Source organism: Lactococcus allomyrinae (assembly GCF_003627095.1).
GTDB classification, from domain to species: domain Bacteria; phylum Bacillota; class Bacilli; order Lactobacillales; family Streptococcaceae; genus Lactococcus; species Lactococcus allomyrinae.
The window spans coordinates 2,017,396-2,248,081 of record NZ_CP032627.1 but is presented as its reverse complement, the minus strand read 5'-3'; the positions used below and the strand labels follow the sequence as shown (position 1 = coordinate 2,248,081).

232 protein-coding genes, 19 tRNA genes, 7 rRNA genes and 4 pseudogenes (2 of these 262 running past the window's edge) are annotated in these 230,686 nt (G+C 37.1%); 157 read left to right on the top strand and 105 right to left on the bottom strand.

Going from position 1 to position 230,686, the window contains the following annotated elements; all coding sequences use genetic code 11:
* The 6 genes from secA to dtd form a co-directional block, all read right to left on the bottom strand.
* Positions 1-617: the beginning of a preprotein translocase subunit SecA gene (gene secA / locus D7I46_RS10655; RefSeq protein ID WP_120772855.1), read on the bottom strand. 1,972 nt of this gene lie to the left of the window's left edge; only the first 617 of its 2,589 coding nucleotides appear in the window; it begins with the start codon at positions 615-617; its stop codon lies beyond the left edge, outside the window.
* A gap of 197 nt (positions 618-814) precedes the next feature.
* A complete protein-coding gene (locus tag D7I46_RS10650; protein WP_120772854.1) occupies positions 815-1,459 on the bottom strand; it encodes a lysophospholipid acyltransferase family protein in 645 nt (214 codons plus the stop codon).
* Between the two features lie 118 nt (positions 1,460-1,577).
* Entirely contained in the window at positions 1,578-3,026 is a 1,449-nt protein-coding gene (locus D7I46_RS10645; RefSeq protein WP_120772853.1) for an APC family permease, read from the bottom strand.
* A 135-nt stretch (positions 3,027-3,161) separates the two neighbouring features.
* Positions 3,162-3,794 carry an HAD family hydrolase gene (locus D7I46_RS10640; RefSeq protein ID WP_120773355.1) on the bottom strand — a complete coding sequence of 211 codons (633 nt, stop codon included), beginning with the start codon at positions 3,792-3,794 and terminating at the stop codon, positions 3,162-3,164.
* 1 nt (position 3,795) lies between these two features.
* Positions 3,796-4,749 (bottom strand): TMEM175 family protein, encoded by a 954-nt coding sequence (locus tag D7I46_RS10635; RefSeq protein WP_240424421.1) that lies wholly within the window; start codon positions 4,747-4,749, stop codon positions 3,796-3,798.
* Complete coding sequence (gene dtd, locus D7I46_RS10630) at positions 4,742-5,194, bottom strand: D-aminoacyl-tRNA deacylase (RefSeq protein ID WP_120772852.1); 453 nt, start codon at positions 5,192-5,194, stop codon at positions 4,742-4,744. Before dtd ends, D7I46_RS10635 begins: the two co-directional genes overlap by 8 nt.
* A gap of 149 nt (positions 5,195-5,343) precedes the next feature.
* On the opposite strand from dtd, the gene D7I46_RS10625 reads away from it, so the two are divergent.
* Positions 5,344-6,270 (top strand): glycosyltransferase family 2 protein, encoded by a 927-nt coding sequence (locus D7I46_RS10625; protein ID WP_120772851.1) that lies wholly within the window; start codon positions 5,344-5,346, stop codon positions 6,268-6,270.
* A gap of 66 nt (positions 6,271-6,336) precedes the next feature.
* Here D7I46_RS10625 and D7I46_RS10620 read toward each other — a convergent pair whose 3' ends face one another.
* The 3 genes from D7I46_RS10620 to D7I46_RS10610 form a co-directional block, all read right to left on the bottom strand.
* Positions 6,337-8,559 (bottom strand): RelA/SpoT family protein, encoded by a 2,223-nt coding sequence (locus tag D7I46_RS10620; protein WP_120772850.1) that lies wholly within the window; start codon positions 8,557-8,559, stop codon positions 6,337-6,339.
* Positions 8,560-9,038: 479 nt separating this feature from the next.
* A complete protein-coding gene (locus D7I46_RS10615) occupies positions 9,039-9,791 on the bottom strand; it encodes a 16S rRNA (uracil(1498)-N(3))-methyltransferase (RefSeq protein ID WP_120772849.1) in 753 nt (250 codons plus the stop codon).
* Positions 9,791-10,309 (bottom strand): MarR family winged helix-turn-helix transcriptional regulator, encoded by a 519-nt coding sequence (locus tag D7I46_RS10610; RefSeq protein WP_120772848.1) that lies wholly within the window; start codon positions 10,307-10,309, stop codon positions 9,791-9,793. The genes D7I46_RS10615 and D7I46_RS10610 overlap by 1 nt, the downstream gene beginning before the upstream one ends.
* A gap of 193 nt (positions 10,310-10,502) precedes the next feature.
* On the opposite strand from D7I46_RS10610, the gene D7I46_RS10605 reads away from it, so the two are divergent.
* Both D7I46_RS10605 and D7I46_RS10600 read left to right on the top strand, forming a co-directional pair.
* Positions 10,503-11,432 (top strand): ATP-binding cassette domain-containing protein, encoded by a 930-nt coding sequence (locus D7I46_RS10605; RefSeq protein ID WP_120772847.1) that lies wholly within the window; start codon positions 10,503-10,505, stop codon positions 11,430-11,432.
* A 66-nt stretch (positions 11,433-11,498) separates the two neighbouring features.
* A complete protein-coding gene (locus D7I46_RS10600; protein ID WP_120772846.1) occupies positions 11,499-12,308 on the top strand; it encodes an ABC transporter permease in 810 nt (269 codons plus the stop codon).
* A 12-nt stretch (positions 12,309-12,320) separates the two neighbouring features.
* Here the strand turns inward: D7I46_RS10600 and prmA are convergent, their stop codons facing one another.
* From prmA to D7I46_RS10565, 7 genes are read right to left on the bottom strand one after another with little or no spacing between them, the layout of a single operon-like run.
* On the bottom strand, positions 12,321-13,274 hold the full coding sequence (gene prmA / locus D7I46_RS10595) for a 50S ribosomal protein L11 methyltransferase (protein ID WP_120772845.1): 954 nt from the start codon (positions 13,272-13,274) through the stop codon (positions 12,321-12,323).
* Between the two features lie 20 nt (positions 13,275-13,294).
* Positions 13,295-13,597, bottom strand: a complete 303-nt coding sequence (locus tag D7I46_RS10590; RefSeq protein WP_120772844.1) for a hypothetical protein — start codon at positions 13,595-13,597, stop codon at positions 13,295-13,297.
* A gap of 1 nt (position 13,598) precedes the next feature.
* Complete coding sequence (locus D7I46_RS10585) at positions 13,599-14,063, bottom strand: HIT family protein (protein ID WP_120772843.1); 465 nt, start codon at positions 14,061-14,063, stop codon at positions 13,599-13,601.
* 16 nt (positions 14,064-14,079) lie between these two features.
* Entirely contained in the window at positions 14,080-15,639 is a 1,560-nt protein-coding gene (locus D7I46_RS10580; RefSeq protein ID WP_120772842.1) for an ABC-F family ATP-binding cassette domain-containing protein, read from the bottom strand.
* Positions 15,636-16,121 (bottom strand): GNAT family N-acetyltransferase, encoded by a 486-nt coding sequence (locus tag D7I46_RS10575; protein WP_120772841.1) that lies wholly within the window; start codon positions 16,119-16,121, stop codon positions 15,636-15,638. Before D7I46_RS10575 ends, D7I46_RS10580 begins: the two co-directional genes overlap by 4 nt.
* Positions 16,122-16,538 carry a VOC family protein gene (locus D7I46_RS10570; protein ID WP_120772840.1) on the bottom strand — a complete coding sequence of 139 codons (417 nt, stop codon included), beginning with the start codon at positions 16,536-16,538 and terminating at the stop codon, positions 16,122-16,124. It abuts the gene before it with no gap.
* Between the two features lie 2 nt (positions 16,539-16,540).
* Positions 16,541-17,008: a DUF3013 family protein gene (locus D7I46_RS10565; RefSeq protein WP_120772839.1), complete on the bottom strand. Its 468-nt coding sequence runs from the start codon at positions 17,006-17,008 to the stop codon at positions 16,541-16,543.
* Positions 17,009-17,346: 338 nt separating this feature from the next.
* Here D7I46_RS10565 and D7I46_RS10560 point away from each other — a divergent pair, with 338 nt between their 5' ends.
* The 3 genes from D7I46_RS10560 (at position 17,347) to D7I46_RS10550 (ending at position 20,140) form a co-directional block, all read left to right on the top strand.
* On the top strand, positions 17,347-17,835 hold the full coding sequence (locus tag D7I46_RS10560) for a GNAT family N-acetyltransferase (protein WP_120772838.1): 489 nt from the start codon (positions 17,347-17,349) through the stop codon (positions 17,833-17,835).
* Between the two features lie 176 nt (positions 17,836-18,011).
* Entirely contained in the window at positions 18,012-19,292 is a 1,281-nt protein-coding gene (locus D7I46_RS10555; protein ID WP_120772837.1) for a replication-associated recombination protein A, read from the top strand.
* Positions 19,293-19,357: 65 nt separating this feature from the next.
* A complete protein-coding gene (locus tag D7I46_RS10550) occupies positions 19,358-20,140 on the top strand; it encodes a ParB/RepB/Spo0J family partition protein (protein WP_120772836.1) in 783 nt (260 codons plus the stop codon).
* A gap of 94 nt (positions 20,141-20,234) precedes the next feature.
* Here D7I46_RS10550 and D7I46_RS10545 read toward each other — a convergent pair whose 3' ends face one another.
* Positions 20,235-22,055: a heavy metal translocating P-type ATPase gene (locus D7I46_RS10545; protein WP_120772835.1), complete on the bottom strand. Its 1,821-nt coding sequence runs from the start codon at positions 22,053-22,055 to the stop codon at positions 20,235-20,237.
* 555 nt (positions 22,056-22,610) lie between these two features.
* On the opposite strand from D7I46_RS10545, the gene rpmF reads away from it, so the two are divergent.
* Both rpmF and rpmG read left to right on the top strand, forming a co-directional pair.
* The gene (rpmF, locus tag D7I46_RS10540) at positions 22,611-22,784 is read left to right on the top strand and encodes a 50S ribosomal protein L32 (RefSeq protein WP_075526098.1); all 174 of its coding nucleotides are present in this window, start codon (positions 22,611-22,613) and stop codon (positions 22,782-22,784) included.
* 29 nt (positions 22,785-22,813) lie between these two features.
* Positions 22,814-22,975: a 50S ribosomal protein L33 gene (rpmG, locus tag D7I46_RS10535; protein ID WP_054639691.1), complete on the top strand. Its 162-nt coding sequence runs from the start codon at positions 22,814-22,816 to the stop codon at positions 22,973-22,975.
* Positions 22,976-23,055: 80 nt separating this feature from the next.
* On the opposite strand, the gene D7I46_RS10530 is transcribed toward rpmG, so the two are convergent.
* The 20 genes and pseudogenes from D7I46_RS10530 to D7I46_RS10450 all read right to left on the bottom strand — a co-directional run bounded on the left by D7I46_RS10530 (position 23,056) and on the right by D7I46_RS10450 (position 37,125).
* Complete coding sequence (locus D7I46_RS10530; protein WP_120772834.1) at positions 23,056-23,646, bottom strand: flavin reductase family protein; 591 nt, start codon at positions 23,644-23,646, stop codon at positions 23,056-23,058.
* A 124-nt stretch (positions 23,647-23,770) separates the two neighbouring features.
* Positions 23,771-24,934: a VOC family protein gene (locus D7I46_RS10525; RefSeq protein ID WP_120772833.1), complete on the bottom strand. Its 1,164-nt coding sequence runs from the start codon at positions 24,932-24,934 to the stop codon at positions 23,771-23,773.
* A gap of 191 nt (positions 24,935-25,125) precedes the next feature.
* A pseudogene (locus D7I46_RS10520) lies at positions 25,126-25,742 on the bottom strand (alpha/beta hydrolase).
* A 330-nt stretch (positions 25,743-26,072) separates the two neighbouring features.
* Positions 26,073-27,107, bottom strand: a complete 1,035-nt coding sequence (locus D7I46_RS10515; RefSeq protein ID WP_240424419.1) for a VOC family protein — start codon at positions 27,105-27,107, stop codon at positions 26,073-26,075.
* Between the two features lie 46 nt (positions 27,108-27,153).
* A complete protein-coding gene (locus tag D7I46_RS10510; RefSeq protein ID WP_120773353.1) occupies positions 27,154-27,351 on the bottom strand; it encodes a hypothetical protein in 198 nt (65 codons plus the stop codon).
* Between the two features lie 305 nt (positions 27,352-27,656).
* Positions 27,657-28,427: a hypothetical protein gene (locus D7I46_RS10505; protein WP_120772832.1), complete on the bottom strand. Its 771-nt coding sequence runs from the start codon at positions 28,425-28,427 to the stop codon at positions 27,657-27,659.
* A 329-nt stretch (positions 28,428-28,756) separates the two neighbouring features.
* On the bottom strand, positions 28,757-30,001 hold the full coding sequence (locus D7I46_RS10500) for a hypothetical protein (RefSeq protein ID WP_120772831.1): 1,245 nt from the start codon (positions 29,999-30,001) through the stop codon (positions 28,757-28,759).
* A 628-nt stretch (positions 30,002-30,629) separates the two neighbouring features.
* Positions 30,630-30,938 carry a hypothetical protein gene (locus D7I46_RS10495; RefSeq protein WP_120772830.1) on the bottom strand — a complete coding sequence of 103 codons (309 nt, stop codon included), beginning with the start codon at positions 30,936-30,938 and terminating at the stop codon, positions 30,630-30,632.
* Positions 30,938-31,522 carry a hypothetical protein gene (locus D7I46_RS10490; protein ID WP_162930888.1) on the bottom strand — a complete coding sequence of 195 codons (585 nt, stop codon included), beginning with the start codon at positions 31,520-31,522 and terminating at the stop codon, positions 30,938-30,940. Before D7I46_RS10490 ends, D7I46_RS10495 begins: the two co-directional genes overlap by 1 nt.
* A gap of 146 nt (positions 31,523-31,668) precedes the next feature.
* The gene (locus D7I46_RS10485) at positions 31,669-32,190 is read right to left on the bottom strand and encodes a hypothetical protein (RefSeq protein ID WP_120772828.1); all 522 of its coding nucleotides are present in this window, start codon (positions 32,188-32,190) and stop codon (positions 31,669-31,671) included.
* A 743-nt stretch (positions 32,191-32,933) separates the two neighbouring features.
* On the bottom strand, positions 32,934-34,148 hold the full coding sequence (locus D7I46_RS10480) for a hypothetical protein (protein ID WP_205570816.1): 1,215 nt from the start codon (positions 34,146-34,148) through the stop codon (positions 32,934-32,936).
* A 74-nt stretch (positions 34,149-34,222) separates the two neighbouring features.
* Positions 34,223-34,669: a hypothetical protein gene (locus tag D7I46_RS13440; RefSeq protein ID WP_205570815.1), complete on the bottom strand. Its 447-nt coding sequence runs from the start codon at positions 34,667-34,669 to the stop codon at positions 34,223-34,225.
* Between the two features lie 9 nt (positions 34,670-34,678).
* The gene (locus D7I46_RS10475; protein WP_120772827.1) at positions 34,679-35,002 is read right to left on the bottom strand and encodes a hypothetical protein; all 324 of its coding nucleotides are present in this window, start codon (positions 35,000-35,002) and stop codon (positions 34,679-34,681) included.
* A complete protein-coding gene (locus D7I46_RS13355) occupies positions 34,992-35,141 on the bottom strand; it encodes a hypothetical protein (RefSeq protein WP_162930887.1) in 150 nt (49 codons plus the stop codon). The genes D7I46_RS10475 and D7I46_RS13355 overlap by 11 nt, the downstream gene beginning before the upstream one ends.
* A complete protein-coding gene (locus D7I46_RS10470; protein WP_120772826.1) occupies positions 35,138-35,356 on the bottom strand; it encodes a hypothetical protein in 219 nt (72 codons plus the stop codon). The genes D7I46_RS13355 and D7I46_RS10470 overlap by 4 nt, the downstream gene beginning before the upstream one ends.
* 62 nt (positions 35,357-35,418) lie before the next feature.
* Positions 35,419-35,691, bottom strand: coding sequence for a hypothetical protein (locus D7I46_RS10465; RefSeq protein ID WP_120772825.1), 273 nt, complete (start codon positions 35,689-35,691; stop codon positions 35,419-35,421).
* Entirely contained in the window at positions 35,688-35,924 is a 237-nt protein-coding gene (locus tag D7I46_RS10460; protein ID WP_240424418.1) for a hypothetical protein, read from the bottom strand. The genes D7I46_RS10465 and D7I46_RS10460 overlap by 4 nt, the downstream gene beginning before the upstream one ends.
* Entirely contained in the window at positions 35,924-36,088 is a 165-nt protein-coding gene (locus D7I46_RS13350; protein ID WP_162930886.1) for a hypothetical protein, read from the bottom strand. The genes D7I46_RS10460 and D7I46_RS13350 overlap by 1 nt, the downstream gene beginning before the upstream one ends.
* Positions 36,089-36,159: 71 nt before the next feature.
* A complete protein-coding gene (locus D7I46_RS10455) occupies positions 36,160-36,855 on the bottom strand; it encodes a Rha family transcriptional regulator (RefSeq protein ID WP_120772824.1) in 696 nt (231 codons plus the stop codon).
* A 78-nt stretch (positions 36,856-36,933) separates the two neighbouring features.
* Positions 36,934-37,125 carry a helix-turn-helix domain-containing protein gene (locus D7I46_RS10450; protein WP_240424417.1) on the bottom strand — a complete coding sequence of 64 codons (192 nt, stop codon included), beginning with the start codon at positions 37,123-37,125 and terminating at the stop codon, positions 36,934-36,936.
* 135 nt (positions 37,126-37,260) lie between these two features.
* Here D7I46_RS10450 and D7I46_RS10445 point away from each other — a divergent pair, with 135 nt between their 5' ends.
* The 18 genes from D7I46_RS10445 (at position 37,261) to plsX (ending at position 53,640) form a co-directional block, all read left to right on the top strand.
* Positions 37,261-37,932, top strand: coding sequence for a helix-turn-helix domain-containing protein (locus D7I46_RS10445; protein ID WP_162930885.1), 672 nt, complete (start codon positions 37,261-37,263; stop codon positions 37,930-37,932).
* A 106-nt stretch (positions 37,933-38,038) separates the two neighbouring features.
* Complete coding sequence (locus D7I46_RS10440; RefSeq protein WP_120773350.1) at positions 38,039-39,238, top strand: tyrosine-type recombinase/integrase; 1,200 nt, start codon at positions 38,039-38,041, stop codon at positions 39,236-39,238.
* Between the two features lie 218 nt (positions 39,239-39,456).
* A complete protein-coding gene (locus D7I46_RS10435; protein WP_120773349.1) occupies positions 39,457-40,194 on the top strand; it encodes a MerR family transcriptional regulator in 738 nt (245 codons plus the stop codon).
* A 233-nt stretch (positions 40,195-40,427) separates the two neighbouring features.
* The gene (locus D7I46_RS10430) at positions 40,428-41,093 is read left to right on the top strand and encodes a YdeI/OmpD-associated family protein (protein ID WP_120772822.1); all 666 of its coding nucleotides are present in this window, start codon (positions 40,428-40,430) and stop codon (positions 41,091-41,093) included.
* A gap of 118 nt (positions 41,094-41,211) precedes the next feature.
* The gene (locus D7I46_RS10425) at positions 41,212-42,042 is read left to right on the top strand and encodes an SDR family NAD(P)-dependent oxidoreductase (protein WP_120772821.1); all 831 of its coding nucleotides are present in this window, start codon (positions 41,212-41,214) and stop codon (positions 42,040-42,042) included.
* Between the two features lie 9 nt (positions 42,043-42,051).
* Entirely contained in the window at positions 42,052-42,438 is a 387-nt protein-coding gene (locus tag D7I46_RS10420; protein ID WP_120772820.1) for a DUF1801 domain-containing protein, read from the top strand.
* Between the two features lie 82 nt (positions 42,439-42,520).
* Positions 42,521-43,102 (top strand): TetR/AcrR family transcriptional regulator, encoded by a 582-nt coding sequence (locus D7I46_RS10415; protein WP_120772819.1) that lies wholly within the window; start codon positions 42,521-42,523, stop codon positions 43,100-43,102.
* A gap of 91 nt (positions 43,103-43,193) precedes the next feature.
* Complete coding sequence (locus D7I46_RS10410; protein ID WP_120772818.1) at positions 43,194-44,018, top strand: SDR family NAD(P)-dependent oxidoreductase; 825 nt, start codon at positions 43,194-43,196, stop codon at positions 44,016-44,018.
* Positions 44,019-44,247: 229 nt separating this feature from the next.
* Positions 44,248-44,514 carry a helix-turn-helix domain-containing protein gene (locus tag D7I46_RS10405; protein ID WP_120772817.1) on the top strand — a complete coding sequence of 89 codons (267 nt, stop codon included), beginning with the start codon at positions 44,248-44,250 and terminating at the stop codon, positions 44,512-44,514.
* 191 nt (positions 44,515-44,705) lie between these two features.
* Complete coding sequence (locus D7I46_RS10400; RefSeq protein WP_120772816.1) at positions 44,706-45,422, top strand: hypothetical protein; 717 nt, start codon at positions 44,706-44,708, stop codon at positions 45,420-45,422.
* The gene (locus D7I46_RS10395; protein WP_120772815.1) at positions 45,419-45,820 is read left to right on the top strand and encodes a hypothetical protein; all 402 of its coding nucleotides are present in this window, start codon (positions 45,419-45,421) and stop codon (positions 45,818-45,820) included. The genes D7I46_RS10400 and D7I46_RS10395 overlap by 4 nt, the downstream gene beginning before the upstream one ends.
* Positions 45,821-45,899: 79 nt before the next feature.
* Positions 45,900-48,071, top strand: coding sequence for a glycoside hydrolase domain-containing protein (locus D7I46_RS10390; RefSeq protein WP_120772814.1), 2,172 nt, complete (start codon positions 45,900-45,902; stop codon positions 48,069-48,071).
* 110 nt (positions 48,072-48,181) lie between these two features.
* Positions 48,182-48,511 carry a hypothetical protein gene (locus tag D7I46_RS10385; RefSeq protein WP_162930884.1) on the top strand — a complete coding sequence of 110 codons (330 nt, stop codon included), beginning with the start codon at positions 48,182-48,184 and terminating at the stop codon, positions 48,509-48,511.
* A 479-nt stretch (positions 48,512-48,990) separates the two neighbouring features.
* Positions 48,991-50,628, top strand: a complete 1,638-nt coding sequence (locus tag D7I46_RS10380) for an ABC-F family ATP-binding cassette domain-containing protein (RefSeq protein WP_120772812.1) — start codon at positions 48,991-48,993, stop codon at positions 50,626-50,628.
* A gap of 31 nt (positions 50,629-50,659) precedes the next feature.
* Complete coding sequence (locus tag D7I46_RS13345) at positions 50,660-50,800, top strand: hypothetical protein (RefSeq protein ID WP_162930883.1); 141 nt, start codon at positions 50,660-50,662, stop codon at positions 50,798-50,800.
* 46 nt (positions 50,801-50,846) lie between these two features.
* On the top strand, positions 50,847-51,380 hold the full coding sequence (locus D7I46_RS10375) for an NUDIX hydrolase (protein ID WP_240424416.1): 534 nt from the start codon (positions 50,847-50,849) through the stop codon (positions 51,378-51,380).
* 168 nt (positions 51,381-51,548) lie between these two features.
* Positions 51,549-52,361: a Cof-type HAD-IIB family hydrolase gene (locus tag D7I46_RS10370; RefSeq protein WP_120772811.1), complete on the top strand. Its 813-nt coding sequence runs from the start codon at positions 51,549-51,551 to the stop codon at positions 52,359-52,361.
* A gap of 283 nt (positions 52,362-52,644) precedes the next feature.
* Complete coding sequence (plsX, locus tag D7I46_RS10365; protein WP_120772810.1) at positions 52,645-53,640, top strand: phosphate acyltransferase PlsX; 996 nt, start codon at positions 52,645-52,647, stop codon at positions 53,638-53,640.
* An 18-nt stretch (positions 53,641-53,658) separates the two neighbouring features.
* Here plsX and D7I46_RS13340 read toward each other — a convergent pair whose 3' ends face one another.
* The 12 genes from D7I46_RS13340 to D7I46_RS10300 form a co-directional block, all read right to left on the bottom strand.
* Complete coding sequence (locus D7I46_RS13340; protein WP_162930882.1) at positions 53,659-54,015, bottom strand: protein BatD; 357 nt, start codon at positions 54,013-54,015, stop codon at positions 53,659-53,661.
* Between the two features lie 75 nt (positions 54,016-54,090).
* A complete protein-coding gene (locus tag D7I46_RS10355; protein WP_120772809.1) occupies positions 54,091-54,432 on the bottom strand; it encodes a DUF2391 family protein in 342 nt (113 codons plus the stop codon).
* Positions 54,433-54,539: 107 nt separating this feature from the next.
* Positions 54,540-54,875, bottom strand: coding sequence for a hypothetical protein (locus tag D7I46_RS10350; protein ID WP_120772808.1), 336 nt, complete (start codon positions 54,873-54,875; stop codon positions 54,540-54,542).
* A gap of 100 nt (positions 54,876-54,975) precedes the next feature.
* Positions 54,976-55,581, bottom strand: a complete 606-nt coding sequence (locus tag D7I46_RS10345; RefSeq protein ID WP_120772807.1) for a TMEM175 family protein — start codon at positions 55,579-55,581, stop codon at positions 54,976-54,978.
* Positions 55,574-56,860, bottom strand: a complete 1,287-nt coding sequence (locus D7I46_RS10340) for an APC family permease (protein ID WP_120772806.1) — start codon at positions 56,858-56,860, stop codon at positions 55,574-55,576. Before D7I46_RS10340 ends, D7I46_RS10345 begins: the two co-directional genes overlap by 8 nt.
* A gap of 453 nt (positions 56,861-57,313) precedes the next feature.
* A complete protein-coding gene (gene arcC / locus D7I46_RS10330; RefSeq protein ID WP_120772804.1) occupies positions 57,314-58,261 on the bottom strand; it encodes a carbamate kinase in 948 nt (315 codons plus the stop codon).
* A 17-nt stretch (positions 58,262-58,278) separates the two neighbouring features.
* Positions 58,279-59,376 (bottom strand): agmatine deiminase, encoded by a 1,098-nt coding sequence (aguA, locus tag D7I46_RS10325; protein WP_120772803.1) that lies wholly within the window; start codon positions 59,374-59,376, stop codon positions 58,279-58,281.
* A 13-nt stretch (positions 59,377-59,389) separates the two neighbouring features.
* On the bottom strand, positions 59,390-60,751 hold the full coding sequence (locus tag D7I46_RS10320; RefSeq protein ID WP_120772802.1) for an APC family permease: 1,362 nt from the start codon (positions 60,749-60,751) through the stop codon (positions 59,390-59,392).
* 15 nt (positions 60,752-60,766) lie between these two features.
* Positions 60,767-61,789 carry a putrescine carbamoyltransferase gene (ptcA, locus tag D7I46_RS10315; protein WP_120772801.1) on the bottom strand — a complete coding sequence of 341 codons (1,023 nt, stop codon included), beginning with the start codon at positions 61,787-61,789 and terminating at the stop codon, positions 60,767-60,769.
* 256 nt (positions 61,790-62,045) lie between these two features.
* Positions 62,046-63,038, bottom strand: a complete 993-nt coding sequence (locus tag D7I46_RS10310) for a helix-turn-helix transcriptional regulator (protein WP_120772800.1) — start codon at positions 63,036-63,038, stop codon at positions 62,046-62,048.
* 225 nt (positions 63,039-63,263) lie between these two features.
* Positions 63,264-63,632 carry a VOC family protein gene (locus tag D7I46_RS10305; RefSeq protein ID WP_120772799.1) on the bottom strand — a complete coding sequence of 123 codons (369 nt, stop codon included), beginning with the start codon at positions 63,630-63,632 and terminating at the stop codon, positions 63,264-63,266.
* Between the two features lie 329 nt (positions 63,633-63,961).
* Positions 63,962-64,399, bottom strand: coding sequence for an OsmC family protein (locus tag D7I46_RS10300; protein ID WP_120772798.1), 438 nt, complete (start codon positions 64,397-64,399; stop codon positions 63,962-63,964).
* Between the two features lie 757 nt (positions 64,400-65,156).
* On the opposite strand from D7I46_RS10300, the gene trpS reads away from it, so the two are divergent.
* The 9 genes from trpS to lpdA all read left to right on the top strand — a co-directional run bounded on the left by trpS (position 65,157) and on the right by lpdA (position 75,049).
* Entirely contained in the window at positions 65,157-66,182 is a 1,026-nt protein-coding gene (gene trpS, locus D7I46_RS10295; protein ID WP_120772797.1) for a tryptophan--tRNA ligase, read from the top strand.
* Between the two features lie 198 nt (positions 66,183-66,380).
* The gene (locus D7I46_RS10290) at positions 66,381-66,572 is read left to right on the top strand and encodes a DUF6440 family protein (RefSeq protein WP_120772796.1); all 192 of its coding nucleotides are present in this window, start codon (positions 66,381-66,383) and stop codon (positions 66,570-66,572) included.
* Positions 66,569-67,213, top strand: a complete 645-nt coding sequence (locus D7I46_RS10285) for an HD domain-containing protein (RefSeq protein ID WP_120772795.1) — start codon at positions 66,569-66,571, stop codon at positions 67,211-67,213. The genes D7I46_RS10290 and D7I46_RS10285 overlap by 4 nt, the downstream gene beginning before the upstream one ends.
* A gap of 220 nt (positions 67,214-67,433) precedes the next feature.
* Complete coding sequence (locus D7I46_RS10280) at positions 67,434-68,300, top strand: glycerophosphodiester phosphodiesterase (protein ID WP_120772794.1); 867 nt, start codon at positions 67,434-67,436, stop codon at positions 68,298-68,300.
* A 233-nt stretch (positions 68,301-68,533) separates the two neighbouring features.
* On the top strand, positions 68,534-69,535 hold the full coding sequence (locus D7I46_RS10275) for a lipoate--protein ligase (RefSeq protein WP_120772793.1): 1,002 nt from the start codon (positions 68,534-68,536) through the stop codon (positions 69,533-69,535).
* Positions 69,536-69,617: 82 nt separating this feature from the next.
* On the top strand, positions 69,618-70,742 hold the full coding sequence (locus tag D7I46_RS10270) for a thiamine pyrophosphate-dependent dehydrogenase E1 component subunit alpha (protein WP_120772792.1): 1,125 nt from the start codon (positions 69,618-69,620) through the stop codon (positions 70,740-70,742).
* A gap of 2 nt (positions 70,743-70,744) precedes the next feature.
* The gene (locus D7I46_RS10265) at positions 70,745-71,725 is read left to right on the top strand and encodes an alpha-ketoacid dehydrogenase subunit beta (protein WP_120772791.1); all 981 of its coding nucleotides are present in this window, start codon (positions 70,745-70,747) and stop codon (positions 71,723-71,725) included.
* Positions 71,718-73,301 carry a 2-oxo acid dehydrogenase subunit E2 gene (locus D7I46_RS10260; RefSeq protein WP_120772790.1) on the top strand — a complete coding sequence of 528 codons (1,584 nt, stop codon included), beginning with the start codon at positions 71,718-71,720 and terminating at the stop codon, positions 73,299-73,301. The genes D7I46_RS10265 and D7I46_RS10260 overlap by 8 nt, the downstream gene beginning before the upstream one ends.
* A 329-nt stretch (positions 73,302-73,630) precedes the next feature.
* Positions 73,631-75,049 (top strand): dihydrolipoyl dehydrogenase, encoded by a 1,419-nt coding sequence (gene lpdA / locus D7I46_RS10255; RefSeq protein ID WP_120772789.1) that lies wholly within the window; start codon positions 73,631-73,633, stop codon positions 75,047-75,049.
* A gap of 23 nt (positions 75,050-75,072) precedes the next feature.
* Here the strand turns inward: lpdA and D7I46_RS10250 are convergent, their stop codons facing one another.
* The 39 genes from D7I46_RS10250 to dnaA form a co-directional block, all read right to left on the bottom strand.
* Positions 75,073-76,305 carry an MFS transporter gene (locus D7I46_RS10250; protein ID WP_120772788.1) on the bottom strand — a complete coding sequence of 411 codons (1,233 nt, stop codon included), beginning with the start codon at positions 76,303-76,305 and terminating at the stop codon, positions 75,073-75,075.
* A complete protein-coding gene (locus D7I46_RS10245) occupies positions 76,306-77,568 on the bottom strand; it encodes a radical SAM/SPASM domain-containing protein (protein ID WP_120772787.1) in 1,263 nt (420 codons plus the stop codon).
* A 230-nt stretch (positions 77,569-77,798) separates the two neighbouring features.
* Complete coding sequence (locus D7I46_RS10240) at positions 77,799-78,695, bottom strand: Rgg/GadR/MutR family transcriptional regulator (RefSeq protein WP_240424415.1); 897 nt, start codon at positions 78,693-78,695, stop codon at positions 77,799-77,801.
* Positions 78,692-79,447 carry a DNA repair protein RecO gene (gene recO, locus D7I46_RS10235; RefSeq protein ID WP_120772786.1) on the bottom strand — a complete coding sequence of 252 codons (756 nt, stop codon included), beginning with the start codon at positions 79,445-79,447 and terminating at the stop codon, positions 78,692-78,694. The genes D7I46_RS10240 and recO overlap by 4 nt, the downstream gene beginning before the upstream one ends.
* 315 nt (positions 79,448-79,762) lie before the next feature.
* Positions 79,763-80,221 carry an HIT family protein gene (locus D7I46_RS10230; protein ID WP_120772785.1) on the bottom strand — a complete coding sequence of 153 codons (459 nt, stop codon included), beginning with the start codon at positions 80,219-80,221 and terminating at the stop codon, positions 79,763-79,765.
* 419 nt (positions 80,222-80,640) lie between these two features.
* Entirely contained in the window at positions 80,641-81,816 is a 1,176-nt protein-coding gene (locus tag D7I46_RS10225; RefSeq protein ID WP_120772784.1) for a pyridoxal phosphate-dependent aminotransferase, read from the bottom strand.
* A gap of 150 nt (positions 81,817-81,966) precedes the next feature.
* Complete coding sequence (gene pnuC / locus D7I46_RS10220; RefSeq protein WP_120772783.1) at positions 81,967-82,713, bottom strand: nicotinamide riboside transporter PnuC; 747 nt, start codon at positions 82,711-82,713, stop codon at positions 81,967-81,969.
* Between the two features lie 155 nt (positions 82,714-82,868).
* A tRNA-Lys gene (locus D7I46_RS10215) sits at positions 82,869-82,941 on the bottom strand.
* Positions 82,942-83,616: 675 nt separating this feature from the next.
* On the bottom strand, positions 83,617-84,771 hold the full coding sequence (locus tag D7I46_RS10205; RefSeq protein ID WP_120772782.1) for a mannitol-1-phosphate 5-dehydrogenase: 1,155 nt from the start codon (positions 84,769-84,771) through the stop codon (positions 83,617-83,619).
* Between the two features lie 311 nt (positions 84,772-85,082).
* Positions 85,083-85,514, bottom strand: coding sequence for a PTS mannitol transporter subunit IIA (locus D7I46_RS10200; RefSeq protein ID WP_120772781.1), 432 nt, complete (start codon positions 85,512-85,514; stop codon positions 85,083-85,085).
* Positions 85,515-85,622: 108 nt separating this feature from the next.
* Positions 85,623-87,557, bottom strand: a complete 1,935-nt coding sequence (locus D7I46_RS10195) for a BglG family transcription antiterminator (protein WP_120772780.1) — start codon at positions 87,555-87,557, stop codon at positions 85,623-85,625.
* 100 nt (positions 87,558-87,657) lie between these two features.
* The gene (locus D7I46_RS10190; protein WP_120772779.1) at positions 87,658-89,475 is read right to left on the bottom strand and encodes a PTS mannitol transporter subunit IIBC; all 1,818 of its coding nucleotides are present in this window, start codon (positions 89,473-89,475) and stop codon (positions 87,658-87,660) included.
* 148 nt (positions 89,476-89,623) lie between these two features.
* Positions 89,624-89,697 (bottom strand) — tRNA-Asn (locus D7I46_RS10185).
* A 5-nt stretch (positions 89,698-89,702) separates the two neighbouring features.
* Positions 89,703-89,818: ribosomal RNA gene (rrf, locus tag D7I46_RS10180) — 5S ribosomal RNA — on the bottom strand.
* Between the two features lie 2 nt (positions 89,819-89,820).
* Positions 89,821-89,894, bottom strand: a tRNA-Ile gene (locus tag D7I46_RS10175).
* A gap of 14 nt (positions 89,895-89,908) precedes the next feature.
* Positions 89,909-89,979, bottom strand: a tRNA-Gly gene (locus tag D7I46_RS10170).
* Between the two features lie 12 nt (positions 89,980-89,991).
* Positions 89,992-90,064 (bottom strand) — tRNA-Phe (locus D7I46_RS10165).
* Positions 90,065-90,072: 8 nt separating this feature from the next.
* Positions 90,073-90,146, bottom strand: a tRNA-Met gene (locus tag D7I46_RS10160).
* Positions 90,147-90,157: 11 nt separating this feature from the next.
* A tRNA-Ser gene (locus D7I46_RS10155) sits at positions 90,158-90,247 on the bottom strand.
* Positions 90,248-90,252: 5 nt separating this feature from the next.
* Positions 90,253-90,324, bottom strand: a tRNA-Glu gene (locus tag D7I46_RS10150).
* Between the two features lie 198 nt (positions 90,325-90,522).
* The gene (gene ftsH / locus D7I46_RS10145) at positions 90,523-92,595 is read right to left on the bottom strand and encodes an ATP-dependent zinc metalloprotease FtsH (RefSeq protein WP_120772778.1); all 2,073 of its coding nucleotides are present in this window, start codon (positions 92,593-92,595) and stop codon (positions 90,523-90,525) included.
* 150 nt (positions 92,596-92,745) lie between these two features.
* The gene (gene hpt / locus D7I46_RS10140; RefSeq protein ID WP_162930936.1) at positions 92,746-93,285 is read right to left on the bottom strand and encodes a hypoxanthine phosphoribosyltransferase; all 540 of its coding nucleotides are present in this window, start codon (positions 93,283-93,285) and stop codon (positions 92,746-92,748) included.
* 4 nt (positions 93,286-93,289) lie between these two features.
* Positions 93,290-94,561: a tRNA lysidine(34) synthetase TilS gene (gene tilS / locus D7I46_RS10135; RefSeq protein WP_120772776.1), complete on the bottom strand. Its 1,272-nt coding sequence runs from the start codon at positions 94,559-94,561 to the stop codon at positions 93,290-93,292.
* Positions 94,558-95,874, bottom strand: a complete 1,317-nt coding sequence (locus tag D7I46_RS10130) for a serine hydrolase (RefSeq protein ID WP_120772775.1) — start codon at positions 95,872-95,874, stop codon at positions 94,558-94,560. Before D7I46_RS10130 ends, tilS begins: the two co-directional genes overlap by 4 nt.
* Complete coding sequence (locus D7I46_RS10125; protein WP_120772774.1) at positions 95,855-97,297, bottom strand: 4-hydroxyphenylacetate 3-hydroxylase N-terminal domain-containing protein; 1,443 nt, start codon at positions 97,295-97,297, stop codon at positions 95,855-95,857. The genes D7I46_RS10130 and D7I46_RS10125 overlap by 20 nt, the downstream gene beginning before the upstream one ends.
* 26 nt (positions 97,298-97,323) lie before the next feature.
* The gene (locus D7I46_RS10120) at positions 97,324-97,638 is read right to left on the bottom strand and encodes an RNA-binding protein (RefSeq protein ID WP_120772773.1); all 315 of its coding nucleotides are present in this window, start codon (positions 97,636-97,638) and stop codon (positions 97,324-97,326) included.
* A complete protein-coding gene (locus D7I46_RS10115; protein ID WP_120772772.1) occupies positions 97,635-98,006 on the bottom strand; it encodes a septum formation initiator family protein in 372 nt (123 codons plus the stop codon). Before D7I46_RS10115 ends, D7I46_RS10120 begins: the two co-directional genes overlap by 4 nt.
* 20 nt (positions 98,007-98,026) lie before the next feature.
* Complete coding sequence (locus D7I46_RS10110) at positions 98,027-98,299, bottom strand: RNA-binding S4 domain-containing protein (RefSeq protein ID WP_120772771.1); 273 nt, start codon at positions 98,297-98,299, stop codon at positions 98,027-98,029.
* Positions 98,300-98,470: 171 nt separating this feature from the next.
* Positions 98,471-101,956: a transcription-repair coupling factor gene (gene mfd / locus D7I46_RS10105; protein ID WP_120772770.1), complete on the bottom strand. Its 3,486-nt coding sequence runs from the start codon at positions 101,954-101,956 to the stop codon at positions 98,471-98,473.
* Positions 101,957-102,007: 51 nt separating this feature from the next.
* Positions 102,008-102,574 (bottom strand): aminoacyl-tRNA hydrolase, encoded by a 567-nt coding sequence (gene pth, locus D7I46_RS10100; RefSeq protein ID WP_120772769.1) that lies wholly within the window; start codon positions 102,572-102,574, stop codon positions 102,008-102,010.
* Positions 102,571-103,191: a class I SAM-dependent methyltransferase gene (locus D7I46_RS10095; protein ID WP_120772768.1), complete on the bottom strand. Its 621-nt coding sequence runs from the start codon at positions 103,189-103,191 to the stop codon at positions 102,571-102,573. The genes pth and D7I46_RS10095 overlap by 4 nt, the downstream gene beginning before the upstream one ends.
* Positions 103,163-103,681 (bottom strand): AAA family ATPase, encoded by a 519-nt coding sequence (locus D7I46_RS10090; RefSeq protein ID WP_120772767.1) that lies wholly within the window; start codon positions 103,679-103,681, stop codon positions 103,163-103,165. Before D7I46_RS10090 ends, D7I46_RS10095 begins: the two co-directional genes overlap by 29 nt.
* Positions 103,682-103,789: 108 nt before the next feature.
* Positions 103,790-104,905 carry a redox-regulated ATPase YchF gene (gene ychF, locus D7I46_RS10085; RefSeq protein WP_120772766.1) on the bottom strand — a complete coding sequence of 372 codons (1,116 nt, stop codon included), beginning with the start codon at positions 104,903-104,905 and terminating at the stop codon, positions 103,790-103,792.
* 90 nt (positions 104,906-104,995) lie between these two features.
* A complete protein-coding gene (locus D7I46_RS10080) occupies positions 104,996-105,406 on the bottom strand; it encodes a helix-turn-helix domain-containing protein (protein WP_120773345.1) in 411 nt (136 codons plus the stop codon).
* Positions 105,407-105,494: 88 nt separating this feature from the next.
* Positions 105,495-105,698: a DUF951 domain-containing protein gene (locus D7I46_RS10075; RefSeq protein WP_120772765.1), complete on the bottom strand. Its 204-nt coding sequence runs from the start codon at positions 105,696-105,698 to the stop codon at positions 105,495-105,497.
* A gap of 21 nt (positions 105,699-105,719) precedes the next feature.
* On the bottom strand, positions 105,720-109,346 hold the full coding sequence (gene addA, locus D7I46_RS10070) for a helicase-exonuclease AddAB subunit AddA (protein WP_120772764.1): 3,627 nt from the start codon (positions 109,344-109,346) through the stop codon (positions 105,720-105,722).
* Positions 109,339-112,629 (bottom strand): ATP-dependent nuclease subunit B, encoded by a 3,291-nt coding sequence (gene rexB / locus D7I46_RS10065; RefSeq protein ID WP_120772763.1) that lies wholly within the window; start codon positions 112,627-112,629, stop codon positions 109,339-109,341. The genes addA and rexB overlap by 8 nt, the downstream gene beginning before the upstream one ends.
* A 173-nt stretch (positions 112,630-112,802) precedes the next feature.
* Entirely contained in the window at positions 112,803-113,945 is a 1,143-nt protein-coding gene (gene dnaN, locus D7I46_RS10060; protein WP_120772762.1) for a DNA polymerase III subunit beta, read from the bottom strand.
* Between the two features lie 155 nt (positions 113,946-114,100).
* Entirely contained in the window at positions 114,101-115,468 is a 1,368-nt protein-coding gene (gene dnaA / locus D7I46_RS10055; RefSeq protein ID WP_120772761.1) for a chromosomal replication initiator protein DnaA, read from the bottom strand.
* A gap of 388 nt (positions 115,469-115,856) precedes the next feature.
* Here dnaA and D7I46_RS10050 point away from each other — a divergent pair, with 388 nt between their 5' ends.
* From D7I46_RS10050 to D7I46_RS10000, 11 genes are all read left to right on the top strand, one after another.
* A complete protein-coding gene (locus tag D7I46_RS10050; RefSeq protein WP_223804698.1) occupies positions 115,857-116,144 on the top strand; it encodes a hypothetical protein in 288 nt (95 codons plus the stop codon).
* 326 nt (positions 116,145-116,470) lie between these two features.
* Positions 116,471-118,017: ribosomal RNA gene (locus D7I46_RS10045) — 16S ribosomal RNA — on the top strand.
* Positions 118,018-118,110: 93 nt separating this feature from the next.
* Positions 118,111-118,183, top strand: a tRNA-Ala gene (locus D7I46_RS10040).
* Positions 118,184-118,369: 186 nt separating this feature from the next.
* Positions 118,370-121,268: ribosomal RNA gene (locus tag D7I46_RS10035) — 23S ribosomal RNA — on the top strand.
* An 83-nt stretch (positions 121,269-121,351) separates the two neighbouring features.
* Positions 121,352-121,466 (top strand): 5S ribosomal RNA (gene rrf, locus D7I46_RS10030).
* Between the two features lie 10 nt (positions 121,467-121,476).
* Positions 121,477-121,547 (top strand) — tRNA-Glu (locus D7I46_RS10025).
* A gap of 37 nt (positions 121,548-121,584) precedes the next feature.
* A tRNA-Asn gene (locus D7I46_RS10020) sits at positions 121,585-121,658 on the top strand.
* 64 nt (positions 121,659-121,722) lie between these two features.
* Positions 121,723-122,664, top strand: a complete 942-nt coding sequence (gene mnmL / locus D7I46_RS10015) for a tRNA modification radical SAM protein MnmL/YtqA (protein WP_120772760.1) — start codon at positions 121,723-121,725, stop codon at positions 122,662-122,664.
* Positions 122,665-122,798: 134 nt separating this feature from the next.
* Positions 122,799-123,602: a nucleotidyltransferase domain-containing protein gene (locus tag D7I46_RS10010; protein WP_162930881.1), complete on the top strand. Its 804-nt coding sequence runs from the start codon at positions 122,799-122,801 to the stop codon at positions 123,600-123,602.
* Positions 123,574-124,167: a tRNA 5-(aminomethyl)-2-thiouridylate-methyltransferase MnmM gene (gene mnmM, locus D7I46_RS10005; protein WP_120772758.1), complete on the top strand. Its 594-nt coding sequence runs from the start codon at positions 123,574-123,576 to the stop codon at positions 124,165-124,167. The genes D7I46_RS10010 and mnmM overlap by 29 nt, the downstream gene beginning before the upstream one ends.
* Positions 124,168-124,424: 257 nt before the next feature.
* The gene (locus tag D7I46_RS10000) at positions 124,425-125,312 is read left to right on the top strand and encodes a GRP family sugar transporter (protein WP_120772757.1); all 888 of its coding nucleotides are present in this window, start codon (positions 124,425-124,427) and stop codon (positions 125,310-125,312) included.
* Positions 125,313-125,384: 72 nt separating this feature from the next.
* Here D7I46_RS10000 and D7I46_RS09995 read toward each other — a convergent pair whose 3' ends face one another.
* Positions 125,385-126,689 (bottom strand): serine hydrolase, encoded by a 1,305-nt coding sequence (locus D7I46_RS09995; RefSeq protein ID WP_120772756.1) that lies wholly within the window; start codon positions 126,687-126,689, stop codon positions 125,385-125,387.
* A 310-nt stretch (positions 126,690-126,999) separates the two neighbouring features.
* Here D7I46_RS09995 and rpsL point away from each other — a divergent pair, with 310 nt between their 5' ends.
* The 5 genes and pseudogenes from rpsL (at position 127,000) to D7I46_RS09970 (ending at position 131,812) form a co-directional block, all read left to right on the top strand.
* Positions 127,000-127,413: a 30S ribosomal protein S12 gene (rpsL, locus tag D7I46_RS09990; RefSeq protein ID WP_120772755.1), complete on the top strand. Its 414-nt coding sequence runs from the start codon at positions 127,000-127,002 to the stop codon at positions 127,411-127,413.
* Between the two features lie 18 nt (positions 127,414-127,431).
* Entirely contained in the window at positions 127,432-127,899 is a 468-nt protein-coding gene (gene rpsG, locus D7I46_RS09985; RefSeq protein ID WP_120772754.1) for a 30S ribosomal protein S7, read from the top strand.
* A gap of 247 nt (positions 127,900-128,146) precedes the next feature.
* Positions 128,147-130,276, top strand: coding sequence for an elongation factor G (fusA, locus tag D7I46_RS09980; protein WP_120772753.1), 2,130 nt, complete (start codon positions 128,147-128,149; stop codon positions 130,274-130,276).
* A gap of 153 nt (positions 130,277-130,429) precedes the next feature.
* Positions 130,430-131,253, top strand: a pseudogene (gene purR / locus D7I46_RS09975) (pur operon repressor).
* A gap of 58 nt (positions 131,254-131,311) precedes the next feature.
* Entirely contained in the window at positions 131,312-131,812 is a 501-nt protein-coding gene (locus tag D7I46_RS09970; RefSeq protein ID WP_240424413.1) for a DUF2127 domain-containing protein, read from the top strand.
* A 24-nt stretch (positions 131,813-131,836) separates the two neighbouring features.
* On the opposite strand, the gene lepB is transcribed toward D7I46_RS09970, so the two are convergent.
* Both lepB and rnhC read right to left on the bottom strand, forming a co-directional pair.
* Entirely contained in the window at positions 131,837-132,463 is a 627-nt protein-coding gene (lepB, locus tag D7I46_RS09965) for a signal peptidase I (protein ID WP_120772752.1), read from the bottom strand.
* A 14-nt stretch (positions 132,464-132,477) separates the two neighbouring features.
* The gene (gene rnhC, locus D7I46_RS09960) at positions 132,478-133,356 is read right to left on the bottom strand and encodes a ribonuclease HIII (RefSeq protein ID WP_120772751.1); all 879 of its coding nucleotides are present in this window, start codon (positions 133,354-133,356) and stop codon (positions 132,478-132,480) included.
* 186 nt (positions 133,357-133,542) lie between these two features.
* Here rnhC and rplM point away from each other — a divergent pair, with 186 nt between their 5' ends.
* The 12 genes from rplM to D7I46_RS09900 all read left to right on the top strand — a co-directional run bounded on the left by rplM (position 133,543) and on the right by D7I46_RS09900 (position 140,225).
* Positions 133,543-133,989 carry a 50S ribosomal protein L13 gene (rplM, locus tag D7I46_RS09955; protein WP_120772750.1) on the top strand — a complete coding sequence of 149 codons (447 nt, stop codon included), beginning with the start codon at positions 133,543-133,545 and terminating at the stop codon, positions 133,987-133,989.
* A 19-nt stretch (positions 133,990-134,008) separates the two neighbouring features.
* Entirely contained in the window at positions 134,009-134,401 is a 393-nt protein-coding gene (gene rpsI / locus D7I46_RS09950; RefSeq protein ID WP_120772749.1) for a 30S ribosomal protein S9, read from the top strand.
* 293 nt (positions 134,402-134,694) lie between these two features.
* Positions 134,695-136,241 (top strand): 16S ribosomal RNA (locus tag D7I46_RS09945).
* Positions 136,242-136,334: 93 nt separating this feature from the next.
* Positions 136,335-136,407 (top strand) — tRNA-Ala (locus tag D7I46_RS09940).
* A gap of 186 nt (positions 136,408-136,593) precedes the next feature.
* Positions 136,594-139,491, top strand: a 23S ribosomal RNA gene (locus D7I46_RS09935).
* A gap of 83 nt (positions 139,492-139,574) precedes the next feature.
* Positions 139,575-139,690: ribosomal RNA gene (gene rrf / locus D7I46_RS09930) — 5S ribosomal RNA — on the top strand.
* A 3-nt stretch (positions 139,691-139,693) separates the two neighbouring features.
* Positions 139,694-139,766, top strand: a tRNA-Val gene (locus D7I46_RS09925).
* A 34-nt stretch (positions 139,767-139,800) separates the two neighbouring features.
* Positions 139,801-139,880 (top strand) — tRNA-Tyr (locus D7I46_RS09920).
* Between the two features lie 16 nt (positions 139,881-139,896).
* Positions 139,897-139,967 (top strand) — tRNA-Trp (locus tag D7I46_RS09915).
* Between the two features lie 10 nt (positions 139,968-139,977).
* Positions 139,978-140,050, top strand: a tRNA-His gene (locus tag D7I46_RS09910).
* A 7-nt stretch (positions 140,051-140,057) separates the two neighbouring features.
* Positions 140,058-140,129: transfer RNA gene (locus D7I46_RS09905), tRNA-Gln, on the top strand.
* A gap of 12 nt (positions 140,130-140,141) precedes the next feature.
* Positions 140,142-140,225, top strand: a tRNA-Leu gene (locus D7I46_RS09900).
* Between the two features lie 184 nt (positions 140,226-140,409).
* On the opposite strand, the gene D7I46_RS09895 is transcribed toward D7I46_RS09900, so the two are convergent.
* The gene (locus D7I46_RS09895) at positions 140,410-143,106 is read right to left on the bottom strand and encodes a cation-translocating P-type ATPase (protein ID WP_120772748.1); all 2,697 of its coding nucleotides are present in this window, start codon (positions 143,104-143,106) and stop codon (positions 140,410-140,412) included.
* Between the two features lie 126 nt (positions 143,107-143,232).
* Between D7I46_RS09895 and D7I46_RS09890 the strand changes: the two genes are divergently transcribed.
* The 8 genes from D7I46_RS09890 to D7I46_RS09860 all read left to right on the top strand — a co-directional run bounded on the left by D7I46_RS09890 (position 143,233) and on the right by D7I46_RS09860 (position 152,357).
* On the top strand, positions 143,233-143,754 hold the full coding sequence (locus D7I46_RS09890) for a DUF536 domain-containing protein (RefSeq protein WP_120772747.1): 522 nt from the start codon (positions 143,233-143,235) through the stop codon (positions 143,752-143,754).
* 290 nt (positions 143,755-144,044) lie between these two features.
* Positions 144,045-145,055, top strand: coding sequence for a type I glyceraldehyde-3-phosphate dehydrogenase (gene gap, locus D7I46_RS09885; RefSeq protein WP_120772746.1), 1,011 nt, complete (start codon positions 144,045-144,047; stop codon positions 145,053-145,055).
* Between the two features lie 144 nt (positions 145,056-145,199).
* Entirely contained in the window at positions 145,200-147,206 is a 2,007-nt protein-coding gene (gene recG, locus D7I46_RS09880; RefSeq protein ID WP_120773343.1) for an ATP-dependent DNA helicase RecG, read from the top strand.
* A gap of 174 nt (positions 147,207-147,380) precedes the next feature.
* Positions 147,381-148,106: a hypothetical protein gene (locus D7I46_RS09875; RefSeq protein WP_240424412.1), complete on the top strand. Its 726-nt coding sequence runs from the start codon at positions 147,381-147,383 to the stop codon at positions 148,104-148,106.
* Positions 148,107-148,301: 195 nt separating this feature from the next.
* A complete protein-coding gene (locus D7I46_RS09870; protein WP_120773341.1) occupies positions 148,302-149,144 on the top strand; it encodes an Rgg/GadR/MutR family transcriptional regulator in 843 nt (280 codons plus the stop codon).
* Positions 149,145-149,386: 242 nt separating this feature from the next.
* The gene (locus D7I46_RS09865; RefSeq protein WP_240424411.1) at positions 149,387-150,574 is read left to right on the top strand and encodes a class III lanthionine synthetase LanKC N-terminal domain-containing protein; all 1,188 of its coding nucleotides are present in this window, start codon (positions 149,387-149,389) and stop codon (positions 150,572-150,574) included.
* Between the two features lie 35 nt (positions 150,575-150,609).
* Complete coding sequence (locus tag D7I46_RS13565) at positions 150,610-151,128, top strand: lanthionine synthetase LanC family protein (protein ID WP_240424410.1); 519 nt, start codon at positions 150,610-150,612, stop codon at positions 151,126-151,128.
* Positions 151,125-152,357 (top strand): MFS transporter, encoded by a 1,233-nt coding sequence (locus D7I46_RS09860; RefSeq protein ID WP_120772745.1) that lies wholly within the window; start codon positions 151,125-151,127, stop codon positions 152,355-152,357. The genes D7I46_RS13565 and D7I46_RS09860 overlap by 4 nt, the downstream gene beginning before the upstream one ends.
* A 48-nt stretch (positions 152,358-152,405) precedes the next feature.
* Here D7I46_RS09860 and mnmE read toward each other — a convergent pair whose 3' ends face one another.
* Positions 152,406-153,773 carry a tRNA uridine-5-carboxymethylaminomethyl(34) synthesis GTPase MnmE gene (mnmE, locus tag D7I46_RS09855; RefSeq protein WP_120772744.1) on the bottom strand — a complete coding sequence of 456 codons (1,368 nt, stop codon included), beginning with the start codon at positions 153,771-153,773 and terminating at the stop codon, positions 152,406-152,408.
* 117 nt (positions 153,774-153,890) lie between these two features.
* Here mnmE and D7I46_RS09850 point away from each other — a divergent pair, with 117 nt between their 5' ends.
* The 4 genes from D7I46_RS09850 to D7I46_RS09835 all read left to right on the top strand — a co-directional run bounded on the left by D7I46_RS09850 (position 153,891) and on the right by D7I46_RS09835 (position 157,643).
* Positions 153,891-154,619, top strand: a complete 729-nt coding sequence (locus tag D7I46_RS09850) for a pseudouridine synthase (RefSeq protein ID WP_120772743.1) — start codon at positions 153,891-153,893, stop codon at positions 154,617-154,619.
* A gap of 62 nt (positions 154,620-154,681) precedes the next feature.
* The gene (locus D7I46_RS09845) at positions 154,682-155,326 is read left to right on the top strand and encodes a TetR/AcrR family transcriptional regulator (protein WP_120772742.1); all 645 of its coding nucleotides are present in this window, start codon (positions 154,682-154,684) and stop codon (positions 155,324-155,326) included.
* Positions 155,327-155,652: 326 nt separating this feature from the next.
* Positions 155,653-156,402 carry an ABC transporter ATP-binding protein gene (locus D7I46_RS09840; protein WP_120772741.1) on the top strand — a complete coding sequence of 250 codons (750 nt, stop codon included), beginning with the start codon at positions 155,653-155,655 and terminating at the stop codon, positions 156,400-156,402.
* A complete protein-coding gene (locus D7I46_RS09835) occupies positions 156,399-157,643 on the top strand; it encodes an ABC transporter permease (RefSeq protein WP_120772740.1) in 1,245 nt (414 codons plus the stop codon). Before D7I46_RS09840 ends, D7I46_RS09835 begins: the two co-directional genes overlap by 4 nt.
* A 239-nt stretch (positions 157,644-157,882) precedes the next feature.
* Here the strand turns inward: D7I46_RS09835 and D7I46_RS09830 are convergent, their stop codons facing one another.
* The 3 genes from D7I46_RS09830 to D7I46_RS09820 form a co-directional block, all read right to left on the bottom strand.
* Positions 157,883-158,527, bottom strand: coding sequence for a hypothetical protein (locus D7I46_RS09830; protein WP_120772739.1), 645 nt, complete (start codon positions 158,525-158,527; stop codon positions 157,883-157,885).
* A 272-nt stretch (positions 158,528-158,799) separates the two neighbouring features.
* Positions 158,800-160,155, bottom strand: a complete 1,356-nt coding sequence (locus D7I46_RS09825; protein WP_120772738.1) for an NAD(P)/FAD-dependent oxidoreductase — start codon at positions 160,153-160,155, stop codon at positions 158,800-158,802.
* Between the two features lie 207 nt (positions 160,156-160,362).
* Positions 160,363-160,977 carry a TetR/AcrR family transcriptional regulator gene (locus D7I46_RS09820; protein ID WP_120772737.1) on the bottom strand — a complete coding sequence of 205 codons (615 nt, stop codon included), beginning with the start codon at positions 160,975-160,977 and terminating at the stop codon, positions 160,363-160,365.
* Between the two features lie 417 nt (positions 160,978-161,394).
* Between D7I46_RS09820 and D7I46_RS09815 the strand changes: the two genes are divergently transcribed.
* The 6 genes from D7I46_RS09815 to rpiA all read left to right on the top strand — a co-directional run bounded on the left by D7I46_RS09815 (position 161,395) and on the right by rpiA (position 170,854).
* Positions 161,395-165,690, top strand: a complete 4,296-nt coding sequence (locus tag D7I46_RS09815; RefSeq protein ID WP_120772736.1) for a 2-hydroxyacyl-CoA dehydratase — start codon at positions 161,395-161,397, stop codon at positions 165,688-165,690.
* Between the two features lie 145 nt (positions 165,691-165,835).
* The gene (locus D7I46_RS09810; RefSeq protein ID WP_120772735.1) at positions 165,836-167,137 is read left to right on the top strand and encodes an MATE family efflux transporter; all 1,302 of its coding nucleotides are present in this window, start codon (positions 165,836-165,838) and stop codon (positions 167,135-167,137) included.
* Between the two features lie 268 nt (positions 167,138-167,405).
* Positions 167,406-167,609, top strand: coding sequence for a hypothetical protein (locus tag D7I46_RS09805; protein WP_120772734.1), 204 nt, complete (start codon positions 167,406-167,408; stop codon positions 167,607-167,609).
* Positions 167,610-168,002: 393 nt separating this feature from the next.
* Positions 168,003-169,217, top strand: a complete 1,215-nt coding sequence (locus tag D7I46_RS09800) for an MFS transporter (protein WP_120772733.1) — start codon at positions 168,003-168,005, stop codon at positions 169,215-169,217.
* Between the two features lie 71 nt (positions 169,218-169,288).
* The gene (locus tag D7I46_RS09795) at positions 169,289-169,951 is read left to right on the top strand and encodes a Crp/Fnr family transcriptional regulator (protein ID WP_120772732.1); all 663 of its coding nucleotides are present in this window, start codon (positions 169,289-169,291) and stop codon (positions 169,949-169,951) included.
* A 228-nt stretch (positions 169,952-170,179) separates the two neighbouring features.
* Complete coding sequence (gene rpiA, locus D7I46_RS09790) at positions 170,180-170,854, top strand: ribose-5-phosphate isomerase RpiA (RefSeq protein WP_120772731.1); 675 nt, start codon at positions 170,180-170,182, stop codon at positions 170,852-170,854.
* An 85-nt stretch (positions 170,855-170,939) separates the two neighbouring features.
* Here rpiA and D7I46_RS09785 read toward each other — a convergent pair whose 3' ends face one another.
* Positions 170,940-171,383: an NUDIX hydrolase gene (locus D7I46_RS09785; protein WP_120773340.1), complete on the bottom strand. Its 444-nt coding sequence runs from the start codon at positions 171,381-171,383 to the stop codon at positions 170,940-170,942.
* A gap of 221 nt (positions 171,384-171,604) precedes the next feature.
* Between D7I46_RS09785 and mreC the strand changes: the two are divergent.
* The 9 genes and pseudogenes from mreC to D7I46_RS09740 all read left to right on the top strand — a co-directional run bounded on the left by mreC (position 171,605) and on the right by D7I46_RS09740 (position 181,156).
* Positions 171,605-172,461 (top strand): annotated as a pseudogene (gene mreC / locus D7I46_RS13750) (rod shape-determining protein MreC).
* Positions 172,462-172,995 carry a rod shape-determining protein MreD gene (gene mreD, locus D7I46_RS09775; RefSeq protein WP_120772730.1) on the top strand — a complete coding sequence of 178 codons (534 nt, stop codon included), beginning with the start codon at positions 172,462-172,464 and terminating at the stop codon, positions 172,993-172,995.
* Positions 172,996-173,092: 97 nt separating this feature from the next.
* Positions 173,093-174,334, top strand: a complete 1,242-nt coding sequence (locus tag D7I46_RS09770) for a coiled-coil domain-containing protein (protein WP_120772729.1) — start codon at positions 173,093-173,095, stop codon at positions 174,332-174,334.
* Between the two features lie 124 nt (positions 174,335-174,458).
* Positions 174,459-176,336, top strand: coding sequence for an asparagine synthase (glutamine-hydrolyzing) (asnB, locus tag D7I46_RS09765; RefSeq protein ID WP_120772728.1), 1,878 nt, complete (start codon positions 174,459-174,461; stop codon positions 176,334-176,336).
* An 11-nt stretch (positions 176,337-176,347) separates the two neighbouring features.
* The gene (locus tag D7I46_RS09760; protein ID WP_120772727.1) at positions 176,348-177,577 is read left to right on the top strand and encodes a carboxylate--amine ligase; all 1,230 of its coding nucleotides are present in this window, start codon (positions 176,348-176,350) and stop codon (positions 177,575-177,577) included.
* A gap of 48 nt (positions 177,578-177,625) precedes the next feature.
* Complete coding sequence (locus D7I46_RS09755) at positions 177,626-178,345, top strand: aspartate/glutamate racemase family protein (RefSeq protein ID WP_120772726.1); 720 nt, start codon at positions 177,626-177,628, stop codon at positions 178,343-178,345.
* Positions 178,338-179,096 (top strand): C39 family peptidase, encoded by a 759-nt coding sequence (locus D7I46_RS09750; protein ID WP_120772725.1) that lies wholly within the window; start codon positions 178,338-178,340, stop codon positions 179,094-179,096. Before D7I46_RS09755 ends, D7I46_RS09750 begins: the two co-directional genes overlap by 8 nt.
* A gap of 153 nt (positions 179,097-179,249) precedes the next feature.
* On the top strand, positions 179,250-180,389 hold the full coding sequence (gene dnaJ, locus D7I46_RS09745; RefSeq protein WP_120772724.1) for a molecular chaperone DnaJ: 1,140 nt from the start codon (positions 179,250-179,252) through the stop codon (positions 180,387-180,389).
* 236 nt (positions 180,390-180,625) lie between these two features.
* Positions 180,626-181,156 carry a YqeG family HAD IIIA-type phosphatase gene (locus D7I46_RS09740; RefSeq protein ID WP_120772723.1) on the top strand — a complete coding sequence of 177 codons (531 nt, stop codon included), beginning with the start codon at positions 180,626-180,628 and terminating at the stop codon, positions 181,154-181,156.
* Positions 181,157-181,458: 302 nt separating this feature from the next.
* Here the strand turns inward: D7I46_RS09740 and zwf are convergent, their stop codons facing one another.
* Positions 181,459-182,970, bottom strand: coding sequence for a glucose-6-phosphate dehydrogenase (gene zwf / locus D7I46_RS09735; protein WP_120772722.1), 1,512 nt, complete (start codon positions 182,968-182,970; stop codon positions 181,459-181,461).
* A 63-nt stretch (positions 182,971-183,033) separates the two neighbouring features.
* Entirely contained in the window at positions 183,034-183,213 is a 180-nt protein-coding gene (locus D7I46_RS09730) for a hypothetical protein (RefSeq protein ID WP_120772721.1), read from the bottom strand.
* 244 nt (positions 183,214-183,457) lie between these two features.
* Between D7I46_RS09730 and D7I46_RS09725 the strand changes: the two genes are divergently transcribed.
* The 6 genes from D7I46_RS09725 to D7I46_RS09700 all read left to right on the top strand — a co-directional run bounded on the left by D7I46_RS09725 (position 183,458) and on the right by D7I46_RS09700 (position 186,433).
* A complete protein-coding gene (locus tag D7I46_RS09725; protein WP_120772720.1) occupies positions 183,458-184,312 on the top strand; it encodes a sulfite exporter TauE/SafE family protein in 855 nt (284 codons plus the stop codon).
* 8 nt (positions 184,313-184,320) lie between these two features.
* Positions 184,321-184,683, top strand: coding sequence for a DUF1634 domain-containing protein (locus D7I46_RS09720; RefSeq protein ID WP_162930880.1), 363 nt, complete (start codon positions 184,321-184,323; stop codon positions 184,681-184,683).
* 123 nt (positions 184,684-184,806) lie between these two features.
* Positions 184,807-184,889: transfer RNA gene (locus D7I46_RS09715), tRNA-Leu, on the top strand.
* Between the two features lie 127 nt (positions 184,890-185,016).
* Positions 185,017-185,220 (top strand): hypothetical protein, encoded by a 204-nt coding sequence (locus D7I46_RS09710; protein WP_120772718.1) that lies wholly within the window; start codon positions 185,017-185,019, stop codon positions 185,218-185,220.
* Between the two features lie 107 nt (positions 185,221-185,327).
* On the top strand, positions 185,328-186,209 hold the full coding sequence (locus D7I46_RS09705) for an NAD(P)-dependent oxidoreductase (protein WP_120772717.1): 882 nt from the start codon (positions 185,328-185,330) through the stop codon (positions 186,207-186,209).
* A complete protein-coding gene (locus D7I46_RS09700; RefSeq protein ID WP_120772716.1) occupies positions 186,206-186,433 on the top strand; it encodes a hypothetical protein in 228 nt (75 codons plus the stop codon). The genes D7I46_RS09705 and D7I46_RS09700 overlap by 4 nt, the downstream gene beginning before the upstream one ends.
* Before the next feature lie 135 nt (positions 186,434-186,568).
* Here D7I46_RS09700 and D7I46_RS09695 read toward each other — a convergent pair whose 3' ends face one another.
* On the bottom strand, positions 186,569-186,856 hold the full coding sequence (locus tag D7I46_RS09695; RefSeq protein WP_120772715.1) for a hypothetical protein: 288 nt from the start codon (positions 186,854-186,856) through the stop codon (positions 186,569-186,571).
* Between the two features lie 304 nt (positions 186,857-187,160).
* Positions 187,161-187,925 (bottom strand): hypothetical protein, encoded by a 765-nt coding sequence (locus D7I46_RS09690; protein WP_205570814.1) that lies wholly within the window; start codon positions 187,923-187,925, stop codon positions 187,161-187,163.
* A 134-nt stretch (positions 187,926-188,059) separates the two neighbouring features.
* Here D7I46_RS09690 and D7I46_RS09685 point away from each other — a divergent pair, with 134 nt between their 5' ends.
* The 9 genes from D7I46_RS09685 to D7I46_RS09645 all read left to right on the top strand — a co-directional run bounded on the left by D7I46_RS09685 (position 188,060) and on the right by D7I46_RS09645 (position 193,644).
* Positions 188,060-188,362 carry a helix-turn-helix domain-containing protein gene (locus D7I46_RS09685; RefSeq protein ID WP_240424538.1) on the top strand — a complete coding sequence of 101 codons (303 nt, stop codon included), beginning with the start codon at positions 188,060-188,062 and terminating at the stop codon, positions 188,360-188,362.
* A 696-nt stretch (positions 188,363-189,058) separates the two neighbouring features.
* Complete coding sequence (locus D7I46_RS13745; RefSeq protein ID WP_338033582.1) at positions 189,059-189,190, top strand: hypothetical protein; 132 nt, start codon at positions 189,059-189,061, stop codon at positions 189,188-189,190.
* A gap of 9 nt (positions 189,191-189,199) precedes the next feature.
* Positions 189,200-189,778, top strand: coding sequence for a hypothetical protein (locus tag D7I46_RS09675; protein ID WP_120772713.1), 579 nt, complete (start codon positions 189,200-189,202; stop codon positions 189,776-189,778).
* The gene (locus tag D7I46_RS09670; RefSeq protein ID WP_120772712.1) at positions 189,769-191,130 is read left to right on the top strand and encodes a hypothetical protein; all 1,362 of its coding nucleotides are present in this window, start codon (positions 189,769-189,771) and stop codon (positions 191,128-191,130) included. Before D7I46_RS09675 ends, D7I46_RS09670 begins: the two co-directional genes overlap by 10 nt.
* Positions 191,131-191,137: 7 nt before the next feature.
* Complete coding sequence (locus D7I46_RS09665; protein WP_120772711.1) at positions 191,138-191,374, top strand: hypothetical protein; 237 nt, start codon at positions 191,138-191,140, stop codon at positions 191,372-191,374.
* Positions 191,375-191,416: 42 nt separating this feature from the next.
* Positions 191,417-191,698 carry a hypothetical protein gene (locus D7I46_RS09660; protein WP_120772710.1) on the top strand — a complete coding sequence of 94 codons (282 nt, stop codon included), beginning with the start codon at positions 191,417-191,419 and terminating at the stop codon, positions 191,696-191,698.
* Positions 191,699-191,731: 33 nt separating this feature from the next.
* Positions 191,732-191,983, top strand: a complete 252-nt coding sequence (locus D7I46_RS09655; protein ID WP_120772709.1) for an EsaB/YukD family protein — start codon at positions 191,732-191,734, stop codon at positions 191,981-191,983.
* Between the two features lie 83 nt (positions 191,984-192,066).
* Positions 192,067-192,330: a YiaA/YiaB family inner membrane protein gene (locus D7I46_RS09650; RefSeq protein WP_120772708.1), complete on the top strand. Its 264-nt coding sequence runs from the start codon at positions 192,067-192,069 to the stop codon at positions 192,328-192,330.
* Positions 192,331-192,366: 36 nt separating this feature from the next.
* Positions 192,367-193,644: a synaptobrevin family protein gene (locus tag D7I46_RS09645; protein ID WP_120772707.1), complete on the top strand. Its 1,278-nt coding sequence runs from the start codon at positions 192,367-192,369 to the stop codon at positions 193,642-193,644.
* A 62-nt stretch (positions 193,645-193,706) separates the two neighbouring features.
* Here the strand turns inward: D7I46_RS09645 and D7I46_RS09640 are convergent, their stop codons facing one another.
* On the bottom strand, positions 193,707-194,621 hold the full coding sequence (locus tag D7I46_RS09640; protein ID WP_120772706.1) for an ImmA/IrrE family metallo-endopeptidase: 915 nt from the start codon (positions 194,619-194,621) through the stop codon (positions 193,707-193,709).
* A gap of 9 nt (positions 194,622-194,630) precedes the next feature.
* The gene (locus tag D7I46_RS09635) at positions 194,631-194,990 is read right to left on the bottom strand and encodes a helix-turn-helix domain-containing protein (RefSeq protein WP_120772705.1); all 360 of its coding nucleotides are present in this window, start codon (positions 194,988-194,990) and stop codon (positions 194,631-194,633) included.
* Between the two features lie 853 nt (positions 194,991-195,843).
* Between D7I46_RS09635 and D7I46_RS09630 the strand changes: the two genes are divergently transcribed.
* From D7I46_RS09630 to D7I46_RS09575, 16 genes are all read left to right on the top strand, one after another.
* Complete coding sequence (locus D7I46_RS09630; RefSeq protein ID WP_120772704.1) at positions 195,844-196,551, top strand: hypothetical protein; 708 nt, start codon at positions 195,844-195,846, stop codon at positions 196,549-196,551.
* An 80-nt stretch (positions 196,552-196,631) separates the two neighbouring features.
* Complete coding sequence (locus D7I46_RS13335) at positions 196,632-196,772, top strand: hypothetical protein (protein ID WP_162930879.1); 141 nt, start codon at positions 196,632-196,634, stop codon at positions 196,770-196,772.
* A gap of 49 nt (positions 196,773-196,821) precedes the next feature.
* Positions 196,822-197,148, top strand: coding sequence for a helix-turn-helix transcriptional regulator (locus tag D7I46_RS09625; RefSeq protein ID WP_142765807.1), 327 nt, complete (start codon positions 196,822-196,824; stop codon positions 197,146-197,148).
* Positions 197,149-197,152: 4 nt separating this feature from the next.
* On the top strand, positions 197,153-197,440 hold the full coding sequence (locus D7I46_RS09620; protein ID WP_120772702.1) for a hypothetical protein: 288 nt from the start codon (positions 197,153-197,155) through the stop codon (positions 197,438-197,440).
* On the top strand, positions 197,433-197,714 hold the full coding sequence (locus D7I46_RS09615) for a hypothetical protein (protein ID WP_223804691.1): 282 nt from the start codon (positions 197,433-197,435) through the stop codon (positions 197,712-197,714). Before D7I46_RS09620 ends, D7I46_RS09615 begins: the two co-directional genes overlap by 8 nt.
* Positions 197,711-197,968 (top strand): hypothetical protein, encoded by a 258-nt coding sequence (locus tag D7I46_RS09610; protein ID WP_120772701.1) that lies wholly within the window; start codon positions 197,711-197,713, stop codon positions 197,966-197,968. The genes D7I46_RS09615 and D7I46_RS09610 overlap by 4 nt, the downstream gene beginning before the upstream one ends.
* Positions 197,969-198,128: 160 nt before the next feature.
* Entirely contained in the window at positions 198,129-198,395 is a 267-nt protein-coding gene (locus D7I46_RS09605; protein WP_120772700.1) for a hypothetical protein, read from the top strand.
* A complete protein-coding gene (locus D7I46_RS09600) occupies positions 198,388-198,657 on the top strand; it encodes a hypothetical protein (RefSeq protein WP_120772699.1) in 270 nt (89 codons plus the stop codon). Before D7I46_RS09605 ends, D7I46_RS09600 begins: the two co-directional genes overlap by 8 nt.
* Before the next feature lie 310 nt (positions 198,658-198,967).
* Positions 198,968-199,102, top strand: coding sequence for a hypothetical protein (locus tag D7I46_RS13685; RefSeq protein ID WP_276116919.1), 135 nt, complete (start codon positions 198,968-198,970; stop codon positions 199,100-199,102).
* Position 199,103: 1 nt separating this feature from the next.
* Positions 199,104-199,886 carry a hypothetical protein gene (locus tag D7I46_RS09595; RefSeq protein ID WP_120772698.1) on the top strand — a complete coding sequence of 261 codons (783 nt, stop codon included), beginning with the start codon at positions 199,104-199,106 and terminating at the stop codon, positions 199,884-199,886.
* A 37-nt stretch (positions 199,887-199,923) separates the two neighbouring features.
* The gene (locus D7I46_RS09590) at positions 199,924-201,471 is read left to right on the top strand and encodes an FtsK/SpoIIIE domain-containing protein (protein WP_120772697.1); all 1,548 of its coding nucleotides are present in this window, start codon (positions 199,924-199,926) and stop codon (positions 201,469-201,471) included.
* 23 nt (positions 201,472-201,494) lie between these two features.
* Complete coding sequence (locus D7I46_RS09585) at positions 201,495-201,848, top strand: hypothetical protein (RefSeq protein WP_120772696.1); 354 nt, start codon at positions 201,495-201,497, stop codon at positions 201,846-201,848.
* Complete coding sequence (locus D7I46_RS13330) at positions 201,818-201,994, top strand: hypothetical protein (protein ID WP_162930878.1); 177 nt, start codon at positions 201,818-201,820, stop codon at positions 201,992-201,994. The genes D7I46_RS09585 and D7I46_RS13330 overlap by 31 nt, the downstream gene beginning before the upstream one ends.
* A 136-nt stretch (positions 201,995-202,130) precedes the next feature.
* Entirely contained in the window at positions 202,131-203,660 is a 1,530-nt protein-coding gene (locus D7I46_RS09580) for a replication initiation factor domain-containing protein (protein ID WP_240424406.1), read from the top strand.
* Positions 203,657-203,797, top strand: a complete 141-nt coding sequence (locus tag D7I46_RS13325; RefSeq protein ID WP_162930877.1) for a hypothetical protein — start codon at positions 203,657-203,659, stop codon at positions 203,795-203,797. Before D7I46_RS09580 ends, D7I46_RS13325 begins: the two co-directional genes overlap by 4 nt.
* Before the next feature lie 14 nt (positions 203,798-203,811).
* Complete coding sequence (locus tag D7I46_RS09575; protein WP_120772695.1) at positions 203,812-204,075, top strand: hypothetical protein; 264 nt, start codon at positions 203,812-203,814, stop codon at positions 204,073-204,075.
* Here the strand turns inward: D7I46_RS09575 and D7I46_RS13320 are convergent.
* Positions 204,041-204,244: a hypothetical protein gene (locus tag D7I46_RS13320; protein WP_162930876.1), complete on the bottom strand. Its 204-nt coding sequence runs from the start codon at positions 204,242-204,244 to the stop codon at positions 204,041-204,043. The genes D7I46_RS09575 and D7I46_RS13320 overlap by 35 nt on opposite strands.
* Before the next feature lie 63 nt (positions 204,245-204,307).
* Here D7I46_RS13320 and D7I46_RS09570 point away from each other — a divergent pair, with 63 nt between their 5' ends.
* The 6 genes from D7I46_RS09570 (at position 204,308) to D7I46_RS09540 (ending at position 207,149) form a co-directional block, all read left to right on the top strand.
* Positions 204,308-204,577: a hypothetical protein gene (locus D7I46_RS09570; protein WP_120772694.1), complete on the top strand. Its 270-nt coding sequence runs from the start codon at positions 204,308-204,310 to the stop codon at positions 204,575-204,577.
* Between the two features lie 81 nt (positions 204,578-204,658).
* Positions 204,659-205,030 carry a hypothetical protein gene (locus D7I46_RS09565; RefSeq protein ID WP_120772693.1) on the top strand — a complete coding sequence of 124 codons (372 nt, stop codon included), beginning with the start codon at positions 204,659-204,661 and terminating at the stop codon, positions 205,028-205,030.
* A 256-nt stretch (positions 205,031-205,286) separates the two neighbouring features.
* Complete coding sequence (locus D7I46_RS09555) at positions 205,287-205,631, top strand: helix-turn-helix domain-containing protein (RefSeq protein WP_120772692.1); 345 nt, start codon at positions 205,287-205,289, stop codon at positions 205,629-205,631.
* Complete coding sequence (locus tag D7I46_RS09550) at positions 205,628-206,089, top strand: hypothetical protein (protein WP_120772691.1); 462 nt, start codon at positions 205,628-205,630, stop codon at positions 206,087-206,089. Before D7I46_RS09555 ends, D7I46_RS09550 begins: the two co-directional genes overlap by 4 nt.
* Complete coding sequence (locus D7I46_RS09545; protein WP_120772690.1) at positions 206,086-206,493, top strand: DUF3850 domain-containing protein; 408 nt, start codon at positions 206,086-206,088, stop codon at positions 206,491-206,493. Before D7I46_RS09550 ends, D7I46_RS09545 begins: the two co-directional genes overlap by 4 nt.
* Positions 206,490-207,149: a hypothetical protein gene (locus D7I46_RS09540; RefSeq protein ID WP_120772689.1), complete on the top strand. Its 660-nt coding sequence runs from the start codon at positions 206,490-206,492 to the stop codon at positions 207,147-207,149. Before D7I46_RS09545 ends, D7I46_RS09540 begins: the two co-directional genes overlap by 4 nt.
* A gap of 201 nt (positions 207,150-207,350) precedes the next feature.
* Here the strand turns inward: D7I46_RS09540 and D7I46_RS09535 are convergent, their stop codons facing one another.
* Positions 207,351-208,232, bottom strand: a complete 882-nt coding sequence (locus tag D7I46_RS09535; RefSeq protein ID WP_120772688.1) for a hypothetical protein — start codon at positions 208,230-208,232, stop codon at positions 207,351-207,353.
* Between the two features lie 156 nt (positions 208,233-208,388).
* On the opposite strand from D7I46_RS09535, the gene D7I46_RS09530 reads away from it, so the two are divergent.
* The 30 genes and pseudogenes from D7I46_RS09530 to mutS all read left to right on the top strand — a co-directional run.
* The gene (locus D7I46_RS09530) at positions 208,389-208,715 is read left to right on the top strand and encodes a hypothetical protein (protein ID WP_120772687.1); all 327 of its coding nucleotides are present in this window, start codon (positions 208,389-208,391) and stop codon (positions 208,713-208,715) included.
* Positions 208,716-208,822: 107 nt separating this feature from the next.
* On the top strand, positions 208,823-211,216 hold the full coding sequence (locus D7I46_RS09525) for an LPXTG cell wall anchor domain-containing protein (protein ID WP_120772686.1): 2,394 nt from the start codon (positions 208,823-208,825) through the stop codon (positions 211,214-211,216).
* Between the two features lie 100 nt (positions 211,217-211,316).
* Positions 211,317-211,874 carry a hypothetical protein gene (locus tag D7I46_RS09520; protein WP_120772685.1) on the top strand — a complete coding sequence of 186 codons (558 nt, stop codon included), beginning with the start codon at positions 211,317-211,319 and terminating at the stop codon, positions 211,872-211,874.
* A 93-nt stretch (positions 211,875-211,967) separates the two neighbouring features.
* The gene (locus tag D7I46_RS09515; RefSeq protein WP_120772684.1) at positions 211,968-212,195 is read left to right on the top strand and encodes a class I SAM-dependent methyltransferase; all 228 of its coding nucleotides are present in this window, start codon (positions 211,968-211,970) and stop codon (positions 212,193-212,195) included.
* Positions 212,196-212,200: 5 nt separating this feature from the next.
* Positions 212,201-212,563: a hypothetical protein gene (locus tag D7I46_RS09510; protein ID WP_120772683.1), complete on the top strand. Its 363-nt coding sequence runs from the start codon at positions 212,201-212,203 to the stop codon at positions 212,561-212,563.
* A 13-nt stretch (positions 212,564-212,576) separates the two neighbouring features.
* On the top strand, positions 212,577-212,705 hold the full coding sequence (locus D7I46_RS13680; protein WP_276116917.1) for a hypothetical protein: 129 nt from the start codon (positions 212,577-212,579) through the stop codon (positions 212,703-212,705).
* 20 nt (positions 212,706-212,725) lie between these two features.
* Positions 212,726-213,448 (top strand): GNAT family N-acetyltransferase, encoded by a 723-nt coding sequence (locus D7I46_RS09505; RefSeq protein ID WP_162930875.1) that lies wholly within the window; start codon positions 212,726-212,728, stop codon positions 213,446-213,448.
* Between the two features lie 49 nt (positions 213,449-213,497).
* Positions 213,498-214,007, top strand: a complete 510-nt coding sequence (locus tag D7I46_RS09500) for a hypothetical protein (RefSeq protein ID WP_120772681.1) — start codon at positions 213,498-213,500, stop codon at positions 214,005-214,007.
* A gap of 10 nt (positions 214,008-214,017) precedes the next feature.
* Positions 214,018-214,209 carry a hypothetical protein gene (locus tag D7I46_RS09495; RefSeq protein WP_120772680.1) on the top strand — a complete coding sequence of 64 codons (192 nt, stop codon included), beginning with the start codon at positions 214,018-214,020 and terminating at the stop codon, positions 214,207-214,209.
* Complete coding sequence (locus tag D7I46_RS09490) at positions 214,209-214,847, top strand: hypothetical protein (RefSeq protein WP_120772679.1); 639 nt, start codon at positions 214,209-214,211, stop codon at positions 214,845-214,847. The genes D7I46_RS09495 and D7I46_RS09490 overlap by 1 nt, the downstream gene beginning before the upstream one ends.
* Position 214,848: 1 nt before the next feature.
* Positions 214,849-215,136: a hypothetical protein gene (locus D7I46_RS09485; RefSeq protein ID WP_120772678.1), complete on the top strand. Its 288-nt coding sequence runs from the start codon at positions 214,849-214,851 to the stop codon at positions 215,134-215,136.
* A gap of 10 nt (positions 215,137-215,146) precedes the next feature.
* On the top strand, positions 215,147-215,674 hold the full coding sequence (locus D7I46_RS13550) for a hypothetical protein (RefSeq protein ID WP_223804686.1): 528 nt from the start codon (positions 215,147-215,149) through the stop codon (positions 215,672-215,674).
* A gap of 8 nt (positions 215,675-215,682) precedes the next feature.
* Positions 215,683-216,402, top strand: coding sequence for a hypothetical protein (locus D7I46_RS13545; protein WP_223804685.1), 720 nt, complete (start codon positions 215,683-215,685; stop codon positions 216,400-216,402).
* A 7-nt stretch (positions 216,403-216,409) separates the two neighbouring features.
* Positions 216,410-216,646, top strand: coding sequence for a TcpD family membrane protein (locus tag D7I46_RS09475; protein ID WP_120772677.1), 237 nt, complete (start codon positions 216,410-216,412; stop codon positions 216,644-216,646).
* 10 nt (positions 216,647-216,656) lie between these two features.
* Positions 216,657-217,016, top strand: a complete 360-nt coding sequence (locus tag D7I46_RS09470; RefSeq protein WP_120772676.1) for a TcpE family conjugal transfer membrane protein — start codon at positions 216,657-216,659, stop codon at positions 217,014-217,016.
* Positions 217,016-219,328 carry an ATP-binding protein gene (locus D7I46_RS13675; protein WP_276116915.1) on the top strand — a complete coding sequence of 771 codons (2,313 nt, stop codon included), beginning with the start codon at positions 217,016-217,018 and terminating at the stop codon, positions 219,326-219,328. Before D7I46_RS09470 ends, D7I46_RS13675 begins: the two co-directional genes overlap by 1 nt.
* The gene (locus tag D7I46_RS13670) at positions 219,325-219,582 is read left to right on the top strand and encodes an ATP-binding protein (RefSeq protein WP_276116913.1); all 258 of its coding nucleotides are present in this window, start codon (positions 219,325-219,327) and stop codon (positions 219,580-219,582) included. The genes D7I46_RS13675 and D7I46_RS13670 overlap by 4 nt, the downstream gene beginning before the upstream one ends.
* On the top strand, positions 219,582-221,588 hold the full coding sequence (locus D7I46_RS09460; protein WP_120772675.1) for a hypothetical protein: 2,007 nt from the start codon (positions 219,582-219,584) through the stop codon (positions 221,586-221,588). Before D7I46_RS13670 ends, D7I46_RS09460 begins: the two co-directional genes overlap by 1 nt.
* 14 nt (positions 221,589-221,602) lie before the next feature.
* Positions 221,603-222,639: pseudogene (locus D7I46_RS09455) on the top strand (phage tail tip lysozyme).
* A 207-nt stretch (positions 222,640-222,846) separates the two neighbouring features.
* Positions 222,847-223,179, top strand: a complete 333-nt coding sequence (locus D7I46_RS09450) for a hypothetical protein (RefSeq protein WP_120772674.1) — start codon at positions 222,847-222,849, stop codon at positions 223,177-223,179.
* A 387-nt stretch (positions 223,180-223,566) separates the two neighbouring features.
* Positions 223,567-224,589, top strand: a complete 1,023-nt coding sequence (locus tag D7I46_RS13530) for an adenine-specific methyltransferase EcoRI family protein (RefSeq protein ID WP_240424400.1) — start codon at positions 223,567-223,569, stop codon at positions 224,587-224,589.
* Between the two features lies 1 nt (position 224,590).
* Positions 224,591-225,655 (top strand): DNA cytosine methyltransferase, encoded by a 1,065-nt coding sequence (locus D7I46_RS13525; RefSeq protein ID WP_240424398.1) that lies wholly within the window; start codon positions 224,591-224,593, stop codon positions 225,653-225,655.
* A gap of 269 nt (positions 225,656-225,924) precedes the next feature.
* Complete coding sequence (locus tag D7I46_RS09440) at positions 225,925-226,155, top strand: hypothetical protein (RefSeq protein ID WP_120772673.1); 231 nt, start codon at positions 225,925-225,927, stop codon at positions 226,153-226,155.
* Positions 226,156-226,206: 51 nt separating this feature from the next.
* Positions 226,207-226,527, top strand: a complete 321-nt coding sequence (locus D7I46_RS09435; RefSeq protein WP_162930874.1) for a hypothetical protein — start codon at positions 226,207-226,209, stop codon at positions 226,525-226,527.
* A 12-nt stretch (positions 226,528-226,539) separates the two neighbouring features.
* Positions 226,540-226,761 carry a hypothetical protein gene (locus D7I46_RS09430; protein WP_120772671.1) on the top strand — a complete coding sequence of 74 codons (222 nt, stop codon included), beginning with the start codon at positions 226,540-226,542 and terminating at the stop codon, positions 226,759-226,761.
* A 53-nt stretch (positions 226,762-226,814) separates the two neighbouring features.
* Positions 226,815-227,015 (top strand): hypothetical protein, encoded by a 201-nt coding sequence (locus D7I46_RS09425; protein WP_120772670.1) that lies wholly within the window; start codon positions 226,815-226,817, stop codon positions 227,013-227,015.
* A 57-nt stretch (positions 227,016-227,072) separates the two neighbouring features.
* On the top strand, positions 227,073-228,221 hold the full coding sequence (locus D7I46_RS09420) for a tyrosine-type recombinase/integrase (protein ID WP_120772669.1): 1,149 nt from the start codon (positions 227,073-227,075) through the stop codon (positions 228,219-228,221).
* 146 nt (positions 228,222-228,367) lie between these two features.
* Complete coding sequence (argR, locus tag D7I46_RS09415; RefSeq protein WP_120772668.1) at positions 228,368-228,814, top strand: arginine repressor; 447 nt, start codon at positions 228,368-228,370, stop codon at positions 228,812-228,814.
* The gene (locus tag D7I46_RS09410) at positions 228,804-229,154 is read left to right on the top strand and encodes a YlbF family regulator (RefSeq protein ID WP_120772667.1); all 351 of its coding nucleotides are present in this window, start codon (positions 228,804-228,806) and stop codon (positions 229,152-229,154) included. Before argR ends, D7I46_RS09410 begins: the two co-directional genes overlap by 11 nt.
* Before the next feature lie 297 nt (positions 229,155-229,451).
* Positions 229,452-230,686 carry the start of a DNA mismatch repair protein MutS gene (mutS, locus tag D7I46_RS09405; RefSeq protein WP_120772666.1) on the top strand. It continues 1,300 nt past the right edge of the window, so only the first 1,235 of its 2,535 coding nucleotides appear in the window; it begins with the start codon at positions 229,452-229,454; its stop codon lies beyond the right edge, outside the window.

Below are 230,686 nucleotides of genomic sequence, written 5' to 3'. Positions count from 1 at the left end.
ACAAGGGCGTAGTTAAGCGGTTTTTGAACCATGTCTTCCGCACGTGTTACCATATTGTCACGCAAGTAATCAAAACCAAGTTCAGCAGAAGTTGAGTAAGTGATGTCACAATTATATGCTTCACGCTTTTCTTCTGGAGATTTTGAATTTAAGTTCAATCCTACAGTAAGCCCAAGCCAACTATAAAGCTCTCCCATCTCAGTCATGTCACGTGTTGCTAAGTATTCATTGACTGTAACAACGTGAACTCCCTTGCCAGACAAAGCGTTGAGATAAACTGGCATAGTAGCCGTCAAAGTTTTACCTTCACCTGTACGCATTTCAGGAACGTCACCATTGTGAAGGACAATCCCACCCATGATTTGCACATGGAATGGATAAAGACCGAGAACACGCCGTGCCGCTTCACGACAAACAGCAAATGATTCATAAAGTAAATCGTCCAGCTCCTCACCTTTTTCGACACGTTCTTTAAATTCTTGAGTTTTAGCTTTTAATTGCTCATCAGTCAAATGCTCCATTTCATCAGCAAATGATTCAACCTTGAGCGCCATTTTATTAAGTTTTTTTAGCTCTTTTTTGTCATTTTCGACAAATTTTCGAATGATATTTGGCATATTTTCTCTTTCAGTAATAAGTAGATACTTCCTTTAATTTTAACATTTTTCTCAAATTTTTACAAATTGAAATCTTTTATTATGGGTACTTAAACACAATTAATAATCAAAAATCGAATTTCTGAAAAAATTCGATTTTATTATTTATTTTTCTCATAAAAAAGTAATGCACAAGTGAATGATATAACATCAATCGCTTATTTCACTTCATAGTGGAAATTTGGATTAAGTTCTTTATCAAGAGCAGCAAACGCTTCTTCCATACGACGATTGACTTCTTCAATTCCTTCTGCATTTGCTTTTTTTATATCAGAAATATCAATTGGCTCTCCGAAGTTAATCGCAACTTTCTGACGCTTGAAAACACCTTTCATTGTGAGAGGTCCTTGGTAGACAGCAGGTACAATACGAACATTTGCCATCTTAGCAATGAGCGCCACTCCACCTTTCATTTCTGAACTATGCCGACTTCCCGAAGGAAACATAATCATAGATTTATTTGATTCTTTAAGCATTTTCACAGCGTGTTTAATCGGTTTTGTCCCTGGATTATTGCGGTCAACAGGGAATGCGCCACACATTTTAATCCACCAACCACCAAATTTATGTTCAAATAGTTCTTTCTTTGCCATAAAGATGAACTGTTTTGGTCGTGTCGCAAAAGCAAACCATACAGGTTCCCACGCCATGCGATGAGGAGCAACCAAAATATAGTTCTCGTTCTTTGGAATTCTGTCAACGTTGTAATATTTACTACGACCATTAAGTATAAATAGCAAGAACGCAACTAGATTGCGCAAAAAAACGTAAAAGCCGTGGTGCTGTTTTTCATACTCTTTCATAAAGTTTATATTTCCATTTCTTTAAAGATAAGACTTGCCTATTTTAACTCATTTTGGCGATTTTGGCAATAAATAATCCCTCAACTAGTGAGTTGAGAGACTATTTTAAAAGAGGGACTTAATTTAATGTTCCTACGCCTTCAATATTTTCTTTACTTTTTTCAGTTTCCAAATTCTTACTATTTCTTCGACCGTAAAAGAAGTAGATTACAAGACCGACTAAGAACCACAAACCAGCATAAATTTTTGCATTAGCATCTAAATCCCAAAAGATAAAGGCTGAACCAATGAAACCAAGAGCTGGAAGAACTGGATAAAGTGGCATTTTGTATGCTGCTTTAGGCAAATCTTTGCCCTCGCGACGGCGTAATGAATAAATACCAAGCGACACAAACATAAATGCGATAAGCGTCCCCGCTGAAATCAATTGAGCCAGAAAGGCAAAGGGGAAAAATGCACCAATGATAATCGCAACAATTGACAACGCCCAAACTCCATTTGCTGGAAGATGTTTTTTGTTCATTTTGCCCAGTCCTTTAGGTAAAAGACCATCACGTCCAAAAGCATAAATTAAACGTGAACCTGCAAGAACCATACCAAGCAATGCAACAAACATCCCTGCAAGAGCAATAATTGTCACAATTTCTGAAAGGACTGAATATCCTGACTGTTGAAGCGCCCAACCAACTGGTGCAGCATTGCCTTCATAGGCTGAATAACGGTGCATTCCAACAAGAACTAGGGTAACAGCAGCAAAAAGAGCAACCGCGATAAGGAGAGAACCAAGAATTCCACGTGGCATCGTCTTTTTCGGATTTTTCGCCTCAGCCGAATTCGCCGCAATAGAGTCAAAACCAATGTAAGCAAGAAAAATCATTGAAACCCCTGACCAAATACCTGAGAAACCACCAAAACCTGTTTTCGGATTATGAGGGGGAATAAATGGATGATAATTTGATGGGTGAATTGCTGTAATACCAACAATAATAAAAGCAATAACAGCCGCAACTTTAAGCACAACAAGAACTTGACTGACTTTCCCCGCATCGGAAGCCCCTCTAAAAACAATCAGAGCTGAAATCAAAATAACAAGAAAAGAAATGATATCAACAACTCCACCGTTTGTCCCAAAAGGATTTGCTAGAACCGCTGGCAAATGAAAGCCTAGCGGTGCAAGCAACTGTTGGAAATTTGCAGAGAATCCTGCACCAACAAAAGCAACGGCGATAAAGTATTCGGCGAGTAATGCCCAACCTGCTATCCAACCAAAGCCCTCTCCAAACAACACTGAAATCCATGAATATGCTGAACCTGCAAGTGGCATTACTGTTGACATTTCAGCGTAAGCAAAAGCCACAAATCCTGCCACTACTGCTGCGATCAAATATGAGAAAACAACACCAGGCCCAGCGAATTGCGCCGCGACTTGTCCTGGTAAAGTAAAAATTGAAGTTGAAATAATCGTCCCAACACCTAGCGCAAGAAAATCGCGTGTACCGAGAACCTGTTCATAATGTTTATCTGCATCTTGGTAAAGCTGGAAATCAGCTTTTTTCATAAAACCCATGATAACTCCCTTTTGTCTGAATTTTTAATAAAATAATTTCAATAGATTATATTTTATCGAATTGTCAGACAATTGTCAAGAATTAAATGTATGCAAAAAAGGTGTAGCTAATGCCGTAAGATATTTTACTTTTTATCAATTATCGTATTTAGATAGAAGTTCTGTAAAATCAATATCTGTGAGCTGTTCTGGTGTTTGTAAATGATAAGTTTTCAAGCCAGTTTTTTGAGCACCTTTGATATTTTCTTCATTATCATCAATGAAAAGTGTTTCATGAGCAGCAAGATTTGCATGATGAAGCACTTTTTTAAAACTTTCTACCGTTGGTTTTCTGAGGTGCAACTCATGAGAATAATAAAGCGTTGTGAAATAGTGCTCTAAATGATGACCTGTTTGTTCTAAACATCTTTTCTCAAAACATTTCGCATGAATCGCATTGGTATTTGAAAAAAGATAGAGTGAATAATTTGCTGACAGCTCTGTCAGTAAAGCCATGCGCTGTTTATCAAAGTCTTTAAGAATAAGATTCCATGTTTCTTCAATGACAGCATCTGTTAGCTCACTGTCAGTATGCTGACGAAACTTATCATAGAATTCCTCAGGTTCAATCAAGCCAAGCTCTAAATCTTCAAAGAAATCAACTTGACTTTTAGGAGTAAAATATTGACCAAAGTCTTCAATACCCAGCTCTTCAAAGCGCTTAGTCATTCGTTCAAATCCCAAGTCAATAATTACACCACCAAGATCAAATATAATTGCTTTTATCATTTTATTCAATACCTCTCAATCCACCGTTAGGTTGAAGTTGTTGACCTTTATCTCCCCACATTCTGAAGAAAAAGTTAAAGATTGGGACAACAATAAATAGCCAATGCCCATAATCTGGAAAAGCAACCGCAATGATTGTAATTACAACATTAACAAGTAAAGTAAAAATCAACCGACTTGCCCAAATCTTCTGCCAAAAATGAAATGTCTTCGGCATATGATGAAAATGCTCACGCATGATTGAGCGACTCAAAAGTTCTTGTTGAACAAGAATAAACAACACAATCATCCCATAATTAATTGCCGAAAAACTTGTAGGCTGTACCATAATCCACTTTGTCAGCAGCGGAATAAGACTAAGCAAGCCCATAAAAATAAAATCTTGAACAATCACCCCTTCAGTAATCTGCTCAGTAATCGCAAAAGTTTTGTGATGATTGAACCAAAAATTTGCAATCACAATAAAACTGACCAAGAAAATACCAACTGCTGACAGAAAGTTCCAATATCCACCGTCAGTAGTAGGCATCGGAATTTCTAGTAGCATAATCGTGATGATAACCGCAATCACTCCGTCTGAAAAAGTTTCAATATGATTACGGAGTTTCTGCTTACGAATCTTGTCTTCCTCAATGCTATGCTTTTGCATCTCCTTGCCAAGTTCATCCTCAGACATTGAGGCGTAACGCGGATGAGAATCCAAAAACTCATCTTTCAGTTCTTGCCTCGCAATACGAAGTTCTTCATTATTGGATAGCTTCTTGAAAGCTTCCGCTTGGCGTTTATTGTCAAATTCTGCTTTTTTATTTACTGACAACTTTCTGTCAGTAACTTGTTGCACATCTGTCAGTAAATGTTGGGCATTTTCAGCTTCATCAAACGATTTGTCAGCATTTTTCTCATGTTGAGCAGATGCTGACAGCTTTTCATCAGTAATCTTTTGTTCATCAGCCATGACGCGCCTCTTTCGTATCTAAAATAATCGTGACAGGTCCATCATTAATCAACTCAACTTGCATATCTGCTCCAAAAACCCCTGCCTGCGTGGGGACAATTTGGGTTAACTTTTTATCAAATTTTTCGTACATCTGTTGAGCAAAATCTGGCTGCCCTGCAGCGCTAAAACTCGGGCGATTTCCCTTTTTTGTTTCAGCATACAAGGTGAATTGAGAGATAGACAAAATCTCTCCTTTAATATCCTGTACTGACAAATTCATCTTGTCATTACTATCAGAAAAAATCCTCATCTGTGTGATTTTGCGCACCGCATAATCTAAATCAAACTCGGTATCGGCATCTTCCACGCCAACCAAAAGTAACAACCCTTGAGAAATTTTACTGACAACATCTCTGTCAATACTGACAGAAGCTGATTTTACACGTTGAATTACAATTTTCATATTTTCATTTTACCATAGTGCAAAGAATTCTTGACAGACGGACTGTCTTTAGGTAATATCGTATTAATAAGAGTACGTCATTTTATATCAAAATTCTATAACTTTTTTATATTGATATGTAGTAGATTTAACTTCTAAAGGAGAAGCTCATGGAAGAACTAGCAATTATTGTCCCAGTATACAATGAAGAAGAAACCATTGAACTTTTCATCAAAGCAGTCAATAAAAAAACGGCTTCCCTTCAGCTCAAGAAAACTTTTTACTTCGTAAATGATGGTTCTAAAGACAATACCCTTTCTATTATTAAGAAATTAGCGCTTCAAGAAAAAAATATCAACTATATCAGTTTTTCCAGAAACTTTGGGAAAGAAGCCGCTCTACTAGCAGGCTTGCAAGCTACACACGAATCTTTTGTTACTATCATGGATGTTGACCTTCAGGATCCCCCTGAACTCCTGACTCAAATGTATGATAAAATCCTTGAAGGATACGATGTTGTAGGCACACGCAGAATTTCTCGTCAAGGTGAACCCTTTATTATCTCATCTTTATCTCGCTTGTTTTATAAAACATTCAACAAAATTTCAAGTACACCCATTGTTGATGGTGTTCGTGACTTCCGCTTAATGACACGTCAGGTTGTAAACAGTATTTTAACATTGGAAGAAAATAATCGGTTTTCCAAGGGTCTTTTTGCTTGGGTAGGCTACAATGTGGCCTATCTTGAATATCCCAATCATGAAAGAAGTGCCGGCAAAACCTCTTGGACTTTTCGAGAATTACTCAGTTATTCCATCGATGGTTTAATGAATTTTTCAGAAGCTCCTTTAAATATTGCCACATTTGTAGGAGTCCTTAGTTTCTTCATCTCCCTTGTTTTAGGTATTTTTTACATTATAAAAACTTTAATTTTCGGCGACCCTGTGCAAGGATTTCCCACCTTAATCGTACTCATCCTGCTTTTAGGTGGATTACAACTTCTTTCTTTGGGAATCATAGGAAAATATATTGCTAAAATTTTTCTCGAAACTAAAAAACGTCCCAACTATATCATTAAAGAAACAAATTTATACTAATTTACGAATGTACTACTTTTAAGATAAGCAAAATAAAAGAGTTTAGGAAGTCCTAAACTCTTTTATTTATGCGTTTGTACGTTTAACAGAATAAACATCTGGTGTCATCTTAATCTTATCTACAACTGTTGTAAGCTCAGATAAATTTTTGATACCCAAAGCAATATGGATATTTGCCATTTTTTTATCTTTGGTTGGTTGGGCATTGATTGAAATTAGATTTTTTGTTGAATTGGACAACACTTGCATCACATCATTCAAAAGACCTGGACGGTTAAAACCATAAACATCAATATTTGCAACATATTCTTTCGTAAGATTTTCGGATTCATCCCACTCAACTTCAACAAGACGTTGCTCAAAATCTTCCATGTTCCGCACATTTTGACAATCCGCTCGATGGACTGAAACACCTCGTCCTTTCGTGATATAACCAACAATATCATCGCCTGGAACAGGATTACAACATTTGGCAATGCGTACAAGCAAGCTATCAATACCAGAAACACTCACACCCCCATCATGACGGACTTTCATGACATTTTTATTTGTTTCGCGCTTGACTTCGCCTTTCATCAACTCTTCAGCTTCTGCTTTTTGCTTCGCTCGTTCAGCTTGCCGCCGTTCTGACTCAGTCAAACGATTGGCAACCGTAATTGGTGAAAGTTCCCCAAAACCAATTGCTGCATAGAGTGCATCTGCGTTACGATAACTCATCTTGTTGAATAATTCATCAAAGTGTTTCTTATCTAGGTACTGATTAGGAACAAAACCACTCTCTAATAGTGCATCTTGTAACATCTCACGCCCCTTATTGACGGAAAGTTCCTTATCTTGATTTTTGAAAAATTGTTTGATTTTATTTCGCGCTTTATTTGTTTTGACAAGATTAATCCAGTCACGACTTGGACCAAAAGAGCTTGAACTCGTGATAATCTCAACTCGGTCACCCGTTTTCAACTGCACGGATAAAGGCTTCATTCGACCATTCACTTTTGCACCAGTGGCATGATCGCCAACTTTTGTATGGATAGCATAGGCAAAGTCAATCGGACCAGAACCACGAGGAAGCTCTTGAACTTCACCATTTGGCGTGAAAACATAAATTTTATCAGATAAAATATCTTCCTGCACTGCTTTTACAAAATCTTCAGCAGAATCGCCTGCTTCTTCACGAAGCTCAACGAGTTCATGAATCCAATTTAAAGTTTCAGAAATTTCATGGACATCAACTTTTGCTTTACGCCCCTGTTTGTAAGCCCAGTGAGCTGCAACCCCAAATTCTGCGATTTGGTGCATTTCGCGTGTTCTAATTTGAAATTCCATTGGACCTTTTGGTCCGTAAACCGTTGTATGGACAGACTGATAACCATTTGCTTTAGGGTTAGCAATGTAGTCTTTAAAACGTCCTGGCATAGGTTTCCAGAGGTCATGGATATAGCCTAGAGTCGTGTAAACATCACTTGTCGTTTCAGTAATACAACGGATTGCAATCAAATCATAAATTTCATCAAAACGTTTTTTCTTATCGTGCATTTTACGATAAATGCTATAAATATGTTTTGGACGACCATAAATCTCAGCATCAACGCCTGCTTTTTCGACACGTTCATGGAGCTTTCTGATTACTTCTGATACCAATTCTTCACGCGCTGCACGTTTTTCATTCATTAGACCACGGATACGATAAAATTCCGCTTCTTCCAGATAACGAAAAGCTAAATCTTCTAATTCCCATTTGATACTGGCAATCCCTAAACGATGAGCCAGCGGAGCATAAATTTCCATCGTTTCACGAGAAATGCGCTTTTGTTTATCTGGACGTAAATGTTTAAGCGTTCGCATATTATGCAGACGGTCAGCAAGCTTGACAAGAATAACACGAATATCTTTGCTCATCGCCATCAACATCTTACGATGGTTCTCTGCTAATTGTTCTTCGTGTGATTTATACTCTACTTTACCAAGTTTTGTAACACCATCTACAATTTCTGCAATTTCGTCGCCAAAAAGTTCCTGCAAGTCAGCTTGAGTAAAATTAGTATCTTCCACAACGTCATGTAAAAAACCACAAGATACCGTTACTGCATCAAGTTTTAATTTCGCTAAAATACCTGCAACTTGTGTAGGGTGGACAAAATAAGCCTCACCAGAAGCACGATATTGGTCTGCGTGAGCAATAGATGCGCACTGTAATGCCTTCTGCACCAGCAAAAGGTCTTTTTCATTCATATATTCAGCACAGATATTAACAACTTCTGCACCGGTCAAGACTGGTTCTGAAGGCATAATTTTAAATACTAGTTATTTTTCACTTAGATTTCTTATTTTTCATCGTGATTCGGGATGACTAGCTTTCCTCCTTGATTTTTGTTTAAACCATTTTATCATATTTGAAGCTTAATCTAAAGATTTACAAGTCTTGTGCAAGAAAAAGTCTAAATTTCTCAACTTTTAAAACTAAAAATTATACTATTTCAACTATACTGCCTTGTGCTAGCGCAAAAAGTAGTTTGCGTTTACGCAAATTTTAGCTTCTAAAAGAAACTTATAAAAACCAAGCGACATCAGAATCCACGCTTATTTTAATATAAGAAATAGCACACACTTATGTTGATAAATCTTGTTCGGGTAGGATTTATCGTCAGAACGAGTATGGGATAGAGACTTTTTATAATGCCTCAACTATACAATACACATGGCACTATTCTGGCCTCTTGAAGTTAGACCGCAACAGCAATCCATTGTTAGTTTTTACAACGGATTACCTATAGTAATTCAAAATAAGCAGAAATTACTGACAGCGCATAAAGCGGTGCTGTCTCGGCTCGCATGATACGCGGGCCTAGACCGATTTTGCGAGCGCCAAGCTGCTCAAACTTTTCGATCTCTTCTGGGGCAATACCACCTTCTGGTCCAAAAATAATGAGCAATTTTTGACCTTTGGGTAACTCTGTTAGCGCCTGATGAAAGGCTGCTTTTTCGCCAGCTTTAGCGGATTCTTCGTAAGCAATCAGCACGCTGTCAAATTCAGAAAACTTTTCTGTCAGTACTGACAGCTGATCAAAAAGTTTGATTTCTGGCAAGATTTGTCGCCTTGATTGTTCCGCCGCTCCGAGTGTTATTTTTTCTAGCTTGTCTTGCTTTTTCGTCAATTTTTTGTGGTCATATTTGACAACCGACCATTTGAAAGGTGCCGCCCATATCGCTGCTGCACCGAGCTCTGTCGCTTTTTCTGTAATAAAATCTAACTTATCCGCTTTTGGAAAACCAACTGCAACAGTGACTTCTATTGGCAACTCCGTCAGTGCTGACAGGATTTCTGTTAGTTTGACCGAACGCTCTTCAGGACTAATAACCTCCGCTAAAGCAACTTTTCCACCGTCAAAGACCAGCTGCAACTTTTCTCCTGCCTGTGCGCGCATGACAGTAAAAATATGATGCACTACTGCTTCATTTTCAATCGTGAATGTCGTGTTGAGTTCAGGCAGTTCACGAAATACAAAGTATTGATTTGCCATTATTCCGCCTCTTTTGGATTCCGAGCAAACCGCTGATATTGTCCCCGCAGCTTACCCCCTTCTTTCTCAACCTGAGCATCAAGCGAAGTTCTCATCTTCTGAATCAATCGCATCAGTTCCACCTTTTCATCATCATCTAATCCCTCAAGCAAAATAGGACTAACATCAACAAACTCATCAAACTGGTCAATTTCCTTCTCACCCGCAGGAGTCAACGACACAATATAAACTCGCTTATCTTCTGGAGACTGCCATCGGCTAATCAGTCCTTTTTTCTCAAGTTTTCTGATAATCTCACTTGCTGACTGAGGTTTCATATCAAGTCTAGCAACAAGGTCTCTTTGAGAAATCGGTGACTCCTCCTCTAAAATTCCCAAAATCTGCCCTTGACCGACCATTCGGTTAAGACGCGTACCGACCTGCTTACGGAAACTCATTTTTTTACGGGCAACCCAGTACATAAGCTGGGTATATTCCATAAAATTTTTTGTTAAATTTCTTTCTTCTATTTTATTCATAACTTTATTTTACCATATTTTTTTAAAATATTATCAGGGTACCGAACTTTTTTCTTGACAACTTAATCAGGATACCTTATAATATTTTTTGTAAGGTATCCTTACTAACTTAAGAAAGGAATTGAGTTCGCTCTTCTCTACTTGATATTTCCTAAATTTTATCAGTCGGACAAACGAACTCCTATTTTGAACAATGACTATAGCAATTCAAACTCAAAACATCCGCAAAGACTTTAAAGGCAAGACAGCTGTGAAAGGAATCTCCCTCACAGTCAATGAAGGCGAAATATTCGCCATTCTCGGTCCCAATGGTGCAGGAAAATCAACTCTCCTGCGGATGCTTTCCACACTGACCTCTATTTCTAGCGGTTCTGCACATATTTTCGGACATAATGTTGCAACAAATAGTGCGTCTGTCCGTCAAATTATAGGTTTGACAGGGCAAGATGCCACAGTTGATGAAAATTTAACTGCCTTTGAAAATCTAACGATTTTCGGTCGGCTCAACGGTTTAAATAAAAGGACCGCTAAGGCTCGTGGTATAGAGCTTCTTGAGCAATTTTCTCTGAGCTCTGCCGCTCACAAACAACTCAAAACATTCTCTGGTGGCATGAAACGACGACTTGACCTTGCCGTCAGTTTGATTGCACGCCCAAAACTTGTCTTTCTTGATGAACCAACCACAGGACTTGACCCTCGCACCCGTGGTGAAATGTGGACGACGATTCGTGAACTTGTTGCAAATGGTTCTACTCTGCTGTTAACGACTCAATATTTGGAGGAAGCGGACCAACTCGCTGACAAGATTGCTATCATTGACCGTGGTAAACTCATTGCTGAGGGTACACCAAATGAACTCAAAGAAACACTCGCTCCAACACTCTTTGAGCTGTCTTTAGAAGATAGCAAAGATATTCCTGATGCACAAAGTCTAATCACCAGTAAGTTTGGCCTTGAAGCAAATATGCTCCCCGAACAAAACACGCTCTCACTCCCAATGAAAAATACATCAGCTATGACGGACTTGCTCACATCATTTGATGAAGCACACATACGCTTAGCATCCTTCTCTGTAAGAAAGCCAACGCTTGATGAGGTATTTTTAGAAGTAACAGGAAACTAAGATAGGATAGAGAAACTCGTTTAAAATTAACGACAAAGATTAATACAAATAGAAAGAAGAATTAAAATGCAAGTAACCACAAAACTCATACCAGCTACTCAAAAACGCAAAAGTTATATCTCGTCTATTATTCATGACAGTTGGATTATGGCAGGACGTGCTTTTGCTAAGACTCGACACAATCCCGAACAACTCTTTGATGTTGTCGGTATGCCGATTTTCTTTATGGTACTTTTTACTTATATTTTCGGTGGCGCTATTGCAGGTAACTTCAAAACTTACCTTGTCACGATTGTCCCTGGAATTCTTATCCAAACTCTTATTAACGCTTCATCTGGTACTGGGGTACAACTTCGTGAGGACATGGAAACAGGTGTATTCGACCGCTTTCGGTCACTACCAATTGCTAGAATTTCTCCATTTGCAGGACTTTTAATAGCTGACATACTGCGATATGCCATTGCTGCAGTTGTATCGGTAATAACTGGACTTGCACTCGGTTGGCGCCCCACAGCTGGATATAGTTGGCTATTTGCTGGCATCCTCCTTGTAATCTTTGCAACTTGGGCACTTAGCTGGATTTTTGCTATGGTTGGACTTTTGATTAAATCTGCAGCGACAATCTCAGGGATTTCCATGCCACTGACAATGGGGTTAACTTTCTTGTCTTCTGCTTTTGTACCAATTAGTAGTTTACCCAAATGGTTGCAACACTTTGCCAATGCTAATCCAATTACATTTTTAATCAATGCTTTTAAAGAAATGGTCAATCACGGAACCTTTGGTCATGATGCTTTTATGGTAATTCTCATCAGCCTAGCTATCGTTGTTGTCATGGCTCCCCTTACAATTCTTGTCTACAATAAAAAAGCCTAAGTTTAGGCTTTTTTATCCCCCAATTACACCTTCACGGTTTTCCGTTTTCTTGAAAATCACGCAATTCCACTCTCCCTGTGTCATACGTGTTTCAAGGAAAAATCCAGCATTTTCAGCACTTGCAATGACCATGTCCGCTTTTTCAGCGATAATGCCGCTCATAATCAAATAACCCTCAGGTTTGACCAGTCGGTAAGCATCCTCAGTCATCAGCACGAGAATGTCCGCTAGAATATTTGCCACGATGACATCGGCTTCTTGCGTGACATTTTCCAGCAAATTATTCGCCGAAACATAGATTTTCTCATAGTCGGCATTGAGCTGGATATTCTCCAACGCCACGCGCACCGCGACTTCGTCAATATCGTAAGCATGAACCTCGGCAGCGCCCAGCAGCACACTCGCCACGGACAGCACGCCTGAGCCCGTCCCGACATCAAGCACCATCTCGCCGCCACGCAAAACCTGCTCCAGCGCATACAGGCTCATCTTCGTCGTCGGGTGTGTCCCCGTGCCAAACGCCATGCCAGGATCCAGCCTGATGAGTTTTTCGCCATCAGTCGCATGATAATCCTCCGTCCAGCTCGGCACAATCGTCAAATCATGCGTCACGCGTGCTGGCTCAAAATATTTCTTCCAGGCATCCGCCCAGTTGGTCTCTGACAGGTTATTTGTCAGTACTGACAGGTCTGTCAAATCGAAAAATTCGCTCAAACCGCTGATTTTATGCTCAATATCCGCTTTCAGCTCGACAATCGGCAGATTTTCAGGATAATAAGCCGTTACCTCCACCAAATCTGACTGTTCCACGTACGGCAACACTTCGCCAAATTGGTCCTCATGCATCAAATAATCCGCGCTATCGTTGATTTCCACGCCCGCTGCGCCCACCTCAATCAGAATAGCAGAAATCGTCTCCTCAGCCGCTCGTGTGATTTTTACCGTAATACTGTTCCAGTTGTTCATTTCTTACTTCTCCATCCTTATCAGCCTTGACCACTCTTATTTTCCATTTTTTCAAGCAATTTCACAATTCGCTTCGTAAACCTCTTTGCTTGCGCAAAGTCCTCATCGTCAAAATCACCAGCAGAGCCATCTTCCATCTGCTCAATCCATGTGAGAATTTCCACATTGTATTCATCAATGCCAAGCAGCTTGAGCCGCGTCAAACTCACACGCAAGGTCTTTGCCAGTTGCAGCACCCGATAACGCCGCTCGCTTCGACGTTTCATCAAGGTTCGTTTATAGTCTTGATTGGGATTTTCCCAAGGTAAATGGTGTTCTGTCATTTTATTCGCTTTCCAACACTTCATCAAGTGTCTTTCTCAGCGTTTCAACCATTTCTGCTAATTTTTCATTTGTTGGACGTGCTGCTTCGCCTTCCATGACTTCTAAAGGCACCCACCAGACGGGACCTTTAGAAGCATAAGGCTGTAAATCTCCTTGTTGACGAGGAAAAAGATGCCAATGGACATGACTATCGGCATTTCCAAGCATTTCAATATTCATTTTCTCAGCTTTAAATGCCTTGGCAACTGCTTCTTGAACTAGCGCCATCTCTTCAAGATGTTTTTGCTTGAATGTAGACTCCAGATAATGCAACTCCGTCACGTGTTCTTTGCAGAGAAAAATCGTTCTACCATAGAAATACTGGAAATCGCCGATAACGACATAACCTGTTTCAAGTTCCTTTACAAAATACAGATTCGTTTCGTTTTTAATCATTTCGATACGCTCGCAAATAAAACAGCTCATTTTATTAAGCTCCTCCTCACAAAATCCTCGTCGTCCATTCCTCACAATTGACCACATCAGAGACAACTCCTTCATAAAACTCAGGTTCGTGGCTGACCATCAAAATCGTGCCAGGATAGTCGATCAGCGCACGTTTTAACTCCTCTTTCGCATCAACATCGAGGTGATTGGTCGGTTCGTCCAAAATCAAGATGTTTGACTCTGTGTTCATCAGCTTGGCAAAGCGCAACTTGGCTTGCTCACCGCCTGACAGCACATAGACGCGCGTTTCGATTTGTTTCGTTGTGAGTCCCACGCGCGCCAGCGCACCGCGCAATTCGGCCTGATTCCAGCTTGGATATTCGTCCCAGAGGTCGTCTAGCACTGTTTTTTGCGACGGCTCCTTGATTTCCTGCTCGTAGTAGGCGATGTCTTGGAAATTTCCTTTTTCAATGTCGCCAGAAAGTGCAGGAATTAAGCCCATGAGACTCTTGAGCAGCGTGGATTTCCCAATCCCATTTGAGCCGACAAAGGCAATCTTTTGCCCGCTTTCGACTTTGAGATTAATCGGTGCAGACAGTGGATTTTCAGCAGCATAACCGATGACCAAATCAGTCGCCTCAAAGACCAAACGGCTCGGTTTACGGCTAAATTTGAAATCAAAATGCGGTTTTGGTTTCTCGTGAATGGTATCGACAATTTCCATTTTCGCCAGCATTTTTTCACGCGCTTTCGCCTGTCCAGAGGTCGCAACATTGGCTTTTTTACGGGCAATGAAATCTTTTAATTTCGCTGCTTCCGCCACTTGCGCATCATGCAGATTTTCAAGCTGCTTTTTCTTTTCCTCAAAAACCCGCTCAAACTCGTGATAGCTCATTGAATAGCGCGTAATGCCCTGCCCATGCACATGGTAAATGACGTTGACGACCTCATCCATGAAGGACACATCGTGCGAAATCAAGATAAAGGCATTTTCATAGTTTTTCAGATAATTTTTTAGCCAAAAAATATGCTCCTCATCCAGATAATTCGTCGGTTCGTCCAAGAGCAAAATATCTGGCTTTTCAAGCAGGAGCTTACCGAGCAGGATTTTCGTCCGTTGCCCTCCTGACAAATCTGCGACATCCTTATCTAGCAAATTCGTCAGACCCAGTCCACGCGCGGTTTCTTCGACTTTTGAGTCAATCAGATAAAAATCGCCTGTGTCCAGTTCTTCTTGCAGCTCGCCGACATTTTCGAGGGCAGCATTCATCTCGTCTTCTGACATTTCCGCCATTTTCATATAAGTGTCATTGATTTCCGCTTCGACATCAAAAAGATACTGAAAAGCCTCAGAGAGTGCTTCTCGAGTGGTTTTGCCTTTGCCAAGCGCTGCGTGCTGGTCCATGTAGCCAACGCGGTGCTTTTTTGACCAAGTTACCTTACCCTCATCAGGGGTCAGCGTGCCTGTGATAATGCTCATGAAAGTTGATTTACCCTCGCCGTTTGCTCCGACAAAGCCAATATGCTCGCCTTTGAGCAACCGAAAGCTCACATCTTCAAAAATCGCACGGTCACCAAAGCCGTGACTCAGGTTTTTAACATCTAAAATACTCATTTTATTTCTCTTCTATTTTTTAATATTTTTCCCATAAGCAAACAAGGATTTGCCTGTCCCCAAAGCTCTGGTAAATCTAGCCATTCATCAAACTTTTGAGCTTTATAAAACTGGCGTGTCTTATGATAATATTCATTTTTACGTTGACTACTTAACGTTTTAACTACAACTCTCTCACAATTTTGCGATAAAAGTTTTTGCTCAAAATTATGATAAAGTGCCATACCAATCCCTTTAGAATGAAATTCTGGTAACACTCCGCAAACAAAGCTTTCACCCGTCCGTCCATAATGAATTTCACCTGCAAGAAAGCCTAGATAGTGCTCTCCGTCAAAAGCTACGTAGAAAATCTTATCTGACACTCCCTTGACATATTCTGTCAGTGCTGACGGAATCCCAAACCACTCTGGAAGTTGTCGTAAAATCTTGTCAGTAATGACAGATTTTTCGTCAGCATCTGTTAGCTCATAAATCTCCAACATTCAGTCCTCATAACCCACTAACCAACACAAGCCAAATTGGTCAACGACTTGTCCGTCTGTGGCACTCCAAGCACGGTGTTGCAATGGTTCAATAATTGTGCCAGAAACCGAGAGTTGATTAAACCACTGATGTAATGTCATTGGCTCTGCTACTCCAAGCAAGGTCAGCATCATTCCTTCCATTTTTACAGAAGCTTGCCCTACGGCTGTATCTGCTCCGTATAATTTGACAGGACCATCAACCAAGCCTCCGTGAGCAATGGCATTTGCTGGTCCATCTGTACGTTCAAATTCAGAAAATGTGTGTAAAAAAAGCTGACAGCCAAAAATTTCACTATAAAAAGTTAATGCTTCGCGCGCATTGCCTGGGAAAAGAACATAAGGTGATGGTGCGATATTTTGATTTTTACTGACCATTTTCAATACCTCGGATATTTGAAAAATTCAGTTTCTGTCAGTGCTGACAAACCTACTTGAAAGCTATCAACATCCCATTTTACAGCAAATTCTTCTGCTTCATCATCTGCCAAAAAATCCATCAAATCATCCAATCCAACATCTGCCGTTTCTTGCAAAAATTTGGCAAAATAAGCCAAAAACTCTACTGACAGACCTTTGTCAGTGTAGGGAATCGTTGTCAGATAGTCTACTGAATCAACCTGTGACTTGACTGGATTGTAAAAAACAATTGCATCTTCATACATAATATTTTCTTCAGATTCGATACCATCGGCATCTGTTACAGCAACCCCTGCACCATTTTCAGCTTCTAATAAAAAGCTGACCTCAACTGCAAAGTTTCTCTTGTCCCAATTTATCTCAAAATCGTAATTAAAATTCTTTTCAAGTTCTTCCTGTAAAATATCTAAAAAGCCAAATTTAGCCATGTTTTTACCTCCAAAGGTCAGAGTGAATGTTTTATTTGTCTGAATGAAACTTCGTTCATAAACGATATAACTCCACCCTCTAACTCTCATCTCTTATTTTATGTTAAAATAATTATAACAAAAAACTGGCGTGAAAAGCGTGTCTAGTTCCAATACACTTATATTTACAACAGTTCCACTAGTTAATCTCTCAACGGCTTTAGTCAATCAGTAGATTAACTGTAAATAAACTGTTTGAGTGTCGGGCGCAAAGGTTGCGACTGGTCACTTCTAATGATTTTTAAAAGTAAGCGCGTATTAGACAGTGCATTTTGAATCAAGAAATCTGGAGATTAATGATGAAAATTAGGAAAATTGAACCTCGCGACTTTGCAATTGTTGCACAACTCGAAAATGAGAATTGGCCTCTCACCTCAACTCCGCACGTCATGAATTCCTCAGCTGAAAAGATTATTGAAAAAATCACAAAAGGAATGGGTTATTTCATCGCAGAGGAAGATGGTGAGATCCTAGGTGTTCTTGATTATGGTCCTAGACACAAATCTGAGTTTGGACGACATATCATCACTTTTGGGATAATGACTGTCGAAAAAGCGCGTGGCAAAGGCGTCGCTACATCTCTTATCACTTTTTTTATTGATTATGCACGTCAAGAAGGATATAAAAAAATTACGATACAAGTCATGAGCTCGAACCCTACTGCTCTGAAACTTTACGAAAAACTTGGTTTTGTTTGTGAAGGCTGTTTACGCAAAGAGTTCTTTATTGACGAAACTTACATTGATGATTGTTTTCTAGCTTATTATCTTGACAAAACTTTACTGTAAACATCATTTACAGCTTTGTAAACCTAGGTAAATTAGCCTTTATAGTTAATTCATTGTAAAAACCAACAACGGCTTAACTTCATGACACGCTAGTTACAACTATCACTAATAAAACCCTGTCGGATTTTAAAGTAGAACTAGTATATTGAGTATTTATTTTTATGATTGGAGAAGTTATGGTTCAAAATCTCGCACGGCGTATGAGACCACGAAATATTGATGAAATTATCGGTCAAAGCCACCTTGTAGGACAAGGAAAAATTTTACGTCGAATGGTCGAAACTGGTCTCCTTTCTAGCATGATCCTCTACGGTCCACCAGGTATTGGAAAAACCTCCATTGCTTCTGCTATCGCTGGAACAATGGAGGCTAGCTTTAGAACGTTTAATGCAACAACTGATACTAAAAAACGTTTACAAGAAATTGCTGCTGAAGCCGAGTTCTCTGGGCAACTTGTTTTGTTACTTGATGAAATCCATCGACTTGACAAGCCAAAGCAAGACTTTTTATTACCTCTTTTAGAAAATGGCCAGATTATCTTGATCGGTGCAACAACTGAAAACCCTTATTTTTCAGTCGTACCTGCCATTCGTTCTCGTGTTCAAATTTTTGAATTAAAACCCTTAGAGCCTGAGGATTTACAGCAAGCTGTCAACCTGAGTTTACAAGACAAAACGAGAGCTTTTGACTTTGATGTCAGCCTTGATGATGATGCATTGTATTTTTTAATTCACTCAACAAACGGCGATTTACGTAGTACATTTAATGCGCTGGAACTTGCTGTACTCTCTTCCAAAAATCATCATGTTACGCTTGATGACATGGAAAATTCTTTACAGAAAAAAGCTGCAACTTTTGACAAAGATGGTGATGCTCATTATGATTTGCTCTCTGCCCTGCAAAAGTCCATTCGAGGTTCTGATGTCAACGCAAGTTTACACTATGCTGCAAGGTTAATTGAAGGAGGGGATTTACCTTCTCTTGCCAGAAGATTGACTGTCATGGCTTACGAAGATATTGGTCTCGCCAATCCTGATGCTGCTGTTCACACCGTACTAGCTTTGCAAGCGGCTGAAAAGCTCGGTTTTCCTGAAGCAAGAATTCCTCTTGCAAATATTGTGATTGACCTAGCACTATCTCCAAAATCAAACGCTGCCTATCTGGCGATGGATGAGGCAATTTCTGACCTCGGAAAATATGGAAATCTTCCCATTCCAGCTCATTTGCAAGATGGGCATTATGCAGGCGCCAAAGAGTTGGGACGCTCCGTGGAGTATCAGTATGCACACAATTTTCCTAACCATTGGGTCAACCAGCAGTATCTTCCTGATAAGCTGATAAAAGCTGACTATTTCCAACCAGATGATATGGGAAAATATGAAAAAGCGCTAAACTTACGTAAACAATGGATTAATGAACAAAAAGGAGGGGGCGACAAATCTTCTCAAAAGCGATAAACTTTTGGGTAAGGAAAGCTTGTCAGTCAAACGAACAGTGGACTGATGATGATGTCAAAAAATAAATGACTGAGCAAATCGAACAAATTAAACTCTCTGAAATTATCAAAAATCCATACCAACCCAGATTGGTATTTGACACAGACAAACTTGAAGAACTAGCACGTTCTATCAAAGAAAACGGTGTATTGCAACCTATCATCGTTCGTAAATCAGGGCTCATTGGTTATGAGCTATTGGCTGGTGAACGGCGCTTTCAAGCTTCTAAATTAGCAGGAATGGTAACGATTCCTGCCATTATTCGCACGTATTCAGATAAGGAAATGATGACCTTATCTATCCTAGAAAATTTGCAACGTGAAAATCTAAATCCTGTTGAAGAAGCACGCTCACTTGCTCAACTTGCTGACAAGTTAAAGATGACTCATGAACAAATTGCTCAAGCTTTAGGAAAATCACGTTCTTACGTTTCTAATCTCATTCGCTTACTTGGACTTCCTGAAGTTATTTTACGTCGGGTGGAATCTGGTGAGATTTCGTTGGCACATGGAAGAACACTCCTTGCTGAAAAAGATGCCAATAGACAATTGCAACTCGCTGACAAAGTAGTGAGTAGCCATCTCAATGTCCGAGCATTGGAAGAATTAATTTATGGTACTGACAAAATTTATGTTGGCACTGACAGAAAAAATATTTTTACAGAAGCACTTGAAAAAGAACTCATGCAAGCACTTGGTAATAAGGTCAAAATCAAGAGTAACAAAAGTCATCAGGGAACGCTCTCTCTTGATTTTGACAGCTTAGATGAATTGGAACACTTGGTTCATCTGCTCAAAAAACAAGACTGACGAAACAAAAAATGCACTGACAGGATTCTGTCAGCGCATTTTATTTTGAATATTAGCTTTTATTAAAACTTGAATGTATTCCATTCACTCAAAATTAACCTCTCAATGCCCGAAGTGCGTATAGAATTGATACAACATCAATTACCTCTTGGAATACTGCACCAATAATCGCAGGAATTACACCTGTCGCCGCAATAAACATTAAGACAATACAAATCACAATTCCTATCATTACCGCTTGTCTAGCAATTTTCATCGTATCACGACTGATTTCGATAGATTTCGTGACGTTACTCAAGTCATTTTGTAGGAGGACAATATCTGCCGCTTCGCTCGCTACAGTGCCAGAGCCCACACCGATAGAGATTCCGATATCTGCTGTTGCAAGAGCTGGAGCATCATTTACACCGTCTCCCACCATAATGACTGGTTTATCAGGTGAATGTTTGATGAACTGTAACTTTTCATCTGGCATCAGACTGGCATGAATGTCGTCAATACCAACTTCATCTGCGATTTTGCTCGCTACACGAATGTTATCTCCAGTCAGCATCGTAATCTTAGAAAGACCGATTTCTTTCAGCCTAGCAATTGTCGTTTTGGCTTCTGGCCGCAAACTATCTGTAAATGTCACGGCACCAATATATTGATTGTTTTTTGCAACATAAAATGCTGTTTCAAAATCATTTTCCGGTGCACCCACAAAGCTCGCACGTCCGATTTTAAAAGTGTCACCATTGATTTCACCAATTACACCGAGTCCCGCAACTTCAGTCAAATTTGACAATTGTAAAGGAACAACATGACGTTCTTCAGCGTAGCTGCTGACCGCTTTAGCAAGAATATGATTACTGGATTGTTCCAATGTATAAACAATTTGAAGTAGTTCAGATGCTGTAAACTGCTCTTGAGTTTTGTTTTTATCCTCAATCTCACATAGAATTTCTGATACAGGAACAACTTTTTCGACTTGGATTTTTCCTTCGGTGATTGTTCCCGTTTTATCAAGAAAAATTCCACGAGCTTTAGCAAGTTTTTCAATCACTGTCCCATTTTTAATCAATGCACCATTTTGGCTAGAACGACTCATTCCCGAAACAAAAGCAATCGGCGCTGCCAAAATCAATGGACAAGGACTCGCCACGACCAAAACTTCTGCAATTCTTACGGGATTGCCCGATATAGCATAAGCGATACCAGCAATAATATAGGCAATAATCGTGAAAGGAACAGCATATCTATCTGCCAATCGAACAAAATTCGCCGGTGTAGCTTCTGCTTCTTTAACCAATTGCACAATTTTTTGAAATTGAGAATCACTCGCCACGACAGTAGTCTGAATCTCAATACTTGAATTGCCATTAATCGCGCCAGATAGCACTTCATCCCCAGCCAAAAGCTCATTTGGCTTAGTTTCACCAGTAACCGAAGCTTCGTTAAGCTGGGCTGCTTCAGAGAGCAGGTGGCCATCAATTGGAATGACTTCCATAGGTTTAATGAGCAAAGTACTCCCAATCTCCACTTCATCAAGTGCGAAATCCTTAACCTCATCATTGATTTTCACGTGAGCAACATCTGGTGATTTCTCAAGTAACGAAGCAAGAGCTCGGTGAGCACGTCCTGCCGCATAATCTTCCAGACTCTCTCCACCAACCAACATCAAAATGATAATAAGCGAAGCCCAGTATTCTCCTACCAGAAGTGTAGCAATAATTGCTGTGATTGCAAGTAAATCCACACCATAAGAGCCACTTCGCAAAGTTTTTATCATTTCAATGAACATTGAGAGCGCCAAAATGCCACCCACAATCGTGACGATCATCTGTGCAACAAGAGGCTGGTTAAAACCAAAATAGGCCACCAGTGCAGCAAGTGCGATGACAAACACGAGAATGAGTTTTTTAAGATTTGTCATTCATTATCTCCTTAAAAATTTATTTGTCCTGAGACTTTGCTCTGCCTTGCTAAAAGCTTATGTGACCTGATTGTCAACTTTTAACGCCGCTTTGATTCAATCGAACTGAGCTAAATTTTTAAGTTATTTATTAGACTTGTGAAGTCAACTTTATTTTTTTGTTGAACTACGCTATGATGCAAGCTTGACAGTGTCCACCTCACGTTTGTTTACTCCACTTTGTCACAGCAACTAAAAACGCAAAGATAGGTTCATCATCAAAAATAAAACGAGTTGACTCCTCAACTTTATTGATATTTTCTATTATTTTATCAGAAATAATATCATTCTCTTAGTAATTTGACTGTCAAAGATATTTGTCAATCGAGTATTATTCGTCTATAAACTGTCAGTATGCTGACAAAAAATCATCATGAATTTTGTCAAGTATTTTTACTTTACAATGCTTGCATTTCTAGAAATTTATGCTATACTAATAAAGTATGTTTTTGCAAGATGTTACTTTATTAAGTGCATTGATGCAAAAGCGATAAAATCTACGGAGGACTTAAAACAATGGCAGTACCTGCACGTCACACTTCATCAGCAAAGAAAAACCGTCGTCGTACACACTACAAATTGACAGCTCCAACTGTTACTTTTGACGAAACTACTGGTGACTACCGTCACTCACACCGCGTTTCACTTAAAGGCTACTACAAAGGCCGCAAAGTACGCGAAACTAAGTAATCTACTCAAAAGAAAGGAAGTAAACAACTATGGCAGCTGGTGTACGCACACATGTTATTCTTGAACACAAAGAATCTGGTGAACGTCTGTACCTTACTCAAAAGAATAAACGTAACACTCCAGACAAATTGGAACTTAAAAAATATTCTCCAAAATTACGTAAACACGTTGTTTTTAAAGAAGTTAAATAATCTTTTTAAGTAAAAATATAAAAAATACACTGACAAAATTTGTCAGTGTATTTTTTTATTCTGTCAGCATACTGACAGGGTTATTCTGGACGTTTTATTGTGAAAGTTTCTCCTAGCACTGCGTAATCATTCCCTGCTAAACGCGCGATTGGTGCTAGTTTATCTGTGTTGATATGAAAATTTTGTTCATCAAGAATTTCATCATCGAAAGCAAAATGAATCACTTCAAGAAGAACAAGATGTCCCTCATCTCCTAGAGGAATATGCTGGTAGAGCTTCGTTTCAAAGCGGACACTACTATTTTTTATGGTTGGAACCTTGACCATTTGCGAGGGAGTAAGCTCTATTAAAAATCTCTCTGCTTCACTTATATGAGCAGGTACACGACTAGCAGTCAGATTCATTAGTTCAACGTTATCACTGTTAACAAGATGGACAACCGCTTCTTGAGTTGAAAGTAGATTATTCAGACTATCTTTGTTGCCAGTAAAAGCAATTGACAAAAGCGGAGGATGACTTGAAGCAACATTAAAAAAACTGAACGGAGCAACATTGACCAGTCCATCACGATTTTGTGTTGTTAACCACGCAATGGGACGAGGAACAACACTTCCTGATAAAAGTTTATAGACGAGCTGTTGATTCAGCTCGTCTGCTTTATAAGATTTCATTGATTAGATTTTTCTTTTTAGATTTTTTTATTAATATTCTTTCATGTCAAAAGCATTTTAAAGTGGTGCTGGTGTATTTTCGTGTACTAAAACTAAAAATTGTGATTATTCGTATTTCTTAGTTTTATTTTGTAGCTTCAAGAGGAACACCTGCCTTGCGTTCAACGACTTTTTCAATCGTCCAAAGCTCATCTTCACGACGGTCTCGATGTGTATCTGATGTATCAAGAGGACGTAAACTTGCAGCAGTACGTGCTTTTGTCGCTTCATCCCCTGGGAAAAGATGTGGTGGCAAGCTTAATCCAAGACCTGATTGTTCCTTACTCTCATCAATCCAGAAACCTGAAGTAATCAAAGCTTCTTCATAACTGTCAACAACTCCAAGGCCTGATTTTGCCATCTCTAAAGCTCCAATACCCGGTGTATAAGTCGCAATTTCAAAAAGAACACCTGGAGCAACACGAACATACTCACTTGAGAAATAAAAACGATCCACCAGACCAGAATTTGGCAGTTGGAAAGCATTAATCCGAGCAATCCAATATTTCAAAGTTTCAGGGTCTGTCGTTCCAAGTGCAAGATGATGAATTGTGCCATAACCTTGATAAGCGTAGCGATCACCTTCATGCGCTTCTTGAATAATTAACGCAGCCCCATTGCCACCCTCAGCAACTTCAAAAAGATGTAAATCTCCTTCCTGACCTGCATAACGAAAACCAAAGACTGTTTCTAAAATTAAGCGAAGGTTATCTGTATTTTCTACCTTGACAAACACTGGACCAAGTCCCGTAATCCCATGCTCTGCAGCTACATTAGAAAGTTGCCATGAGTGTCCTTGTGAAACTGCTCCTGTATTGGCTTGGTCAGAAATCAATTGATATTGTTGTCCGTCAAAATCTTCAAACTCTAAGGTTTTTTGACCAAATTTTGTTGTAATTTCACCATGTTTGACATGAGCTTTATCAAAACGTGTTGTCCAATAGTCCAGTGAAGCATCTGTTGGTACACGAAATGATGCACGTTCGATATTGTTTGCGCCGTGCATTCCTTTCGGAATATCTTTGAAATCAAAGAAAGTCATATCTGCGCCTTTACCGTCTTCTTCTGTAAAATAAAGATGATATGTTTCATAGTCGTCTTGATTGACTGTCAATTTTGCAAGACGTAGTCCCATGATATTTGTGAAAAAATCATAGATTTTTTGAGCGCTAGATGTTATGGCTGTGACATGATGAACACCGCCAAGGACATGATTATTTTCGATTTGTGATTGAATCGCTTGAGTCATAATATTTCTCCTGTTTTATTTAATATGAATAAAAATTTGCATTAATATGCTTATTCGTTTCATTCTAAAAATTATTTGTTCTATCTGCAATGCATCGTTGAGATAGTAGCTAATGATGATTACAATTGACATATTGTAGCGCTAACTTTGTGTCATAAAAATTATGCATCAGCGTACTGACAGAAATTCTGTCAGTACATTTCTAGCCACTTCTTGGCTGCAACAAGTTCGTCTTCGGTCAGTTGATGACCGTAAGTACACTTAAAAATCTCATTCTGACAACTTGCTGTTTCCAAATCTTGTATCAATGCATTAAAATTGCGCTCCGATACAATTGGGTCATTAGGTGCATAAGTTAGAAATACACGCTTGTTGTCAGTGCTGACAGGATGATTAATTTCTGTCAGTTGCATTCCGTGGAGTGCAATGACTTTATCAAAATTAAAAATACCTTTAAGTGTCATATAAAGTGCAATATTCGCACCATTTGAATACCCAATCGCAATAAATTTTGCTGCATCAAGATTGTATTTCTCAGCTAACGCAAAGATTTCATCTGCCAACCATTGACTCTCAAGCGCCAATGAATCAAGGTCAAAATTATCCTGCGTAAACCCACCCACGCTGCGGAGCTTAAAATATCGATTTACCCCTGATTGTTGACTCGGCCGCGAATAGAGAGCACGGGATGTCCTGGTGCAACCCTCTCAGCAATAGGTAATAATTGATGTTCATCTCCTCCTGTACTATGTAGAAGCAGAATGGGAGCTAGCAACGGATTACCAGCCTTAAAAATATAATCTGTCACGTTATGTCTCCTTTCAAAATAAGATGTGAGGAAGGCTTGCTCAGAAACTGTGAAAAATAGGGAAATTTTTGGTTCTGCTTAAGCAGTAGATTCAAAATTTCATCTTTTTTCGCAAGTTTCTAGCCTTCCAAACTCAGTTGATTAAGATGTGAGGTGCGCTCATCCTAAAATTATGAAAATTAGAAAATTTCAGGTTCGTGCGAGAGCACGATTCTGGAATTTATCTATTTTCACTAATTTCAAGCGCACCGAACTCAGTTGATTTACGTTCAACCTAAGCTTTTAGCGCATAGCCTTCTGGAATATTAGATTTTTCTGTTTCTACCTCATTCAATAACGAGTTCCTGATGTGTCGTTGCGAGGACGAATTTGATTAATTTTTACTGTGACATCCTCGTCAAACTTAGCAGGTTTTATTTTATCGAAATGTTCCCCTTGTTTTCCAAAATAACGGAGTAACTCTCTACGACGAGCTTCATAGCGTGGTGGCAAAGCAAAAGTTGTACCCAACTCACGCACTGACTCATCAAGTGTAAAGCCAGGTCGCAAGGTCGCAAACTCAATACGATTACCTGATGGTGTCAGCAAATACACCGAGCTAAAATATCCGCGATCCACATAGGCTTCTCGCGTATAGTCAAGTCGCTCTGCTTTTTGCCAAATGGCATCCAGTTCTGCTGTAGATTCAACTGCAAAGGCGATACGGTCTACCGAACCACGTCCCCACTTAGAAACCGGCAAATTATTCTCTGTTTTTTCCAAAGTTATTGCTGAAAAATCTCCTACCATATCTTTGAGAAATTGAGTGGTAGCTTCGATATGGTCAGTCAACAACGTTGTACCAAGAACTCCTGTGATTTGAAATTCTGCCGGAATATCTGTCAACGTATTAACATTCCAGTTGGTTAAAATATCATCTGTTTCGATAAATTCTAGAGGAATTTGGTCAAAATCCCGTACTGACAAACTTTTAGATGTACTTACAGAGCTGTCAGTAATAAATTTTGCTAATCGCTTCGTCCAAAACTGTCGTGAACCGCGTGGAATGCTAAACTTGATTCCTGTCAGTGCTGACTTCCCATCGATACGTTCATGATTAAAACGATGGTCAGGAAAAAAAGTCACTACAGTTCCGACACTTCCCAAAAAATCACCATAATAGACATGTCGCATATAAATATTGCCTTGATTAATTGAATTTTTGACCAAACGTAATCCTAAAATATCCACATAAAAATGAAAATTTTGCTCGAAATCACCTGTCAATAATGAAATATGGTGTACTTTCATATAAGATGTGAGCTCGACTGCCGTAAAACGAAAATATTTAGAAAAATGAAATTCTTCACGAAGTGAACGTTCCATTTTGCCTAATGACACAGCTTCAAGGAAGACGAACTCAATTCCTTTCTTACTTACTCAGTTCAAAGTATAAATCAGCAATATTTCCTTTAAACTCACGCACTTTGCCGTCAACTATTAATTCGACAACATGTGCTGAATCATCAATTGCAGGAATTTCTCGATTTTGCAATGTTACAAACTCATCAACAGTCTCAAACTCTTTTATTCCTGTACGTCCATCAAGCGTTTTAAAAGTAACTTTCATTGTCATATCCAGCTTTCTTATTCTTTATGTTTACAATTGTAAACGAAAAAGTTTTTTCTGTCAAGAAATTAGTTTTATCACTTGACCTTGACCTAATCCAAATAAGCAATATCTTAGGAGAATATAAAGAAACCAACCTCACTTTTAGTGCCTTTTTACATCATATAGCTCATTTACAACAACTTACATTTACTTGAATACGTAAGTAAAAACGTAGGTAAAAATTGCACCGCCGTACGTAAAATTGAGAACCATAAAAAGCACTTAGTAAGTGCTTTTTTATATATTATATTTTTCCTCATAATTTAGTACATGTAATTATGTTCAGAATATTCTTCCCAACGTTTCCTATTAATTATCGCCTCTTCAGAGTAACTTTTATACCAAATATCACCCGACAATTCATAACCTAAAGACTTTAATAAAGTTGTTGCTATTTCTTCATCAATAGCTAGACATTTTTTTAAGTCCTCAGTCAGCCACTCCCCTTTAATATCTATAAAAGCTCTAATCTGTTTTGCTCCTCTTACACCTCTATTTTCCACCCAATACTTTGCCCGCTTTTTCATCTTTTTCATAAAAATAATTTTTTTTATTTTTTTTGCAAAAAATCCACCAACAACAGGGAGGACCACTTTAGAAAAAGTAGATAATAGAATTTTTACGTAATCTAATTCTGGACCGCTTCCCAATCCATTTGGAACATATACATAGATAATATCAGAAGTGCCATTCAGGTAACCTTTAGAAATAAGATTTTCTATTTCAAAAATAGTAGTATCTCTTTCAAGAAATTCATAGAGTGTCATAAACATAACTTCTTCTTCATCATTAAAATAAAAAAATGTACCGTTATATGGGGATTCTTTTTCTACCGTTATTCCGAGTGGGTTGGTGGAACTTAGAATTCTTTGATAGCCTTCTCTTTCTTCTTCCGGTATATTACTTACATATTCATTATTAAGCTTAATCGCAACGCTTCGTAACGAATCTTTTTCATCCACTAATTCTTCTTTTTCAAAGCTACCCTTAGGACTATTTGCAAAAAGAACTATAACAATTTTTACTTTTTTCATACTCATACTCATTAATCTTTTACCTATTTAATTATTATCATACCAAAAACTGAAATTGTATTAATATTATAAATATATGCTACTGATAATATACAAATGTTGTATATTGTTCATACCCTAAGTGATGTCGGTATAGCATTCTGTCACAAGTAGCAAAACAGAAATTTTCGTTTTTGCATTCATAGAATTTGCGAATACAAGTCCTAAAATTCAGTAATACAAAAGCACTCCTAGCAACAAAGAGATGCTTTCTTTTGCCGCATTCTTCACATTAATTTTTTTCTGAACTGAAAAACTTTATTAATAGTAAAAATATTAGTGAATTTTTATCATTCTATCAAAATATAGCTAATACCTTCTATATTTGTGATTTTCCAACTACCATTTAATTTAAGTCGATTATTTACTTCTCCGTTAACTTCATACATTACTCTAAAATCCACATTTTTTTCTTTTAACAGTCCGTTATATTCATAAGCTATTTTCATCGTTATCATAGTGACTGCTGCTGAACTATCATTAATTTTAGATATTTCATAATTAGTAATTGTTATATCTTTAAAATTTTCTCTAAGTATTCTAGCTTTTGATTTTCTTGAGGAATTCCCTAGAATAAAAGTTGGATACATAGAAGTAGGTGTGCCATAATTTTTATTTTTTATACATTCTAAGAACTCAAAGACCTTTTCTTCTGGAGAATTACTTTCATAAGTAGATGGAATTACTTCAAAAAATCTCGGTTTCCATTCCTTTAGCAACTTTTCATTTTCTTTTTGTTCCCTAGTTGTATTGGCTATACTTTTAAATAATTCTCCCCACGTTTTTGTTTCCTTCTCTTCTTTTTTTCTCATCCTATCAGCTTCACTAGATCTCTCTCTTATCCAATCTGCTAAATATATTAATAATGCAAAAGATTTAATGGCAACAAATTTGTTATAGTAATTTATATCTCTTCCATGTAAAATACCATTTCTATATGGAAGAGATATAGAATCCGTACTAGTTTTTTTTCGATTTTTACTTAACAGTGAAACCAAAGACTTTAAGCCGCTCCCATGGCCAGAGATACTGTCCCAAACTTCCAAGTCGGTTTCTTTCGCAAATAATCCCGTTGGTTCAACATCATTTATTATTCCGTCAGCACTTAATAAAGCTATCGGTATAGAAGCATGGTACCGTCCAGAAAAATAATCTTCTATCGCAAGGTTTAATAGCTCATGTCTATCATAAAAATGCTTTCTATAAGAATATTTCTCAAAATTTTTTAATTCACCTTCGTAATACTCCATCAGAGCTTCTTCGCCACGATCAATATTCCCATCTTTTGCGATACTAACACAGAATTTCAAAACATCTATGTTAAGTGATTCATGAGCAATCCACCCCCTATCATGATAGTACATATTAAAGTCATCATTTAATGTCAATAAATCAGCATATTCTTTTGTTATCTTATTGATGTCTATTCCAGAATCTATATTTAATAACTTTAAAATAGGATTCAAAACCTTCGTTGTTTTAATAATTTTTCCTAACTCATTTATAGAATCATTATCTTGAATTTTATTTCCCATACTATTTCCTCTTTTACTTGTGATTATTATCATTATATCACTAGAATATAAACAAAAAAAGCGCACTGCAATGCGCTTTAAAAACTGAATTCTTAACTACTATTATATCCAAATGCCCTTGTATGGGGATTTTACTTTATATTTTTTATATCGTGCTACGACTTGATTTGTAGCACTATTTTTTACGTAAATCTCGCATATAATTTTTCATATAATCAGGGTTCTTTTCTTCCCAATTTTTACGAACTTTCTTGCGAGCTTCTTTTCTACATTCTTCGCTACAATACCGCTCTTGTTTGGCAGTTTGGAACATTTTTTTACAGATTTTACATCGGATGGTACTCATTTTTTAAACCTCTTTTCCTCCTGTTAAACACACGCACGAGAAAAAATGTACAGTGACGGCGTGAAAGACGGCGCGACCGAGGGGGAGGGGGCTATGCCCCATACTTTCTTTAAAAATTATTTTCAAATTAGAAAAATAAAATTAAAAAAATAATAAATTAATATAAATATTTTTTTATTATTTATTTAAACTACTATGTTAATAAATAATAATTAACATAGTTTCATCTGGTTATCTTTTAAAGCTAAGAGCAGGCACTGCACACTCATCTCTCTTGCTATATCATTGTCCAGTTAGATCATGTACAAGTTCTTGTAGTGATTGTGTCAATGGGTCTTTCATGATTGGTTCTGTGCTTTTCAACGGAGCTGTTGGTACTGTCTTTTTAACATACTGGCTAAGATACTCCGCATCCTGAATGAGCGATTGCTCATCCTCTCCTCGTAATCTCTCAGCCATCTCTGCTGGCAAGTTATGCTTTACTGCAATAGCTTCACGTAACTCTGGTGTTGCTGGTAAAGATTGTTTACCTTGGTTTTTTAGTTCATTCTGCTTAGAGATGTTAGCCATCAAATTTTCGTATTCACTCACTATTTCCCTCCCCCCAATGCTCTATTTAATAAATTTTTTGTATCAAGATAACCCACCCGAACTTGTGGCAAGCTCGTAATTGTTTTCCCACCATCAGCCGTGTGAGTTACTCTTGAGTTTGTTCCCTCCAAAATTTCTAGCTTTTTAAAGTCACGCTGCAAAGTAGATAACAGACTATTAGATTTATTGATCATTGCATTTCGTTCTGCAGACAACTCACTCAATTGTTCGGCAAGTTTTTTCGCTTGCTCCATTTGTTTATCATTAAAGGCATCTGCAGCACGAATAATCTCTTGAGTAAGTGTTTTATATTCCTCCTCTGAAACTAGAGGATTCTTCACTTTTTTATTCTTGATATTCTGATACATCTCAACGCTTTGTTTTGTTGTCCAAATTTTATCTTTAGCAATCTTGTAAGCTTCAAGGTTAGCGGTAGCTTCCGCATTTGAAAGCTCCTTATTGGCTTCCTCAAGCTCTCTCTGTGCTTCAAAAACTTTATCATCATAATCTTTAAATTCTTGTTCGTTTGCTTTTTTTATATTGATGAATTGTGTTTCAATTTCTTCAAGTGTTCTCATGTTCATTTCTCCATTTTCTATTGGTAAATATATATTATAATCGGAACTACAAATAAATCTTGTAACTCCTTGCATTTATTGACTTAACAGCCATTTTTATTATTTAGTTAAAACAACTATTTTTGTTGGGTGTCTTACTCTCATTATTTCTCCTATTCTTCTAATTCAAAGCCGATGAGTTCAGCGATATTATCTAAAGCATTCATGTTCATATCTGCTAAGTCAGACGGTTTAATAATTGTTCCGTCTGTATATCTTGGTATATGGTTAGGGTCTGCAGTAATCATTGAATTGTTGAGTGAGTATAGTTCTTGTATCTGTGCTTTGATGTTGTCCTCATCATCTTTATCAAACACATCAGGGAACTCTACAAGCTCACGGAATCCCAAAAGCTCTGCTAAAAGGTCAACCTCCGCACTTGTTGCGCTTGCTGCATCATCATCAATCCATTCCTCAAGAAACTTTTTGATGTTCTTTAATCGAATACTTGCGGGTGTCTTCGGTTGGTATTCAGCTTGTTCTTCCCCACTTTGAGCCAGTGCGTTATCTAACACTGATAAAGCCCCTTTGACCTCAAATGCAATCTCTGTGCCTTGTGCTTCATTCGCAAAGCTATTCATAAAAGTTTTCAAGAGATTAAGGTTTGCTTGTGCTATTTGTTTTGTAATTTTCATTTGATTTTCTCCATTTTTCTAATATATAGTTTCTGTCAGTAAAATTTATAACAGGTTTTAACAAGTCGGACAACGTGCTTTTTTCATCTTTTCTCCTATTTTAGGGGTGCGTTTGGTTTCAGTGGTGCATTTAGTAACACACCCCTCACAAACCCTGTCATATCAAAGCTTAACACTGTTTTGAAAGCGTTGTTTTCATGGGGTGCATTTAATTCGTCAAACTTTTACTAGGTGTACATGAGAGACACACCCTTTTAATTAATACTAAATATTATTTTTATTAAATATAAATGCACCTTTATACCCTATTGTCCATAACCCTTTATATAATATAGGTTTTTTAAGGGTGCATTTGTAGGGTGCATTTAATTATTTGGTGCATTTACAAATGCACCTTATTTTCTTTTATACCCTCTTTTACCCATTCGAGTTGTTTTTTCTCCTTTTTTAAATATACCAATTTATGTTTTGTATTTGATTCTATCTATTTCTCCAACATAACCCCCAAATTTTGCGGGTTATAACCCGTTTTACAACCCACCTCAAGCCCAACGCTACCAACGCTTAACCCGCAAAAACCTCTAACCCGTATTTCCCCTTAAAAGAGTATAAAATAAAATTTATTTCTTATTAAAAATTGGTATAGTATTAAAACCTAGATAATTATTTTTATATGAAATAACCCTTATAAGAGAAATGTGGGTTATACGGGTTATTGGGGGTCAATCCCTTTATTAGTGCGGTTATTCGCTTCCTAAAATATGGGTTATTTCTGGGTTAGGTTGTGGGTTTTGTATAAATTTCGCATTTTCCATCACTTGTTCCATGTAAGCAGTACTTGCTTTTTGAAATCTTTTAGGATTGGTTTTTCTGATGTGCCTAATACTTTTTCGTTCGAGATTATTGGGGTGTATGACCTGGCTTTTACGTTCTGCCATCCCGATTTCATCAAGTGCATTTTTTCGGTCTAATTTCTTGGTTGCCCCCGTGTAAGTTTCTTTGAGTAATTGTTTAATCTCATCATTATTAGTAATCAAGACCACCTCATCGCCTGCGATCATTTTATCCATAATATAAACCTGAACATCGTCAAACTGGGCATCATCTCCCGTAAAGTTATTCATTTCTACTTGCTTAAAGTCAAAACAAAACGTCGTAGATTTCCAAAAGAGAAAAGAATGAAGCAAAGCAGCCAAACCTCCTGCTACCTTGTCAGTAGTCAAAGGAATCGCATAGGGATCAAACCAATCTTTACGCTCGGAGTCTGTCTCTTCTTTGGGGCGGTCTTTAAAAGCGATGTTTACCGCCCTACTCTTCATTCCCGAAGAAAAGAAGACTTTTTCATTCGTATCAATTGACAATATACCGCTTAAATTAACCTCAGAATAATCTTTTCCTTGTCGTCGTCCTTGGGCTATGGTTTCAGTTGCAATGATTTTTAGCATGATTTCGAGCTGACGGTCAAGGCCTGCGCTTTCGGTCGCCAGGTACATCTCTTTACTATCAAGATTCGCCCATGCCATCGCTCCCGTGGCTTTGTTGGCCAACTCATTGAGGTTTACGGTTTTTGTATCAAAGAGGGAGGAAACAATGCCATTTCTCAACCCTTTTCCCGTCCGCTCTCTTGATTTTGACACAAAAAATTTGTCTTTTTTCTGCAAGCCACAAGCTACTAACATTTGATAAATAGGTTGCAAACTCGCATTGTGCAAACTGTCGGAGTCGTCAGTAACCTCTGAAAGAAATTCCGCGTATTTCACAGTTAGCTCACTGACAGCTTGGTAATATTGGCCCTCAAAGTATTTGAAATAACACTCCGTGGCTTGAGGAGGGCGGTCTTGGAAGATTATTTTTTTCTCCAAATCTAGCTGAAAGTCCGCCCCTGCGATAGTCGATGTTTTTATCGTCTTTACGGGTTCGAGTTCCAATTTTGAGTGAATGAATTTTAAAATATTCATCACATCATCCGCTTGGAAAAGACTTTTTTGACTGGTTCGGTACCGTTTCGCAAGTGCAGTTTCTGAAAGATAAGCTAGTTGGTAGGCGTTGGTTGCAAAGAGTTGTCCCTCTTTAAAGGCAATAGTTCCATGCAAATAATCGAGGATGGCACTGACAAAACGGGGGCGTTCTCCTCACTGATTGTTACTTCTTTTTGTTCCTCAGACGTCCCTTTGATTTTTTTTGAACCAAGAACCCCATATCCAATTCCTAGGGCAATCAATCCATTATTCAGGTAAAGGCTCGGTCGTTTCATTCGCGCGTTTTCGATTTCTATATTTTTACTTGCAAGGATGGGGTACTCATAAACATCATGGTGCAAGACATGAACTTTATCTAGCTCTTTGGGAATTTTTCCACTGTCGGGACTGTCAAACTCTTCCCAAGGTAGAGATAAAGCTCGTTTAAGATTTTTTTCCAATCGTTCCCAAGCATTGCGTTGTTGCTCTAAATATTGATAGTCCATGGTAACTTCCGTCACGTTCTCCTCCTAATCCATCATCTTGTCCAGCCAATCAAGAGGAGCGGTACGAACACCACTAATTGCACGTAAAGCGCTATATGCGGATTTCTCTTTCTTCGTAATTCCCGCCGTCCGCTCTTCCTCACTTTGTGGTACAAAATAGCCATCATCAGTTGAGCCAATGGCACAGTAATGCTCTTGTAAGTAGGCAATACGAGCTTGTATCGTGCGCCTATCGCTATTCGTCAAGTCCACCAGTACATCAAGCTTAATCACTTTATCAAGTCCTATGTGTGCTTTCATAATAGTGATAATATTCTGGTCTAGTGGTTGTAAGTTTTTAAATTTCATTTTTTAGCTCCTTTATTTCTGATACTTCTAATCGTAAGCTGTCTCGCTTTTGGGTAACCTCTCCTAAAGCGGCTTTGAGTTTCCCCATGACTGCGCTGTCTGTGTCTGCTACAAAGTAGCTAACTTTGATGTCAGTCATTTCCTAGCCCTCCCATTGGGTCTGTGGCTCTGATGAGGCTTGTTGCTTATATTTAACAACAAAACTCTCACAGGCGGACAAAAGGAGCCGGAAGTAGCAATCTTCTTGTAGTAAATCGAAAACTCTCGATACTCCTTTTTCACTGCACCAAACTTTTTGAGCTTTCTACGTTCAAGCTCATTTACTTTTGCGGTCATAGACCATTGTTTGTTCATGTTCATTTCCTTATGTCCTTTAGTTTTATCATACTGCCAGCAATCTCCCTCGCTAGTTTTTTTTACTCTGCTAGAGAGTCCATTAATTCCGCAAGTTGTTGCTTGGAATACCAAACGGTGCGATCGCCATCTTCCAAGATGACCTGTTTTAAGCCGTGTAATTTTAGCTTAGAAAAATAAGTTGTAGACACACCTAACTCTTTCATCAGTTCGGACTGTTGCACATAAGGAAATGGTTTGTTTAGTTGCTCACGCTGCTCTATAAGCTTATCCAAGCGTTGCAACACACCTTGAGCAAGTTCTTGCTCTGTTCGCTCTGATAATATTTGGCTCATGATTTCTCCTTTTGAACTTCTTTTTTCATGATTAATCTAGCGATTCCATTAATATCTTGTACTCGTTCATCCATCATATAAAGCGAAGTAAATAGAGTACTTTTAAGTCTAACTAACTCATGGTGCCAATTTTCTTCTTCAAGATTATATATTCCTTGAATTTCATCTAAAACCATTGTTAGGATTGCTGAAACTTCAGCGTTTTTTAAATTAATATCTTCAATCATATCCATCAACCTTTCGTCATGTATCTAACATAAGAAGTTACGCTTCTAAACGTTCGTTCTAAGCCTTGTTTTGTCCAAACTGTCCAAATGTGTGTGCTTGGGTCAAACTGAACTTGTGCGCCTGATTGCGTGCCGTGAGTTGGGTATAATACTTCGATTGTATGGTTCATTTGTGTTTCTCCTCAAATATGTTATAATTTGAGTAAAGCAAAACTCGTAAAGAGCTTGCCTTACTATTGTTTTAAGCTGTTTCTGTGGTGGTTTCAGCTTTTTTTGTTGTCATTGTGGATTTGATTGCTGCTTTGATAGGGTCATAGTCAGAGCCAGCTTCAATCATGGATATCACAATATTTTCGAGCATTTTATAACGTTCCATTTCCTCCGAATCTAAGAGGTCTAGGAGCGTTTTTTCTTTTCTCCAGTCAGTATCTCTAGCTTGAATTTGCTTCTTGGTCAGTCCTGTTACTGTTGTAGCAAGCAAACTTCTAATAATCGTATGCCATATCTTACCATGCCGTGGGTAATGATTCCACTCAGAAATAGCTTGATGAAGAGTAATTCCTTTCGGCTTTTCAACTGCTCTTGCAATCTTGCGGGCTTGTAGTTCGTTTCTCAGTGCTACAAATGCAGCAGCTAAATCAAACTTGAATTGTACAACTGCAGGAGTATTTCCCAACAATGGAATAAAGAATAAAGTTTGTTGTTCGTTAAGATGATAAACTTTTCTTGAACGCCCTACATCATTTGCATTTAGCTTTTTCAAAAAGCTATTTAGAGGTGCAATTTTTTCAAGTTCAGAACGATATTTACGAACTAAATCAGATACAACTTTATAAGAATTATCTGATCGTTCAGCAATAATCTCGGTAGTCGTATAAAAATTTTCATTGCTTGCTTTTGACAAGTCTAGGCTGTCAAATAATACTAATGGGGTCATTTATCCTCATTTCTACATAGTTTCATGACATTGCAGTCTTTCTTGCTTTCAATTTTGCGTACTGGGCGGTGCGCTTTTTTAATAGTCTTTTACTAGCCACTGAGTTACTTTTATGTAAACTGTATCTCTTACATGATAACCGCCTACCTTCAGACGTGAATATGTCTTTGGAGTTATACCAATTTCTTTGCACACTTCCTTCTGAGAAAGCTGCAAATCAGCCGCTTTTCGCCGGATTGCTTTTGCAATTTCACTTGTTATCTCTTTCAAGATCGCTCCTTCCTAGTTTAATTACGTTTAATTTTAAACGATAAAATCATTTTAGTTTAATTTCGTGCAAAAGTCAACAAAAAAGTTATACAAAATTAAATTAAGTATGATATAATGCTTTCAAGAGGTGCTAATATGACAAATAAAATCAAAGAGTTAAGAATAAATGCAGGACTTACGTTACAACAATTAAGTGATAAGACAAATATTGGAAAATCGACACTTGCAAGTTATGAATCACGAGGTGTAGAGCCAAGGGTTGATAAGGCTAAAATATTAGCAGATTATTTTGGAGTTTCGATTGCTTATTTGTCGGGTATTGAAAAGAGTGATGATAAAGAGATCCAGCGTGTTCTTGATTTAGAAAGTAAAGGAGATCACTTTGGGTTATATAAATATATTTCATATCTTGAGGATATGAATAAAAAATTAAATGATTTAGAAACACTTGTGGAAACAGATAGTGACAAAGAAAAATTCAATAATACAAAAATGGAAATAGCAGCTAGTCTGGAACAAGCTACTTCAGCTTTAAAGTATGTAAAAAGTGGAATAGCTAGTTCCAATATTCATTTCATGGAACAAGAAAAAGAAAAGATTGAAAAAAAGTTAACAGACAATGAAAGACGACTCAATCATTCAGAAAAGGAAGTAGATGACTGGATTCTCAATGCATTCCACTCTCTAACTATAGACAAACAACAAGAATTAATAAGTTACATTGGTTATCTTATGAAAGGTCAACAAGAACAATCAATTATGGATTATCTAGAGGATGCTAAAAATTTATCTCGTGATGATGAATAAAATATAATTTTAAAGTAACTATAAACTTTATATAAAAGGTTTTATGGGCTACCATATTCATGTTTTGACTTTTGCGTACTGGGCGGTGCTAGAAAGACAAACCAACATGAACAAACTAAATATCAAAGAATACAAAACTAAAGGCGGAGAGATACGTTACATCCTCCGTGGTGCTTATATTGGCATTGACAAGCTCACAGGTAAGCAAGTACGTACTGATGTGCGTGGGAACACAAAAAAAGCCGTTAAGACTAAACTCTCACGGCTTCAAAATGATTTTATTAAAAATGGATGTGTCAAAAAGGAAAAGCAGCTCAAGACTTTTAAAGACCTTGCTGAACTCTGGTTTGATTTCTATAAAAAAGATAAAAAGCCGCGTAGTTTAGGGAACATACACAGCTATCTCACTTACTATATATTACCATCTTTTGGAGAATATAGGTTAGACAAAATCACTCCACATATCATTCAAAAGCAAGTCAATCAATGGGCTGAAACTGCTAGTTTACCAATTGGTAATAAATCTAGAAGAGCAAAAGGAAAAGGCCGTGATTATCGGCTCTATTTCAGCATTACAAACCGTATTTTTAAGTACGGCCTGTCTTTAGGTATCGTCAGTTCTAACCCTTGTCAAAACATTCTTATCCCCAAAGTTAAAGTACAATCAACTGCAAGGCAACAAAAACATTTAACCAAGGATGAACTCAACCAATTTTTTAAACATCTAGAAGGACTTCCTAAAGGGTTATGGACAAATGAATTCATGACTGCTTTATGCCGTCTCCTTGTCGCTTCTGGTTTGCGTATTGGTGAAGCTTTCGCCTTAAACTGGGAAGACTTAGACTTTAATAATGGTACGATTACTGTAAATAAGAATGTCACTCTTAAACAGCAGATACAAGACTCTCCAAAAACAAGTAAAAGCGTGAGAGTTGTACATATTGACCCTCACGCTCAAAAGATACTTAAATCTTGGTGGCTTTTTCAACAAAAATATTTTATGGCATTAGGTCTACCCAATCAAAAACTTATCTTTCCAAAAAAGACCGGGGGAGTTGCTGACTATAATAGTTTTAAAAGGACACTGAAAACTATTTTTAAGGGTGCAAATGTTCCAGATATTGGTTTTCACGGTTTTCGACACTCACACGCTTCACTTTGCCTCAATGCTGGTATGTCTTACAAAGTCATTCAAGAGAGACTAGGACACGCAACATTAAAAATGACAATGGACACATATAGTCACTTAGAACCAACCAAGGCAGAAAATGAAATGAAACTTTTCTCCGATTTCGCTAATTTTTGAGTAGAGCGTAGGTAAAAACGTAGGCGAGTCACGAGAGATTGTTCGCGGCACTTGGTATATAAGCCTTTCTAGCTTATCACTTGACCTTGACCTAAGGTAAAGTTGTAAAATAGACTTATCAGCTGATGATTTGGAGAAATTTAATCTTTAAACTTCTCACTTTATAACGAAAGGAAAATACAGTTGACACGCTTGTGACACCTGTCTTCAAGTCTTATATGAACATCAAACAAGTTACTAAACTCACAGGGCTAACCTCAAAAACTTTGCGACATTGGGAGTCCGTAGGCTTACTCTCACCCAGTCGCGCTGACAATGACTATCGAAACTATACTGACAATGACCTCAATCAAATTTTCTACATCTTGAGTCTCCGTCAGCTCAATGTACCATTAGAGAAAATTAAAGAAATTCTGTCAGCACAAATTGATGAAAAAACAGCGCTGACCACACATCTGTCAGTACTGACAGAACGCCAAAATACCTTATCAGCACTGATTAAACACCTATCATCAAAACTAGAAAAAGGAGATTATCAAATGTCAAAAAAAGATTTTGAACTTTTCAAACAGCAACAACTAGAAGAAAATGAAAAAAATTATGGCATCGAAATCCGCCAAAAATACGGTCAGCAAACTATCAAAAAAGCAAACCAAAAATTTCTAAACCAAAGTGAAACAGATTTTGGTTGGACAAAGGAAACTCATGAAAAAATTATTAATATATTAGAAAAAGCTTATGCTGACAACGATGAGCAGCTCGCTTTTGAAGCTGTTAAACTTCACAAAAGATGGCTCGAATTTTACTGGGAAGACCACAGCGTCACACCCGAGGCACACATCGGCTTGACCCATATGTATTGTGATGATGAACGATTTCGGAAAAATTACACTCAAAAATACGATGGCCTTCCCGAATTTTTCCTTAATACGACAATTAATTTTTATAATAAATAAAAAAGAAAAGGTTTTCCTTTTCATTTAAGTTTCATTTCAGCTTTGTGACATATAATGTTTTCATACTCCTAAATAAACTTTTTCATAAATTACTCCTAAAACTCCCGTCTACTCCTCGGGAGTTTTTTTGTTTCTACTTATCAGAGCTAATGAAGTCAAAAATGATTTAGAAATAAACAGTTTGCACCTACCATTTGAAGTGGTATAATTATCTTAAAAATCGGAGAAAATAGATGGTAAAAACGCTAGTAGAAAAACTCAATCTCAACAAATTCAACAATAAATTGGTACTCAATCTTCCCGATAGCAGCTATTTATCAGACTTAACAAACTGTCAGGATGCTGACGAAAAAAACAGTTACGACCTCATCGTTACTTTCGTCACAAATCCCCAAGAATTTACAAAGTCTTTTGCTAAATATCGTGATAAAGTATCCCCTGACGGCCTTTATGTTGTCGCCTATCCGAAAGTTGGAAACAAAAAGTTTAGCACCTCCATTCATCGTGATGAACTTTTTGACTTATTAAAGATTAATCCTGATAGTAAACTCGTTACCGATAGTACACTCAAATTCAATCGTATGGTTGCACTTGACGAGATTTACACCGTCATTGCTATCAAAAATATAGCCAGTCAAAAAACAAGAAAAACTCCTGTAGCTAGTCAACGCGTTACTGACTATACAAACAAGCTCCCAGAGCTTCGTCAATTACTGACCGAACTGACAGCGCTTGACTACTTTGATAACCTCACGTCAGGTTATCAGCGCGACTGGGCGCGCTACATCTACTCTGCCAAGCAGTCCGCTACTCAAGAAAAACGTAAAGACGAATTTTCGTCAGCAATGACCGCCCAAATCAAAACTTCAGACCTCTACAAAAAGTCTTTAAAAAAATGAAAGTGTTTTAGCATTCATGCTGCTTTTAAATACCATAGAAAACAACGACTGGGACACAATCATTACAAGCGCAAAAGCAAAATTATGAACCACATCAAAAATAAGAAAGTGTGATATTATGACCGATCAAAAAACAGTAGCAATCACAGGAGCATCAAACGGCATGGGCTATGAAGCGACAAAACTGTTCGCCAAAAAAGGTTGGAAAGTTTACGCAGGTGCACGTCGTGTCGAAAAAATTCCCCAAGATGGTGAAAATATTGTTGCCATCAAACTTGATGTGACTGACTCCACTTCAAACCATGCTTTCATTGAACAGATTTTTAATGATGCAGGACACATTGACGTCCTCATCAACAACGCTGGCTATGGTGAATATGGGCCAGCAGAAGAAATTCCAATGGACAAGATAAGAAAACAATTTGAAACTAACTTTTTCGGTGCAGTTGAACTCACTCAACTTGTCCTACCAATTATGCGCGCTCAAAATTATGGTCGTATCGTTAATATCTCAAGTATTGGCGGTGATGTCTATATGCCGCTTGGTGCCTATTACCACGCGACAAAAGCAGCTATTCAACAATGGTCCGATGTTCTTGATCTTGAAGTCGCTCCTTTCGGTATTCGTTCCATCTGTATCCAGCCTGGAGGTACACAGTCTAGTTGGGGTTCTATCGCTCTTGATAATTCTAAGGCGAACATGAGTGAGAACTCTGCCTATCAACCCCTTGTAAGTTCAGTTGCTATGGGTCTAGAACGATTTATGAAAAATAGCGCAAAAACTACCGATTTAGCGGAACTTTTCTATAAAGCAGCAACAGATATCAAGCCTAGTCTACGCTATTTGCACTCTTTTAGTGATAAATTTATGGTGTATGTTGCAAGAAACCATCCCAAAGTTTTCCGCAAAGCTCTTCTCCTTGCTATGCGTTACTTTGAAAAAAAGTAAAGAGGTAGAATGTATAATAAAGCAGAAAATCTTGATGGGCTCATTGCACAAAGCTTTGATTCCGAGCTCATGCGACAAGTAGTGAAACTCGTTGTCAAGCAGTTCCCAAACCATCCTCCACGACTTTTTGATAATGGAAAAACCTTCTGTGCTCTTGCTTTAGGAAAAAATCCACGGCCATCACCAGATTATGAAGATGCGGGCTATATCAATATCGCTCCTCAAAAAAATTATATTGCTCTCTATATCTACGATACGACATCCACATTTGAGCAATACACAAAAAACTTCCCAAAATCTTCAACTGGAAAAGGCTGTCTACGTATTAAAAATCAGACCTTTCTAGACAAATACAAAGAAAACATCTCAAATCTTCTTAGACAATATGAATTATAAAAAGAACAGCATGACAGAGATCACGCTGTTCTTTTTTACATCCCCCTTGACAAATGAATATTCATTTACTTAAAATAAAACTATGAGAAAAATTGATGAAAATAAAAAAGAAGCCATTTCCCAAGCCGTTTTTCAACTGACCAAAGAAGTTGGACTTGTCGGACTTTCTATTGCAAAAGTAGCCAAAATTGCTGGCGTTAGTCCCGCGACGATTTATATTTATTATAAGGATAAGACAGATATGCTAGGTAGCATTTTGATTGAAGTCAAAGATTTACTTGATGATGGTGATACAGAAGCAATCTCACAAGCTGGTGAAAATCCCCTTGCTCAACTTAAAAACTACCTTCGCTTTATGATTACTTCTTGGAGTAATAATCCTAGAGAGACGCTTTTTATGCGAGAAGCACTTGAAAATCCAAGCGAAATTTCAACAGAAGGGCTTGCCTATTCAATGAAGCGCGCAGAGATTATAGTAGCGCTTTATAATAGGCTTTTAGAAGCAAAAATAATCAAAGATTATCCAGTTGATTTGCTTTTAACTTGGTCTGCTTCTGCAATCAGTCTAGTTCTAACATCACATGCTCGTAGTGGAACAGGTCCATCCGAAAAAGAAATTGATCAAATGATTGAACTCTCAGTAGATGCCCTAATTTTGCATTAAATGACACTTCACTTGACAAGTGAATGATTATTCATTTATAATGTTTAAGTGAATGAACAATCATTTATTTAAAAAGGAAGAGACATTTATCATGAAAACAGTCATCATTACAGGCGCATCAAACGGCATGGGCTACGAAGCCGCAAAACTCTTTGCCAATAAAGGTTGGCAGGTCTTTGCGGGCGCTCGCCGTGTCAAAAAAATCCCAACAGACAAAAATATCACTGCACTCAAACTTGACGTAACAGACTCCAAAAGTAACCAAGCATTTGTCACCGAAATCCTGAACCAAGCAGACCGCATCGACGTCCTCATCAACAACGCCGGCTATGGTGAATATGGTCCAGCAGAAGAAATCTCAATGGAAAATGTCCGTAAACAGTTTGAAACTAACTTCTTTGGTGCAGTAGAGCTTTCTCAACTTGTTCTACCTACAATGCGCACACAAAAATCTGGACGAATTATCAATATTTCAAGCATTGGTGGCGATCTTTATATGCCATTAGGGAGCTTTTACCATGCGACAAAGGCTGCAATGCAACAATGGTCTGATACACTTGATACTGAAGTCAAAGCTTTTGGTATACGTTCAATCGTTATTCAACCTGGTGGCACAGCTTCAAGTTGGGGTGCGATTGCTATGGAAAATGCAGAAAAAAATCTAAAGCAAAATAGTCCTTATCAACCTCTCGTAGTTAGTATTCGTGGTGCTTTATCTGGCGAAAGTCTGGGTGCTGGCGCAACTTCTCTACAACTTGCCGAACTCTTTTATAAAGCAGCGACAGATGAAAAGCCCAAACGTCGATATTTCCATTCTATGGGTGACCGTGCCATTGTTCATATTGCACGCGCTCATCCCAAACTCTTTATCAGAGTGCTTACATTAATATTGAATCGAACGGGAAAACAAAAATAAAGTTAAGACTTATTCAGTGGGATTTTCGTAAAACATTTGTCCATTTTCTCTAGTCGCTAAAGCGACTGATAAAAGGGCAATTCCTCACCGAATTTAGTTAGACGAAATTCAAAGTTTTGGCACGTACTTACTTCTATAAATATCTCAATCACTCATATTTGTGCTGGTATATTTTCTTATCAAAATGTTATAATAATCATAAAGAAAACGCTTTTCTTCAGGAGTGATTATGACTGCAAAACAATTCAAAACCGAAATCACACAAGAATTAGGAGACACTATCCGAGAAGCCAGAAAGGCAAAAGGACTTAGCCAAAAAGCGCTCGCTGAATCATTACATTTTAGTAAGCAGACTATTTGTGGCTGGGAGAAAGGACGTGCGCAACCAGACTTTGATACGCTCAAACATCTTGTATCTCTTCTTGATATTGACATTGGCAAGCTTTTTACATTAATTCTCGTTTTCTTTTTTTCTAATCTTGATTTTTTTACTTAAAAGTACGTAAATTTCATACTTATATCTCTTCATTCTCCTAGATCGCCTGCCTAGGAGATTTTTTCATAAAAAATATTAGAATCTCATACTTTTTTAACGTTGACAACGCTTACTTCTCTATATATAATAGGCTTGTGATTAAAGAGTGCGCACTCGCAATCAGATTTATACTTTACATATGGAGGTCTATCATGACTAACTTTAAAATCTTTGCAGTAAGTACTGCATTAGTTACTGCAACTCTTGGAAGCTTTGCGCTTAGTCCTACAAATGTTCAGGCCGATGATATTCAAAACACCGCAACTGAACTCGTTAAGGAACAGATTTCCGAACAATTCAGCAATTTCGACCAAAATGAAAAAGTAGTTGCTCTGCCATTGGGAGGTTATGTGCAAGGTGAAGCAAAAATAGGAGATTTGGTCAATGGAAAAATTGATGAGTCTTCTTGGGTCACTATAGATAGTACCACTAGTCTTAACGCAATAACTGTAACTCAAGCTGAAAAAGTAGCTTTTGATAAATATGAAACTGCTCTTGCAGCACAAAATAACCCATTTCAAGTTTTTGGTGCGACTCCACCTGCTTCTTCTAAAGTATTAAATGTGGCAGGGACATCTTATACTTCCGACTATTTTTCAGATGCTGGTACTAACACTTGGAGATATGGAGGATACTGGATTGGAGATGATGAAAATGGCACATTATGCGCTTTAGATTGGTTAACATATAATGGACCTGGTCGCATTGGAACTTTAACTCAAGTGAGTAATATGACTTCTGGGATATTGGATGGTACAAAAATTACATCATCAAGTACTTATTACAGGTCCCATACAGGTCAACCGATGCTATACTTCACCAATGTAACGAATGCTTTTTATTATGTGAAAGGAACAGGTAAGCTTTGAAAAAAGTTCTAAGTGGTTTTGCTTTTATCTTGATAGGAGTAGGGATTGGGATAGGAATTTACTCCTATATCAATAAACCCATCACTAGTTTTTCCGTTTATACTCCCGAACAAAAACAGAAAAATAATCGAACCATCGAGTACTGTGTCAAACGTTTTCCAACTATAGCCTCTTTTCGAGAAATCTATAATTTGAAGGATTATCCTGACCGTTCCAGACATCTCTTGGTACTCCCTCATGGTGGAATACTTGCCTCTCTTTCAAGTAAAAGCGACTTGGTAGAACTCCAAGAAGGTAATAAGGTAACCTATTATCACACACAAACTGACCCCAACTCTGCCAGTATGACTCAAATTGAAAAAGCGATAGAGGCGAATAACAAGAAGAATAAGAATTAAGTTTAGCAGTCCCCTACCTAGATAATTTCCACAAACCACCTGAGTCATACTGATAGTACAAGAAGAATAGGAGTAGATAATGGCAGATAAATTAGTACTTCAAACGCAACAATGGTTAAATCTAACCTACGGAAATATTGCAGGTTTTGATAAAGTTCCAGAAAATGGACAAACTGGGTGGGCAACAATTTATGGGTTGATTGAGGCTCTACAACATGAGTTAAATATTACAGATTTGATACCTAATTTTGGCGACACAACCCTGCAACGCTTTGATGAAAATATAACACCACACCTCATTAACGGATTGACAGGCAATATCGTTTATCTTATTCAGGGAGCATTTTGGTGTAAAGGAATCAGCCCTGGCGGATTTGATGGTAAATATTCTGCCAACATTACCAATGCAATAAACGAACTGCAGGCTGATGCTGGATATGCTCCAAATGGTAAATTATCTGGAATGTGGGCTAGAGCCTTATTTGACATGAGTGCTTTTGTCTTAGTTCCAGGAGGAGATGCCAAAATTCGAGAAATACAGCAATGGTTAAATGCTAATTATTCTGATTACTTCGGAATAATACCTTGTGATGGGATTTATCAGCGTGATACCAATACTGCGCTAATTTATGCCTTGCAAGCTGAATTAAATTATTCTCCTGATGAAGCAACTGGTTCTTATGGAAACGGTACAACGAGTCGGACTTATCCTATTTCTGAAGGAGACAGCGGAAATTACGTAAGAATCGTACAATTCGGATTATATGTAAATGATTTTTATTCCGATGGGGTATTTGATGGTTATTTCTCTGATAGTATGGGTGATGCTGTTCTTTCTTTTCGTAAATTTATGATTCTCCCTGAGTATACTAGGATAGCAGATAGAATGGTTATTAAAGGATTATTATCTAGTGCTGGAGATACAGACAGAAACGCAGATGGAGTTGATACATCTACTCAGCTCACACTGGCACAAATCCAAACCCTTGTTGATATGGACGTAAAAATTATTGGACGTTATCTTACTGGAAGTGTGGGAGTTGGTTCAGATAAACATGATAAATTTCTATCCATTGAAGAATTATCAGCTATTTTTTCTCGTGGACTTTCTGTCTTTCCCATTTATCAAGATGGAGGTTGGGATATTGATTATTTCAATGCACCCCAAGGAAATATCGATGGATTCACGGCTGGAGATGCTGCAGCTAATTTAGAAATTCCTGTTGGAACGGTCATTTATTTTGCAGTAGATGTAGATATCCAAGATGGCAACATAGCAGGAACGATTCTGCCTTATTTTGAATCAATCTATAACGCTCTACTTCCAACAGGATATCGAGTAGGAATATATGGAACTCGAAACATTTGCAACCGTGTAATCTCTGCTGGCTTTGCTGCATACGCCTTTGTATCAGATATGTCAACAGGATACAGCGGAAATTTAGGTTTTCCTATGCCAAATCTATGGGCTTTTGACCAGTTTATAGAATTTTCAACAGGTTTGGATAGTGGAGTACTTGCTATTGACCAAGTTGCTGTATCTGGTCGTGATTTAGGGTTCAATCACTTCGAGGATGTGGGAATAAGACCGACTCGTCAAAAACTTATTCAACTTGGTGAAATTCTCCCTATTTTAGCCCCACCTGCTCTTGGAACAATTGAGTTTGATAGTGAACTACTGATTCCATCTGGTCCGTATAACGTCTATGTTAAGCTTATCCAAAGTCTTGATACTGATGTTTCAAATAATCCTTTGGATTTAAAAATAAGTAACGGAAAAATCACGAACGATTTAATTGAACAATTAACCAAGTATTATGGGAAAATTGTTCTCCCTATTGAGGAACAGAAGTTTACCATTTATAACGAAATAGCTTCTAACATCAAAGAAGGTTCATTTACGATATCTCCTGCAAATCGACCAGAAGAACCCAATCGAGGAATCGAGGTAAAATTTAATTATAGCTATAATGATGGGAGCGGTAGAGCGGTAACATGGAGAGTACAGATTTATCTGAGACGAGACACCGTACAAGCTGTGCAACCTGAAGATATCGGGAATTATGATACTTTGCTAAAAGTATCTAGCTACCTATCAGAAGCGACTCCAACGATGAATTTCATTCGTCTTTTGGAAACTTTCTCTAGTATGACAGCTCAACCGATTCTTCCTGTAGCTCAAACGATTCAAGCTGATGGGCTAATATCGGTGTTTGGAATCATCATGCTCTCTCTTTTAGTGCTTGCTTAATGAAAAAGTATTTTAGATTAATTTTTCTCTTTTTACTTCTTCTCTTTCTTACGAGTTGTTCAAACAAGCACGATTCTCATAAAAATATAGGACCGTACGACCAGTTTAATTTGACAAGTAATGTTGCTAGAGATCAAACAGAGAAATTAAAGAAAGTATTTGGAGAAAATACGACTTGGGAATTTGAAGGTGCGCCTTTTGGAGCCTCCGTTACCAATCAATATGAATATAGTTTGAAATTAGATGAAAATACTCCAGTCAGTCAAGAGAATTTTGATAACATAAAAACCAAATTTGAACCTTTCGCTGAACAGCTTTTAGATAAAATGAAAAAAGTTGGAGTAGAAAATCCTAAAATATCTTTTTATATTTGGAGTGTAAAGGGAGGCCCTTTTCAAGGTAGTGAAAATCTTCAATTTCACTGGATTTTAGAACGATAAATGGACAAAAAGACACGGTAACCAGCCGTGTCTTTTAAATTAGGAGTAAACTTTATGAAAAATTTTAATTGGAATAAATATATTATAATAGCATCCACTTAATTCTCACTAAACTCACACTAAACTGAAACTAAAAATTCAAAAATCAATCTGTCAGTACTGACAGAAAAAATTATTTGCTGACAGCATATTTCTCATTACTGACAAAGAAAAATAAGCTTTATAAAGTCTAGTATTTATGATAGAATAAGAGTAGAATGCTCTTTGTGATACTGGTTCAGCTACTAAATATTCCGTTTAAAAGCTAAACAGTATAAGTAAAAATGAGCTTATATTAAGGTTGTTTGGAAACTCGTTTTGCTTTTTAAAGCGAACCTAACTTTGTGTTCATTTACTCGGCGTAAGCGCCGAGCACCAAAGCGTAGTTCGCTGAAAAAGCAGAGTTTCTAAACACGACTATTTAAACAAAAGGAAAACTAATGCTTACAGTATCTGATATCTCTCTACAATTTTCTGACCGTAAACTCTTTGATGAAGTCAATATCAAGTTTACATCTGGCAACTGCTATGGTTTGATTGGTGCAAATGGTGCAGGAAAATCAACATTTTTGAAAATCTTAGATGGTGAAATCCAACCGACAACAGGTCATATCTCAATGGGACCAAATGAACGGATGTCCGTACTACGACAAAACCATTACGACTATGAAGACCAAACACCACTTGATGTTGTAATGATGGGAAATGAAAAACTTTTTGCCATCAATCAAGAAAAAAATGCCATCTACATGAATCCTGATGCAACGGATGATGATTTCATGCGCGCAGCTGAACTCGAGGCAGAGTTTGGCGAAATGGGTGGCTACGAAGCAGAGTCTGAAGCTGCAAAACTGCTACAAAACTTGGGTATTAAGACTGAGCAACACATGGACAGTATGGCAAACTTAACTTCTGGCGAACACGTCAAAGTCTTGCTGGCTAAAGCTTTATTTGGTAAACCAGACGTTTTACTTTTGGACGAACCAACTAATGGACTTGATATTCAAGCCATCGCTTGGTTAGAAGAATTTTTGATTAACTTTGAAAATACCGTTATCGTTGTTTCTCATGACCGCCACTTTTTAAATAATGTTTGTACTTATATGGCTGACCTTGACTATGGTAAAATCAAACTTTACCCAGGAAACTATGATTTTTGGAAAGAGTCATCTGAGTTAGCTTTGCGCTTGCAAGGTGATGCCAACCGCAAAGCAGAGGAAAAAATCGCTGAACTTAAAGAATTTATCGCGCGATTCTCTGCCAATGCTTCCAAATCTAAACAGGCAACTTCACGTAAGAAAATGCTGGATAAAATCGAAGTTGAAGAATTTGTCCCCTCTTCACGTAAATACCCATTTGTCGGTTTTGAACAAGAACGTGAAATCGGAAATGACCTTTTACGTGTAGATAACCTTTCAGTTGCTATTGATGGTGAAATCATTTTGGAAAATATTTCATTTATCTTGGCGCCTGGTGATAAGACAGTCTTTATCGGACAAAATGATATTCAACAAACGACATTGATTCGTGCTTTGATGGGCGACATTGAGGATAACTGGACGGTTGACGGTGAGATTAAATGGGGCGTAACGACTTCTCGCTCATATTTGCCAAAAGATAATACGAAAGACTTTGCTTCTACTGACAGTATCTTGGATTGGCTCCGTCAGTTCGTTTTGACTAAGGAAGAAGACGACAATACTTATCTGCGCGGTTTCCTTGGACGGATGCTTTTCAAAGGTGAGGAATCTTTGAAATCGGTCAATGTCCTCTCAGGTGGAGAAAAAGTCCGTGTCATGCTTTCAAAAATGATGCTTCAACGTGCTAATGTGCTGGTACTTGATGACCCAACTAATCACTTGGATTTGGAGTCTATCTCTGCACTCAATGATGGTCTGAAGGCTTTCAAAGGCAGTATTCTTTTTGCCTCACATGACCATGAGTTTATCAATACGATTGCAAATCATATCGTTGTCCTCAGCAAATCTGGTGTTATTGACCGCATTGGTGAAACTTATGATGATTATCTTTCTAATGATGAAGTGCAAGCAAAAGTTAAAGCACTTTGGGCTGATTAATTTGATTTGATAACTCTGTCAGTAATAAAAATTGCTGACAGAGTTTGTTTTACTGACAAAAAGGTTACTGACAGACTTACCAGCTTTGCTGACAAGTTTTTTAGCCACCGATTCAATGTTTACTGAACTGACAGAACTGTGTCAGTTCAACGCGATTATCATGAGCCGTTGAATCGGCGGATATAGGAACTGTCAGTAATCACTTCCTTACCGAAAGTGTGATTATTACGGAAAACTTTGATATTTATAATGCCCAAAAACTAAAGACAGGAAAAATCGGAACACGCGGAATCCCTCTAGGAGATGGTCAATTTCGCTTTGTTGTTCGTGTTATTATTTTTAGTCAAACTGGTGATAAAGTGCTTATTCAACAACGCCAGGTGACAAAGTCAAGTTTTCCTCACTTCTGGGACTTTACGGCTAGCGGTGGAGTACAGGCTGGGGAGCTTTTCCATGAAGCTGCTACTCGAGAACTTCTAGAAGAAACAGGAATTTTCCATGACTTTTCAAATGTACCAAGTCGTCTAACAATCCAGTTCTATGAAGGTTGGAGTGAAATTTTTATCATTCAAAAAAATATACCGCTCAAAGATTTAAAACTTCAAAAATCAGAAGTTTCTGCGATGCAGTGGGTATCCGAAGACGAATTAAATGCATTGATTGATGAGGGGAAATTTATTCCTTTTCACTATGCAAAACACATTTTTGATTATATTAGATTTAATGGTGAAACTTCATTTGTAGAAAATTAAATTGATGATTTCATAGCTGAATAAATTTTATCTTGAATTAAAGTGATTACTTCATTGGTGGGGATTCTTTTCCCCACCAATGTTAGTAGAACGAAAGCAGAGCTTAGTGCTGCTAAGTTAAAATTATAATAATAACTCGTAATGAATTTAAAGGACTAACAGAAACAAATGACGAAAGAATTAAAGCTGTTTGCAACAGATATGGATGGAACTTTTTTGCGTTCTGATCGCGCATATAATCGTGATAAACTAGCAACTGTACTTGAACAATTTGACCAATTAGGTTGGATTTTCTGCGCTTCTTCGGGACGACAACTTTTAGCTTTAGAAGAACTCTTTGACGGTTTTACAGATAAAATGGCATTTGTTGCTGAAAATGGTGGCGTGGTTAGCTATAAAAATCAAATGATTTCCGCACAAACATTTTCTACCTCACAAATTGATTCAATCATTGATTTGCTACGCAGAATGCCCTTATCACCTGATGGTGACTTTCTGATTTCTGGACTTAAAGGTGCCTATTCTATCAAAGGTGTATCTGACTGGTTCTTTGATAAGGCTCAACTTTATTATGCTAATTGCCAGATTGTGAATTCCCTTGATGAGATTGACGACACCCTTCTCAAAGTCACCACGAATTTTCCTGAGGATAAGACACGTGAATGTGAAAGTTTTATCACTGAAGAGCTTCCTTACGTCCGTGCAACAACAACAGGTTTTACGAGTATTGATATTATCCCAGATGGAATCAGCAAAGCTTCTGGGCTCAATGCTTTAGTCAAACATTTTGGATGGACAGCAGATAATCTCGCTGCTTTTGGCGACCAAATGAATGACTACGAAATGCTAGAATATGCTGGAACTTCATACGCTGTAAGCAATGCAACTAAGGAAATACTCACTCTTGCTGACAACATCATTGGAAGCAATGATGAAGATGCTGTTTTTACTGAGATTGAGCGTATTATTTCTGGAAAGTAAAACTAAAGTGGTCATTAAACCACTTTTTTTGCTATAATTTTAATAATAGATGTGTGAAGTCAACTCTGCCTTTTTGTCAAACTGCGCTTGCTTCATTCTCAACTTTGACAGTGCCCTCGCTTAGAGCGAAGGAATAAGAGTTATGACCTCATATTGAAGATGTTAAGCAGACTATTGCGTATAGGTCGCTTAGTTGTTACACCTTGGGGGGCATACCTTATGTTCGCCATCAAGAGTAAGACGAGTTTCTACACAACCTTAATTAATAAATTTGGAGAAGAATATGAAAATTGCAATCGATGCGATGGGAGGAGATTTCGCTCCTGAAAATATCGTAAAAGGTGTTAATCTTGCTAAAAAAGAATTTTCCGACGTAACTTTTCAGCTTTATGGTAACGGAGAAAAAATTCGTCAATTTTTAGATGATGAAACAAATATAGAAATCATAGAAACTACTGAAGTCATTGATTTTCACGATGATCCAGTAACCGCAATTAAATCTAAAAAAGATAGTTCCCTCGTTCGAGCAGTGACAGCTGTTAAAAAAGGAGAGGCTGATGCTGTTTTATCTGCTGGATCGACCGGCGCACTTTTGACTGCAGGTCTGCTTTTGGTCAAGAGAATCAAGCAAGTTTCACGTCCTGCGCTCATGTCTACTTTACCAACAAGCGACGGGCGTGGCTTTGAGATGCTTGACCTCGGTGCCAATACTGAAAACACGGCGCAGCATTTAGTTGATTTCGCAATTTTAGGTTCTTACTACGCTGAAAATGTCCGAGGAATAACAAAACCAAAAGTAGCCTTACTTTCTAACGGTACAGAGGAGTCAAAGGGTTCACCAAGCGTCAAAGAAGCACATGAGCTCTTATCTAATATGTCTGAAATCAACTTTATCGGAAATATTGAATCACGTGATATTCTCACTGGAGGTGCTGATGTCGTTGTAGCTGATGGTTTCACGGGAAACGCTGTACTTAAAGCAATTGAAGGTACAGCAAGCGTTCTTATGAAACAGATTAAAGCAGCAATTATGGAAGGAAGTTTCACGACAAAAATCGGTGGTGCTTTAATCAAAAAACCTCTCTCTGGACTCAAAGACATGATGAGCACAGATGCTGCTGGAGGTGCAGCTTTTGTCGGCTTAAAAGCACCTGTTATCAAAGCACATGGCAACTCAAGCGAAATCGCTATATTATCTGCGCTGAGACAAATTCACAAAATGTTAGAAACAGATGTGACTGGCAAGCTCGTTGAACATTTCGAAAATATGGAAAATTAAAAAGCCAACATTGGCTTTTTAACTTTTTCTTCTCCAGTCATACTTAGTTTGGAAATAGCCCATAATTGGATATTCAAGACAGAGAATAATTAGAAAATAAGGAGGATTACTAACCTTTCCCCAACAAAATATTCCCACTAACAAAATAAGAGGAATAAATATACACGCCCAAAACCATCGCTTTTGCCAAAATCTATTTGGCAAGGGCTTAATTGGTGCTGACTTATCTTTGATAAAAAACATCAAAATTCCACCAATCATAAAAAATAAAAATGCCCATCCTTGAAATCTGTAAGGGAACAAGAAAAAAGGTATTGCAAGAAACATTGCAATGCTACTTAATAGCCAAAAAGTGTACTCTTTTTTTGTCATCATATCACAAACTCCTTATAATTCTGAAAAAATATACTGACAGGAAGTACATTTTCGTCAGCACGCTGACAAGGGGTTTCATTTTTCAAATCGTGAGCTGTAAGCTAGACCGATCGCAATAAGCGCATAAAATAAAGGTTGAAACCAGCGATACCAGTCAAAATGAATGAAATAACTTACCGCTGAAATCAAGAAAGTTACCCCCAAAACTGTCAAAAACCAAGTGAGAAAATAGTGACGCCATTTCGTTTTCTTCCTTAGTGTCTGCTCGTCAGTAAATTTACGCTCAAAAATAATCATTGCCACAACAAGTAAAGCTACTCCTATCAGCGACAACCACCAAAATGATTTTAAGTTAACATTGATGAACATCATTGGAATATATAAAATGCAAATCACAATATAAAAATTTCTGCGCATTTCTCCTCACTATTCTGTCAGTATACTGACAGACTTATCAGCTTCGTTGATAAGTCTTTTATCCGCAGATTCAATGCTTACTTTGGGCGCATTGAACTGGCAGCTTTTTAACGCTGCTGATACTTGTCATTCAGGAAAATACCAGCAGGCAAAATCAGCGTCAGTACAATCGCGAGCGCGAGCAGATAATCCGTCACATACAACGCAACGAGAACCGAAACGACCGTCGCTGGCCAGATTAGGACATTTATTTTTTGAACTTTCTTAGTCGGTGTCAGTTTTTTACGCTCCGAAAATTTATAATCAGACATCATAAAAATGACCGCACAAACAAATGCTCCTGCTACAAATGGAATAAAACCAAAATTCAAAATCACACACACCCAAATAATAATCAGCAAAATAATACTCAAAATAAATCTAAAAATTCCACGTTTACTCATTTTTTTCTCCTTTTAAACTTTGTCAGTATGCTGACAGACTTATCAGCAGCTGACAACTCTTCTATATCAACACTTTCATTGGGCGCATTGAACTGACAGACTATCTTTGCTCATTTTTTGAATGTAGCATTGACCAAATCATCTCTCCTGCCGTGTAAATAAGAACAAAAGGAGGATAAAAATACGTTACCACCATCGCTAAAAAAATAACTAAAATCCAGATTGGATGATTGAGTACGTGCAAAACTTCCATTGCTTTGATTTTTTCTGCAACATGAGCTGGATTGTCCAAAATATAAGCTTTGCTCATCTGTACATAAGCTAGCCCCCACAGTCCAATCATTGCCATAAACAATAAAGCAGGCGTTTTGGGAGCTGTACTTCCAAGACGGTCAAATAGGTCAATCGTACGACCTGTCCAAGCTGCAAGCACAGGCAACAACGATAACGACAAAATCCATAACATCGTAGAAATATAAATCTTTCGTGTCACACGTTCAGCATTCGTTAACATATACTGCTGATTAAACCACGAAGTCGTTACATAGATAAAACTCAAAATATAGGCAATCATATAAACAAGATTATTGCGCAAAAAATCCATGAGCAAACCACTTTCTGGAATCCGAAATTCCAACAACATGATTGTCATGACAACTGCGACAATCCCATCCACAAAACCTCCTAGACGTGATTTACTAACCATGATTTTTCCCTCTTTCCTGCAACCATTTTTCCCTTTCCTCATCGTCCAATTTAACAATGAAATAAATCACAACAAGTAATAGGAGAATGCTCACACCAAATAAAAGCACATTAAGCGTGAAACTTGTCAACAGAACCAATGAAAAAATCACTGTACCAACACCTATCCAAACAAATTTTTTCTTAATATTTGCAAGACCAGTTGATAAATATTGAACAAAACTCATAAAAACAGTCAATCCACTAAGAAAGACATAATTTCCACTGAGAAAAAGCCCCATTGCACCCAATGTAGTTAAGAAAATTGCCCAAGTCGCTGTTCCAAAATGATTCGTTTTAGCCACAATCATCGGCACATCTTCATGCGACTCAGCTAAACTGGCAAGAATTGTTGGAGTATTAAACGTTGTTGCCACAATTACCCCAAAGATAGAAACACATATTGCAATAACAAACAAAGGAATTCCAATACCACCAACCACTTTACTAAAAGCTGTTGCAGCTGGCACAATCGTTGCAGGAAGATTCGCTCCAAGACTACCAATTGTTATCGTCTGAATCACCAGATACACTGTAATACACGTCAGCATCACAATAGCCATCATTTTAGGCAAATTCTTAGCCGGATTTTTCATCTTCTCAGCATTGACTGGTAAAAACGAAAAACCGGTGAAAAAGAAGAAAATTGTCCCATAAGCTGATAAAAAACCACTGACAGCATGATGACCTGCTGACGAACTTTCTGTCAGTACTGACAGCGTAGTAAAATTCTCACCACGCACCAACCAAACACAAGTCCCAACAAAAACCACAACAATCAAAAGTTTGACAAAAGAGGTAATATTGTCCAAACCCGCAATAATTGATGTTCCAAAATACGAAATAACCCCTAACAATAAAATAACCAAAAGTCCTATGGGCCGTGTTGCAAGATTTGGAAAAATCATCTTTAATGCCGTAAGTAAAGCTGACACTTCAGTTGCCAATGTGACCACACCCAAAAGCCAAGTAATACTCCCTATCACGAAACCTGGAAAACGTCCAAAAGTTTCCTTCGCATAGACAAAAGCACCACCATTTTCAGGATAAATTTTACTCATGTTTGCATAAGAAAAGGCAATCACAAAGATAGATAAACCAGCAAATAATATCGCAAGTAAACTAAGTGTCCCAGCATCTTGATAAATCTTCCCAGCAAGCAAGAAAATACCCGAACCAATAATAGAATTAATTCCGAGTAAAAAAATGGCAGTAGGTGAAAGTAGTTTAGTTTCTTTCATACATCCCTCCAAGAGACAAATCCAACTGTAATGATATAATATCTCCACTAAAGAGGTTGGATTCCATTTTTATCAAACCAAGTACTGCTATCCCACTATCCCATGTGCTTAAAATCCAAGCTTTCACTTCTCTTATATTGGGAGTTAAGCAAAACGCAGTTATCATACGAACCAGTAGCTTCAACAAATTGATTGCTCAACCTTTCAAAGAATGATTTGATAATCAAATTATACCAAGATGAGAGGACGATTTGCAAGAAATGATGAAAAATAGAAAATCTCGGAGAGAAACGAAGTTTCTTGGAGAGATTTATCTTTTGTCACCCATTTCTAATCATGCGAACTCAGTTATAGCAAAAACTAAGTGCCTTCACCTCATTCTTATGACTCATCATTATAATTAAAATCGCAAAAAATAGCATGGCATTTTTCTCCATACTACTTTTTATTACTTTAATCAGGAATAATTCGCGTTCCTGCACCGCTTTTAACAAAGTTTGTTACATTATCAAGTGAAGTAATCGTAGCAACTTTTCCCGTATTCTCCACAAAAGAAACTGCTGCCGCAACTTTGGGTTTCATCGAACCCGCTGCAAATTGATTCTCAGCCAAATACTTCTTCATCTCGCTCACCGAGACAGTTCCCAAAGTCTGCTGGTTGGGTTTACCATAATTTAGAAAAACATCGCCAACAGAAGTAAAAATCACAAGTTCATCTGCATCCACAAGTTCAGCAAGCTTGGCTGCAGAAAAATCTTTGTCAATGACCGCTTCAACCCCTTTAAAACCATTATCCTCCTCAACAACTGGAATACCTCCGCCGCCAGATACCGTCACTAACACAGCTGCATCTAATAAAGGCTTGATTGCTTCCGCTTCCACAATACGTAAAGGTAATGGTGAAGGTACAACACGACGATAGCCGCGACCCGCGTCCTCAATTATTTTCCAATCAGGATATTGTATTTGAATCTCTTTAGCCTCTTGTTCTGTATAAAAAGGCCCAATTGGTTTCGTTGGATTTTCAAAAGCAGAGTCATTAGCATCAACAACTGTTCTAGTCACCACAGACACAAAGGGAACTTCTGACATCTTATTATCAATCAAAGCTTTAGTAAATGCTTGACCCATCCAAAATCCAATTTGTCCTTGAGTCATAGCAACCGCAGTATCAAGAGGCATTGCAGGATTTTTAGGAGAATCACTCTCCAATTGTTGCAACAACAGATTTCCAACTTGAGGACCATTACCATGTGTGATGACCATCTCAACATCATTCCCTTTAATTAACGGAATTAACTGTTCAGCAGTTCTTTGAAGAGCCTCCGCCTGTGCCTGAGCTGTTGGATTGTCTGTCAAAATCGCATTTCCCCCAAGAGCAACGACAATACGCTTTCCCATTTTATTCTAGTCTCCTTTTACGCCTTAGGTTGTTGTTGCGTAATACAGTGAATATTTCCCCCACCATATACAACTTCTACAGTATTAACCCCGACAATTTCACGTTCTGGGAACATCTCCTGAACCTGTTGCAAAGCTAATGCATCATTTTCATCCCCATATTGCGGAACAATAACTCCGTTATTTGTAATCAAGAAATTCATATAAGAAGCAATACAGATATCGCCATCTTCACGAGGAAGTGTTCCTTCAACCGTATCAATCTTGAAATCCCCCTTAATCGTAACGTTATTGACTGGACAAGTCAGCTTATGCACTTTCAGTTGACGACCTTTGGCATCTGTCATTTCACTCAAACGTTTGTAGGCATCCTGTGCTGCTTCATAAAAAGGTGAATGAACATCCTCTGTATAAATACAAGCCACCTCACCTGGAGCAACAAAACACGCAACATCATCCACATGACCATTTGTTTCTTCAGGGTCAATTCCATCACCAAGCCAGAGGACTTTTTCCGCATTCAAATGCTCTTTAAGCATATTTTCAATTTCTACTTTAGTCATATGGGGATTACGTCCCTCAGACAAAAGACACATTTCTGTCGTTAAAACCGTCCCCTCTCCATCAACATGGAAAGAGCCACCTTCTAGTACAAAATCATTTGTTCGATAAGAATCAACAGCTTCCAGCTCACAAACCTTTTGTGCCACTAAATCATCTTGATCCCAAGGGAAGTATAAACCATCAACTAATCCTCCCCATGCATTAAAAGTCCAGTCATTTGCACGAAGTTCACCCTTATCATTAATCACGAATGTCGGACCACAATCTCGCACCCAAGAATCATTATTTGAGACCTCAATCACTCTGATCTCATCCGCCAGTTGATAACGTGCATTTTGATATTGTGCTTTAGAAACCAACATTGTGACAGGCGTAAATTGACTGATTGCTTTAGCCACATTAGCAAATGCAATCTGTACTGGTTTTGCACCATCACGCCAGTTATCTGGACGTTCTGGCCAAATCATAAACACTTGTTTTTGTGCTTCAAATTCAGCAGGCATCCGAAATCCATCTTGTTTTGGTGTGGTACCAATAATACGTTTTGACATTTTTATTTCTCCTTTATTTTTTTATCTTTTTTGTCCAAATAATTAATTCACCAATAATGATAAAGATAATTGCTCCAATCGTAATCGGAAGCTGTTCTTTTAGCGAGGCCTTATCAAATTGCAGTGGAATAGCAGTAAAAATGAGTGAAATAATGATAATAATCATTGGTAAAGCTGTGTATAACTTCAATACTCCTATCCCACCACTTACCCGAAAAGGGCGAGGAGTATCAGGATCAATTTTACGCAACTTAAAGAATGCAGGAAATACTGGAACATAACTCAATAAGAACAAAACGAGATTTAAAGAGAAGAATGACCAGAACAAGTCCTGATTAGGTAAGATTGGAGCAATAACAACAATTATCGTTGCCACAATCCCATTCATCAATGCAGCGCCCCAAGATATTCCATTAGACGAACGTCGTTTTGAGAAGAATTTAGGCATATCACCATTATCAGCAGCATAACTTGCAATATTATTTACCCCTTGTGACCAGGAAACCATATTACCAAACAAGGTCAGCATGAACAGAAAGGCAATCAAGCTGATAAACCAACCCGTTGGTGTACCTAACATCACCTGAAAACTATCCACTAAGCCTGAACTCGTCGAAAGTTTATCCGTCGGAATCGCAACACCAATCCCAAAAGCTGAAAACATATAGATTGCTGCAATAACCACCCCACCAATAATGATTGATTGAGGAATTTGTTTTTTAGGATTTTCCATACTATCAGCAAAAGTACATATTACCTCAAAACCTAGCAGATTAAAGATAATCACTGAGATAAAAGATAAACTATGCAAATCAAAGCTTGGTAAAAGTGAAGCTAAGGTATAATGGTTCGCTACACCATGTGTGATTGCAGAATAAACTCCAAAGCCACCCAAAGCCAAAGCTAAGAACACTTTTATGACTGCACCACCATTCAGAATCCAAACACTATCACTTACAGGATATAGACTGATTAAGACAATCACCCAAATAAAGACAAGTTCAATAACCAATGCAATAGGTGTATTGAGTTGAAAACCAAATATTTTTTGTAGTAAGTCTGGGCAAAGTACAGCAAGCGAAGCCATCCAAAGTGGGAAATTAATCCAATAAAACCAAGAAACACGCGCTCCCCAACGATGGCCGAAAGCCTTTGTTACCCAATCATAAAGTCCTCCTTCACCTGTATAAGTTGTTCCAAGCTCAGAAGTAATCAGACCATAAGGCAACAGAAAAGCAATAATCAAAACAATCCACCAAAAGAACTGAGAGTTACCAATGGCAGCAACAGGTGCTGCTGCCTCGGCAACAAAAACAACACAAATGACAGAAAGAATTGCACTCGCTAAGCTAAATTTTTTCTTTCCATTTTCCATAGAAGACACACTTTCTTATTTCGCTAAGTAAGCTTCTAAATCAGCTTGTGCCTCAGCTTGTGCTTTTAAATCATAAGGATTTTTTTCTTGATAATCACGTAGGAGATAGACAAGCAAAGCACGAATTGAAGTCAAACGATTCTCTGCTTCATCAAAACAGATTGAATTTTCACCATCAATCACAGCATCAACGACTTCTTCACCGCGCGAAGCTGGTAAACAGTGCATAAATTTAGTATTGATGCCTGCTTTATTCATCATCTCAGGTGTCACTTGATATTTAGGGAAGAAAATCGCTAAACGTTCTTCTTCTGAAAGTTCTGCATCATATAAGCCGTACCAAACATCTGTGTAAAGAAAATCTGCACCTACGATAGAAGCTTCATCATCTGTCACTTCAAAAGTTCCTCCTGAAACTTCACAGTTTGCTGCCAACTTGGCTTGGTGTTCTGCATTAAGTTGATAACCTTTAGGACCAAAGTGAACGAAGTGCATTCCCATTTTTGTCGCAATAAGTCCCAATGAGAAACAAACTTGCGTTGCATCTCCGACAAAAACAACTTTACAATCTTCAAGCTTCTTACCTGCTGGTAAGTGTTCAATAATGGTGGTTAAATCTCCGATTTCTTGTGTAGGATGATTATAGTCTGACATTCCATTAAGGACTGGAATTGTTGTGTGCTTTGCCAGATTATTCACGGATTCATGACGATCAACACGTGCCATAATCACATCCAGCAAACGGGAAAGAACTGTACTTGTATCTTCTATTGTTTCGTGTCCGCCGAGTTGAATCTGACCCGGAGCCAAATACTCCGCGTGTCCTCCAAGTTGCGTCATCGCAGTTTCGAAAGAAACACGTGTCCGCGTAGATGTTTGTTGAAAAATCATACCAAGTGATTTATTCTTCAACAGTGGTGGATAGTAGCCATTTTTAATCGCCGCTTTAATCTTCAATCCAAGATTCACAATGTCAAGAATTTCTTCTTTGCTGTAATCTTCTGTTGTGATAAAATCACGTTTTTTCGATGCTGTCATTTTTTTATTCCTCCTGAATAAAATAGTAAATTAAATTTTCGCTCTCCCTTTCGGGAACGTTTTCAGTATATCAGGAGCATATTTTTAAAACAATCAACCTAAAGATATAATCTTTGAAAATTCATGAAAGCCCTTTTATATCAATGGATTAAATTAAAAAGTTTAGTAAGGTTTAGAGCATTTACTTAATAATTTATGAAGCTTTCATCTTTGCAAAAAGAAAATATCTGCTCATTTAGAACAGATATTTTTATCATTATTTATTTTTTCCGTTTTTTTTGAATTCTTCCCACACCTCACAAACATCTGAGCGTCGCTCAATTTGAAGCTTGATAAAAATATTGTGAGTATGTGTTTTTACTGTTCCAAGAGAGAGGTAGAGTTGATTTGCAATCTCCTGATTGTGCTTGCGTTTTATGAGTAAGTCAAGGATTTCCGCTTCTCTTTGAGTGATACCATAAGTAGCTACAAATTTATCAAAGTAAAATGATTCCTCATATGTACGCGCAGCATTTTCTTCATCAACATCAATATTTACTATATCTAGTGAAGGAGGAATTATTTGATTTACAGAATTTGTTTCATAATTAAACAAAAAATACTTAATCGCTACCATACAAAGTGAGATGTGAAAAATATCCTCAGATACATTGCGATTATGAATTTTTAACATATTAGCGTGATAGATATCTCTAAAGAAAATAACAAAAGTATCTTCTGAAACAATAGCTATTCCAAAAATCAAAGCCAATAGACCGAGCCATTTCGCATAATTTCGCCATACAATTGACTGCTCTATCTTATGGTAGTGCTTGAGCAAGTAAATTCCCATATAAATTGTGACAGCCTGACTTGGAAAATAGTAGAGCCATACTTTCAATGCAGAATTACTAAAAAAAGGAACCACAATGAGCCATAAAGCAAATACGATATAAATTCCGTATTGGTGATATTTTATCTTTTCTTCAAGTAATTCATTGATTAGCTTTAAAGCAATTGCAAAAATCGCTAAATAATAAAGCGTTTCAATGATTGGATTTACCATGAATTGTCGGTTATAATCGCTGGCAAATGTTTTAAATGTTTCCGACATGGTTACAAGTAAGCCATTCAAGATAAGAAGAAGAAAATAAAGTGTTATTAACAAGTAGTTCTTCTTATGCTCTTTTAAATAGCTCCCCAAAGCAAATGACATCACAAGTGTATAGAGGATTGTTAGGAAAGTAGTATAAATATAATTAAAAATCATTAGGGTTAAACCTACTTACATTATTATCTAATCATATCATATCATAAAAATGAGCAATTAAAACCCCTTTCTCTGCATGATAAAACTATTTTATCTTATACTAACCTCAAAATTATATACACTTTTCATTCTGACACTGTGTTGAATATTTATTAATCTTTCATGAAGTATTTAAGTTATCGTTAAACAAAAAAAGCGCTAACTAGCACTTTTAATTTTTCATATTTAGGCTTCCATGAAGGCAAAATAAGAACCATTTGGACTTTGAAAGTTGAATGTGTGTTTACCACCCATATCTTGTAAATCGCTGATAAAACCTCCTTGAGTCTTTACATTATCATACCATTTTGAAATATCTGATACTGTAAATAAAATAGATGGCTTATTATCAGCTACTTCTGGACTCATCAACTTGATGAATTCAATATCAAAAATCTGCAAACGGGCGTTTCCTTCTGCTTGCGGAGCAAAGGTTACTGTTTCAGATTCCGCAATTGTTTCACGAGAAATTTCTGAAAATCCGATGGATTGAAAAAAGTGAGCTTCTGCTTTTACATCTTGAACGTAAAGCATAGTGCACATATTAAAAATCATAGTCATACTCCTTTAAGATATGAGGGGCGCTCGTCCTGAAATTAGGAAAATTAGAAAACTACAGGTTCGTCCAAAAACAAGGTTCTGGAAGTTGCCATTTCGCCTTACAATTTTAATTGATTACGATTTCGACTAGGCACTTTAGTGCTTTTGCAAGAATCGACAGAGTAACGAAGTGGAGGTAGAGTGAATGGACAGCAGAGCATCTATTTTCAATGATTTCAAATTTATCTAATCGCCTAGCTTTTAGAATCCCGAACTCAATTAATTAGCTTAATAAATTCATTGTACCAAAAAAAACGAGCAAAAATGCTCGTTTTATCCAATTTTTATCCTAAAGTTGCTTCTAAGGTAATATCAACTCCTGCCAAAGCCTTTGAAACTGGACAATTTTCCTTTACTTCTTGAGCAATTTCTTGAAAATCTTTTTCTGACAGCCCTGGAATGACAGAATGATTGGTTAATTTGATTCCTGTAATAGCTGGTCCGTCTGATGTAACATCAAAAGTAACATCAGCAGTAGTATCTACGCTCGTTGGAACAAGTCCTTTTGTTCCTAAAACAAGTGAGAATGCCATGCTAAAACAGGCGGCATGAGCTGCACCAAGTAATTCTTCTGGTGTTGTAATATGTGCTTGACTATCAAGACGTGCTTTAAAATTGTAAGGAACTTCTGTAAAAAGTTGTGAACTTTCTGCTGAAATTGTACCAAAACCATTTTCAAGTGAATCTTCCCAGTGTGCAGATGCTGTGGATACGTTTGCCATAATTTTCTCCTTTTGGGTAGAGTTCGACTACCCAAAGACGAAAGATTGGGCATACAAACTCATTATTGTAATCTTTTAAATGTAAAACATTTTTTACATTTTGAGTATAGCGCTTTATCCTGAGAAATTCAAGAAATTGCTACCAGATTGAAGCAATTGACAGTTTCTTACAAAAAGTGTAAAATTTAAACCATCAAGAAAGTAGCTTTGATGCTAGATGTGCTCAAAATGAATTGCATTTTTGAACCATCTGAATGAAATCTCTAGAAAGTCGGCGGCGGTGTAAGTCGATGTTTTCAACGAAGTGAATGGGCTTGATTTGCAATTACAAAAAACAAAAATGATTTTTTACAATAGATGTGCTCGGAAACGCTACTTTTTTGTCGAGTTACGCTTTGACACTCCGCTTAAAGCGGATGGATAACGTGACCTCGTAGCAAAGATGTTAAACAGACTGCTCATATAGATCACTTAGTTGTTACAAGGTTGCGTCTTAGGTTCGCATCAAAAGCAACCTGAGTAGACGTCACAACTTTAATAAAGTATTCATCTCTTGAAAAAATTACGGTAGCTTCCGTTATAAAGCGACTTGTCTTTGGCAAGTTTTGAGGAAATCTTATGATTTCAAATCACGGTGGCACCGCGCAGATAGCGCCCGTAGAGCATTATTTTTTATGATGTTCTACGGGCTTTTTTGCTCCAAATTTAAACTGAAGAAAGGAATTGAGCTTACTCCTTGACAAGCTCATCTTAAATTATGACTAAACCAACTATATTAACAGGCGATCGCCCTACTGGAAAACTTCACATCGGACATTACGTTGGCTCGCTCCAAAATCGTGTGAAAATGCAAAATGAAGGTAAATATAATATGTTTATCTTTCTTGCCGACCAGCAAGCGTTGACCGACCATGCTAAAGAACCTGAAAAAATTATTCAATCTGTGGGTGATGTTGCACTAGACTATCTAGCAGCTGGACTTGACCCTGAAAAATCAACGATTTTTATTCAAAGTCAGATTCCAGAGCTTGCTGAATTATCCATGTATTACATGAATCTTGTTTCTTTGGCACGTTTGGAGCGTAATCCAACGGTTAAGACAGAGATTGCTCAAAAAGGTTTTGGCGAATCTATCCCTGCAGGATTTTTAGTCTATCCTGTGTCACAAGCGGCTGATATCACAGCTTTTAAGGCAACTCATGTGCCTGTTGGCAATGACCAAAAACCGATGATTGAGCAAACACGTGAGATTGTGCGTTCATTCAACAATGCTTACCATGCTGATGTTTTAGTTGAACCAGAAGGTATTTATCCTGAAAACGAAGCAGCTGGACGTTTACCAGGGCTAGATGGTAATGCAAAAATGTCTAAATCACTCAATAATGGAATTTTCCTTGCGGACGATGCGGATACTTTGAAGAAAAAAGTGATGAGTATGTATACTGATCCTGACCATATCAAAGTTGAAGACCCTGGTAAAATCGAAGGAAATATGGTTTTCCATTATCTTGATGTTTTTGGTAATGCAGATGATGCGGCAACTATTGCTGAGATGAAGGCACAATATCAGGCAGGTGGACTTGGTGACGTGAAAACAAAACGCTATCTGCTCGAAGTGCTTGACCGAGAATTGTCGCCAATACGTGCGCGCCGAATTGAGTTTGCCAAAAATATGGACTATGTCTATGATATGCTCAAGCAAGGTTCTTTGAAAGCGGAAGCTGTCGCTAGTCAAACGCTTGATGAAGTTAAGTCTGCTATGGGAATTAATTATTTTAAATAATATATGGATTATTCACTTGTTTTAAAATTTGACGATGCGTTCAATGAAGTTATTCAAAGCGTTTGGAACATTTTTGAAAAGGCTCACTTATCAACTTATCATCTGGCTTTGATGTTGAAATTGCACTTATAGAACTTAGTGATAAAAATTCAGATATTAAAATAATTAAAACAGTAAGTCTAAATTGGGAGAACTTTTATGGACAAAAATGACATCAAAGAACGGTTTGAACAAACAACTGGAAAAGCAGCACCGCTTGAAACGAATACAGTTATTGTGGACAAAGAAACTGGGATTGAGTATCTTTTTCATGCTGCTGGTTATGCGGGCGGATTGACTGTACTAATGGACAAAGAAGGAAAACCTCGGATTAATAAGGATTACCAATGATTGATTTAGAAAAAATTGCAGAATTTGCTAAAAAAGTTCATATAGAAAACAATGATGGTCATGGTTTTGACCATATTGAACGCGTGGTAGCTTTGGCAAATAAAATTTTACTGACAGAGCCGTCAGCAAATCGTGAGATTGTGCTGGCTGCTTGTTACTTGCATGATACCTATGACGAAAAATTGACAGACCATGTAGAGCAGCAGAAAATTTTTGTCAGTGAATTTTTAAATACTGTCAGTACTGACAGTATTGTCAACAAGCAGATTTTCATTATCATTGACAATATGAGCTTTTCGTCAAATATCGAAAGTCGGAAATCCTTAGACATCAATGGACAGATTGTGCAGGATGCTGACAGGCTTGATGCTATGGGCGCTTGGGGCATTGCTCGTACGCTAGAGTATGGATGGGCACATGGCCGCGTACTTTATGACCCTGCTGACAAACCTGTCAACGTACTGACAAAGGCTGATTATCATCAAAAAAAGAGAACCACGCTTAATCATTTTTATGAAAAACTTTTTTTGCTTGAAGATTTACTCAATACCGATGAGGCAAAAAATATAGGCAAAAAACGAAATCAAATCATGCATGATTTTGTCAAAGCAATAGAGCAGGAATATGACGAAAGTCACTGACCAATTTCTGTCAGTAAGAATCATCTTGCGAAATCTTATGTCACTGAATTCAGGATGTTTACCAAGAGCAAGAGGCAAGGGGATGTTCACATCTTAAATCGGACTCAAAAAATTAATAAATGTAAAACTTAAAACTTGCACAAGCATAAATCTGGATTTTCCTATTTTTCACAGTTTCAGGGCAAGACTTCCTCATATCTTAAACGAAAGGAGAATACACATGGTTATCGGTTTATCCAACCTTATCAATAAAACATTACGTACGCTTGACAAGCGAAAATTCGGTAAATCAGAAAAATGGCTGAGTCGGAATCAACAGATGAATCATGAAGTTCAAACTTTTGTCTTTGCTCATCGTGGTTCCAAATGCAATCGTCCCGAAAATACGCTTGCTTCATTTCGTGAAGCAGTCCGTGTTCATTCTGATGGGATTGAACTTGATGTGCATCTTTCTATTGATGGTGAACTTATTGTCATTCATGATGAAAAAATTGACCGAACAACCACAGGTAAAGGACTTGTACGCAAGATGACTGTTGCCGAGCTCAAAAGGTTCGACGCAGGCTCTTGGTTCAAAGAAGATTTTCGTGGAGAAAAAATACCAATCCTTTCGGAAGTCCTGTCATTACTGACAGATTTACACTTCACAGGAAGCTTGAATATCGAAATCAAGACTGACAAATATCACTATCCAGGTATTGAAAAAAAGCTGTCAGTACTGATGAAAAGCCAGCAGTGGCCTTTTACCCATTTGTATAGCTCTTTTAATATTGACTCTCTAAAAATTCTCAGCGAAATTGAACCCGATGTCGAATTAAGTTATCTCACTAATAATCGACTTAAAAAGATTGAAAATGGGTTACTGACAGATTTTATTACCAGTATTCACCCTCGTAAATCCTACGCATTCAAGCATCCTGTCCTTACAGCATTGTCCAATAAACCTGTCAGACTTTGGACAGTAAATAGCGAATCTGAAATGCGACAAGCTTTTCATGAAAACGTCGCTGGCATCATCACAGACTATCCTGAACAAGCAATTCGTATCCGTAATCAAATTCAAAAACAGCCAAATGATACTAACTAGTCTACTGCCTTGCAATGATTAGGAAAATAGTATCAGGCTGTTTTTTATTAAATAGTAAAATGATAAGTCTTTCACAAAATTCACAGAAACAAAGTGAATATTAACACTAATTGTAAGCGCAATCCATTTTTCTTTACATTTCCTTTCACAAGGGGTATAATTAAGCTGTATGTGTAAATTTGTCAAATAACTTTGACAAAGGCAACACAATGATTTGGGAAGGATGCATAAACATGCAATTTATCAACTATCTAGGTCAAGACGCTTACACCAACATCGCTATGGACAGCTGGCTACTCTACAATTTAAAACCAACTGAGCCTGTTTTTTCATTATGGCAAAACAAACGTGCAGTTATTGTAGGTCGCAACCAGAATACTTTTGCCGAGGTCAATCAAGACTATATCGACAATCACGATGTCCAAGTCGTTCGTCGTGTATCCGGAGGTGGTGCAGTATATCACGATGAGGGAAATATCTGCTTCACATTTTTTGTCCCCGTTGAAAGTTCGGCATCTGTCAACTTTAAACAATTTGTCCAGCCCATGTATGATGCACTTCATGCTGTTGGCATTAATGCTCAAATCACAGGTCGTAACGATCTTGAAGTCGAAGGTAAGAAAATATCAGGTAATGCTCAGCGCTACGCTGGTGGCTACCTCATGCATCACGGAACACTTCTCTGGGATACCGATGTTGAAGCCATGATTCGCTCGCTCAATGTCAGCGATGAGAAATTCGTCAGCAAAGCAGCAAAATCTGTCCGCGCTCGCGTTGGTAACATCAAAGATTATGCTCCTGAGGACTTGACATTAGATAGTTTCATCGAAGCATTAAAATACTATCTCACTGATGAAGGAAAAGACAATGAACTTATCTTGAGTGACAATCAACTCGCAGGTATCAAAGATTGGCGTGATAGCCAATTCTCCACTTGGGATTGGAATTATGGTGAGTCACCAAAATTCGCATTTAGCAATCATGCTAAATTTACAGGTGGTAGCATCGACGTCCAAGTCAATGTAGAACACGGAAAAATCACAGAAATCAATTTTCTCGGTGATTTCCTCGGTGTTCGTGACTGGCGTGATATTAAAGAGCAGTTTATCGGCATCGAATTCACTCCTGAAGCCGTCCATAAAGTTCTCACTTCCAACAAAGAAGGACAATATTTCGGAACAATTGAAAACGATGAACTCGCTCAAATGTTCAAAGCCGATGACTTAGTTGAATAATGCTTAATTCACAAGCTTTATTCAAGAAAAACTACTAGAAAAATGCTAAATTTCTAAATAGGAAATAGAAAGGAAATCTATAATGTCAAACAGTAAACAAATCTTAGATTTCAAAACGCAACTCGAATTGCAAGATACTGCATTCCCAATGTTGCAAATCCTCAACGAAGAAGGAAAAATCGTTGATGAAGATGGACTTAAACGTGCAGAACTATCTGATGAAAAACTTGTCGAACTCTTCAAGAGTATGCTTTTTGCGCGTCAAGTAGACATTCGTTCAATGAAACTCGCAAAACAAGGACGTATGGGGTTCTTTGGTCCCCATGCAGGTCAAGAAGCTTCTCAAATGGCCTCAGCCTTTGCATTTACAGATGAAGACTGGCTTTTCCCAGGCTATCGCGACCTTCCACAGATTTATTCAAAAGGTTGGCCAATCTGGAAAGGGCTTCTTTGGTCTCGTGGACACCAGCTTGGTAATGAATACACTACTGATGATGGAAAACCAGTCAATTCATGGTTCCCACAAATCATCATCGGCGCTCAATACGTTCAAGCTGCCGGTGTTGCTCTTGGACTCAAAAAACGTAAAAAAGATGCCGTAGCTTTTGTTTATACAGGTGATGGTGGTTCTTCACAAGGCGATACTTATGAAGGAATCAACTTTGCCGGAGCTTACAAAGCCCCACTTGTTGCCTTCATTCAAAATAACGGTTTTGCGATTTCAACTCCTCGAAGTCTTCAAACTGCTGCACCACATTTAGCTGCAAAAGGATGGGCTGCTGGTGCGCCATCTATTGTTGTTGATGGTATGGATGCTATCGCAATGTACCTCGCTTCAAAAGAAGCACGCGCTTGGGCCGTCGCTGGTAATGGTCCCGTAGTTATTGAAACAATCACAAATCGTCTTGAACCACACTCAACAGCTGGTGATGATCCGCTTCGCTATCGTACAAAAGAAGATATTGATGCTTGGTGGAAGAAAGAACCTCTTGTTCGTATGCGTAAATTCTTGACAGACAAAGGACTTTGGGATACTGCAAAAGAAGAAGCTTATATTGCTGAACTTGATGCTCGCATTGATGCTGACATCAAAAAAGCAAATAATGTTGAAAAACAAAAAATCTCTAGCTTCATCAAAAACACACTTGAAGTACCTAGCCAAGCAATGCTTGAGCAAATTGAAAAATTTGAAAGCGAGGGCAAATAAGAATGGCAGTGAAAACTTATATTGCAGCAATTACAGAAGCGCTTGACCTTGCGCTTGAAAAAGACAAAGACACTCTAGTTTTTGGTGAAGATGTCGGAGAAAATGGTGGGGTATTCCGTGCAACAGATGGACTCCAAAAGAAATATGGTGAAGACCGTGTCTTCAATACTCCGCTTGCTGAATCAGGAATTGGTGGTATGGCGATTGGTCTTGCAACTCAAGGTTTCCATCCCATCATGGAAATTCAATTCGGAACATTTATCTTTGAAGTATTTGACTCTATCGCAGGTCAAATGAGTCGTACACGTTATCGTTTCAACAACACACGTTCAAACAATATCGTTGTTCGTACGCCCTATGGTATCGGAACTAAGACACCTGAGATGCACGCTGATTCAATCGAAGGTTTGTTCTCGCAAATTCCTGGACTTCGTGTTGTAATGCCATCAAATCCGGCTGATGCTAAAGGTTTACTTTTAGCTTCCATCGAAAACAATGACCCTGTCATTTTCCTTGAAAATCTCCACCTCTATCGCTCACTCAAAGGTGAAGTGCCAGAGGGCTATTATACAACACCACTTGACCAAGCTGCTGTAGCTAAAGAAGGTTCTGATGTTTCTATCATCGCCTATGGTGGTACAGTACCGCTTGCACTCAAAGCTGCTGAACAACTTGAAAAAGAAGGAATCAAGGCAGAAGTCCTTGACCTGCGCACTGTTGCTCCTCTCGACATCGCTTCTATCGGTAAAACTGTTGAAAAGACTGGTCGTGTCGTAGTCGTTCAGGAAGCCCAACGTACTGCTGGTATTGCGGCAAATGTTATGGCTGAAATTTCAGAACGTTTTGTTTTGAGCCTCAAAGCGCCTATTGGTCGTGTCACTGGTCCAGACTCAATCTTCCCATTTGCTCAAGCTGAAAATGATTGGGCGGTTAAAGCAGAAGATATCGTGAATAAAGTTAAAGAGGTGGTTGATTATGACTGAGATTTTTAAAATGCCTGATATTGGTGAAGGAATGCACGAAGGCGACATCGCTAACTGGCTGGTTAAAGTCGGAGATGTGGTCAAAGAAGATGATCCAATCGCTGAAGTACAAAACGACAAACTCATGCAAGAAATCTTGTCGCCTTACTCTGGCACTGTCACTAAACTTTTTGTTGAAGCAGGGACAACCGTTGAAGTTGATGCCCCTTTAGTTGAATTTGACGGTGATGGAACTGGTGGAGCAACAGAAACTACTCCTGCGCCAGCTGTAGTAGCTGAAGCTCCTACTGGTGATGTTCAAATCTTCACTATGCCTGACATTGGTGAAGGAATGCACGAAGGTGACATCGCTAACTGGCTGGTTAAAGTTGGAGATGTAATCAAAGAAGATGACCCAGTTGCTGAAGTACAAAATGATAAACTCATGCAAGAAATTTTGTCACCTTACTCTGGTACTGTCACTAAACTTTTTGTTGAGGCAGGGACGACTGTTGAAGTTGGTGCTCCTTTAATCGAATACAACGGAAATGGCTCTTCTGCCGCTCCAGCGACAGCAACCCCTGCTCCTGTTGCTGTTGAAGTTACTCCTGCAGTTGCTGCGCCCGCTGGCAATGCACCTTTAACTAAAACAACTTCTGCTGGTCGTGTCCTCGCTATGCCATCTGTACGTCATTATGCGCGTAAAGCTGGTATTGATTTAACACTTGTACCCGCTACTGGTCGTCACGGTCATACAACACTTGCTGATGTCAAAGCTTTTGAATCTGGTAAAGTTGCTCCTCTTGTAGCGCCTAGCACTCCAGAAGCACCTGCTGCGCCTAGCGCACCTAAAGCAGCAGACGCACCTAAAGCGCCTAGCGTCAAAGCGGGTGCAACAGACGAACGTGTAGCGATGAACCCAACACGTAAAGTTGTCTCTAAAGTCATGACTGCACAACACACTCATATTCCACCTGTTACAAACTTTGACCAAGTTGAAGTTTCAAAACTAGTGAAACATCGTGCTGGCTTCAAAGATATTGCGGCTAAACAAGACATCAAGTTGACGTATCTTGCTTATGTGGCTAAAGCTTTGGCTACAACAGCTCATAAATTCCCAGACATCAATGCTTCTGTGGACTACGAAAAACAAGAAATTGTTTACCATGAGCACGTCAATGTCGGTATTGCAGTCAATGCACCTACTGGTTTATACGTACCAGTCATCCATGAAGCTGAAAATAAATCAATCCTTGAAATCGCCAAAGAAATTGCAGAATTGGCAACAGCAACTCGTGATGGTTCATTGAAACCTGCACAAATGCAAGGCTCTACGATTACGATTTCTAACATCGGTTCTGCGCGTGGAAGTTGGTTCACACCAATTATCAACGGTTCTGACGTTGTGATTTTGGGACTTGGCTCTATTGTCAAAGAACCTATCGTAAACGGCGAAGGTGAAATCGTTGTCGGTCAAAACATGAAGCTGTCAATGACCTATGACCACCGTTTGATTGACGGTATGTTGGGTCAAACTTCATTGAACTACTTGAAATCACTTTTGGCTGATCCTGAGTTCATGTTGATGGAAATTTGATTTTCGTTTGCAACTTTTGCTCAGTATTCACACTACTGGAAAAGTTGCGTAAATGTGCCGCTCTGCGGAAAATCATAGGCGACATTTGGCGTTGCATACGTGTCTGAATTATAGGAGCGTAGCTCCCTCTGGAAAATTAAATAGTGACGAGAATATAGCCGATTTATCGGCATATATTCCGCACAGGCGAATTCCTTGATTTACCGTGGCGTTCAGCCGTGACGGCTCCGTAGGAGACTAAACGGATGTTAGCCCCTTTTGAGATCGTTCGCCGAGGATTCGTTACCATTTGATTTTTCAATTTAAAAGTAATGAAAGAGGAATAAAAAATGGTTGTTGGTGCACAAGCAACAGAAGTTGATTTGGTTGTTATTGGTTCAGGCCCTGGCGGTTATGTTGCTGCCATTCGTGCTGCTGAATTAGGCAAAAAAGTTACAGTTATTGAGAAAGATAATGTTGGTGGGGTTTGTTTGAATATTGGATGTATCCCATCAAAAGCCTTGATTAACGTGGGTCACCACTATCAAGAATCTTTGGAAGAACAAAAAGGTGAAAATCCTTTTGGACTTTCAGTTAAAAATGTTGAACTTGACTGGTCTGCTGCGCAAAAATGGAAAGACGAAAAAGTTGTTAATCAATTAACTGGTGGCGTTAAAATGTTGTTGAAAAAACACAAAATTGACGTTATCAAAGGAACTGCCGAATTTGTAGACAATAATACAATTAATGTTGAACAAGAAGATGGTTTCCAACTCTTACAGTTTAACGATGTGATTATCGCTACAGGTTCACGTCCTATTGAAATTCCTCCTTTCCCATTTGGTGGTCGTATTATTGACTCTACTGGTGCGCTCTCACTTCCTGAAGTGCCTAAACACCTGATTATTGTTGGTGGTGGTGTTATTGGCTCTGAGCTTGGCGGTGCTTACCGTATGCTCGGCTCTAAAATCACGATTGTTGAAGGACTTGACCATATCTTAAATGGTTTTGATAAAGAGATGTCTGATATCATCGCAAATCGCGTGAAGTCTGCTGGTTCTGAAATCTTTACCTCTGCAATGGCAAAATCCGCTGTCCAAACAGACAAAGATGTGACTTTGACTTTTGAAGTGGATGGTAAAGAACAAACAGTGACTGGCGACTACTTGTTGGTTTCTGTTGGTCGTCGTCCAAACACAGACTTGATTGGCTTGAATAATACTGATGTTAAATTGACTGACCGCGGTTTAATTGAAGTTGACGACTCTTACGCTACAAACGTTCCTCATATCTATGCTATTGGTGATGTAGTTCCTGGACCTATGCTTGCACATAAAGCTTCATTCCAAGCTAAAGTTGCTGCTGCTGCAATCGCAGGAGCCGAAGATGATGTGGATTTGCACGTCGCTTTGCCAGCCGTAGCTTATACTACAACTGAGCTTGCTACAGTTGGTGAAACACCTGATTCTGTTAAAGAGCGTAAAGATGTCAAGATTTCAAAATTCCCATTTGCCGCAAATGGTCGTGCGATTTCTATGAATGACACCACAGGTTTCTTACGTTTGATTACTGAAACTAAAGAAGGAGCCATTATTGGTGCTCAAATTGTTGGTCCTGGTGCTTCTGACTTGATTTCTGGTCTTTCTCTCGCTATTGAGAATGGATTGACTTCTAAAGACATCTCACTCACTATCCAACCTCACCCAACGCTTGGTGAAGCGATTATGGATACTGCTGAATTGGCTGATGGATTGCCTATTCACGTTTAATCAAACAAAGAACCTCTTCAAAACTACTGGAGAGGTTCTTTGTTTGGCTTGATAAAGATAGGATAAAGGATAGTGATTAAACATGACAATGCAATAAGAGAAAAGGTGAAATTGACACCAATGATATTTGCTAACGCAACATACACTAGTACACCTAAAGAGCTTGCTGTTGCAAAAAATGTTGAAATTCCTCCTCTAACAGTCGCTAAATCTTCTTTTGGAATCATTTGAATAATGATACTTGTCAATTTAGGATTTACCTTTGCAAAAGCATATCCTATGATAAAGAGAACGGCAACTGCAGCTAATCCGAAAGGAATAATAAGCAAGGAGAACAAAATGAGCAAAACCAAAATTGTCCTTAATATCGCTGTCAAACTTCCTTTATGAAACAAGTCATTCATAAAAATTGAGGAGATAAAAATTCCTAAAGAGAATGTAATACTAAACACCGTGACAGCGAATCCAAAACTGCTGTCAAACGGATTGTGATGAACCATAGCGAGGTCAATGAGTGGTAAAATACCATTAATCGAAAAATTGATAATAAGTACCATAATGATAAGATTCGTTGCCGATGCTGCCTGATCCCTTTTGAATACTTCTCCGATTTGTGATAAAGTCGTTTTGATTGAGAAATGAAATTTTTCTTGGTCTAAGTTTACAGTGACATCTAGGGAGTTTCGGCTTCCTAGTAATACAAAACCTGATATCAGGTATAAGCCTGCATTGACTAAGGCAAGAATGGAAAACGAGTGACCTAATAATGCTAAGAGCATGAGTCCAACAGGCTTACCCACAATTCCAATTAAGGAGCTTATCCCTTGCATCAAGCCATAAGCGGATTGTATATCGTTTGATGATACACGCTCCTGCATGATTGGTAGCTCTAAACCGTCTTTATACATTGCAAAGAGCTCATCTACTAAATTCATTAAAATACAAAATAGAAAAATAATAAGGGTGCGCTGCGCAATCACAAGTGCTACAGTTATAAATAAGCCTGATTGAATCCACGAGGTTATAAATAGGGCTCGTTTCTTGTTTATGGTGTGATCCGCCAGATAGCCCATATAAGCATTTAAAAATGTCGGAAAAACCATGAGTAGTGCTGCTAGAGAGATATACATCTTACTATTGGGATAAGTCGAAGCATAGATAATAAAGGCTAATGAGAAGAGATTGCTTCCCATCGTGTTAAAGACATTACAAAGAAAAAGAGACCGAAAAGTGGAGTTTCTTTTGATAAGGTTCATTCAATTCGCTCCAATTTCATACGTAATCAGATTTTGCTTGTCCAATACTAGTATCATTTCTTCGATTTGCCCTTTTGTGGGAAGACAATAGTGAGTTTGCTTGGAAGTCATTCTATTCAGAGGACATCTATTGTTCAGGCAACTTGGTAAGAGTGTACAGGAATAACATTCTTCATCTAGCTCTACTTCTGTCCACATTTTTTCTTTTTTTCTGTCTATTAGCAAATTTCCTTGTTTGTCCAATCTCCCCAAAATATTTCTTTGATCATAAAGAGCGACTGTGCACTTATACACCAAACCCATGGATCCTATGACATAGTGATTTTCTTTTGCTGCATAACATATATTATCTGGTCCCATCGTCCAAATAAACGGTACAACATGACCGCCACGTTCAATAACCCGTTTTGTTAATTCAAGACGGATGTCTTTTTTTACGACTTCTATCTCCTTTTCTCCCCAGTTACCAATATTGTGGAAAAAAAGTAAAATATTTTCTGTATCTCCAAATAGGGAAATGAGATTTGATATATTTTCATCCATCGTTTCATAATTCTCTTTTCCTACGTTTGTCCTAAGGATAATAACCGTATCATCAGTTATATTTTTCTTGATGCTCAACAAATTTTGGATGATTCTAGCATATGTTCCATGTCCATTTTTTAAAAGTCGTTGTTTGTCGTGATAGACTTGCGTCCCGTCAATCGTGATCTGAAAATTATTCACTTTTAAATTCAAAAGTTTTTGAAAAATTCTTGGACTGAGCAAGTAACCATTTGTAGTAATATCTGAATAATATTCCAAGTCATTTTGTCTTGCTAGTTTCAAAACTTCATCACTTAAAAACTCAATGATTTTTAGATTTAGCAATGGTTCTCCACCAAACCATGAAAGTTGTATCTTATCGTATTTTTCCCTATTTTCCGTTATTTCTTTTTTTATAAACCTTAGGACACTCTCTGCAATTTCTTTACTCATCGCACCTTTTTCAAATTTCTCGTAGCAATAGGTGCACCGAAAATTACAATCTTCGTGAATAAGAAGAATGAGTTGGAGTGTCCTATCGATGATTTTAAAGTGAAAATTATTTGACAAAAATTGCTCAGAATTTAAAAGATCATAAATATCACTATTACTGGAAAATTCTTCTATATTTTTAAATAATATGTGAGGATATTTTATGGAGATACCGTTATAAAAATTGTACAAAATCGTGCTGTCTGAGCTTTCTACTTGTTCTACATAATTAGTAAATAATGCCATAGGAGATTCCTTTCCCAAATAAAAAAGAAGAAGCTGCTCATTATGGCAGCTTCAAAGTCTCTCAACTGCAAACATTGATCACATGTTGGCGAGTTTCTTGTGCCTTTTTATTCTTTTTGATTGTGACTTTCATCTTGGTCACCTCCTAATTTTTTTATGATTTGTGACAAGTTGCTTCGTTCTTCGCCACAAGCACAGTGTATCATATAAAAATTAACATTAAAAAATCATTACTTATTTGTAACGATTTTTCTGATCATTTCTGCTGTTTCTGGATAGTCCAGCAATTCATACATTTGCGCTAAAAATTCAAAAATTTGCTGTGCTTCTTGTTTTTTTCCTACCATAAGCAGATATTTTCCTTCTACAAACTTGTACTCCTTTCGATTGTAAACATCTACAATAGGACTCGCAATCAGATTTTTGTAGTCTTTCAGCAACTCATTCGCTTCTTCTTTCATTGTCTTATCAATAAAATAGAGCGCACAATCCCTTATCATTAGTACAACTTGCTGCTTGTGTTGAGGAAACTGGCGGTAAAATTCTGTGCGATTGACTACTTCTTTAGCATAATCAAACACCTGTTTTTCTGACAAGAATGGGATGAATTCTCCAAAAAGAAAAATCTCACTCTCTCCCCACTCCAATACCGAAAACAAATAGTCGCTGACTGCGTTGATTTCTTCAGCTTTGATTTCATAATCTTTGAAATTTTTCAATGCCAGATAGGCCTTAAACTCCAAAGCAAGCCAGTAAAACTTTCTTTGTTTCGTTTTTTGATAATCATTTGCCAAAATCAAATGCTGTTCTTCAATCTTATCCAACTGATTTAGCTCTTGGAATCGTCCAAGATGCTCGACAAGCGAAATTTCTCTAGGCTGTTCGTAACTCCTGATGTGATAGAGATACTCCTCAAAAGAGACCCCTATATTTTCGAGTAATCCAGAAATTTTTGTCAATGTAATATCGGAAATCCCACGCTCAAACCTTGAAACTTGTACTTTTGAAGTGATGTAATTTGTTGACCCTTGATAATCCCCTGCTGCTTTTGACAATGAAAAATTTTTCGCTTCTCTTAATTCTCGGAAAACGTAGCCCCAGTTTGATTGATTCATTTTTTCACTCATTTCATAATATCCGCCCAATTTCCCATACCATCTAAAAATTTCTTTGCTTTGAGGTGAATGCCAACATACTCATCATAAAGTCCGTCAATGAACTGACGGATTTTTTGTTTCATTTCTGGTTTGACAGAAATCTTTTTGAGCTCATCAAGAGAAATTTCCTGAAAAAGATTGCAGAGATAGATAACATTTGGGTCAAGATGACTCCGTCTCAAGTCTTCATCAAAATGTTTCGGACACAAGCAACCACTAAATTTATAGGAAAAATCAAAAGGTCCAGTTGTCGTGTGACAAAAAGCACACTCCGCAAAATTGAGCGAAACACCAAAACGATTAAGCACTTGAAGCTCAAAAATATTGGTAATAATTTCCATATCAAAACCTTCATCAAGCAATTCCAAAGCACGAATCAAAAAAGAAAACAAAGCCGGATCATAGTGGTTGTCAGCAATCGCACTATCTGCAAGACTAATGATATAAGAAGCATGAGCATTGACAAAAATGTCTTCAATGATATGTTTGTAAGTCACCGTTTCGCTGACGTCATCAATAAAACTAAAACCTTCATCATTGATTGTCGCTGTCAGTACTGATGAAGTAAAGTTTTGCAATCCACTAGCATATTTTGATTTACCAAAGTTTTTTACAAAAAACATTCGCTTACCAAACGATTCAGTAAAAATTTTTACAAGCTTATCTTTTTCTTTGTAATTTTGACTATAAAGAATCAAACCACGTGTTTCAACATCCCGCATCATCTCTCCTTTCACCTACTTTTTATTTAATTATAGCAAGATGTGGGCAACACCGTCAAGAAGTGTAGAGAAATGCCAGTTGGCTCTTTGTAGCTAATGGACAGCGTAGTGCCAGGAAGCACGGAGATAGAAAAATGTGGTTCTGCCCGTAGAGCAGGTTCCATTTTGTCTTTTCTCATAGCTTCTGGTGTTGCGAATTCAGTTATACCAAGACGTGAGTACGATTGGCAAGAAATAATGAAAAATAAGTTGGTGCTTCCCTATTCTTTTATATTGAACAAAAATCAAAAAATACTGACAGAATTCTGTCAGTATTTATTTTTCTGTCATTAGTTTTACTAACTCTTCTTTTATACGATTACGAAGCTCATCATGAATCTCTGGCCGATAAGCTATATCTTCACTATACCAATTTGCTTCATCGTAGAGCCACACTGGTTTTACTCGACGACTCGACTCTTCCCAGTCATAGCGCGGAAAAATATGCGCATGAAGAAATTGGTCAGCATTTCCCAAAACATCGTAATTCACGCGCAACGGCTCACAAGCTGCAATAATTGCATCGCCAAGCAAAGCCATATCCGAGAGAAACTGTGTGCGCTCAGCCAAAGGAAGTTCATTCAGTTGAAAAATCTCATGTTTGGGCAACAATACACAATAACCTGGCAAAAATTGTACATCGCCAAACACAGCAAATCCTGCTTTCATTTCTACCATCACCATTGGATTTGTACCATTTTTCGCAGATAAAATCCGATTTTCATACCATTCCATTTTTTACCATCCTGTCAGTATGCTGACCAAGTGTCTAAGTCCTGACGAATTGCTGTAAATATAATCGTCCAACGCCAGACTTCCAGAACACTGTGCCTCATATTTTTAATACTGTTTAATTTCTAAAAAGTCCTTTTAGAAATTACTCCACTACGTTGCTAATGCACCACGGGTCTAATTTGCTGAAGCAACGAGGCAAATGGTTCGCTCGACTATGTGCTTCCCACGCCGTTCTACGAACGGTCTACGCAACTTCCCGCTATCCTCCTTTTGCTTAGGCTAAAGCAACAAGAGTAAACGTAAACCATCTCGCGCGCTTGATGCAATGTATCAAGATTGCGGATAAGGAAAGCACCACTTTTGTCAATCGTCTCAAGGCAGTTGAACTAGTATAATGTGAAAGCGTGTAGTGACAGCCTTTATCCACGTTTATCAGCGACATACTCTGCCAAACGTGTCATCGCAAGTTCAATCACATCCATTGATGCCGCATAAGAAAGTCTGACAAAGCCTTCCCCATATTGACCAAAACTGATTCCAGGGATAATCGCAACAGATTTATTTTGCGCAAAATCCACACAAAATTCAAATGAATTTTGATTCAAATCGTCAGGAATTTTGGCGAAAATGTAGAAAGCGCCATCAGGTTTGATGATTTTAAAATCAAGCTTACTCATCTGCTCAATGATAAAGTCACGCCGTTTCAAATATTCTTTTTTCATCGGCTCTGCATCATTTGCCCCATTTTTCAGCGCCTCAATCGCCGCAAACTGCGACTGCGTGCTTGCTGACGTGACCAAATACTGATGCGTCTTAATGATTTGCGCTGTCAGCACTGACGGAGCAAAAATCAGCCCAATCCGCCAGCCCGTCATTGCATGAGATTTTGACAAACCATTCAGCACAATCGTTTGCTCTGGCGCATATTGCGCGATTGAAACATGAGGCTCACCCGTGTAATTTAGCTCGCTGTAAACCTCGTCAGCAATGACGAAAACTTCATGCCGTTTGACGACCTCAGCGAGTGATTTGATTTGCTCCTGCGTGTAAGTTACCCCTGTCGGATTTGCAGGATAATTCAAAATTACTGCTTTTACCTTTCCAACATGTTCTACAAGCGCAGATTCAAGCATCTCAGGCGTCAAAACAAAATCATTTGCCGTAGTGTCAATCTCAACCAAAGTACCACCAGAAAGCGTAATTAAAGGCTCATAACCAGGATAAGCTGGCGCAGGTATCAACACCTCATCACCAGCCACTAAAATTGAAAGTAAAGTTGCAGAAATTGCTTCTGTAACCCCAACTGTAACCAAAATTTCATTGTCTGGACTAAAAGTCAAACCATACTTTTGAGCCATAAAATCACTCGCAGCCTGTCTTAAATCAGGCAAACCAGCCATCCCAGTATAATGGCTCTGATTCGCCGTAATCGCCTCAATACCAACCTGCTTCACGTGTTCAGGCGTATAAAAATCAGGCTCACCCAAAGTTAATTTGACAATTCCTGAAATACTAGAAACTTGTTGATCAAACTGACGAATCATCGAAACTGCAATTTTATCCAAATTAGGGTTAAATCTATTTGTTAAATCCATAGCGCTTCCTTCACTCTTTTCTGTCAGCACGCTGACAGAAGTCTTTTTCAGTATTATACACTTTTTTCAGACAATTTTCATTTGGAAAGAAAGCTGTTAGTACGCTGACAGCGCTTTAACCAGTCCTATGATACGCAGAATAACTATGCATTACTCTGGTTTCTTACTAAACCAAAGATACGTTCCGTAGATACAATTTAAGAGCATCGTAATCTGTAAAACGAACATTCCTAAAGCAGAGCTACCACCATGTATTCCAGAATTCCAATTATTAAACCAAATGATAACATTGATAGAATCAATCAAAATCCATCCCAACCATTGTGAACGATAGCCATAAGTCATTAATACCATAGACAATATTCCTAGAGGCAAAAGCGTTGCATCTAGGAATATTTGCTGACCATGAAGTCCATGAGAAGTGGCTAAAACAATTCCATAAATTACTACAAAAGCCAAAATAGCAAGACTTGCAATCTTAGCTGTTATCTTCCGAGGAGCTACTTCACCAGAGCCTCCCTCAAAATCATCCAAATTTTTCTGCCAAAAGTAGATCCCTACAAATTGCATGACCAAATAAAAAGTCTGACTAAAAATATCACCAATCAAATGGCTCTGTAATGCTATAACCCACCAAAAAATCGTTCCGATTGTCCCCCAAAGATAGTTAGTCAATCGCCCTCTATTCATCAAAATGAGGTTCAAAATTGTAAATACCCCAACGACCAATGACAGATTGCTAATCAAATCAAATGCATCAGTTGCAATATAGGCTACCACTTGCGCAACAAGCATCACTAAAAGCATTATATAGTCAAAGAAACGTAAGGTGATAAGTTCACGAATCACATTTTTAGGTGAAAAAGTTTGTGATAATCCCCTAGTAAAAACGTTCATATTCTCTCCATATTCTCATTAAAAGAACTCTTAATTAAAATTTATTAAACTTTTGGAAAAATTATATCACAGAAAATTTATAAGTGCAATATTCAAAAGAATACTTACAAACACAAAAATAAGCGCCTTAACAACGCTTATTTTTTATTTTTTTATGCCCCCTGTAGGACTCGAACCTACGACCCATAGATTAAGAGTCTACTGCTCTACCAACTGAGCTAAGGAGGCTATTTCTTAATACGCAAGCTCAAAACTTACTTTACCATTGTACGCCTTTTCACCAGAAAATGCAAGAATTTTTATACAAAACCAATGACTTTCGTTTTTACTTATCAACGTTAACAAAAGTTATTACTAATTGTTATAATCCCTTTTTGGATAAATATGGTAAGATAATCTTGTCCATAATTTCGCTATCATACGAATGAGATAGCCAAATAAAAACAGCTTTTTATAAATTAAAGTATGTTTTTACAATGGTATAATAACCTGAGCATACCCACCAATTTTATTGAGTGGGTTGTTTTTTTATCAAATCCATACCACACTCCTCCAGTTACCTCTTATACAAGTGAAGTACATAACTAAATATACAAAAAAACACTGATTGAATGCCGTATGCTCTTCCGTGTATTGAACCCGCTAAAACGCCAGGTGGGTGTTCTCGCTTCAAGTCAGCTTCCCCTACTTTCGTTCGAGGTATTACGCTACCGAATGTCTCATGAACCCCTATGCAATACAAATATAGTCGGTCAAAAAAATGAAAGAGCTCGCACATTCCAGTGCTTTTCTATGTTTCTATATTATCATTTTCACCTAAATTTTTCAAGTGGAAACGGTTAACTTCTATAGCTTACAAAAACAAAAATCCCTCAATCAACATGAGGGAAAATTTGAGTAATTTTATGATTTAGCGTATTTTTTAACTACTGTTTCAATCTCAGCAATAAGCTTTTCATCCGTCAAATCCGTTACTTTTTTTATAACTTCTTCTAAATCAGAAACTTTAAGCATAGATTGCAACTCTACTGCTTGACTATCACCATCATCAGTATAAGCAAAGATTTTACCTACAACATCTAAATGGGCAGCATAACTGAGTCCTCGATTTTTGAGTTCGCGGATTGGACGAATGAAGCGTTCATCATAACCCAACTTACGAATCGGTGTCCGTCCAACACGAGTTACTTCGTCAATAATTTGTGTATTTCCAAAACGAGAAATAATCGTTTCATGATATTTCACAAGGTCTTCTTCTTTAAAATCCCATTTGGCAAGGAGAAGTGCGCGAGTTTCCGCTTGAACAGCTTTCAAAGCATTCAGCACTTCTTCATGCTGTAAAGCCTCAAGAATCGTTTTATAGCCATAATAAGCTCCGTTATAAGCAACCGTCGCATGCCCTGAGTTTACAGAGAAAAGTTTACGTTCAATGAAAGGTTCGAGAGCATTGGCATAATGCACCCCTTCGAGTTTAAAGCTTGTATTTTTCAACTGACTTTCATCAATGACCCACTCATGGAATGGCTCAACCACAACATAAAGTGCATCATCGTGTTTTTGATTGGGGACAATACGGTCAACCGCAGCATTAGGAAATCCAATAAACTCATCCATATATGCTTTATCTTCATCAGTCAAAAACGGTGTCACTTTTTCAAGTAAAAACTCTGATCCACCAATCATATTTTCACAGGCAATAAAATCAAGTGATTTTTTAACTCCATTGATACGCCGTGTTTGAATTCCCTTTGCACAAAGTTCAGCAATAAAGGGCAAAATATTTGGACCGATTGCTGTTGTCACAACATCAGCTTCTGCAATTGCAGCAATAACTGCCTCAGGGTTTTGTCCATTATTAATCCCACTCACACCAGAAATTTCAATGGTTGTATGCGCTTCGTTGGCCAACTCAATCGTGTATTCATGACGAGCGTTCAATTCATCAATAATTGTTGCATTCACGTCGACAAAGGCAATTTCAAAACCATTTTGACTAAGAATTTCTCCGATAAATCCACGACCAATATTTCCTGCACCAAAATGTACTGCTTTTTTCATGTTCTCTTATTCTCCTTAAAGTATGAAACTAAATATATCCAAAGCCGTAATGTATTAAACCGCAAAGATAAACTACAGCTGATTCGATTACTAGATAAGGTTTCAATAAATTTATAGATACTCTATATTTCCAATTGTAAGCTTTTACATTTTCAGTGTAAATAAAAAATATGGCACAGTTCAATGTGTCATATTTTTAAATTTATTCTTATATTTGCTGGACTATAGCCATCTTTCCTTGTGGATTTAGCCATTTGCATTGTGACTTAATACTATAGTTGTGAAAATAGAGCAAGTGGGATTAGTATGTGTTAATCAGCGAAATAACTGACAACTTCCTCAACTGTTTGTGCATCTGCTAGCTTTACAACATTATCAACATCCGCACAAAAAATTGAAATTTTTTGAATTAAATCGAGATGCTCATTGCCTACACCAGCAATTCCAAAAAGCACTGTAGCTACTTTTGGTTCTTCTTCTGTACCAAAGTTTACACCACGTGGAACTTGAACAATTGAAATCCCTGTTTTAAGCACTTCTTTTTTAGCTTCATCTGTACCATGAGGGATTGCAATAAAGTTTCCCATGTAAACAGATAACTCTTCATTTCTTTTGAGCATTGCGGGAATATAGTCAGGTGTGACATGACCTCCTGCTACAAGTAAATCACCACAAAATTCTATGGCTTCTTCTTTCGTTGCAAAATTTTGATTAAGTTTAATCAGATTTTTTTGAATTTCCATTTTTTTTAGTGTGTAAATCTTCTTCTTAGCTATGAAAGAAGCTAAGGAAAGAATTTATCTTCCTTTCTTCATTTATAAAGTTTACTAAAAGTTTACACTAGTGTAAACCTATTCTCCATATTTTCTTATTGATTCTGTGATAATCTGTCTTAAAAGCTCACTAACAATAGCATAATTTCCTGAGTCATAGATTGTTGTGTAAAGTTTATTTTCAATGATTGAACTTGAAATCTTTCCCAAAAGATAGGCAACATAATCTGGCACTTCTGGTGGAGCAAGTAGAAGTAATATACGCTTAACCTTGAGTGGTTGTCGATTCATTGCAATGACTTCAACTTCTTGACTCAAGTCAAAAATTCTAAATAAAGGAGCAGCGACTGATGGGTGAACACCGTGAAGTAACGCCATTTTTGTATCTGGAATTGCCAAATGTGTTTCTTCAAATCTTTTTTCTAGTAACTTTGCAAGTTCTTTATGATTATCTTCGTTTACAGTGCTGACAACTTTATTGACAACATCTGTCAGTACTGACAGATTTGTGATATGAGTCACTTTGAAATCTGTCAGTATAGCTTGCCCTGTACTAAACATTTGGTTGAGATTGATAAAGTTCTTTTGACTTTCGTCAGTACTGACAGCTCTTGTACTTTGCTGAATTGTGCGCAATTGATGTCGGATATCATCTAAATTTTTTTGTTCTAAAGTTCGACTGACATAAATATAATCGAGCTCTTTTTCCGTTGTGAAAATGACATCATACAGATTTTTATCAAACTTTGTTGAACTTTGAATCAAGTCAATTTTCTTTAAAAATGGAAAGTTTTTTCTCAAACTACTCATTAGAAATTCACAAGAAATACGCCCTCGACTACTTACAAGTGCAGCTCTAAGTGGTAAAACAAGGTCACTTCGCTCCAAAGTCGCAACAAAATGTAGGGTCACAAACGCAAATTCCATTTCAGAGAAACGTTTGGCAAAAACTTGTGTTAGTGCCGTTTGCACCACTTGAAAAATTTTCTCATTATCAGATCCAATCTTTTTAACGAAATCATTTTGTTTTTCTGAGAAAAGCGTAGGCAATACATCAGATTCTTTCAAATGTGCATATAGCAGGCCATATAATCGATCATCCTTGCTAAACTCGATTTCAAGCTGCTGTGAAACTTGCTCGATAAGCTGCCTGATTTTATAAGAAAAATCAGTATCAAACTTCTCCATGAAGAGAATTTCACGTCCAAAACCAAAATAGAGTACATCATAGACCGCTGCCAAATAAATAATTTCAGCAATTGTAAAGTTGTTTACAGATAGTTTAGTCAATAATTGGTTTACAAAGTTAAGAGAACGTTTACTTGGGCGTCTAATGCTAGAAGTATCAACAAATCGTTGCTTATCCAGTCTTAACAATACTGCTGTCAAAAAAAATTGCATCAGTACACGAACTTTATCTGTCATTGACTCTTGTAAATCCATTGCTTCAAAAGCCGTCTGTGCTTGACTAAATTTTTCTAAATCCAAGAAAGCTAAAACCTTATTCTCAGCAAAATTGCCAGAAATTGCATCATGAATTGAACATGAGTTGTAGATACTTGCAACTAGTACCGACCGAATATTTTCCTCACGTCCTTTAATTCTCAGACCTTGCTCACGTTCTAGTACCAGCTCATTTTCAAGCAAAGTTTGCTCAATCTGACGTAAATCACTTGTTGCCGTTGGCTGACTTACACCAAAACTCTCCGTTATGGAGGCGATTGAGGCCCTATCCTCAATCAGTAACATCAACTCACCATGAAGACGCTCTACTGACGAATATTCGACTAATTCACGCGCCTCTGTCAGTAACTTCAAATTTCCTGTCAGTAAATACCCATCATCAGAAGTCCGTAAATTGACCCCTTGAGGTAAGGATTGCTGCAGCTTATCTAAATCACGATAAAGTGTTCTTCGACTTGTTCCCGTTAGCTCTAGCATCTCGGAAATCGTGAGTGTTCCACTTTTTAAAAATTCATGAATTAATTTTTGCTCACGACTTGTAATAAGCATGACAGCGCTCCTTCCCCATTATATTTATTCTATTTTATCATTTCCAAGAGCGATTTCTCCTAATAAAAACCTGTCAGTACTGACGACACTTTTTAATGATTCATTTATTCATTCGTTTAACCATGTTCAAATATTCAGGTGTTGTAATCAGACTTTCTACTGAAAGATGTTGCGCATTTGGTGCTTTTGATTTTGCTGTGTCTGTAAATTCTTGAGTCGTTACAATCATGATATTTGAAGCATTAAAAGCTCCAAGACCAATAAACTCAACATCTGACACTGGAATTTTTACACCATGATTACGGAAAATCGCTTGAATTGTTTCTTTACCCATAGTACTAGATCCTGTATGCACACTATCATGAGCAAAAACCACTTCATCAATTTGATTTAGATCAATTTCATCAGCATTCGAAGTTTCAACACTAACAGGAGTCACAACAATTTCGTCAGCACCTGTTAATGTATTGATAATTTCATCATACTTAGGTGAATTTAAGAAATTAGCAACAGAATAACGAATCGCTTCTGGAGCCATTGTAGCAGCCCGGGGAGCCAACTCTTCCTGAGTAACAACAATCGTGTCAGAGCCAGCTTTAAGGTTTGCAATAGCAACGTTCGTCACATCTTGAGTCAATCCTGCTTTTTTAGCTTTATTACGCAAGATAGAAGCCCCCATCGCAGATGAGCCCATCCCAGCATCACAAGCAAAAATAATATGTTTTACAGCAGAGAAGTCACTTGTTGTAGCAGAATTAGATTGACCTTTAGAAACGGCTTTATCAGCAGCTACACCAGCCTGAGCTTCAGCAAATGCTGTATCATCAACCATAGACTTGTCACGTCTTAAAATTATAGCAGCTACAATGAAAGATACCGCAGCAGCTACAAGAACAGCAATCAAAATTTTGACAAAGTTCATGATACCACCTGCAGCAGGAGAGGAACCTTGTGCAAAAATAGCAATAATCGAACCAGGCGCAGCTGGAGCCACAAGACCCGTGTTCAAAATATTGTTCATAAATGTACCAGATACACCACCAGCCATAACAGCAAGGAACAGTGCAGGTTTCATCATAACATATGGGAAATAAATTTCATGGATACCACCAATAAATTGAATAATGATAGCACCAGGAGCTGTCGCCTTCGCAGTACCTTTACCGAATAACCAGAAAGCAATCAAAATACCAAGCCCAGGACCAGGATTAGCTTCCAAAAGGAAAAGAATTGATTTACCTGCAGTCTTTGCTTGATCAAGACCAAGCGGTGTTAAAATACCATGATTAATAGCATTATTAAGGAATAAGATTTTAGCTGGCTCAATAAATAAATTAGCCAATGGAATCAAGTGGGCATTAATCAATGCTTGCACACCATCATGAGCAATATTTGTAAAGAAATCAACGAATGGTTCAACTACTTTATAAGAAATAATTGCAAGAAATAATCCCATAAAACCAGCAGAAAAGTTATTAACTAACATTTCCAAACCTGTTTTAATATGAGGTTGTACCCAATTGTCAAATTTCTTTTGTAACCATCCACCAAGAGGCCCTACAACCATAGCTCCTAAAATCATAGGAATTCCAGGTCCAACTTCTGCTGCAACAAAACATCCCATTGCACCAATAGCACCTACAACACCTCCGCGTTCACTACCGTAAACATTTTTACCACCAGTATAAGCGATAAGTAGAGGAATCATATAACCCAACATTGGGCCAATAACATTTGAAATTTCTTTCGTAAATCCTACAGAATGTGGCCAAATCGCAACAATCCATCCACCAGGTGTCAAAAACAATGAGGTAATAAATCCCCAAGCAATTAATGCTGGGATATTAGGCATAACCATCATTGATAAGAAAGTACCAAAACGTTGGACTTTTACTTTCAAACTAACTTTTTCAGTCATGTTTATCTCCTTTGTATATTTCGTACAACAACAATTGTACACGTTTACATTTTTTCTGTAAATAAAAATCTTGACACGTTTTTATGTGCCAAGATTTTTTGTTAATCTTTTAACTAACAAAAAAAATCGCCCTCAAGCGATTTACATACTGCGGATGTCAGACTCGAACTGACGACATCATGATTAACAGTCATGCGCTACTACCAACTGAGCTAATCCGCAATACAACTTGGCATCGTCTATATCTCCCAGGAGGCAACCTCCAAGTACTTCCAGCGCAATAGGACTTGACTTCTGTGTTCGACATGGGAACAGGTATATCTCCTATGCAATAGATACCAAATATGGGAATTCCAGGATTCGAACCTGGGACCCCTGCGTTATCAACACAGTGCTCTAACCAACTGAGCTAAACTCCCAAAATATTTATTTAAGCGGATGACGAGAATCGAACTCGCGTAGCCAGCTTGGAAGGCTGGGGTTCTACCATTAAACTACATCCGCTAATTAAAGAAATGGCGCGAGACGGAATCGAACCGCCGACACATGGAGCTTCAATCCATTGCTCTACCAACTGAGCTACCGAGCCCTAATAAATTGCGGGAATAGGATTTGAACCTATGACCTTCGGGTTATGAGCCCGACGAGCTACCTAGCTGCTCCATCCCGCGATAATATAAAAAGGAGGATGTGGGATTCGAACCCACGCACGCTTTTACACGCCTGACGGTTTTCAAGACCGTTCCCTTCAGCCGGACTTGGGTAATCCTCCAAATATAGTCCGTACGGGATTCGAACCCGTGTTACCGCCGTGAAAAGGCGGTGTCTTAACCCCTTGACCAACGGACCATACGTTGTTGTCCTGCCTCAAACAGTACTTTTCCATTATACACTATTTATATTTTTTGTCAAGAATAAACTATGTTATTCTTTTGAAAATACTATGAATAGTGCCTTTTAGAAAGCTATCGCTTCAAACGACAACTATTTAATTATATCAGATTTATATTTTTTGTCAAGAATAAACTCAAGCAGAAAAAAACAGCCTTATTCGGCTGTTTCATTCTCTGATTTTTTATTTTCTGGTTCAGAACTTGAGGTTTCATCACCACTATAAATATTAATATTTGAGAAATCATTTTTTGCTGATAAAATTTCATCAAATGATTTTGGCTCAATACTACTTTCTTCGACTCCTTCACCTTCAGGCATTTTACCTGTGTTGAAAAGTGAAAGAATTTGCTTAGCATTAAGTGTTTCATATTTAAGCAATGCCATCGCAATTGCTTTATGTTGTTCACGATGTGCTTGAATGACTTCAACTGCTTTATCATAAGCTTCTTTCGTAATTGCACGAATTTCTTCATCAATAGCAATTGCTGTTGCTTCGGAGTAAGTTTTTGTTTGACCATAGTCACGTCCAATGAACACTGCATGGTCACCTTCATAACTAACTGTACCAAGTCTTTCAGACATTCCATACTGAGTAACCATTCCACGAGCAATACGTGTAGCTTGTTCAAAGTCATTAGAAGCTCCGGTAGTAATTTGGTTATAGATAATTTGCTCAGCTGCGCGACCACCCATAAGTCCTGCAAGATTTTCTTTCATATCTTCCTTAGACAAGAGGAACTGGTCTTCTTTTGGAAGAGCAATCATATATCCACCAGCACGACCACGTGGAACAATTGTAACTTTATGGACTGTATTAGCATTTGAAAGAACAAGTCCAACAATGGTATGACCTGCTTCATGGTAAGCCACTGTTTCACGTTCATGCTCTGAAATCTTCTTGTCTTTCTTCGCTGGACCTGCAATAACTCGGTCTTGAGCTTCATCAATGTCAGATGCATCAATAACTCTCTTATTACGGCGAGCAGCGACAAGAGCTGCTTCATTTAGGACATTTTCAAGGTCAGCACCAACGAAACCTGGAGTTTGTTGAGCAATAACTTTGAGGTCAACACTTGAATCAAGTGGTTTATTTTTAGCATGGACACGAAGTACAGCTTCACGGCCCTTAACATCTGGAGCACCAACAAGAACCTTACGGTCAAAACGTCCTGGACGCAACAATGCTGGGTCAAGTACATCAGAACGGTTAGTAGCTGCGATAACGATAACAGAGTTGGCATTATCTTGGAAACCATCCATCTCTACAAGGAGTTGATTCAAAGTTTGCTCACGCTCATCGTTACCACCACCAAGACCTGCGCCACGTTGACGTCCAACAGCATCAATTTCATCAATGAAGATAATTGATGGAGAGGTTTTCTTAGCGTTTTCGAAAAGATCACGTACACGTGAGGCACCAACACCGACAAACATTTCTACGAAATCAGAACCCGAGATACTGTAAAAAGGAACTCCTGCTTCACCGGCAACTGCCTTAGCAAGCAAAGTTTTACCTGTACCTGGAGGACCTTCAAGAAGTACACCAGCAGGAATACGAGCGCCTAAATCATGATATTTCTTAGGATTTTTGAGGAAGTCTACGACTTCAACAAGCTCTTGTTTTTCTTCTTCTGAACCTGCAACGTCAGCAAAACGAACTTTTGATGTCTTACCATCTTGCTGTTTGGCACGAGATTTCCCAAATGACATCGGATTGCCTGCGCCACCGCCACCACGGGAACCCATTCCACCCATCATCAACCAGAAAACACCCACGAAAAGGAGCATAGGGATAATGTATGAAAGGATTTGAATCCACATACCACTTGATGAAGCTTGGATAACACTGATTTTTACATCATTATCTGATGCAACGTTTTGCATATCTTTAACTATACTATCTGTTGGGATAATATATGCTTGAAATTCCTTAACTTCAGTTGTTGAATTTCCTAAAAGTGGGAAGCTCCCCGCATTGTCAACTTTTACTGGCTCTTTATATTCCCCTGTAACAGTTATCAAACTATCAGATGGCTGCATTGTGATTGTCTTAATCTTGCCATCATCGAGCTTAGTCATTAATTGTGAATAGCTGATTTTATCTACGTTTGAATGGTTATTACTGAAAAAGAAATTGAACCCGACAACAACGATAATAGCTAACATGACCCACATGAAGATATTTTTTACAAAATTTCCTTGTTTTGGTTGCTTGTTGTTATTCATTTTTTCCTTGTCTTTTTAATTTATTTATTACTGACAAAAAATCTATCAGTAACAGTTAGATTATCTAGTTATAGCATAATTTTAGAGGGATTGCTAATAGTAAGTATTGGTCAAACAATTTTTCATACTTTAGTCTTAGTATGAATAAAATTATTTTGTGTAAACCTCTGGTTTCAAGACACCAACATAGGGAAGGTTGCGATAATTTTCATTATAATCTAATCCAAATCCGACAACAAATTCATTTGGAATAGTGAAACCAGAATAATCTGGAGTAATCTCAACAACACGTCCTTCAGGCTTATCAAGTAAAGTAACGATTTTTACACGAGCACCACGATGCTCCAAAAGCTCTTTCAGATACTTCAGAGTACGTCCCGTATCAATAATATCCTCAACAATAAGAATATCGCGGTCTTTAACAGCTGTATCAACATCTAAAATCAGCTTGACTTCACCTGATGATTTTGTACCACCGTGATAACTTGAAACAGTCATAAAATCTGTTTCAAGATGGGCATCAATGTGTTTAATCAACTCAGCCAAAAATGGAACAGAACCTCTTAAAATTCCTAGAACTAACGGATTTTTATCAGCATATTCTTTAGTCAAAACTGCGCCAAGCTCTTTAGATTTTTCGACGATTTCATCCTCTGAAACAAGCACTTTTTCAATGTCTCTATCAAGCATTTTATCAAGCATGTTGCTTTTCCTCTCTTACACTGGGTTTAACCCATAATGTCCTTCCCATTTTATCATTTTTAGCCCTTTTACTCAAATCAGAGCATATAACATCAACTACTGCATAGAGTTCATTTTCTACAAAAATAAGTAAATTATCACGCTTTTCAAGTGGAACTTTTTGATCAATAAAATATTTTCTTAGTTTTTTATGATGACCATTAATCAGAATCACATCACCTGGCGCTCTTTTTCTAATTACAATCTTTCCCGTTGCTGGTAAATTCACTTGCATAAAGCTGTCATCATTAGGATTTTCTGTCAGCACTGACAGATTTTTGTCAGTATTCTGTTCTAATTCTGGATAATATTTTTCAATATAAAATTCATCTTTTGTCTTAACAAAAAGTACCGTTTTATTCAATTTCTCACGATATTGTTGAGGTCGATTGATAATATGAATCAACTCTTCAAATTTAGATTTATTCATACTCATCTCTGGAAATTGAGCAAAATATTCTTGTAAGATAAAGTGCTGCAAGGCTTTACTCTGCTGACAAAAGTCTGTCAGTGATATTTTTTTACTGACAATATCTAGCTCTGAAATTCTGTCGGTAATAATCGACATTGCCATACTAATTTCAGATGTCAATGATAATATTGCTTCTGTAAACTGGGGATTTTCTTTTTTTAAATTTGGGATGAGTTGATTTCGAATTCTATTTCTCAGCTGATTTGTCCCATGATTAGTCCAATCTTCAAAAAAAACTGGTGCATCAAGTTCTGTCTTTTCAAACTCTAACAATGGTCGAATGAGTTCACCTGTTGCAAATGGTTGACAATCTGATATCCCCTGTAAACTTCTAAGAGGTCTTCCAGTAATTTCACGCATCAGTACTGTCTCTACTACATCTCCTTTATGATGAGCTGTAACCACTGCTGTATAAGCATTTTCATACATTATTTTATCAAAGAATTTATAGCGAAATTCTCGTGCATCCCGCTCTGTAAACTCCCCTATAAACCTATCAACATAAATAGGAACTGCTAACTTGTTACTCATCTCTCGAATAGCCTGCTCTTCATGCTCAGACTCTACTCTCATACCATGATTAATATGGGCAATACCAAGCTTAATATCAAGTTTTTCTTGTAAATCATAAAGCCAATTAAAAAGCGTCATAGAATCTTGACCACCAGATAAAGCAACTAAAACTTTATCATGTCGATCAAAATAGTGCTTATCTTTAACTATTTTTAAAAATTTTAATTGATTGGGAGTCATTTCATCACCTCATAAATCTCGTGTGAAATTTGTTGAATTTGCTGATTAGTTGCGCCATCTGTTTCAATCACAAGCAGATATGGAGTAGAAGTAAAGATAATTGCTGCATCATGATTATCATTGTCAGCATCTCCAATTTTATGAGCAACTGGGATATTTTTAGGCACACCAGCCTCAATTTTTATATTGTCAAATGATGTATCAAACAAAGCATTAAAAGCAGCTCCACCTTCATTGTATAGAGCTTCTAACATACGTCCTACCATCTGTGCAGAAGCTTCTCGTGTTTCAGGATTCCATGGACTTCCCGCAATTTGATTAATTTCTTTTTGATAATTTGGACTAAACTCTTTTGTTTCATAATAAGCAAGCATATTACTTCCAACATTATCAGAAAGTTTTGCTGTACGGTTAATAATATCTTGTAAAGTGTAAACTTTGTTGTCAGCAGTTTTAGGAAGATTTCCTGTTCCTGCTGGTTTATAACTTCCATAAAATGTATTGACTGATGTAGTATATAAAAGCTTATCGTTCAGTGATGCATAACCATCATTAATCTGCTTTTGTGTCCAATATAGAATTGGAATTTTTGATAAACTTGCAGAATACATTTTTTCATTTTGGTTTACACCAACTGTAAAATCATCATTTAATTGTTTAACATAAATCGAATATTTTTTATTATTATATTTTTGGTCAAGTAGTTTTTGAACTTGTAGAAGTTTTGGATTTTCTAAAGAGACGTCTTTTGAAGAAACCCAACCTTTTCTACCATCAGCTAGAGAAATTTCATAATAAGTTCCCCAGTAAGTTTGAGCAATTTTGTCAGCTACAAATTTATGACTTCCTGTCAGTACTGACAAAATTTGTTTATCATAAGTTGTCACTGGGCTGTAAAATACATTGACAGTTTTTGTTGTATAGATTATCTTAGATTCATCTTTTCTAGAAAGTGTAATATCCGAAATAACTAATTTTTTGTCAGCAGAAATATATTTTCCATCATTAAGTTTAAATGCTTTTCCAACCACTTCTGTAATTTTCAATTGAGTTTGAGCAAGAATTTTTCCATTAGGTTGACTCAATTTATCATCGTTGTAAACCACTAAGTCATGGTAGGCAACTGGACGTTGCGGGATTCCTTCCCAAGTTTCACTTATTATTTTTTTGTCAGCTATCACGTGATTCTTAGGTTTGGCATACTTACTATCAATATTGTTTTTGAACTTGGAGAAAGCAAAAAAGCCTGGGATGAGCATTAAAATCATCACCAGGACTATACCAATATTGAGTTTATTTCTCAATTCTTGCATTTTCTAAAACCTTATCCAACATCTGATTGGCAGCTTCTAAATCCTCTGTCAACCAATGCATATTTTTAATCCACATTGGATTTCCACCATGTAAAAATTCATAAGTACGTTGGCGTTGTCCAAATGACTCACCTGTAACATCCCACGCTAAATTTAACAACAATGAGCGTTCTTCTGCGCTCAATAAAGCGCTAGTCATACTTGTTTTCAGAATTTCTGAAATATCTGTATTTTCAAACTCACGAAAGTCAGGTACACCAACAATTGAACCACTTGCAAATTCTGCAATTACCCTTAGAGCCTCATCATAATAATTTGTCAAACTTGCACGGACAGCAAGAAGAACTTGCATATTTGGAGTCAATACTCCATTTTCCATATGAGCAGTTATTTCACTAGCAATAATGCTTGATTTAATCATTTCTAAATTTACAGTAAGTGAACCAAGCATTTCTTGCACACGAAGAAAACCTGTTAAACCAAGTTTTTCTGCTAAACGAACAGCAAGTCCAGTCACAAACTCTAGCTTAACAAAACCACGAACTTCATCTTGATGAGCTGTATGAACAAAGAATCCAGATGCTGGAAAAAATGCATTTGATTTTTCAACTGAGCCACATACAAACAGATTTTCGTTAGGTACAAAGACATCATCCAGTATAATGAAAGCATCCATTTCATCAAAACTTCCAGATAGAGGGTAATCTTTAAGTGAGAATCCTTCCTTCATTGTTGGTTTACGACATACCATTTTCACGCCTTTAGTTGCAAGAGGTAGTGAAAATGCCAAAGCAAATTTGCTGTCAACTTTGTGTAAACCAGGTAAATTAAATACTAATAGTTCGTCAGCTAAAGGGGCCAGAGTATTAACTTGTTTAGCTCCTCGAACAATCACACCATCTGGGCGTTCTTCTTTGATCCATACTGCAGCAAATTCTTGACCCTCATTGAGTAATTCTGTCAACCCTTTTTGACGGTCAACCTGCGGATTTTGAATAGCGTGTGAAATAAATAAGTCATGTTTTTTAACACGAGCAGCCCAATCACGCGCATTTTTCGCATAGTCGCATCGACTATCTTTTCCTAGAACATCTGCATAATAATCTAAAATAGCAATTCCTGTATCAATAAAATCAGGTGTACGTCCCAAAAAACCATAAGATTCACGAGCAATTTGCTCATATATTCTGCGTTTATGAGCTAAATCTTCCACAGTCATCGTGGGCATAAATAGAATTGACTTTTTTTCACCCTTTTCATCCGTGTAAAGATAAGTTTCTGGGTCTTCTTCTTGAAGTTCATAATAGCGCTGAACAAATTTTAACGTTCTTGCAAATACTGGCTCATTAGCCATGTCTTCAACAAGTTTTCCTGCATAGTAAACATTACGTCCATCATTGAGATTTCCGTCTTTCGTACTCATAATTACCCCAAATTTTTCTTAAATTTTTAAAGAGACAAGTCTGATTTATTCATAATCTTTAACTCTTCTATTTTTCTAGCACTTACTTCTAAAAAAGTGCCATAGGTGCTTTTAAAATCTTTTTCAACATAAGACAAGTCAACTTTTTCATCTTCATAACGTTTAAGAATACTCACTCCTATTAGATCTCCAACCTCTAGTTTAGGAACTCTTTTCGGAAGCTCCGACCATCGTAGTAAACCTACTCCTTTAGGAATAAAACTTTCGTCTGTTTCTTTGCCCGTTATGAAAAAACTCACAAAAAGACCAAATTTTGTGATGTTTTTAATCTGACCAATCATGGCGTCACTCCACTTGCACCAATTAAAGGATTTTGTGTTTCAAAAATTTTTTCGTCACTTTGTGAATAGCCTTGACTACGTGCAAATTTTTGCAAAAAGTTAGGATTTTGCAATTTTTTTATTTCTTCACTTTTAGACGCAACTTCTTTGGTCAATGCTTCATGTTGTTTTATAGCTTTTTGCTCTAACCCTACCTGTGTCTGCAAATTTTGATAAGAGCGAATCAAACTCATGCTAGCAAGGCTAAAAAGCAAAATTGCAATCACTAAAATAAAGCCCAAATGCTTGCGTTTTGGCACTGGTGCAAACTTTTCTTTATTTTTACCCTTGGTAAATTCATTATTTAACTGAATTACTTGTTTGGACATAGAAGACCTCCAGTTTAATCTTATTCACTCTCATCTACTTTAACACGAGTTTCACTTATCAATTCATACATTTTTTCAGCATCTTCTTTACGTGTGAATTCTTTTGTTTCAAGAACTCGTACCTCAACAATTTTATTACCAAAACGAATCTCAATCATATCATTAAATTTGACATCACTAGATGATTTGGCAAGTTTTCCGTTAATTTTGATTCGACCTTTATCAGCTACTTCTTTAGCAACTGGGCGACGTTTTATTAAACGTGAAACTTTCAAAAACTTATCTAATCTCATGTGATTGATTATAACATATTTCATTTTGTTTGAAAAATGCTTAAAGCTTAAATTTTCTAAGAAATCATTACTTTTGATGACTTTTTCGATAATTTTCTACTCACCACACTGATTTTATACGATGAAGTTACATAATTTTACGCAACAAATAGCTGTGCTATTAAAGCCAGTTTACTTTTCTTCATGACTCTCTCTGATATTAGATAGAGCTTCTACAAAGTTCATAATCTCGCTCAACAAAACAACTACATTTCTATTTTCAATTTTGAAACGGAAAGTCATTTTCCCATATTTTTCTCCAACAGATGCTTTCATCTTCGTTGCTGCTAATGCTTTAAAGTACTCTTGAGGATCGTACATCGTATTGGCAGTTTTATCCATTGTAACTACCGCTTCAAAATTTGTCTTCTCAATTTTTTCAATTAAAGCATTTTCTGCAAAATATTTTAGAAGTCCAATTTCCAGCAAGTAAGCAACTTCATCAGGATATTCACCAAAGCGGTCAATCATCTCATCTTGTAGTTCTTCATAAACTTTTCGCCCATCAATTTGCCGAATTCGCTTGTAAATCTCTATTTTTTGTCGTTCATCTGAAATATAATAACCTGGAATAAAAGCATCTAATGCTAGGGAAAGTTCCACATTTGTTTTGCGTCGTTGTTTTTTCGCTCCCAACTTAGAGTGAACAGCTTCTTCTAATAACTGCGAGTACAAGTCAAATCCGACAGAGTCAATAAACCCTGACTGTTCTGCTCCTAAAAGATTTCCTGCACCACGAATAGATAAGTCACGCATAGCAATTTTAAAGCCTGAACCTAGCTCTGTAAATCCTTTAATTGCCTCCAAACGTTTTTCAGATACCTCTGACAAAATCTTTTCAGGTCGATACATGAAATAAGCGTAAGCAACACGATTTGACCGTCCCACGCGCCCTCGAAGTTGATAAAGTTGCGAAAGTCCCATCATGTCTGCATTTTCGATGAACAGCGTATTCGCATTCGGGATGTCAACACCAGTCTCAATAATCGTTGTTGCTACTAAAACATCATAATCTCCTGCAATATAAGCAAGGAGCGTATTTTCAAGCTGCACCTCTCCCATTTGACCGTGAATATAGGCAATTCGTGCTTCAGGTATCATTTCCTCAAGTTGTGAAACTTTTTGTTCGATTGTGTCAACCCGATTGTAAACATAGTAAACCTGTCCACCGCGTGAAATTTCTCGTAAAATAGCATCTCGCACCACACCATAGTTCGTTTCCATCACGTAAGTCTGCACAGGATAACGGTTTGTAGGTGGTGTTTCAATAACAGATAAATCACGAATACCAAGCATTGACATATGCAATGTCCTCGGAATTGGTGTTGCCGTTAATGTTAAAACGTCAACTTGAGTCTTCAGTGCTTTCAATCTTTCTTTATGTTTAACACCAAACCGCTGTTCTTCATCTATAATCATCAGACCTAGGTCAAAGAAAACGATATCTTGTGAAAGAAGACGGTGTGTACCTATAATCAAATCAACACGACCTTTTTTTAATTTTGCTAGAATCTCCGCCTGCTGATTTTTTGTTTGAAAACGGCTCAATACTTCAACATTTACCCCAAAGTTAATGAAACGCTCACTAAAGGTATTAAAATGTTGCTCTGCAAGAACTGTTGTAGGAACAAGAATAGCAACTTGTTTACCATCATTGATTGCCTTGAAGGCAGCTCGCATTGCAACTTCTGTTTTTCCAAATCCAACATCCCCAACTAATAAACGATCCATTGGCCTTTCAAGTTCCATATCTTTTTTGATTTCATTAATGGAGCGAAGTTGGTCATCTGTTTCTATATAAGCAAAACCATTATCAAATTCTTCTTGATTAGCATCGTCAATGCTGAACGCATAACCTTTTTGAGCTTGTCTGGTTGCATAAAGTTTGATGAGGTCTTCTGAAATGTCCTCCACTTGTTTAGTGACTGAAGACATTGTTTTTTTCCAACGACCATCATTTAATTTATTGATTTTTGGTGTTTTTCCTTCACCGGCAGTATATTTGCTTAGAAGTTCTAAATGGTCAACAGGGACTGAGATAGTATCACCATTTTGATATTGGATTGTAAGATAATCTCGGTGCATTCCTCCGACTTCAATCGTTTGTAAACCTAGATATTTTCCTATCCCATGATTTTTATGAACAACAAAATCACCGACTTCAAGCTCATTATAATCTTTTAAACGTTCTGCATTAGTAATATTGAGTCGACGTGCTTTTTTCTTGCGAATCTTTCCAAAAATTTCTGCTTCTGTAATGACAACTAATTTTTCATCAAGAAAATTAAAACCATTGGAAAGTTGTAAATCAATAAGATTAATTTTACCAACCTGTATTTCTTCACTGTCAACTTCATGTAAATCAAGGTCCAATTCACTAAGAGATTGACGTAATTTTTCTGATGAAACTGCAAGAATTACTGTAAAACCTTGCTTTATAAACCTGTCAACTTCTGTGTAAAACAATTCTAATTGACCAAAAAATTGTTGCATTGTATGTTGTTTAAAGTTGTAAAGACTGTCAAAGCGCAAATTTCCGAGACCTTTTTGGAAATTTGAGAAAAAAGTTGATGGCTTATAATTACGAACTTTCGCCATGATATCAAGAAGATAATTTTGTCCGTCAAAACCTCTTCCCATTGATTTTTCTGATAAGATAAAATCTGCTACCTCTAGCTCAACTTTATTATTGGCTTCATTTAATTTCTGAAAATCATCAATGAAAATTTGCACATTTTTAGGAAAATAATTGAGCAGGGAAGCAGGTTTTTCATAAAAATATTCAGCAAATTTGCGTAAATCTTTATGGTAATAGTGATTTGATGCTGCTGCAATAATTTCTTCCATATAAGATTTTGCTTGATTGTCTGTTAGAGTTTCTGTCAGTGCTGACAATTTTTCAACACCTTTGTCAAACTCGAAATCACTCAAAATAAAATCACTTGCTGGATAGATTTCGATTTGTTCAAGTGTTGCTAATGACCTTTGACTATCTACATCAAACGAGCGAATTGTGTCAACTTCATCACCAAAAAATTCTAAACGTACAGGATTTTCTGCATCCAATGGATAAATATCAAAAATGTCACCTCGACGTGAAAATTCACCTGGTGTCATCACACGTTGAGTTTGCTCATATCCAGCATTTGTCAGTAACGTTGTCAATGCTGACAATTCATACTCATCACCATTTGTCAGTAAAAGATAGTTTTCAAGAAAGCTGTCACTACTAGGAAGTAAGCTGCGCATTGACATAAACGGAACGACTAAAAAACCTGTCTGTGATTCATCCAGCAGGAAATTCAACGCTTCTAGTCTATAAGCAATACGGTCTTTTGATGCCAAGGCGAACTCAGCATAAACATTATCATCACTGAAAAACTGGAAAACATGACGCTCGTCAACCAAGGTTGACAATTCATCATAAAGTTCGTTAGCATGAAATTGACTGTCAGTAATGACAATATATTTGTCAGGGACATTTACAAAAGCATTTGCCATGACAAGTGCCTTTGCAGTTCCCGAAAGACCTGTCAGTAAAGTGCGTTCTCGTTTTGAAAAACTTCGTTGCCAACTTTGAAGTTGATAATTTTGGTCAAAAAATTCAATGATGTTCATTTATTCTCTCTTCGTGTAAACTTACTGTAAATATTCACTGACAACTTTCTGTCAGTTAAATTTGTTCATCGTTTTTTGAAAATCACCATTTTCAAGGTAGAAATTCACTGCATCAACCGCTCTAAAAATGCCATCTTGTGCTGCTCCAGCGTCTTCTTCATCAAACTTGGATAAAACATGATTGACAACAGTCATACCATTTTTGGGACGCCCAATTCCTATTTTTACACGGTTAAACTCCTGAGTTCCTACGTGTGTCAGTATAGACTTAATTCCATTTTGCCCACCAGATGATCCTTTCTGACGCAAACGCACTCGTCCTACAGGTGAGTCCATATCATCATGCATAATGACCAACTCATCTGAATCAAGATTATAATATTTTAAAAGTGGTGCAACAGCACGTCCAGATTCATTCATAAAAGTCAATGGTTTCACGAGAAACACTTTCTCACCGTTGACAAAAGTTGAGCCAACCAAAGACATAAAAGGTTTTTCCTCACTAAATGTCACCCCTAGCTCTTTTGCCAACAAATCCAGTGCCATAAACCCCATATTATGCTTAGTTTTTTCATATTTACTCCCTGGATTTCCAAGCCCTACAACCATTTTTGTCATTTTTTATCATCTCGCTTTCTTAAAACAATTTCCCAAAATGTTTTTTCATTTTCATAGCGTATTTTCGTTTGTTCGCTTACAAAAACTTTTTCCCAGTTTTCTGTCAAGAAAAAATGTTGAATCATCTCTTCATCAAAAAAACGCTTAGTATTTCCGTTTTTAGAATAAAAATTTTGTTCAATTTCCTCACCTTGCCCTGCACCAAAATGAACATCTTTCGTCGAATTCACGCGAACAAACAACAGTCCCTCATCATCCAAAATCCGCCAAATCTCTCGTAAAATTTGTTCTGTCAGTGCTGACGAAAAATAATGCAGAGAAAGCTCCGCAATGACACTACTGAAAGACTTGTCAGTAAAAGATAGACCCTCCCGTAAGTCAACTTTCTGCGTTTTGATTTTTGGGTTAAGGAGTGTGCAATTCTTTAAAGCCTCTTCTGAAAAATCACAAGCTAAAACATCAACACTCTGTCGCATTAAAAAATTTGACACAGCACCATTTCCACAACCCAAATCAAGCACTTTCCCCTTAGATAAATCTGGTAAAAATGAATCTAACCAGCCATCATATTCAGCATTTTTTTCATGATTATAGATATTTTCCCAAAAATTTTTCATTTTCTACCTCTTGTATAAAACATCGGATTTCTTTACTATTTTTTAACACCAAGACATTTGACAGTCCTTCAACTTTTCCACGTGGTGAGTCTCTCAGCCAAATCAACATTTGGCGCAAAAACTGTAAACTTGGCTTATAAGAACTTTTCTCAATTCCTAGTTTTTGTTTCACAAACCTTTTCAATACTCTGTATTTCAGCACATTTAAAGGTAAATCAAGAAATACAACCTTGTCAACTTGGTGTAAAGCATCCGTAAATCTAATACGCAAAGTATCTTCAATGATAAAATTTTCCTGACTCAAAATATCCTTAAAAATACGGTCAATATCTCTGTCAGTACGTTTTGTATTTCCTAGAGTTGATTTTTCATTTTTCACATGAACTATATCATCGAGATGATAAACAGGAATTTCAAGTAATTCAGAAAGACGATTAGATAGTGTTGACTTTCCTGAACCAACAGTTCCAACAATATAAATTTTCATCATTACCTCTACTGACAGATTTGTCAGTAACTATTTTGGACAAAAATACCAAAAGGCTGATTCTTACAAATCAGCACTTTGTCAATATTCACTTTTACATCACATCAAGCATCATACATTGAAGCGGAATTCCATGATATCTCCATCTTGCCCAACATAATCTTTACCCTCTTCGCGCAGTCGTCCTGCCTCACGCACAGCCTTTTCAGAACCATATTTAATTAAATCATCATACGACATCGTCACCGCGCGGATAAACCCTTTTTCAAAATCAGAGTGAATGATACCAGCCATTTGTGGTGCTTTCATTCCACGTTTAAAAGTCCAAGCCCGTACTTCTTTTTCACCAGCTGTGAAATACGTCGCAAGACCAAGTAAGTGATAAGCCGCACGAGTCAACAGGTCAACTCCTGACTCAGAAAGTCCAATAGCTTCTAAAAATTCTGCTTTTTCCTCTTCTTCAAGTTCAGAAATTTCTTCTTCAACACGAGCAGAAATTACCGCAACTTCAGCATTTTCAGTCGCCGCAAACTCGCGGATTTGTTTGACATACTCAATATTATCAGGCATTCCTACTTCATCTTCAGACACATTTGCCACATAAAGTACAGGCTTTGTTGTCAATAAAAATAAACCTTTGACTACTTTTAACTCATCATCATCAAATGTAATCGTACGAGCAGACTTACCATCTTCAAGGACAGGTTTAATCTTTTTAAGTACATTAAATTCAGCAACAGCATCCTTATCTTTAGCAGTACGAGCTACTTTTTCAACTCTCGTATAGCGTTTATTGACTGATTCTAAGTCCGCTAATATTAACTCCAAATTGATAGTCTCGATGTCAGCCATAGGGTCAATAAACGCTCCCTCACGATTATTTTCACGCATCACATTTTCATCATCAAAAGCACGAACCACATGGACAATCGAATCAACTTCACGGATGTTAGCAAGAAACTTATTTCCCAGACCTTCACCACGTGAGGCACCCTTGACAATCCCAGCAATATCGGTAAATTCAAAAGTTGTAGGTACTGTCTTTTTAGGTTTGATTAACTCTGTCAACTTATTCAGACGTTCATCTGGCACCTCAACCATCCCGACATTAGGGTCAATTGTTGCGAAAGGATAATTTGCTGCTTCCGCTCCAGCTTTTGTGATTGCATTAAAAAGGGTTGATTTACCAACATTGGGCAAACCAACAATACCTGCTGTTAAAGCCATATTTATATTTTCTCCGTCAAATTTATATTCCTATAAATTATATCGTAAATCAGAGAAAAAGACAAAATTCACTTTAAATTAAATCCATTTTTACAATTTATTTTTTTTATCATAAAATCTCGCAATACCACCCGCTATTGGAACAAATAAAAACCAAATCCACGGAATTGAAAATTTTGGAAAAAGAGCTAAAGTGAGAAAGAAAAATATCGTCGCAAATGGTCCTGCAATCATATAAACCAAACTCGTAATTTTCTTCTTTTTCACTTCTTGTGGTAAATCTGGCACAATTTTATCGACGGTATTGCCAACCAATTCATCTACACTTACATTATAAATCTTTGCTAGAGCAATCAAATTTTCAGTTGTTGGAAAACTCTCACCATTTTCCCATTTTGAGAGTGCTTGTCGGCTAATTCCCAACTGGTCAGCAATTTCTTCCTGACTTTTACCACTCTTCTTTCTAAGACAATATAAACGCTCAAATTCTGTATTTTTCATCGCTTCTACCTCCATAGGTATTATCTCAAAACTTATGATTGCCTACAAGAAACCCTCAGTAGAATCTGTGCAACTCTTGGTTGCATTTCTATTTTTCTAATACTTTTTGCAATTTTCTATTGAAATCAAATCTTCCCATCATCACTTCATGTCCACAATTTGTGCATCGAATTTTGATATCAGCACCAAGACGAGTAATTTCCCAACGGTTAGCTTTCTTTCCTGTTGCTTTTATTGTACAAGCATGAGGTTTTTTCATCTCAACGATCGAACCTAATTCATAATCTAACATTCCACATTCCTTTCATTACTTTTAATCCAATTGTTCAACGTAAACTTTATCAGGACCACCAAGAAGAATTAAATACTTGTCAATCTGATTGACACCATAGGCCTTTGTCAATGCTTCTGTATATAACTCCATTTGTTCAATATAACGATTTTTTATTTTAGAAATTTCTGTCAACTGTGTAAAGTAATCTGTCTTATAATCAAATAGTATTACTTTATTTTCCAATTTTATAAAACCATCACAAATTCCTCGAACAATATATTGTTCTTTTGCAAATTCATCTGTTCTTAGCATTGAAAATGGAGCTTCTTTTACAGTACTGTCAACGTGTTTAATTAAAAGTTGACCAAGCTCTGTATCAAAAAGCGTTAAAATTTTCGAAATATCCACCTTATCTTTAATTGATTCGTCAAATCCCATTTCATCTAAAGTTGCCTGCAAACTAAACAAATCTGGATGAGCAAAGTCAATATATTGCATGAAACTATGAATAGCCGAACCAATTTGAGCAGCTGTAATTTTCTTTTGACCAAAATCGGAAAAATCAAGTATTTTTGCTCGCACAAATTCACTAACAGGTTTCACAGTTCCTACTTCAAGTTGTTTTTCATAACTTCTTTTTTTCACTTGACTTGGCGTTTGAATACTTGCAAGTTGAGTTGCTGCTATGTTTGGATACTCATAGTTCATAATCTTCTGAGCAACTGCCAACTCTTCTGAGTAAGTCATAATGTCATCAAATTTCAGTGATTCTTCTACTAATTTTTTGAAATTAGGCTGACTCGCAAATTTAGTTTTTTGTTCTTGAAAATCTTCTTTTGTATAAATATTCATTTTCATTGGAAGATTTACTGCTGCTTGTAATCCTAAAATCCAATGTTGAAAACCTCTGTTAGACTTTCTATACTTATCAGAAAGTACACTATGTTCTAGTACAGCCGCTTCATAATCATCAAATGTTGTCTTTTTATCCGTTTCTTTAATTTTCCCTACCATATAAAGTTTCTTTTTAGCACGTGTAAATGCAACATAAAGAACACGCATCTCTTCTGAGAGCATTGTCTTTTGCTTTAATTCTTTATTGACACGATAAGGTAGTGTTTCCATTTTAACAAGAGCATAAGGGAATTCTGTAATGACTTCAGGTTCTTTTTTGAGGTCTGCAACATACTTCATTCCAAGCCCGTTTTCTCGTGTTAAGATGATATTTTCTCTTAAATCTCTATCATTAAATCTGGACTGCAAATTCATCAAGAAAACATAATCAAATTCCAAACCTTTTGATTTATGAAAAGTCATCACCCGAACCGCATTTTGCGGAAGTTTGATGTTTACAGAAGCCAAATCATTATTTTGCTCCATAAATTTATTAATCATTTGGATAAATTTAAACAGGCCTTTATATCCAGAGGATTCATAAGATTCTGCACGAATAGCTAGAGCTTGTAAATTAGCCTGACGCATTTCACCATTCTTTAGTGCACCAACATAATCAAAATAATAGGTTTCTGTGTAAATTTTCCAAAGTAATTCATGAATAGAAATTTGATTGACAAGTTTACGCCATTCTGTAAACTTTTTCGTAAAATCTAATAACTTTTTAGCTAATACCAACGAAATTAAATCAGGTTTAGGGCCTATTTTATCAAGACATATTTTAATTTTCTCCCAAAATCTAACTTCTTTTCCACCTTGTAAACTGATTCGAGTTAATTCATCCTCATTAAAGCTGAATAATGGAGAGCGCAGAAGGGCAACGAGAGAAATATCATAAAGTGGATTGTCAATTGCCCTCAAAACATCAAGCATAACAAGCACTTCCATTGATTTCAAAAAATCAACACGTCCTTCATCCAAAACAACTGGAATATCATAACTGCTCAGAATATCTTCTATTTTATTATTATTCGATTTTGAGCGTACTAAAATTGCAATGTCTTTTGGCTCTATTCCAGATGAAATTAATTTTTGAATCTGTTTTGCAGCACTCTGAATCTCACCATCTGAAATCGTAATATCCGTATCTCCAGATTCTAGATTTGTTTCTAATGAACTTTCTTTATAAAGCAGTAATTCTGGATAAAAAGCCTCTTCCATTTTCTCAGGATAATCACTGATATTTCCTTGAACGAGCTGTTCTTCTAACCCGTAAGTCATCTCACCTAAAGTTTCATCCATCAAATGTTTAAAAATTTGGTTTGTGAAATTTAGGACCTCTCCTCTAGAACGAAAATTTTCTTTTAAACGAATCAATTGATTTGAATTTTCTGATTGACCATAGGACTTATATTTTTCAAGAAAAAGTCCAGGATCTGCTAAACGAAATCCGTAAATTGATTGTTTAATATCACCAACCATAAACAAATTATGTCCATTTGAAAGCAATTCCAACATTCTTTCTTGCGTATGACTTGTGTCTTGATACTCATCAATCATGATTTCATCATAATATTTTCTTAGGTTCTCACGAATATCCGGATTTTCTTCTAAAATTTCTATTGCAAAATGAGCAATATCAGAATACTCAAAAGCATTTTCTTGACGTTTTCTCGTCAAATAATGTTGATAAAAATTAATCACAAATTTTTGTAAATTCTTTGCTACTTCAAAGGCTTCACTCTGATATTTTTCAATTAACTGACTATGCTTTGTCTGATTCACAAAATCCCGCGCAATTCCTGGCTTGCTATTAGAGCCAATAAGCTCTTGTTTGAGTGCAGAAAAATTTTTCTTTAGTTCAGAAATCACTTCATCTTTTGATGAACCCACTCGAATATCAGTATCCAATGATAAAAATAACTCTGAAAAATGTTGGTAGTCTTTCTTACCAAGCAAGTTGACAAGTTCTTCTTTATTATCCAAAATAATCATTGCTTTATCCCGACCAACACCCTTTTTAGCAATGACTCCATTTTCTAAGGAAGTTTCTAATAACTCAAAAAATGACTGTAAACTTTTATTGATATCATCTGTAAAATCTTCTGATAAATCTGTTAATGATTGATAACACTCAAAACCCTTTAAAAACTGATTTTCTAACCACTTTATTGGATGTTCTGTAGCAGATGCAAATCTGTAAACATTGTAAACTACTTCTTGAAAACCGCTAATATTTCTATCTTTTGAAAAATTCTTTACCATTTTCTCAAAATCTTCTTTTGAGATGATAGCAGAAACTTCCTGTTCATTTGCTGGTGTAAGATAATACTCAACTAATTCTTCAAATACATCCTGTTTAAGCAGGTCACTTTCTGTTTGATCTGCTAAAATTCGAAAATGAGGGTCTACATCAATTCGATTAAAGTAATTTTTAACCAATTTTTGTGTAAAGCTGTCCATTGTTCCAATATCAGCAGTTGACAAATTCTGTAAAGCAAGTGTCAACTTCCTTCTTTCATCATTCTTATCTGTATTTTGTCTTGCTTTTTTGATATCTTTTTCTAATCTTGTTTTTAGTTCTGCAGCAGCTTTTTTTGTAAATGTAGAAATAAATAATCGATTAATTTCTATACCTTGTTTAATTTTCTCAACAATTCGCTGTGCCATAACAAAGGTTTTCCCTGATCCTGCACTTGCAGAAACAAGGATATTTTTCCCTGAACTAAAAATTGCTTCCTTTTGTTCTGGTGTTAACTTAATTTCAGTCATTTTCTCCTCCTTTCATTTCTGCTAAAATATCTGCTGCGGATTTTTGTCCAATTTCTCGAGCATCTTTCATATGAATATTTGCTTCAAATCTACAAATTGATTTTAGAGGGCAATATCTACAACCTCGCACACTTCCGCTCTTATCAATTCCTTCTGAACGTTTCATAATTGGATTGATTACAATTTGTCCTTGCCTTAACCTATTGCCAGCTTCTCGATAATGTTGCTCATTTAAGCTTAGAAGTTGCTCAAAAACTTCTTCTGTATAAACATTATTTTTCTTAATATTAATACTATCAATTTGTTTAATATCATCAATTGCATCTTCTAAAAGCAGTCCTTCATAACGCATAGATTGATTCAAAAGTTGAGCAATTTCATTCAGAGAATTAATTTCTGACAAGTTAATTGGTTGATTTTTAAATTGCAGATAAAGTGCTCCCCAAGCTTGTTGTTCTGGAAAAGCTTTCTTCAAAACATCAAGATAGGTCAAAAATTGTAAACTTAATCCATCGTAAACCTCTTGTAAACTGAATTGATGGGCACTAGACTTATAGTCAATTGCACCAATTTTAGTAGCTAATTCATCAATTCGGTCAATTCGACCACGAAGAGAAATTTCATCAACATCAAAGTATCCTAACTCACTTTTTGGTAAACCAAAACTACTTTCTGTCAGTAAAGTTTTTATTCTGTCAGTACTGATAGAATTTTTCAAGACAACAGCTGTTTGACGAACAATTTCTTCTAGATTACTCCAGGTAAATCGTGCTGTTGCACCTTGTGTAAAATATCGTGAATAATCTTTGTCAACTTCATGTAAAACATCTGTCAACCTCTCATCAAAATTATCTTTTGATAAATCTGGTAAATTCATTAGTTTCTCAAATACTTCATGAAAAAAATTACCTACAATTTTTGAATTAATATCTACACTTTCAAAAGTTTCCAAGCTAAGTGTATTTTCTAAAAAATATTGATATTCACAGTTATAAAACCGTTCAAAACTACTGACAGAGGCATATATTTTGTCAGAATAAATTTGTTCCACTGTATCAGTTTCAAGATTTACACTATCAATATCTTTATCTAAATTTAAAAGTAATTTTTTGAAGTTAGGATTAGACTTAACTAATATCCTAAAAAGACTTGACCAAAAAGTTTTCTTGTCACTACTTACAGCATCTGCTTCTAATAATTCTCGCTCAATTTTGCCCATCATCGCAATCACAGCACGATTATTTCCAATATGCTCTATCGTTTCCTCCAGATTTACAGTTCTAATTTGATGCACAATTGCTTTATCTGAATGTTGAATAAATAGTTGAAAAATAGATGAAAGTTCCCCTTGCTCATTGGATATAATTTGTGGCATTGACAGCACTAAATGTTCTTTTGCTGAATTAATTAATGATAATACTGTAAACATATTTTTATGATAGTTTACAACATTAAGCTGCTCAATAAATTGATTTTCTGCAGTTGTACTGTTAATCTCTGCCCTTTCCTCATCTGATAGAAGCGTTGAATTTTGCTTAACTCGTGGAAAGTTCATTTGACTTAAACCAATAGCATAAATATACTTATTCGTTTGCGGTTCAACAAGTTCATAATCTTTCACATTGACTACATCAACGTTTGCGGGGATTTGACGGTATTTTGCTGCTTTCAATCCAGCTAATAGAATATCTAAAAAATCTAAAACTTTCATTTTTTGTTCAGAGAACACTGATGAAAACTCTGTCAGTACTGACAGAAGTGATTTCCAAACCTGCTCATGCTTATCAGCAACTTCATGAGCATTTTCATATTCTGATTCATTGTAGAGTTCATTTATCCGATGAATCACATTTCCTTTTTCCAAAAAAATCTGTAAATCTGAAACCCATTTTTTCCCTGTTTTTGCTGAGTTACTCGTTAAAAATTCTTGTAAAGGTGACGATTGCCCTAGCAATTTTTCGCGTAATTTTTCAACTGAAGTTAAGTGAGTAAATTCTTTTTCATCAAAAATTGTAGAATATCTTTTACGACCTGAAATTTTAAATTTCTGTACGTAATATTCAAACTGATCAACACAATCTTGTGTAAAGTTCAGACAAGTGTAAACTTTACTTTTTAAAAGATTTACAACATCATCTGTACGATAATTATTTTTCTTGATTGCATATAAACTTTCAAAAAATACAATAAGAGGATGCTGGCTCATGGCTTCCTCCTGAGCATAGAAAAAAGGAATATCATAAAGCTCAAATGTCTCTTTTATTGCAATTTCATAGGCTGCTAAATCCCCAACTAACACTGTAAATTCTTTGAAAAATGCACCATTGGTGATTTTCTTGCGTATTTCTTTTGCAACACGCTCAATTTCAACATTTTGATTTTCAGCTTCCCAAATAGCAAACGAATGAGCATCATTTTCAGACAACTGAATCGTCTGATCAGTAATAACAAAACGTTCTTCTTGCTCAACTAGCTTTGTCAACTTACTGTAAACTTTATTTACATTATTTTTCTTTAGTATCTGTATATCAGCCGAAAATTTTTCTCTAAAACGTTCAATCATCTGCACAGCATTGACATAGATAGTTTCTGAAAAATCGAGAGCTTCCCTTTGTTCTGCATAAGTTCCTATAATGAAATTTGCAACTCGTTGCTCTACTGACTCAATAAACAACTCTTCTTCTGCGGAAAATCGAGTATAACCATCAACAATAATTACACTGTTTCGTAATTGACTATCAAATTCTCCATTGTTTACAAGTTCTGTAAACTCTCCAAACTCTGAATAATTAGCATAATTTTTCGATAATTCCTCTTCAAATCTTGATAATATTTTTTTTAATTCTTGATTTTTAGAATTATCTGGCAAATCGTCAGCTGCCAGATTAGCTGTCAGTAATTCTGAGCGTAAATTAGTTAACATTTCCAAAAATCCAGTCGAATTTTGCTGTGAAAAATAAAGTGGCAATTCTTCTTTAGAAAAACTTCTCATAACACGTCGAAAAAGCATTGATAGTCCAGCTTGACTCAATTCCACCTTATCTAATCCATGTTCTTTTTTATCAAAATAATAAGGAAGTTGCTTAAAACGAGTAACAAGCAAATCAAATACAGCAGCATCCTCACCTTCAGATAATCGCTCTAATATTTCTTTTTCTTTTTCAAATGACATTGACGAAGGTACAATGTAATAGATTTTACGACCAGTTTCTAATTCCTTGACTGCTCGCTTTAAAAGCCCCGCTGTCAAATCTTGTGTAATCTCAGTATATAAAATTTCCATAAAAATAGACCCAACTTTCGTTAAGTCTATTATATCAAAAAGCAAAAATTCAGCGTATCATAGCTCTTATTTCTAAAAAACAATAATATCTCAGTTTTATAACATCTTTTATGCTCTAACATTTTGTCATTACTGATAAAAAAATGTCAGTAAACAAACTTACTGACATTTTTTTAATTCGTACGAACAGGTGTAATGAGCTGAACAAATCCACTTTCATCATTTTTAGGTTGCAAAGTAAATGGTCGAACATTTGAAATGAAGCGTACACGTACTTCAGGAACTTTAACTACTTTCAAAGCATCAATCAAATATTCGGGATTAAAACTGATTGCAATATCTGCACCCTCTTTTGATAAAGCCGTTAATTCTTCATGAACCGAACCAACTTCTGGAGAATTTGCAGTTGTCACAACACTGTCACCAGTAACTGTAAGTTTAACTGTACCATTAGTTGTCATAACAGTCAAAAGTCGCGCCCGATCCATCGTATGGCGAAGTTCTGCTACATCAAATACCAAATCTAAAGTATAATCTGACTCTTTCGGTATCAAACGATTAGTATCAGGGTAAGAACCCTCAATCAAACGGCTGTAATAGCTAATTGTTTCATTTTGAAATAACATTTGGCTACCACTAATAAAGATTTCAATTTCTTCTTCATCATTAGTAAAAACATTTTTAAAACTATTGATTGACTTACTTGGTAAAATAACATCAAATTTTAAATCTGTTTGTTCTAAAGGTAATAGACGTTGACTCATCCTATGAGAGTCTGTAGCAACTGCTTTCAATTCTCCCGTAGGTAAAATTTCTAAATGAACACCTGTAAAAATTGGACGATTTTCTTGTGTACTAACAGCAAATACTGTTTCACTAAAAATTTCTTTTAAAGCTTTAACTTTTATTTTTAATGATTCACCTTGTGAAATTTCTTGTAAATGAGGATAAATTTCAGCATCCAAACCTTTTAAAGTAATCTCAGATTTACCAGAAGTTAAAACAACTTGTTTTTGCTCCTTTTCAGTAAATTCTAAAGTTACCTCAGGTAACTGACTAACTACGTTTTCAAAGAAGGCAGCCTCTAACAAGACAGAACCTGTGTTAGAAATAAACATATTAGCATCTTTATTGTCAGCTGGCAAAAAATTTTTTATAGAAATTTGCCCATTTGAACCAATAAGCGTTATCCCTTTATCTTCAACTTCAATTTTCAACTTTGTTAAAGCAGGAATTGTAACTTTTGAACCAATGGCTTGTTTTGTAATCCTTAGTGCATTTTGAAAAGCATTTTTATTAATTGAAAATTTAATCATGGCACTCCTTTATTATTATTTTTATAAATTTATTAGTAATAGTAGTAGGTCTTGTGGATAATCTGCATAACAGAAATAATCAAGAGTCTGAAAGCTTTTTGCTTGTGTATAACAAGGGAATAAAGTTTTTATAAGTCTCGAAGTTTTCCACAAGCTTAAAATTTACGTTTTATACTATCAATATCTTTTTGAACCTCTATATCTGTTTTCATTTTATCAGAAATCTGCCTATAAGCATACATTACTGTCGTGTGATCACGCCCTCCAAAGGCAGTACCAATTGCCGGAAGACTTGTACCTAAAAGTTCACGAACAAGATACATTGCAATCTGTCGGGGAAAAGCGATTTCTTTAGGACGCTTAGGTCCTACTAAATCAGAAAAAGAAATATGATAGTAATTAGCTACTTCATCTTGAATCTTTTTAATTGTAAGATTGGATAAAGACTGTTGCGTTGCATTTTTTAGAGAACGTAGAGCCTGACTAGCTGTTTCAATGTCTACCACCGTAATGCCATTAGCTTTAGCGACAAACTCAACTCGATTTAAGGCGCCTTCAAGTTCACGAACATTAGAGTCAATTTGTCCAGCAATATAACTCAGAGTTTCACTAGGAAATTCTAAACGACTAGATTCAGACTTAATGAGAAGAATAGCCATCCGAGTTTCATAATCTGGAGCAGTAATATCTGTCGTTAAGCCCCAAGAGAAACGACTCACCAGACGTTCTTCCAAATTATTTAATTCCTGAGGAATTCGGTCAGAAGTTAAAACGATTTGAGCACCTTTATCATACAAAGCATTGAAAGTGTTGAAAAACTCTGTCTTGGTACCTTCTTTATCACTAAAAAATTGCACATCATCAAGTAGAAGTAAATCAAGATTACGATATGTATTTTCGAAATTTTCCATTTGATTTTTACGAGTAGCATTAACATAGTCATTAACAAAGTTCTCAGAAGAAACATATTTGACTTTAGCTGTCGGATTGTCTTTTAAGATTTCATTACCAATGGCGTGCATCAAATGAGTCTTACCAAGTCCAGCTCCACCATAAATAAAAAGGGGATTATAAGTGTCACCAGGTTTATCTGCAACAGCGACAGCTGCGGCAAGTGTCCAACGGTTACCAGGTCCTTGAACAAAATTTTCAAATATATATTTTTCATTTAATCCATTAGCAATAGGTACTGTAGTAATGGTTTCAGAAGATGTTGCTTCCGCAACATTATCTTTAGATGTCAATTTATTCAACTCATTACTTGAGAGCTCATCTTTAGCATAGAGAGAATAAGTAAGTGGGCGTCCAAAAATTTCGAATCCAGCAGTAGTGATTAAATCACTCTGTTTCCTCCAATAATCTTTTTTCATCCCACTATCTAATAAAATGTTAACGACATCTTTTTCAATACTTAATAATTGCGCAGGTTCAATAAAAAATTCAAAAGCTTGTTGTCCAATATTTTGATGTGCTAACTCAGTGACTCTGTCCCAAAATTTTTGATTCTCAGTTAGGAGAGACATAATACTCCTTTACATAGTTTGTTGATAACTTATTATATCATTTCGAAATCTATTTTTCCACAGTCTGTTTAAATAAAAAAAATAAAGTTTTCCACTGTTAAAATAAGTTATTCACAAATTTGTGGAAAGTGTGGAAAATAGGGGTTTCTTTTTTATTTAAAGCAAGAATTTATAAGGTTTTTTAGAGTTTTCCACAAGTGATAAAAAGAAATAAAATGTGTATCAATCTTGTGGAAAAGAAAAAGTCGATAAAAATAATCCACCGAATATTTAAAAATTAAAAACAATAATGGGGATATTTTATAAAATGGAAAACATCAAATCTCAAATTTATATTTATCATAGTTTCTACTTATAATAATAGATAACAAAAAAGCATCGCCAACGGTTGATAGATGAAATCCGTCATAGTCAAGCGAAAAAACGAGGCTTTGACCAATTAGGAGCGGTAGATATCTATGAGTATTCGGATGTCATTTCGTCACACGGAGAGACCCCGGAAAGTGCACTTGTATTTAATCACCTTCTAGCAGAGGTGTATGAGTGCCTTCGTCCTCATTACCAAGAACTTCTCGTTCGCCAAATGCGAGGCGAAGAACTGACACGTATGGAGCGCTATCGGCTCAAAGAAAAAATTAAATCTATTCTTTTTGATTTAGATGACTCGGAAGAATAAAAAGGAAGTTCCCTGCTAGCTACAGGGGCTTCTTTTTTGGGTACATTTCATTCAGAAAGCGATAGAGATTATAATGAAGCGGATACAAGGGGAGTAGAAAACGAACAAAGGTAAAAAAAGGTCTGGAAGTCGTGATAAAATTCTTGACAAAGGAAGTGGTGTTTGATAGAATATAATAGTTGTCGCGAGAGAGGGAAGCCGCTCAAGCGAATAGACCCTTGAAAACTGAATAAAGAAGAATGACTCATGTGATGTAGTAAGATACATCAAAAAATCTGTCAATCAATAATGAAAGACAAGCCAGTCACTACGGTGACTTAAATACTTTATTTGAGAGTTTGATCCTGGCTCAGGACGAACGCTGGCGGCGTGCCTAATACATGCAAGTTGAGCGCTGAAGGAAGGTACTTGTACCGACTGGAAGAGCAGCGAACGGGTGAGTAACGCGTGGGGAATCTGCCTTTGAGCGGGGGACAACATTTGGAAACGAATGCTAATACCGCATAACAACTTTAAACACAAGTTAAAAGTTTGAAAGATGCAAAAGCATCACTCAGAGATGATCCCGCGTTGTATTAGCTAGTTGGTGAGGTAAAGGCTCACCAAGGCGATGATACATAGCCGACCTGAGAGGGTGATCGGCCACATTGGGACTGAGACACGGCCCAAACTCCTACGGGAGGCAGCAGTAGGGAATCTTCGGCAATGGACGAAAGTCTGACCGAGCAACGCCGCGTGAGTGAAGAAGGTTTTCGGATCGTAAAACTCTGTTGTTAGAGAAGAACGTGTGTGGGAGTGGAAAATCCATGCAGTGACGGTATCTAACCAGAAAGGGACGGCTAACTACGTGCCAGCAGCCGCGGTAATACGTAGGTCCCGAGCGTTGTCCGGATTTATTGGGCGTAAAGCGAGCGCAGGTGGTTTATTAAGTCTGGTGTAAAAGGCAGTGGCTCAACCATTGTATGCATTGGAAACTGGTAGACTTGAGTGCAGGAGAGGAGAGTGGAATTCCATGTGTAGCGGTGAAATGCGTAGATATATGGAGGAACACCGGTGGCGAAAGCGGCTCTCTGGCCTGTAACTGACACTGAGGCTCGAAAGCGTGGGGAGCAAACAGGATTAGATACCCTGGTAGTCCACGCCGTAAACGATGAGTGCTAGATGTAGGAAGCTATAAGTTTTCTGTATCGCAGCTAACGCAATAAGCACTCCGCCTGGGGAGTACGACCGCAAGGTTGAAACTCAAAGGAATTGACGGGGGCCCGCACAAGCGGTGGAGCATGTGGTTTAATTCGAAGCAACGCGAAGAACCTTACCAGGTCTTGACATCCCGATGCTATCCTTAGAGATAAGGAGTTACTTCGGTACATCGGTGACAGGTGGTGCATGGTTGTCGTCAGCTCGTGTCGTGAGATGTTGGGTTAAGTCCCGCAACGAGCGCAACCCCTATTACTAGTTGCCATCATTAAGTTGGGCACTCTAGTGAGACTGCCGGTGATAAACCGGAGGAAGGTGGGGATGACGTCAAATCATCATGCCCCTTATGACCTGGGCTACACACGTGCTACAATGGATGGTACAACGAGTCGCGAGACAGTGATGTTTAGCTAATCTCTTAAAACCATTCTCAGTTCGGATTGTAGGCTGCAACTCGCCTACATGAAGTCGGAATCGCTAGTAATCGCGGATCAGCACGCCGCGGTGAATACGTTCCCGGGCCTTGTACACACCGCCCGTCACACCACGGGAGTTGGGAGTACCCGAAGTAGGTTGCCTAACCGCAAGGAGGGCGCTTCCTAAGGTAAGACCGATGACTGGGGTGAAGTCGTAACAAGGTAGCCGTATCGGAAGGTGCGGCTGGATCACCTCCTTTCTAAGGAATAGTTACAAAGACGTGAGCATTCAACTTTATTCAGTTTTGAGGGTTTAGTTAATAAACCTAAGCAAGAATCAAATTCTTGATTGTGGGGCCTTAGCTCAGCTGGGAGAGCGCCTGCTTTGCACGCAGGAGGTCAGCGGTTCGATCCCGCTAGGCTCCATTAAGATAGGAAGGGCGGTCCGCTTGCGGAAAGTTCAGTTATCTTATTGTCAACGAAGACATAAAAATAGAATTGAACATTGAAAACTAAATAACAATATCTAATAACGATAAATAAACCGAAAAGCTGTGAATTTTAAAGAATTTACAAACTTATACTTGAAAAACGATGATTTTAAATCATCATGGCAAAGTTAATAAGGGCGCACGGTGGATGCCTTGGCACTAAGAGCCGAAGAAGGACGTGACTAACGACGATATGCGACGGGGAGCTGTAAGTACGCTTTGATCCGTTGATTTCCGAATGGGGAAACCCAGCTGCTACTAGCAGTTATTCATGAGTGAATACATAGCTCATGTAAAGGTAACGCAGAGAACTGAAACATCTAAGTACCTGCAGGAAGAGAAAGTAAAAACGATTTCGTAAGTAGCGGCGAGCGAACGCGAAGAAGGGCAAACCAAGAAGCTTGCTTCTTGGGGTTGTAGGACTGCAACGTGGACTTAAGCATTATAGTCGAATAACCTGGGAAGGTTAATCAAAGAGGGTAATAATCCCGTAGACGAAATAGCGCTTATACCTAGCAGTATCCTGAGTAGGGCTGGACACGCGAAATCCAGTTTGAATCCGGGAGGACCATCTCCCAACCCTAAATACTCCTTAGTGACCGATAGTGAACCAGTACCGTGAGGGAAAGGTGAAAAGAACCCCGAGAGGGGAGTGAAATAGCACCTGAAACCGTGTGCCTACAAGAAGTTCGAGCCCGTTAATGGGTGAGAGCGTGCCTTTTGTAGAATGAACCGGCGAGTTACGTTATGATGCGAGGTTAAGTTGAAGAGACGGAGCCGCAGCGAAAGCGAGTCTGAATAGGGCGTTTTAGTATCATGATGTAGACCCGAAACCTAGTGACCTATCCATGAGCAGGGTGAAGGTGTGGTAAGACGCACTGGAGGCCCGAACCAGGACACGTTGAAAAGTGTTTGGATGACTTGTGGATAGCGGAGAAATTCCAAACGAACTGGGAGATAGCTGGTTCTCTCCGAAATAGCTTTAGGGCTAGCGTCGAAATGTAAGTGTATTGGAGGTAGAGCACTGTTTGGGTGAGGGGTCCATCTCGGATTACCAATCTCAGATAAACTCCGAATGCTAATACACATGTTCGGCAGTCAGACTGCGAGTGCTAAGATCCGTAGTCGAAAGGGAAACAGCCCAGACCAACAGCTAAGGTCCCAAAATATATGTTAAGTGGAAAAGGATGTGGGGTTGCACAGACAACTAGGATGTTAGCTCAGAAGCAGCTATCATTCAAAGAGTGCGTAATAGCTCACTAGTCGAGTGACCCTGCGCCGAAAATGTACCGGGGCTAAACATATTACCGAAGCTTTGGATTGATATTTTATCAATGGTAGGAGAGCGTTCTTAACCGCGAAGAAGGTATACCGTGAGGAGTGCTGGAGCGTTAAGAAGTGAGAATGCCGGTATGAGTAGCGCAAGATAAGTGAGAATCTTATCCACCGTAAGACTAAGGTTTCCAGGGGAAGGCTCGTCCGCCCTGGGTTAGTCGGGACCTAAGGCGAGGCCGAAAGGCGTAGTCGATGGACAATAGGTTGATATTCCTATACTAGATATAATAGTGATGGAGGGACGCAGTAGGCTAAAGGATGCCAGTTAATGGATTCTGGTCTAAGCAGTGAGGTGTGAGATGTGTCAAATGCATTTCTCTTTAACATTGAGCTGTGATGGGGAAGTTTCTACGGAAACGAACTCCTTGATGTCACACTGCCAAGAAAATCTTCTAGCGTTAAATTATATCTACCCGTACCGCAAACCGACACAGGTAGTCGAGGCGAGTAGCCTCAGGTGATCGAGAGAACTCTCGTTAAGGAACTCGGCAAAATAGCCCCGTAACTTCGGGAGAAGGGGTGCTGGTGTAAAAGCCAGCCGCAGTGAATAGGCCCAAGCAACTGTTTATCAAAAACACAGCTCTCTGCTAAACCGCAAGGTGATGTATAGGGGGTGACGCCTGCCCGGTGCTGGAAGGTTAAGAGGAGGAGTTAGCGTAAGCGAAGCCCTGAATTGAAGCCCCAGTAAACGGCGGCCGTAACTATAACGGTCCTAAGGTAGCGAAATTCCTTGTCGGGTAAGTTCCGACCCGCACGAAAGGCGTAATGATTTGGGCACTGTCTCAACGAGAGACTCGGTGAAATTTTAGTACCTGTGAAGATGCAGGTTACCCGCGACAGGACGGAAAGACCCCATGGAGCTTTACTGTAGTTTGATATTGAGTACCTGTAAGTCATGTACAGGATAGGTAGGAGCCATTGAAATAGGGACGCTAGTTTCTATTGAGGCGTTGTTGGGATACTACCCTTGACTTATGGTTACTCTAACCCGCTGGCAATATCGGCCAGGGAGACAGTGTCTGACGGACAGTTTGACTGGGGCGGTCGCCTCCTAAAGAGTAACGGAGGCGCCCAAAGGTTCCCTCAGATTGGTTGGAAATCAATCGTAGAGTGTAAAGGTATAAGGGAGCTTGACTGCGAGAGCTACAACTCGAGCAGGTAGGAAACTAGGGCTTAGTGATCCGGTGGTACCGCATGGAAGGGCCATCGCTCAACGGATAAAAGCTACCCTGGGGATAACAGGCTTATCTCCCCCAAGAGTTCACATCGACGGGGAGGTTTGGCACCTCGATGTCGGCTCGTCGCATCCTGGGGCTGTAGTCGGTCCCAAGGGTTGGGCTGTTCGCCCATTAAAGCGGCACGCGAGCTGGGTTCAGAACGTCGTGAGACAGTTCGGTCCCTATCCGTCGCGGGCGTAGGAAATTTGAGAGGATCTGTCCTTAGTACGAGAGGACCGGGATGGACCTACCGCTGGTGTACCAGTTGTTCCGCCAGGAGCACGGTTGGATAGCTATGTAGGGAAGGGATAAGCGCTGAAAGCATCTAAGTGCGAAGCCCACCTCAAGATGAGATTTCCCATTCGTAAGAATTAAGAGCCCAGAGAGATGATCTGGTTGATAGGCTGGAAGTGGAAGCCCTGTGAGGGGTGGAGCGGACCAGTACTAATCGCTCGAGGACTTTACCAAGAGAGTCAAATATAAAATGCTTATGGTTTAGGAGTTAGAAGAATTGTTATTTAGTTTTGAATGTTCAAAGTAACATTTAATGATTTGGTCATCATTGCGATGGAGATACACCTGTTCCCATGCCGAACACAGCAGTTAAGTCCATCTACGGCGGAAGTACTTGGGGTTGCCCTCTGGGAGATAAGCTAATGGCCAAGTTAATATATATGGTCCGTTGGTCAAGGGTTAAGACACCGCCTTTTCACGGCGGTAACACGGGTTCGAATCCCGTACGGACTATATTTTCAAGACTCGGTTTTACCGAGTTTTGTGTTATTGCGGATTAGCTCAGTTGGTAGTAGCGCATGACTGTTAATCATGATGTCGTCAGTTCGAGTCTGACATCCGCAGCTTTGTAGGGACCTTTGTGGTCTCTTTTTTGTGTTATAATTGTTGCTATGTGGCGAGGTTAGTAATGGAAAAACGATATACAACATGGAATGAGTATTTAAGATTAAATTTTGGTGAAAAAATATTTAAAGTCCCTATTGATGCTGGATTTGATTGCCCTAATAGGGATGGAACTGTCGCTCATGGTGGCTGTACTTTTTGCACGGTTTCGGGCTCTGGAGATATGATTTTGGAGCCGGAGGCACCGATTGCGCAGCAGTTTGAGGCGGAAGTGGTTCAATTTCATAAGAAATGGCCTGGGGTTAAGAAATATATTGTATATTTTCAAAATTTTACAAATACACACGCACCTGTTGAGATTTTGCGTGAGCGTTTTGAAGTGGCAGTATGTCAACCTGATGTGGTGGGGATTTCGATTGGAACACGTCCAGATTGTTTGCCTGAGGAAGTGGTAGATTATTTGGCGGAATTAAATGAGCGAATGGAGGTTTGGATTGATCTCGGCTTACAGACGACATATGAGGAAACATCAGATTTAATCAATCGTGCTCATGATTATGTAACTTATGTTGATGCTGTGAAACGTTTGAGGGTTCACGGGATTAATGTTTGTACACATTTGATTAATGGTTTGCCGGGTGAAACTTCTGAAATGATGGTTGAAAATGTGAGACGTATGGTATTGGATTCAGATATTCAAGGGGTAAAATTACATTTACTGCATTTAATGAAGAATACACGTTTGCAACGAGATTATCATGCCGGAAAATTACAACTCATGTCTCGAGAGGAATATGTGAAAGTGATTTGTGACCAGCTAGAAATGATTCCTAAGGAAATTGTTATTCATCGTTTGACTGGAGACGCACCACGTGATTTGATTATTGGTCCGATGTGGTCTTTGAAAAAGTGGGAAGTTTTGAATAGTATTGATGCTGAAATGGAACGACGAGGCTCAGTACAAGGCTGTCGTGATATTCGGGTGTCAAATGATGTGACTTTTTAGAAAATTTTCTAAACTAGTGTTATGTTATATTGTTTGGAGGAAAGATTTTTTTGAAATATGGTTTGTAGCCTAAATATCAGGCACTTTTCTATGTGATAAATCGTATAATGAATCCAAGTGATGAGGTGGTTTTAATGACTGAAACGGATTGGCGTGAGCAGTTAATCTTTGAATTAACTGAAGAATGCTCAAAAATTAATGGGATTTTAGGAATGTTTCTAGGTGGTTCATTAGCAAGTGGTGGTGCGGATGAATTTTCGGATGTGGATTTACGATTACTGATAGAGCATGGTGTAAGTAAGTCTGAATTTTTGTCAGTGCTGACAAAAAGAGAGGATTTGCTGTTTATCGAAACTCTGACGGAACATTATGCCGTTTTACATTTTGAGCATTTTGTTAAAATTGATGTGTTTGTTTATTTTCTTGAAGAGTTGTCACCGTCAGTCTGGTTAAGGAAAATCAAAATTTTGATGGATACGAATGATTTTTTATCAGTACTGACAAGGCGGTCAATGAGTGAAAAATTTCAACTTACTCAAGAAGAATTTGATTTTTATCTAGGAAAATTTTACGCTTATGTTCATGAAATTTTCAGGAGGAGTCAACGTGAAGAATGGAACTATGCGCAGGAGTGCGGTATTTATCTAAAAAATATCCTCTGTACTTTTTGGTATATAGCGTTGGGGGAACAGCCTAATAGTCTAGGAAATTGGTCAAAGTACGAGGGGAAGCGGTCAAAATTGTCGTTAGAGCAGCAGAACTGGCTAGTTAAATATACTTCGGTAAGCAATGTTCAAAACTTTTTGACGGAAGTTACTGAGCGGGCTTTTTCAGTGCTGACAGAAATTGGTGAGCGATGGAAAGTGGATTTTGATGATGAAAAATTTAGAAAAGTGGTAGAGAAAGTAGATGTTAAAAGCTTTAGCAATGGCACATAGCTGCTTGGAAGAGATTATAAAACCTAACGATATTGTGGTGGATGCAACAATGGGAAATGGCTATGATACGCTGTTTCTGTCAAATTTGACGGATAATATTTTTGCTTTTGATGTGCAAAATGAAGCAATTGAAGCGACTGAAAAAAGATTATCTTTTGCCGGAAAAAATGTTATCAAAATTTCGGATTTCGAAAATGAAAAGTTACTGACAGAAAACCCGTCAGTAAAATTAATTTTAGATGGACATGAAAACGTTCGTAAGTATGTCAAAAAGCCGATTAAGGCTGCAATTTTTAATTTGGGTTATTTACCAAAAGCAGACAAAACAGTCATTACAAAGCCTGATACAACACTGACAGCTTTGTCATCACTAACAGAACTGTTGGTTACTGGTGGTAGAATCGCTCTTATGATTTATTATGGTCATGAGGGTGGAGAGAAGGAAAAAAATGCGGTTATTCATTGGGTTTCTACCCTTAATCAAAAGACTTGGGACGTTTTTACCTATGGTCCGCTCAACCAAGTTCATACTCCACCGATTTTAGTGATTTTGGAAAAGAAATAGTTTAATTTTCCATTTATAAATAGAAAAAAATTTCCGTGAGATTAACTAAATTCTGAATATTTATACGTTCTAGAATGCTTGATTTTTCCAAAAAATAGTGTAAAATGAAAAAATGCTGTTTTAAACTATATCGCAAAAAAATTGAAATAAAAAGTTGCATTTTATAGATTGTGAAACATTAAATAGAGTAAAGCAGATATAAAAATAATATAAGAAAGCTTGATTTATAGGGCTTTTCTCTTAGAAAAGGTGAAATTATGCAAGGAGTTCTGCTTGCGCTTGTTCCAATGGTCGCATGGGGTTCAATTGGTTTTGTCGCAAACAAATTTGGTGGCAATGCCAAACAGCAAACGCTTGGGATGACGCTTGGCGCATTTGTTTTTGCACTTATTGTTTTCTTGTTCCGCCAGCCACATTTAACATGGCCAATCTTCTTGATTGGATTTATCGGAGGATTGATTTGGTCAATCGGCCAGTTTGGTCAGTTTAACTCGATGAAATATATGGGAGTATCTGTGGCCAGCCCACTTTCTTCGGGTACGCAGCTTGTACTTGGCGGTTTGATTGGTGTTTTCGCTTTTCATGAATGGACAAAACAAATTCAATTTATTCTTGGATTCATTGCCATGATTGTTTTGGTAATTGGTTTTTATTTCTCGGCGAAAAGGGACCCTGAAAATACTGTAATTCATGAACATCATAATTATGGTAAAGGCTTGATGTGGTTGACTTATTCTACTTTGGGTTATGTGGCTTATGTTATTTTGTTTAATAATCTGTCAGCACTTTGGTTCAACATACATTTCGATACATTGACCATCATTTTGCCAATGTCATTGGGAATGATTGTTGGCGCTATTGCTATGGGTGGTGGTAAAATCAAACTTGAAAAGTATGTTTTTCAAAATATGATTGTTGGTATTATGTGGGGCATCGGAAATATCTTTATGTTGATGGCAGCTAGAGAAGCAGGAAATGCAATTGCTTTTTCATTTTCGCAACTTGGGATTATCATTTCGACAATTGGAGGAATTCTTTTCCTAGGAGAAAAGAAAACCAAAAAGGAGTTGGGTTATGTGGCGATAGGTATGATTCTTTTCGTCGTTGGTGCTCTATTGCTTGCTGTTGTTAAGTCAAAAGGTTAAAAATACTATAAGAAAACTCTGTCAGTATGCTGACAGAGTTTTTAGTTACTGACAATATTTCTGTCAGTAAAATTATAATTTCTCATTCACAAAAATGACGAAATGATTCCAGAAAACCTTGAGTGGATTGCTCTTTTCTACATCATTTTTAGCAATGAGTGAAAATTGAGCTGTCGAACTTCCTGGAAGGTAGCCAAGCTTATCCTTGAGTGAAGCAGACACTGTAACAATCTTTTGTCCCTTTGTAACGGGTGCTTCGATTGTTTTAGTTTTTTTCTGACTGTATTTGATAGATAAAGATTTTAAATCAGCGCTTCCATCAGTAGCAAAGGGAACTACAGGATTGATTGTTTCTCCTGCGACAAGGTTAACAGATTTCTGTTTTCCGTCAGTCAAAGAAATTTTGTCGAAATCTTTTATCGCTTTCCCCTTTTGAGTAAGACTAGCTGTGCACCAATGTCCATAGACGTAATTCATTAATTGATTAGTAAGAGTAAAAGGAGTTGAATTATCAACAGCGGGATTATCTGCATCTAAGATAACTGTAATGATGCGAAAACCATTTTGGGTTGTTGTACCAGCAAAACAGTCAATTTGAAAGCTAGTTGACCCTGTCTTCAGACCATCAACCCCTGCGCGTGAGTTTGTAAACCCTTTAAGCATCTGATTAGTATTAGTAAGGGTGGTTTGTGTTTTCCCACCAGCATCAAAGGGAAGCTGCACTTGTTTGGTAATATCTAAAACTTGAGGATAATCTTTGATGAGATGATAAGAAAGCACAGCTACAGCTTTAGCGCTCATTGTGTTCGTGGCTGTGTTACTTGAATCAGGATAAATATGTCCATTCAAATCATCATTTGGAAGTCCTGAAGCATTGACTAGATGTGTGTCGTTAATGCCCCAAGCTTTCATTTGAGCGGTCATCATATCTACAAACTTTGGTTCAGAACCAGCAACTTTTTCAGCAAGTGCCACAGCAGCAGAGTTCGCTGAGGGGATTAAAAGAGCGTTCATGAGGTCTTTGACGGTATAGGTTTCGTCTTTAGCAAGTGGAATATTGCTTGCATTACTATTTTGCGTTAAATCATAGGCATATTGAGAAATTGGCACTTTAGTTGTCCAACTGAGTTTCCCTTCAGCAATATCTTTATAAACGAGATAAGCAGTTAAAAGCTTAGTTACTGAGGCAATTGCTGTGCTTGAATCATCTGCATTTTGGGCATATAAAATCTTTCCACTAGAAGCGTCAACCGCAATTGCAGATTTTGCAGCTACGGAAAAATTATTACTAGAAGGAGTAGCGGCGCTGACAGAAATACCTGTTAGCACTGACAATGCTGTCAGTAAGGTACAAAGAAGAATTGCAATTTTTTTCATGCCTTGATTATACCAAAAAAAGCAAGAAAGCCCAAGATAATCACAATAAATATATTTTGTCAGCCTATTAACATTAAAAAATTGATTGACAATTTCAAAAAAGAATGATATTATATTAAGCGGTACTTTTTACTTTGGACTCTCAGGAGAACTTGTTAAAGTTGCTAAACTTCTTGTCAGAACTTGGCTTAAGCGACCATATACTGACGCAAAAATTGCTCGAAAGAGCAGCCAATAAAAAGAAAGGAATGCTTTTGTATTTCTCATCGCTTCGCAACTATGTGGAAAAATACAAAAAGCAGACAGTAAAATGCCTACAATTAATCAATTAGTACGCAAACCTCGTCAAGCTCAAGTGACTAAATCTAAATCACCAGCTATGAACGTTGGCTACAATAGCCGTAAAAAAGTACAAACTAAACTTGCCAGCCCACAAAAACGTGGTGTTGCAACTCGTGTTGGTACAATGACACCTAAGAAACCTAACTCAGCGCTCCGTAAGTTCGCTCGTGTACGTCTTTCAAACCTTATGGAAGTTACAGCATACATCCCAGGTATTGGACATAACCTCCAAGAACACAGCGTTGTGCTTCTTCGTGGTGGACGTGTGAAAGACCTTCCAGGGGTACGTTACCATATTGTTCGTGGTGCGCTTGATACTGCTGGTGTGTCTGACCGTAAACAAAGCCGTTCTAAATACGGTGCTAAAAAACCAAAAGCTTAAGAAGGGAGATAAGTAAGAATGCGTAAAAATCGTGCCCCAAAACGTGAAGTTTTGGCAGACCCAATGTATAATTCAGTCGTAGTAACTCGTCTTATCAACCGCGTTATGCTTGATGGTAAACGTGGTGTTGCGGCTCAAATCGTTTACGGAGCTTTCAAACAAATTGAAGAAGCTACTGGAAACAATCCACTTGAAGTTTTTGAAACTGCTATGGAAAATATCATGCCAGTTCTTGAAGTTCGCGCGCGTCGTGTTGGTGGCTCTAACTATCAAGTTCCAGTTGAAGTTCGTCCAGAACGTCGTACAACACTTGGACTTCGTTGGTTGGTAACAATTGCTCGTAACCGTGGTGAACACACTATGCAAGATCGTCTTGCAAAAGAAATCTTGGATGCAGCTAACAACACAGGTGCAGCAGTTAAGAAACGTGAAGATACTCACAAAATGGCTGAAGCTAACCGTGCGTTCGCTCACTTCCGTTGGTAATTTTAATTTGGATGTCGGAAATTCTTGTTCTCTCCTCACTTACGTACCTCAGTACGCTTCGTTTGGTCAAACGCTACGAATTTCTCTAGCCAAATCAAAATAGCAGCCTGTCACAAAAGACTAAAGAACTCCGGGCTGGGCTCCTGCCCGCTCGGGTTTATTTTATCTTTTAATGAAAAATTTGTTAAAATGGTAGTTGAGGAAACTCATCACCTCTCAATGCTAAATAAAAATATAGGAGAAAAAAATGGCTCGCGAATTTTCACTTGCTAATACACGTAATATCGGTATCATGGCCCACGTCGATGCTGGTAAAACAACAACAACTGAACGTGTTCTTTACTACACTGGGAAAATCCACAAAATCGGTGAAACTCACGAAGGTGCATCACAAATGGACTGGATGGAGCAAGAACAAGAACGTGGTATCACCATCACATCTGCTGCAACCACTGCTCAATGGAAAGGTAACCGTGTCAACATCATTGACACTCCAGGTCACGTTGACTTCACTATTGAAGTACAACGCTCACTTCGTGTCCTTGACGGTGCTGTGACTGTTCTTGATGCTCAATCAGGTGTAGAACCACAAACTGAAACAGTTTGGCGTCAAGCGACTGAATATGGAGTTCCACGTATCGTTTTTGCTAACAAAATGGATAAAATCGGTGCTGATTTCTACTACTCGCTTTCTACTTTGGGCGATCGTTTGGGTGCTAATGCACACCCAATCCAAATTCCAATTGGTGCAGAAGATGATTTCATCGGTATTATTGACTTAGTAACTATGAAGTCTGAAATCTATACTAATGACCTTGGGACAGATATCAAAGAAACAGTTGTTGGTTCAGATGAATTTAACGCTGAATTGGCATCTTTGAACTTCAACGCTGAAGAGTACACAGAACTTGCAAACGAGTGGCGTGAAAAACTTATCGAAGCGATTGCTGACTTTGATGAAGTAATTATGGAAAAATACTTCTCAGGTGAAGAAATTACGGAAGCAGAACTTAAATCAGCTATCCGTAAAGCAACAATCAATGTTGATTTCTACCCAATGCTTGCAGGTTCTGCCTTCAAGAATAAAGGTGTTCAAATGATGCTTGATGCAGTTATTGACTACCTTCCAAGTCCACTTGATATTCCTGCAATTAAAGGTGTGAACCCAGATACAGATGCAGAAGATGAACGCCCAGCATCAGATGAAGCTCCATTTGCTGCACTTGCATTCAAGATTATGACTGACCCATTCGTTGGACGTCTTTCATTCTTCCGTGTTTACTCAGGTACACTTGATGCTGGTTCATACGTTATGAATACTTCAAAAGGTAAACGTGAACGTATCGGACGTATCCTTCAAATGCACGCTAACACACGTAAAGAAATTCAAACTGTTTATGCTGGCGATATTGCCGCTGCTGTTGGATTGAAAAATACAACAACTGGTGACTCATTGACAGATGAAAAAGCACCAATCATTCTTGAATCAATAGAAGTTCCAGAACCAGTTATCCAATTGATGGTAGAGCCTAAAACTAAGGCTGACCAAGATAAGATGGGTGTTGCCCTTCAAAAATTGGCTGAAGAAGATCCAACTTTCCGCGTTGAAACAAACCCTGAAACTGGTGAAACAGTTATCTCTGGTATGGGGGAACTTCACTTGGACGTTCTTGTTGACCGTATGAAACGTGAATTCAAAGTTGAAGCAAACGTTGGTGCGCCTCAAGTTGCTTATCGTGAAACATTCCGCGCTGGAACTTCAGCACGTGGATTCTTCAAACGTCAATCAGGTGGTAAAGGTCAATACGGTGACGTATGGATTGAATTCGCACCTAATGAAGAAGGTGCTGGATTTGAATTTGAAAACGCAATCGTCGGTGGTGTTGTTCCTCGTGAATTCGTACCAGCCGTTGAAAAAGGTTTGGTAGAAACTATGGCTAATGGTGTCCTTGCTGGATATCCAATGGTTGATATCAAAGCTAAACTTTATGATGGTTCATACCATGATGTCGATTCATCTGAAACGGCCTTCAAAGTTGCGGCTTCACTTGCAATGAAAGAAGCTGCTAAGACTGCACAACCTGCAATCCTTGAACCAATGATGAAAGTTACGATTACTGTTCCTGAAGAAAATCTTGGAGATATTATGGGTCACGTGACTGCTCGTCGTGGTCAAGTTAACTCAATGGAAGCTCACGGTAAATCACAAATCGTTAATGCTTTCATTCCACTTGCTGAAATGTTTGGATATGCGACAACACTTCGCTCATCTACACAAGGTCGCGGTACTTTCATGATGGTATTTGACCACTACTCAGATGTACCAAAATCTATTCAAGAAGAAATCATTGCTAAAAACGGTCGTAACGCTGACTAAGCTTTGAGTTAATAAAAAAGAAAACCTGTCAGTACTGACAGGTTTTTTTGCATAATCATCAGTACTGACAGAAATTTAAGTTTCACATGAAACTTGAATGTTCGGAAATTGCGTGCTATAATGAACATATCAAGCAAGAAAATGGTGAAAATCATGAAAAGAAACGAACGTTTAGTCGATTTTACAAATTTTTTAATTAATCACCCTAATAAAATGCTTAATTTAAACGAATTAAGCAAGCATTATGAAGTTGCAAAGTCGTCTATTTCAGAAGATTTAGTGTTTATTAAACGTGTTTTTGAAAATCAAGGTGTAGGAATTGTGGAAACTTTTCCTGGAAGTTTAGGTGGTGTACGCTTTACTCCATATATATCTGACGAACGTTCACGAGAGATGACAGAAGAAATTGCTGAGCTTTTGCGTGAGGAAAACCGCATTTTACCTGGAGGTTATATCTATCTTTCGGATATTTTAGGTTTACCATCAAATTTACGCAAAATCGGTCAAATTATAGCTCATGAATATCATGATAAGCAGGTTGATGTCATTATGACGATTGCAACAAAAGGAATTCCAATTGCTCAGTCTGTTGCTGAAATCTTAGATGTTCCATTCGTTATTGTTAGGCGAGACCCTAAAGTTACAGAGGGTGCAACGCTAAATGTGAATTATATGTCAGGTTCAAGCTCACGAGTTGAAAACATGACTCTCTCTAAACGTAGTCTTTCTATTGGTCAAAATGTGTTGATTGTTGATGATTTTATGAAAGGTGCAGGAACGATTAATGGAATGAAGAGTTTGGTTCATGAATTTGATTGTTTTCTAGCGGGAATTGCAGTTTTTCTTGAAGGACCATTTAAAGGGAGCGTCTTGTTGATGATTATAAATCTATTCTTAAGGTGGATCGTATTGACATTGCTAACCGTACGATTGATGTAAAATTAGGCAATATTTTTGATGAAAATGAACCAAAATAATCCGCTAAAGAGGAATTAAAAGTACTGACAGAATTCTGTCAGTGGTGATGGGGTGGTTGTGAATATAAAAAATAGCAATCAAAAAAAAGAAGAAAAAATTATTGAGAAAAGTTTTGATATTGTTTTACTGCTAAAGAGTATTTTTGCAATTGTTGAAATTATTGGCGGTATTGCAATGCTCTTTATGACTCCAGAGCGCGTGAACAATGTCGTCCATTGGTTTTCAAAAGGTGAATTACACGAAGTTCCCAACGATTTTTTCATCAATCTCATTGTTAATTTTGGACATCATTTCACAGCAGGAACACAATACCTTGCTGCAGTCTACTTACTGTCGCATGGCTTGATAAAAATAATCGCTTTATTTCTTTTATGGAGAAAAATTTTGTGGTCCTATCCTCTGTCAATAGTAGTCTTTCTTGGTTTTATTATTTATCAGCTCAATGAATTTGCTACTCGCCATTCAATTTTTATGATTTTAGTTTCGATTGTTGACGTGATAATGATTGTGCTTACCGTCCTTGAATATCGCAATTTAAAGCATAAAAAAAAATACTGACAAAATTTTTGTCAGTATTTTTTATCAGTTAATGAGAGAAATTTTATTGAGAGGCCATATTCTAAGTTTTGCCTCACCAATAATTGCAGAGCGTTTAAATGTCCCGACAGCCCGACTATCTTGAGAAACAACCCGATTGTCACCAAGTAAGAAATATTGACCATTAGGTACAGTAACGGTGAAAACAGGATTTCCAGTACTATCCACTGTGAAAGCTTTCGTATTTTGAGCTAAACTAACGAAAAAGTTTCGACTTTGTGAGGTAAGTGCATCAGTCAAAGGATAAGCAGCATATGTTTTTTCTAACTTCCCATCTTTTAGTTGCTGTTGAAAATTTTGGAGATAAGGTTCTTTATAAATTTTATTGTTGATTGTGAGTTGATCATGATCAAATTTTATCACGTCACCTGGCATACCTATCACTCGTTTCACTATATCCTTAGTTTCGCCATTATTCGTTTCTTTTGCAACAACAATATCAAAGCGATTGATCTGAGAAGTTTTGACAATGACCATACGCTCACGGTCAGCAAGTGTCGGATCCATTGAATGTCCGTCAACAACGACTAGAGACCAGACAAAAATACGAGAGAGAACAACTACAATGATAATCGCGAGAAATAATCCCCACTCTTTTAAAAATTTTTTCATGAATTTTATACTTTCTATATTTTAGAGATTTTTAATGCTTTTTTAGTATTAGCAAAATGTAGTTTTGCTAAATCTCGAAGAGAATCAATCCCTTTAGCTTTGATGATTTCAGCAGCAATTTTATCAGAATTTGCTCCTGCACCACTAGGTAATTTGAAACCAGAACTAATAGACAGGGTCCTAAGATTTTCTAAAAAAAGAAAACGAGCAATGATAGAACTCACTGCTACTGCTAGAAATTGATCTTCTGCTTTGGTCAGTAGGGTTACTTTTGTCAGTACCTGATTTTTCTCGCTTTTTACATATTTCTTATAGTTCGCCTCCGTTGTAAAAGCGTCAATAATAATGGCAGCAGGAGATTTTTTTAACTTTTGTTCCAACAAAAAAATGGCTTGATTATGCAAAGCAACTTTAATACTAACAGCATTATAGCCTGATTCAATAACCTCATTATATTTTGAAGGCTCAACAACTAGAGGAATATGTAGGACTTTGTCCATTAAGATAGGAGCAATTTCTATAATTTTTTCATCAGTCAGTTTTTTGGAGTCAGCAACGCCAAGTTTTTTCAAGAATGCAAGATTTTCAGAGTTAACGTAACTTGCAACAACAAACAATCCTCCAAAATAAGAACCGTTTCCTACTTCGTCTGTACCAATAATATTAGTTTGGTTTTCTGGAACTTCTTGCATACTATATCCAAAAACACTAGCCAATTTTTCAGCTTCCGCACCTTGAAAAACAACTTTCCCAGAAGTATAGACCGAGATAGAAGTTTTTTTAACTTTAGCAAAAAAAGTAATATAAGGATTTTTAGATGAAGTTTTATACTGATTAAATTTAATATATAACTGCTCAAGTTCTTTTTTATTTAATTTTAGAACAATGTTCATAAGGATATTCTACCACAAAAAAACGACCAATAAAAACGAAAAAATCTTGACAAAGCAAATAAAAATATGATATGATGATAAACGGTATTGTTTACCCCATTTTTGTGGCCCCGGAAACCCAAAAATACCTAGCAATTAAGGAATGATTGCCCGTAAACAAATTCTAGTAAAAGGAAAATAAGCAAAATGATGAAAACCACTTTCATGGCTAACGCACAAAACGTTGACCGTAAATGGTACGTAGTTGATGCGACAGATGTTCCTCTTGGACGTCTTTCTGCAGTTGTAGCAAGCGTACTTCGCGGTAAAAACAAACCAACTTATACACCTCATGCTGATGCAGGAGACTTTGTAATTGTTATCAATGCTGAAAAAATCAAATTGACTGGTAAAAAAGCAACAGATAAAGTTTACTATTCTCACTCACTTCACCCAGGTGGATTGAAATCAATCACAGCTGGTGAACTTCGTGAAAAGAACGCTGTTAAATTGATTGAAAAATCAGTTAAAGGTATGCTTCCACACAATACACTTGGTCGTGCACAAGGCATGAAACTTAAAGTGTTTGTTGGCGGAGAACACACTCATGCAGCTCAAAAACCTGAAGTTCTTGACATCTCAGGTTTAATCTAATCAGGAAGGAACGAAACAAATGGCACAAGTACAATATGCCGGCACAGGCCGTCGTAAAAATGCAGTAGCACGCGTACGTCTCGTACCTGGTACTGGTAAAATCACTGTAAATAACCGTGATGTTGAACAATATATTCCACATGCTGATATGCGTTTGGTTATCAACCAACCATTTGCAGCCACACAAACAGAAGGTGCTTATGACACACTCGTAAACGTTAATGGTGGCGGTGTATCAGGTCAAGCAGGAGCTATCCGTCATGGTATCGCCCGTGCATTGCTTGAAGTGGACCCTGACTTCCGCGGTTCTTTGAAACGCGCTGGTCTTCTTACACGTGACGCTCGTATGGTTGAACGTAAAAAAGCTGGTCTCAAGAAAGCCCGTAAAGCATCACAATTCTCAAAACGTTAATTTTATTATTAATAGGACAAAAGCTCCAATTATTTTTGGAGCTTTTTTTGTACTAAAAAGTGATAATACAGACCAGCAATAAAAAAAATATAAAAAAACACAACAAATTCTTGACAAAGGAAGTGGTGTTTGATAGAATATAATAGTTGTCGCGAGAGAGGGAAGCCGCTCAAGCGAATAGACCCTTGAAAACTGAATAAAGAAGAATGACTCATGTGATGTAGTAAGATACATCAAAAAATCTGTCAATCAATAATGAAAGACAAGCCAGTCACTACGGTGACTTAAATACTTTATTTGAGAGTTTGATCCTGGCTCAGGACGAACGCTGGCGGCGTGCCTAATACATGCAAGTTGAGCGCTGAAGGAAGGTACTTGTACCGACTGGAAGAGCAGCGAACGGGTGAGTAACGCGTGGGGAATCTGCCTTTGAGCGGGGGACAACATTTGGAAACGAATGCTAATACCGCATAACAACTTTAAACACAAGTTAAAAGTTTGAAAGATGCAAAAGCATCACTCAGAGATGATCCCGCGTTGTATTAGCTAGTTGGTGAGGTAAAGGCTCACCAAGGCGATGATACATAGCCGACCTGAGAGGGTGATCGGCCACATTGGGACTGAGACACGGCCCAAACTCCTACGGGAGGCAGCAGTAGGGAATCTTCGGCAATGGACGAAAGTCTGACCGAGCAACGCCGCGTGAGTGAAGAAGGTTTTCGGATCGTAAAACTCTGTTGTTAGAGAAGAACGTGTGTGGGAGTGGAAAATCCATGCAGTGACGGTATCTAACCAGAAAGGGACGGCTAACTACGTGCCAGCAGCCGCGGTAATACGTAGGTCCCGAGCGTTGTCCGGATTTATTGGGCGTAAAGCGAGCGCAGGTGGTTTATTAAGTCTGGTGTAAAAGGCAGTGGCTCAACCATTGTATGCATTGGAAACTGGTAGACTTGAGTGCAGGAGAGGAGAGTGGAATTCCATGTGTAGCGGTGAAATGCGTAGATATATGGAGGAACACCGGTGGCGAAAGCGGCTCTCTGGCCTGTAACTGACACTGAGGCTCGAAAGCGTGGGGAGCAAACAGGATTAGATACCCTGGTAGTCCACGCCGTAAACGATGAGTGCTAGATGTAGGAAGCTATAAGTTTTCTGTATCGCAGCTAACGCAATAAGCACTCCGCCTGGGGAGTACGACCGCAAGGTTGAAACTCAAAGGAATTGACGGGGGCCCGCACAAGCGGTGGAGCATGTGGTTTAATTCGAAGCAACGCGAAGAACCTTACCAGGTCTTGACATCCCGATGCTATCCTTAGAGATAAGGAGTTACTTCGGTACATCGGTGACAGGTGGTGCATGGTTGTCGTCAGCTCGTGTCGTGAGATGTTGGGTTAAGTCCCGCAACGAGCGCAACCCCTATTACTAGTTGCCATCATTAAGTTGGGCACTCTAGTGAGACTGCCGGTGATAAACCGGAGGAAGGTGGGGATGACGTCAAATCATCATGCCCCTTATGACCTGGGCTACACACGTGCTACAATGGATGGTACAACGAGTCGCGAGACAGTGATGTTTAGCTAATCTCTTAAAACCATTCTCAGTTCGGATTGTAGGCTGCAACTCGCCTACATGAAGTCGGAATCGCTAGTAATCGCGGATCAGCACGCCGCGGTGAATACGTTCCCGGGCCTTGTACACACCGCCCGTCACACCACGGGAGTTGGGAGTACCCGAAGTAGGTTGCCTAACCGCAAGGAGGGCGCTTCCTAAGGTAAGACCGATGACTGGGGTGAAGTCGTAACAAGGTAGCCGTATCGGAAGGTGCGGCTGGATCACCTCCTTTCTAAGGAATAGTTACAAAGACGTGAGCATTCAACTTTATTCAGTTTTGAGGGTTTAGTTAATAAACCTAAGCAAGAATCAAATTCTTGATTGTGGGGCCTTAGCTCAGCTGGGAGAGCGCCTGCTTTGCACGCAGGAGGTCAGCGGTTCGATCCCGCTAGGCTCCATTAAGATAGGAAGGGCGGTCCGCTTGCGGAAAGTTCAGTTATCTTATTGTCAACGAAGACATAAAAATAGAATTGAACATTGAAAACTAAATAACAATATCTAATAACGATAAATAAACCGAAAAGCTGTGAATTTTAAAGAATTTACAAACTTATACTTGAAAAACGATGATTTTAAATCATCATGGCAAAGTTAATAAGGGCGCACGGTGGATGCCTTGGCACTAAGAGCCGAAGAAGGACGTGACTAACGACGATATGCGACGGGGAGCTGTAAGTACGCTTTGATCCGTTGATTTCCGAATGGGGAAACCCAGCTGCTACTAGCAGTTATTCATGAGTGAATACATAGCTCATGTAAAGGTAACGCAGAGAACTGAAACATCTAAGTACCTGCAGGAAGAGAAAGTAAAAACGATTTCGTAAGTAGCGGCGAGCGAACGCGAAGAAGGGCAAACCAAGAAGCTTGCTTCTTGGGTTGTAGGACTGCAACGTGGACTTAAGCATTATAGTCGAATAACCTGGGAAGGTTAATCAAAGAGGGTAATAATCCCGTAGACGAAATAGCGCTTATACCTAGCAGTATCCTGAGTAGGGCTGGACACGCGAAATCCAGTTTGAATCCGGGAGGACCATCTCCCAACCCTAAATACTCCTTAGTGACCGATAGTGAACCAGTACCGTGAGGGAAAGGTGAAAAGAACCCCGAGAGGGGAGTGAAATAGCACCTGAAACCGTGTGCCTACAAGAAGTTCGAGCCCGTTAATGGGTGAGAGCGTGCCTTTTGTAGAATGAACCGGCGAGTTACGTTATGATGCGAGGTTAAGTTGAAGAGACGGAGCCGCAGCGAAAGCGAGTCTGAATAGGGCGTTTTAGTATCATGATGTAGACCCGAAACCTAGTGACCTATCCATGAGCAGGGTGAAGGTGTGGTAAGACGCACTGGAGGCCCGAACCAGGACACGTTGAAAAGTGTTTGGATGACTTGTGGATAGCGGAGAAATTCCAAACGAACTGGGAGATAGCTGGTTCTCTCCGAAATAGCTTTAGGGCTAGCGTCGAAATGTAAGTGTATTGGAGGTAGAGCACTGTTTGGGTGAGGGGTCCATCTCGGATTACCAATCTCAGATAAACTCCGAATGCTAATACACATGTTCGGCAGTCAGACTGCGAGTGCTAAGATCCGTAGTCGAAAGGGAAACAGCCCAGACCAACAGCTAAGGTCCCAAAATATATGTTAAGTGGAAAAGGATGTGGGGTTGCACAGACAACTAGGATGTTAGCTCAGAAGCAGCTATCATTCAAAGAGTGCGTAATAGCTCACTAGTCGAGTGACCCTGCGCCGAAAATGTACCGGGGCTAAACATATTACCGAAGCTTTGGATTGATATTTTATCAATGGTAGGAGAGCGTTCTTAACCGCGAAGAAGGTATACCGTGAGGAGTGCTGGAGCGTTAAGAAGTGAGAATGCCGGTATGAGTAGCGCAAGATAAGTGAGAATCTTATCCACCGTAAGACTAAGGTTTCCAGGGGAAGGCTCGTCCGCCCTGGGTTAGTCGGGACCTAAGGCGAGGCCGAAAGGCGTAGTCGATGGACAATAGGTTGATATTCCTATACTAGATATAATAGTGATGGAGGGACGCAGTAGGCTAAAGGATGCCAGTTAATGGATTCTGGTCTAAGCAGTGAGGTGTGAGATGTGTCAAATGCATTTCTCTTTAACATTGAGCTGTGATGGGGAAGTTTCTACGGAAACGAACTCCTTGATGTCACACTGCCAAGAAAATCTTCTAGCGTTAAATTATATCTACCCGTACCGCAAACCGACACAGGTAGTCGAGGCGAGTAGCCTCAGGTGATCGAGAGAACTCTCGTTAAGGAACTCGGCAAAATAGCCCCGTAACTTCGGGAGAAGGGGTGCTGGTGTAAAAGCCAGCCGCAGTGAATAGGCCCAAGCAACTGTTTATCAAAAACACAGCTCTCTGCTAAACCGCAAGGTGATGTATAGGGGGTGACGCCTGCCCGGTGCTGGAAGGTTAAGAGGAGGAGTTAGCGTAAGCGAAGCCCTGAATTGAAGCCCCAGTAAACGGCGGCCGTAACTATAACGGTCCTAAGGTAGCGAAATTCCTTGTCGGGTAAGTTCCGACCCGCACGAAAGGCGTAATGATTTGGGCACTGTCTCAACGAGAGACTCGGTGAAATTTTAGTACCTGTGAAGATGCAGGTTACCCGCGACAGGACGGAAAGACCCCATGGAGCTTTACTGTAGTTTGATATTGAGTACCTGTAAGTCATGTACAGGATAGGTAGGAGCCATTGAAATAGGGACGCTAGTTTCTATTGAGGCGTTGTTGGGATACTACCCTTGACTTATGGTTACTCTAACCCGCTGGCAATATCGGCCAGGGAGACAGTGTCTGACGGACAGTTTGACTGGGGCGGTCGCCTCCTAAAGAGTAACGGAGGCGCCCAAAGGTTCCCTCAGATTGGTTGGAAATCAATCGTAGAGTGTAAAGGTATAAGGGAGCTTGACTGCGAGAGCTACAACTCGAGCAGGTAGGAAACTAGGGCTTAGTGATCCGGTGGTACCGCATGGAAGGGCCATCGCTCAACGGATAAAAGCTACCCTGGGGATAACAGGCTTATCTCCCCCAAGAGTTCACATCGACGGGGAGGTTTGGCACCTCGATGTCGGCTCGTCGCATCCTGGGGCTGTAGTCGGTCCCAAGGGTTGGGCTGTTCGCCCATTAAAGCGGCACGCGAGCTGGGTTCAGAACGTCGTGAGACAGTTCGGTCCCTATCCGTCGCGGGCGTAGGAAATTTGAGAGGATCTGTCCTTAGTACGAGAGGACCGGGATGGACCTACCGCTGGTGTACCAGTTGTTCCGCCAGGAGCACGGTTGGATAGCTATGTAGGGAAGGGATAAGCGCTGAAAGCATCTAAGTGCGAAGCCCACCTCAAGATGAGATTTCCCATTCGTAAGAATTAAGAGCCCAGAGAGATGATCTGGTTGATAGGCTGGAAGTGGAAGCCCTGTGAGGGGTGGAGCGGACCAGTACTAATCGCTCGAGGACTTTACCAAGAGAGTCAAATATAAAATGCTTATGGTTTAGGAGTTAGAAGAATTGTTATTTAGTTTTGAATGTTCAAAGTAACATTTAATGATTTGGTCATCATTGCGATGGAGATACACCTGTTCCCATGCCGAACACAGCAGTTAAGTCCATCTACGGCGGAAGTACTTGGGGGTTGCCCTCTGGGAGATAAGCTAATGGCCAAGTTTGGGGAGTTTAGCTCAGCTGGGAGAGCATCTGCCTTACAAGCAGAGGGTCAGCGGTTCGATCCCGTTAACTCCCATAGGTTGGTTCAGCCTTTATTTGAATACATAGTTGGAAGGGTAGCGAAGAGGCTAAACGCGGCGGACTGTAAATCCGCTCCTTCGGGTTCGGGGTTCGAATCCCTCCCCTTCCATTTGTTTTATACTTGTACGGGCATAGTATAAAGGTAGTACAAAGGTCTCCAAAACCTTTGGTGTGGGTTCAATTCCTGCTGCCCGTGTTTCATTATGGCGGATGTGGTGAAGTGGTTAACACACCGGCTTGTGGCGCCGGCACTCGCGAGTTCGATCCTCGTCATCCGCCTTTTTAATGGGGTATAGCCAAGCGGTAAGGCAAGGGACTTTGACTCCCTCATGCGTTGGTTCGAATCCAGCTACCCCAGTTGTTATGTTTCGCCGAAGTGGCGGAATAGGCAGACGCGCCAGACTCAAAATCTGGTTCCTTCACGGGAGTGCCGGTTCGACCCCGGCCTTCGGCATAACGTTGACGATAACTCGCCTATGGTTATCGTTTTTTTGTTTGATTTTGAATGAAAATGTTCATTAAGACATGAGTAAAGATTGGTGAAGTGATAACAAAACTCCAGATTTAGTAGTCTGGAGTTTTGTTGTGCTTTTTTTAATTTTTTTTGTGTTTAATTAAACATTTTTAGAGTGCTTATTTTATCCGATAAATTTTTTGTTTTGTTTGTTGAGAACTAATTTTGTAAATTCAATAACGAGTATGCTGACTAGTGATAAGCTAATTGCAATAAGCCAATGAGTTGCTGATAGACTGGTAATCTCTAAAATATTCATTAGGAAGGGAACATGAGTAAAGATTAATGTGATTGTCAGTGAGAGTAGTGTTGTACCAAAAATCATTTTGTTTGCAGTAATACCTGATTTGAAGATAGATTTGTTACTCTTTGCATTATAAACATTAATAGTAGAAGCAAGTGTTAGTATAACAAATGCCATAGTCTGACCAAGTTGATGGCTTGGGGTTTGACCAGCAATCTCAATAAATCTTCCGAGATAGAAACCAATAAGCCCAGTTACAATAAAGCTTGCGGAACAAATCGCTATTCTCCAACTGACTCCACGTGAGAATAAACTTTCTTTTACTCCAATAGGTGGTTGATGCATTAGATGCTCATCAGCTTTTTCCCGTGAAATACCGAAACCTGGTATTCCATCAGCAAGGACATTAATATAAAGAAGTTGCATTCCAGTGAATGGTAATCCCCAACCGACAATTGCACCGATAAGCATAATGAGGATTTCGGCTACATTTGCTGAAAGTAAGTAATAGATTGTCTTTTTGATATTAGCATATACACGGCGCCCTTCTCGGACAGCTCCAACAATGGTGGCGAAGTTATCATCAGCGAGGACGATATCAGATGCAGATTTTGCTACCTCAGTTCCTGCGATTCCCATAGCTGTCCCGACATCAGCGGCTCGTAAACTTGGGGCATCGTTGACGCCATCGCCTGTCATAGCTACGATTTGTCCTTTATCTTGCCAAGCTTTGACGATACGAAGTTTGTCTTCTGGACTGACTCGAGCGTAGACGGAAACTTTTTCGATGTCAGTTTTTAGTTCGTTATCTGTCATTGCTGACAGAGTCAGACCATCTACAACTTTGTCGCCATCACGATAAATATCTAATTCTTTAGCAATTGCCTTGGCTGTTAGTGCGTGGTCACCAGTAATCATAATTGGTTTGATTCCAGCTGTACGTGCTTCTGCTACAGCTGCTTTAGACTCTGGACGAGGAGGGTCAATCATACCTATGATTCCAAGGAAATTGAGGTCTTCTTCAAGTTCTGTCAGTACTGATGGAATTTTATCAATAACTTTGTAAGCAAGAGCAAGGACACGAAGTGCATTGTCAGCAAACTCGTCATGAACTTGTTGTGCTTCAAGAAGAAGCTCTTCTTCTAAATCAGGTTGTAAAGCGGCTGTGCCATCAATATTAAGAATATGATGGTGACGCGTAGTGTGCTGACTTGTTGGTGCAAGTCGGTCAAATGCTCCCTTTGTGAGCACCATATAGCGTCCTACATATTGAGGATGTGGAATGACGACCGTCATTTTTTTTCGTGAGCTATCAAAGGGAAGTTCGGCGATACGTTTTGGTGCTTTTTCAGGATGGTAGAGGTCATGAGCAATCAGAAAACGGATAATCGAAGCTTCTGTTGGATCACCATGAACTTCCCAGCTGCCGTCTTTGAGTTGGGCGGTGGCATCTGATGCATAGGCAAAATTTTGCATGAGTGTCACTTCATGGTCTGAGAGATGTCCACTGGACCAAGTTTCATTGCCTGAGAGCCAAAGCTTTTGGATTGTCATTTGATTTTGAGTTAATGTACCTGTCTTATCAGACGCAATGACAGTTGCATTACCGAGTGTTTCTACTGCGGGAATGTTACGAATAATTGCACGTTTGTGCGCCATGTTTTCTACGCCGTAAATAAGACTGAGGGTAACGATAACAGGAAGTGTTTCGGGTACAGCGGCGACTCCAAGAACAACTGCGGTCATGAGATTATCAACTAGAGGAATGTTGCCATAAAACATATTGATAGCAAAAATTAGGACACCTGCACCAAAAGCAATAATAGCAAGACGTTTTGCGAGTTTATCAATCCGTTTTTGAAGTGGAGTTTTTCCTTTGACTTGTTCGCCAATCAATGTAGCAATTTGTCCCATTTGCGATTGATTTCCCACAGCGACAACGATGCCTTGCGCAGTGCCGTTAAGTACATTTGTCCCAGAAAAAACCATGTTGAGTTGGTCTCCAAGTGGTACTTCGTCTGTAATGATAACATTGGCATCTTTATCAATTGGCTCAGACTCACCTGTCAGCGAAGATTCATCAATCTGAAGCGAGTTGCTACTAAGTAGCCGCACATCAGCGCCCACCTGCATTCCAGCAGAGAGTTGAATTAAGTCTCCACAAACAAGTTCAGAAGATGAAATCGTCTGAATCTTTCCTTCACGTAGAACAGTAGAGGTAGGTGAAGATAGTTTTTTTAGTGCTGATAGAGCATTTTCAGCTCTACTTTCTTGAAAAGTAGAAACTACAACATTGATAATTACAATGAGCAGAACAACGATTGTCTTCGTATAATTACCATTTCCTATGAGAGCCAGATATCCAGCTAAGATCGCGACAGCAATAAGAATGAGATTCATCACTTCAAGAAGATGATGGGCAATTTTTTGAAGTAGATTAGGGCCTTTTTGCTCAGTGAATTCATTACTTCCAAAAGTATTTCGATTTTTGATGACTTGTTGGCTATTTAATCCAGTTTCAGAGTTGATATGATATAATTCTTTGATGCTTTCAATCGGCTCAGTTTTATATTTCATTGATAAATTCCTTTCGATAATTAAAAATGCTATAATCTAATTATAATATTTTTCTCATTTTTATAGAAATAATATACAAATAAATTTTTATAAAAAGGCTGTATAAATAGCCAAAAATATGGTATTATGGATGATATGGAAACTAAAACAGTAAGTGAATTGGCAGAGCTTTTTGGAGTGACACGTCAAGCGATGAATAAACGTGTGAAATCGTTGAATGCTAAATTCGTAGAGAAAAATGAGAAAAATATAACAGTTGTAAATAAAGAAGGCATTCATGAACTTGAGCATTTGTACGGGAAAGTCGTAACTGCTGAGGCTGAAGTGGTAGAAAAAGAATCCATATCAACGGCAGAACTCTCTGTCAAAACGGATGATGCGACATCAGCAGCTTACGAAATGATTAGTGCGTTGATGAAAGATAAAAGTGCTGAAATTGACCGTTTGAATAATCAACTTGAATCGAAAGATAAACAGCTTTCTGTCAAGGATGAACAAATTGCCGAAAAAGATGCGCAAATTAAGAAACAACAAGAACTGATGGAGAAAGCACTTACTGATCAAAAGCAATTTTTCACAGATTTACAGGAAAGCATAAAGAATGTGGAAAATAAAGGATTTTTTGGTCGATTATTTGGAAAAAAGTAATGATATAAAAAATACATCTGGAACACAGTTGTATTTTTTTATATCAATTTATTTTTGTCAGTACTGACAGAAATTTTGAGCAATTTTAGGAAGTCGTCAGTGAATTTAATGTAAACCGCTTTCAGTTGTTATCGCTCTACTGTTGCTTTTATAGCGCGCTTCTAGGGGAGTTTATGTTTGCAAATTTCGAAAAAAGTGTTAAAATAAAAGAGTAAGTTAAATGATTAACTTAGTCACTTTAAAAGGTTCGCCTTTTATAAAATTTAATCCCTATAAGGAGGAAACTACTCATGGTAGTTAAAGTTGGTATTAACGGTTTCGGTCGTATCGGTCGTCTTGCTTTCCGTCGTATTCAAAATGTTGAAGGTGTTGAAGTTGTTGCAATCAACGACCTTACAGATCCAGCAATGCTCGCTCACTTGTTGAAATATGACACAACTCAAGGTCGTTTCAACGGTAAAGTTGAAGTTAAAGATGGTGGATTCGAAGTTAACGGTAAATTCGTTAAAGTAACTGCTGAATCAAATCCTGCTAACATCAACTGGGCTGAAGTTGGTGCAGAAATCGTTCTTGAAGCAACTGGTTTCTTCGCAACTAAAGAAAAAGCTGAACAACATTTGCACGCTAATGGTGCTAAGAAAGTTGTTATCACAGCACCTGGTGGAAGCGACGTTAAAACTATCGTTTTCAACACTAACCACGACGTACTTGATGGTACTGAAACAGTAATCTCAGCTGGTTCATGTACAACTAACTGTCTTGCTCCAATGGCTGATACTTTGAACAAACAATTCGGTATCAAAGTTGGTACAATGACTACAGTTCACGGTTACACTGGTGACCAAATGACTCTTGATGGCCCACACCGTGGTGGAGACTTCCGTCGCGCACGTGCTGCAGCTGAAAACATCGTACCTAACTCAACAGGTGCTGCTAAAGCTATCGGTCTTGTGTTGCCAGAACTTAATGGTAAACTTCAAGGTCACGCACAACGTGTACCAGTTCCAACTGGTTCATTGACAGAACTTGTTACTATCCTTGATAAAGAAGTTACTGTTGAAGAAATCAATGCAGCTATGAAAGCAGCATCTAACGAATCATTCGGTTACAACGAAGACCAAATCGTTTCATCTGATATCGTTGGTATTTCTAACTCTTCACTCTTTGATGCTACTCAAACTGAAGTTACTTCAGCTAACGGCGTTCAACTTGTTAAGACTGTATCATGGTACGATAACGAAATGTCATATACTTCAAACCTTGTTCGTACTCTTGAACACTTCGCTAAAATCGCTAAATAATTTTTCGATTTTAAAGATAAAAAATCAGCTTTGATGCTGGTTTTTTTATTTGAGAGATTAACTATTTCATAGATTTGATCTCTTGATATTGAAGTTGGTGGAGAAAACAGGCAGTTTTATTGGTTTTTATTGTATAATAAAGTTATGAACTTAACAGACTCAATACAATATTTGAAGGGTGTGGGACCTAAAGCAGTAGAAAACTTCCATAAGTTAGGCATCTTTACTGTTCAGGATTTATTGCTCTATTTTCCATTTCGCTACGAGGACTTTGCATCACGCGGCGTTTTTGAGTTGCTTGATGGTGAAAAAGCGACGATTATTGGTACGGTAGTGACACCCGCAAATGTGCAGTATTATGGGTTCAAACGAAATCGACTTTCTTTTAAAATTAAGCAAGGCGAGAGTATTGTGGCAGTTAGTTTTTTCAATCAGCCCTATTTGGCAGATAAAGTTGAAGTGGGTACAGAAATTGCTGTTTATGGGAAATGGGAACTTGCAAAGCAACAACTTTTGGGAATGAAGGTTGTAGGGCAAGTAGACTCGGGGTTTGAGCCTGTTTATCATCTAACAGCAGGTTTGAAGCAAACGCAACTTGTTAAGGCGATTCAACAAGTCTTCAACGACGGGGTTTTAGAGGATTTACAGGAAAATTTGCCTGATTATCTTTTGGAAAAATATCGTTTGATAAATCGGCAAGAAGCGGTGCATGCAATGCATTTTCCAGAAGATATGGAGCAACACAAACAAGCGCTAAGACGTGTAAAATTTGAAGAATTATTTTTCTTTCAGTTGAAACTTCAAGCCCTTAAAAATAAAGAAAAATCTGGACGAGAAGGTCTGTTAATTAAGTTTCAACAAAATGAAATTGATGATAAAATGCGTGAGTTGCCATTTGAGTTGACGAATGCCCAGAAGTCGGCTTTAAATGAAATTTTATCGGATATGAAATCACCTTATCATATGAATCGTTTGTTGCAAGGAGATGTGGGTTCGGGAAAAACCGTGGTAGCGAGTCTTGCGATGTATGCCGCTTGTTTGGCGAATTTTCAAGCAGCTATTATGGTACCTACAGAAATTTTGGCTAGACAGCACTTTGCAAATTTACAACAACTATTTCCTGAATTAAAGATTTCTTTATTAGTTTCTGGATTGAAAGCTGTCGAGCGACGTCAGATTCTGTCAGATTTAGCTTCTGGGCATACGCATATGATTGTGGGAACGCACGCATTGATTCAAGATGGGGTGGATTTTTACAATCTAGGTTTGGTAATTACTGATGAACAGCACCGTTTCGGAGTCAATCAACGTAAAATTCTTAGAGAAAAGGGACAAAATCCTGATGTTTTGATGATGACGGCAACGCCTATTCCGCGGACACTTGCGATTACAGCATTTGGTGATATGGATGTGTCAATTATTGATGAATTGCCAAAAGGACGGCAGCCAATTACAACACGATGGGTTAAGCATGAGCAACTTTCAGAGGTTTTGAAATGGATTCAGACTGAACTTTTACATGATGCACAGGTTTACTTTATTTCCCCTCTTATTGAAGAAAGCGAAGTATTAGATTTGAAAAATGCTGAGGCACTTTATGCTGAATTGAAGGCTTACTTTGGAGCTTTCGCTCATATTGGACTTTTGCATGGTAAGATGAAAAATGAAGAAAAAGAACAAATCATGCAGGAGTTTAAGTCTGCAAAGCTTGATATCTTGGTATCAACGACGGTCATTGAGGTTGGGGTTGATGTACCAAATGCAACAATTATGGTAATTATGGATGCTGACCGCTTTGGATTATCACAACTTCATCAACTTCGAGGACGTGTAGGGCGTGGTGTGAAAAAGTCTTATGCGATTTTAGTGGCAAATCCGAAATCAGACTCAGGTAAACAACGGATGAAAATTATGACTCAGACACAAAATGGTTTTGTCTTAGCTGAGGAAGATTTAAAAATGCGTGGTTCTGGTGAAATATTTGGAGTGCGGCAAAGTGGTATTCCTGAGTTTTTGGTGGCTGATTTAGTTAACGATTACAATATTTTGGAAGTGGCAAGACAAGAAGCTGTTGCAGTATTTAAGACAGCAGACGAACCAGTGCATCGTTGGTTGATTGCTCAAGTTGAAGTGGGCGGTGGATTTGACTAGAGGTTTCTTGTTTGTATGCTAGCTCCACTTTAAAATCTGATAGGAATTTTATTAGTGGTAAGTGAAATTAATGCGTCATGGTGCTGATTTTACGCCATGAGTCAATCCGTTGGCGTTTTTTACAACGGACTAGTTAGAGATTATGTGAGTGTGAAAAATTATGAGGATTGTAAGATGACATCAAAGCAGGAGATTGATGAGATAAAAATCAATGATTTAATCAATGAAATAGGACAAGACTTTGAACGACTAAAAAATTTTCCTGAAATAGCAGAAGTTGTCGTGCCTAATAGTATACCAATCCTTTGGTTTGGAGATTTGGAAGCTTATGAGAAATCTGATTTACGAGTGCTGACGGTAAGTAAGAACCCATCGGATGCAGAATTTGGCGAAAATAAGCGTTTTAAAAATTTATCGGCACTGACAGAAAGGGCAGGTAGCCTGTCAGTAAATATTGAAGTTTATAAAAGTGCGTTAAACCAGTATTTTCAATATAATCCGAGTCGTTGGTTTAATCAGTTAGCGAAGTTTCTACCCATATTTAACGCGAGCTATACGGGTGGAAAAAATGTAGCGATACATGCAGATTTGTTCACACCAATTGCAACGCATCCTGTTTGGCCTGGATTGAGTAAAATGCAGCAAGAGCAATTTGATTCAAAGTTAGCGAAATTAGTTAATGTACTGCAACCAGATGTGTTGATAACTAGTTTGTCAGCAAGTAATCTCAAAATTTTGTTGAAGAGCTTGGGAAAGGAATACACACTCATTTTTGATAAAAATGAACCAGATAAATCTGCAAAATATGTTCGTGCTTACAGAGTTAATCATCATCTAATTGTCATCAATGGACGAAATTTTCAAGGCACTTACTTTGGGGAATGTCAGCAGAATTTGTGAAAAATGCTTTGAGCGAAATCAATAAATTCTGTCAGCACTGATAGAACTAAACATGAGAAAAAAATACTGACAGAAATTTCTGTCAGTATTTTTTATTTACCAAGGAGTTACCGTTAGTTCGTAATGTAATTGTTGCGGTTTTATAGAGTAGAATTATTCTCAAATCTTGATAATAATTTTGTTATAATAAAGAACATGGATATAGAAACTGGACGAATATTTCGAGAATTGAGAAGAGAAAAAGGTATATCATTAGCCGAAGCGAGCAACGGAGTCTTATCAGTTTCCCAGCTTTCGCATTTTGAACGAGGAGAGGGAGATTTAACAATCGAAAAATTTTTTGCTTTGCTTCAAAATATGGATATATCAATAAATGAATTTTCAATGTTCTCGAAAAAGGACTCGTCTTCAGCCCTATTTGAACAAGCTGGAAAGCTAGAGCAGGAGGGTAATATAGATGATTTATTTAAACTATATGAAAATGAGCGAATAATATATAGAAAGACAAAAGAAAAACAAGCACAACTGAATGAAATTGCACTAAAATCAATCTTGATTAACTATGGAAAATTTGAACGATTAACGGTAATTGAGCAGGAAGTTTTAGAAAGTTATTTTTATGAAATCAAAGAATGGAAATTTTCAAATCTAAGATTTTTCGCTTTCACACTTTCGCAAATGGATATTGAATCTATACTTTTTTACTTAGATGATATTCTGGAACAAGATAGATTGAATGATAATGATTTAGTTTTGATGATTTTGAGAAATACAATCTACGTACTGGAGCAAAACAATCAGAAAGAAAAAGCAAAAATTTATATGAATAAATTTAAGTCCTTAATCCCAGAAGTCGGAACGGTAGAAATAGGTATTTCCTATGCAACACAAGAGGCAAACCTGTATGAAATTTCTGGTAATTTTGGTGCAGCGATTAAAATTTTAGAAAAGATAGCTGAAACTTACGAAAATTTCTTTATGCCCAAAAAATCAAAAATTTACAGAGAAGAAATAAAAAAGTTACAACAAAAGTTGTGACTTTTTTATTATATATAGGAATTTTTTAAAAAATTGAATTTATTATAGTAAAATAATTTTATCAAATAAGGAGGTGCTCGACATGAAAGAGCAAGTTATCGAACTTCATCTTCTTCCAAAGGAAGTTGAAAATGAAGAAGAGGTCACTATCACACTTGGCTGTCCAGTTTTCTGAGGCGATTCACGTAAGTACCTAGCTTCTATGCAGTAGTTAGGTACTTTTTATCATTAGGAGAAAGATTATGGAAGAATTTACCTATTTTGCTACAGAGAGATATTTATTACCAAAATATGGCTTTAAAATTCATATTTCTGCAACGTTAGAGAGCTATGAAGAAGTTTTTGATTTGACCAAAAAGTATTTATCAAATAAAGAATTATTTTATAAATACTTATCTAACAGAGAAAACTTTATAAAGAACATCTCAAAAACCGCCTCTCCAGCGGAAAGTGGTAAATTATTTACAATTTATCCTTCAAATATAAAAGAAACCGAAAAAATTTTAAGGAATTTATCCGATACTTTAAAAGAATTAGATGGTATTTATATTTTAAATGATAGAAATTTTCATATGTCGAAAACTGTTTTTTATAGATTCGGATTTTTTCAAGATGTCGATAATCGCAAGATTGAAAATAAAGGGAGCGTTTGGAAAGATTTCCAAAAAACATATTTTGATTTACCACAATCGATAGATGATCCATTTTATCAAAAGCCAGAAATAGTAGAGAAAGAAAGTCGTCCAAACATTTTAGCTTTTGAGGGATTAAATAGTGGGGAATTGCGTAGGAAAGAATTTTTGATAAGTAAATTATTAAATTCAAATCATTTTTTGCGACCTGTTAAAAGTTTTAGATATTGGATTAATAATTATTATGTTTATAAATTTATTAAAGGAAAGACACTTTGTGATTTTCAAAGTAAACTATTTTTATTTGACGATTTAACAGCAGAGAAATTAATGGTTTTAAAAAAGATTGTCTACCAACTCATTTGTATTTTGGAAGAGGCGCATAGGAAAAATATAATATTGGATGATATTCATCCTGATAATTTTTGGGTCAGTGATGACAACGAAATTTTTTTTATTGATTTAGAATTTGCTCATCAATTTGATGAAAAAGGAAAAATTACAGCAAATACCGAAGGTTTTTATTTAGAAGAATGGTCAAATTTAACAGAAATAGAAAAAGATTTACGGAAGTTTGGTGAAGTTATTTTATTTGTCATCGGTCAATTCAATATTTTTGATAAGCAAGAGCGAGGGGTTCAGGATACTGTTCAATTAGTTACCAAAATTCTTGAGCGTTTTGAAATAAACTCAAATATTGCTGAATTATTGAATTATTTATTTAATGGGAATTCTGCTAGAAGAGCTTTAGAAATAGCTAAAAAACTATATTTAAAAAATTTGATTTCTTTTCAATAATATCTAGAGAGTACTTAAAGAATACGGAAGATTCAATGAAAATTATTAATGAAAATAAAGTTGGTAATATCGGACTCAATGGTTTAACGGGTTACTTGTGGAATTTATCATTGATGGGTTATAGTGAAATAATTGATGAAAAGATTGAATATTTGCTGACAAAGTTGAATGGCTCATTTTTACACTTAACTGGTAAAAATTATTCTCCCTATGTATTGAATGGTTCTAGTGGGTTAGCATTGTTTTTAATGAATTATAATTTTAAAAAATATGAAACTCAAATTATAAGTATCTCAAATGGAATGAATGTAAAATTTGCGAAATCAATGGATTTTGAGAAAGGATTGCTAGGAATATCATATTTTTTATTGGAAGTTTATAAAAAGACAGGAGATAAAAAATATTTGAATTGGGTAGATGAGCAACTCCAAACTTGTCAAGTCTTTGTTAAGAACAAAAAATTATACAACTTTTATACTAAAAATTATGAAGAAGATTTCCTGAAAGGATATAAAGGTTATCTATTTGTTAAAGAGATGAGGGAGAGATTATGAAGTCACTAAGAAAAAATAAGACATTCACTTCATTGTTATTCAGTTCGATTTTTTCTATGCTTGGTACAAGCTTGTTTAACATTGTTTTTTTAATTTACGCAAGTGAGTTTCCTAATCCTAAAATAATGATTTCAATAGCAGAAATTTGTGTTCTTATTCCTGTTTTATTTGCGGCTTATACAGGTTTTTTATCGGATAAGACAAAAAGTAAAGCAAATGCTATGATTCGTTCAAGTTGGTGTCAAGGGATTTTGTTTCTTTTTCTGACATTTTTAATAATGGAGAAAAATGTTATAACTTTTATTTCAATTGCTATAGTTAAAATCTTAACCGACTTGATTACTAGCTATAAGTCTGGTTTGCGGGCTCCAATTTTACAAAACAATCTTGCTAAAGAAGAAGTACAACCAGCTTTTGGACAGCTTCAAGGTCTGTCATCGATTGTTGAAATTGTAGGCCAGCCATTAGGAGTGACAATCTTAGCGATTTCACATCAATCATTTATTTTAGTAGTCTTGATAAATGGAATTTTATACTTATTGAGTGGCTTCTTTTTGTTAATTTTTCGTAAAAATCTTACTTCAAGCACCACAAATTTTGACGAAAATCTTAAAATCAATATTAGGGAAAGTTTCTCGCAAATTCGTAAACTTTTCATGATTAATAGTTCATCAAATTTTTTGATTCTGCTCTTTTCTTTAGTTTTTGTTAACTTTATCTTAGCAGGAATAGGCCCTTTATTGAGTTTGAGTATGCTAAAATTTAATCCATTTCCAGTAAGTTATGGAACAGCTGTAATGATTTTCAATGTTGTTTTGATGTCAGGGATGCTCACAGGGTCGCTTATAATGGAGGATAAGTTGAAGAAGCAGCCTCTTTCAAATTTGTTGCTCTTTACCTTTCTTATGGTTGCCATTTTTTCAGGTTTAATTCTCCATTTTGGTTTGTTCGCACTGTTCTTCTTGTTTGTACTAGCTTATATTGCTGCGAAAGTAAATCCCAAGATTAATCAATTGATTTTGGAAAATATCTCTCCCGAAAATTTAGGAAAAATTAGTGGTGGCATAACAACAATCTTCACAATTTCAATACCATTTGGTGGAGTTGTTTTTGTATCTTTAGCGAATCTAATAGGTGTCTCTACCACATTTTATATTATTTCGGGATTAGCGTTTCTTATTTTCTGTATACTGCTCTTTCCAGAAATTTCTAAAAAAGTTAGAAGTTAAATGATTGACGAAATAAAAAATACTGACAGAAATTTCTGTCAGTATTTTTTATTTACCAAGGCAAAATTGCGAGAAAAGTTGCGTGATAAGCTCATCTGGTGCGGCTTCGCCAGTAATTTCGCCGAGAAGTTGCCAGCAGCGCGTGATGTCAACTTGTACTAAATCAACGGGAAGTCCTTGATATAAACTATTATTAGCTTCTGTCAGTGCTGACAGTGCTTTTTCAACGAGTGCAACATGACGCGCATTTGATAGGACATTTCCGTCAGCGGCTTCAATCTCGCCTGCGAAGAAAATACTGTTAATTCTTTGTTCAACGGCATCTAGATTTTCATTTTTTAGGGCAGAAATACGAATGAAGTCTACAGGAAGTTTGTCAATCTCAATTTTTTCAGATAAATCAGTTTTATTAAGCAAAATGATTCGGTTAGTATTTGCTGACAGTTCTAGGAGTTCTTCGTCATTTTTTGTCAATTGCTCTGAAGCATTAAGCACTAGCAAGACAAGGTCAGCCTCGGAGAGTGCTTTTTTTGAGCGTTCAACACCAATCGCTTCAACGACATCATCAGTTTCACGAATTCCCGCAGTGTCAATCAACTCTAAAGGGACGCCGCCAATATTAGCAAATTCAGTAATGCTATCTCTTGTAGTGCCTGCAATATCAGTTACAATCGCTTTTTCTTCACGAAGAAGTTGATTGAGAAGTGAAGATTTTCCAACATTTGGTCGTCCAATGATTGCGGTTTTCAACCCTTCACGGAGGATTTTTCCACGTCTACTTGTTGCGAGTAACCCACGCAAAAGTTGCTCAAAATGAGCAGTTTTTTCCACTAACATTTGTGAAGTCATTGTTTCTACATCATCGTATTCAGGATAATCAATATTGACCTCAACTTGCGCTAAAGCTTCCAAAATTTCTCTGCGAATACTGTTAATCAAATGAGAAAGTGAACCATCTAGTTGTTTGACAGCGATATTTGCTGCCTTATCTGTCTTTGCCCGAATCAAATCCATCACGGACTCAGCTTGTGCCAAATCCATACGCCCATTTAAAAAGGCACGCTTTGTAAATTCACCAGGTTCAGCTAGTCTGGCACCATTGCGCAATAAAACCTGCAAAATTTCTTGTGTCACAGCAATCCCGCCGTGAGTATTAATCTCAACGATATCTTCGCGCGTAAATGTTTTTGGAGCACGCATGACAGACACCATAACTTCGTCAATCAAAGTATCGTTTTCAAAAATATGTCCATAATTTATCGTGTGTGAAGCAACGTTTTTAAGCGTTTTTCCTCGAAAAATTCTGTCAGCAATAATGAGAGCATCTGTTCCCGAAAGTCGAACAATGGAAATCGCTCCCTCACCAAGCGGCGTTGAAATCGCCGCGATTGTATCAAATTCTTGTGTTAAGCTCATAGTTCTATTTTACATTATTTTTAACCATTTGAGGAGGACTTTTACCAAAAAATTTACTGACAGAGTAAAAATGAATCTGTCAGTACACTGACAAAGATTTTCCTGTATAATATTCTTATGAGATTAGACAAATTTTTAGCAGAAGCAGGAATCGGAACACGGAGCAGCGTCAAGATTTTATTAAAAAAAGGTTTAGTGACTGTTGCTGGCCAAGTGCAAAAAGATGGGCGTTTTCAAGTTGATAAAAATTCAGTTGAAGTTTGTTTTGATGGGAAACCGCTCATTTATCAGGAGTTTTATTATTATTTGTTGAATAAACCCCAAGGCGTTGTATCAGCTACGAAAGATAATATTTTTAAAACAGTTGTCCAGCTACTAGATAAAAAAGACTTTCGTGAAGATATCTTTCCTGTTGGACGATTGGATAAAAATACAGAAGGGCTTCTTATCTTAACCAATGATGGTGCGTTAGGTCATGATCTGACTCAGCCCAAAAAGCACGTGGAGAAAGAATACTTCGCGCGAATTGATGGAAAAGTGACAAATGAAATTATTGATAAATTTGCAACAGGCTTGACTCTAAAAAATGGAGAAAAAGTGAAACCAGGCGAGCTTTACTCAGAAAAAGTGTATGAAAGTGACACGCAAAGTGGCTGGATGAGTGAGATTCGCATTGTTATCCACGAAGGGAAATTTCATCAAGTTAAGCGAATGTTTGAAGCCGTAGAAATGTACGTTCTTTACCTTAAACGAATAAGAATGGGCAATCTAAAATTGGATAAAAATCTAAAGCTAGGAGATTACCGTATTTTAACAATAGAAGAAATTGAAAGTTTAAAAAAGTGATATAATAATGAGTGAGCAGTCACTCATTTTTGAGTACAATAAAATCAAGAAAGTGAGAAAAAATGACAGAATCAACAATTACTACACTTTATGAGCAAACTTTAGATAAACTCGAACATCTTACAGAGCGACAAAAGTTAGTTTTACGCGCAGCGTTAAAACTTTTTGCATCGCAGGGTTTTGAAGCGACATCAACTGCTCAAATCGCTGCAGAAGCAGGAGTGGCATCTGGGTCAGTCTATAAACAATTTAAAAATAAACAAGAACTGTTAGTTGCCGTACTTGCTCCCTTGTTTCAGGGAACGTTAGACGCAATGGCAGATGAATTTGCTGATAGTGCGTTTAATATTGAATATGAAACATTAGAAGATTTTATCAACGCTCTGGTAGTGGATCGGATGACCTATATCCACGATAATTTTCAAGAGATAAAGCTGCTTTTCGGACAACTTTTGACAAATTCGATATTTGTGACACAAGTTAAATCGTTTTTTGGAGAGCAACTTCAAAAGTTGGTTATCCCAACAATAAACCGTCTTCAAAAAGAAAACAAGATGGTTAATTTACCTCATGATATTATTTTTGAGATGGCTTTTGGCATAATTGTTGCTTATTTTGGAAAAATACTGATAGGACTTGACTGCAGAACGCTTGAAGAAGAAACAAAGTATGTGAGTCAATTGCTCATTAAAGCATTAAGAGTTTAATTCTTGACAAAAAAGAAAGTGCAGATTATAATAAAAAATAAACAGTGAGTGAGCACTCACTCATTTACTTGGCTTATTTATTTTTTCGATTAAGAAATGAGTGAGAAATAAAAGTGGCAAGCTTATGCATTGATGATATTGATTCTAAAAGTGTAAATCAGTTGCCTTTTTGCTTCTGAGGAGCAAAGTACCAGATAGTAATTTGCATGATTTTATGCAAATATTTCACACCTTGAATGAGTTCGGAGCGCTTAAAGTGTGTGAAAACAGATAGAATTCATCACTTTGGAAGAGCACACGTCACATCTTTTGCAAGGAGAAAGAATATGGAGAATGCAGTTTCTGTAAAAAATCTGACAGTAAAGTTTGATAAAATGCCAGTCTTAAATCAACTTTCGTTGGAGCTTAAAAAGGGAGAGATAGTAGGACTTATTGGTCCTTCAGGCGCTGGGAAATCTACCTTTATCAATGCACTCTTAGGGATGGTAAAGCCAGATATTGGTGAAATAAAAATTTTTGGTAAAGAAATCCCTAATCGGCAGATTATGGCTAAGATTGGTTTTATGGCCCAATCAGATGCTCTTTTCACAGAGCTAACTGGCCGCCAGAATCTTGAGTTTTTCGGAAGTCTTCAAGGAATATCAAAAAAAGACTTGGCTGAAAAGATGATAAAATCGGCGCAAATTGTGAATTTGACAGCAGATTTAGATAAACGAATCAGTGGATATTCTGGAGGGATGAAGCGAAGATTGAGTTTGGCAATTGCTCTTACGGCAGATGCCCCACTGATTTTACTAGATGAACCAACTGTTGGGATTGACCCTGAACTTCGCCGTGATATTTGGGATGAGCTACGTGAGCAAGCTGCAAAAGGGAAAGCAATTTTGGTAACAACTCATGTCATGGATGAAGCTGAAAGGTGTAATCAAGTTTTACTCCTACGTGATGGTAAATTTGTAGCACAAGGGACACCAGTAGAGCTTAAAACTCAATATGATGCAACAAGTATTGAGGAAGTCTTTATAAAAGCGGGGCAAGAACTAGAACGCTCAAAAAATATGGGGGTTGACAAATGAGAATACAAGCAATCATTAAACGAATTCTTCTCCAAAGAAAAGGAGATAAGCGGAGTCTAGCTTTACTTTTTGTTGCTCCACTATTGATTTTGAGCTTGATGTACTTACTTTTGCAAGTTCCCTCAAATGTAAACTATCGCGTAGGTATTGATAATCAAACAACGGAAACAACAAAGCATTTACCAGCGGATGCGCAGCTCGTCACACAACTAAAAAAGAATGATAAACTCACAATTGTAAAAGTTGAAAATAGTAAGCGGCAAACATTAAATGATAAAAATCTGGACGCAGTAATAACCGTTCAAGACCATAAAATAGATGTGACTTATACTAATACCGATACAGGGAAAACTCAGGTTATATCAAGCGTTTTGAACGGGCTTGTCCAATTGACACAGGGAAAGAGGACTCAGGCGCAAATACAAAAAACAGTTGAAAATGCAGTAGAACAGGCTCAAACTGCCACTCAAAAAGCAACACAAGAATTAATTGATGTAGCAGTAAAGGCAGGTGCCAATCCCCAAGTACTGCAAAATACGCTTAAAAAACAGGATTCTAGCGCAGGAAATTCTAGTTTTGAACTACCTAAAGTACAAGCGATGAGTATTGAAAGTCATTACCTTTATGGAACAAGTAAACTCAATCCTTTTGATAATCTTGCTCCGGTTTTAGTTTCTTTCTTTGTATTCTTCTTCGTATTTCTTATTAGTGGTATCAGTCTAGTTAATGAACGAACTTCTGGGACCTTGACTCGGATGCTGGTATCACCTGTCAAACGGAGTGAGATTGTTGCTGGATATACAGTTGCTTATGGTTTTCTTGCTGTTGTTCAGACACTCCTTGTATTAGTATGGGCAAAATATGTTCTCCAAATGAAAGTAGTCGGGCATTTTGGTTGGGTTATTTTGATTAATCTTCTAATTGCGATGATTGCTTTGATGATTGGTTTGCTCTTATCCGCTGTTTCCAAAACAGAATTTCAATTTATTCAATTTGTTCCGATTGCCATCGTTCCTCAGTTTTTGTTTTCGGGAATTATCAATGTTGATACGATGAGTCAACCTTTGCAATGGTTGGCGCATTTGATGCCACTTTACTATGCAGTAGATGCACTTGTGAAAGTAGTTAAGCAAGGAATGGGATTTAGTCAAATTTCTTTCGATTTGGGAATACTTTTTGCCATTGTCTTGCTACTTTATATGCTCAATGTTGTTGCGTTGAAGGCTCTACGAAGAACGTGAGGTCGCTGTTTGCTGAATCTTTTATTTTGAGGTGAAGCACAAAATCTTGTAATAAAAAAGCCGCAATCTGACGTGGCTTTTTTTATTATTAGTAGAATTTATCTTTTATGACTTTACGTAACGTTATCTTATACTAATGCAGATCTAGTAGCTGAACTGCAAATATATTGTTTTGCGATGATTGGGGAAAGCATCGCTTTTCTTATCCGCAACCTTGACACATTGCGCCAAACTAAGGATTAGAATATTTCTGCAGCTTCAAGGATTTTGCGCTCTTTTTGTATGATATTTTCTAATTCGAGTGGAGAAACTCCGTGTTGTGAATTTTCAATGTTCAAGTCCAACATATAGACAGCTTCGTCAAGGAAAGAAGCACGGTTTGTTTCAAAATAACGGATTAGCATGATAACTCCTTGTGAAGAAAGGTATTTGTCTTCTAAGCGATTTTCAGCTAGGACAGAATTTTTGAAAATATTCGATGACTCCTTATTGAGTTCAAATTCGCAATCTGTTAATTTTATCTTTTTTGCCCAGTATTTTTTGGAAGAGGTCATAAAATATTTGCGCCCTATAGAGGTAAGTATCAGGTCACTTACTAGAAAAATCATAATCGAAATAATGAGGACACCAATCAGTCGAGGGATTGCAAGAGTAATTTCTTGTCCTATAAAGTTAACTGGAATGATACCTAGAGCTGTAAGTGAGGAGAAAGTAACAAGAAAAAGAGGGAGAATCAATGCAATGATGCAGGCATAGAAGCTTTGTGAGTGTAATGCTTTATGTTCAAGTTTTCGTTGCAAATCTCCTCGCTTATGATTTACTTTTTCCAAGTCATTAATCGTTTCTAGAAGTTTATAACAATATTGTAAGTCTCCTTCATACATTTGTGTTCCTTTCGTTAGGTTATATTAGCTCACTTTTAAATTTTTACTGATTTCTAAAGGGAACTTTTATACTAATTCACCTTTAATTTTACGCAGTAAAATTATTAGATGAACTGTAGATATACTGCCTTGCGACGATTGAGAAAAGCAACGCTTTTCTTATCTGTAACCTTGACGCATTGCGTCAAGCGCAAGAGGTGGCTTGCGGTATAGGTTTAAAAGTTAAACAGTATTAGAAGTTCAACTGTGTTTGTGCAAGTGGTATATGAAAACTAATGGGATTGTGTATCTTCTTTTCTAATCAGTTTAACCAATGGACGAATAATTCCTCCGGGATTTTTGTAGCTATGTTTAAAGTAAAAATCGGAAAATTCTAAATCTTCAGCGGTTAAATCATATTGAATAGCTAGAGAAATTAAATCGGAATAGGAAGGAATCTCGGGGGATGTCCCTTCAATTTGTAATCCGAGAATCTGATGAGTTTCTTTTTCATAAACCATATAAGCATTGATATATTTATCACTGTTCAAATAGGTATTTCTATAATTTACGATGCCACATTTATAGCCGTTTTGTTCTGCGCTTGTTTTTGTCATACCGACAGAGCAAATTGATCGTTCATCTAGATTCATATTATAAGTATTTTGCGATGGACGAAGTTTCAAAATAGGTTTTGCAAGGTTGATTGCGGCGATTTCTCCTTGACGTAAAGCTTCTGCAGCATGAGGCAGATAGTGAGTGCCTTTTAGTCGGTAGACGGTTGATGTCGCACAATCTCCTATGGCAAAGACATCGGGACTGCTAGTCTGCATATATTCATCAACTTCAATTGCTCCTCGTTCGCCCAATTCTGCTTGACCTTTGAGTAAGAAAGTATTTGGTTGGAATCCTGTGGAATAAATGATTGCATCAGCTTCAAAGACTTTATCATTGTTTGTAAAAAGGGTGATAGCTGAACCGAGAGTTGGTTGATTTGGTTCGGTGATATTTGTAGGATAAGTGGATAAAGAAAGCTTGACCCCTTCTTTTTCGAGCATACGTTCAATACTTCGGGCGGGCACTTCATCAAGGTATTTATTTAAGATGTAGTGATGGGCTTGGACAAGTGTGACTTCAAGTCCTCGTTTTGCAAGAATTTGTGAAATTTCTACTCCGATGAATCCTGCACCAACGACAATAACTTTTTTTGCTTTTCCAATGAGTTGAGCAATATTTTTGGCATCGGAGATGTTTTTTACGGTGTAAACTTTATCGCGATAACTTCCACTAAAGTTTGGTAATACGGGATAAGAACCGACCGCAAGGACGAGTTTGTCATAGGAAGTGCTGTGAATTTCGTTAGAGTTGTTTTGAGTGAAAAAGATTTGTTTTTTTGCTGTATCAATTTTTCTGATAATCGTTTGGGTTTTTACAATAATTCCTTCATCGTACAAACTTTCAACTGTTGCATATCCACCATTTTTTAGTAAGTCGTCCTTGCCCATCAAGTAGATGGGAATGGATTGGGAAACAAAACTGATTTGTTCTTGTTTTTCGTAAATAATGACTTGTGCATCTGGAAATTCTTCTCGTGTTCGTCTTGCACAGGCGATTCCAGCATGAGAGGCTCCGATAATGATTACTTTCATTTTATAAATTCTCCTTAAGATGAGTGGCGCTATCTTTAAAAATTTCAACTTTCTAAAGGGCGAACTCAATTTGAATTAGTATTAGGCTTGTTATAATCATTATAATATAAATTAATTTAAACAAATAATGAAGTGACAAGAGATTTTATCAGTAAAAAAACTTCTGTCAGTATACTGACAGAAGTTTTGGTTTGATTGATTATGCTGTTAGCTTTCACGATTAATGTTAACGCCCAGCACGGTAAGATGTCCGTTGGAAATGAGCTTGATAATGAGGTGAGCAAAATTTTTGGCACTCATTTGTTTTGAGGAATTGACCCACCAGTCTAAAGTTCCGACTAAGATTGAACTGATATAGGAAATGACAAAGTCGTTAGGAACAATCACATCTCTTTCGCGAACTTCCAATTTTTCGAAAAGTTCGGCATAACGTTCAGATAGGATTTCTAAAAAGCGATCCATCAAGCTTTGTTCGTGCGCTCTATCAGTAATAATCTGCGCAAGTTCGGGATTTTCTCTGACAAATTCATAAAAGCGTGTCAGTACTGTTTCGATTTCTTTGACATGGACATTGCTACCATCAACGAGGTTTTCTTCATCCAAGATTGTCGTGAAGCTCGTCAGAAAATCATCTACTAGGCTATCGTATAAATCTTGCTTGTCAGCATAGTGCGCATAAAAAGTAGCACGATTAATCATCGCAGAGTCCGCAATTTCCTGAATGGAAATTTTTTCAAATTTTTTCTTGCGTAATAGAGCGAAAAAAGCTTGAGTAATCAGCTTTCGGGTTCTTTTTACGCGTAAATCATCGGTTTTAACCATAAAATCATTCTTTCTTATTGTGACAAAACTTATCTTATAAGAAGTGTTGTCTGCTTCACAAAAGGAATTCTACTAGTGATAGAATCTATTGATGGGTTTGTCGGATTTTTCACACAATATCAACTAATACTATTATAGTTTAATTTTTGACTAATGTCATTTAACAATGAAGTAAAATTTTTTTGTCATTTATGTCAAATAGATTTTCCATAATCAACAGCCTGCCTAGGAACGTTGTTTATGTGACAACCACGGGCTTTTTGCTGGTTGCAAAAAGGTTGACAAATGGTAAAATTAAGAACAGATGAGATAATCAACAAGCTGTTTAGATATTATTTCAGAAATAACAAAGAACAAGGTAAACTATAAAAAGTAGCATAACAAAATCTGGTGGCTCAAGAAAAATAAGGATAGAGAATGGAAAATAAGTATAAAGCAGGGATAGATGTAGGTTCTACAACAGTAAAGTTAGTTGTTTTTGATGAGCAGTATCAATTGCTATTTAGCCGTTATGACCGTCATTTTTCGGATGTGAAACAGGCAACAATCAAGGTATTGACCGACTTTAAAGAAGAATATGGAGATTGTACGTTTTCTCTTGCGATTACTGGTTCTGGTGGCATGGGGCTTGCGGAAGTTTTAGATATTCCTTTTATTCAGGAAGTTATTGCAAGTAGTATTACGATTGAAAAATTCATTCCTGAAACAGATGTCATGATTGAGCTGGGCGGTGAAGATGCCAAGATGACTTTTTTTGACAGTGGTACGCAGGAATTACGGATGAATGGGACTTGTGCGGGAGGTACAGGGGCTTTCATTGACCAGATGGCAGCGTTACTCAAAGTTGATGCGAATGGTGTCAATGAATTGGCGAAAGACTATGAAAAGATTTATCCGATTGCCAGCCGTTGTGGTGTGTTTGCAAAAACTGATGTGCAGCCTTTGCTCAATGAAGGTGTGGCGCGCTCGGATATTGCAGCATCAATCTTTCAAGCCGTGGTCAATCAAACCATTGCTGGGCTTGCTTCTGGACGAAAAATCAAAGGCAAAGTTGCCTTTCTTGGCGGTCCGCTTTATTTCATGAGTGAACTGCGTAAACGCTTTATTGAAACGCTGGATTTGTCTGACGAAGACGTGATTTTCCCTGAAAATCCGCAGCTTTTTGTCGCAATGGGTGCGGCATTATCTGACGAAACGGCTGAAAAGTCTGTCAGCCAGCTGACAGAAAGTTTGGAGCAAGATGACTCGGACAACTTGATTCCGCAAGACACGATGGACAAACTTTTTGAGAATCAAGAAGAACTTGATGCTTTTCGTGTCCGTCATGCCAAGGCGCAAGCGAGTTACAAAGCGCTGTCAGCCCATCATGGCGCAGCTTTTCTGGGGATTGACGCAGGTTCGACGACGACAAAGCTTGTTTTGATTGACGGCGACGGCAATATTTTGTACGACTACTATGGCTCAAACAATGGCGAACCGCTGGAGTCTGTCATTGCTGTGATGAAAGACTTGTATAGCAAATTGCCAGCTGATGTGTATATCGCAAAGTCAACGGTAACGGGCTATGGCGAGCACTTAATCAAGGCGGGACTTCATGTTGATATGGGCGAAGTGGAAACGATGGCGCATTACAAGGCGGCGGATTATTTCAATCCTGGCGTGGATTTCATTCTTGATATTGGCGGTCAGGATATGAAAGCCATGCGGATTCGGGACGGTGCGCTGTCAAGTATTCAGCTCAATGAAGCCTGCAGTTCAGGCTGTGGCTCATTTATCGAAACATTTGCAAATTCGCTGAAGCATGATGTGCGTGATTTTGCTGGGAAAGCCTTGCTTGCTGAGCATCCAGTTAATTTGGGTTCACGTTGCACCGTTTTCATGAATTCAAAAGTCAAACAAGTGCAAAAAGAAGGAGCAACGGTCGGCGATATTTCCGCAGGATTGTCCTACTCTGTCATCAAAAATGCGCTTTACAAAGTCATCAAGGTCAAACGCCCCGAAGAACTCGGCAAGAAAATTGTTGTCCAAGGCGGCACTTTCTATAACGAAGCGGTGTTGCGTGCTTTTGAGAAAATTTCTGAACGTGAAGTTGTCCGCCCAAGTATCGCAGGACTGATGGGCGCTTACGGTTGTGCCTTAATATCACTTGATCATGAAATTGTAGGCAAAAAGTCAGAAATTTTGGGGCTGTCAGCACTGACAGATTTTCAAACGCATAAAGAATTTATGACTTGCGGGCTTTGCGAAAATATGTGCAAAATGACGCTCACGGTTTTCAATGACGGCAGCAAATTTGTCACAGGAAATCGCTGTGAACGGGGCGCAGAAAAAGCCACTCAAATCAAAATCGAAAAGAAAGACAAAAAAGTCAATCTGGTTGATTACAAATACAAAAAACTGTTCCGCTACCACAGTCTATCAAAGAAAAAGCAAACCCGTGGCGAAATCGGCATTCCGCGCGTGCTAAATATGTACGAAAATTATCCACTCTGGCACACGATGTTGACGGATTTAGGCTTCCGAGTTGTTCTGTCACCAAAATCAGATAAGGCACTTTTTGAGCAAGGCATTGAAACGATTCCCTCGGATACGGTCTGTTATCCGGCGAAAATGGCACATGGACATATTCAGGCATTGATTCATCAAGGCGTACCAACGATTTTTTATCCTTCTGTTTTATTTGAACAAGAAGAACAAAAAAATGCGCAAAATCATTTCAACTGTCCGATTGTGCAGTCTTATCCAGAAGTCATCAAGAACAATATTGATGAAATTCGTGATGGTGAAGTTGCCTATATTCATCCATTTATCAATCTGGCACAGTTTGATAGTGTTGCTGACAATATTTATAAAGCACTGAGTGCTTCTGGGATTTCTGTCAGTACTGACGAAGTGCGCTCAGCGGTCAAACACGGCTTTGAAGAACTCGAAAATTTCAAAAAAGACATTCGCGACAAAGCCGAAGAGCTGCTCATGCAAATCAATCTGAACAATGAAAAAGCGATTGTGCTGGCGGGTCGTCCTTATCATCTTGACCCAGAAATCAATCATGGCATTGCTGACATCATTACTCAAGAAGGTTTTCATGTGCTGACAGAAGATTCCATCAGCCACCTGACAGAAGTTTCGGGCTTGCGCGTCGTCAATCAGTGGGTTTATCACAGCCGTCTCTACGCTGCGGCGCAAGTCGTCTGCAAAAATAAAAACCTCGAACTCGTCCAACTCAACAGTTTTGGCTGTGGACTTGATGCTGTCACCACTGACCAAGTTGAAGAAATCATGCGTGGGCATAACAAACTGTACACCGTCCTCAAAATTGACGAAGGCTCAAACATGGGCGCGGTTCGTATCCGTCTGCGTTCGCTCAAAGCGGCGGTTTCGGAGCGGAAACGTCATAATGTGGAAGCAACACTTGAAATGACAGAACTCGTACCAGAAACGCCACAATTTACAAAAGAAATGGCGAAGAAACATACGCTTTTATTACCTATGCTGTCACCGATTCACCAAGAAGGTTTGATTGATGCCGCCTTTTCTGCCTCTGGCTACAACGTAGTGTCGTTGCCAGAAACGCAAAATTCGGTCAATAGTGGTCTGAGATTTGTCAATAATGATAGCTGTTATCCAGCCATTATCACGATTGGTCAGCTCATCGAAGCGCTCCAGTCAGGCAAATACGATGTGGACAACACTTCCGTCATGATGACACAGACAGGCGGCGGTTGCCGTGCGACCAACTATATTCCATTGCTCAGAAAAGCACTGATTGATGCAGGATTTCCTCAAGTTCCTGTTGTCAGTTTGTCTATGGGCAATCAAGGAACGGAAAAAGGCTTTAAATTTACCGTGCCACTCTTGACACGATTTATGATAGCCGTGCTTTACGGTGACCTCTTTGAGCGCGTCGTTTATCGCACGCGACCTTACGAAGCAGTCGCAGGTTCAGCCAATGAATTGCACGCCAAATGGCTCGAAAAAGCTCGCCACAATGTCGAGTCTGCCTCTATCTTTGAGTTTAACCGAAATGCCAAACAAATCGTCCGCGAATTTGACGCGATCGAGCTACTCAACGTCCAAAAACCGCGTGTCGGCGTTGTCGGCGAAATCCTTGTCAAATATAGCAAAACGGCAAATAACGACATCGTCAGCATCATCGAAGAAGAAGGCGGCGAAGCAGTCGTCCTTGACTTGATTGGTTTCATGAACTACAGCCTCTACAATCAAATCTGGAAAACCGACGAAATCGGCTTTGCCAAGAAAAATAAACTCATGGCAAAAACCTTCATAGGTATTATCAATATGCTAGAAAAGCCAATGAACAAAGCCCTCAAAAATTCCAATCGCTTTGACGCAATCGAGTCGATTTATGATGTTGCTGCCAATACCGAGGAAATTATTTCCATCGGAAATCACACAGGAGAAGGCTGGTTCCTAACGGGCGAAATGATTGAGCTGCTCCAAAAAGATGTGATGAACATTGTCTGCTTACAACCATTTGGCTGCCTGCCCAACCACATCGTCGGCAAAGGGATGCTCAAAGAACTCCGCCGTCAATATCCAGGGGCAAACCTTGCTCCAATCGACTATGACCCTGGAGTTTCTTCTGTCAATCAGCTGAACCGCATTCGTCTCATGATGGCAACAGCCAAAAAGCATCTGAATCATGAAGAAGAAAAAATAGAAATGGTTCAGATGGGTTCACATGGCTATTGATAGAGCAAAAAAGAACTGATAGAATTTCTGTCAGTTCTTTTTTTGCTGTCAGTGTGCTGACAAAATAAGAAAAGTCTGAAAAATCTGATTATTTGTGTTATACTCAATAAGATTTCAAGAAAAATATCAGGAATAATAAAGAATAATGCAAGAAAATCTATTTAAGGAAATCCAAAGGTTTGCGCTTCCACTGATGACTAACAATTTTCTTCAGCTTATCATCAATCAGCTGATTTTATTTTTGGCGGTCAATCGGTCAATCAAAAATTTGGCAGGAATCACAACGATACAAAGTCTGCTCTATGCATTAGGTGGAATTTTGGGCGTCGTCGCTTTAGCGTTCAACATTGAAGGCGGACAAGCACTTGGGAAGTCAGATGAAAAAGGTTTTCTCCAACTGATTAAGTCTTCGCTTATTGTCAATATGCTCATCGGAATTATTTTTGCTCTCATCACACTTGTGTTCGGGCGTTTATTTTTATCCATAACCTACGCTTTTGATGGAAAAATGCTTGAAACAGCGACAGTATATCTACTCATTCAATCTCCGTATATCTTTTTGACACTGATGATGTTTCTTTCGGCAAATTTGATTAAAATTCAAAATAAAACGAATGATATTCTCGTTATTTCCTTAGTGAGTACAGCATTAGAAATTTTGTTAAATTTAATCCTTGTTCGTATGATAAATATGGGAATTATTGGAGCAAGTATTGCCTCGATTCTTGCTTTACTTGTTATGGTTTTTCTACAATTTTGGGTTGTTCGGCACAAACTGGCACAAGCTTGGGGCGAAAAAGCAATGAAAATAAAACAACTTTTGAGAAAATCAGTGCCACTTGGCGGGCAAGAAATTTTAGAAGGGGTCATTTTTACGATTTTCTTTGAAGCTTTGATTGCGCGACTTGGTGTGACTACATTAGCGATTTATGGGCTTTGCGCTCAAGCACTGAATATCATAAAAATGCCTACTTACATCTACGAGAATGCTGTAACCATCTTTGGGTCTAAAGCATATGGCGAAGCAGATTTTTCAAAGATTTTTCGAACCATCAAGATTGCAATCGTAAGTAGCGCAGGATTTTATTTCATTTTTTCAGGTTTAATTTTGTTGAATGCTAAGCGATTCGCTGCTCTTTTTTCATCAAGTGAGATTGTTGCGCGTTTTCCTATATATCTACTTATCGCTCTTGTTTGTTCGATATTTTTTATTTCTTACGAGATTTTCAAAGGAATTCTTCAAGCGATGAATTTAGAAAAATTTGTTTTGCGAAATTCTTTTGTGATTAATCTCGTGATGTTTTTGACGATGTTAGCTTGCAAGCTTGCAGGAGTAACAAGCTTTATCTTGCTTTTCACACTTTATGGATTTAATCTTCTTGTTTTGAGTCTTATCTTGATAAGAAAATTGATAAAAGAAAAAATCAAATACAAGCTTTTATACTGATAAAAATTACTAACAGTTTTTTCGTCAGTACATTAATGATAAACAAAGGTTCACTGACACACTGTCAGTGATTTTTTGCTGTCAGTGTGCTGACAACACCAAACGTTGTTAACATTTGTGACTTGTAGCAAATGTTAACAACGTTTGGTGTCGTGCTAGGGGAAAACTTTTTCTAAAATAAGTGAGTAAGTTGAATCAAAGTGAATCAACAGAGTACAGAAAGCTAGCATCTGTACCCATATACCAATTATCAAAAGGAGTTTCTACCATGAAATTTGAATTTAAAAGTCTGTCAGTATACGAAGAAGACGTGATGCCTAACTACACTGCTGACGGAAAGTTGAACTATGTTGTCCGCGAGTTTGAAGATATGGCACAAGCCATTAAATACGTCACAGACCATCATGGTTTTATGACGACTGACGACGGCTCACGCGCTTTTGAAGTCCGAAACATCCAACTCGTCAAATAAATAAAAAATGTGCCAGAAGGTGTATTTTTTATGCAATTTTACTGATAGAGCTCTTGTCAGTAATTGAAAACTTCTGTCAGTAAATTTCTTGCACTGACGCAAGAAGCAGTTTGTGCGGAACGCAAACTTTAACAATAAGGTTGTTCAGAAGCTCGTATTGCTCGAAGCTGAACCCAAGGTACAAGCTCACGAGGTCACCTTGTTCCAAGAAGTCTAGCCGCTAAAGCGACTGACCCTATGACAGCTTTACGTTCATTTACTCGGCATAAATGCCGAGTGATTGACTGTCAAAGTTGCGGATGAAGCAAGCTTCGACGAAAAAGCAGAGCTTCTGAACACTTCTAATATCATTACTGACAAATCATATTTATCAAAAACAGAAACGGAAACATCATGAAAAAAGAAAGTATCTTTACCCCTACTTTCGTCATTAACACATTAATCAGCTTTTTATTTTATATTGTCTTTTATGTTTTGACATCATCCATCAGCACTTATGCTCTTCAGCAACTCCATCAATCTACCGTAGTGAGTTTGTCACTATCAAGTGTATTCGTTATTGGAGCATTGATTGGCCGTGTATGGACAGGGATTACTATCACAAAACTCGGAATGAAACGATTGTTATATATTGGAGGTATTCTTTTTCTTGCCCTAATTTTTGGTTATTATCTTACAACTAATATTCCGTTACTCTTTATTATTCGTATCGTTCAGGGAGCAGGTTTTGGTATTGGAGCAACGGCGTCAGGAACCATTGCAGGTCATATCGTTCCTGCATCACGCCGAGGTGAAGGAATTGGCTATTATGCCCTTTCTGTAACACTTGCTGCTGCAGTAGGGCCAGCGCTTTCGATTATGATTTATTCATCGCTCGGCTTCACCTATCTTTTAGGCTTGGCATCAATTTTGTTGGTTCTTACCTTTGTTCTTATTTTCTTTGTTCATGTGAAAGAACTAAGTCCAGAAGAACGTGCTCATGCGCTTGCTCACCAACCACAAGGTGTAGATAAATTTCTTGAAAAATCCGCCCTTCCTATCTCAATCGTTGCATTCCTTGCTGGGTTTATTGATTCTGCAATCTTAACAGGAATGGGATCATTCTCAACTGCACTTCACATCCCACTTGCAGGGTCATTATTCTTTACAATGTATGCCATTCTCATCTTCCTTTCTCGTCCATTGACAGGTCGTATCTTTGATACAAAAGGGGACAATTGGGTCTTCCATCCTACTTTTATCTTCTTTACTGTTGCAATGCTACTTGTAGGGCTTGCAGGTTTCTTTAACCCAACATTAGGCTTCGTCGTGTTGTTGATTGCAGGTGGTGCTTTTGGACTTGGGTACGGTGGTGTAGCACCATTTGGACAAGCAATTGCTATTCGAGACTCTAACAAAGAACGTATTGGAGTTGCCACATCAACGTTCTTTGGTTTTCTTGACCTAGGTGTTGGTGGAGGGCCAATCGTGTTGGGTGCTATCATCCCGCTATTAGGTCAAGGAATGAGTGGATTCCGCAATCTTTATCTTTACAGTGCGCCAGCCGTGATTGCCGTTTGGATTATTTACTACCTTATTCACGGAAAAAAACAAAAAGTAGTAGTATAATAAAAAAGCAACACTAAAACAACTATTGATAAATTGTATCAATAACATTTTTCAAAAAATAATCATAAAAAATGACAAACGAACATATAGACAACCTCATACAACTTTTAGAAGAAAAAAAAGTTCCTGTCGTTACCCGTAAAAAGCATAGCTACGTAATGTACCAAGGAATTGAATCAGAATATATCTACATCTTGAAAGAAGGTGTCGCAAAAATCAGCAATATTCTTCGTGATGGTCGAGAATTTAATATCGCGTATGTCGTAGAACAAGACTTTGTATCACTCCTTGAAGAAGAGCAACAAGAAGGAATCTCAGCAGTTTTTAATGTCCGAGTCGAGTCTGACACAGCGAGTTTTTATCGTGTCTCACGCGCAGACTTTTGGGATTGGGTTCGCAGTGACCTCCGTCTTTTTAGGATTGTAAACGATTTTTATAAACGTCGCCTCTCAATGAACCTTAGTGTCCTACAAAAAATGACAATAAATGGTAAAAAAGGTGCAGTTTGTGCTTGCATCAATAGCCTGATTGAAGACTTTGGTATCATGAAAAAAGAAGGAATCTTAATTGATTTTCCCGTCACTAATGAAGATATTGCAGGATTTTGCGGTATTTCAACAAGAAATAGTGTCAATCGTATCATTCATGACCTAAAAATGGAAAAAGTAATTGATATCATTGATAACAAAATTATGGTTTATAATCCGCAGTATTTAGAGGATTATATCAGCTAATGATAAAAAGACGAGTGCTATCTCGTCTTTTTAGTTAGCTATGGACAGTCGGGCTTACATCTTGGTATAACTGAGTTTGAAAGATTAGAAATGAGTGAAAAAAGATAAGTCTTTCCAAGAAACGTCGTTTATTTCAGAAATTTCCTATTTTTCATCATTTCTTGCAAATCATACTCACATCTTGGTATAATTGAGGACACATAGACAGAAGACAGTTAAGGAATAAAAATGGAAAATCTAAAAAAACAAGTTGGAATAAAAGCCGCAGAGTTTGTCAAAGATGGCATGATTGTGGGATTGGGGACAGGTTCAACGGCAGCATTTTTTGTAGAGGAGTTAGGACGTCGTATTCACGATGAGGGTCTAAACATTATAGGTGTGACAACATCTAGCGTAACAAGTGAGCAAGCCTCAAAGCTGGGTATTCCACTAAAATCTATTGATGAAGTAGATTTTGTTGACTTGACTGTTGATGGGGCTGATGAGATTGATTCAAAACTAAATGGAATTAAAGGTGGCGGTGCAGCATTACTTATGGAAAAAATCGTAGCCACTTACTCACATGACTATATTTGGATTGTTGATGAGTCAAAACTCTCCGAAAACCTAGGGTCATTCAAAGTTCCTGTTGAGGTTATCCCATATGGTGCTGAACAAATATTTCGTAAATTCACAACGGCAGGCTATGCTCCAACATGGAGGGAAGATGACAAAGGAAATAAATTAATTACGGATATGCATCATTATCTCATTGACTTACACATCAGCGAAATTAAACATCCTGAACAACTTGCTCAAGAGTTGGATTTGACAGTGGGGGTCGTAGAACATGGTCTATTTAATAACATGGTTAAAAAAGTTATTGTAGCAGATCATGATGGTGTGAAAATCATTGAAAAATAAATCTGTCAGTACTGACAGAACAGTAAGTTTGTGAGCAGATAAAAACTGTCAATGCCTCATAAATTTGGGGTACTGACAGTTTTTATCATTTTTTCTTTAACCACTCACGGACACCCCATTGATGAGAACCACGTTTAAGTTTAGTGATTGCTATTTCAGGACTAAACCAAAAAATACCATTAAAGTCTTCTAGAGGAGCAGCATCAAAACTGACGGATTTAGTCTCATAAATATAAGCTGGATTATAAAAGTATTTATTACGATGTGAACTATAAAAATATTCGTCCGCTTGTCCTAAGAAAGCACCAATTTTTGCAGAAGCTCCAAGTTCTTCAACGAGTTCTCTTTGCAAAGCTTTCTCATGATTTTCACCCGCTTCAATCTCACCACCAGGAAGGATGAAAGCACCATTAGGCGCTTGAACTAAACAAATTTCTCCAGAATCGCGCGTAACAATTCCATAGACTCCGTACCGATTTTGATAATCTTTTCCATCAATTTTTTCTCCAAAAATAGGAATTTTACTCATCATAAAAACCTCCAAAAAAGCTATATTTTTGCAACCCATTATTCCATGCGTAGTAATTATAATTATAAGTTGATAATAAGACTATTAAAAAGCTTACAATAATCTGTATTACAAGCAAAAAACGCTTACAAAAAATTCTTATCACTATTCTATCAAAAATCTGACAATTTTGATAAAATAAGGTACGAGTAAGGACAACTTACTGAAGGGAATCTAGAACATTGAAAAAATTTAACTTAAGTAAAATGGTTATTATCGCGCTGATTATTATTATCGCAGCGATGTCAGCGATTGTAATTTCAGCAAAAAATTTTAAATCTAATCAAAAACCGTCAGCAATGACACAAACAATAAATGATGGAACAGGGTTTGTTGACCGTGTGCTTGCATCTCCTGTGCATTTTGTCCAAGATAAAGTCAATGAATTTTCAAATCTGATGGATACCTATCAGCAAAATGAAAGCTTAAAAACTCAACTTGCCAAGTCAAAAGATGATGCCAATAAACTAAATGGTCTTGAATCTGAAAATAAAGAGCTTAAAAATGCTCTGAAACTTCAAGAAACACTGACCGACTATCAAACTGTATCAGCCAACGTTATCACCCGTGACCCTACATCATGGAATGATACACTTGTCATTGATAGGGGAGTAAAGATGGTCTTAAAACAGATATGATTGTTATGGCAAACGGTGGGGTTATTGGTCGTGTTATCCAAGTCAATAAAAATACAGCCAAAGTTTCACTTCTAAGTTCTTCAAAAGGAATTGAAAATAAAATTCCAGTGCGGCTAGGAAATGCAGAAGAAACGACTTATGGTTTGTTAACAGGATATGATAGCCAACAAAATGCTTATATCATTACTCAATTAACTACACAAGACAAAATTTCTAAAGGTACACAAGTCTTTACGAGTGGACTCGGAGGTGATAGCCCGCGTGACCTTCTCATTGGGACGGTTTTAGGAGAAAAAGATGACAATCAAGGATTGAATCGTCAAATTTATGTTAAACCAGCGAGCAATCTTTATGATATCCGATTTGTTTTTGTTATTCAACGTATGATTGGGGGAAATTAAGTGAGTCGCTTTACTTTTCAGTTTTTTTCCCCAATCTTACTCTTTTTACTTCTAATATTGGATGGACAAATCACACACGTTTTAACAAGCCTAAGCGGTGGGACTTGGACCCCTGTAAGTCATCTTTTTCTAATTTTTTTGGTTTATAGTGTTACGCAACATCGTTCGAGCTATATTATTATTTTAGCAGCACTTCTAGGAGCGGTATATGATAGCTATTATTTAGGAGTCTATGGTATTGCCACCTTATTATTTCCGCTTATCGCTCTTTTCGTTTATAATATAGAAAGTGTCATCTTTACTAATCGATGGACACGGCTCTTTACTATTATTATCATTGTCACAGCATTTGAAGTATTTAGTGCGGTAATTACAGCGGCTTTTGGTTTATCACAACTTAATTTTCTTAACTTTGTTGTTTATCAATTAGCGCCTACACTTTTGCTCAATATTATTTTAGCGGCGATGCTTCAAGCACCTTTGGAACTCTTTTATAGATTAAGGAAAAGTCATTTTAGATACACAGGGAAATGATTTTGTAATTAAAAAGAAATATTAAGGTGTGATAAGAATAGTATAATATGTTTATTCAACCGAACTTCATAGGGAGGACAAATTAAAAATAACAGTTATGAAAAAAAGGATTATCTCAGCTATTTTATTGTCTACAGTAGTACTTTCTACTGCAGCACCCGTATCAGGTGTTTACGCTGATACTAACTCAGACATTCAAAAACAGGATGCAACAATTGCAAGTGCCCAATCAGCGAAAGCACAAGCACAAGCACAAGTTGATAGTTTGCAAGCTAAAGTTGATAGCATACAACAAAAGCAAAGCAATACACAAAAGCAAATCAATGCAATCAAATCACAAGCAGAATCATTGAACAAGCAGATTGCTACTTTAAGCCAAAATATTGCAGATCGTACAAATACTTTGGAAGCTCAAGCACGTAGTGCACAGGTCAATAATTCGGCGACAAACTATTTAGATGCTATCGTGAACTCAAAATCGTTGACAGATGCTGTTCAAAAAATTACAGCAATGGCTACTGTATCATCTGCTAATAAGCAAATGTTAGAGCAGCAAGTGCAAGATAAAAAGGCTTTGGATGAAAAATCAGAGTCTGTAAAGAAAAATTATAATAAATTTGTTAGTCTTTCACAAGATTTGGATTCTCAAGCTCAAGAGTTGACATCACAACAGGCTGAGCTTAAAGTTGCTACATTAAATTATCAAGCAACAATCGCAACGGCACAAGGTAAGAAGAACTCTTTGTTAGCTGAAAAGGCTGTGGCTGAAAAAGCTGCACAAGAAGCTGCTTCAAAACAAGCAGCATATGAAGCACAACAAAAAGCAAGCCAAGAGGCACAAGCTAAATCAACTCAAGCGGTAGATAATACGGCTTCAGGCAACAGTACAAACACCTCGAATAATGATGGTGGCTCAAAAACACCTACACCAACACCTACACCAACACCTAGTCCAAATCCAGGACCGGGAGGAAATAACACCCCGATTGCTAATCCTTACGCTGGTGGTGGATGTACAGACTACGTGTGGCAATATTTTGCAGCTCAGGGTATCTACATCAGAAATATCAGCCCAGGAAATGGTGGACAATGGGCTACTAACGGTCCCGCTCAAGGAATTCTTCATGTAGTTTCTGCGGCACCTGGTGTAATTGTTTCAGGATATACAACAGCTTTTGTTGGTTATTCTGGTTCACCGTATGGTCACGTAGCCATTGTTACTAAAGTAAACTCTAACGGTACAATTAACGTTATTGAGGGTGGATATGGTAGCGGTTGGTGGGGACATACTCGCGAAAATATCCCAACTGCAGGTCTGACATTCTTGATGCCAAACTAGTCTAATAACCTTAAAGAATAAAAAAATCAGTGATTTGGTGGAGGGAAATTATTTTCCTTCTGTCAAATCATTTTTTATTATTATGGTATAATAAAACAAGAAAAATGATAGGGGATAGATAGAAATGTGTGGAATTGTCGGCTTTGTCGATAACTTGAATCAAGATGATAAAACAAAGACACTAAAAGAAATGATGGATACGATTGTTCACCGCGGACCAAGTAGTTCGGGTGAATTTATTGACGATAGAGCTGCTATCGGTTTTAGACGTTTGAGTATCATCGACCTTGAAGGCGGAGACCAACCCATATACAATGAGGATAAATCAAAGTTAATCACGTTCAATGGAGAGATTTATAACTTTCGTGAGTTAAGAGAAGACTTGATTGCAAAAGGTCATGATTTCACTACTCATGCTGATACAGAGGTCTTGTTGCATGGTTATGAAGAATATGGTGTGGAACTTCTCCAAAAAATTCGAGGAATGTTTGCCTTTGTTATCTGGGATAGAGAAAAACAAGAGTTATTTGGTGCTCGTGACCATTTTGGTATCAAACCACTTTATTACGCTCAAATGAATGGTACATTCATGTATGGTTCAGAGATTAAGAGTTTTTTAAAACACCCAAATTTCAAAAAAGAATTAAACAAAGAAGCGTTGAAACCATATATGACTTTCCAGTATTCGGCACTTGATGAAACATTCTTTAAAGGAGTGTTCCGTATCAAAGAGGGACATTATTTTACTTATAAAGACGGTCAACTTGACATCAAACCTTATTGGGATATGAAAGTGAACGAAAAAAATATGTCGCTGGAAGAGTCTGTTGATTTGATTGATAAGACTGTTTTAGAGTCTGTTGACGCACATAAATTTGCGGATGTTGAAGTCGGAGCTTTCGTTTCATCTGGTGTAGACTCTAGTTATGTGGCATCAACGCTTCGACCAGAACATACTTATTCTATCGGATTTGGTCAAGGGACATTTAATGAATCTAAGCAAGCAAAACAGCTGACAGATATGATTGGCTTAAATAATACTTCGCGGGAAATTCATGGAGATGAAGCTTTTCAATATTTCTCACAAATTCAATATTATTTGGATGAACCAGACTCAAACCCATCTTGCGTGCCTTTATTTTTCCTTGCCGAACTTGCAGCGCGTGATGTGCGCGTGGTCATGAGTGGTGAAGGTGCAGATGAGCTTTTTGCGGGCTATGAATCTTATGGTTTTAGTACAAATTCTCGTGCGGTTCGTGTTGTTGCAGAAGGGCTAAAAAAATTGCCTAAAGGTTTACGCTTTTCAATTGCTCGAGGGATTCAAAACAAGCATTTTAAAGGTCAAAAACATCTTTATGAATCATTAGCCCCAGCTGAAGACTTTTTCATTGGACAAGCTAAAGTTTTTGAAGAAGAAGAGTCCATAACGCTCTTAAAACAAGAATTTCAAACAGCACCAAGTGTGAAAGAAATTGTTGGAAAGACCTATAAGAAAGCTCAAGAAGGTTCAGAATTACGTAAAATGCAATATCTTGATATGCATCAATGGATGCCTGGTGATATCTTACTGAAAGCAGATAAAATGTCAATGGCACATTCTTTGGAGCTTCGAGTGCCACTCTTAGATATTGAGCTTATGCACACCGCAGAGCAAATCCCATCAAAATACTTGCTTAATGAACATAATACAAAATATGCCTTCAGGCAGGCAGCGCGCCGTCATTTGCCAGAAGAATGGTCAAATCGTAAAAAATTAGGTTTCCCAGTACCAATCAAAGATTGGCTGAGAGAAGAGAAATATTATAAGATTGTTCATCATCTCTTTGAGCAGAGCTTTGTTTCAGAGTTCTTTGAACAAGAGAAAATAATAGCAATGCTGGAAGATAACTTTGCAGGAAAAAATGATACCCGTCGTAAGCTTTGGACAATTTATACTTTCTTGACTTGGTATGATGTTTACTTTATTCACAATGGCGAAAAACCAGCTGTTGCCGCTGTTTAGAGGAGTTTTTTGTGTCTCAAAATATTGAATTTCAACCGATTTTATTAGGGTCTGATATTAATGTCTATGGAATGGCGCGTTCGTTTCATGAAGAGTTTGGTATTACTTCGATTGCTCTGAGTGCGTCTCAGTTAGCACCAACAAAATACTCAAAAATTGTGGAAGTACAATGCCATCCTCATTTTGACCAAGAAGAAGTTTTCATTAAAACTTTGAGAGAATTTAAGGAAAATCATGCTAACGATAAGAAGAAGTATCTACTTGTGGCTTGTGGCGATGGTTATGCTTTGATGGCTTCTAAGTATAAGGCGGAGCTTTCAGAGTTTTTTGAAGTGCCTTATATTGATTATTCGCTTTATCAAAAGTTGGAAAATAAGCCAGATTTTTATAATATTTGTGAAGAATACCAGCTTCCTTACCCAAAGACTGTTTTAGTCACTCCAGAAACAGAGATTGACTCTCTTGTAAATGGTTTATCTTTTCCATATCCAATGATTTTGAAACCTGGAAATTCGATTTCTTATTTAGAAGTTCATTTTGAAGGACAAAAGAAAGCTTTTACGATTGCATCTCCTGATGAGATGAAGTTAATGCTCCATCGCTGCTATGAAGCAGGCTATCCAGATGAGATGATTATTCAAGATTTTATCCCAGGGACAGATGAGAATATGCGCGTATTGAATGCTTATGTGGATAAAAATCACAAGGTTCGCATGATGTGTCTGGGGCATCCTCTGCTTGAGGACCCCAGTCCGAAAGCAATCGGGAATTATGTTGCCATATTGCCTGATTATAATGAAAAAGTATACCAGCAAATTCAAGATTTTCTTGAAAAAATTGAATATACTGGCTTTGCGAATTTTGATATGAAATATGATCCTCGTGATGGAGAGTATAAACTATTTGAAATCAATTTGCGTCAAGGACGTAGTTCTTTCTACGTGACTTTGAATGGTTACAACCTGACCCGTTATCTGGTCGCAGATCGAATTTTTAATGAGCCTTTTGCTGAGACAGTTTATGGTAAAGGAACCAAGTTATGGTTAGGTGTTCCTAAGAAAGTATTGTTGACATATGTTAATTCAAGCTTTAAAGCGGAAATTCGCCAGTTTATTAAATCTAAAAACTATGGTACAACTTTATTTTATGCAAAAGATAATTCGCCTAAGCGTTATTTGCTGATGAAATATGCTTTTTATCGTTATACTGGTACGTTTAAGGAATATTTTAATAATCGCTGATAAAATGAAGAGAAAACTACGAATAGTAGGATAAAGACAGGAGGGGATATGGAAAATTTCTTTACAATTTTGGGAGGAATGGGGACACTGGCAACAGAGAGTTTCATTCATACGTTGAATCGTCGGACAGATGCTCATCGAGACCAAGATTTTCTGGATTATATCGTAGTTAATCATGCAACGATTCCCGACCGTACTGCTTATATAAAGGATTCTTCTTTAGAAAATCCAGAAGAAAAACTGATTGAGGATATCAAAATTCAAAGTGTGTTGAATCCGAAGTTTTTTGTTATCCCTTGTAATACTGCTCATTATTATTTTGAGGAGCTACAAAACGCAACACGAATTCCAATCTTGCATATGCCTCGTATAGCAGTGGAACGAATCAGAGAGCAATTTGCTGACAGTAAGCGTATTGCTGTGTTGGCGACTGAGGGAACTATTTTGACGGGTGTTTATCGTGAGGAATTAGAAGCTCAGGGTTATGAGGCTGTCATTCCAGATGAGGAATTACAAGAAAAGGTTAATCGATTGATTTATCAAGAGGTTAAAGAAAATAAAAATTTGAATTTTGAGCTTTACCACGAAATTTTAAGTGATGTGAAGAAAAAAATGAACTGTGAAGTGATGATTTTAGGCTGCACAGAGCTCTCTGTTTTGTACGAAGAATATCAACTTGACTCAGAATTCAATATTATTGATGCACAGGCAGAAACAGTGCGTCGAACTTTGTTGATGATGGAGAAAAAAGACTTAGCAAATGAATAAAAAAAGAAAACGTTTAAAAACAAAGAACACGGTTATTCTGCTTATTCTGAGTCTTATTGTGGTTTTTGTTGGTTTTGGTTTCTTTATGAATCCTCAAAAAGGCGAAGGTGAGGATAAGCAACCCTCATTAGCTTCAAAAACTGTTGCAAAAAAAGACCATTCGGGTAAGTGTAACTATGTGTTAATGGATACAGGAGATGTGAACCAAATAAAAATCGGAGCTTATCAAGGTTGTGAAACAGTTTCTCTCTATAATGCTTTGGTTTACTTAAATAAAACACATGATAAGTCTGTGAAAGAAGTGCTTGATTCATTACCTTTGGTAGGTTGGGATGGTAATCCTAATCTAGGCTATGCTGGAGATCCTTGGACTCCGGATGACGAAATTCCTGATGGAGGTTTTCCAACAATTTGGCCAGATGCATTTATGAAATTTGCTCAAAGTTATGGTGCAAATGTTGTTGATATTTCTGGGAAAAGTATTGATGATATCAAAAATATCGTTTTGAAAAAGCATCTTGTAGAAATGTGGGTAACGATAGACTTTGCTCAACCACAGATTACGTATACAGATTATTTTGGGCATGAGGTTGTGACGAATACTCATGCGGTGATTTTGGATGGGTATGATGCGAAGAAAAAAGAGTTTCATGTCAATGACCCTATCAAAGGAAAATATTGGCTTTCTGAGTCAGCAGTTTCTTCGGTATATATGGGAACGAATCAATTTGCTGTTGAATTTGTGAGTTGAGATGAGGACTTCGTATACGATATAGGAGGGATTTGCTCAATTAAAATTAGCACTCTGGTAAAAAGAGTGCTAATTTTTTTGCCAAAATTTAAAAAACGTGATAAAATAGTGCTATTGAAAAATTGATTTAGTAAAGGAATTAGGGATTAAATAATGAATAACTCTGAATTTTATGAACGCCTGGGGGTAGATAAAAATGCCAGTCAGGATGAAATTAAAAAAGCTTATCGAAAAATGTCGAAAAAGTACCACCCAGATTTGAACAAGGAATCGGGTGCTGAACAAAAATATAAAGAGGTGCAAGAAGCCTACGAAACATTATCGGATGACCAAAAACGGGCAGCCTATGACCAATATGGTGAAGCTGGTGCCAATGGTTTTGGCGCTGGTAGTGGTGGTTTTGGGGGTCAAGGTGGCTTCTCTGGCTTTGGTGGTGCAGGTGGCTTCGGTGGTTTTGAGGATATTTTCTCTAGCTTCTTTGGCGGTGGAGGCGCTCAGGTTAATCCTAATGCACCACGTCAAGGGGATGATTTACAATATCGAATCAATCTGAAGTTTGAAGAAGCTATTTTTGGTGTAGAAAAAGAAGTAAAATATAATCGAGAAGAGCTTTGTCATACCTGCGGTGGTGAAGGTGCAAAACCAGGAACTCATGCGGAAACTTGTCATAAGTGTGGTGGACGCGGTACAATCAATGTGGTTCATGATACACCATTGGGTCGTATGCAAAGTCAACAAACTTGTGATGTTTGTCATGGTACGGGTAAAGAAATCAAGGAACCATGTCCTACCTGTCATGGTACTGGTCATGAAAAAGCTGCACATACTGTTAAGGTAAAAGTCCCTGCTGGAGTTGAGTCAGGTCAACAAATGCGTTTGCAAGGCCAAGGTGATGCTGGTACCAATGGTGGTCCTTATGGTGATTTGTATGTACGTTTCCAAGTTGAAGCATCTGATAAATTTGAGCGTGATGGCTCTGAGATTTACTATAAAATGCCTTTGGAGTTTGTTCAAGCAGCATTGGGTGATGAAGTTGAAGTGCCAACGGTTCATGGTAATGTGAAATTAAAGATTCCTGCTGGTACGCAAACTGGAGCAAACTTCCGATTGAAAGGAAAAGGGGCGCCAAAATTGCGTGGTTCGGGTAATGGAGACCAGTATGTGATTGTTAATATCATAACACCAAAGAATATGAATACTGCTCAAAAAGAAGCTTTACAAACATTTGCTAAGGTTAGCGGTGTTGATATTTCAGGAAATGGTAAAAAAGGTTTCTTTGATAAATTCAAATAAGTTCAAGACTTATTTAGTGGGAGTTACAGCTTCTTATCCACGCTCTATCTCCGTGCGCTCCAATGAAGAATTACAAATGCCGTAGCGAGCATGGACAGCGGAACTAGCACGCACTTGTCTCGATAAAATAATGAGTCGCTTTTGGCGACTTTTTATTATTTTTCTTGGTGTATTTTGGTTGCTTGTAGATGATAAATGTGTAAAACTTGCTAAATTTTTTGGTATAATATCTCTATATGAAAATTGATAATTATAAGCCAGATTTTTTATTGGAAGCAGTGTATCAGTTGGATGCAGAAAGTCTGGGAAAGATTGGTATCACAGCTGTGATGGTGGATTTAGATAATACTTTGATTGCTTGGAATAATCCAGATGGTACACCAGAGTTGCTTTCTTGGCTTGAGGAAATGAGAGAAAACAACATCAAAGTTATTGTTGTGTCAAATAATAAACATGAGCGTGTTGCACGAGCTGTGGAAAAGTTTGGTGTTGATTATATTAGTCGAGCAATGAAGCCTTTTGCTTTGGGGATTAATAAAGCTTTGAAGCGTTTTGATGAAAAGCCATCTGAAGTGGTTATGGTTGGAGACCAATTGATGACGGATATTAGAGCCGCGCATCGTGCTGGTGTACGTAGCATTTTGGTGAAACCATTGGTAGAATCAGATGCTTGGAATACGAAATTTAATCGTTGGAGAGAGCGACGTGTTTGGAAAAAATTGATTGCACGAGATGGTGAGCCAGTGTGGAGAACTAAATTAGAATAAAAAGTACTGACGGAATTCTGTCAGTATTTTTTGATTCATCAGTGTGGAAAAATGAAATACACAAGTGAAAACTTGTTCTTATCAAGAAATCGCGGAAGTTATTCAGAGTTTTCCACATATTTAAAAGGTGTTTCCACAAATATGTGGAAAACTGTGTAAAAATCTGGGGAAAAGTTTATTAAAATAAAAATTCTGTCAGTATACTGACAGTTCGATGCGATTGGAGTGAGCATTGAATCGGCGAATAAAAATTCTGTCAGTATACTGACAGAATTTCCTTACTTCCTTATTTCAATACATTATTACTTTTCGTAGTATCCTCGCTCTTTATACCACAAATCAGGTTGCCATGCCCATTCGTTTCCATCTTTTTTGAGCAAATCAAATGCGGCCTGAGGCCCCATGCTGCGTGCGGTATATGTAGGCATGTCGCTAGTGTCACCATCCCACGCCTCGCGAATAACGTCAATAAGTTCCCAAGCACGTGCAGCTTCTTCCCAATGACTAAAGTTTGTACCGTCACCATTCAACACGTCCAAGAATAGTTTTTCATAAGCTTCAGGAGAATTTCCTAAAAATTCACTATCGTGACGGAAACTGAGGCGAAGTGGTTCAAGATGGAATCCTTGACCTGCAGCTTTACCATTAACAGAAAGTGAGAAGCCTTCAGTAGGCTGGATATAGATGGTTAAAACGTTTTGCACAGGTTGGTCATCACAGTTGTCTGCAAAAAGATTTTCAGCTTCTTTTTTGAAAACGATATTGATGCGGGTTCCTTTTTCAGTCATGCGTTTTCCCGAGCGGACATAAAATGGAACACCAGCCCAACGTTCGTTATCAATGAGAAATTTTCCAGCAGCGAAAGTTTCTGTGCGACTATCAGGTGCGACAGAATCTTCTTCACGATATCCTAGATAATTCTCTCCATCAAATTTTCCGGCGATATATTGTCCACGGATGAAATTTTCTAGCGCTTCTTGTGAAGAATATTGACGCATTGCTTTGAGTGCTTTAACTTTTTCTTTTACAATATGAGCTTCGTCAAATTTTTCGGGTTTTTCCATTGCGATAAGACTGAGGACTTGCAAGACGTGATTTTGAATCATGTCTTTAAGCGCACCAGAAGTTTCGTAATAGCCTCCACGCTCCTCAACACCAATAAATTCAGCAAAAGTAATTTGCACATTGTCGATATGGCGATTATTCCAAAGACTTTCGAAAATTGGGTTAGCAAAACGAACAGCACTCACAGACTGAATCATCTCTTTACCAAGATAATGGTCGATACGGAAGATTTGCTCTTCAGTAAAAACTTTTGACAAACTGTCATTGAGCGTTTTTGCAGTTGCGTAGCTGTTTCCGAAAGGTTTTTCAATGACAATTCGCTCAAAACCTTCACCAGTCAAGATGTTTTCAGATTTAAGATGTTCAGCAATTACACCAAAAAATTGAGGCGCCATCGCAAGAAAGAAAACTTGATTTCCCGCTGTTTTATATTGAGCTTTGAGACGTTCGCCTAAATTTTTCAGATTGACATAATGCTCAGCATCATTGACATCATGACTTTGATAATAAAAATGACTTGCAAAGTTTTCTGCCTCCGTTTTTGAGTGCATCAAATCTTTGATTGAATCTAAAACGACTTCATGATAAAAGCTGTCAGTCCACTGACGGCGCGCCGTTCCAATGACAGCGAAATTGTCAGCGAGTTCGCCTTTCTTAAAAAGACGGAATAAGGAGGGATAGAGCTTACGCTTGGCAAGGTCGCCAGTAGCTCCAAAAATAGTAAAAAGGGCTTGTTTTTGTTCAGTCATAAAATTTCCTTTTATTTAAAAATACAAATGATAATATCTGTCAGTAAATCATTATCAACATTTTCAACCATTTGAATTGTGTTCGTCAACATAATCAGTCGCGTACTGCTCAATGTCGGCTTTGAGTTGTTTTTTCATTTCCTGAAATTCAGCTTCACTGTAGTCACGTTCAGCAACTTTCGCATTGTAAAATGGAATAGAAAGCTCTTTTCTCAGACGCTGCTCGAGTTCTTGTCTGTTCATTTTTCACCCCCAATGAAATCTATAGCTAATTAAAATTATATCATAAAAACAGGCAGTCAAAACTGACAAGAATTCTACTTCTACAAAGTGTGCAAAATGAGCATTGAATCGGCGAATAAAAGTATTGTCAGTACACTGACAACCCCACCAGTCAATCTAAATTGCCTAATTTCTTAAATTTTTGGTAAAATGAAAAGAGAAAGGATCAAATTCGTCAAGATTCAATATCGAATTTGCAGATAGTATGTCTTTATTAGTATTTACCCTATCAATGCTAGTTCTTGGCTTTGTGGCGGGTACAGTAGGTTCCATTTTGGGACTAGGCGGTGGGATTATTATTACGCCAATCATTACAACTTTTTTTGGTGTAGATATTAAATACGCAATTGGAGCAAGCATTGTAGCAGTCATTGCGACAAGCTCTGGTGCAGCGATTTCTTATTTGAAAGATGACATGATTAACATTCGTGCAGCAATGTTTTTGGAAATCTTCACTACGATAGGAGGTCTTGTCGGAGCGATTTTAGCAGGATTTTTTGATGGTACAGTATTAAATGTTTTGTTTGGCTGTTTATTGATTTTTCAAGGCTACAATATGTGGAAAAAGCTTCATAAAGGTGAGGAAATTTTGCAAAATGTAGAGTCTGATAAAATTGCTAAAAAGCTTAAACTTAACTCAAGCTACCATGACAAACAACTGGGGCAAGATATTAGTTATCAAGTAGAAAAAGTACCAGGAGGAGCAGCGATTATGCTTGGTGCGGGTGTAGCTTCAGGACTTTTAGGGATTGGCTCAGGTGCCTTTAAGGTTATGGCAATGGACTCTATGATGAAGATGCCAATAAAAGCCTCTACAGCAACATCAAACCTGATGATTGGAGTGACTGCGGCAGCTTCTGCAACCGTCTATTTTTTCAATGGTTACGTTAATCCAACTCTAGCAGGCCCACTTGCAATTGGTATCGTAGCAGGTGCAGCTCTAGGTTCTAAAATCATGCCAAAATTACCAGCAAAAACAATCAGAATTATTTTCATTCCAGTCATTCTTTTGATGGCAATTCAGATGTTACTTAAAGGAATTGGGGTACATATTGGATGAAAGGTGAAATGACAAAAGAAGAATTGCTCAAAATTGAGCAAAACATTGGGAAAATCTTGCGTGCAGGTGTATTTGTTAGCTCGGTTGTTATTATCATTGGTATTCTGATGTTTGTGATAACGGGACATTCTGGCTACTCTGACGGAATCTGGCCTGATAAGTTTAATGAAATACTGACGGGTTTAGTGCAGTTTAAAGCATTAGCTTGGTTGATGGCAGGATTATTTTTATTAATTCTGACCCCTGTTTTACGTGTGGTAGCATCTATCTTCGCTTTTGCAAAAGAAGGTGATAAACTCTATGTGGCGATTACCTGCCTTGTTTTTATTATTTTGATTATCGCCATGCTCATTGGTCACGGAGGAGCTTGAAACTGAGACAACAAGAGGAACAAAAAATCCTGATGAAAAAATCAGGTGTTTGTTAAGTAAGCCAGTCATAAGTAGCCTCAAACTTGCATTTTCAATATGAAACTGTTATCATAGAAAAGTGCTGGGGAAGTGGTGGAATGGCAGACACGCATGCTTCAGGTGCATGTGCTCGAAAGGGCGTGAGGGTTCAAATCCCTTCTTCCCCATAATAATGTAAAGCTCTATATTTTAGAGATTTATTAAGAGATAATGGACGGTTGGCTGGGTGCTAATCGTTTTTTGTTTTGAAATAAATTAAAAAATGTGTATTCACTAAGAAAAATGGAGGGAACAATGAGATTAACGGAGGAACAGCTTCAAGAAATTATTGATGAAAACCCATTGCGTTCGCTCTCTTCAATTTCAGAAGCGACAGGAAATTCACGTACTGAGATTGAAAAATTATTAAAAACTTACAAATTAGATGAATATCGCAATCGAAAAATTAAACGTCTTCGAGGCGATAAAGCAAGGAAAAGAAGAGACGTTCAATATTAGTGAGTATGTTCAGAAACTCTGTTTTTCACGTAGCCAAGCGCCATAGCCTGCCTACGCTTCAAAAACAGAGTTTCTGAACAAGTTTACTATGTAAAAAGGAGAAAAATATGTCAAAAATTGCATTTATCGGTACAGGCGTTATGGGCGCTGCAATGGCAGGTCATCTCATGGATGCAGGTCATGAACTTATCGTTTATAATCGTACGAAATCAAAAACAGATACTTTGGTTGCGCGTGGTGCAACGTATGTATCAAGTCCACAAGAAGCGGCAAAAAATGCTGAATTTATTATCACGATTGTAGGCTATCCTAAAGATGTGAGAGAAGTATATTTTGGTGAAACAGGTATTTTTCAGAATGATTTAAAAGGGAAAATACTTATTGACATGACAACGACAGAGCCAACACTTGCCAAGGAAATTTATACAAAAGCAAAAAAATCAGGTGCGGATGCACTGGATGCTCCTGTTTCAGGTGGGGACCTTGGAGCAAAGAATGCCACATTGACCATTATGGTTGGTGGAGATGAGTCTGTGTATAATAAAGCTTTACTCCTTTTTGAAAAAATGGGAAAAACAGTTGCTTATCAAGGCGTTGCAGGTAGTGGGCAGCATACAAAAATGGCAAATCAAATCGGTATTGCAGGAACGATGACTGCCATGACAGAGCTTCTTGTGTATGCAGATAAAGCGGGACTTGACCTTGATAAAGTATTGACGACAGTTGGAGGTGGTTCTGCTGCGACATGGTCACTCACTAACTATGCACCACGTATTTTACGTGAAGACTTTACCGCAGGATTTTTTGTAAAACACTTTATCAAAGATCTCGGTATTGCGCTTGACGAATCTGCTAAAATGGGTATTTCTCTTCCAGCTACAGCAGGAGCCAAACAGCTTTATGATATGCTTGCTGAAAAAGGTTTTGAAAATGATGGGACACAGGCGCTTATCAAATTGTGGTGGGAAAATGGAAAAAAACCAGAATGATAACTGAACAAGAATTTTTTGATGATGAGGCTTGGGATGATTGGGACGCAACAGACGAAGAGGTGGAAAATCTATACGAAATTAACCGTGAAGTCGTTTGGCAAGCATTCAACGCGTTATGCGAAGGAAAACTCGCTGGTGTCTCGCAAGCAACGAAGTCTTATCTTTTTGAGGATTTTAAGCGACAGTATTTTGCTAATAAGTTTCGTGATGAACAGAAATAACTTCTGTTAGTGTTGGTAGAACAAAAATACTGATTTGATAGATTTATCAAATCAGTATTTTTGTGTATTTAGTGAATTTATTTTGCTGAACTAGTTAAATCCATCATTCTTTCAGCGTATTCCTCTGTCATCATTTCACCAATCAAGGTCAGAACTATTTACCCCTTGACTCAATAAATAATCTTTCAAGTCCTGATAAAAATCTTCTTCCTTATCAGGTGCGTCTCCATTAACATCATCAAATCTACCAGTTGAGTCTTTCCAAATAATGTAAGTCTCGTAGTTTGTTCCAGTCCATACAACATCTGCTGAAAAATTAATACTTCCTTCAATAGTTTCTGTATATGTGTCGTCTTCGTCGTTACTTGGTACTTCTACACTAAAATCATAGTCTTTTTCAAATGAATAATCTAGGTGTTCCATAATGTCTCCTTATTCTTAATCGTCATCTTCCCCGAAACCATAGAGTTCGTTTCGGCAACCGCAATGAGGACAAAGCACGTAAGCATGAGCGTTGTCGCCATCTTCCCAAGGAGCGAAAAAGTTTCCGCCGTGTAAATCTTGCTGACAGTTGATACATTCGTTCATTTTATTTTCTCCAATCTAAAAATTTTACTTCATCAAATAGAAAAACATTCCAAAAAACCAACGAACAGCTCCTAATAGAAGTTTTGGAATAATTAAAATTGCTTTGAAAACAATTTTCACGGAACTTTACCTCCATTCCTTATTTCATTGCTGTGAATATTAGTTTGGCTGTATCTCCATAGCTTCCTTGAGTTGTAGGGTTAACACCATCAAAACTTGTAGAAATAATTTGTCCCTCTTTGAGACTAACAGCGACATCGGGGCTACTAGGATTATATTGTTGGTCGCTTTCACTTCCTTTCGAATCGTCATAAATAGAGATATCCCAACCTGAGTTACTCAGTGAAGGGTCTAACTGAACATTAGTGCTAAGTTTGTAATTTCCAGCAGGAATATCGCGTCCTACAACATATTCTCCTTGACCAAGTTGTGTTGTTGGAGTAACTTTTTCGGGAACTGCAACAAAATTGACCTTGGCAATATCGCGGAACTCAACAGTATCTCCGTCCATTAAAATAATACGGAAAATTGAGGAGGCGTTATTCTCGTTACCAGGAGCTCCTCCAATCCAGTTTAGGTAAAGACCGTTGACAGATTTTCTCTCACCTTGTATATTGCCATCTCCACCAGTAATGTGTAAATCATAAATTCCTGGTTTAATGGTTCCACTATCACCGACAGTCATTGTTCCCGTTACATAGATTTCACCTGTTGATTTTGAGTTTGCAGCAAGTTCGTTTGTAGCCGTAATAACGGAATTAGTTTTGGGCTTGGCTTTTGAGGAAGATGAAGAAACTTTTATTTCTTTGCTCCCAGAATCCTTTGTGGCAGAGTTAGTTGAACTGCAAGCTGCAAGTAGGGTCAAAGAGAGCAATCCAACCCCCAAAAGTGATAAATTTTTCATGTTTAATTTCTCCTAAAATTAAAGCGTTCATATGCTTTTATTATAGAATAAATTTCGCTAAAGCTCAAATTATACAGAAACTCTTAATTGATTTTTCTTTGTTAGAATTTGAAAGCGAGGTGAATCAAGTGGGAATGGAATATTTTGGGGATAAACTGCACGCGCTGCGAATTGAGAAAAAGTTCACTCAAAATGAGCTTGCGTCAAGGCTTGGCGTGGTTGGTGCGTCTGTTTCCTCGTATGAAAAAAATAAGCAGTATCTGTCAATCGAAATTCTTATCCAACTTTGTCAGATTTTTGATGTTTCGGCTGACTATTTACTGGGCTTGTCTGACGACAAGGAGTTTAATACATCGTCTTTGACGGATGAGCAGCTTCAAATTGTGCTGCGTTTGATTAATGAATTTGAGCAGTTTAATGCTTTGAAAGAAAAATAAGACATTGCAGATTTTTGCAGTGTTTTTTTAGTGCAAGTTTTACATCGTCTATGGTGAAAGGAGAGTTTTATCATGGATACTAAAGATGTTGACTTGAGCGGTCTCACAGAATCTCAAATTCAAATTATTTTAGAGATTATTTCCTTGTTTAAACAGCTAAATCGCTCTGAATAATGTTTTAGACGATTTCATCTTTAACAGCGTTAGAAAACCTGACTGTTCAGGTTTTCTTTTTTAGATGGAATTTGTCTAAAATTCAATGAAAAAAATGTTATAATTATACTATGAAGCAGAGGACTTCGTGAAGCCAGTAAAATAACAAATGTAGAATAGAAAACAAGAAAACTAACCAAAAAACTAACCAAGCAAAGAATAATATGTAAATTTATAAAATAAAAAGGCACTAATCAAAAAAAGAACTAGTGGCTTTTTATTTTGTAAATTTGAAATATTAATTGTAAATAAAATGGGGTAAGCAGTTGCAAATCCCTTCTAAAAACTGTAAAATAAACTTAATTAGAATCACATGAAAATTTAAGGAGAATTTTACATAATGGGAACATCGAAACTAAGTTCTAACTCAATAGTAGCACAAGGAGCTATTTCTGAATTAGTGGGATAGATACTAGTTCACATAAAAATAAGACCATAAGTTTAGGGTCAAGCAATATTGCTAGTATGAAGGCAGGGGAAAGCGTGTCTAATCAAATGCTCAATCTTGTTTCTGATTTCTCCTCGGTTATTCTTAAACAAGCTAAAAAATTTCCTGAACTTGCTCATAAAATTGAGGAACGAGATATTTCAGATGCGCAACAGTTCAAAAAGTAGAGAGTATTTATGGAAGCAAATGAGGAATGGGCAAAAACACTTGCAATATGGGCAGGACTTGACCCTAAAGAACACTTAAAAATATGGCGAGAAAATCAGCTAAAGGAAAATCAGAAACGAGCAGAACGGCAGAAAAATAGTAATCAAGAGAAACAGCCCAATGTTTCAACTTTTCGGAAAAAGCAAACGGTACAATTTGAGGCACTAGACTTTGGCACACGAAAAATTTCAAAAGATAAAAATGAATTAGAACGTCTCGCTTATAATCAAAAAATTATGGCAAAAGAAAATCAAATTGATGATGTCATGCAATTGAAAAATCGCACGGTTGAAAGAAATCATAGATTAGAACAAGAGCGCTATCATCAATTAAGCCAAAATGAAGAATTATCATATCAAACATCAAAATTTAATCCTTCACAAGCTAAAAGAGAAAATGATGAATTGCAAGATGTTTTTTCACAGATTAAAAATATTAGTTTTCGTCAGGAAGAAGCACAGGAACAGTTCACTCAAAAAATGCGTCAAACTTTACAAGATGATATTGATAGATTAGGGGCAGAAAGGAATAAACTAGCATGGGATTGATTTATGATAGTGGTGAATCACACGAGTTGATTGAAGCGCTAAGTTCAAATATAACTATTTCTTACCAAATAACAAATGGAATGAGTAAAGGGAGTACGCATTTAATTTCAACACTAAACCGTGGGGAATTATCAGGAGTGGCTTATCATGCGGGCAAGAATCTTTTTGAAGCAGTGATTCACCCAACAATACTAAAAGTGAAACAGGCGATTGAGGATATAAAATCAGACCTTTCAGCTTATAAGTCGGCAGATAGCAGTATTAGTCACTATGGACATTTAGATATGGAGATTTTGCAACAACAGCATCGATTGATTCAAGAAACAATGCGTACTGTTGAAGAACAAATCCAACTTGACCAAGATTTTTCAGTTCAAATGTCTAATGTTTTGGGAGGGAATGTTCTTGAAAGTGTTCGAGCGTTCAGTGAAGCACAGGCACTACAAGAGCAATTAGAACGGTTAGAGCGCTTGAAACAGGGGTATGAAGAGAAAATGAGCGCATTAGAAAGCTTTTCAAGTATGACTGCTTCTCTTTTTTCAGATAGTCTAGCTGTTTTTCAATCTGCAATGCAGGGGATAAAAATGCTCAATGGAACGACTTTTGATAGTGGAGGCAATCCTAAATATCCAGCAGGTTCTAATTTAAATTGGTTGAGTACAATGAGAAATCAATCTCTTGATAACGGAACGAGTTATACGGATAGTAAAATAAAAAATAAATATAAAAATCGTTCAAGTGAATTAAAAGCAATTGAAAAATTAAGTTTAGAGATGGGAATTTCACTTGAAGAAGCTGAAAAGCTTCATCTCAGTTTCCAAAAATTAGGTAAAAATCAAAAAGAACTTGATAAACTTAAACAAACCTCAGAAGTGGTTAATGCCTATTTTTCAAAAATAAAAGAATATCCTAAAATACATGATAATGATAATATAGAGTTGATTACTGTTAGTTATGGAGAGCCAGATTCAGATAATGTGATTCGTTATGTTGTAAATACGACAACAAACAAATTAGTTTCAATTGAAGCAGGAAGCTCTATGAAAACCCTCCTTGGTTATGTTGGGTCAGCAGATAGATGGACACAGTGGAATTCAGCAATTCCTAAAGTTAAAGACCAAGAAGTTATTCAGAGTACTAATATAGCTAAAATCTTAAAACAATTTGGGGAAATTAATTCAACTTTAAAAACTACAACAATCAAGAAAAAAGGTAAAGAGTATCTTGAAGAATTAACTCGGTTAGAATCTGAAGCGAAAAAGAAACGTGAAATTGAGAATAAACAAAAATCCTCAACAATGGCAGATGATTCAGGGCATGGACCTATATTTGCAGGAACAGGAGCGCAGTAGATAGATAATGAAATTTTTTAAAGATGGAGTTAATGATTTAACGAAAAAACAGACACATTATTATCTCCGGATTTTTACTATGTTGGCAACAGTGTCTAGACCTAAATACTCTGAGAGTTATGAGGAAACACGTATTTTGTTTTTAGCAAGAGATGCGATTAATTCACATAAACATTTTGGTGATACAATGAGAGTTTTGATTTCAAATCTTAAAGAATTGGAACAAGAACAAAAAGGGGATTGACGCCAAAGGTTAAGGAACTTTTTGAAGATTTGAAGAAAGATTATGATTTTTAAAGATGGGGTTAATGATTTAACTAAAAAACAAACACATTACTATGTAAGAATAGATACCATGGTTGTTACAAGGTCTAGGTACTCTAAGAGTTATGAGGAAAAAAGAGCTTTGTTTTTAGCAAGAGATTCGATTAATTCTCACCAACATTTTGGTACAACTATGCGTATTTTGATTGCTAGACTTAGAGAGTTAGAAATGGAACAAAAAGAAGGATTGTCTCCACAGGTTAAAGAGCTTTTTGAAGATTTGAAGAAAGATTATGATTTTTGAATTTTCTTTTATGGTTGGTAGAAATAGGTTACTATGCGAACAGATACACATATTACTATAAGCCTTGAATATGAGGGGCGACAATTAGATTTAGTTATTCCTATTCAAGTAACAGTAAATCGCCTGATAGAATTACTTGATAATATGTTTCGTTCAAATCAAGTTTTTTTACCCCAAAATTGGAAACTTGACGTTAAAGGAAAACATCTTCATTTTGATGGAACGGACTTTTTAGCAGATTATCCTGTTGGGAATGGGGATGTATTTGTTATTGTTTGGGATTGAGATGATAATTAAATTAAGATAAAAACAGAATAATTGAATACCAAAAGTTTTGGTTTTTTAATGTTTGAAAGGAAAAGAAAGTAATGAATAATATTAAGAAAAAAGTTTATCGGAATACACCCGCTTATCAAATGATGGCATGGGGAGCATTTGCATTTTTTGTAGTTTTATTGTTGATTGGCTTATACACATTAAAAGAGCCATTGATGGTTAAGGGGTATTACTTAATGGCTGCGGTTGGTTTGATTTCATCTTCTTTTACTGTGGCTAAAGTGGTAAGAGATAATCAAGAAGATGAAGAAAGATACAATAAGATGTTTCGAGATACGGATGCATCAGCCGATTAAGTATAAAAAGAATTGTTCAAAATTTAAGGAGAATTTATGACAAAAGAGGAGTGGAAACAAGCGTTTCGACAAATGAATGGTAGAGAGCCATCTGTTGAAGAATTTTTGAAGGCTAAAGAAAATGGCGAATTTGAATTTGAAGAAACGCTAGAAGATAAAACTGAAAATATTTCAAAGCTTGATGCTGTGAGCTTGAAACAAAGATTTGGTGGTAAAAATAAACAGTATATTATTTTAGCAGGTAGTATTGTTTTTATAATTGTTTTAATTATTGGCGTGTTTTCTTTTGTTAATAGCCGTCCTAAAAATATCATTACTAATATAGATGTAAAATATTCTGGTTATAATAAATTAGGAATTGCTGTATTATCAGAGAATTATAAAAATGAGATGGAAGCTATTATAGCTAAAAAAGTAGGTTATAGTAGTTCTGATGTGGATGCGGTAAAAAAAGGAAATGATGATGTTTTAACTGCTAATATTACTAAAATGGCTCAGTTAACGAAATATTTAGATGATACAGTAGTCAAATTAAGTAAAGATAATAACTTATCAAATGGCGATAAGATAACATTAAGTGTGACAACTAGCCTTAAAGATAATCCGATTAAATCAGCAAAAAAAGCATTGACAGTTTCAGGGTTAGAAAAATCAACAGTTTATAAGATTTCTGATATTATAAAAAAATATCCCATAAAAGTTATAGGATATAATCATTTTGGCTCACTCACTTACAATGATGAAATTTTTAATTTAAGTCAGACTACTGATTCATATTTAGCTGATGAGGGTGGAAAAAATTTAACAAATGGCGATTCTGTAAAAATGTATCTTTCTAATTCTTATGTGGCGGCATTAGCTAAGAAAGGATTTATTCTTTCAGGTAAAGGAGGTACAACTATTAAAGTTTCAGGACTTTTAGATTCTCCCAAAATTTCAAACTTGAATGATTTACTTAGCCAAATTGATACTGTGGTAAGAAGTGATAAAAAGTCTGATGATTATGATACCTATACTATTACTCGACAAGAAAGTTATTTCATTGGGGAAAATATTCAAGATTCCAATTCAGAGGGTTTTTCTGTGATTTCCATTTATAAAATTATTGATGATTCAAATTTTTTTGGTCAACATACGAAAACAACAAGTTATTATATTTATGGCTATAAAGGACTAGAATTAAATGGCGATAAGATAAATGTTGCATCATTAACGAAAGATGATGTATATGATGAGTATAGTTCTTATGATTCTATTCAGGCAGCTTTAGATAGTTTGAAATCAGATTATCCAAGCTTGGTTAAATTAAACTAAAAAATAAAAGACTTATGAAAATACAAATTTCATGGGTCTTTTTATTTTCTTCAAAAATTGCATTAAATATTGCTTTGTTGTTTCTTTAAATATTCATTCATCACTAATTGCAATAAAGTATAATTTTTATAATGATACGCATAATCTTGTTCAAAGAGTAATTCCTCAATGGATAGTTTTTGTAAAAAAATAATACATTCTTGCTGATTTTCGATCACACCTCGACTTGTTTTGACAGGTAAAAACTTAGTAGTAGGTTTAAAATTCTTTTTGTCAATTAAGCTCTTGATTTGTCTTGCCGATTTATAATTGCCGTTTATAAACTCTGAAACTAAATCTAATGCTTCTTTGTAACTTAGCCCGATGATGTGATAGAAATAATTCAATAACCTATTACGTAGTGCGGTTTTACTTATATTAATTGATATGCAAATGTTGTTAAATGAATAGTTTCGAGTTAAGAACGTTTCTAATTTAAGAGTAGGGCAAAATAAAATTGAAGCGATAATATTGGCTTCATCTTCAAAAGGCATCAATTCGGCAGGATAAACACCTGAAAATTTAGATGCGAATATCTTTTTGTTTGCTTCAATCCCATGAAAGTATAAATGAGAAAGTTCGTGTAGAATGGTAAAAATAATTCGTGATTTTGGTTTGGTTTGATTTATCATAATAACATTTTTACCATTTTGTGGGATAGTAACACCAGACATTTCTCTAACAATATAATCATCAAGGAAAGAAAACTTATAGTTTTTTACAATATCGTTGTATTTTATTGGAGCGTGGGGGTCTGTTTCAAAAAATGTAAAAAGAATATTGTAGTTTGCTTCAAAATAAGCAATGACATCTAAAGGAGCTACTTTTGAAACAGGTTTATTTAGATATTTTGCGATTTCTTCAAGAAGTTCATTAGCTTTGTTAAGACATTGGCTATAAATGGTGGAACTAACAACTCGATATTCAAAATTATTCATAAAAAATTATCATTTTTTCCAGTTAGATTCATCATTTAATAAGTCTTTAGCGACTTTCATCATATTTTTAAGTGCTTTATTAAATTGAATTTGTTCTTCTTTTGTCATATCTTTTCGTTCCATGCGAAAAGCAGCAACGAGGTCGTTTTCTTCTTCGGTTAGTTCTTCATTATTTTTAGATTCTTCACGTCCTAGTAAATAGTCAACAGTTACACCAAAATATTCAGCGAGTTCGCTTAATTTGTCGCCAGTAGGTATGCTTTTTTTGTAATTATACAGTGTATTTTTAGAAAGACCTAAGTCGCTTTCTATTTGATTTAAAGATTTTTTGTTCTTTTTTGCAAGTTCCTGGAGTATTTCATAAAACATTTTGTTTCTCCCAAAAAATATTATTTTTTGTGACTTAATGCTTGACAAGCGTTAATAAATATATTAAAATAATTATATAGTTAATAAATACATTAATTAACTATATAAAAAATAAGCGGAAGCGCGCTTTGGCAGCTCCCACAAAAGTGTTAAATTAATAACCTAGACAATTATTATTTTAACACTTTTAAAGGAGAAAAGTCAATGTATGCAGAAACTAATTTAAAAACTGAAAAACCTGTGGCGAGCCGTCGCCCTAATTAAGCGGTACTGACAATCTTCTAGCATGACCGAGGAAGCCACTCAAAAACCTGGAGAGGGTTGAATTATCAGAAAGCAAATGTAACATGAACCCATTTGTGATAATTCTGAATGAGACAGGACGATTGCCTCTCGAAGTAGAACTGACAGCGTAACATGAAATTCAATCTTGAAAATTCAGAATTTCTGAGCTGTTCCACTAGATAGAGCCAGCAACGCCTTTCATTCATTAACTTTGAAAGGACGTTGGAGAAAGTTGAAGATACTTTCTCATTTGTAAAGTTTTTTGTGTCCAAAATTTAGAGAATTGATAAAGGTCAATTCTTTTTTTAATGTAAAATGAAAATAAATTAAAAACCCATCAAAATCTTGTCTAGGGATAAAGATAACACTCATGAAAAGAGAGATACTTTCTAAAGTGCCTTTATTTTTAGCAAAATGCCGATAGGTTTTTTATGAGAAATTAGTTTAAGAAAAATAGATGATTCATCAGATAGTGGTTCAAATCCGCTATTTCTCTTAATTTTAAGATAATTATGTTGTTACTTTATGTTATAATAAAGTAACAATAGGAGCATTAAAGGAGTAAATTATGAATAAGAAAAGTACAGTTGCACTTGCGACTATTGCATTGCTATCAGTAGGGATGTTATCAGCGTGTGGTGGTTCTAAAGTTGAAAGTAAGAAAGATGAAACATCACAACTAGAGAAAAAGACAAACGATTTGAAAGAAAAAGCTAGAGTAGCGATACAAAAAGCTTATACTTCACGTAAAGATGAAGATATAAAAAGTGCTGAAACAGCGATTAAGAAATTGAGTGCTAAAAATCAAAAAATATATCAACCAGAAGTGGATAAATTGAAAAGTTTGCTCAATCAGTTGAAAGCAACTGATGGCTTAATTGCGATTGCCGAAAAATCTAAAAAAGAGGTTGATGTGACAAAGGCACAAAATGCAATCAATGCAGAAAAAGACAGCTACTTTGAAAAAGATAAAAAGTCACAACAAGCTCGGCTGGATAAAGTCAAACAAGCTGTTTCTACTCAAAAAGCAAAAGTTGAAGCTGAGAAGAAAAAAGCAGAAGCAACAAAAGCAAGTAAAGCTAATCAAACAACAAGTAGCATAACGGCTCAAAATCAATCATCAAATACAAATTCAAATAATAATCAAAGCTCAAATAATGCCAATTCTTCATACAATTCAGGGCAAAGTAATACAGGTGGAGCATCACAAGGTAATTCATCATCAAATGGTAATAACAATGCTGGGGAAACACTCAACAACCGACGACACCAGTAACACCTCCGTCTACTACACCAACACAACCCTCAAAACCAACACCAGTATATAAGTATGTAGGCTGGGTTTCAGTTGATGGAGTGCGTAGATGGTCGCAAACATTTAATACTTTAGGAGAAGCTCAAGCTTATGTAGATGCTACGGTTAATTCTCAAGCTGTTATTGATTTGGGATTTGACCACAGTATTAGATATGGCGTTACACCCGTTCAAGTCAATTAATCACTCAAACAGTCTTTCAAAGGCTGTTTTTTTATTTGGAGATAAACAAATGACGACTATTGCAGAGCGACTTTCAGATTTAAGACATATGAATAATTTAACTCAAAATCAAGTATGTGATGCTTTGGGTTTGACTGAAAGAACATATATCAGATATGAAAAAGGACAGACAAAGCCAGATACAGAATTATTGATTCGTTTTTCTGAGTTTTATAACAAAAACTTATTTTGGATTCTAGGGCTTACTAAGCAAATGGAAATATTCAATTTTGTGATGGACGTTTTGGAGCAAAATGCAAAATATGGCGATTCAAATGGCTTACGTTCAAGAGCTTGCTTAGAATATATGGAACAATGTTTTGCTGTGAGAGGATAAAGAAATGAGACAACTTAATAAAACAGAAGAATTTGAGGAAAATCTTGAAATTTACAGAATGATATGCTCAACTTCTACAAATAAGAAGAAGATAAATTTTCAGAAAAAGCTACTTATGCGGTTATTTACCGACGGCTCTGTCAGCACTGACAAACTTGAGCTTGAAAAAGTCAAGAAACAGCGTGATATTTTAGTAGAAGCACTAAAAATCATCAAGGTTCATCACAGAAATGATTGGTCATTTTTCATTGATAACTACTTAGAAGAAATCGTAGGTATCGAAAGTGAATGATTTAGAAAATGCAACAACGCTTAAAGCATTGCGAGAGCTTGAAGAAGTCAAGAAAGAACGTGATGAATTAATTCATACATTAATTTATATAAGTGCTGCCGCAAACATTAATCAAAATATTGTTGAAGGAAATATTGCCGATAGTAAACTTGCTGAGTTAGCTAAAACTCAAAAAAACGCAGCTGATTATATCGAAAAAGTGACTGGAAGAAATATTGAAGATGTGCTGGCTGAAAATGAAGCACTTGCAGCGATTGAAGAGGGAAAGAAATGACAAAAGCTAAAGACAAAGAGACGACTTTGTATGTCATTAAGAGTACGATAAAGTTTTTAGAGGGATATTATACAGGAGAATCATTTATAGTTCAGGGAAGTAGATATGCGGTCTTTTCTGAAGTTAAAAGTATGGCTAAAGCTTATTCTAGTAGAAAACGTGCTGAAAATGCCTTAGAAAGCGTGTTGAATTGGGCAGAAAATATTTATGGGGAGGGTTTAATTTGTGTTGTTGAATTAAATAACTTGACCTGAATAAGTCATAAAAAGGTTTATTTACTCCTAATGATTGCTTTCTCATGATTGAGAGAGCAATTTTTTATTAGCGGAAAAAGGATTTCTCGGTTGAATAAAGTGAGTTCGATTCTCACGTTCCGCATAAGTGCGTATAAATTTAAGTGAAAGGAAAAAAGAAATGAAATTATCCTCACAATGCTTTCAAGCAGAAAAAGAGTGTAGGGAAATTTACGTCCGTTTTGAAACAAGTCGTTGTTTAGATTGGGATAACTCACAAGCATTACGTGAAGCTTATGATAAGGCTATGTTAAGGCTTAAACATTTAAAAGAGCTTTATCCTAACCTTTATAAGATTTATAAAACATATGAAATAAAAATCACTGGTTCATATAATAACGCAGTGATTTTTTTATGGAATGAAAGGAAAAACAAAAATTATGCCTAAAATCAAAACACAAGTAGAAGCTCTGAATTTAATATTAGATATTTCATGTGGAAAGTCAATTCCTTTACGGGTAGATATTGCGCTTTCAGAAGAAGAACTTGAAAAAAAGATTCCTGACCTTGATGATTTTGAGCGTTCAATTCAAGAAGCTATTAAAAAGCAGTATTTGTTAGAACGACTCGCTAAGGAAAGAGAAGACTGTCACCGATTGGTTGAAGAAGCCTTTGAACGTGGAAAAGAAAAGATTTTAGCGGGTGAGTAACAATGGGTAAAATTGCTAAGGAAGAAAGAGAATATCTAGCTCGTTCTGTGAAAAATTTATCGCAATGTCAGCGTAATTTGGAAGAACTCTAATTAAGAATTCAAGATGATAATGAAATTTCTGAAAGTTTTAAAAATAATGTTTCTACAGGACTTCTAATAGTTCATCTTGTCCAAGTGACTATTCTTGATGAATATGCGGTTGATTTTCCAAAATTATCAGCATTTCTAAAAGATAATATAAAAGACTTATAAATTAAAGAAATTGACCGAAATGTCAATAAACTATAACTCTAAAAAAGAGAGGAAATATGCTAGAAAAAGTGAAAGATATACCACCTAAAATACTGTTAGTTAACGGTAATCAAAAACAATGGCTTCGAAATCATCCTGATTTTGGGGCTTTTTCAGAACAAAAAAATAAAAATTCAATAAGGAGAATTTAAAATGTCTAATTCAATTTCAGATTTTGTTGTAAAAGAGGGCTTCTTTGGCGAAGCGGTCTTGATTGCTGAAGCAACCGCCAATACGCCTGTTCGTGGGGGTGGTCGTGCGGTTAAATATCCATTAATGACAGAAAATGTTGCTTTGGTTGATGTTTTTGTGAGCAATCCTCGTAAGGCTTCGGATGCCAAAGTGATGGATAAAATTATTCTTGGTCGTATCATGGGTGTACCACGGATTCAAGATGTGACAGAAAACGGTCGTGTTACAAATAGCTTTGTTGTAACTACTTTTTATGCAGACAGTGCGGATTCTGCAGGGTTACTTGATTTGAAAAATTTCAAAAAATCAGAAAATCAAATTGCAAAAATAGGTACAGGTAATGGGGATGTTTCCGATATTATGGACTTTGACAAAACATTTGGGGAACTTTTACTTATTAATAGCGTTCCTGAATACTTCCGTAACCCTGTAACTAATCAGTTGACAGATGAAATTACGAACTATGCGGTAACGGTACGCTCCACAAAGAATAATGAAATTTATTCCATTGATGTTCTTAACCTTGATTCAAAAGTAAAGGACTTGCCTCCTTTTACTAAATTGAAATTTGATACGCCTGAAGCTCGTTTGTTCCGAGATAACAGTCAAGCCGAAAATATTCGTGTGTCTATTTCAATGAGCGCCCAAGACTTACTTGAAGTAAAAGAAGCAGTTAAACCTAATACACCACAAACACCACCAGCATCACAAGGACAAGAGCCTAATAAATCAAAAAATAATTAATTCAATTAAAATGCTGAGAAAAAGAAAAGAGGTATAAATGAAACATTGGTTTAATTATCGAGGGTTTCGCATTCGTCTTTTTAAACGCTATTTGTTGAGGAACTGGGGACTAGGTCTTTCAGTTCCTTTTTTAATTGCGTTAGCATATTATCATTTTATCATTACGTACCCATTTTTTAGAAAAATCAACCGTTGGAATGAATGGACGGTTTATCTTCAACCTGTTTTAGTGTCCTTGTTTGTTATGGGGCTTGCAATAGCTTTTTCTTTTTTTGTGATTCGCAGAAGTGAATTAAAAGATGGTTTTTTCATGCGAAGAAAGAAGATGGAAATGTTGGCTCGTTATATGTTTTCAAATAATATAATTGAGCGGAAACAAATTAAGACTGAAAAAGGAACAAGAGAAAAATTATCTTTTCCGAAAGCTTATTATCGTAGTTTTGGAGATAGGGATGTTTTTACCTTTGCGACAGGTAATCAGTTTCATAATCAAGTGATTTCAATAGGGAAAACACTTTCTGAAATGTATCTTGCTGATTTGACAAAAATTAATTGGGAAATGGGATACATTAGTTATGAGTTCTTGATGAATAATCAAGGGAAACGGATTAATTTTGAGCAAGTCAGTGCTGAAAATGGAAAAATAACCTTGATGCAAGGAATTGTTTGGGAATATGACAAGTTACCACATATGTTAATTATGGGTGGAACTGGTGGAGGTAAAACTTTCTTTATTTACGCTTTGCTTTATGCACTGACTAAAGAAGGGAGAGTACATCTAGCAGATCCTAAAAAAGCAGATCTTGCAGAATTTGCTAGTTTTAAAGCGTTTAAAGGTTTAGTCACTCATGAAAAAGCGGATATTATTTCCATGATGGAAGAAGCCGAGCAATTGATGGACAAACGCTTTCTTTATATGAAGCGTCAAAAAAATTATACGATTGGTAAGAATTATCGGTATTATAATATGGCGCCTGAGTTTATTGTAGTTGATGAATTAGCAGCATTTGTATCTACATTAAAAAGCATGGAATATGAGGAATTTTTTAACTATGTTATTTCTTTAGTCTTAAAAGCAAGACAGGCAGGGGTATTTGTAATTTTTGCGACACAACGTCCTGATGTAAATACATTACCAGGGGCGGTAAGAGATAATTTGATGTGTCGTGTAACTGCTGGTCGAGTAAGTCCTACTGGTTATGACATGGCTTTTCCTGATAGTAAGGATAAAGCTTTTGTGAATAAGGATATTGTCGGTCGGGGCTATATTGACATTGGTTCAGGAATACCGATAGAATTTTTCACACCTTTAGTTTCAAAAGATTTTGATTTTGTAGACTATTTCCAAAAATTACCCTCCATGCCATTTACAGATGTTTCAGATATTGAGTTGACCGCTGAAGCCAAACAAGAAGTCAGTGCGTTTTATGATGACATGGAAGATTTTGAAACGGCATTTGTTGAAAATGCGAAAACGGAAATCATTCAAACGGAAGCAAAGAAAAAAGAAGAAAATATTGAGAAGTTGATGGAAAAAGCAAATGTGCCAACTTCTTATCGAGAAAAATTAAATCAAGGAAATTAACAAATAAGAAAGTGAGGTGAGAAATGACTTTTTATACAAAAACAGAAGTCCGTGCTTTGATTCATAAAGATTTGAAAAAAGATACCTTAAATCGTTGGTTAAAAAAGATTGAAGAATGGACACTTTATTCGTTTAATGAGGAGATTCCCACTTCGTCTAATTATTATGTTAACGGTCAACCTGTAAAAAGAAAGGTTTATGATGAAACAGATATAAAGCACTTACAGGAGCTTTATCATTTGCGTGTAGATAAGAGATTACCTTTAGCTTATGCGATTCACAAGGTTTTTTTGACAGTAGAAGATTTTGAAAAATGGAAACAGGGAAAATGGAATAGGGAAATCGAATGGCAAAAGCTGATAGAAAAAGAGCAATGAAAAAGTTTACCCGCTCGCTGTGTAGTCATTACTGGGGCGGTTTTCGTGCCAACGGCGAAAGAAAACCAGCCGGACGTAAGGACGGAAAAGCGAAAGCGGGTTGTGGGGCGTTAGCCCCACAACTTTGCGAATACCCCGTTTTGTAACACGGGGTATAGCTTAACCCGAATACGCAGTTCAGAACCCCTTTCCGCCCTTTGTTTATCTAGGTTTTTAAGATTAAAAATCATGTAACCAAAATGAGCAAAATGTAACCAAAATAGGGGGTGGAGATAATAAAAAGTGGCTAATATTGTAGAAGTAAGCACAATGACCGCTAAAGATTTAAAAAAACTCCGAAAAAATCTAGGTTATACCTTGCGTGATTTTGCTTCAAAAGTAGGAATTGCACATTCAACGATTTCGCAATATGAAAAAGGGAAAAGAAATGTTTCTTTTCAAACCGAAAATCAAATTAAACGTGCCTTAGGTTTAAACCTTGAAAAGAAACATGATTATGAATTGCACATTCATTTGGATTTTCTGCGTTTGACTTTTTTTGATACTTCGCCTGAAACGATTATGAAATATGTGCTAGGAATAGAAAAAGAATATTTTTTCTATGAAGTAAACCAACGACATGGTTTTGATGGGATTTATTCTTGTGGTCGGATTCAACTTTATGTATCAGAAAAATTAGAGCAAGGCTTGATGCTGGAATTAACAGGTCAGGGTTTGCTTGAAATGGAAACCGTTTTGCAAGAAATGGATCGTCAGTTTACCTTGAATGAGTGGTTAGTGATGATTACTGACCCTGATTATTATTTGAAAAATGGCTTGTTTAGTCGCTTTAATTGTTCACGTTTAGATATTGCGATTGATGAAATGTATAAGGAAACTGGGAACTATGATTTACATGATTTAAAACGGCGAAAAGATAATGGGGGCGAAAAGCTCATTGATACTTCTTTGCGCTCTAGTCATGATATTGAGAGTTACTGGCATGATAAACCACTGGGTTTAACTTTATATTTTGGCTCGCCTAATGGGAATTTTCTACTTCGGATGTATGAAAAAGCGAAAGAACGTGCCAAAAAAGAAAATCGAGAATTAGAGGATATTCTTTTTGATTACGGGGTGGTTAATCGTTATGAAATGCAAATTCGAGAGCAGTATGCGGAAGCAGCTTTTAATGAATTGGCAAAAGGAAATTCATTAGACCAGTTCGCGATTAATTTATTACTTTCAAAAATTGCAGTTTATGAAGCAGTAACGACTGATTCAGGAAAAACAGCCTATCAATTTTATCAACCTTTCTATGATGTTTTTGGAGATTATCAAGCGGTAAAAATTAATGGCAAAAAGAATGAAACGGATGCCGAAAAATCTATGAAATGGATTGTTTCACAAGTTTCACGAACTTTAGCCCTTTTACAAGAGGTGTATGGTAAACAATGGCTTTTTGAATGGTTGGAACATTTGATTAGTGAAGTTGAATTTACAGAGAAACAAGAAAAAGTGATTTTGTTTGAGAAAGCAAGAGTGCAAAATCAAGAAAACGGAATGTATCTTTGGTATAAAAAGAAAATGCTAGAGCGAAAATATTCGCCTGAAAATGTTTTTATAAAAAAAGAAAATCCTGATAATAAGCGTTGGGGGTTACGCTTAAAGGATGTTCCTATAAAGTTTTTAATTTATGTGAACAGTGAGGGGAGTTATGTGACAAGTCAACCGAAAGGAATGACTTTAGAGGAAATTAATGATTTAGGGGATAAAAAGGGTATTGATTTTCTCAATAGCCCTTTATTTATTGTCTTTGAGGTAGTGGAATGAAGGATAAAGTAAAAGAGGAGCAAATGCTCCGTGATTTTTTAGATGATGTCATCGTCAGAATAGAAAAAGAGCGCCCAATTACTTTACAAGAGCTTTCATGGCAAGAAGATTTTATCCAGCGCCAATTACAAAGATAGAGGAGAAATAAACAATGTTGTACGAATTTGACAAAATGATGAGTGAGAAGGAGCTTTGTTTAACTCTTCTTGATGAATTGGCGAATTTGCAGAAACGCAATGGGATGGTAGCAAGAATTATTTCAAAGCATCATGTTAAATGTTCAAAAGAGTTTGAGCAAAAATTGCAGCAGCTAGAAACGATTTTTCAAAGGGAAGATGAAGAAGTTGAAGCTCTTATGGATGATTTTTTAAAGCTTGCTTTTAATGCTTTGTGTGTTGAGCGTAATCAAAAATAATTTCATCTACTCTTGCTATTAGCGTTTCAAATTCAAGCTCAACTTTTCTGTAATGATGAGGTTTAATATCATCTTCTAGCTGATTAAAGCTTCTTTGAATAACGTTTTTTATTTTATTGTGCAAAACTTGTTGGTTGTGAGTGAGTTTTTCGTAGTCATTTGGATTCATAGACTTATTATATCAAAATTGGGGTACTCAAAAAATTAATGAAAGAAAAAAGGTAAAAGAATAATGGATAATACTCAACTTAAAAAATTGCTCGTTGAAGCAGGTCAAGAATTGCAACAAATTGCAAAACTAAATTTGGAAACAGGGGCGCTTGCGACTTTGTATAAAGAAACCAAAAAGAGTGAAGAACTCCAACAAGATATTGTCTTGTATAACCACGTTCAAGAAGTGACTAAACGCGGAGGTTTTGCGGCAAAAAATCTTAAAGGTGCATCAACTGCTGCTAAAAATGCGTTGGCATTTGTGGATGAAGCTTTATCAAAATTAAAATAATCGTCCTTAATATTTAATCATTCACAACAGGGAGGGATGAGTACACGGGTTGTGAGGGTTAAATGAGGTTGGAGAATACAAATGAATATGATGTTAAGTAAAGTCAATTTTAAAAGAGTTTATCCTCAATTTATCGCAAAATATCAGGAACGGTTGAGTTACCTTAAAAAAACATCTAGGGAATTACAAAAGACTGCGACTGTTCAACAAAATAGAGAACGTTATCGTTTGCTTTTTGAAGCAACTTTGGATAGAGAGAGTGAACTCAAAATGATTAAACAGGCATTTGAGCGAATGAAAAAATCATTACCTGATGCGTATGAACAAGATGTGGTTTTATTGCGAATGAGCGAAGAATTAGAAGCTTATTTACGTGGAATTAATCAGTTGATAAAAAGCTTACGAAGGGTACGAAGTGCCTTTTATAACGGTCAGAGCTTAACTAGAAAGTAAGTTAAATTTATTTAGGTGGGAGGAAAAATGAAATTTTATCAAAACAACGTTGCAATGAACTTGCTCAAAAAATAGAGCGTGGCGAAGTTCTCACAGATAAGGAGTACCAAGAAGTTTTTATTAGCCTTGATGAACGGCTCGGCTATAATGCGGATGGAACAAGCCGAATTATTGAGGTATTCGTTAATCGGTGGATTGCAGAGATTTTTGGTTATCATTGATTAGTGAGTAGAAATTTTGAATAAAAAGGAATGAAATGACTATATTTGCAGAACGCTTGAAAGAGTTACGTACGGCAAAAAAACTAACTCAAAAAGAGATAGCTGAAAAACTGGGGGTTAAACAAAATTCATATAGTGACTGGGAGAACGGAAAACGTGAACCTAATTTTAAAAGATTAGCGATTCTTGCCACTGAATTTGAAACTAGCATAGATTACCTAATGGGAAGTGCAATTTCAGAAAAGGATAATGAATTCCTCTCTCAAAAAGACATCTTCTTATCTCAACTGGAAGAAATAGAACAAATTTCTAATGAAATCATTCAAAAGCAACAGATTCTAGAAAATAAAATCCAAGCTTTAAAAAAGGAAATCTTATGAAAAAAGAATTAATCAAAGAAGTAAACATGTTTACTACTGTTATCCTTGTTTTATTATTTTTTATGTTTGGATTTGTATTAAAAGGGCGAATTGCTTCTAATAATTTAAAAGTTAAGCATAGGGCGCAAACTGAAAGCTTTGTAGCCAATAGAAAAATTTCTGTTAGTGTTGATTTTGAAGATGCTCAATTTTTTCATGGTATGCCTTTAGAACCTTTAAGAGTTCCAAAAGATAGTGACATTGTTGATTCAGGAGATTATCTTATTACAACGGTTGTGACACTAGAAAATGGTTCAAAAGTATCGGGTTTTTGGATGAAAGAAACTTATGTAAAGGTAGAACAACCAATATATTTTAAAAACATAAATCTGAAAGAAATTAAAAATATTTCATTTTCTAAAAATAAAGGGACGGTATATTCTCCTGAAATATTAGAGATAAGGAAGATAGCGGAATGACGAAAGTTTTAAAAAAGAAATTAGATCCTCAATTTTTTCCTAGTGTTGAAAGCGGAGAAAAGGACTTTGAGGTACGGTTAAATGATTGTGATTATCAAGTTGGGGATATTTTAGAGTTAAAAGCTTTTAAAGAACACCACTATTACTGTCGTGCTACTATCAACAATAAAATTGCATGGGTAACTTGTCATGAAGATTGGGCGGACATCATCAGAGTAAGAGTGGTAAGTGTGTTGAGTGGTGAAGCTTTTAATTATTATGAAGAATATTATGATACGATTGACGGCATTACTACCTCTGCTGTAATGGAAGTTTTACATGACTATTTCCATATAGAATTTTTGCCAAAGAATTATGTTGTGTTAGGCATTAAACTTTTAGAACAGGGAAAGGAGATAAAATGAGTATTGTTTTAGACAATATCTTATCGGATTTAAAAAATGTTTCAATAACAGGAGATTCGGGAAGTGGTAAGACCTTCTTTTTAACGCAACTGGTAAGACAAGCGGTTATCAATGATAAGTTTGATGAAATAGTTATTTTTTCAAGAAAGTATGAAGGTTGGGAAGAATTTATCTCTACATTAACAGGTAATATTTCAATAAAAAAATCATTTTCTAAATTTTTCTTTTTTAGACCAAGCTTTTTGGCTAATAATAATAGGACTTTAGGCAAGAAAAATCAATTAGTGATTATTGATGGCTACGAGGATATAGTAGAAGAAATAAACTATAGTAAAGAGTTTAAGCTGGCTATAAATAACTGTTATTTTATGAAAGAATACGGTTATGTTTGGGCAAACTTTGTTGAAAAAAGTAAACTTACAGCAGAAGAGGTATTTTTGAATAGAATTGATAACTACTTGATGAATATTAACTCAAAGGTCTGTATTTCGAGTTTCAACGAGATAAAATCTTTTGCAATCCCTGTCGGACATAAAGTACGGTTTAGAGATAGGGTTAGAGCAAGGCTTTACCAGACAGGGGAGTTTGAGTATTGCTTTATGTCATGTTTAGATATACAACAAATAGAAAAAGATGAGGACTGGGGGAAGTTTTAAAAATCTGTGAAAAAAATATTTATTATATTAAAATTTATTCAAGAATTGATGAAGTCATTGACTATTCCGATTTTCTTTTACAATTTTTATATTCCAGGATGTATTGTCTTGGAACTCATAGATTGTTCGTACAAAGAAGTCTATAGTTTATTTCCATACTGGGTAATTAGTCTATTTTTATTATTAATAAGGTGGGGTATTTTAAATATAGAAATCATTTGCTATGGTGCGTATCTCATTTACAGATTTTTCTACATTCTCTTTAGAAATATCATATTTTTTTTCTGGTGAAGTTAGCTTAAGGATATCTGATAATAAGAATAATTTATATTCGGGAGCTTGTTGAAGACTTTCGGGGCTGTAAATAAAATTAGCATAACTTGATAGTGATGTTACTCCCGAACCAGATTTATTTTTGATTAGAAGTAATCGGATGCTAATATTATTTTTCTTATCTACTGTGAGAATATAAAAGGGCTTATAAAACAAAGTTGTTTTAGTTGTATGGTAATGAATGTTTTTTAGCACAAAATCAGTTTTATGGTAAATCACATGATCATCAAAAATTTGTTTGAAAGGGATGAAGGCTTGGGCAAAAACAGTTTTTGAAGGACCGATGTTTTTTTTATTTTTTAATTCATGAAAATTGTTAGGAGATAGCTTTGAGTTATCATCATTTTCGTTATAAATAATGTAAACGTCCTTAATTTCTCCAGAATAAAGCCCAAGTTCTCCTGCTATCGAAAAATTATAATTTGTAACAGGATGAGTGGAAATGCCATGATTAACCTCTCCTTCAATTGTTCCCTCTGGAGTAATAATAGTACCAGTAGATTTGAAATGGGATATATTATCATAGGAAATAGGAGAACTTCCACTAGAGTAAATACTGCTCAATTGATAAGTGATTGGTGCAATAAACAAAAGAGTAATTAAGGTGTTGGTAACCCATTTAATAATTTTTCGATTCTGAGTGGGTGGAGTGAGCATTAGGCCTAGTTTTTTTATTTCATAATTATTATTTTGAAGTTGATAATTAATATCAATCCAACTAGGAAGTTTATCATTTTTGTTATTTTTCATGAGTACCTCATTTTTTTATTATTGTATCATAATATTCTAATTTTATTTTTAATGAGGGAGTAAGTGTTTTTTTAATATATGTCCGAAACGACAAAAAACTAGTCGTTTAGCTGTCCAAAAGGGCAGCTTTTTAGATTAAAAAAGGTGGTAAAGTAAGTGAAATTAACAAAAGAACAAACTAATTATTTAACGAAGTGGATTTCTCGTCATGTAGATATTACAGTGAGTGAAGTTCAAACTATAACTCGAACGGTTTCATATCATTACTCAGCTTTTAAGGAAGAACCCGAAGAAGAAGGTTTTGATATATTTGAAGAACAAGCTAGTGTTTCAGAACATGAGGCTAGTTATAGAGGGAAAAAGATTAGTAAAGGTGTTGAACTTTTTCTTGTAGGTTCTGACAATTTATATAATTTGAGTTTAGAAGAAGTTTTTGAGGAATTGGGTTTGAATATTCATGAAATTTTGTCTGAAATGGGGTAAAAATGGAAAATCATTTGACCGAGATGTCAAAAAACTAGTCGCTTAATCTGTCAGTACTGACGGATTTTTTTATTTTGCAAAATTAAAAAATTAAAGGAGATTTACTCATGAGTAAACGGAAAAAATTGTTAAATGCCTTAACTTCTGAAAAGAAAGTTACAAATTGGAAAATGCGCAAGGTCAAAAAGGTGTTTGTGTATGGGGCAACCATGCTTGGAATGGTGGCTGGTGTAGGCGGTTTAGTCTATGTGAGTACAGCACTAGCGGCAAGTTTACCAACGGATACAACAGTACATTGGGATAATGACAAACCGCTCTATTATGAAATAGACCAAAATGGAGTAGAGCATCCCAAACCAATGTTAACAGTTGGGGGAGATGGTGTTACACCTGCGTGGTGTCTTGGGTTGGGGGTACCACTTCCTAATAATACAACACAGGCTCAACTTGATTCCACTAATACTATTTTGAACGCACTAAGTGATGAACAGATAGCAGTGATTAACAATGTTGATTATTTGGCGCAAAAAGATGGTTCACTTTTAGCGTATGCACAAGCTCAACACGCTACTTATTTGTTACTTGATGAAGCAGGGGTTTCAGAAAATCAAACAAAAGACTTGATTGTAAAAGATAATACGCTTTTACATGATGCGGATGCTATCAAAAACGGTGCGAATACTTTAATCAACGAAGCGAAGAAAATGCGTGAATTACCTAGCTTTAATGGTACTACGATTCAATTGATTCAAGGAGTTGAAAAGACGGTTACTGATACTAAAGGAGTGTTGCCTAATTTTCCATATTTAAAAAATAATATGGAGGGATTGACAGAAACAGTATCAGGTAACGATTTAAAATTAAAAGCTGATATTACAAGCAAGCATGGGCTAATTTCAAATGCTTTGCAATTTCAAAATAAGCCCTTATCAACCTTAGACCTTCCTTATTTTGTCTATTCTACGGATGGCGACAGTACAGGTAAACTTAGTCAATCAGTAATTGCAAGCCAAGACCCTTCAAAAGCTAATGCATCTCTTAGCGTGAACATCATCGGACTTGGCGAAACCACCCTGCTTAAACATGATGCAGACACGAACAGCACAGAAACCCAAGGCGAAGCACAATTAGTAGGCTCTGTATGGGGCTTATACAAAGCTGGCACAGACACCCTCGTGAACTACTCGGACGGTCAAGATGGCTATCCTGTGACCGTCACATCAGGCGACAAGACAGACGATAAGACTGTCAAGCTTAAAATGACTGACCTCACAAAAGGGGTAGGGGTAAAAAATCTTGACAATAGCAAAGATTACGAATGGGGCGAATTGGTTGCACCAGAGGGCTATGAACTGTCCACAAAACGTTATCCTGTTTCATTTGATGAAAATGACAAGTTCAATTCAAGCACAAGCAACTACACCGACAATGTAACGGCAACGGACAAAGTGCTTGATTTTAGTTTTGGCTTCATCAAGGCGCAAGATGTGAACGGTTCTTTAACAGGCTTAAATGGACGTACTTTCCGATATACTCCAACGGACGGAACAAAAGGCGACCCGATCGAAGTCACATCAGGGGCAAGTGAAGATTCTAACGGTGTGACTAATAACGGTCAAGTCACTTTCCCTAAAATTACTTTTGGTGATGGTATTTTAGAAGAGTTACCACAAGAGGGGGATAAACTTCAACTCATCAATCCTATTTCGATTATCACAACGACAAACAAGGACAAAGATGATAATATCACAGGTTACACCGTTACATTTACTGATACGGTCACCAAACAAGTGATTACAACGCTTGATGTATCATTGGATAAAGTAACTGATAATTCTACCATGTTTAAGGTCAATCTCGGAACTTTAGTAGATAAACCAGTAACCCCAGTAGTACCAACCATCAAAACAAAAGCGCATACAGCAGATGGCGACCAAACGATTCAAAAAGTAGAAATTTCAAAAGAAACTCCAGTTTATGATAAGGTTATGATGACAAATGCGGAAAAAGGCGACCAAATGGTGGCTTCACTCCACCGTATCGTGACTGACAAAGACGGAAAAGTGACTGAATCTAAGGTTATTCGCACGTTGAATTTTACAATTGATGATGAAACAGTTATCTCACAAGAAAAACAAATTGAGTCAACCATTGATACAACAAAAGATGCAGATGTTCCTGAAGGTTCGACAGTAACGTATGTTTGGACAGAAGAATTGTTTGACAAGGGGACAAATCCTGACACGGAGAAGCCCGAAGCTAAACATGATGACCTCAACGATCAAGACCAAACCTTGACGGTTGAGAAAATCAAGCCATCAACTCCAAAACCAGTTACACCACAACCAACAAAACCAGAGACAAAAGTCGCAAGCGTTCTGCCAACGACAGGAAGTTCCACAGGAGATATGCTTGCTTATGGTGGTATGGTTATTCTTTTGGCAACACTTGGCGGCACGGTTTATTACATGAAAAATAAAAAATCAGCTAAAGAAGAATAGTAAAAAGCAGGTTTAATCGCCTGCTTTTAGTTCTTTTTTTATTAAAAATGAAAGGGATAGTGTGCTATAATTAATTATCAAGCGAAAGAGGAAAAATTGTTTGGAATTTATAGGCGAGCTATTGAAGGCAAATTGGCAAGTGTTACTCGTTGTTTTAATAATGTTACTTGTATGGAATGGCGTGCAATTGGTTAAAAATCAGAAACTGTCCAAAGAAATAAAAGCTTTAAAACAAGAAATTTTGGATAGGCACAAAAATCTAGGAAGTTCTGTCTCAGGAAAATATAAAAATTTAGGTGAACAAATTTCAGATGAGCACAGGTCAATTAAAAAGGATACCGAAAGTGTTCATAACATGATGTTGCTTGAAAAACAAAATCGCGAAAAACTTTATAATAACACAAGCCGTGCTAAAGAGATTTTAGAGACAATAGACGTGATGAAAGAAGTTGTTAATAAGAATGCACAACTGAGTCAGGAAGTCGCAGTTTTGACTTTAAAAAATGAAACATATGCAAAGAATGACTCAAACAGAATGCTCAACGCTTTGAGGCGTTTTGAGGGTATGCTTTCTCAATTTGAAGATTTTAAGGAAACCGAAGGAATCAGAGCCACATTAAAAATAATAGAAAATCAATTATCGAAATATATTGATTGAAAGACGAGTTTTAAAACTTGTCTTTTTTTTATTGAAAAAGCAGGCTTAAACCTGCTTTTTACTGTTGATTAAATTTGAAAGAAGGAATTAAAAATGAAAGTATTGATTGGTTTTACAATATATAACGCACAAGGATCACTTAAAAAAGTTTCAAACCTTATGGTTCAGTTCCCAGAAGAAGCAGAAAGCGAAGTTTTAGATAATTTCGAACATGAGGAGCTGAAAGGTTATTCTGATTCAGAAATTGAATTTGAAATTATTGATGCGGAAGAATGGGAAGCTAAAAATATTGAATATTATAATCAGTCGGAAAATTATTAAACGATATGAAAAATAAATTAAGTAAACTTTTAAAACACCGTCAAATCAAGGACGTTGTTCAAGATAAGCGAACCATCAATGAGTTAAATCAAGCTTTTATCTTGGACTTTACTTCTTCTTTTAAAGAAGAACTCGAAAAGCAAGGACTTACGGATATTGGGGTCAATGATTTGATTCACTCTATAAGGGCATATCGTTTGTCTAATCATTATCAGGGAGTGGGTGGTGTGCATTTCTGGAATTTTGTGGTTGATGTTGTTTTTGTTGATGGTTCATCATTATTGATTGAGAGCTATCAAAATAACTATGTGACTGTTTTAGAATATTTCCCTGAATTTGCAGAAATCAGCGCTCGAATGGAGCGTTAGAAAAGAGGATAAAATGTTTAAAAAGCACAGCGATTGGGTCGTTTATTCTACAACTAAGGATGATTCAGAAATCCAAATCCCAACCCAAACGGTAATGGCAACACAAGACCCTGTTCTTAAAGCTAGGAATGAAAGTAAATGAAAAGTATGAGCATAAGAACAATGAATACTTCACATTGGCGACAACCGATTGTGAGTTCCGACAAAATTGAAGCACTCACTGAAGAAGAATTAAAAAATGGCGTTTTGAGAAACAGTGGTTATAGATTTTATAAAGAGGAAGATTTTGATGTTTTTGTCAAATACTTAATGGAAAACTGGAATTTAGGCTATAAAAAAGCAAAAATATCACACCGACTAGCTGCCGAGATTTATGCACACTTTACCTTATCCGAAAGTCAAATTATGATTGTTGATAAATTCAAAACAAGTGGATTTGCAAGTTATCAATGTGCATTGATAACCGAAGAAAGCGAGTGTCAAGTCTATCATAAAGCACAGTTTGAAAAATTGATTTCTGCATATCCATCAATCAAACCATATTATGAAGCTGAGAGTAAAATTGAAAATTTTCAAAAACAAAAGTCTAATAATTATTTGCAGATTTTGATTGTAGGAAAGAAATATCAGGGGCAAAATATTGGGAAAACTCTGTTTGAATTTATTAGGAATATAGAATATCAACTTTGGTTTAAAAATCAAAACCACGATAAAGCAAACTTGTTACAAGAATTATCTGTTTATACAACAACAGATTGTAATGTTTCATTCTATGAACGGTTAAAAGGGAAGCTTGTGTATGAAGAAAGCTCTATTCCAGACGGAGATATTCCTGCTAAGGCAATGATTTTCCGATTTCCAGTCCTTAATTATTCGTGGGAATAAGCGAGCAGGTTTAATCGCCTGCTTTTATTTTTGATTAGGAGTAGTAGAAATGGTAGAAAAAATGACACTTGGAATAGGAGCGACAAACTGGTTTAGTACAGTTTTTCTAATGTTTATTGCAATAGTTTTGATGTCACGTTTACTAGGTGTTCGTTCTGAAAATCTGGAGAACAGGAAAGAAAGATATATTCTTTTTGTTATCGGCGCTTTGATTTCGATTGTTACCTTGGTGGGCTTCTTTTCTCCAACGACATTGACAAAAAAAGTAACAGTGACTGAAAACAAGTATCAGGTGGTAAACACCGAAGGAAGCTTATTAAGCAATCAGGATTTTAATGTTCTACTAAAAAATACAGATGGAACACTGATTAGAAAATCAGTTAATTTTAGGGCAGTGAAAATAAAAGAAGGGGAAAATTTTAGCTATTTTGAAAAAGTTGAGCAAATCACTTATAAAACTTCCAACATTCTAGGTGCTTTTTTTAAAGAAATTCCAAGAGATGAAAATAAACGAACAGTGAGCTTGACGATACCGCAAGACAGCTTAAAAAAACAGTAAAGGGGCTAAAATGTATGTTGTAAAAATGCGTGGGGGCTATCTTTGCGCTAATAAGGAAGTGACAAGGCGTTTAAGATATGCCACAAAATTTAAGACGGAAGCGGATGCTGAGGAACTCGCTCAAAAATGGCTAAGAAGTGAGGTTAGGTTTGAAGTTGTTCCTCTAGAGCTAGAACGAGAAAGTGAGGAGAGCTTTTATTAATGAAAGAAGAAATAAATAACATTCAAAAGATATTACACCAAAAAACATTTTGGAAAATTCAAGGCTTAAATTTATTTTTGGTGTTGAGAAAAATAGTTTCTTATCTCTTGATTGTTCTCTCTCTTATCTTTGTTGTTTCATTGACCTCACAAGCGTTGGACTTCTCAAATGGTCAAAGAGAGAAGATTTTAAATTTGATACTTCTTTTGGTTACTGTTGTAAATTTTATTAAAGGAGGTAAAAAAGTTTTTCAGAGGCGAGCACCTGATTTGGAAGTAGTTAAAACTTTTCTGAATGTTGGCTTGTGGTGGTTCTTGATTTATCTTGCTTTTTCAATTCAGTTAACTGATTATGAAAGAATAAATGAGCTTTTACAACGCTGGTTCGTGGTAGGCTTTTTGTTTGAAGTGAGCCATTTCTTTATCTTTAGACACTTGGCTCAGGAGATAAAAACAGGAAAGAAATCAGATTGGGTAAGAAGGATTGATGGTCAAAAAAAGAGTAACTATCAAGATGGCTTGTTATTATTTACAGAAGTGTCAGAAACTTATCACTTGAAATATACAAGGGTTTATTTCAAATTCAATTCAAATGAGGGTCATGTTGCAAAAATCAAAAAAGGAATAAAGGGATTGTAAAATGAACAAAAATGAAAAATACCAACCGTTAATTGAACGGACAAAAGAAATTAAAAAACTTGTTGTTGAAATTCAGTCGAAGGAAGTTTTAAAAAGGATTCCATTTGAATTGAGTTTCCCCGAACAAGATTTAAGTGACCTAACCCCTGCCGATAAAGTTGCTGACAGAGTGGCTCGTAGAATTGGAATTTATCTTGATTCACTTGAATGTGATTTAGCCAATTTGAATTTAGAATTAGAACACGCAAACCATCTGGCAGTATTATCAGGAATGGAAAAAAAGGAATAGAGAGGGAGAAATGAAAACAGTAACAGTTGATGAACTGGCAAAAATGTTAAAAACTGAATCAGAATTTTTGCTGATACTCTGTCAGATTAATGACATTGATGCAGGAGAGGGGAGTTCAGAATTAACACTTGCTCAAACAGCGGTTCTAACAAAGGCTTTCAAGGCAGAACAACAAGAAGTTGAATCTGTTGAACTTCCTAAGCCAAAGCAAGGGGTCGCGGTAAAGGAAAGCCAAAAAGAAAAAAGTAAACGAAAATGGGGAAATAAAAAAGCGGTCAATCAAGGTGAGCCATTGAGAGGACAAACTTACCAAAAAAATACCCTTCCAAAAGCCTACAATCAAAAGTTAAGTAATGGCTTATTTGGTGCGGTGTGTATTGGAATAGTCGTACTTTCTTTGGGAAGTGGTCTAAGTTACTTTCAAGCTCAAAATCAAGTGCGTAGTGAAGCACAGAAAATCATTCAATCAGACCAAGCTCAAATTAAAAAAATGGCAGGGGGCAAGGGCAACAAGATTACAGCGCACAAGTTTTTTTAAATGATTTTGTGAAAACTTATTTTAATGTTCCGAGTGATGCTGCAGGACAAGAAAAAAATCAGGTGCTTCTTAGTGCCTTTTACGGTCAAGCTTTGCCTATTGCTGCGCAAGGACAACAAAAAAATACCAGTCAATTAACGGCATCAGAGTTACTTCACTTTACGGATTCATCTGCGACTTATTTGGTTTCTTATACCACGACGACTCAAAAGACGATTCCAGCATCCAAAGGGAAAAAGGCAAGTGTTCAAAAGAGTTCAAATACGACCAATACATTGTTTAAAGTTCCTTATGCAAAGGTAGGAGAGAAATATTATGTTTCTTCATTTCCAACCTTTGAAGATATCACAGCACTCAATGCAGGGAAAGCAGCACCTCTCTTATCGTTGGATGCAATGACAAATCTTTCTAAGTCAAAAGAAAATCAGTTAAATGCTTTTGTTAAGTCCTTGTTAGAAGCAAAGACGAAGAATAAGGAAAGTTTGGACTTGTTGTCTAAAGGGTTAGGGCTTTCAACCTCTGAGGAATTGGCATCTATTGATTATACCAATTATAAATCAGTCGGAAAAGATAAATACAAGGCAGTCATTCAAGCAACATTTAAAAATAGCTTAGGGACACATCCTGAAAATTATGTCTTTACGATTGAAAAAATAAACAATACCTATTTTGCTCGTGATTTTTCAAATGTGATTACGGCAAAAGATATGGAAACAACGAAAGGATAAGGAGATTATGGATTTATTTCAAGCCCTTTGGAAATTAGGGTCAGGTCCATTTTTAGCGTGGATGGGTTTTAAAGTCGTTAAAGAAATGCACAGTCATAAAACAATGGGGGCTATTGCTGTCATTCTTGGTGCTGGTTTAGTCTGGTGGTTTGCCGCAAACCCTGAAAGTTTCATGAATATTGTCGGTGGGGTCGTCGGTAAAATCATTAAATGGGTTGGCAGTAAGTTTAATTTAGGCTCGTAGAAAGGAAACAATGAAAGATAAAAGACTATTTACATTCAAGCGCTCTTTTGAACAGCCAGTTTGGATTCAAAAAATCACAGAGCGCTGGTCGCTGAACAATGCGAAAAAGTTTTCAACCTATGCTTATGCGGTGGGGGTATTCATGGTACTATGGCTATTCCCTTTTCAATTTTTAACCTTGATTCCAATGAATTGGCGCTTGGCTGCAAGTGGTTTCTTGTCTTGGTCTGTGGGTTTAGCTTTTTCTGATTTTCGTCCTGATGGAAAAAGTTTTCCTGTTTTCTTGTGGGATTATGGAAAAACTTATTTTATTTATTTTCGTAAAAAAGGCTACTGGGTCAAAGGGGTGCATCATAGAGAAGGGGAGTAATGTTTAAAAAAAGAAAATATAATAATATCATCAGTTTTCATGATAACTTAATGTTAAAAGAAAATGGGGAAGTTTATGCCCTGTTTGAAGTGCCAGCAATTAATCTTTCAAGAACGGATGAAGAAGCCAAAGAAACCGCAAAAGCAATCCAAAATAATGTGTTTGTTGATTTGATCCCTTATCATAATGGCGAAATTTTAACTTTGCCTATGAACTTAGATGTTTATGCACGTTATCAAGTCTTATCTGATGATTTAGCGGATGATACAAGAGAGTTAGCGGAATATTTGTTTGATGGCACGTTAGATTTATTTGCGGAAGAAATGGGTTCGCCCTATGAATATCGCTATTTCATGGTTATTCCTTTGAAGAATGACCATATTTCAACCAATTTGATTAAGACTTTAAAAACAACGTTTCAATTATTCAAAGAACAAGCCATAGGCGCTTTGAAAGAAAAGAAACTTTTTGAGGGTTGGCATGAGGAGTATGAACTATTGAATGAAACGTTGACCTCAACCCTTTCAAGTTTGGGGGCTAAACCAACCAATCAATCACAAACACTGTTTATTAATCGTTATCAATATTTACGTGGCTTATTTTATCAACGTGAGCATGAGATTCACATGATGGAAAATTCAGTTACCAATCTTGAAGAAGGGAGAAAAAGGTATTTTGAAGATGGCACTAACCGCTTAGGGAATGACTATGGCGAAAGTGTGGTAAAGGCATTACCTATTGCTTATCTGCCTAATAATGTCAGTTATTTTCATTTGGTGGAATACTTACAAACCCTATCTTTTCCAATTGAAATTAATACTAAGTATTATTTCAATAAAAAAAGAGGGTGGAACTCGATTAAGAAAAAGGCTGAACGTGCTTTAGGGCGATTGAAGCAAACCCAAATTGAAGCGTATGAAAAAGATTCTATTCAAAATGATAATATCGGTGCCTCTGTTCAAGTCTTGGGGGATGTGATTCAGAGGGATAATGCCAATGAAACGTTCTTGTCGTATCTGATGACGTTAGTGATTACAGGCGATACAGTTGAAGAAGTGGAGTGGAAACAAGATATTTTGATGGAAAAGATGAAAGCTTTTCAAGTCGAACTTTCTGCGGCAATGGGCGACCAACCTTATTTAATGGATAAAATGACTTATGCCAATGATTTACTTTCAACGGATAAAAACTGGATTCAGCCCATGTCAGTAGAAAGTTTTTGTGAAAATCTCTTTTTTGTGACGGAAAAAGTCGGTTTTGATTATGGCTTTTATGCAGCGAGAGTAGATGGAACCAATACAAATTATGGGGGAGATTTTGAGAAAGCACTTGCGAACTCTAATAATCTTGTCTTTTTCAATCCTTTTGTGGTTAATAAAGAAGTGGAGGGAAAAATCACAGATAACCCTGCGACTGATATTATTGGAGAAACAGGTAAAGGAAAAAGCTTCTTAGCGAAGTTGCTTTTCTTGTTCATGACCTTAATGAAGTCAAGAAATCTCTATATTGACCCAAAAGCAGAAATGCGTGAGCAGTATTTAAAAGTCATGAATGACTATAAAAATGAACCAGTTCCTGATGAAAATGCAAGTGAAAAAGAAAAATGGTCTTACGGATTTAAACAAGCCATTGTGCATTATATCGAAAAAATAGATTTTATAACTTTTGATGCAAAAGTTGAAACGAACCACGGAGTGCTTGACCCTCTTGTATTTTTGAAAGGCGATGAAGTGGTTGACCTTGCGAAAACATTGGTTAAACAAGTGCTTCCTAAAGATTATCGTAATATTGATTTTGACACGGTATTTCCTGATGTGGTAGAGCAGTTTATCAAAAAGCGTGAAAAAGGGGAACAAGTCGGCTTGCTTTCTGTCTTTGATGACTTGTCAAAACATGAAAATGAGGGGATTGCGAAAGTTGCTAAATACTTAATCAGTAACAGCCACCGCTCTATCTTGTCTTTGATTTTTTCACATGGAGAGAATACGGCAATTTCAATGGAGAGCCGAATTACCATCTTAGAAGTTCAAGGACTTTCTTTGCCGACAGAACAAGATTCTCCTGAACAATACACGGATGCTCAAATTAATTCTTTAGCGATTATGTATGCGTTAGGCTATTTTTGTACGTGGTTTGGTCGTCGAGATAAATCTGAAAATACGTCTACCCTTTTTGATGAAGCTTGGTTTTTGGAAACTACACCAGCAGGCGCACATATTTTGAAAGAAAAACGTAGAACAGGGCGGTCATTTAATGACTTTACACTGCAAGTGAGCCAATCTATTCGAGATAAAAGCGAAGCAGGGGAGTGAAAGACAATACAAGTTTTGGACAAACCTTTGCTTTTCTTGAACCTAATGAAGTAGATGAAGTTTTAAATTATTTAGAAATTCCGATTACAGAAGAATCTCGAAGGATGATGAAAACCATGACGAGAGGGCAATGTTTATATAAAGATGCGTTCGGACGAATTTCACGTATCACAGTTGACGGAGTATTTCCAGAGCTTGCCGCATTGTTTAAAACGCAAAAAGGGAGTAATGCATCAGCTAGAAAGGTGGCATAATGAAATTAAAACACGTCATTTTTTTAATGGCGCTTTTCTTTTGTCTTTTTCCAATGGTAAGCGTGAGTGCGGAGGATTCAACTTCCATGCCAGGGATTTCTATTCTAGACCAAGGAACGTTAGATGATTTGAATAACGCTGCGCAGGAGGCACAAGACAGTATAGATAATTTGACAGGGGCAGTTGATGATAAAGTGTCAGCGGCAACAGGCGACTATTCAACAGATTATATTGTTGGAGATGCAGGAACTCCTTTGTATGCTTATACTTCTTATATTGATACAGGCAATCCATTAAAAAGTGGCATTAATACGGCAGCACAAGGGATATTTTATGTTGCCAAACAAGAATATAGTTTTACGAAATGGATTGATGGGCTACTTTCCCAATTAGATGTTGTAAGTACCTATGCTAAAGAAATTTTGGCAACAGGACAAACCCTTTATGATTCATTGTTAAAACCTCAAAATCCAGTCTTTTGGTTGATTGCGCTTGCGGTACTTTATAGCTTGCTCAAAGCTTTTATTAAAGGAACAGTCGCCAAAACGTTAATTGTGATTTTTGGGGTCTTGTTAATGAATAGTGCGTATTTTAATTTGACTGGGAAAGTGATTGATACGGTCAATACTAAAGGAGCAGAATTTAGTACTTCGGTTATTGAGAAAATACAAATTTCTGGTGTATCAAATCAAAGTCCTGATTTATTGCAAACCATGGTTATTACACCTTTTGAACGAATGAACTTTGATAGTGAGGAGCAGTACGGAACAAAAAGCGAAAATGTCAATCAACTCTTAAATACAGAGAACGATTCAGGAAAAGTCTCAGACCTTCAAAAGTCATTAAAGAATGAACACTTGACCTTTAATCAAATTGGCGATAAATTTTCGGTTGCCCTTGGTTCAGTGATTAATAATTTTGTTTTAGCTTGTGGGGTCATTGCTTTTAAATTAGGGGCTGTCATTGCAGGTTTAGCCTTTCTGCTTTTACTTGCGATTGCGCCAGCGATTGTGATTTTTTCTTTTCTTTCTATCTTTTCACAGGCAACGAAAAATCTGTCCATAAAAACGGCATTGACCCTTATTTTATCGGTCGTTTTAAGCTATGGCACTACTATTTTTCTAAGCTTTAACAATTTACTGGATAAGCTTTTAGGGGGAAGTTCCACCAATTACCTTTTTCTTGCCGTTTCTAAAATCGTTATTTACATTGTGCTTTTTAAATATCGGACATTCTTTTTATCTATTTTAGGAAATGCTTCAAGTGCGGTCACAAATAATAAGGTATTTAATGCCATGGATAATGCGTTTTCGAGGGCAAAACAACGCACCCTAAGACCTGTTTTAGCAGGGGCAACGGCTGGAGTAGTGGCAGGAAAAACATTTGCTGGAAAGGTTAATCGGAAAGTAGGAACAGGAGCAGTTCAGCGGATGCGTTCAGGGGAGCGTTTCAGGAAATATGCCAATAGCATGAGAACAATGCTCAATCCTAATGAAACAAAGAAAAAACAAGAACAAGCCGCTAAAAGAAAAGCACGATTTGAACAGCGGTTTGAAAAACAAAGGAAAAAAGCAGAATCATTTAAAAATAAACAGGCTTCTGAAACAAAACAACAACGAGCCAATGACAAAGTAGCGCCTTACAATGATATGAAACAAGAAAATCCTCGAACAGATAAGGGAAAAACGTTAAAAGAGTTAAAACAACAAGCAGATCAAAAAGTTGAGCAAGAGAAGAAAATGGCTCAAATTCGTCCAGCTGCGGAACGTTTTGCTAAAAATACACAAGCTGTGTATGAAAAATCATGTCAATCGTCAGAAACAAAAGAAAATAAATTGGTAAAAAGTGCGAAAATAAAAGGCGAACAGCAACAAGCGGCTTATAAAATGGCACACCGTTTTGAAAATCAACGTCCTCGCTTTCTTTCGACACAACAAGCGCCCAAAAATGATGATATTTTTAGTGAACCTTCGAAGACAAATAATCCCTTTATCGTGCCTAAATAGGAAACTGAGGAAAGATGATGAAGCGAAAATTAAAAAGAAAACTTCTTTTAGTCCTTTTACCCTATCTGGTTCCTGTTTTAGTGATTTTCTTATTTGTCCTCATGTTGTTTGGAGTAGTGATTTCAGATGATTCAAGCTCAAACGTAGCAGCTAATGTGAGTGACCCTCAAACGCAAACGGCTCAAATCATTTGGGATAGGGCATTGAAAGAAGGGGGAACAAAAGAGGGGCAGCGGCACTTTTAGGAAATAATCAAGTGGAAAGTCAGCTTCAGCCCTCTGTTATTCAATCTCATGCAAGCTTTGACGAAACAAAGGCAATGAACTCTAGTATTGGCGGTTATGCTTTTGGTTTGGCTCAGTGGGATAGCGGACGACGAGTAAACTTGCTTAACTATGCTAAAAGTCAAAAAAAAGCGTGGACGGATGCCCAACTGCAAGTTGATTTTATGTTTGAGCATGACGGTTCAGATTCTAAATTGTTGAAACAATTGATTAAGGGTAAAGCAATTAATGATGCGACTGAAAAAATCATGCGGCAATGGGAGCGTGCAGGAGCAACAGAAAGTTTGGCTCAACGACAGGCGGATGCAAAGTATTGGTATGATGCGATGACTTCTGACGGTGGGTCAGGTGTTCTCCCTCGCTTACCTAACGGCTGGAAACTGGATAAACCGATTAATGTTAATAATTATCGTGCGATAAGTTATGAGTATCGTCAATGCACATGGTTTGTTTGGAACAGAGCTAAAGAATTTGGAATTACTTATGATTTAACTATGGGGAACGGTCAAGACTGGCAGAATAAAGCAGGTTATACGGTCACAACGACCCCAACGTTGCATAGTGCGGTCAGTTTTAAGGGCGGACAGAGTGTCGGTGGTGCTTGGGCAGCAGACCCTCAATATGGACACGTGGCTTTTGTGGAAGCTATCCACTCGGACGGTTCAGTCTTGATTTCACAATCAGGAACTGGTTTTAGCACTGTTTATACGTTCCAAGTGTTAACCAAAGCACAAGCTAGTCAATACCATTATGTGATTGGAAAATAAAAATGTTCGGTTTTAGTTTTATTTTCATGTTGAAAATGCGAGATGTTTCAGAGTTAAAAAATGTAGAAGAATATTTTTGAAAAATATTTTAATGGCGGAGAAAGAACAGAAAATGATTATTAGAGACTAGTCATGCGTATGTATATGTGATATAATTAACCTTAGTAGAGTTGATTTTAGGACAAAAACTATTCAGGAGAAGCTATTATGGGATTATCATTAGATGCTTGGAAAGAACTTCCATATAATAAAAAAGTCGAAGTTGTGGAATTTTTGAAGAATAACTGTCGCTTTGATTGTGAAGAACCAGAATCTGGGGAAAATGAGCCCAATGTCTATCCTATCAAAGGTGCTATAACTTCAGGAGGTTATCCTATGAAATATTCTAAGCAGCGCCGAATTAATATTTACAATATTGAAGGTATTCCGAGTTTCCTAAAAGCTGAATTAAAAGAGCCGGGTACTAAAAATAGAATAGGTGGGACGGAAGCAATACAAGCAATTATGGCGTTTGGTGGTTTTGAAATCGGTAGAGAATAGATACTTGAATAAAAGAGAGATGTTAATATCTAAAATGATTTCTAAAGCCAAGAGTTTCCTTGTCGGTTATAGTTGTATGGTGTTTTGTGGTTTAAATTAGGAAAGTAAAAAAGTATACTTGGCGAGGTTGTAAACAACTACCTCGCTTATTATTTGTCTTAAAATAAGAAAAATGGCTACATATCATGAATAATAATCATAAAAGGTAAAATAATACTAAAAAAGGTAAGTTTTAATACTGAATAGAAAGACAACAAATATGGAGCGTAGATTCACTGGAAATTTTAAGTTTTTTAGATATACTATGGTCTACATATAGAGTTGTCCTATTCATAATGTTCTTTTCTAGAGTAAATCATTTCTAAAAAAGATAAAGAGGGATTGAATATGGGTGGTAACTCAATTTTAAATAGAGCTAAGCATTCGGAGAATACTGATGAGTGGTACACAGACTACAAAACTGTAGAAAGCGAAGTTAGCAGGTATAAAGAGCAGTTTGAAGGTAAAACTGTACTCTGTAATTCAGACGATCCTTTTGAATCGTCATTTTCAAAGTATTTTTTAATGAACTTTAATGAATTAAAGTTGAAAAGGTTAATATGTACATCTTATAGCTTTTCAAGAATATATGAAATAATCAATTGTGAAAATAAATTAGGTGTAGAACAAGGATATGGAATGGTAATCGATGAAATTCCAGATAAAATAACAAGAAAAATGGATGATTACTATCTTGCAAATTATATAAAAAAGAGTGCAAAAATATTTAAATTAAAAGGGAATGGAGATTTCAGAAGCAAGGAGTGTATAGATTATCTAAAAGAATCAGATATTGTTGTGACGAACCCACCTTTTTCAAAATTTTCAGAAATGTTTTCATTGCTAATTAAATACAAGAAAAAGTATTTAATTATAGGCAACCAAAATGCATTATTGTACAAAGAAATTTTTCCACATATTAAAAATAATTTAGCTTGGGTTGGCTATCATTTTGGTGAGATGATTTTTAAAGTACCCAGTGATAGTCCGTTTAGGAAAACAAGGTTTTGGGTAGATGAAACTGGTCAAAAGTGGAGAAGTATCGGAAATGCCATGTGGCTCACTAATCTGAGCGTTAATAAAGAAAACACGGAATTAGCATTAAAAAATAGATATAAAGCCACCCAATACCCCAAATATGATAATTTTGAGGCTATTCATGTTTCTAGAGTGTCCAATATTCCACTAGATTATGATGGAATCATGGGTGTTCCATTAACATATATTAAATATCATAATGAAAATGATTTCGAAATAGTTGGGGAAGCAAATCATGGATCAGATAATGAATATGACTTATTCAAGCCTACGGTCAATGGGAAAGCAGTTTATAAGCGTATATTGATTAGAAGGAAATACAAGAGGGAATAGGATGTTTAGAATATTAGATTTATTTTGTGGTGCAGGGGGAATGTCTCATGGAATGCATATGAATCCTAATTTTAAAACAGTAGTCGCGACAGATATTAATGTAAAATTAGCTCAAACTATGAAAAAAAATAATCCGGATGTAAAATTAGTCATAGGAGATATTCAGAAAAAGATTGTAAAAGAAGAAATTATAAATCTATCGAAAAATCGTGAAGTGAACATGATTATTGGTGGTCCACCTTGTCAGGGATTCTCTCTAAAGGGAAAGAATCTTGGATTGGAAGACCCCAGAAATTTTCTTTTCCTAGAATATTTGGATATTGTAAAACAATTAGAGCCAGAAGTATTTGTGATTGAAAATGTAAAAAATTTATTATCAACTTCAAAAGGATGGTTTAAGAATCAAATAATAAGCGCTATTCATGAATTAGGGTATCAAGTATCTTTTGGTATCTTAAAAGCTACGGATTATGGCGTTCCACAAACTAGAGAACGAGCAATTTTTTTATGTTCTAAATACAAGAAAGTTGAATTACCTGCTCCTACTGTAAAAAAGATAGTAACTGTTGAAGAAGCAATCGGAGATCTTGCTTATTTGAACTCGAGTGAAGGAGAGTTTGAACAAGAATATTCGACTAATGCGGAATCAATTTACCAAAAAATGATGAGATACAACAGTTCAAAGCTTTATAATCATAAAGCATCTAATCATAGTAAAGTAGCGATTGAGAAGCTTAAGATGATTCCAGCTGAAAAAGGCAAGGAGTTTTTACCTAAGGAAATGCAAGGTAAGCAAAAATTTAAAACTACTTGGGGAAGATTGGTTTGGAATAAGCCTTCTCCTACAATTGATACTAGATTTGATGCCTCGTCAAATGGAAAAAATAATCATCCATTTTTACATCGTTCTATTACTCCTAGGGAGGCTGCAAGGCTACAATCTTTCGATGATAATTATATTTTTTATGGTAAGAAGGTAGAGATAAGAACTCAGATTGGTAATGCTGTTCCGCCATTAATGGCTAAGGCAATAGCGGATCAGATTTATAGCACATTAAAAATTTAGAAAAAATAATTAAAAGGTCTGATATTTAGTTGGACTTTTTTATTTTGTAGAGAGGTAAGATAAATGCTCTGAAGTGGAACGAATAGAGAGTGGAATAAGTCACACTCGAACGCTTTATTGCTCTGAAAGAAGTACATTTAAAAATCATTTAAAATCAATAATGAAAAAATAGTTGATTAATGTTTGATATTAACCTAGTTTTCACGTTGAAAATTCCAAGATTTTGAAAGTCATTTCCGAACAATAAAAATAAAATAAGAGGAGAGAATATGAAATATTTAATTAAACGAAGCGGTTTTCAAACTTATGACAGGGAAGAAGCAATCAGCGAAGCATCACGAGTTTATTTAGAATATCATGACTTAGACAATCGAAGCAGAGGAAGAATAGAAAATACCTTTCGTGAGATGTTGACAAGAGAGGAGGGAATGGTAAGGGATTGTTATTTTGAGGGCTGGATAGAGTATGGGGCTATTCGAGTTACTATTATTAGACGATAGATTGAAGTCTGATGGAGCAATCAGGCTTTTTTGTTTACAGAAAGTGAGAAAATGATGGTTTATCAAAAGAAAAATTGGTTGAATCTTCGTAGAGATGAAAGAGAAAATATAGGTCGTTCTTTACGAAATAGAGGTTTATTTAGAGGAATGACAGATTTGTTGGAAAAACCAAGAGCAGATGGCACAAAATTAAGTGTTCTGTCTGTTTGGTATATTCATGATACGAATAGTGTTATGGTTACTTATAGATTTAACTGGGGCGGTGAAGAAGAAATCCAAAAGAGAACATATTGTAAAATGTGCTGGGAAATGTTTATTCATGATTCATTTGAAATTCCAGTAGATGATTTTAAACAAATGTTAGTTAAATAAAGGTGTTTTATCATGATTAAAGAAGAACAAATAGTAGATTTAAGACGAGATATTGAAAAAGTACGTAGAGCAAATGACTCTCCCCGCAGTTGGGAAGGTCTAGCAGAGATTGAAAAAACAATAAATTATGTCAATCGAAAATATGGAACATCTTTTAAAGGTTATGACATGGCATTAAGTGAAGCAGAAGCTTACTTATGGAATAAGCATGACAAATTAAAAGGTTATTATTAAGAAATAGAGCAAGAAAAAATCTTGCTCTTTTTTAGTAAATGATGGAGGAAGCGATGCGATTAAGAAAAAAAGAAATAGCTAAAAAAATGGGTTGGTCTATTTCAACGGTTGAAAATCATCTTAGAGCTATGAAGTGTGATGTTAATTTTTCAAAATATATTCATAAATATGGTTATAGAACATTGTTGATAGATTTAGAGGGTTATTTATTGTATATAGATTTTTTGGAAAAAGAAGTAAAAAAAGCAATGTGAGATGTTATAATATAGTTGCATACTTTCTTGCTTGGTTTTGAAAAGTAGGAGAAAGGAATGTTTTTAAAAAAGTTGTCTAATGGAAAATATCGTTATTTTGAAAAGTTTTTTGATGAAAAGCAAAATAAATGGCGTCAAGTAACGATTACAAAAAAATCTAAGAGTAGAGTAACGCAAGGAGAAGCTAAAACTGAGCTATCACTCAAAATTTCAAATATAATGAAATTATATGAGGAAGTAGAGCAAAGTGAGGATTCAAATGAATGTCTATTAACTCAAAAGATTTTTAAAGAGTGGCGAGTGATCAGAAATGTTGAACTAAAAGCTTCGTCTGCGGTTTCGGAGGAAAAGAGTTTTTCAAAGTTTTTAGAACAATTTGGTTCTCGAAAGATTCAAGAAATTAAAAGTCAAGAAATTCAAACGTTTATTTTAGGATTGCACCTTTCTGCTTCTACTAGAGCATTGAGAAAGACATATTATAATTTATTTTTCAGTTATGCAAAAAAAGTGGGCTATATTGCTGATAATCCTATGGAGAGAGTAGTATTACCTAAAGCTAGGACTACTTTTGAGGAGGTTAGAAAAAAGAAAAATAAATTTTTGAATAAGGAAGAAATGAGGAGGATTCTTGATTATTCTTATCAAAATGTATCACAAGTGCGAAAAACGATGGTTTATGAATTTTTGTTTTTAACAGGTTTGAGAATTGGAGAATTACAAGCTTTAAGATGGCAAGATATTGATTTTGAAAAAAGGCAATTATTTGTTAGACATACATTAAATGTTTATGGGTATTCAGAACAAGAGCGACAGCTACTAAGTCCTAAAACATCTCATTCTTATAGGAGTATTTATATAAATACACGATGTATTGAAATAGTAGATTATTTTCGTAAAAATATGAAAGATAGTGATTTTATTTTTGTGACAGAAAAGGGCAGAATGTTTCATAGAGGGAATTTATCCAAATATTTTGGACGTATCTGTCAAATATTAGATAAAGATTCAGATGTTTCTCGAACATATAATTTACATATGCTAAGACATTCTCATATTTCTTTATTGATAGAGCTAGGTGTGCCAATTAAAAGTATAATGGAACGTGTGGGGCATTCTAACGAAAAAATGATATTACAGATTTATAGCCACATGACAATAAAAATGCAGGAAGATTTATCGGATAAATTAGAAAATCTTGATTTATAAACTAACCAAATGCTAACCAAAAATGTTAATGAAATAAAATATAATATGAGGGAATGGTGAATAGATGGTATTGCTAAACGTTGATATTAAAGGGCTTGTAATAGAATGTGGTATAATTAAATACAATGGGAAGGTATAATTATACTATGAAGCGTAACGAACGATTAAATTTAATTAAAGAAATTATTAGTAAAAATCAAGTGGCGACGCAGGAAAATTTGCAAGAGATACTTGAAGCTGAGGGAGTTAGTATTACTCAAGCAACATTGTCACGTGATATTCGAGAGATGAATATTATTAAAAAGCGTAGAGATGGTAAGAGCTTTTATTCATTTCTGGATGGGGAAGATGGGCGAATTCAGTCGGAGTTGCAGCTTTATTTTTCTCGCTTTGTGATCAAGGTAGCATCAAGTAGTGTGATGGTTGTGGTTCATACGCGACTTGGAGAAGCAGATTTGCTTGCGAATGCGTTAGATGCTGAAGAACGTGAGGAGATTTTGGGAACTTTGGCAGGCGCCGATACTTTACTTGTAACTTGTGTATCGGAAGCTGCAGCGCGTGCGCTTGTGGTGGAGATTGAAAATGTATTATGATGAACTTGTTGGGCAACTGCAAGAGAAGATTGAACATCTTGGATATGTAGAAGATTTCAAGAGAGTTGAGCAACGTTTGCAGGAACAAACATCGCTTTTTGAAGCTCAGGAAGAGATGAAGAAACTTCAAAAAGATGCGATGTTATACCGAGAAATTGGGAAAATGCAAGCTTATAAAGAAACGTCACAAGCTGCGCAAAAAATCGAAAAATCACTGAAAATGAGTCCGTTAGTTGAGGAATATTTTATAAAATTGCAAGATGTTAATGACTTGGTGCAATATGTAACGGGCGAAATTGAGCGAAAAGTGAATATTTTGTTAGAAAATGATGAAAAGTAATTTTTGTCATACTAGTTCACTTTTAATTTTACGCAGTAAAATTATTAGATGAACTGCAAAGATACTGCCTTTTGCTCTTGCAAGCTTTGCTTGCTAAGCAAACGAACGTAGACCGTTTATAGAACGGCGCACAAAGTGCGTGACTTGCGACGATTGAGAAAAGTAACGTTTTTCTTATCTGTAATTTTGACGCATTGCGTCAAGCGCAAAAAGCGGTTTGCGTGAAACGCAAACTTTAACAGTATCAGTACTGACAGAATAGCTATAAATTAAGAAATAAGTGAGAAGAGATAAAATATGTCTGAAAAGATTTCACCGGGAATGCAGCAGTACTTGGATATAAAAAAAGATTATCCTGATGCTTTTTTACTGTTTCGAATGGGTGATTTTTACGAGCTTTTTTATGAAGATGCAGTTAATGCAGCACAAATTTTGGAGTTGACATTAACCTCGCGTAATAAAAATTCAGAAAATCCTATTGCAATGGCGGGTGTGCCCCATCATGCAGTCGGCGAATATATCGATAAGTTGATTAATCTGGGTTATAAGGTAGCAGTCGCAGACCAAATGGAAGACCCCAAAAAAGCTGTAGGGATTGTAAAACGGGCCGTGACTCAGGTTATTACACCAGGTACAGCGACAGATGTAGGTTCTAGTGTTGATAATAATTTTTTGGTGGCGATTGATAAGCAAGGGGAGAAAGCAGAAAATCAGTTTGGTCTAGCTTATATGGATTTATCGACGGGTGAATTTAAAGTAACGGAACTGACAGATTTTTCTACTGTTGTGGGTGAGATTGCTTCGCTTAAAGCACGTGAAGTTGTAGTTGGTTTTGAACTGACAGAGCAACAATCAAAAATTTTATCAAAACAGATGAATCTGTTAATTTCTGAACAACAGAATTTTCCTGAACACTTACAGATAAAACTGTCAGCACTGACAGAACTTGAAAATCAAGTATCATCGAAACTTCTTGCTTATGTAAAACGCACACAAATGCGTGATTTGAGTCACTTGCAAGAGGTGGAACATTATGAAATAAAAGATTATTTACAGATGGACTTTGCGACAAAATCTTCTCTTGAGTTGACTGTGAATAAACGCGAGGGTAAGAAACATGGGACTTTATACTGGTTACTTGATGCGACTAAAACAGCGATGGGAACGCGGATGTTGCGCTCTTGGATTGAAAGACCATTAATTTCTGAAAATGCGATTTTTAATCGTATGGAGATTGTGCAGATTTTATTGGATAATTTCTTTGAACGTTCAGATTTGATTGAAGCGTTAAAAGGAGTGTATGACTTAGAACGATTGGCTTCTCGGGTTTCTTTTGGTAAGGCTGTTCCAGTGGACTTTTTGCAATTGGCAAATTCATTGTCAAATGTGCCAGCGATAAGAAATATCTTAGAAAGTCTTAATGATAAAAATCTGTCAGTACTGACAAAAAAATTAGACGATATTCCAGAGTTGTCAGCGCTGATAAATAGCGCCATCAGTGATTCAGCGGCGCGTACAATCACTGAAGGTGG

Coding starts and splice junctions, on each gene's coding strand:
- D7I46_RS10575 (WP_120772841.1), bottom strand. CDS start 16,121: ATGTTGGAGATTTATGAGCTAACAGATGCTGACGAAAAATCTGTCATT.
- D7I46_RS10645 (WP_120772853.1), bottom strand. CDS start 3,026: ATGGGTTTTATGAAAAAAGCTGATTTCCAGCTTTACCAAGATGCAGAT.
- D7I46_RS13685 (WP_276116919.1), top strand. CDS start 198,968: ATGCTAGAAAAAGTGAAAGATATACCACCTAAAATACTGTTAGTTAAC.
- D7I46_RS10585 (WP_120772843.1), bottom strand. CDS start 14,063: ATGAGCTGTTTTATTTGCGAGCGTATCGAAATGATTAAAAACGAAACG.
- asnB (WP_120772728.1), top strand. CDS start 174,459: ATGTGTGGAATTGTCGGCTTTGTCGATAACTTGAATCAAGATGATAAA.
- D7I46_RS09720 (WP_162930880.1), top strand. CDS start 184,321: ATGACAAAAGAAGAATTGCTCAAAATTGAGCAAAACATTGGGAAAATC.
- dnaJ (WP_120772724.1), top strand. CDS start 179,250: ATGAATAACTCTGAATTTTATGAACGCCTGGGGGTAGATAAAAATGCC.
- D7I46_RS10500 (WP_120772831.1), bottom strand. CDS start 30,001: ATGGGAAATAAAATTCAAGATAATGATTCTATAAATGAGTTAGGAAAA.
- D7I46_RS09575 (WP_120772695.1), top strand. CDS start 203,812: ATGTTGTACGAATTTGACAAAATGATGAGTGAGAAGGAGCTTTGTTTA.
- D7I46_RS13525 (WP_240424398.1), top strand. CDS start 224,591: ATGTTTAGAATATTAGATTTATTTTGTGGTGCAGGGGGAATGTCTCAT.
- rpsI (WP_120772749.1), top strand. CDS start 134,009: ATGGCACAAGTACAATATGCCGGCACAGGCCGTCGTAAAAATGCAGTA.
- D7I46_RS13565 (WP_240424410.1), top strand. CDS start 150,610: ATGAAAATTATTAATGAAAATAAAGTTGGTAATATCGGACTCAATGGT.
- D7I46_RS10550 (WP_120772836.1), top strand. CDS start 19,358: ATGACTGAGCAAATCGAACAAATTAAACTCTCTGAAATTATCAAAAAT.
- D7I46_RS10460 (WP_240424418.1), bottom strand. CDS start 35,924: ATGGATATGATTGAAGATATTAATTTAAAAAACGCTGAAGTTTCAGCA.
- D7I46_RS10280 (WP_120772794.1), top strand. CDS start 67,434: ATGGTTATCGGTTTATCCAACCTTATCAATAAAACATTACGTACGCTT.
- D7I46_RS10300 (WP_120772798.1), bottom strand. CDS start 64,399: ATGGCAAACGTATCCACAGCATCTGCACACTGGGAAGATTCACTTGAA.
- D7I46_RS09570 (WP_120772694.1), top strand. CDS start 204,308: ATGGATAATACTCAACTTAAAAAATTGCTCGTTGAAGCAGGTCAAGAA.
- addA (WP_120772764.1), bottom strand. CDS start 109,346: ATGACTGAAATTAAGTTAACACCAGAACAAAAGGAAGCAATTTTTAGT.
- D7I46_RS10560 (WP_120772838.1), top strand. CDS start 17,347: ATGAAAATTAGGAAAATTGAACCTCGCGACTTTGCAATTGTTGCACAA.
- pnuC (WP_120772783.1), bottom strand. CDS start 82,713: ATGAACGTTTTTACTAGGGGATTATCACAAACTTTTTCACCTAAAAAT.
- D7I46_RS10290 (WP_120772796.1), top strand. CDS start 66,381: ATGGACAAAAATGACATCAAAGAACGGTTTGAACAAACAACTGGAAAA.
- D7I46_RS09620 (WP_120772702.1), top strand. CDS start 197,153: ATGAGACAACTTAATAAAACAGAAGAATTTGAGGAAAATCTTGAAATT.
- D7I46_RS10285 (WP_120772795.1), top strand. CDS start 66,569: ATGATTGATTTAGAAAAAATTGCAGAATTTGCTAAAAAAGTTCATATA.
- recO (WP_120772786.1), bottom strand. CDS start 79,447: ATGCGGGATGTTGAAACACGTGGTTTGATTCTTTATAGTCAAAATTAC.
- trpS (WP_120772797.1), top strand. CDS start 65,157: ATGACTAAACCAACTATATTAACAGGCGATCGCCCTACTGGAAAACTT.
- D7I46_RS09410 (WP_120772667.1), top strand. CDS start 228,804: ATGTATTATGATGAACTTGTTGGGCAACTGCAAGAGAAGATTGAACAT.
- D7I46_RS10320 (WP_120772802.1), bottom strand. CDS start 60,751: ATGGAAAATGGAAAGAAAAAATTTAGCTTAGCGAGTGCAATTCTTTCT.
- D7I46_RS09595 (WP_120772698.1), top strand. CDS start 199,104: ATGTCTAATTCAATTTCAGATTTTGTTGTAAAAGAGGGCTTCTTTGGC.
- D7I46_RS10420 (WP_120772820.1), top strand. CDS start 42,052: ATGTATAATAAAGCAGAAAATCTTGATGGGCTCATTGCACAAAGCTTT.
- D7I46_RS10615 (WP_120772849.1), bottom strand. CDS start 9,791: ATGGCAAATCAATACTTTGTATTTCGTGAACTGCCTGAACTCAACACG.
- D7I46_RS10530 (WP_120772834.1), bottom strand. CDS start 23,646: ATGAAATCTTATAAAGCAGACGAGCTGAATCAACAGCTCGTCTATAAA.
- D7I46_RS09460 (WP_120772675.1), top strand. CDS start 219,582: ATGAAATTAAAACACGTCATTTTTTTAATGGCGCTTTTCTTTTGTCTT.
- ptcA (WP_120772801.1), bottom strand. CDS start 61,789: ATGACAGCATCGAAAAAACGTGATTTTATCACAACAGAAGATTACAGC.
- D7I46_RS10470 (WP_120772826.1), bottom strand. CDS start 35,356: ATGAACAAACAATGGTCTATGACCGCAAAAGTAAATGAGCTTGAACGT.
- D7I46_RS09435 (WP_162930874.1), top strand. CDS start 226,207: ATGATGGTTTATCAAAAGAAAAATTGGTTGAATCTTCGTAGAGATGAA.
- D7I46_RS09630 (WP_120772704.1), top strand. CDS start 195,844: ATGAATAAGAAAAGTACAGTTGCACTTGCGACTATTGCATTGCTATCA.
- D7I46_RS09730 (WP_120772721.1), bottom strand. CDS start 183,213: ATGAACAGACAAGAACTCGAGCAGCGTCTGAGAAAAGAGCTTTCTATT.
- D7I46_RS10095 (WP_120772768.1), bottom strand. CDS start 103,191: ATGAAAAATTTTTGGGAAAATATCTATAATCATGAAAAAAATGCTGAA.
- D7I46_RS10505 (WP_120772832.1), bottom strand. CDS start 28,427: ATGAAAAAAGTAAAAATTGTTATAGTTCTTTTTGCAAATAGTCCTAAG.
- D7I46_RS09470 (WP_120772676.1), top strand. CDS start 216,657: ATGAAAGATAAAAGACTATTTACATTCAAGCGCTCTTTTGAACAGCCA.
- D7I46_RS10195 (WP_120772780.1), bottom strand. CDS start 87,557: ATGCTTATTACAAGTCGTGAGCAAAAATTAATTCATGAATTTTTAAAA.
- argR (WP_120772668.1), top strand. CDS start 228,368: ATGAAGCGTAACGAACGATTAAATTTAATTAAAGAAATTATTAGTAAA.
- D7I46_RS10640 (WP_120773355.1), bottom strand. CDS start 3,794: ATGATAAAAGCAATTATATTTGATCTTGGTGGTGTAATTATTGACTTG.
- D7I46_RS09865 (WP_240424411.1), top strand. CDS start 149,387: ATGGAAGAATTTACCTATTTTGCTACAGAGAGATATTTATTACCAAAA.
- D7I46_RS10125 (WP_120772774.1), bottom strand. CDS start 97,297: ATGAGTACGAAAGACGGAAATCTCAATGATGGACGTAATGTTTACTAT.
- D7I46_RS09740 (WP_120772723.1), top strand. CDS start 180,626: ATGAAAATTGATAATTATAAGCCAGATTTTTTATTGGAAGCAGTGTAT.
- D7I46_RS10380 (WP_120772812.1), top strand. CDS start 48,991: ATGCTTACAGTATCTGATATCTCTCTACAATTTTCTGACCGTAAACTC.
- D7I46_RS10445 (WP_162930885.1), top strand. CDS start 37,261: ATGACAAATAAAATCAAAGAGTTAAGAATAAATGCAGGACTTACGTTA.
- D7I46_RS09695 (WP_120772715.1), bottom strand. CDS start 186,856: ATGGAACACCTAGATTATTCATTTGAAAAAGACTATGATTTTAGTGTA.
- D7I46_RS09660 (WP_120772710.1), top strand. CDS start 191,417: ATGATTTTTAAAGATGGGGTTAATGATTTAACTAAAAAACAAACACAT.
- D7I46_RS10230 (WP_120772785.1), bottom strand. CDS start 80,221: ATGGAATGGTATGAAAATCGGATTTTATCTGCGAAAAATGGTACAAAT.
- D7I46_RS10260 (WP_120772790.1), top strand. CDS start 71,718: ATGACTGAGATTTTTAAAATGCCTGATATTGGTGAAGGAATGCACGAA.
- D7I46_RS09545 (WP_120772690.1), top strand. CDS start 206,086: ATGACGAAAGTTTTAAAAAAGAAATTAGATCCTCAATTTTTTCCTAGT.
- D7I46_RS10410 (WP_120772818.1), top strand. CDS start 43,194: ATGAAAACAGTCATCATTACAGGCGCATCAAACGGCATGGGCTACGAA.
- D7I46_RS09555 (WP_120772692.1), top strand. CDS start 205,287: ATGACTATATTTGCAGAACGCTTGAAAGAGTTACGTACGGCAAAAAAA.
- D7I46_RS10440 (WP_120773350.1), top strand. CDS start 38,039: ATGAACAAACTAAATATCAAAGAATACAAAACTAAAGGCGGAGAGATA.
- D7I46_RS09895 (WP_120772748.1), bottom strand. CDS start 143,106: ATGAAATATAAAACTGAGCCGATTGAAAGCATCAAAGAATTATATCAT.
- D7I46_RS09525 (WP_120772686.1), top strand. CDS start 208,823: ATGAGTAAACGGAAAAAATTGTTAAATGCCTTAACTTCTGAAAAGAAA.
- D7I46_RS10115 (WP_120772772.1), bottom strand. CDS start 98,006: ATGTCCAAACAAGTAATTCAGTTAAATAATGAATTTACCAAGGGTAAA.
- D7I46_RS10270 (WP_120772792.1), top strand. CDS start 69,618: ATGTCAAACAGTAAACAAATCTTAGATTTCAAAACGCAACTCGAATTG.
- D7I46_RS09675 (WP_120772713.1), top strand. CDS start 189,200: ATGGAAGCAAATGAGGAATGGGCAAAAACACTTGCAATATGGGCAGGA.
- D7I46_RS10570 (WP_120772840.1), bottom strand. CDS start 16,538: ATGGTCAGTAAAAATCAAAATATCGCACCATCACCTTATGTTCTTTTC.
- D7I46_RS10305 (WP_120772799.1), bottom strand. CDS start 63,632: ATGATTTTTAATATGTGCACTATGCTTTACGTTCAAGATGTAAAAGCA.
- D7I46_RS09830 (WP_120772739.1), bottom strand. CDS start 158,527: ATGTATGAAGGAGACTTACAATATTGTTATAAACTTCTAGAAACGATT.
- D7I46_RS10525 (WP_120772833.1), bottom strand. CDS start 24,934: ATGACTCAAGCGATTCAATCACAAATCGAAAATAATCATGTCCTTGGC.
- hpt (WP_162930936.1), bottom strand. CDS start 93,285: ATGCTTGATAGAGACATTGAAAAAGTGCTTGTTTCAGAGGATGAAATC.
- tilS (WP_120772776.1), bottom strand. CDS start 94,561: ATGACTCCCAATCAATTAAAATTTTTAAAAATAGTTAAAGATAAGCAC.
- D7I46_RS09770 (WP_120772729.1), top strand. CDS start 173,093: ATGAAAAAAAGGATTATCTCAGCTATTTTATTGTCTACAGTAGTACTT.
- D7I46_RS10010 (WP_162930881.1), top strand. CDS start 122,799: ATGACTGAAACGGATTGGCGTGAGCAGTTAATCTTTGAATTAACTGAA.
- D7I46_RS10465 (WP_120772825.1), bottom strand. CDS start 35,691: ATGAGCCAAATATTATCAGAGCGAACAGAGCAAGAACTTGCTCAAGGT.
- D7I46_RS09800 (WP_120772733.1), top strand. CDS start 168,003: ATGAAAAAAGAAAGTATCTTTACCCCTACTTTCGTCATTAACACATTA.
- fusA (WP_120772753.1), top strand. CDS start 128,147: ATGGCTCGCGAATTTTCACTTGCTAATACACGTAATATCGGTATCATG.
- D7I46_RS09805 (WP_120772734.1), top strand. CDS start 167,406: ATGAAATTTGAATTTAAAAGTCTGTCAGTATACGAAGAAGACGTGATG.
- D7I46_RS09625 (WP_142765807.1), top strand. CDS start 196,822: ATGACGACTATTGCAGAGCGACTTTCAGATTTAAGACATATGAATAAT.
- D7I46_RS10580 (WP_120772842.1), bottom strand. CDS start 15,639: ATGAGTATTTTAGATGTTAAAAACCTGAGTCACGGCTTTGGTGACCGT.
- D7I46_RS09475 (WP_120772677.1), top strand. CDS start 216,410: ATGGATTTATTTCAAGCCCTTTGGAAATTAGGGTCAGGTCCATTTTTA.
- D7I46_RS09450 (WP_120772674.1), top strand. CDS start 222,847: ATGGGATTATCATTAGATGCTTGGAAAGAACTTCCATATAATAAAAAA.
- D7I46_RS10475 (WP_120772827.1), bottom strand. CDS start 35,002: ATGAAATTTAAAAACTTACAACCACTAGACCAGAATATTATCACTATT.
- D7I46_RS10565 (WP_120772839.1), bottom strand. CDS start 17,008: ATGGCTAAATTTGGCTTTTTAGATATTTTACAGGAAGAACTTGAAAAG.
- D7I46_RS10205 (WP_120772782.1), bottom strand. CDS start 84,771: ATGAAAAAAGCAGTACATTTTGGTGCAGGAAATATTGGTCGTGGATTT.
- D7I46_RS10250 (WP_120772788.1), bottom strand. CDS start 76,305: ATGAACCTTATCAAAAGAAACTCCACTTTTCGGTCTCTTTTTCTTTGT.
- pth (WP_120772769.1), bottom strand. CDS start 102,574: ATGACAAAAATGGTTGTAGGGCTTGGAAATCCAGGGAGTAAATATGAA.
- D7I46_RS09670 (WP_120772712.1), top strand. CDS start 189,769: ATGGGATTGATTTATGATAGTGGTGAATCACACGAGTTGATTGAAGCG.
- mfd (WP_120772770.1), bottom strand. CDS start 101,956: ATGAACATCATTGAATTTTTTGACCAAAATTATCAACTTCAAAGTTGG.
- D7I46_RS09600 (WP_120772699.1), top strand. CDS start 198,388: ATGCCTAAAATCAAAACACAAGTAGAAGCTCTGAATTTAATATTAGAT.
- D7I46_RS10625 (WP_120772851.1), top strand. CDS start 5,344: ATGGAAGAACTAGCAATTATTGTCCCAGTATACAATGAAGAAGAAACC.
- D7I46_RS10310 (WP_120772800.1), bottom strand. CDS start 63,038: ATGATTTTTAATTATATTTATACTACTTTCCTAACAATCCTCTATACA.
- D7I46_RS09650 (WP_120772708.1), top strand. CDS start 192,067: ATGAATAATATTAAGAAAAAAGTTTATCGGAATACACCCGCTTATCAA.
- D7I46_RS10515 (WP_240424419.1), bottom strand. CDS start 27,107: ATGGAACGTTCACTTCGTGAAGAATTTCATTTTTCTAAATATTTTCGT.
- D7I46_RS10490 (WP_162930888.1), bottom strand. CDS start 31,522: ATGAACATGAGAACACTTGAAGAAATTGAAACACAATTCATCAATATA.
- mnmE (WP_120772744.1), bottom strand. CDS start 153,773: ATGAGCTTAACACAAGAATTTGATACAATCGCGGCGATTTCAACGCCG.
- D7I46_RS13550 (WP_223804686.1), top strand. CDS start 215,147: ATGAAAACAGTAACAGTTGATGAACTGGCAAAAATGTTAAAAACTGAA.
- zwf (WP_120772722.1), bottom strand. CDS start 182,970: ATGACTGAACAAAAACAAGCCCTTTTTACTATTTTTGGAGCTACTGGC.
- recG (WP_120773343.1), top strand. CDS start 145,200: ATGAACTTAACAGACTCAATACAATATTTGAAGGGTGTGGGACCTAAA.
- D7I46_RS10265 (WP_120772791.1), top strand. CDS start 70,745: ATGGCAGTGAAAACTTATATTGCAGCAATTACAGAAGCGCTTGACCTT.
- rpmF (WP_075526098.1), top strand. CDS start 22,611: ATGGCAGTACCTGCACGTCACACTTCATCAGCAAAGAAAAACCGTCGT.
- D7I46_RS10620 (WP_120772850.1), bottom strand. CDS start 8,559: ATGCCTTCAGAACCAGTCTTGACCGGTGCAGAAGTTGTTAATATCTGT.
- D7I46_RS09590 (WP_120772697.1), top strand. CDS start 199,924: ATGAAACATTGGTTTAATTATCGAGGGTTTCGCATTCGTCTTTTTAAA.
- D7I46_RS10590 (WP_120772844.1), bottom strand. CDS start 13,597: ATGACAGAACACCATTTACCTTGGGAAAATCCCAATCAAGACTATAAA.
- D7I46_RS09685 (WP_240424538.1), top strand. CDS start 188,060: ATGGAATATTTTGGGGATAAACTGCACGCGCTGCGAATTGAGAAAAAG.
- D7I46_RS09870 (WP_120773341.1), top strand. CDS start 148,302: ATGGATATAGAAACTGGACGAATATTTCGAGAATTGAGAAGAGAAAAA.
- D7I46_RS09495 (WP_120772680.1), top strand. CDS start 214,018: ATGTATGTTGTAAAAATGCGTGGGGGCTATCTTTGCGCTAATAAGGAA.
- D7I46_RS10510 (WP_120773353.1), bottom strand. CDS start 27,351: ATGAAAGTTACTTTTAAAACGCTTGATGGACGTACAGGAATAAAAGAG.
- ychF (WP_120772766.1), bottom strand. CDS start 104,905: ATGGCTTTAACAGCAGGTATTGTTGGTTTGCCCAATGTTGGTAAATCA.
- D7I46_RS09815 (WP_120772736.1), top strand. CDS start 161,395: ATGGAAAATAAGTATAAAGCAGGGATAGATGTAGGTTCTACAACAGTA.
- D7I46_RS09795 (WP_120772732.1), top strand. CDS start 169,289: ATGACAAACGAACATATAGACAACCTCATACAACTTTTAGAAGAAAAA.
- D7I46_RS13320 (WP_162930876.1), bottom strand. CDS start 204,244: ATGAATCCAAATGACTACGAAAAACTCACTCACAACCAACAAGTTTTG.
- rpmG (WP_054639691.1), top strand. CDS start 22,814: ATGGCAGCTGGTGTACGCACACATGTTATTCTTGAACACAAAGAATCT.
- D7I46_RS10480 (WP_205570816.1), bottom strand. CDS start 34,148: ATGAATATTTTAAAATTCATTCACTCAAAATTGGAACTCGAACCCGTA.
- D7I46_RS10340 (WP_120772806.1), bottom strand. CDS start 56,860: ATGAAAGAAACTAAACTACTTTCACCTACTGCCATTTTTTTACTCGGA.
- D7I46_RS09425 (WP_120772670.1), top strand. CDS start 226,815: ATGCGATTAAGAAAAAAAGAAATAGCTAAAAAAATGGGTTGGTCTATT.
- D7I46_RS10390 (WP_120772814.1), top strand. CDS start 45,900: ATGGCAGATAAATTAGTACTTCAAACGCAACAATGGTTAAATCTAACC.
- D7I46_RS10485 (WP_120772828.1), bottom strand. CDS start 32,190: ATGAAAATTACAAAACAAATAGCACAAGCAAACCTTAATCTCTTGAAA.
- D7I46_RS09635 (WP_120772705.1), bottom strand. CDS start 194,990: ATGTTTTATGAAATACTCCAGGAACTTGCAAAAAAGAACAAAAAATCT.
- D7I46_RS09750 (WP_120772725.1), top strand. CDS start 178,338: ATGAATAAAAAAAGAAAACGTTTAAAAACAAAGAACACGGTTATTCTG.
- D7I46_RS10455 (WP_120772824.1), bottom strand. CDS start 36,855: ATGACCCCATTAGTATTATTTGACAGCCTAGACTTGTCAAAAGCAAGC.
- D7I46_RS09835 (WP_120772740.1), top strand. CDS start 156,399: ATGAGAATACAAGCAATCATTAAACGAATTCTTCTCCAAAGAAAAGGA.
- dnaN (WP_120772762.1), bottom strand. CDS start 113,945: ATGATTAAATTTTCAATTAATAAAAATGCTTTTCAAAATGCACTAAGG.
- D7I46_RS10600 (WP_120772846.1), top strand. CDS start 11,499: ATGCAAGTAACCACAAAACTCATACCAGCTACTCAAAAACGCAAAAGT.
- D7I46_RS09655 (WP_120772709.1), top strand. CDS start 191,732: ATGCGAACAGATACACATATTACTATAAGCCTTGAATATGAGGGGCGA.
- D7I46_RS10425 (WP_120772821.1), top strand. CDS start 41,212: ATGACCGATCAAAAAACAGTAGCAATCACAGGAGCATCAAACGGCATG.
- D7I46_RS10605 (WP_120772847.1), top strand. CDS start 10,503: ATGACTATAGCAATTCAAACTCAAAACATCCGCAAAGACTTTAAAGGC.
- D7I46_RS13675 (WP_276116915.1), top strand. CDS start 217,016: ATGTTTAAAAAAAGAAAATATAATAATATCATCAGTTTTCATGATAAC.
- lpdA (WP_120772789.1), top strand. CDS start 73,631: ATGGTTGTTGGTGCACAAGCAACAGAAGTTGATTTGGTTGTTATTGGT.
- D7I46_RS09605 (WP_120772700.1), top strand. CDS start 198,129: ATGAAATTATCCTCACAATGCTTTCAAGCAGAAAAAGAGTGTAGGGAA.
- D7I46_RS10370 (WP_120772811.1), top strand. CDS start 51,549: ATGACGAAAGAATTAAAGCTGTTTGCAACAGATATGGATGGAACTTTT.
- D7I46_RS09860 (WP_120772745.1), top strand. CDS start 151,125: ATGAAGTCACTAAGAAAAAATAAGACATTCACTTCATTGTTATTCAGT.
- D7I46_RS10415 (WP_120772819.1), top strand. CDS start 42,521: ATGAGAAAAATTGATGAAAATAAAAAAGAAGCCATTTCCCAAGCCGTT.
- D7I46_RS13680 (WP_276116917.1), top strand. CDS start 212,577: ATGTTTAAAAAGCACAGCGATTGGGTCGTTTATTCTACAACTAAGGAT.
- D7I46_RS10405 (WP_120772817.1), top strand. CDS start 44,248: ATGACTGCAAAACAATTCAAAACCGAAATCACACAAGAATTAGGAGAC.
- D7I46_RS10350 (WP_120772808.1), bottom strand. CDS start 54,875: ATGAGTAAACGTGGAATTTTTAGATTTATTTTGAGTATTATTTTGCTG.
- rpsG (WP_120772754.1), top strand. CDS start 127,432: ATGCGTAAAAATCGTGCCCCAAAACGTGAAGTTTTGGCAGACCCAATG.
- lepB (WP_120772752.1), bottom strand. CDS start 132,463: ATGAAAAAATTTTTAAAAGAGTGGGGATTATTTCTCGCGATTATCATT.
- gap (WP_120772746.1), top strand. CDS start 144,045: ATGGTAGTTAAAGTTGGTATTAACGGTTTCGGTCGTATCGGTCGTCTT.
- D7I46_RS10275 (WP_120772793.1), top strand. CDS start 68,534: ATGCAATTTATCAACTATCTAGGTCAAGACGCTTACACCAACATCGCT.
- D7I46_RS09690 (WP_205570814.1), bottom strand. CDS start 187,925: ATGAAAAATTTATCACTTTTGGGGGTTGGATTGCTCTCTTTGACCCTA.
- D7I46_RS09430 (WP_120772671.1), top strand. CDS start 226,540: ATGATTAAAGAAGAACAAATAGTAGATTTAAGACGAGATATTGAAAAA.
- rplM (WP_120772750.1), top strand. CDS start 133,543: ATGATGAAAACCACTTTCATGGCTAACGCACAAAACGTTGACCGTAAA.
- D7I46_RS09810 (WP_120772735.1), top strand. CDS start 165,836: ATGCAAGAAAATCTATTTAAGGAAATCCAAAGGTTTGCGCTTCCACTG.
- D7I46_RS09755 (WP_120772726.1), top strand. CDS start 177,626: ATGGAAAATTTCTTTACAATTTTGGGAGGAATGGGGACACTGGCAACA.
- aguA (WP_120772803.1), bottom strand. CDS start 59,376: ATGTCAAAACGTATTATTGGTACCACACCAAAACAAGATGGATTTCGG.
- D7I46_RS10120 (WP_120772773.1), bottom strand. CDS start 97,638: ATGATTGGTCAGATTAAAAACATCACAAAATTTGGTCTTTTTGTGAGT.
- D7I46_RS10225 (WP_120772784.1), bottom strand. CDS start 81,816: ATGGATTTAACAAATAGATTTAACCCTAATTTGGATAAAATTGCAGTT.
- mnmM (WP_120772758.1), top strand. CDS start 123,574: ATGTTAAAAGCTTTAGCAATGGCACATAGCTGCTTGGAAGAGATTATA.
- D7I46_RS09820 (WP_120772737.1), bottom strand. CDS start 160,977: ATGGTTAAAACCGATGATTTACGCGTAAAAAGAACCCGAAAGCTGATT.
- D7I46_RS10555 (WP_120772837.1), top strand. CDS start 18,012: ATGGTTCAAAATCTCGCACGGCGTATGAGACCACGAAATATTGATGAA.
- ftsH (WP_120772778.1), bottom strand. CDS start 92,595: ATGAATAACAACAAGCAACCAAAACAAGGAAATTTTGTAAAAAATATC.
- D7I46_RS10545 (WP_120772835.1), bottom strand. CDS start 22,055: ATGACAAATCTTAAAAAACTCATTCTCGTGTTTGTCATCGCACTTGCT.
- D7I46_RS09665 (WP_120772711.1), top strand. CDS start 191,138: ATGAAATTTTTTAAAGATGGAGTTAATGATTTAACGAAAAAACAGACA.
- D7I46_RS09850 (WP_120772743.1), top strand. CDS start 153,891: ATGAGATTAGACAAATTTTTAGCAGAAGCAGGAATCGGAACACGGAGC.
- rpiA (WP_120772731.1), top strand. CDS start 170,180: ATGGAAAATCTAAAAAAACAAGTTGGAATAAAAGCCGCAGAGTTTGTC.
- dnaA (WP_120772761.1), bottom strand. CDS start 115,468: ATGTCTCTCCTAACTGAGAATCAAAAATTTTGGGACAGAGTCACTGAG.
- D7I46_RS09845 (WP_120772742.1), top strand. CDS start 154,682: ATGACAGAATCAACAATTACTACACTTTATGAGCAAACTTTAGATAAA.
- D7I46_RS10075 (WP_120772765.1), bottom strand. CDS start 105,698: ATGTTAGATTATGAATTAGGTTCGATCGTTGAGATGAAAAAACCTCAT.
- D7I46_RS13350 (WP_162930886.1), bottom strand. CDS start 36,088: ATGAACCATACAATCGAAGTATTATACCCAACTCACGGCACGCAATCA.
- D7I46_RS10400 (WP_120772816.1), top strand. CDS start 44,706: ATGACTAACTTTAAAATCTTTGCAGTAAGTACTGCATTAGTTACTGCA.
- rexB (WP_120772763.1), bottom strand. CDS start 112,629: ATGGAAATTTTATATACTGAGATTACACAAGATTTGACAGCGGGGCTT.
- D7I46_RS09645 (WP_120772707.1), top strand. CDS start 192,367: ATGACAAAAGAGGAGTGGAAACAAGCGTTTCGACAAATGAATGGTAGA.
- D7I46_RS09710 (WP_120772718.1), top strand. CDS start 185,017: ATGAGATTAACGGAGGAACAGCTTCAAGAAATTATTGATGAAAACCCA.
- D7I46_RS09485 (WP_120772678.1), top strand. CDS start 214,849: ATGAACAAAAATGAAAAATACCAACCGTTAATTGAACGGACAAAAGAA.
- rnhC (WP_120772751.1), bottom strand. CDS start 133,356: ATGAACATTGTTCTAAAATTAAATAAAAAAGAACTTGAGCAGTTATAT.
- D7I46_RS13355 (WP_162930887.1), bottom strand. CDS start 35,141: ATGACTGACATCAAAGTTAGCTACTTTGTAGCAGACACAGACAGCGCA.
- D7I46_RS10080 (WP_120773345.1), bottom strand. CDS start 105,406: ATGAAAAATACAGAATTTGAGCGTTTATATTGTCTTAGAAAGAAGAGT.
- D7I46_RS10110 (WP_120772771.1), bottom strand. CDS start 98,299: ATGAGATTAGATAAGTTTTTGAAAGTTTCACGTTTAATAAAACGTCGC.
- D7I46_RS10435 (WP_120773349.1), top strand. CDS start 39,457: ATGAACATCAAACAAGTTACTAAACTCACAGGGCTAACCTCAAAAACT.
- D7I46_RS09515 (WP_120772684.1), top strand. CDS start 211,968: ATGAAAGTATTGATTGGTTTTACAATATATAACGCACAAGGATCACTT.
- D7I46_RS09490 (WP_120772679.1), top strand. CDS start 214,209: ATGAAAGAAGAAATAAATAACATTCAAAAGATATTACACCAAAAAACA.
- D7I46_RS13530 (WP_240424400.1), top strand. CDS start 223,567: ATGGGTGGTAACTCAATTTTAAATAGAGCTAAGCATTCGGAGAATACT.
- D7I46_RS10635 (WP_240424421.1), bottom strand. CDS start 4,749: ATGGCTGATGAACAAAAGATTACTGATGAAAAGCTGTCAGCATCTGCT.
- D7I46_RS10130 (WP_120772775.1), bottom strand. CDS start 95,874: ATGCAAGAATTGAGAAATAAACTCAATATTGGTATAGTCCTGGTGATG.
- D7I46_RS10240 (WP_240424415.1), bottom strand. CDS start 78,695: ATGAGTGAAAAAATGAATCAATCAAACTGGGGCTACGTTTTCCGAGAA.
- D7I46_RS09840 (WP_120772741.1), top strand. CDS start 155,653: ATGGAGAATGCAGTTTCTGTAAAAAATCTGACAGTAAAGTTTGATAAA.
- D7I46_RS09585 (WP_120772696.1), top strand. CDS start 201,495: ATGACTTTTTATACAAAAACAGAAGTCCGTGCTTTGATTCATAAAGAT.
- D7I46_RS10345 (WP_120772807.1), bottom strand. CDS start 55,581: ATGGTTAGTAAATCACGTCTAGGAGGTTTTGTGGATGGGATTGTCGCA.
- D7I46_RS13330 (WP_162930878.1), top strand. CDS start 201,818: ATGGCAAAAGCTGATAGAAAAAGAGCAATGAAAAAGTTTACCCGCTCG.
- D7I46_RS09700 (WP_120772716.1), top strand. CDS start 186,206: ATGATAACTGAACAAGAATTTTTTGATGATGAGGCTTGGGATGATTGG.
- D7I46_RS09995 (WP_120772756.1), bottom strand. CDS start 126,689: ATGAAAAAAATTGCAATTCTTCTTTGTACCTTACTGACAGCATTGTCA.
- D7I46_RS09875 (WP_240424412.1), top strand. CDS start 147,381: ATGACATCAAAGCAGGAGATTGATGAGATAAAAATCAATGATTTAATC.
- D7I46_RS10200 (WP_120772781.1), bottom strand. CDS start 85,514: ATGGAAATTCAAAAAAATCTGATTAAACTTAATCAAAATTTTGCAACG.
- D7I46_RS10430 (WP_120772822.1), top strand. CDS start 40,428: ATGGTAAAAACGCTAGTAGAAAAACTCAATCTCAACAAATTCAACAAT.
- D7I46_RS09705 (WP_120772717.1), top strand. CDS start 185,328: ATGTCAAAAATTGCATTTATCGGTACAGGCGTTATGGGCGCTGCAATG.
- D7I46_RS09890 (WP_120772747.1), top strand. CDS start 143,233: ATGGATGATATGGAAACTAAAACAGTAAGTGAATTGGCAGAGCTTTTT.
- plsX (WP_120772810.1), top strand. CDS start 52,645: ATGAAAATTGCAATCGATGCGATGGGAGGAGATTTCGCTCCTGAAAAT.
- D7I46_RS10650 (WP_120772854.1), bottom strand. CDS start 1,459: ATGAAAGAGTATGAAAAACAGCACCACGGCTTTTACGTTTTTTTGCGC.
- D7I46_RS13340 (WP_162930882.1), bottom strand. CDS start 54,015: ATGATGACAAAAAAAGAGTACACTTTTTGGCTATTAAGTAGCATTGCA.
- D7I46_RS10610 (WP_120772848.1), bottom strand. CDS start 10,309: ATGAATAAAATAGAAGAAAGAAATTTAACAAAAAATTTTATGGAATAT.
- D7I46_RS09440 (WP_120772673.1), top strand. CDS start 225,925: ATGAAATATTTAATTAAACGAAGCGGTTTTCAAACTTATGACAGGGAA.
- D7I46_RS09640 (WP_120772706.1), bottom strand. CDS start 194,621: ATGAATAATTTTGAATATCGAGTTGTTAGTTCCACCATTTATAGCCAA.
- D7I46_RS09785 (WP_120773340.1), bottom strand. CDS start 171,383: ATGAGTAAAATTCCTATTTTTGGAGAAAAAATTGATGGAAAAGATTAT.
- D7I46_RS13325 (WP_162930877.1), top strand. CDS start 203,657: ATGAAGGATAAAGTAAAAGAGGAGCAAATGCTCCGTGATTTTTTAGAT.
- D7I46_RS09420 (WP_120772669.1), top strand. CDS start 227,073: ATGTTTTTAAAAAAGTTGTCTAATGGAAAATATCGTTATTTTGAAAAG.
- D7I46_RS10190 (WP_120772779.1), bottom strand. CDS start 89,475: ATGACTGAAAAAGTTAGTTTGAAAGTAAAAGTCCAACGTTTTGGTACT.
- D7I46_RS09550 (WP_120772691.1), top strand. CDS start 205,628: ATGAAAAAAGAATTAATCAAAGAAGTAAACATGTTTACTACTGTTATC.
- D7I46_RS09825 (WP_120772738.1), bottom strand. CDS start 160,155: ATGAAAGTAATCATTATCGGAGCCTCTCATGCTGGAATCGCCTGTGCA.
- D7I46_RS09505 (WP_162930875.1), top strand. CDS start 212,726: ATGAATACTTCACATTGGCGACAACCGATTGTGAGTTCCGACAAAATT.
- rpsL (WP_120772755.1), top strand. CDS start 127,000: ATGCCTACAATTAATCAATTAGTACGCAAACCTCGTCAAGCTCAAGTG.
- mnmL (WP_120772760.1), top strand. CDS start 121,723: ATGGAAAAACGATATACAACATGGAATGAGTATTTAAGATTAAATTTT.
- D7I46_RS09610 (WP_120772701.1), top strand. CDS start 197,711: ATGACAAAAGCTAAAGACAAAGAGACGACTTTGTATGTCATTAAGAGT.
- D7I46_RS09565 (WP_120772693.1), top strand. CDS start 204,659: ATGAATATGATGTTAAGTAAAGTCAATTTTAAAAGAGTTTATCCTCAA.
- arcC (WP_120772804.1), bottom strand. CDS start 58,261: ATGGGAAAGCGTATTGTCGTTGCTCTTGGGGGAAATGCGATTTTGACA.
- D7I46_RS09535 (WP_120772688.1), bottom strand. CDS start 208,232: ATGAAAAATAACAAAAATGATAAACTTCCTAGTTGGATTGATATTAAT.
- D7I46_RS10355 (WP_120772809.1), bottom strand. CDS start 54,432: ATGCGCAGAAATTTTTATATTGTGATTTGCATTTTATATATTCCAATG.
- D7I46_RS09725 (WP_120772720.1), top strand. CDS start 183,458: ATGTCTTTATTAGTATTTACCCTATCAATGCTAGTTCTTGGCTTTGTG.
- prmA (WP_120772845.1), bottom strand. CDS start 13,274: ATGAACAACTGGAACAGTATTACGGTAAAAATCACACGAGCGGCTGAG.
- D7I46_RS09540 (WP_120772689.1), top strand. CDS start 206,490: ATGAGTATTGTTTTAGACAATATCTTATCGGATTTAAAAAATGTTTCA.
- D7I46_RS10090 (WP_120772767.1), bottom strand. CDS start 103,681: ATGATGAAAATTTATATTGTTGGAACTGTTGGTTCAGGAAAGTCAACA.
- D7I46_RS10000 (WP_120772757.1), top strand. CDS start 124,425: ATGCAAGGAGTTCTGCTTGCGCTTGTTCCAATGGTCGCATGGGGTTCA.
- D7I46_RS09510 (WP_120772683.1), top strand. CDS start 212,201: ATGAAAAATAAATTAAGTAAACTTTTAAAACACCGTCAAATCAAGGAC.
- dtd (WP_120772852.1), bottom strand. CDS start 5,194: ATGAAAATTGTAATTCAACGTGTAAAATCAGCTTCTGTCAGTATTGAC.
- D7I46_RS09500 (WP_120772681.1), top strand. CDS start 213,498: ATGGTAGAAAAAATGACACTTGGAATAGGAGCGACAAACTGGTTTAGT.
- D7I46_RS10245 (WP_120772787.1), bottom strand. CDS start 77,568: ATGGCATTATTTACTAATTATGTAGAACAAGTAGAAAGCTCAGACAGC.